A 225,974-nucleotide genomic window follows, 5' to 3' on the forward strand; every position below is an offset into this window, starting at 1 on the left:
GTTATTTTCCATGTAGACCATCACCGTGCCGGGTCATGCTTCCTGCTGCCCGGCCAACAGGAGGCCCCGCATGCTCAAGCGTTACCAGGGAAGCTGCCATTGCGGCAAAGTCCGTTTCGAAGCCGATATCGACCTCGCCAGCGGCACCGGCAAATGCAATTGCTCGATCTGCGCCAAAAGCCGCTATTGGGGCGTGCTGGTCAAACCGGCGGCCTTTCGGCTGCTGTCGGGCGAATCGGCCTTGAGCGACTACCAGTTCGGCAGCAATGCCATGCACCATCTGTTCTGCCGCCATTGCGGCATCCGGCCGTTCGGACGTGGTCATCTCGATGTGCTGGGCGGCGATTTCTATTCGGTCAATGTGGCCTGCCTTGACAATGTCAGCGACGAGGAACTGGCCAACGCCCCGGTGCGCTACGCCGACGGCCGCCACAACAATTGGCAACATGCCCCGGCGGAAACCCGCCATCTGTAGCTCGGGCGGCCTTCAGCTGGGCGTCCAGTCCTCCCTCGGCGCCTTGCCGGCCAGTTCGGAGTCAGTGTGTCCGGACCTCATGGCGCCGGCTCCCAGCGCTCCACCAGACTTGCTGCGACGCCATTTCAGTGGAAATGCGCCAGCGAAGGGCCTGGGCCGCAGACCGTAAGCCCTCCCCCACAGAGAACCGAAACCCTGGTGCGTCATGCCGTCTCACGGCTGACGCCCCTCGATATGTTCGGTGTCGGCGCCAGTGAGCAGGAGAATGCTGACGGGTCCGGTATTACTCCCCTGCCCGGGGTAGGCAGTTTCAGGGACACTGCCAGCCGATCTGTTTCCCTTTCGTCCGCCGCCCCCCTGAGGTCCAGCCGATGCACAGCACTTTCGTTTCCACCCCGCCTGATCGCTACCGGGTCCTGACCCAGGCCGAAGTATTCGAGCGCTATCCGGCCCTCTATGAACTGCGCGAGGAATGGGAATGGGATGAAGATGCGGCGGAAGACCCGGTGGTGGTGCTGTCGGGCAACCATCATCTGACCCAGGACTGGCGCGACTGGCTCAAGGACAATGCAATACGCACCTTGTTGATCGAGGGTGATGTCCGGCTCGATTTCCAGAGCAGGACGGCGATCTGGACCACGGGCGCCGTCCACGGCAGCGGCCTGTCGCTGACCGCTTATGACCTGCTGGCTTTAGGTCCCATCCATTCGGCCGCTTATGCCAGCCTGATGGCCGAGGACCACGAGATGAACCGCACGCCGCCGCGCGCGACGGTGTATACGCCTTATCTGTTTTCCTGGTTCCACCATCTCGACACGCTGACGCTGTCGCCCGATACCCTGGTCTGTCTGCTGACCGACTGGGATTACTGCCAAGCATTGGACCATGACAACCCGGTCCTTACTTGGCACGACGCCATGTTCGCGCTGCGTGACGAGGTGCAGCAACTGGTGGTCGAGCACTATCACGATGCGCCTTGCTGGGATATCAGCGCGATAGGCGACCATCTGCGCCAAGGCCAGCCGATTGTGCGCGAAGGCTTTGACCCGGCAGCGCTGGCGCTACAGCGCGAGGGCGACGAGGCGTTCAGTCAGGGCAAGGAACTGCTGGGCTGGCTCTACTACCGCGAAGCCGCCCGGCTCGCGCCAGCTTACGCCCCGCTGTCGGTCAAGCTGGGACAGTGCCTCTATCTGGCTGGTGCCTACCGTCAGGCATTGCCCTATCTACAGCAGGCAGCCAACGCGTTCCCGGCCCGCCAGTACACCCTCTACAACGAAGGCGCCTTTCTCGCCGGCGCCACGGCCCTGCGTCTTGACCTGCCACGGCTTGCAGCCGATCTGGTCGGTCCGGTGATCGAAGCGGCCGGCCAATACGCCCATGCCAATCTGCTGCGCGTTCGTGCCGAAGCCTATCTGCTGCTGAGCGACCCTGCCCGACCCGATTACGAAGCCGACTCGGCTGCCAGCTACCGCGAACAGGCCATCCGCGATATCGAAGCCGGGCTCGCCCATCAATCGGACCATGGCACCCTCAACTGGCTGATGGCCGCCCATCTGTGGCGCCAGGGTCGTCGGGACGAAGCCGATAGCTACCGCTGCCGCGCGATTGCCCGCGCTGGCGAGTTCGATCGGCCGCTCGATGAACGGCTCGATACCGCTTTTCTGAGCAAACCGCTGGTCGAAGTCGATTGGGAAAACCAGCGGCTCGAAGACCACGCTCCGCGGCGCGATCAGCACTGGTGGCGCAAGCTGGTGCTGCGCCACCCCAGCCGGATCAGGCGCGCGCCCATGGCAGAACGCACGCCGGCACTGCTCGAAGCACTGCTCAAGCGTCATCCCAGGAAAGCCGACCTATTCGCCCCGCATTTCCCGCCTGCGGCCTATAGCGCCGAATCGGCGCGGCAATTGGTCAGCCACGATGCCAGTTATCTGGCCTATCTGCCCGACGAGCTGATCAGCCGGGAAATCTGTCTGGCTGCGGCACCAGACACAGGCCCCCTGCCCATCAGACGCCTTCCCGCCGCCTTGCTCGACCGTGAAGTCTGTCTGCATCTGCTGCGCTGTCAGGTGGGCCTGAGCGAATTGCCCGCTTCGCTGCTTGATCGCGCACTCTGCGAAGCGGCCATCCGGCTCGACAGCGAAGCGCTGTTCGCCGTCCCGGCGGCCCTGCAAGACGACGAACTATGGCTGCTGGCCCTGGCCTGTGGCGGCACGGAATTCGTGCAGCACCATATCCCGTCCGACTACAAGACCGCACCGATGCTGCAACGGGCGCTCAGCCTCGACAAGGCGGCGCTCGATTCGATTCCGGGCCATCTGTTCGATGCCGAGCTGTACCGGCATGCCGAAGCGCTGTATGGCCAGGATCCCGACTGGCCGGAAATCGTCGCAGCCCATCAAGCTGCTGCCTGCCTTGGGCGCAATATCCGCTACGGCCTGCGCTGCTGGCTGGTGTTCTGGGACAAGGAAAGCATGCTCAATAAGCTGCGCAACGGCCCGCGTGAACAGCGGCTCAAGGCAGAAGAAATTCCGCCGGCGCACTTTGACGAGCAGCTTGCCCTGGCTTGCTTCAATGCCGAGCCGGCCCAGCTCCACGCGATTCCGCCGCAATTCCTCAATGACTCGATGGCCAGGAAATTCATCGGCCGCTATCCCGACCGGCTGCGCCATCTGCCGCTGGCGCTGCGCAGCGTCGCGGTCTGCCTCACCGCACTGCGTGCCGATCCCAGCCAGGCCGACGAGGTGCCGGCGGCGCACTACGCCGAGGTATTTAACGGCTTGCTGGCCAAGCCCAGCCGTGAACTGCCGCACGCCTGGCTGCTGCTCGAACGCGGCCGTGGCTATCTGATGCAGCAGCCAGCGGCGCTTGCCAAAGCCCAGGCCGATTTCCAGAGCCTGCCGAGCGCCACCAACCCCGCGATTGCCGCCACGGCCAGTTTCCTTCTTGGCTATTGTCACCATCTGCAAGGCCAGCACGCTGAGGCAGCCGCTGCCTTGCAGGCAGCCGGCTCCATGGCACCGGTGGACGATTACGCCCACTACCATCCCGCTCGCAACAAAGCACGCAGCGACTTCGACCATCGCGCTGTGAGGGACGGGTTCGACGACGCCTACCGTTTGAGCAGTCATCGGACCACCTATGCAAAGGCCTGGGAATACCTGTGCCGGATCGAACGGCTGCTGCGCGAGGCCGACCAGCACGACGCCTTGCAGTGGGCGGAATTATTCAATCTGCAATGCTGGCTCAGCATCGAGCTGGAACGCCGGGAAGAGCACCACGCCATCTGCCGGGCAGCCTGGCAACGGCTGTCGCCTTGTACGCTTTGGCCTTCATTGCGTGCCGACGACCCGATCCGCGAGGTGCTGCGCTTTACCGCTCTGCGTCTGGCAGAGATTTCGTTTGAACAGGCTAGCCCGCCCAGCCTCACTGAGCTCGAGGACAGCCTTGCGCGACTCGATCTGGCCATGGCGCTGTGCGAGTACGACAAGACGCTGCGCTATCCGCTCTACGACAGCTATCTGCGCACCCTGCTGGCGCTGGCGGCCAGCCATCCGCACCACCAGCAGCGCTGCCAACAGGTCTGTGCCGAAGTCTTGCAACAGCCCTGGCGGCGGTTCATCGAACACGATGAAGTGTGGGAAGTGCTGAAGCAGGCGGAGACGGCGGCAAAACGGACGACACGCTGACTTGGCAATGCATGGGCGCCCGATCCGACGCCCACCCCAAACCCCGCCTCCACTAAGGCGCCCCGAACCCATACACCGGGCTTGCGTCATGGCTGTCAGACGATTTTCAGCGCGAGGAACAGTAATCGTGCGTTACAGCCTCCGGTCCAGCGCCTGTCCATTTGAATCGGCGTCGCCGCTAGACCTGGTGAGGCGCGGCACACCTGCGCTTTGAGTGCCGGACCCGCTGACTCCGAATGGGCTGGAAATGCGCTAACGCCCCACCGCCTCTTCATGGCGCTGTTGACGATGCCTCTCCAGTTCGCTGTGCTGATCTTTCTGAATCCGAGTTTTCCAGCAATGTCCTGAAAGCTGGGTCCAGGCTTGAGAGGGCGATAGAGTTGCTTGGGGGTGGAGTGGAGGACGGCGGGGAGAGGCGGGAATGAGTGGGGTGGGTGTGGCAGATAGAGACTATTTATTTAAATAATCGGCTGCCTTCCTTGCAGATATTTTTCTTGTTTTTTTCTAAATGCTAAGCCAACCACTGCCGCAGCAGGCTGACCGTTGCCACCCCCAACAAGGTCAGCCCCAGCGAGCCGAACAGGTGCATGGCCGCCGCCGCACTTGCCCATCCCCAGCGGCCATCGAGCATCAACCCGACCACTTCGCTGGAAAACGTGGAAAAGGTGGTCAGCCCGCCAAGAAAACCCGTGATCGCAAACAGCCGCCAGGCCGGCGACAGTTCGGTCTGCCAGGCAAAAACGGCAACGGCTACCCCGATCAGGTAGCCGCCGAGCAGATTGGCGCACAGCGTACCAAGCGGCAGCCGGGCAAACAGCGGATTGAGCCAGACGCCCAACCCCCAGCGCAGCAAGGCGCCCAGGGCGGCGCCACTTGCCACGGCCAGAGGCTGCGCCAGGGCAGGCGACATCAACGCTGTTTCTTGACCACCTGCACGCCCAGTTGCTTGAGCTTGCGGTAGAGGTGAGTCCGCTCCAGCCCAACCTTCTCGGCCACCCGGCTCATATTGCCGCCCTCGAGCCCGATATGGTGCTCGAAGTAGGCCCGCTCGAACTCATCGCGGGCATTGCGCAGAGGCTGGTCGAAATTGAACTGCGGGCCGGAGACGGTGATCGTCTGCGGACGCGGCGGCGAAAACTGGGCCAGCACCCGGTTGACCGGACCGGCGTCGATTTCGGACTCGCTGGCGGTCAGCGCCAGACTCTTGACGATATTGTGCAGTTGCTCGTGATTGCCCGGCCAATCGTGCTGGCGCAATGCATTGAGCGCCGCCGAGGTGAAACGGCGGGCAGTCAGTTGGCTCGACTCGACCACGCCGGCAAGGATGTGCTCGGCCAGTTCAGGAATATCGTCGCGATGCTCGCGCAGCGGCGGCAGCGGAATCACCAGTTGCGACAGATAGGTGAACAGCGCCGGGTCGAACCGGTCGATCAGCTCGGGCAGACTGCGGCTGGTGGCGCACAGCAGACGGACATTGTGCTTGTCGAGTCGCGGCAGCAACTGCACCAACGCAGTCTGGGTGCGCCGCTCATAGTGGCCGATATCGCGCAGGAACAGCGTGCCGTTGGCCGCCCGCTGCACCAGTTCGGCACCCGAATCGACCAGGGCTTCCTGGCTGTCGGGCGCGATGAACGGGGCGGTGGGTGGAGTCAGATAACGGGCACAGGCCACAAAGCCGCTACCGGGCTCGCCGGTGAGCAGCAGCGGCAGACTCAGGCTTTGCGCCTGGTCGAGCTGTTTTTTAAGAATCAGGATCAGCGGGCTCTTGCCGAGCGCCGCCAGGGAATTGTCAGGCTTGGGCTGCATCTCGCCGTGCTTGAGCGCCCGCTTGACGGTGGCCAGCAGCTTTTGCAGACCGATCGGCTTTTCCAGGAAATCGAAGGCGCCGATGCGGGTGGCCTCGACCGCCGTATCGATGGTGGCATGGCCCGACATCATCACCACGGGCATGGTCAGTTGGCCGTTGCTCGCCCATTCCTTGAGCAGGGTCACGCCATCGGTGTCGGGCATCCAGATATCGAGCAGCACCAGTGCCGGACGGCCCTGATTACGAATCTGTCGGGCCTGGGTGGCATTCTCGGCGATGGCCACACGGTAGCCTTCGTCCTGGAGAATTTCCGAGAGCAACTCGCGGATGCCGATTTCGTCGTCGACGATCAGGATGTCGTTACTACCCACTGTGTTCTCTCCTCGTCCGGATACGGTTCACGACGTTGCGGCCGCAGGGGCCGGGGGGAAATCGATACGAACGGCGGCGCCGCCCGTATCCATATTGAAAGCGGCAATCTGCCCGTGGTGCTCGTCCACGATTTTCTTCACGATGGCGAGGCCCAGGCCAGTGCCTTTTTTCTTGGTTGTAGCATAAGGCTCAAAAATTCGTTGCAAAATTGCATCATCGAAACCTGGGCCATTATCTTCCACGGCAAGCCGAATCGACTTACTGTTGCGCTCAAGCCTCACTCGAATCCGGCCATCGGCACGTTCACCCACGGCTTCCTGGGCATTTTTAAGCAGATTGTGCACTACCTGACGCAGGAGTGTGGCGTCACCCAGAATGGTCAGATCAGCCCCATCATCCTCCAGCAACAACGGTGCTGTCTCGTACAACACCAGGACCTCGCGGATCAGCCCGCGCAGATCGAGCAGGGCCAGCTTGGTCGCCGGCTGACGGGCGTATTCGCGGAAGGCATCCACCATCTGTTTCAGGGCACCGACCTGGGCCACGATGGTCTGGGTCGAGCGGGTCAGCACCTCGGCATCCGCACTGCCGAGCTTGTCGGCCAGTTTGAATTCGAGCCGCTCGGCCGCGAGCTGGATCGGGGTGAGCGGGTTACGGATCTCATGTGCCAGCCGCTTGGCCACTTCGCCCCAGGCGGCATCGCGCTGGGCCCGCAGCAGATCGGTGACATCGTCGAAGACCACCACTGAGCCACCACCCTCGCCTTCGCCATCGATCGGCAGCCGCGTGCCGCGCACCAGCAGCATCCGGGCGCCGCCATCGTGCTTGATATCGAGTTCGCGCTGCCATTCCCCCTGCTGGGCCAGCGATTCGGCCAGGCCGGCCGCGAAACCGGCCAGATGCGGGTATTCATCCTTCCATTGATCGAGCGAGAGCAGCACCAGCCGCTCCAGATCGACATGGAGCACCCCTTCGGCGCTGACATTGCCCGAGCGCAGCTGATGATTGGCATCGAACGCCAGCACCCCGGCGGTCAGATTGCCCAGCACCGTCTCCAGATAAGCTTTGGCCGCCTCCTGTTCTCGCTGCTTCTGTTCGACCTGGGCGCGCGCCTCGGCCAATTGGCGGGTCATCCGGTTGAACGAGTGGGTCAGGATGCCCAATTCGTCACGGCTGACCACCGGCTGCATCTGCGAGAAATCGCCCTGAGCCACGGCCCGGGTGCCGGCAGCCAGCACGGTCAGCGGGGCAGCCAGCTTTTCCGACAAATACATCCCCAGCACCACGGCCGCGAGCAGCGCCATCAGCGAGGCCAGGGTCAGGGTCAGCGCATAGCTCTGCTTGAGGCCATTGCGCGACAGCGCCAGCAGCTTGTATTCATTGCGCACCTGTTCGACCAGCTCGGCGTCGCGCGCCAGATCGGCCGGCACCGGTTGCAGCAGTTGCAGCACCCGGACTTCACCGCCGATCCGGCCGGGATTCACGGGTACCAGCACCCGCAGGCTCAGGCCATAGTTAGGCGTGGTTTCGAGTGCCCGATAGGGGAATTGCTGAATCACCTTCTTGAGCACCGCCCGCTCGGGCACCAGGGGCACCGGGTTGGCGCGCTCGTCGCCGACATGGGCAATCACCCGGCCGCGTGCGTCGAACAGGCTCGCTTCGAGCACATGGACCTGCTCGCGCAACTGGCTCAAGCGGGTCTGGGCGCCGCTGTCGCTCTCGTCGGCCAGGGCGTCGGCAATGAAGTCGGCGTTCTGGCGCAGGTCCTTGAGCGAGAAGTCGAGCGCCCGCTTGCCCAGATCGAGGCCGCGTTCGAGCGCCTTGTCGACACTTACGTCGAACCAGGTCTCGATGCTTTTACCGAGGAACTGAACGGAGAGGGTGTAGAGCAAGGTGCCCGGCAGCACAGCCACCAGCGCGAACATCAGAGTCAGGCGCCAGGCGAGTCGCGAGCCGAACATCCGCGCCGCGACCTGGCGGCGCAGCCGGCCGACCCGGGTCAGCACCAGACCGCCCAGACCGGCCGCCATCAGGGCATTGAGGGCCACCAGCCACCAGTAATACTGACCGAACAAGGTGTTGTTGCCGCTGGCGGTGGCAAGCAGAAATACCAGAATGGCAGCCAGCGAACCGATCAGCAGCAGCGTATTGCGCATGGTCTCAGCGCGCCTCGCCGAAATTGACCCGCACCGGGTCCGATTGCAGGCGCCACTCGCTGTCGCCGAGCAGCGACAGTTGTAGCGGTTTGGGCAGCTTGGCCAGATCGAGCCGCATCGACAGCTCGCCGGCAATCGCGGCACTGCGGGTCAGACTGCCGCGCTCGAATACCTGCCAGTCGCGTACCACCCCGAGCGCACGCAGGGCCTCGCTCAAGGTATCGAAACTGAGATGGAGGGAACCGACTCCGACCCGGTACTGCCGGGTCAGTGCATGGTAGGAAAGCCGGTATTCGAGCCGAGACGTGGCGTCAAACCAGTCGGCGAGGCGCCGGTACGCCCAGTACCAGCGCGGATGGGTCAAGGTGAATTCGACCGCAAAGGTCAGCGGTACCCCGGCCAGCAGCGCATTTTCATGCACTGGGTCGAGGCTGACCGCGAAACGGGCGTCGATGCTGTAGCGCCCTTCCTGCTCGCGCCCTTCGGCATCGATCGCCCGAATCTCGCCCGCCCAGGCCGATACCGTCAGCGCGACCGCCAGCAGAAACGGCAGTCGGCGCAACAGCACCAGCAGAAAGGACGGGGCGGGACGGGACATAAGGCGAGATTTAGCCCTGCCGCGTGCTTTTTCGCAACAACAGTTTCAGGCGTGCAACACCTGCTAGCGTCGATCCGACTGGCGGCCCGTTCGTTCCAGCCAAGGCAAGACTTACCTAAAATTATAATTTTTCTTGATGTTTAAGACCTGTTCTTGCACTGCTTTTGCAGAAAAATTTATTTCTACGCCTCTACTTAGCTCTTCTTCTCCAACAGGGCATAGAAGAAACCGTCCCCGGCCGCATCGGGCAAACACTGCCCATCAGCCGGCAGGCTCGACAGCGGCAAACGGCGTGCCTCGGGTTGGCGTTGCAAAAAGGCATCAATCTGCTCGCTATTTTCCTGCGGAAACACCGAACAGGTCACATAGAGCAGCTGCCCGCCGGGCTTGAGACAGCCCCACAGGGCGTCGAGCATGGCGGCCTGCTGGGCGGCAAAGCGGCCGAAGTCGTCAGGCCGGCGCAGCCACTTGATATCGGGATGACGCCGCACCACCCCGCTGGCCGAACAGGGCACATCGGCCAGGATGCGGTCGAACGGTTGGCCATCCCACCAGTCAGCCGGCCTGGCCGCGTCGCCGACGGCGAGCTTGGCACTGCAACCCAGCCGGCTCAGATTCGAGGCCACCCGGTCGAGCCTGAGCCGGTCAAGGTCGAGCGCAGTCAGGTCGAGATCGGCGAGTTCCAGCAAATGCCCGGTTTTCCCACCAGGGGCGGCGCAGGCGTCGAGCACTCGCATGCCGTCGCTGACATTGAGCAGGGGGGCGGCCCATTGCGCGCCCAGATCCTGGACCGAACAATCGCCGTCCTGAAAGCCCGGCAGGCGGTCTACCCCCACCGGCTCGACCAGACGCACCCCGCTCTCGCCGACCAGTTGGGCTTCGATACCCGCTTCGGTGAGCCGCGCCAGATAGTCGGCCGGCGTGCCACGGCGGCGGTTGATGCGCAGACTCATCGGCGGATGCTGGTTATTGGCCTCCAGAATCGCTTCCCAGCGCTCGGGATAGTGGCGCTGCATGGCGCGGATCCACCACTGTGGATGATTCCAGCGCGCCACCGCATCGGTGGCGGCCTGGGCGGCCAACTGCTCGCGCTGGCGCAGATAGTTGCGCAGCACCGCATTGACCAGGCCCTTGGCCCGACCCGTGCCGATCTGCGCCGCCACCCGTACCGCATGGTCGACCACGGCATAAGGCGCCGCCCGACCCCAGCCAAGTTGATAGATGCCGGTAGCCAGCAGCGAGTACAGCAGCGGCTCATCGAGCTGCCGGCTCAACAGCCGGTCGAGCGCATGGCGGATCTCGCCCAGACGGCGCAGCGTGCCGTAGCTGATGTCCTGGATCGCCGCGCGCTGGCGCGGCTCCAGCGTAGGCTGGCGGCGCCACAGCGCGTTCAGGGTGTCGGTCAGGTTGCGGCCGTCGAGCACGGCGGCCACCACCTCGCTGGCGTTGCGTTGGGTCTGATACATGACGGGTCCGGATAGAAAAACAACAGCCCCGGCGGGGCAGAAAACGGACAGGAAAATCAGCCGAGCGCGAAACGCATGCCGGGCTCGATACGACAGCCGGCCAGGAAATCGCGCACCGGCAAACGGCGACCGCCGGGCCGCTGCAACTCGGTCAGGCGCAGCGCCCCCTCGCCACAGGCGACCAGTACGCCATCGGCTGCCACGCCGAGCACCGTCCCGGCCTCACCGTGCGCGGCAACCGGCTCGGCAGCCCATACCTTGAGCGTTTCCTCGCCCAACCGGGCGGTGCAGGCCGGGAACGGGTCGAAGGCGCGGACCCGGCGGGCCAGCTGTTCGGCCGACAACTGCCAGTCGATGGCCGCTTCATCCTTGCGGATTTTCTCAGCATAGGTGACGCCGTCCGCGGGTTGCGGCCGGGCGGCGGCCTGAAGGGCGGCAAGATCGCCAAGTGTGGTGACGATGGCTTCGGCGCCCAGCCGGGCCAGGCGGTCATGCAGGGTGCGGGCGGTATCGGAAGGGGTGATGGCAAGCGGATGCAGACTGAGCATGGCGCCGGTATCGAGGCCGGCGTCCATCTGCATGATGGTGATGCCGGTCTGGGCATCGCCGGCTTCGATCGCCCGCTGGATCGGCGCCGCGCCGCGCCAGCGCGGCAGCAGGCTGGCGTGGATGTTGAGGCAGCCATGGCGCGGCAGATCGAGTACCGCCTGCGGCAGGATGATGCCGTAGGCGGCCACCACCATCAGATCGGCCCCGACCGCGGCCACGGGCGCCTGCTGCTCCGCTGTGCGCAGCCGCTCGGGCTGGTAGACCGGCAAGCCGTGGCGTTCCGCCAACTGTTTGACCGGCGAGGCCGCGAGCTTCATACCGCGACCGGCGGGACGGTCGGGCTGGGTCAACACCAGGGCGATCTCATGACCTGCTGCAATCAGGGCAGCAAGGGCGTCGGCGGCGAAGTCGGGCGTTCCGGCAAAAATCAGCTTCATAGGCGGCGGGGGAAATGGGAAGGACGGGACAGCCAGGGCGCGCCACCGAGGCGCAGCCCCGCTTTACATGGTCTTGCGCTGGTTCTTTTTCAGCTTGTTGATGATGCGGTTGAGCTTGAGCTTGCTCAGCTTTTCGACGAAGACCCGGCCATCGAGATGGTCGATTTCATGCTGGATGCAGATCGCAAGCAGGCCGCTCGCCTCGAGCCGGAACGGCTTGCCGTGGCGGTCCAGCGCCTCGACCACCACCTGCTCGGCACGCTGCACTTCCTCATAGATGCCGGGCACCGACAGACAGCCCTCTTCCGAGCTGCATTGGCCGTCGGCCGTAATGATTTTCGGGTTGATAAAAACCTGGAGTTGGTCTTTGGTTTCACTGATGTCCACCACGATCAGCCGGCGGTGCACATCGACCTGAGTGGCCGCAAGACCGATCCCCGGGGCCGCGTACATGGTCTCGGCCATATCGTCGATCAGCTGCTGCAGGGTGTCGTCCACGGCCTCGACCGGCTTTGCGACCTTGTGCAGCCGCTCGTCGGGGTAATGCAGAATGTTCAGTATCGCCATGTTTGCTTGCTACTAGAAATAATTAGATGCAGAATCTCGACAATCGGTTTAACATGCCCATTGCATAATTCTGCAGTCTCCGCGCCGCCTGGCGCGAACCATAGGAACCGCATCATGCGCCTGTTGTCCGCTCATTCCGGTGCGCGCCGGCTCGTACCCAAAGCGATTATATCGCTACTTCTGTGCGCCGGCCTCGCCTATGCCGATGAAATTCGTCTCCAAGAGAATGCGCCCGATCGCTATGTCGTCGTCAAGGGCGACACCTTGTGGGATATCTCCGGCAAGTTTCTGAAAGATCCGTGGAGATGGCCGCAGATCTGGAAGATGAACAAAGAAGAAATCAAGAATCCGCACTGGATCTACCCCGGCGACGTGATCATTCTCGACCGTTCCGGCGGCGATCCGCGCCTGCGCCTGCTGCGCCACGACGCCAATGACCGGCGCCGCGCCCAGCAGAAGATCGACCCCAAGGTCCGCATCACCCAGCTGTTCGATTCGCAGGCTGCCCCGACCATCCCCTATGAAGTGCTCGAGCCGTTCCTGGCCCGGCCGCTGGTGATCGACAACGCCACCTTCAAGAGCGCACCGCGCATCGGCCTTGGCCCCGACGAGCGGGTGATCCTGGCCAATGGCGACCGTGCCTACGCCGTGGGAATCGAGGGCGCCAACCGTGGCGATGCCTACCAGATCTTCCAGGCGGGCAAGAATCTGGTCGACCCCGACACCAAAGAACAGCTCGGCTACGAAGTCAAATATGTGGGCGAGGCCGTGGTCGAGGCGACCGGCGATGTCAGCACGCTGCGCATCACCACCTCCACCCAGGAAATCCAGGTGGGCGACCGTCTGGTGGCCAAGCCGCTGCGCGAGCTGCAAAACTATATTCCGCATGTGCCGGAAAACGATGTGCGCGGCAAGGTGATCTCGACCTACAACGGCGTCAACGATGCCGGCACCTACACCACACTGGTGATCAACCGTGGTGCCGAGCATGGTCTGGAGCCGGGCAACGTGCTGTTCACCATGAGCGCTCCGCGCCAGCTCAAGCGTGAGGACGACAAGGAACCGGTGCGCTACACCCCGTCGGAGAAGATCGGCAATCTGATGGTTTACCGGGTATTCCCGCGTATCTCCTACGGCCTGCTGCTCGACTCGACCCAGCCGGTCCATCTGCAAGACGAAGTCCGCAAGCCGTTCTGACCGGTGCACGACGCCGACAGCGCTGATTGGCTGGGACTGAGCCTGATCAAAGGGCTCGGTCCCATCCGCACCGTCAAGCTGTTGCAGGCGTTCGGTTCGCCGCGCGCAGTGCTCGACGCCGGTGCCGCCGCGCTGCGGGCCCATCTGCCTGAGCAGGTGGTTGCCGCCGTGCGCGCCGGCCCCGACCCGGATCTGTTGGCACACAGCCTGGCCTGGCTCGATGATCCAGCCAACCGGCTGATCACGCTGGCCGACCCCGATTATCCCCGCCTGCTGCTCGATACCGCCGACCCGCCCCCCGTTCTGTATCTCAAGGGCCGGGCGGAACTGCTCAATTCGCCCATGCTGGCAGTGGTTGGCAGCCGTCATGCCAGCCAGCAGGGTGCCGATGATGCCGAAGCCTTCGCCAACAGCCTGTCGCAGGCCGGCTGGACCATCGTGTCGGGCCTGGCACTTGGCATCGATGCCGCCGCCCATCGCGGTGGCCTGGCCGGCCCCGGCTCGACCCTGGCCGTGGTCGGTACCGGCCTTGACAGCGTCTATCCGGCCGCCAATCACGCCCTGGCCCATCGTATCGCCACCGGCGGCGCCCTGCTGTCGGAATTCCCGCTCGGTACCCCTGCCCATCCCAGCCATTTCCCACGCCGTAACCGGCTGATCAGCGGGATGGCACGCGGTGTGCTGGTGGTGGAGGCAGCCTTGCAGAGCGGTTCGCTGATTACTGCCCGCCAGGCGGCCGAGCAGGGGCGTGAGGTATTTGCGCTGCCCGGCTCGATTCATTCCACCTTGTCCAAGGGCTGTCATGCCCTGATCAAGCAAGGCGCCAAGCTGGTGGAGAGCGCCGCCGATATCCTGGACGAATTGGGCAGCCCCGCCCCACTGCGGCCGGCGACGCCCGGCTCGGCCGAGGAAGAGGCCCTGCTCAGCGCACTGGGTTTTGAACCTGTCGATCTTGAAACCTTATGCGCCCGCACCAACTTGACGGTAGAACAGGCTTACGCGATGCTGTTGCCCCTGGAACTGGCCGGGCGGCTGGTCAAACTGCCCGGTGGACGCTACCAGCGAGTGGTCTGAACCGTTCGCTCCAGGCGTTCCCTACCGCCGTCGAGGTACTCATGTACGACATACTCGCTTATCTTTTCGAGCAATATTACAGTCCCGAGGATTGCCCCGACGCTTCCACCCTGGCCCGCCGTCTGGCTGCTGCCGGCTTTGAAGGCAGCGATATCGACGAGGCGCTCGACTGGCTCAACGAGCTGGCTCAGCTCGACAGCAACGAGCTTGAGCAACTGGGCAGCGACGCGGTCCGCATCCTCCATCCACGCGAAGCCGCACGGATGACCGAAGAAGCCCAGGCCTTCTTCCATTACCTGGCTGGCTCGGGTGCCCTGACGGTCGGGCAGCGTGAAATTCTGCTCGACTGGCTGATCCGTCATGGCCCGGCCCGGGTCGATGAAGAGGCGATGAAACGGGTGGCATTGATGCTGCTCTGGCGCCAGGGCGACGACCTGGCCAATCTGTTGATTGAAGAAATCCTGTATTCCGGCGAACCCGCCGTCATGCATTAAAAACCCGTCCAGCCCAGCCGCGGCCGGCATTCGCCGGCCGTTCTATTATGCGAAACGCTTGTTGTTCGCTTGCCGGCCTGCCTAAATTGTTCCTAACATTGCGCCCCCGATCGAAGGCGACCGCTGCGGAGTGACCATGGCCCAGAATTTATTGATCGTCGAATCGCCCTCGAAGGCGAAAACGCTGAAGAAGTACCTCGGCAAGGATTTCGACATCCTGGCCTCTTACGGCCATGTCCGCGGACTGGTCCGGAAAGACGGCTCGGTCGATGTCGATCACAACTTCGCCATGAAGTACCAGGTGATCCCGAAAAACGCCAAGCATGTCGAAGCCATCGTCAGCGCGGTCAAGGAAGCCGACAACGTCTACCTGGCCACTGACCCGGACCGCGAAGGCGAGGCGATCTCCTGGCACCTGTTGGAAATCCTGCGTGGCAAGCGGGTGCTCGACGACAAGTACGTCAAACGGGTAGTGTTCCACGAGATCACCGAATCGGCAGTCAAGGCCGCCGTGGCCAACCCACGCGATGTGGACGCCCATCTGGTCAATGCCCAGCAGGCACGCAGTGCGCTCGACTATCTGGTCGGCTTCAATCTGTCGCCGCTGCTGTGGCGCAAGATCCGTCAGGGCCTGTCGGCCGGTCGGGTGCAGAGCCCGGCGCTGCGGATGATCTGCGAGCGCGAAACCGAAATCCGCGCCTTTACCGCCCAGGAATACTGGACCATCCATCTCGACAGCCATAAGGGCCGGCAGAAATTCCGCGCCCGGCTGACCGAATGGCAGGGCAACAAGCTCGACCAGTTCGATATCCCCACCGAAGCGGTCCAGGCCTCCATTCTGGCCGGCCTGCAAGGCCATCCCGCTGCCGTCACCAATGTCGAGAAGAAACGCAAAAGCCGCAGCCCGGCCGCGCCGTTCACCACCTCGACCCTGCAACAGGAAGCCGTGCGCAAGCTCGGCATGACCACCGACCGCACCATGCGCACTGCCCAGCAGCTCTACGAGGGCATCGATATCGGTCAGGGTACGGTCGGTCTGATCACCTATATGCGTACCGACTCGGTGGCACTGGCCAACGAGGCTGTCGCCGAGATTCGCGACTATATCGGCCAGCATTTCGAGCCCGAGTATCTGCCGGCCAACCCGGTGGTGTACAAGAGCAAGGCCAAGAATGCCCAGGAGGCGCACGAGGCGATCCGTCCGACCTCGATCGCCCGCACTCCCGACTCGGTCAAGCCCTTCCTCAGCGCCGAGCAGTTCAAGCTGTACGAGATGATCTGGAAGCGCACGCTGGCCTGCCAGATCGCCCCGGCCAAGTTCGATACCACCGGGGTCGATATCCGGGTCGGCGCCGGCCTGTTCCGCGCCAGCGGCCAGGTGCTGGTGTTCCCGGGTTTCATCGCCGTCTACCAGGAAGGCGTGGACGACAGCGACAGCGAGGACGACGCCAAGCTGCCGCCGCTCGAAGTCGGCGATGAAGTGCCGGTCGACAAGCTGTCGGGCGAGCAGCACTTCACCCAGCCGCCGCCGCGCTATTCGGAAGCCAGTCTGGTCAAGGCGCTCGAAGAGTATGGCATCGGCCGTCCTTCGACCTACGCCTCGATCATCTCGACCCTCAAGGATCGCGAATATGTGGTGCTCGACAAGAAGCGCTTCGTGCCGACCGATACGGGCGAGGTGGTCAATAAATTCCTGACCGAACATTTCACCCAGTACGTCGACTACCACTTCACCGCCAAGCTCGAAGACAAGCTCGATGAAATCTCCAATGGCAGCCGCGACTGGATTCCGGTGCTGGAGGAATTCTGGAAGGGCTTTGCCCGCCAGATCGAGGAAAAGCAGGCGCTGAAGCGCAGCGAAGTGACCCAGGAAGCGCTCGACGAGACCTGTCCCAAGTGTGCCAAGCCGCTGTTGATCCGGCTCGGCCGCCGTGGCCGTTTCGTCGGCTGTTCGGGCTATCCTGAGTGCGACTACACCCGCAATCTCAACGAGACCGCCGAAGACAAGGCCGAAGAGGCACCGCCTACGGTGATCGAAGGCCGTAGCTGTCCGCAGGATGGCGGTCAGCTGGTGGTCAAGTCGGGCCCCTATGGCAAGTTCATCGGCTGCGCCAATTACCCGAAATGCCGCCATATCGAACCGCTCGAACCGCCCAAGGACACCGGGGTGGTCTGTCCCGAGTGCAAGAACGGCCACTTGATCGAACGCAAGTCGCGTTACGGCAAGCTGTTCTACAGTTGCAATACTTATCCCAAGTGTAAGTACGCGACTTGGAACCCACCGATTAATGAGCCGTGCCCGCAGTGCGGTTGGCCTATCCTGACACTCAAGACCACTAAGCGGCGCGGGGTCGAGAAGGTCTGTCCGCAGAAAGAATGTGGTTTCAGCGAAGTGGTGACGCCGCCGGAGAAACTGACTGCCGACCCGTCATGACAAATGGGTTGCAATTCCCGACAGCAGGGGAATAATGACGGTTTCTTCCGGTGCGTCCACCACCTGAGTGATACGGCTATGACGACGCGCCTCGCAATTGGGGAATTTCTATGACAGCGCGGCGCAATCACGACGTCCTGTTGCAACAACAACTGGCTTCGACGCGCGACTACCTGGAAGCGCTCGATGCCGCCAGCACGCTGCTGATCGACCCGGGCCACGATCCGCTGGCCCGGGTGCTCGAAGCGCTGGCGCGCGCTTGCAAGGCCACCGTGGCGGCGCTGTACCGTAACCGGCCCAATGAGCTGAAAGCCCGTCGGGTCGCCCTATGGCATCACCCCGATACGCCGATGCCGTCCGAGGTGGTCGCCGAGCTGTCGCAGATCGATTACGGCCACTACCGCCCCTTGCGTGACACCCTGGTGGCCGGCCTGATGCTGATCCGCCGCATCAGCGAACTGCTGCCCACCGCCCAGATCCTGCTCAGCCGCTTCAGTGCCCAGCATGTGCTGTGCGTGCCGCTGCTCGACGGCGGCGAGCTGATCGGCTTCATCGCGATGCTGATGCCCGAGTCGCCGCGTCAGCGCACCCCGCTCGACGCCCGGCTGCTGTCCACCCTGGCCAACTATCTGTCGCTGTCGCTGGCCAAGCAGGAAACCGTCAGCCGCCTGCGCGCCAACGAGACCCGCCTCAAGGCGCTGGTCGGTGCCACGGAAGACATGGTGTTCGAACTCGACGGCGACGGTCTGCTGGTCAATGTCTGGTCGCACCATAGCGCCCTGCCCAGCACCGACCTGACCGGCCTGCCGCTCGAAAAAGCCTTTCCGCAGGATATGGCCTGGTGCTTCCGCCAGGCGCTGGACCGGGTGGTCAAATCGGGCCGTTCCGAGCAGGTCGAATTTATCGTGCCCAAGCTCGACGGCTCGATCTATTTCATCGGCCGGCTCGAACCGGTCCCAAGCGAGGACGGCAGCCGCCGCCATGTGGTGGCGCTGGTGCGCGACGCGACCGAATTGATGCGCGAGGAAGCGCAGCGCCGCGCGATGGAAGAAACTCTTAACCTGCTCGAAGAAGCAGTGGTCGACCTCAGCCCCGACGGCCGTCTGCTCAACGCGACGCCGGCCTGGACCAAGCTGTGCGGGCTGGCCCGCAGCCAGCTCGGCAGCGAACTGGGCCGCTCGCTGTTCGATCGGGTCCACGAGGAAGAAAAGATCGAAGTCGCCGCGTCGCTGGCCCGGGTGGCGGCCGATGGTCAGCCGTCCAGCCTGCGTTTCCGGCTGCTGCGCGAAGACAGCGACCCGCTCTGGCTCGAAGCCCGGCTGATTGCCCATCGCGGCATCGACGGCCAGGTCGCCAGCCTGCGCGGCGTGCTGCACGATGTCACCGAGATGCATCTCAACGAGCGCCATATCCGCAAGCTCGCGCTCTACGACGGCCTGACCGGCCTGCCCAACCGGATGCTGCTCGACGACCTGCTCCATCAGGCCATCTCGCGCGCCCGTCGCAACAATACCAAGGTCGGCCTGGGCTTTATCGACCTCGACCATTTCAAGCAGATCAACGATGCCTTCGGCCACCATGCCGGCGACAAGACCCTGGTGATCATCGCCAAGCAGCTCAAGAGCGTACTGCGCGAAGAGGATGTGCTGGCCCGCTGGGGCGGCGATGAATTCGTGGTGCTGCTGCCCGATCTGCCCGATCAGAGCGCGCTGGTGTCGATTGCCGAACGGCTGCGCGAAATCGCCCGCCAGGGCGTGCTGCTCGATGGCATCGAAACCCGCCCGACCATTTCGATCGGTATCGCGGTGTTCCCCGACAATGCCGAGAACGGCGACGAGCTGATGTCGGCTGCCGACAGCACCATGTATCACGCCAAGTCGGCCGGCCGGAACAACGTCCAGTTCTACAGCGACATCATGCATCTGAAGACCCTGGGCCGCGAGCATATGGCGATCCAGACCCGTCTCAACAATGTGGTGCTCGATAACGAGCTGCAAGTCTTCTATCAGCCGCTGGTCCATGCCCGCACCGGCGAAGTCAGCTCGGTCGAGGCGCTGGTCCGCTGGCACGACGACAAGACCGGCTGGGTCAGTCCGCAGGTGTTCATCCCGATGGCCGAGCGGCTGGGCCTGATCCAGGAGCTGTCGGAACAGGTGATGGTGCAGGCGCTGACCAAGCTCAAGGGCTGGCGCCAGCGCGGGCTCAGCCAGCGTCTGGCGATCAATGTCTCGCGCAACCAGCTGTTCAGCCCCAAGCTGATCCACAATCTGCTGGGTCTGCTGCGTCAGTTCGAGCTGCGGCCCGACGATATCGTGATCGAGATCACCGAAAGCCTCGCGCTGACCGATTATTCGCGCCAGTCGCGCCATCTGAAGGAATTCCACAACGCCGGCTTCAAGATCGCCATCGACGATTTCGGTACTGGTTATTCCTCGCTGTCGCAACTGCACGATATGCCGATCGATATCCTCAAGGTGGATATCTCGTTCACCGCGCGGCTCAACACCGAAGCAGGCCGCCGCATCATGCATGCCATCGTGCAGATGGGACAGGCGCTCGGGCTCGAAGTGGTGGTCGAAGGGGTTGAGACGCTCGAAAGCGCCCGTTTCCTGCAAGGACTGGGCGTCGAGAAGATGCAGGGCTTCTACTTCAGCGATGCCGTGCCGGCCGGCGTGTGCGAGCTGATGATGCAGCTCGGCATGCAGGCAAAAATCTGATTAAGACCTGATTTATTCCAAATCAAACAAAACCCGCACCGAGTATTGAAGCAATCTGCGGGTTTTTGTTTATTTCCGCCCCCCGTCTCTCCCAGCCCTCCTGCGCCCTACAAAGCGCTATAGAGGCATCCCTCTGTCCCCGCTCACTCTCCCCCGCGCCGCTCTCAACCTACCGTCGCCATGGTCTTGGGAGGCGGCCAGAGACCATGACCTTGTAGAGAAGTCAGAACGATCCGTCGTCGGACTAGCTACCACGATGTGGCGGGTTTGGAGGTCATGCCCGGCGCATTGCCAAAAAACTCGGCGTCCACGGGTCCGGACACCGCGCGTCAGGCTCAGCCCGATCAAGCAGCATTACGGCTGGCGTCGATCTACAGGGAAATGCTCCGGCGGATAGGAAAAGTCGATCAGCGCTTTGGTTTGCCGGTTTTGGGGGCTCGGGGGGAAGGTGGAGGTGGCGGCGGAGGTCGATAAGTCGCAACAAGCCCTACAGTGTTTATTCCAAACAAAGAAAAACCCGCATCAACTCTTGCGAGCCTTTTGCGGGTTTTTTGTATCAAGTCCGACGGCAATAAGCCGGCGACTCGATCAGGGCTTGGCAGCCGGTTTGGCAGCGGGCTTGGCCGCAGCCGGCTTGGCACCGCCGGCGCGTTCCATGGCGATCAGTTCATTGATCACCGGGATCACGCGCTCGCCGACCATCGACATACTGGTCTGGTACTTGCCGTTGACGATAAAGGTGGGCACACCTTCCACTTGGTAGTCGCGCGACAGTTGCAGTGCGCGGGCAAACAGGGTCTGGGCACCGAAGGACTTGTAGGCTGCCTCGAACTTGGCACGGTCGACGCCTTGTTTGGCGATCCAGTCGAACAGCTTGTCTTCGTCACGCAGTTCGATCCGCTCGCGGTGGACGGCGTCGAACACCTTGGGGGTCAGCTTCTCGACCAGGTCCATGCTGCGCAGCGCGGCGAACAGCTTGACGTGGCCGGCCATATGGCTGGCGCCGTTCCACATCACGTGCTCGCGGCGGAACACCACATCCTTGGGCAGCGACTTGCTCCACTCGGCCACACGCGGCTCGATATTGTTGCAGTGCGGGCAGCCGTACCAGAAGAACTCGATGACCTCGATCTTGCCCGGGGCATCGACCGGACGCGGGGTCGATAGCAGAGTGTAATCCGTACCTGCCTTCAGCTCGGCGCGTGCGCCCAGCGCGATCAGGGCAAGGCCGAGCAGCGCCAGCGTGCGCCAGAACGTTGCGAACATCCGCATGGTGACTCCTATGATGGATGGATTAAGGCGCCGATTTTGACCAAGCCCCCGCAGCGGCGCAAGCCCTGCCGGACAGTGCTCAATTCTTGACTACGGCCACTTCGACACCGCTGCCTTTGAGCTGATCGCGTACCCGGTCGAGGTCCTCGATATTCTTGAACGGCCCGATACGAACCCGATGCAGCACGCCTTTGCCGTCGACCTCGCTGGTCTGGATATTGGCCTCGACCCCCATCATGGCCAGTTTGGCCTTGAGATTGTCGGCATCCTTCTCATTCTGGAAGGCGCCCAGTTGCAGATACGTGCCTTTGGGCGGCAATACCTGGGCCGGCGGTGGTGTCTCGGGCGGTTGGGCGGGTTGCGGCGGTTTTGGTTCCTTGGCGTCGCTCGATTCCATCAGCTTGGTATAGAACTCGAACTTCTCGCCCTCGGGCTTGGCTTCAGCCGGCGCAGCACCGGGCGCCGGGTTCTGCCGTGGCACGGCGCCCTGCGGCGTCAGGACTTCGGGTTGCTTGGCATTGTGGGTGACGGTAGGCGGCGGCGTATCGGGTACGGGCTTGGTCACCTGGGTCTTGTTGGCAAACGGATTGGGGGCCCGGTTCATATAGACGACGGCCGCCACGGCGATACCGACCCCGATGCACAGCCCGATCAGCAGGCCGACCCAGATCGAACTGCTGCCGTGATGTGCCGTCCTTGATTTGCCACTGTGCTTGTAATCTTTACTCATGCTTTCTAGCTCGGCGCCCATCGGGCCGACACCGGAGGGTGCAGGCCGGGCGCGGGTCGCGGCATTATAACCAGCGCAACGGCGGGCGGCCTAAATTTGCCGCGCCGCGGCAAAATGACCGGCCGTTGTCCTATAATCGCCCGTCAGTCAATTCAGTCTTGGAATCGGTCATGCAGGACGACAAGCAGAAAACCTGGTCCGGCCGTTTCGCCGAACCCGTGGCGGAACTGGTCAAGCGCTATACCGCCTCGATCTCCTTCGATCACCGTCTGGCAGAATTCGATATCCAAGGCTCGCTGGCGCATGCCCAGATGCTGGCCCGGGCCGGGCTGCTCAGCGAAAAGGAACTCGACGCCATCACCGCCGGCATGAGTCAGATCCGTGACGATATCCGCGCCGGCCGCTTCGAATGGTCGCTCGACCTCGAAGACGTCCATATGAATATCGAAAAGCGGCTGACCGACCTGATCGGCGAGGCCGGCAAACGCCTGCATACCGGCCGCAGCCGCAACGACCAGGTCGCCACCGATATCCGGCTGTGGCTGCGCGCCGCCATCGACGACATCGACGGCCTGCTGCGCGAGCTGCAGACCTCGCTGCTCGATCTGGCCGAGGCCAATGTCGATACCGTGATGCCGGGCTTCACCCATCTACAGGTCGCCCAACCGATCACCTTCGGCCACCATCTGCTTGCCTATGTCGAAATGCTGTGGCGCGATGTCGAGCGGATGCGCGACTGTCGCCGCCGGGTCAACCGGCTGCCCCTGGGAGCGGCGGCGCTTGCCGGCACCAGCTATCCGATCGACCGCGCCTTCGTCGCCGAACGGCTCGGCTTTGAAGCCGTGTGCGAAAACTCGCTCGACGCGGTCTCCGACCGCGATTTCGCCATCGAGTTCAGTGCGGCGGCGGCGCTGATCATGACTCATCTGTCGCGGCTGTCCGAAGAGCTGATCCTGTGGATGAATCCGCGCTTTGGCTTTATCGATATCGCCGACCGCTACTGCACCGGCTCCAGCATCATGCCGCAGAAGAAGAACCCCGATGTGCCCGAACTCGTGCGTGGCAAGACCGGCCGCGTCAATGGCCATCTGGTGGCGCTGCTGACGCTGATGAAGGCCCAGCCGCTGGCCTACAACAAAGACAACCAGGAAGACAAGGAGCCACTGTTCGACACCGTCGATACCGTGGTCAATACCCTGCGGGTAGTCGCCGACATGATGCGCGGCGTGGTGGTCAAGCCCGAGGCGATGCGCCGGGCGGTCAAGCAGGGTTATGCCACCGCCACCGATCTGGCCGATTACCTGGTCAAGCGCGGCCTGCCGTTCCGCGATGCCCACGAGGCGGTGGCCCTGGCGGTGCGCTATGCGGTCGATGCCCATAAAGACCTGTCCGAACTCTCGCTGGTCGAACTCAAGAGCTTCTCCTCGCTGATCGCCGAAGACGTGTTCAGCGTACTCACCCCCGAAGGCTCGCTCGCGGCACGGGACCATATCGGCGGCACTGCCCCGGTCCAGGTCCGCGCCGCCATCGGCCGCGCCCGGGCAAGGATCGCCTGATGCATTGGCACTGGACCCGGCTCGAACAGTTAAGCGCCCTGCAATGGCATGAAATCGGTCTGCTGCGCCAGTCCGTCTTTGTGGTCGAACAGCGCTGCCCCTACCCCGACCTCGACCGGCTCGACCCGGTCAGTGACCACCTGCTCGGCCACGACGAGCACGGTCGGCTGGTGGCATATCTACGGCTGGTGCCGCCGGGGCTGAAATTCGACCAGCCCTCGCTCGGTCGGGTAGTGGTGGCCCCGACGGCACGGCGCAGCCGGCTTGGCCAGGCACTGGTGGCCGAAGGGCTGGCCGGTCATGTCGCGCGCTATCCGGGCCGCCCCAATCTGATCGGTGCCCAGGCCTATCTGACCAGCTTCTACGAGTCACTCGGCTTTATCACTGTCAGCGACACCTATCTCGAAGACGAGATTCCTCATCTCGATATGCGCTGGGACCCACCGGCCGCCGTCGCGAATTCCTGAAAAAAGCCATTGCTTGATGCGGCGGGTTATTGCCGGAAGCTCTGACAGTCCTCCACGATCCGCCGCGCCAGAATGCAAGAAGCATTCCTGCTTCCAGACTGCCTCTCTATCCGTTCCGCCCCAACCGCTTCAATAAATCCACTAAGTAGCCGTGGCTTGAATGCGCGACTATTTCTTCTGATCCTCAGCAACAGGCCCAGACCGCCCCGCCAAGCGCTGCCAGTAGCGCCGACTATAATCGGAAGCAGGGCCGGCTTTTCCGGCGCGTACTGAGGACATCCATGCCGGCCGGCCTGTCCGCTCCGACGATTGCACCGCTGCCCCAGAGCGGCTGGTCGCGCTTTCTGCGCGAGCGGCGCATCGTCCTGGCCTTGATCGGCCTGACCGGTCTGGTCCTGCTGGGGCTGATCAGCTGGGAGCTGCGCCAGTCCTATCTGAGCGCACGCAGTGCCGCCCAGCAGGCGGCGGCCAATCTGTCCTTGCTGCTGCGTGAACAGCTCGACGGGGCATTTCGCGAGACCGATCTGGTATTGCGCGATCTGGCCGGCAGCGTGGCCCGGCTGGAGCAGCCGATCGACCAGCGGCTCAACCCGGACACTCGCGCCCATCTGGCCGGGCTGATCGACGACAAGCTGGCCACCTTGCCCCAGGTCGAGAATCTGGCCCTGATCAGCGGCGATGGCGAGATGGCGCTCAATAGCGATGGACTACGGCAGCAGTCGTTCCGCCAGCGTGATTTCTTTGACCTGCTCCAGGCCAACCCCGGCCTTGAAATGACTTTTTCCAAGCCGATGCGCCTGGCGGGCGGCAGCGACCTGGGTTTTGTGATTGCCCGCCGCGTGCCCGACAGTCAGGGTGGGCTGGCCGCCGTGGTCGCTGCCACGGTTAAACTGGAATATTTCGACCAGTTGGCGCGCCGGCTCGACACCATGCCTGGCAGTGTCTTTATGCTGATCGACAACGATCTGCGTCTGGTCGGCAGACTGCCCGAGAATGCCGCTGCGATTGGCCGACAGATTCCCGACAGTGCCCGTACCGCCGCCTGGGTCGATGGCCGCAGCCAGGGCTATCTGGTCGATCGCAGCGGCCGGGGGGGCGAGGCACGTGGCTACAGTTTCCATCGCCTGGAAAATTATCCGTTTATCGTGATCGTCGGCCTGCCCGAGAGCGCCTATCTGGGCAACTGGTGGCGCAAGGCCGGGGCGTTTGCGGCGGCTGGGCTATGCCTGCTGCTATTGATGCTGGCCACTGCCCACCGGGGCTGGCGCGAAGCCAATCTGGCGCTGGCGGTGGCCGAGGGCCAGCGTCAGGTGCTCGAACAGGAGCAGCAGTTGCGCTTATTGATCGATACCCTGTCGCTGCCCATGCTACTGGTGCGCGAGCGCGGCGAAGTGATCGAGATTGCCAATGCAGCTGCCGCAACATTATTTGGCGTCGAAGCCCCAAAGCTGGTTGGCACTACTCTGTCGGATTATTTTCCATGGAGCGAGCATCGCGCAGAAATCGCCCATCGGCTACACGAGCAGCGTTCGGTGACCGACTACGAGCTGCGGCTCAAGCGTCCCGAGGGCGGCAGCCTATGGACCACCCTGTCGGTCACCAGCGTGGTCTATGCCCAGGAAGCCGGCTATCTGATCAATCTCAACGACATCACCACGCGCAAGCTGGCCCAGGAAACGCTATGGCGCAAAGCAACGCTCGATCCGCTCACCGGCATTGCCAATCGCGGCTATTTTCTGGAACGGGCCCAGACCGAATGGCTGCGCGCCATGCGCTACCACCATATGCTCGGTCTGTTGATGTTCGATCTCGACCATTTCAAACAGATCAACGACCGCTATGGCCACGCCGCAGGCGACCGGGTATTGCAAGCGTTTGCCAGCACCATCAGCGCCACGCTGCGCCAATCCGATCTGTTTGGCCGGCTCGGCGGCGAGGAATTTGCAGCGGTCCTGCCGGAGCAGAATGAAGCCGGCCTGCTCGACAGTGCCGAGCGGGCCCGCGCTGCCATCGCCGCGCTCGATATTGTGCTGGCCGAGGGCCAGATCGTGCGGGTGACGGTCAGTATCGGTGCGGCAGTGCTCGATGGACGCCAACCCGATCTGGACAGCCTGATCAAACAGGCCGATCTGGCTTTGTATGCCGCCAAACGCAATGGTCGTAACCAGGTGGTCTGTTACCCCCCGCTGCTGCAAGAATCCACCGCCGATGCCAAACCCCACCTCCCCGGAACGCCCGACTAGTCCGGCCGCATTGTGGCTGGCCGGCTGCATCGTCCTCGGTGGGCTGTTCTTTCTCGCCGTCGAGCTCTGGTATTCCTATCATCAGGCGCTGCAACGGGCCGAGACCGACTCGGCCAATCTGTCCGAACTGCTGAGCCAGCGCATCAACGGCACCCTGATCGAAACCGATATGCTGCTACAGGAATTAAGCGGCCATATCACGGCCGTGCCTGAGCAGATCCATCCCAACGACCCGCTGCTGTTCCTGCTCGACGAGCTGCTGCGCAACCGCCAGGGCCGCCTGGGCCAGATCGAGACACTGGAGCTGGTCAATCGCCAGGGGCTGGTCGTCAGCAGCACGGCCGAACGTGGCCGGCGGGTCGAACATACCGATTATTTCCGCCGGCTCAAGCGCGGCGAGACCCGCTGGCTCAGCACCCCGAATATCGAAAGTGGCCAGAACCGGCTGCTGCTGGCCCGTCGGCTCGCCCCGGCCCCTATCCCGTTCCAGGGTCTGGTCAGTGCCACCATCCGGCCCGACAGCCTGCACAGCCTGTTCGGCCGGCTCGATATCGGCGGCCATAGCGCCATTGCCCTGACCGACCCCGATGCCCGGCTGGTCCTGCGTTTGCCGCCGGCCCAGCGCATCGAGCAGGGCGTGGTTATCCCGAACGCCACCGTGCTGCGTCAGGGCAGCTTTCCACGAATGGCCCGGCTTGAGTCGCCGATCGATGGGGTTGACCGGGTGTTCTATTTCCGCAAACTCGACAATTACGATCTGGTGGTGGTGGTGGGGCTGGCCAGTACCGACTATCTGGCCAGTTGGCGCATCAAGGCCGGTGTCTACGGCCTGGGCGCGCTTGGCCTATTGGCACTCGCTACCGTGCTGCTGCTGGTTTCCTTGCGTGATCGGCAGCGAGCGGCCGCACTGAGCCAGAGCGAGGCACGGTTGCGTGAGCGCGAGGCGCAGCTCCGGGTAGCGCTGACCGCCGCACCCCTGCCGATCGCCCTGATCCGGCTTGACGACAACCGCATCAGCTTTGCCAACCCGGCCTGGGAGCACCAGTTCGGCCTCAGTCCGGGTTCAGCCGAAGGCAGCCCGATCGGCCAGTGCTTTGTCCAGCCGCAGGACTACCACGAAGCACAACGGCAAGACAGCCCGCACGACGGCGTGGAGCTCACCATGCGCCGCCGCAATGGCGAGGAATTCATCGCGCTGGCCTCGTTTGCCCGGGTCAAGCTCAATGACGGCGACCGCCTGCTGATCGGTCTCAACGACATCAGCGCGCTCAAAACCCTGCAACAGGAATTGCGCCGTCAGGCCAATACCGACCCGCTCACGGGCCTGGCCAGCCGGCGCTATCTGCTGGAGATGGGGGAACAGGCCATCAAGCGGCAACGCCGCCACGGCGGCGCGCTGGCGGTGCTGATGATCGATCTCGACCGCTTCAAGACCGTCAACGACCGCTACGGCCATGGCGGTGGTGATGAGGTATTGCGCCGCTTTGCCCGTATCTGCCATGAGCAGTTGCGCGAAAGCGATCTGATCGGCCGGCTGGGCGGCGAGGAGTTTCTGGCGCTGCTGCCGCAGACCGGGCTCGAAGGTGCGCTCAGCATGGCCGAGCGGCTGCGGCTGGCGGTCGAACTTCAGCCGGTCAAACTCGGGCCCGATACCGAAATCGCCGTCACCATCAGCCTGGGCGTGGCCTTGCTACAGCATGGCGAGTCGCTGGAAAAGCTGCTGGCCCGGGCAGATCAGGCGCTCTATGCGGCCAAGGAAGAGGGGCGCAACCGAGTGGTGGTCTGGTCGTCACGGCTGGAGAAGAATGCGGAACCGCCCGCGCAGGACGGGGGCGATCTTTACTGAGGGAATGGCTAAGGTAAATAAAACAGGAAAAGCAGGTGCTAGAGAGAGAGCAGATAATTTGCAGAAATAAATATCTTCGTGACAATTAAAAACGGGAACGGCGTCCCTGTACCGTTCCCGTCCCTCGCGCAGTTCACTTCCGGTCAGGCGGCCGGCTGCTGGTACTTGATGGCGTCGCTGTGACGATCACCGTAGCGCTTTTCCTTATGTTTGATGACCTGACGGTCCAGTTTGTCGGCCAGCACATCGATCGCCGCATACATATCGGCTTCGATCGCTTCCACGTGGATGTCCTTGCCACGCAGATGGACGTTGACCTCGACTTTCTGCTGCAACTTGTCCACCGACATGGTCACGTGCATGTCGATTACGTGGTCAAAGTGCCGCGTCACACGCTCCAGCTTCGATTCCACGTAGTCGCGGATGGCCGGGGTGATGTCGAGATGATGTCCATTGATAGTCAGATTCATACTTCTCTCCTTTATGCCAAGGATGCCGCCCTGCAAGGATCGGGCGGCTAAAGGGACTTGCGCTGGTTCACGGGAGGGATCTGTAAGGCTTCTCGATATTTGGCGACAGTTCTGCGGGCGACGTTGATACCCTGCTTGCCTAGCGTTTCCGCCAGCACGCTGTCGCTCAGCGGTTTTTTGACGTCCTCGTTCTGGATAAGTTGCTTGATAAGGGCTTTGATGGCGGTGGCCGAACATTCACCACCGGAATCGGTATCGACATGGCTGCCGAAAAAGTATTTGAACTCGTAGATGCCGCGCGGCGTCAGCATGTACTTCTGCGTGGTAACGCGAGAGATGGTGGATTCGTGCAAGTCAAGCTCCTCCGCGATATCCCGTAACACAAGCGGTCGCATTGCGACTTCGCCGTGCTCGAAAAAGCGTTGCTGCCGTTCGACGATGGCCTGGGCCACCCGCAAGATGGTGTCGAAGCGCTGCTGCACGTTTTTGATCAACCATTTGGCTTCCTGCAACTGACCGGCCAAATTACCGCTGTCGCGATGCTGGCGCAGCAGACTGGCATACAACTGGTTGACCCGGAGCTTGGGCATGGCCGCCTCGTTGAGCTGGGCGATCCAGCCGTTGCGCTGCTTTCTGACGACCACATCGGGGACGACATAGCGGGTATCGGATTCACCGTAACCGCCACCTGGGCGGGGCGTCATGCGCCGGATCAGATCCTGGGCGGCCTTGAGCGCCTCGTCGTCGCACTTCAGCGTTTTTTTAAGCTTACTGTAGTCTTTATTGGCCAATAAATCGAGATGCTCGCGCACCACAGCCAGGGCCAAGGGCTGAGCTGGGTCGTCGGCCGCCCGAGCCTCGAGCTGCAAGGTCAGACAGTCTTTAAGATCGACCGCCCCCACCCCGCTTGGTTCAAGATGACGAACCAATTGCCAGGCCACCTGGAGCGCATCGAGGTCGATTTCAAGCGCCTCGGCCAGTTCTTCGGGAATCAGCGCCAGGATTTCTTCCAGCGGGGTCGAGAGATAGCCATCGTCGTCGAGCGCGTCGATGATCAGCGTCGCGACCGCCCGGTCGCAGGCCGACAGCGGTAATAAGCCCAATTGCTCCAGCAGATGTTCGCGCAGGGTCGGCGCGCGCGCGACATTGGCCTGCGGATCGAAATAATCGTCGTCGTCGTCATGGCGGCGGCTGCCGCCGGCTTCGGACCAGTAACCTTCCCCTTCCAGATCGACCGTATCGCGTTCATCGCGCTCGGGCGGTGTTTCGCGCTCGGGCGTCGGCGCCTCGGCCGGGGCATGGTTGGGCGTACCAGGCAGCGGCAGGTCGGCATCGGTACCGTCCTCGCTGCGTTCGAGCATCGGGTTTTCGAGCAGGAAGCGTTCGATCTCCTGGTTGAGATCGAGCGTGGAAAGTTGCAGCAGTTTGATCGACTGCTGCAATTGCGGCGTCAGCGTGAGCTGTTGCGAAATCTTGAGTTGGAGACTTTGTTTCATGCCGACGCAGACCGAGTGGACGGGAATCAGAGACGGAAATGTTCGCCCAAGTATACCCGTCTGACACTGTCGTTATAGACGATCTCGTCGGGTGTCCCGGCGGCCAGCACCGCACCCTCGTTGATGATATAGGCGCGGTCGCAGATCCTGAGCATTTCGCGCACGCTGTGGTCGGTGATCAGCACGCCGATACCGCGTTCCTTCAGAAAACCGATGATTTTCTGGATATCGAGCACGGCAATCGGATCGACGTTGGCAAACGGCTCGTCGAGCAGAATAAAGCGCGGATTGGCCGCCAGCGCCCGGGCGATTTCCACCCGGCGCCGCTCGCCACCCGACAGCGACAGGGCTGGGCTATCGCGCAGATGGGCTACATTGAGTTCGCGCAGCAATTCGTCGAGCCGGTGCTCGACCGCATCGGCGTTCTTCTCGTGCAGCTCCAGGATGGCCCGCACATTGTCGGCCACATTGAGGCGGCGGAAGATCGAGGCTTCCTGCGGCAGATAACCAAGACCCAGCCGGGCGCGCTGGTGAATCGGCAGACGGGTGATATCGGTGTCGTCGAGGGTGATGCGACCCTGGTCGAGCCCGACTAGGCCGACGATCATATAGAAGCTGGTGGTCTTGCCCGCGCCATTGGGGCCAAGCAGGCCGACGATCTCGCCGCTGTCGACATGCAGCGAGACATCGCGCACCACGGTACGGGTCTTGTAGCGCTTCTGCAATTGATGGGCAGCAAGTCGGGTCATGGCTTGACTGCCCCTTCGGCCGGACGCGGCTTGGGCGTGATCTCCATCCGCACCTTCTGGCGCGTCTGATTGACCTTGCTCATGCCGACGGCGCGGTAGATTTCGGTCTGGGTGTTATAGGTCAGCAGATCGCCGTTGATCTCGTCGCTGTCGGTCTTGATCCAGGCGTTGCCGGCGAACTTGGCTTCGCCGGTCTTGCTGAAATAGTCCACTCGGTCGGCCCGGCCATTGAGCATGCCGGCATCGCCATCGAGCTTCTGCTTGAAGCGCACCGGGCGGCCGCGCATCACGATGGTCTGGTTGCCCTCGGCGTCTTCCTGCACGGTGGCATGGTCGCCGCTCACTTCGAGGGTGCCCTGCACCACCTTGACTTCGCCGCTGAACGAGGCGAAGCCGTTTTTCTGGTCGCGCTCGAACTCCAGTGCCTCGACCACGATCTTCTTGTCGCGGTCGGCCTTTTCCGCCTGGGCGGCCAGCGGCCACAGCAGCGCCGCCGCCAGGGCCAGGCGCTGTAGCGTCTTAGCGCTTCTTCGGTGGGTCATACTCGATTCTTCCTTGGCGATGCACCTTGAGCACCGCGCGTTCGTGATCGTATTCGAAACCATTGCCACGCATACGGCTGGTTCCGGCGTCGGCATCGACGGGCGCCTCGGAACGGGCTGCCCCGGTGACGGCATCGAATTCCACCCGGCTGGCGCGGATCACCACCGCCGGCCGCCCTTCAAACGGCGCCCGCGTCACCGTGACGCCGCCCTCGAACCAGACCTTGTCGCCCGCTTCCGTTACCTGGGCCGTATCGCCCACCACGGTCAGCTCGGGCGTGCCCGGCAGGGTGCGCACCAGGCGCGGCTGGTCGAATTCGGCGTTCTGGCCGCCGGGAAAGCGCCGCATCTCGGCTGCGGCCAGCCGATAGAGCGGGCGACCGTCCTGGCCAAAGGCGGTTGATGTGACCTTGCGGGCCACCAGATCGGGCGACTGCCGCACGGGACCGGGCGCAAACTGCGGCAGCTCGGTGATGAAATCCAGCCAGTAGGCCAGCCCCGCCATCAACCCGAGCAACAGCAGCGGAAAGGCGCGCGCGGCGCGGTCGGGCAGCATCAGCGCAGATAGGGCGCGACCTGCGCCTCGAAGGTGCCTTGCGATTGCATCAGCAATTCGCACACCTCACGCACCGCGCCACGACCGGCGCCGGCGCCGGTGACGTAATGGGCGTGGTGGCGCACCAGATCGGGCGACTCGGGCACGGCCACCGCGAATGCCACCCGGCGCATCACCGGCAGATCGACCAGATCGTCGCCCATATAGCCACATTGCTCGGCGCTGAAACCGGTGGCAGCCAGCAACTCGCCGAAGGTGGCGAGCTTGTCGTGGGCGCCCTGATAGAGGTGATCGATCCCCAGATTGGCGGCGCGATGCTCGACCAGCCGCGAACGGCGACCGGTGATAATCGCCAGTTGCACGCCCGACTGGCGCAGCATCTTGAGTCCATGACCATCGAGCGAATTAAACGCCTTGAGTTCCTGGCCATCGTCGGTGTAGTAGAGGCTGCCGTCGGTCATCACGCCGTCGACGTCGAAAATCATCAGCCTGACGGCTTGTGCGCGTTCCTGCACGGGAAAATCCTTCTTTGAAACGTGTTACGGAAGCGGCCGGCTCAGACCACGCCGGCACGCAATAGATCGTGCATACGGATCACCCCGACCAGCCGACCCTCATCCATCACCAGCAGCGCATAGACCTTGCCGCGCTCCATCACCTGGACCGCCTCGGCAGCGAGCCGGTCGGCTTCGATGCATTTGGGCTCTCGGGTCATCACCCGTTCGATCGGGACGTTCTTGAGGTCGATATCACGGTCAATGGCGCGGCGCAGATCGCCGTCGGTAAATACCCCGACCAGATGCTCGTGTTCGTCGATCACGGCGGTGAGGCCAACGCCCTTGCGGGTGATTTCGAACAGGGCGTCCTTGATATGGGCGCCGGTGCGGACCACCGGCAGCCCTTCACCACCGTGCATCAGATCGCGCACATGGACCAGCAGCTTGCGGCCGAGGCTGCCGCCCGGATGCGACAGGGCGAAATCCTCGCGGCCGAAGCCGCGCGCGTCGAGCAGGGCCACCGCCAGGGCGTCACCGAGCGCCAGGCTCGCGGTGGTGCTGGCAGTCGGGGCCAGATTGAGGGGACAGGCTTCCTTGTCCACCCGGGAATCGAGATGGACCGTGGCGGCGCGCGCCAGGGTCGAGTTGGCGTTGCCGGTCATGGCAACGATGGAGATGCCCTTACGCTTCAAGGCCGGCAGCAGTGCCACCAGCTCGTCGCTTTCGCCCGAATTGGACAGGGCGAGCACCACATCATCCTTGGTGATCATGCCCAGGTCGCCATGGGCGGCCTCGCTGGGATGCATAAAGAAGGCCGGCGTGCCGGTACTGGCCAGCGTCGCGGCCAGCTTGCGGCCGACATGGCCGGATTTGCCGATGCCGCTCACCACCACCCGGCCATGGCAGGCCAGGATCAGTGCATGGGCACGGGCGAAGTCGCCGTTGAGCCGTGACGCGACGGCGCGGATGGCGTCGGCCTCGATCTGCAACACCTCGCGGGCCAGTTCAATCAGGCCGGAGGCGGTACTGGTGCGATTTGCTTTCATAGCGGGGGATTATAAGTTAACCGGGGCTGCCGCCGCGAGCGCCGCTACATGACAAACGCAAACTGAGCCGTATAATCGATTCGACCTTTTTGCCCGAACCGCCATGCATCACGACGCCCTCGAAACCATCCTGATCCTGTTGGCGGCAGCCGTGGCCGTCGTCATCCTGTGCCGCAAGGCGCAGTTGCCGGCAATGTTGGGCTATCTGCTGGTCGGCATCGGCATCGGACCGCATGCCCTGGGATTGATTCCCTCCTCAGGCGAAGCCGCCGAAATCGCCGAATACGGCGTGGTCTTTCTGATGTTCAGCCTGGGCCTCGAATTCAGCCTGCCGCAATTGATGGCGATGCGCAGCAAGGTGTTCGGCCTGGGCTCGGCCCAGGTGGTCATTACCTTGCTGCTGACGGTGCTCGGTGCCCTCGCCTGCGGGCTCGACTGGCGCGCCGGCGTCGCGCTCGGCGGCGCGCTGGCCATGTCCTCGACCGCCATCGTCACCAAGCTGCTGGCCGAACGGGTCGAGATCAACTCGCCGCACGGCCAATATGCAGTCGGGGTGCTGCTGTTCCAGGATCTGGCCGTGGTGCCGCTGCTGATCGTGATTCCCGAACTGGGCGGCACCGGCGGCGCGCTGGGCATGGCGCTGGGGCTGGTGGTGCTCAAGATCCTGTTCACGCTGGGCGTACTGTTCTATTTCGGCCCCAAGCTGCTGAGGCCGCTGCTGCATCTGGTGGCCAAACAGCGCTCGAGCGAGCTGTTCGTGCTCGCGGTGCTGCTGATCACCCTGGGCGTCGCCTACCTCACCGGCAAAGCCGGCCTGTCGCTGGCGCTCGGTGCCTTCCTCGCCGGCATGCTGATCGCCGAGACCGAATACCGCCACCATGTGGAAGAGGATATCCGGCCGTTCCGCGACCTGCTGCTCGGCCTGTTTTTCATCACCGTCGGCATGCGGCTCGATGTCCAGACCATCTGGCACCAGTTCTTTGCCGTGCTGCTGGTGTTCCTGTTCCTGACCGTCGGCAAGGCCGCCATCGTCGGCGGGCTGGTGCGCCTGGCCGGTCGCAGCCCGGGAACCGCGCTGCGCTCGGGCCTCGCGCTCGGCCAGGGCGGCGAATTCGGCTTTGTGCTGATGGCGCTGGCGGCCGGCGCCAGCGTGCTGCCCGTGGCAGCCGAGCAGGTGGCGCTGGCGGCGATTCTGCTGTCGATGCTGGCCGCGCCTTTCCTGATCCAGCAGTCCGAAGCGCTGGTGCGGCGCTTTATCGCGACCGACTGGATGTTGCAGGCGATGCGGCTGACCCAGTTGGCCCAGCGCACCATGGCCACCTCCGACCATGTGATCCTGTGCGGCTACGGCCGCAGCGGCCAGGCGCTGGCGCGGGTGCTGCAACAGGAGGATATCGCGTTCTACGCCGTCGACCTCGACCCGGAGCGGGTCCGCGAGGCCGCCACGGCCGGTGACAATGTCAGCTTTGGCGACGCCACCCGGGCCGAAGTGCTGCTGTCGGCCGGTCTGCCGCGTGCCCGTGCGCTGATCATCACCTATAACCACACACCGTCGGCGCTCAAGATCCTGGCCATCGTGCGCGAGCAGCGGCCCGAGCTGCCGGTGGTGGTGCGCACGCTCGACGACAACGATATCGACAGCCTGCGCCAGGCGGGCGCCGACGAGGTGGTGGCCGAGGTGATGGAAGGCAGTCTGATGGTGGCCTCGCATACCCTGATGCTGCTCGGTGTGCCGCTCAACCGCGTGCTGCGGCGTATCCGCGATGTGCGGGAACAGCGCTACAGCCTGTTCCGCGGCTTTTTCCGCGGGATCAGCGATGAGGTCCCTTCGCACGAAGACGAAATGCAACCGCGTCTGCACAGCCTGCCGCTCGACGACCATGCGGCGGCCATCGGCCGGCAGCTCGATCAATTGGGACTGGAAGCCATGGAAGTACAACTGCGCCAATTGCGCCGAGGCGGCCAGCGTCTGACCGAATTCGAGCCCGACTGGGTGCTACAGGCCGGTGATGTGCTGGTGCTGCTGGGCCGGCCGGACGATCTGGCCCGGGCCGAACGGCTGCTGCTAAGCGGGGAATAGCCCGATGGATAAGCCGGCAGCGCCCCGTCCCTGTCCCAAATGCGGTTATCTGCCTCAGCCGCATGACAGTCCGGAAGAATGCCCGCGCTGCGGCATCGTCTATACCAAATACGCCCAGCATCTGGCCGACCGCGCCGCCGGCCGCGTTCCCGTGCGACCGCGGCGCGAGCGGGAGGAAGATGCAGCCTCGGGCTGGTGGGCGCGCCTACAACCGTGGCTGCTGCCGCCACCGCCGCCCGGCTGGCCGCTGGGCGAATCGCTGGCCTATCTGCTGTGCTTTCTGTGGGGCTGGCAGTTTGTGCTGAGCGACTGGCGTGAACCCGAGAGCCAGGGCTGGTTCATGCATATGGTCAATACGCCATTTCATGAATTCGGCCATCTGCTGTTTGCCCCGCTGGGCGACTGGATGGGTTTTCTGGGCGGCAGCCTGTTCCAGGTACTGTGGCCGTTCGGCATCGGTCTGTATTTCCTGCTGCGTGAACGTAAACCGTTTGCCGCTTCGCTATGTCTATGGTGGACCGGCCAGAGCCTGATCGATGTGGCACCTTATATCGGCGACGCCCGCGAGCTGGCCCTGCCGCTGTTGGGCGAATGGCATGAAGGGGTCAGCGAGGTACGCCATTTGCGCCATGACTGGCATAACATCCTTGAGCCGCTTGGCCTGCTCCATTGGGACCACCGGCTCGCCACCCTGGCGCAGGGGCTGGGTTCGCTGCTGATCTTCACGGCCTATGCCTGGGGTGGCACCTGGCTGTACCGGGTCTACCGCCAGCGCGATCAGGCAGATTCGCCCGAATAGCCTGTATATGGAAATATTCAGGACAAAGCACTGCAACAGCCAGTGCTGCAATAAATAGAATTAGAAAAAATCCCTCATAATCACCGCCCAGACCGCCAGCCAGGTGACCCGACCGGCGCCGGCACGGCAACCATCTGCAGCATGGAGCATACGAGCATGACGGTCATCACAGACTCGATCGAACAAACCGTGGACCAGGTGTTGACCCGGCTAAGCGGCGATATCGTGCTGGCGATTCCGCTCGGTATCGGCAAGCCCAACCATTTCGTCAATGCCCTGTACCGGCGCATCAAGACCACCCCGACGCGGCGACTCAAGATCATCACCGCCCTGTCGCTGCTCAAGCCCGCCAGCAACAGCGAACTCGAACAGCGCTTCCTGACCCCGTTCGTCGAGCGGGTGTTCGGCGACTACCCCGATCTCGACTACGCGCTCGATATGCTGGCCGGCACCTTGCCGCCCAATATCGAAGTGCTCGAATTCTTCTTCAAGACCGGCGACTACCTCGGCAATCCCACCGCCCAGCAGCAACATATCTGCACCAACTACACCTTCGTGGCGCGCGATATGGCGCTCCATGGCGTCAATCTGGTGGCGCAGGCGCTGGCCATGCGCGAAGGGCCGGACGGGATGCGCCTGTCCCTGTCGGGCAACCCCGATCTGACCGGCGAAACGGTCGAGCGGCTGCGCGCCTTGCCTGACCATCCGCTGCTGGTGGTCGGGGTGGTCAATCGCGAGTTGCCGTTTATGCCCAACGGGGCCGAAATCGACGCGGACTTTTTCGATCTGCTGCTGACCGACCCCTCGGCCGGCCATGCGCTGTATGCCCCGCCCAATATGGAGGTGTCGCTGCGCGACTACGCCATCGGCCTGCATGCCTCGACCCTGGTCAAGGACGGTGGCACCTTGCAGATCGGCATCGGCTCGCTCGGCGACGCCATCGCCTATGGTCTGCTGCTGCGCGAACAGCACAACGACGAATACCGCCGCATGCTGGGCACGCTGGGCGCCAGCCAGGATGGCGAACTCGGCCGTTTCGCCAGCGGCCTCTACGGCTGCTCCGAGATGTTCGTCAATGGCCTGCTCAAACTGCTCGACGCCGGCATCATTCGCCGCGAGGTATTCGACGACCTGACACTGCAACGACTGCTCAACCAGGGCCGGATCAGCAGCACGGTTGACGCCACCACGCTGGCGGTACTCCATGAAGCAGGCCGGATCAGCTCGCCGCTCACGGCCGCCGATGTGACCTTTCTGCGCCGCCATGGCATCGTGCGACCCGAAGTGGTGTGGCGCGATGGCACGCTGATGGTGGGCGAGCGTCATTACAGCGCCGAACTCGATCTGATTGCGCCCGAGCTGCTCGGCCCGCGACTGACCGGCGGCATTGCGCTTCATGCGGGCTTCTTCCTCGGTCCACGCGACTTCTACCAACGTCTGCGCACACTGCCGGACGAGCAGCTCCACCGGATCGGCATGAGCCGGATCGATTTCATCAATCTGCTGTGCGGCCCCGATTCGCTCGCCAGCGCCCAACGGCGCGATGCCCGCTTTATGAACACCACCATGATGGTGACGCTGCTGGGCGCGGCCGTGTCCGATGGACTCGATTCGGGCCAGGTGGTGTCCGGCGTGGGCGGCCAGTTCAACTTCGTCAGCATGGGCCACGATCTGCCGGGCGCGCGCTCGGTGCTGCTACTGCGCGCCACACGCGAGCAGGACGGGATACTGCGCTCCAATATCGTGTGGAATTACGGCCATACCACCATTCCGCGCCATCTGCGCGATGTGGTCGTGACCGAGTACGGCGTAGCCGATCTGCGTGGCCAGACCGATGCCGAAGTGATCAAGCGGCTGCTGGCGGTGGCGGATTCACGCTTTCAGGACGAACTGCTGATCGCTGCCAAACTCAATGGCAAGCTCGACAAGGACTACCACCTGCCCGACTGGCAACGCCATAACCTGCCCGAGCGGCTGGTCGATGGCTTGGGGCCGTGGCGTGAAGCCGGTCTGCTGCCGTCCTTCCCGTTTGGCACCGACTTCAACGAAGACGAACTGGCCATGATCGCCGCGCTACAGAAGCTGCGCCATGCCAGCCACCATCCGGTCGAGCTGCTGACCATGATGTTCAGAGGACTGTTCGAGGGCAAAACCGCCCCGCCCGGCTATCTGGAGCGGCTGGGCCTACAGGAGGTCCACGGTATCCGCCAGTTATTGCTGCGCCGGCTGTTCGTCGGCAATCTCTAGCCCCGCATCCGATCGACCAAGAAAACCAACCAGGAGGAAACGATGATCATCCACCCCACCCGGCAGGCTTGCAGGTGACGACCATGCCCAGCCTTGCCCAACCCTGCGGTACCCATCTCGACCCGGTCCGCGATCAGGACGCCTGGCTGGTCAAGATGGCCACGGCGGGCGACCGCGATACCCGGCACTATCTGATCGCCCACTACGCCAACAGCACGGCACCGTCCGAGCGCGATCTGGCCAGGAATCTGCTGCGACAGTGGGGGATGGGACAGGACCGCTGAAACACAGCCGCCACCACAGGGCCGCCTCCAGGGCGGCCTTTTGTATGGGGAAACGACGCGTCCTGGCCTCGCCACCGGGTCGGACGATAGGAGCGTCATCTCGACTCGCCTTTTGCCATGGAACGAGGACGAGACGGTTCGGCGTCCGGTCAATTCGGAGTCAGTGTGTCCGGCCCTCAAAGCGCCGGTTCCTAACGCTCAACCAGACTTGCTGCGATGCCGATTTCAGTGGAAATGCACTAAGCGGCGAGCATATCGTGTCCACGCCCCTCCTCGATCCGGACGGCGAGAAGAAGTGGCTTGGCACGCCGTGTCGAGAGAGAACGGGAATCAGGCTACGGGCTGTAGCTGGTCCTGGCGGGAGCCGGACACAGACAGCCCTCTGAAAACCAACAAGGCCGCCCTGGCGGCCTTGTCGTTGGCGCCTCACCTCAGTCGCGGAAGACGGCCCTGTCCTTCATCACCGCCGCCATGGCCGCGGCTTCGAGGTCTTTGGAGATCAACATCCCGGCATTCCAGGCCGCCACATAGCGTAGACCCTCGGCAACCGTATGGTCGCGCGCGTAGTTGAGGTTTTCCTTGAGGCCGCGCACGGTCAGCGGCGACTTGGCGGCGATGGCGTCGGCGATGCCGGTGACGTCCATCATCATGGTGGTCTGGTCGACATAGCAGCGGTTGACCAGCCCCATCCGCTCGGCTTCCTCGCCGTGGACTTCGCGTGCCGTATAGGCCAGTTCACGGCTGCGGCCGTCGCCGATGATCTTGGGCAGCCGTTGCAGCACGCCGACATCGGCGACGATGCCCAGATCGACCTCCTTCAGCTGGAATACCGCCTCGGCGCTGCAATAGCGCATATCGCACGCGGCCACCAGATCAAGGCCACCACCGATGCAGCGACCCTGGATCGCCGCGATCACCGGCTTACGGCAGCGTTCGAGCGCCGTGAGGCTGTCTTGCAGTTCGATGATCAGCAGCCGCAATTTTTCATTCTGGCGGCCGGCGCACTCGTCCTGGATACGGTGCTGCACGCTGACCAGCATCGACAGATCGATGCCGGCGCAGAAATGGTCACCATTGCCAAGCAGCAGGCCGACCCGGGCCGATTCGGTGCGGTCGAGCCATTCAAACACCTGGCGCAGCTCCAGCCACATGTCCTCGTTCATGGCATTGGCCTTGTCGGGACGGTTGAGCGAGATCTGGGCGACGTGGTTTTCGAGGGTGACCTCCAGAGTCTTGTAATGCATGGTGTGCCTCTTGCGCAGCGGATAAGTGAACGAGGCGCGCCCGGCGGCACGACCCATATTATCGAATGTTAATATTTGATCGGCCCGGCCGACCTGAGAACGCGACGACTGGTTTATTTGCGCTGTTTGGGAATCCAGGCCCAGGTCATTTCACAGCGGATGGGTTCGGCGCCCGACTCGTCGGTCACGGTGACCGGCACCAGCACTTCGCCCTTGTCGAGACTGCGCACCTCGGCGATCTGTTCCGGCCGCAGCTGGGCCACCGCCTTGAGGTCGCCCTGGGCGCGGCGCAGGTAGTCCACCTTCATGGTCTTGATCAAGGGTAGCTTGTCATCGGGCAGATTCATCCCGACCGCAAAACCGGTGGCCGTTTCGGCCAGCAGCGCCATGGCGGCGGCGTGCACGCCCTTGATATGGTTCTGTACCGGCCCACGATTACGGATGCTGACCACTACCCGTTCGCTGCTCACTTCCTCGAAATCGATCTTGGCGGTGCCCGCGAACTTGACCTTGCTGCCGAATGCCTTGGAACGGGCCCAGCGCCGCATGAAAGCCGGCAACTGGTCGAATTTGGCGACGACCCGGGTCATGGTGTTATGGAAAGGCTGCTCCATCGGTGATCTCCCAATTGGCCGCAATTGCGGCGCCCGATCGAGATTGATCGGGCAGTTTTTGAGTAATTCGAATCAAAAGGCGCATCGCATATTGCACCTAATTTTCCGAAAATTTTATTTTACTAAGCAGAACTTAACGGGCGCCCAGATCGAGCCGGGCCTGTTTCTTGACTGCATCGAGCCAGTCGGGCTGGAAGCGGGCCAGTTGCAGCGCGCCTTGCAAGGTGGCGAGCAGCATGGCGGCCTTATCCTCGCAGGCGCCGGCAAAGCGGAAGTGGCCGCTTTGCACCCCATCGCGCAGTACCCGGACGCACCAGTCGTACAACTCATCAACAAACTGGCGCGCTTCGCTCTGCATCGCCTCGGGCAAGGTGGCCAGCTCGGCCGACAGCATGCCGGTCGGGCATAGCCGCTCGCTATTGCCGTACAGCTCGCTCAGCACGTCGAAATACCATTCGAGCTTGACCCAGGGGTCCTGGGCCGTGGCATCGAGCTGGGCGACGGAACGCTGAAAACGGCGTCGGTAACGCGCCACCAGGGCCACCCCCAGGTCAGCCTTGCTCGGATAGTGATAATGGATCGCCGCGTTTTTCATCCCCAGCGCGCCGGAGATGTGCTGGTAGCTGAAACCGTTGAAACCGCGCTCGAGCATCAAGGCTTCGGCGAGGTCGAGGATTTGCTTGGCGGTATCGGACATGGCGTTTCCTGGGACGGAAATGTAATCGAGCAAGTGCTTGCTATGCAATCGGCACAGCATCCGCCGCAATGCGGAAGACAGGTGCTCATGATAGCCCATGCCTCGTCCCGCCAAGCCCCGCGCATCAGCCCCCCTCACTGCCTCCGCGCCTTCGGCCCCGCTCACCGGCCAGGCCAGCGTCCTGCCTCGGCCGCCGGCTTGAATATATTGCAGCGCAGCGAAGCCGCAAGGCTAGAATCGCAGCCATGACGCCGTCTCCGCTTCGCATTCTGCTGCCGTTTTCGCTCGGCTATTTCTTTTCCTACTGTCTGCGCACCATCAACGGTGCCATCGCGCCGCGTCTTGCCGCGGAACTGGGCCTCGATGCGGCCACCCTGGGGCTGATGACCTCGGCCTATTTCCTGGCCTTTGCCTCGGCCCAGTTGCCGATCGGTCTGGCCATCGACCGTTTCGGCCCGCGCCGGGTCAATGTGACCCTGCTGGCGATCGCCGTCAGCGGCTGCCTGCTGTTTGCACTGGCGCGCGATGCCGGGCTGCTGATCGTGGCGCGCTCGCTGATCGGCTTTGGGGTGTCGGGCTGTCTGATGACGGCAATCAAGGCCAATGCACAGTGGTTCCCGCTGGCCCGGCTGCCGGCGCTCAGCGGTTGGGTATCGTTCGCCGGCCTGTTCGGTGCGGTGGTGTCGACCCTGCCGGTCGCCTGGATCGTCGAGCGCGGCGGCATCGAAACGGTCTTTCTGCTGGCAGCGGGCGTGGGCCTCACCGCCGCGCTGGTGCAGTGGACCCTGGTGCCCGACCATCCGACCCAGCAGGTCGGCAAGTCGCTGCGCCAGGATCTGGCCGGGATGGTCGAAGTCTTTACCGCGCGGCGCTTCTGGAGTCTTGCCGCCGTGGCCGCCGTGGCGCTCGGCTCGCATATGGCGATGCAGGGGCTGTGGGTGGGCCAGTGGCTGCGCCAGGTGCGCCATCTCGACGAAACCCAGGCCGGTGCCACGCTGATGATGATGATGCTGGGCGGCCTGACCGGCGCCCTGCTGTGGGGTCAGCTGGCGAGCCGACTGGCTCGGCGTGGCATTCCGACACTGTGGGTCTATGCCGGCGCCAGTGCGCTCCATCTGGTCACGCTCGGGCTGATGGCCGCTGATGCGGCAGTCTCGACCACGGCGCTGATCGTGGTATATGGCCTGAGCGGCATCGTCGGCAATCTGACCTATGCCGTGATCACCAGCCGTTTCCCGGTCGAACTGGCCGGGCGGGCCAATACCTCGGTCAATCTGCTGATCTTCGTGGTGGCCTTTATCACCCAGGCTGGCTATGGCTATGCGCTCGCAGCGCTGACGCAGCAGGGGCTGACGATCGCGCAGGCTTACGGCGTGGTGCTGGGAGGAACGGGCGTGGTGGTGGCTGTGCTGCTGTTGTGGGCACTGCTCGACCGCAGCGCGCGTCAGCCCTGAGTGTTGACGCACCATCCTTGTCAGGCGGAGATGCCGCCTGGCGGTGTCCGAGCCACGGAGCCCGGACCGCCCCAGAAGCGACAACGCCGCCTCGAAAGGCGGCGTCGGAAGGGGAAGGATCAGGAGTCTGCGGCGGTGGCCTTGCGGACGATGCGCGGGTAGCTGAGCCAGATGACCTGGCGGCCGTCGCGGCGAGCTTCGCGCTCGACCTGGGCCACCCGTTGCTCGTCGATTTCGGACACATAGCCCGTACTGGCACAACCCGCCAGCAAGGCGCCGGCCAGACAGGAAACGAGGACGCTGCGCATGGGGTCTTCCTTTCTCGCGGTACTGCCACCTCTCAGCGTAGCCAGCCCCGGTCACGACGGCGGTTGCTTGTAGCAATGGCCAGGTCGCCGGCGATTGTTTCAAGCTGTGTCTGGCTGACGCAAAGATGAATTTCCTGCAAAAGATATTGCATTTCGTCAGCGACGAAATGAAACACCGCTCCATCGTGCCAAGCTGCCGCCTGACGTCCACCCCCGCCAGGAGTCCGCCATGTCCCGTTCCCTTGTTCGTACCGTCATCGTCTCCACCGTCTGGCTCGGTGCCCAGGCCGCAGAACTCGCCGCGCCCGCTTCACTGAGCCTTCCCCGTCCTGCCCGTCTGCCGGAACTGGGGCCGGGCGATCATGAAATCTCGCTGGTCCACCAGAACGTCACCCATCGATTCCAGGTCCACGTCCCGCGCCGGGTCGGCCAGACCTCGCCCGCACCCTTGCTGTTGTCGTTCCACGGCGGAGGCGGCACCGCTGCCGCCGGGGAGGCCGTGACCCAGTTGATTCCGTTTTCCGACAGCAAGGGTTTCGTGCTGGTGGAGCCCGAAGGCTACGACATCGCCAACACCGGCGTGCGCACCTGGAATGCCGGCGCCTGCTGCGGCCCGGCCGTCACCCGGCAGATCGACCATGTCGGGGCGACCGCCGCCTTTCTCGATCTGATCCAGCGCAAACTGATGATCGACCCCAAACGGATCTACGCCACCGGCCACTCCAACGGCGGCATGCTGGCCTACCGTCTGGCCTGCGAACTGTCCGACCGAATCGCCGCCATCGCCCCCAACGCCGCCTTTTTGATGAACCAGGACCTGGCGCAGAACCCGCCGCGCACCCTGTTCGCCTGCCAGCCGAAACGGCCGGTGCCGGTCTTCCATATGCACGGCCTGTCGGATGCCTGTGCACCGTTCAACGGCGGGGTCGGCCACACCGACCCGTCGATCCGCCCGCCGGTCAGCTACGGCATCAATCTGTTCCGCCAGCTCAACCGCACCAGCCCCGCTTCGACCATCAGCTATCAGCGTGGCGCCACCACCTGCGAGACCTGGACAGGTCTGACCGGCGCCGATGTCACCCTCTGCACCAGCGCCGAAGCGGGCCATGTCTGGCCCGGCAGCGATCTGTACCGATGGGAGACCCGCCAGAACTGCGGCGGCAACAAGACCGAGGATCTCGATGCCAACTCGGCCCTGTGGTCCTTTATGCTGGCCCATCCACTGCCTTGACCCGGCGTCCGGCCCGGCCAATCCGCCTGATCCGAAGGGACTGTCGCCTGGTTCGCTTGGTGGCGATGGGCGTCGAGGTGGACAGAATGGAGAGCGAGAAATGGAAATGGCTCGGAAATCATCTCCGAGCCATTTATTTAATTTCTTCCATATATCCGCCACATTACTTGCAGATAATTTTCAGAAAATATTTATTTGCGACTTTTCTCCGCCTTGGCCTCATGGCGCGCCCATTCAAGTCGCCCCACGGTTCCCACATCGACCCAGCGACCGCCGAAATGCTCCCCGCTCAAGCGGCCTGCGGCCATGGCGGCCAGGAAATGCGGCAGCAGCGGTCCGGGCCGGTCGCCCGGGATGTCGGCAAAGAACTGCGGCGAATAGACCGCGATGCCGCTGAAAGTCAGCGGCACCAATCCTTCGCCATGCGGCGTCACCCGCCCCGAGGGCAGCAGGGCCAGATCGGCGCCGGTCGGGTAGGAAGGCTTGTCAACCAGCACCAGATGGCCGAGCCGGTCCGGATCGGTCGCCATCGCACCAGCGATGTCGTGGGCCTTGGCAAAGTCGTAGTCGGTCCAGATATCGCCATTGACCACCAGAAACGGCTGCCCGCCCAGCAAAGGCAGCGCACGGGCAATGCCGCCCGCCGTTTCAAGACCGGTGCCTTCGCGCGAATAGGTGATTTCCACCCCCCAGGTCCGCCCGTCACCGAGCCGGGCCTCGATTTTCTGGCCAAGCCAGGCGTGGTTGATCACCACCTCACGAAAACCGGCCGCGGCCAGTCGGCGCAGATGGCAGGCGATCAGCGGTTCACCGCCGACTTCCAGCAGGGGCTTGGGCGTATGGTCGGTCAGCGGCCGCATCCGTTCACCGCGACCAGCGGCGAGAAGCATGACTTTCATGGGGTTTCCGTGGCTTGGGTGGACAAGGAGGATCGACTCAACGCTTGGCGGGATCGAAGAAGGCTTCCACCAGACGCAAGGTAGCGGCAATCGCCGCGGCATCGACATCGAGATGCGTCACCCAGCGCTGCTGGGCCACCCCGCTGATCAACACCCCCTGTTGACGCAGATAAACGGCGAAATCGGCAGCGATGGCCGGATCGACCGACACGAACAGCATATTGGTCTGCACCGGAGCGACCGTGAGCGCCGCAAAGCGGCTCAGCCCTTCGGCGAGCAGCCGGGCATTGACGTGGTCCTCGCCGATACGCGGCAGATGATGACGCAGCGCATGACGGCCGGCTTCGGCCAGCAGACCGGCCTGACGCATCCCGCCACCCAGCATCTTGCGCCAGCGGCGGGCCTGGCTCAGGAAATCCTTGCGGCCGACCAGTACCGAACCGACCGGCGCACCCAGGCCCTTGGACAGGCACAGCGACACACTGTCGAAGCCGCGCGCCACTTCGGCCGGTGCGACGCCCAGCGCAGCGGCGGCATTCCACAGCCGTGCCCCGTCCAGATGGGTCGCCAGACCATGGCGACGGGCCAAGGCCAGCGCGTCGGCCACATAGGCTGGCGGCAGCACCTTGCCGCCGATGGTGTTTTCCAGCGCCAGCAGCCGGGTACGGGCGAAATGGGGGTCGTCAGGCTTGATCGCCGCTTCGAGCTGATCGAGCGGCAGGCTGCCGTCGGCAGCGTGTTCCAGCGGCTGCGGCTGGATGCTGCCCAGCACCGCCGCCCCGCCGCCTTCCCAGCGGTAGCAATGCGCCAGCTGGCCGACCAGGTATTCGTCGCCGCGCTGACAATGGGTCATCAGCGCCACCAGATTGGATTGGGTCCCCGACGGCAGAAACAGCCCGGCCTCGAAACCGGTCAGCTCGGCAGTTTCGGCTTCGAGTGCCTGGACGGTGTAGTCGTCGCCCCATACATCGTCGCCCACTTCGGCCGCCGCCATGGCCGCCAGCATCGCAGGCGTGGGACGGGTGACGGTATCGCTGCGGAAATCGTAGAGCACGCGCTGCGGCGTGGCGGAGGCGGTCGGATAGCTCATCGCGGATCGTTTCCCGTTCAGGTTCGCTACGGACGCGGCGGCCGCCGCGTCGACATGCGGGTCGGACCCTGGCGGTCCGGCCCGCTCAAAAGGTATAGCCAACCGCCGGGCTAAAGCCGGTCAGCCTGTTGATCAGTTTGTAGAGCGGGTGCAGCTCCACATAACGGGCGCAGGTTTCACGCAGATAGTCGAGCGCCACCGGCATATCGTCGAGATAGCGGGTCTTGCCGTCGCGATGGGCCAGTCGGGCAAAGGTGCCCAGGGTACGCAGATGGCGGTAGACCCCGGTCCATTCGAAATCACGGTAGAACTCGCCGAAATCGTCGCTGAGCGCGACCCCGGCCCGGCGGGCGGCTTCCCAGTAGCGGATTGCCAGATCGAGCCGGAATTCCTCGGGCCGCACCGTATAGACATCCTTGAGCAATGAGGCCAGATCGTAGATGGCGGGGCCGTAGCGGGCGTCCTGAAAATCGATCACGCCGGGCTGCTCGCCGGTCAGCAGATTGCGGCTGTGGTAGTCGAAATGCACCAGCACCGGTGGCTGGGCCGCCAGACGCGACAGCAGCACCGCCCGGCAACGCTGCCATGCGGCCAGATCGGCTTCAGCGAGCGTCTGGCCCAGATGGCGGCCGATAAACCATTCGGGAAAGCGGTCAAGGTCGACGCCCAGGGCGGTGGCGTCATAGCGCGGCAACTGCTCGGCACCCGCCGCGGTCTGTAGGGCGACCAGGCTGTCGAGGGCGGCGCGGTAGAGTCTGGCCGCTTCGGTCTCGTCGGCGGCAGCAAGGGCGGTCTGGTAGTCGGTGTCGCCCAGATCGGACAGCAGCAGAAAGCCAGCTTCGAGATTGCGGGCCAGGATCTGCGGCACGCGCACGGCCGGGGCCAGCAGTGCCGCCACCTGAATGAATGGGCGGCAATCGGTGTGCTCGGGCGGGGCATCCATCACGATGCGCGTGCTGCCGTCGTCGAGCCGCAGGCGGAAGTAACGGCGCTGGCTGGCATCGCCGATCGGGTCGGACAGGGTGTGGCGCGCCCCGCCCAGCGTTTCGCTGAGCCAGGCTTGCATCGTGGCGTAACGGTCCATCGCGTGCGTTGTCATTGGCGTTAAAGTGTGCGATTTTAGCGCGCTTCCAGTCTGCACGGCCCGACCAATGCCGCGATTCCGCCCGCTTCCCCTGTTCCTTGCCCTGAGCGCCGCCTTTGCCTCTGCCCACGCTGCCGAAGAAGGCCCGACCCATGTCGAAGCCGATGAAATGTTCGGTAAAAGCGATGATTACGTCGAAGCCAGCGGCCGTGCCGTGGTTACCCGCACAGGCGAAAAACTCGAAGCCGACTGGATCAAGCTGTTCAAGAAAACCGATGAACTGCGCGCCGGCGACAAGACCCGGCTGACCCGCGACAAGGACGTGCTCGAAGGCGGGGCGCTCCATCTGTTCCGCACCCGCCGCGAAGGCTCGCTCGAAAGCCCGGTCTATCAGCTGGGCTCGCGCCAGGGCCGTGGCGATGCGGTGCGTCTGTTGTTCCAGGGACCGGAGCGTTACGCGCTGCAACAGGCCCGCTTCACCACCTGCCAGCCGGGCCAGGACGATTGGTTCATCACCGCGCGTGAACTCCAGCTCGACTACAACCGCAATGTCGGGGTCGCCCGCCACAGCACCATCGAATTCAAGGGCGTGCCGTTTCTCTATCTGCCCTATCTCGATTTCTCGCTCGATGGGGCGCGCAAATCGGGCTTTCTGGCGCCGAGCTATAACAGCACCAACTCGCGCGGCTTTGAAATCGCCCTGCCCTATTACTGGAATATCGCGCCCAATATGGACGCCACCTTCTCGCCGCGTCTGATGAGCAAGCGCGGCGTGCTGCTCGACAACGAATTCCGCTATCTCAATACCACTTACGCCGGCCAGCTCGACTTTGGCCTCATCGGCCGCGACCGCAAGGCCAATGCCCCGCGGCTGGCGTTCGACCCGCAGGATCCCCAGCGCGACGAGCGGCTGCGGATCAACGACCGCCGCTTTGCCTACCGCTGGGTGCACAGCCAGCAGTTGATGCCACAGCTGTTCTTCAACGCCGATCTACAGAAAGCCTCGGACAATTACTATTTCAGCGACTTCGGCGACCGGCTGGCCGTTGCCTCGACCCGCCATCTGCCACGACTGGGCAGCCTGACCTATCTGGGGCCGTGGTACAACGTGCAGTTGCGCGGCGAGCAATATCAGACGCTGCAAGAACCCGATCCGAACCGGCGTATCGACGAGCCCTACGCCCGGTTGCCGCAACTGTCGTTCAACGCCACCCCGCCGATGCTGGGACCGGTCCAGGCCCAGCTCAACAGCGAACTGACCCGCTTTGACCATACCAGCAAGGTGCAGGGCGAGCGGCTGTTGGCCTATCCATCGCTGTCGCTGCCCCTGACGGCGCCCTACGGCTTCTTTATCCCGAAGGTCGGCATCCACCATACCCAGTATCGGATCGATGCCAACCAACAAGGCTGGGACCGGCGCACCACCCGCACCATGCCGATCACCAGCCTCGATACCGGCCTGTTCTTCGACCGCGATTTCAGCTGGAAGGACACGGCTCTCGTACAGTCGCTCGAACCGCGGCTCTACTACGTCCATATTCCCTACCGCGATCAGCGGCGGATTCCGCTGTTCGACTCGGCCCAGACCGACTTCAATACCGCCCAGATGTTCAGCGAGAACCAGTTCACCGGTTCTGACCGGATCAACGATGCCAACCAGCTCACCGTGGCGCTGACTTCGCGGATATTCGAAGCCGACAGCGGAATCGAGCGGCTGCGGGTGGCCGTGGGGCGACGCTACTATTTCGATCCGCGCCGGGTCTGGCTCAATAACGACCCCAATGCCTCGGAAAAGGATGTCGACTTCAAGGCGTCCGATATCATCGCCACCGTGGGTGGTCAGCCGCTGCACGACTGGTGGCTCGATGCCGGCTGGCAGTACGACCGGAACACCTCGCGCTCGCAGAAGGTCGGTTTCAACATCCGTTACCAGCCGGGCGACAACAAGCTGTTCAATGTGCGCTATCAACTGAACCGCCTGATTCCCGACACCAATGTGCGGGTCAACCGGCCCGATCGTAACTATCTGGAGCAGATCGATTTATCCGGTCAGTGGCCGCTGGGCGGCAACTGGTACGGGGTAGCCCGCTACAACCATTCGATTACCGCCGGACGGACATTGGAGACGCTGGGCGGCCTTGAATACAATGGCGGTTGTTGGGTGTTCCGGCTCGTCGGCCAGCGTTTCGTGACGTCGAGCAATACCTATCAGCGCAAGTGGTTCCTCCAGCTTGAGCTGAACGATATCGGACGCCTCGGTTCCAATCCGCTGCAAGTGCTCAAAGAGCGCATTCCCGGCTACACCAAGCTCAATTAAGGTCTTATGTTCGCGTCCAAACGTCTTGTCGCCGCCCTGCTGGCGGCCGCCTTCGCCGCCCCGCTGTCTGCCGAACCGGTTACGCTCGACCGCGTGGTGGCCGTCGTCAACAAATCGGTCATTACCGAGCGCGAACTGGCCGAGCGCATCGACAATGTCGTGCATAACCTCAAGCAGCAGAAAGTCGCCGCCCCGCCGCAGGATGTGCTGCGCACCCAGGTGCTCGAGCGGATGGTGACCGAACGGGTGCTGCTCGATTTCGCACTCGAAACCGGTCTGCGGATCGACGAGCAGCAGCTCGACCGCACGGTCGAGCGCATCGCCGAGCAGAACCGGCTGACCGTACCGCAGTTCCGCGCCGCGCTTGAGAAAGACGGCGGCAACTTCGCCCGTTTCCGCGACGAGATCCGCACCGAACTGGTGGTCAACCGACTGCGCGAGCGCGAGATCGATAGCCGGGTCTTCGTCAGCGACGCCGAAGTCGATATGTTCCTCAAGGAACAGAAAACCGAAGGCGGCGACACGGTCGAACTCGAATACAAGCTGTCGCATATCGCCATCCAATTGCCCGAAGGCGCCAGCCCCGAGCAGATCAGTGCCAAGCAGCGCCGCGCCGAGGCGGCCGCCAAGGCACTCGCGGCGGGCAAGCCGTTTGCCGAAGTGGCAGCCACCTTCTCCGAAGCGCCCGACAGCCTGTCGGGCGGCGCGCTGGGTTGGCGACCGGCCGGCCGGCTGCCTGGCCTGTTCCTCCAGGCACTCGACCAGTTGATGCCGGGTCAGAGCACCCCGATTCTGCGCAGTCCGGCCGGTTTCCATATTCTCAAGCTCGAAGACAAGAAGAGCCGCGACGCCCGCGAAATCATCGAGCAGGCGCGCACCCGCCATATTCTGGTCAAGGTCAATGAGCTGACTTCCGACAGCGACGCCCTGGCGCGCATCGAGCAGATCCGCGAGCGCCTGCAAAAAGGCGCCAAGTTCGAGGACCAGGCCAAGGCCTATTCCGAGGACGGCACCGCCCAGCGTGGCGGCGACCTCGGCTGGCTCGCCCCGGGCGATCCGATCGACCCCGACTTTATGAAGGTGGTCGAGTCGGTACCGCTCAAGCAATTGTCCGAACCGGTCCGCACCCAATTCGGCTGGCACCTGATCGAAGTCCAGGAACGCCGCACCCAGGACGTCACCGACGAGCGCCGCCGTGCCCGTACCATGAACGAGCTGCGCAACCGTAAAGCCGACGAACAGTACGAAGACTGGATCAAACAGATGCGTGACCGGGCCTACGTCGATCTGCGGCTGGTCGAGAAGTGAGCCGATTGCGGCCGATTGCCCTCAGCAGCGGCGAGCCGGCCGGTATCGGGCCGGAGCTATGCGCCCTGCTCGACCCGACCCGCTTCGGCGCCCCGCTGCTACTGCTGGGCGACCGCGATCTGCTGCAACAGCGCGCCGCCGCCTGCGGCGCCGCGCCGCGCTTGATCGACTACACCCCGGGTCTGGTCTGGCCCGCCGACCAGTTGGCCGTGCTGCACTGTCCGCTGGCGGCCCCCAGCCATCCCGGCCGGCTTGACCACGCCAACGCCGGCTATGTGCTGGGCCTGCTCGACCGTGCCATCGACGGCTGCCTGAGCGGTGAATTCTCGGCGCTGGTGACCGCTCCGCTCCATAAGGGCGTGATCGTCGAAGCAGGCCACCCTGACTTCACCGGTCACACCGAATATCTGGCCGCCCGCACCCATACCGAACAGGTAGTGATGATGCTGGTGGGCGGCGGCATGCGGGTCGCGCTCGCCACCACCCATCTGCCGCTGCGCGAGGTGGCCGATGCCATTACGCCGGCCTCGCTGAGCCGCACCTTACGCATCCTCGACGCCGACCTGCGCCAGAAATTCGGCCTGGCGCGGCCGCGTATCCTGGTGGCCGGTCTCAATCCACATGCCGGTGAAGGCGGTCATCTGGGACGCGAGGAAATCGACATCATCGAACCCACCCTCGCCGCCTTGCGTGCAGAAGGGCTGGAACTGATCGGCCCCTTACCGGCCGATACGCTGTTCAACCCGGCCCAGCTCGCCCGAGGCGACGCGGTACTCGCCATGTACCACGATCAGGGTCTGCCGGTGCTCAAGCACGCGAGCTTCGGTCAGGGCGTCAATCTGACGCTGGGTCTGCCCATGATCCGCACCTCGGTCGACCATGGCACGGCGCTCGATCTGGCGGGCAGCGGGAAAGCCGATCCGGGTAGCCTGCATAAGGCGGTCGAGCTGGCAATAGAATTGGCCCTGAGCCATCAGAAAAACGCATAGCTAAAATTTTATACATCAAATCAGTATCTAGCCATAAGCTAAAAAGCTATGCATTTATTGCATAGCTTTTTAAGTTTTGTCCTCCAATGCGACCTGACCGGCGGCGTCTTGCCCGTTGCCCGCTCCGAAGCCTCCAATAGCCTGTCAAGGTAGCCTTTTTATAAGGCGGTGCCCCTCGTAATGCGACGGGAGGCCAGCCGATCCGTCCCTTTTCATTTCACTCATCATGAAGAAAACTCTATTTATTTCCCTGACTGGCCTGTTGCTATCCGGTTGTGCAGGTACTTATATCGACAAAAATACCGTTCCCAATTGGACAGACGAGTCGGTTATCGTATTCGGCGCCCCAGCGAACTACCACTTCCTTATGAGCTCCGGCAGTCTGGAAGACGGCCAATTTATTCGAAACTGGGTAGTGGCGAAAAATACCGTCGCCGCCTTCAGCCAGAACGGATTCACCCTCAACAAGATCAAGGCGCCGGACACGTTGGCCCTGACTGTCGCCTCAGCCTGGAGTGGGCGAGGCCAGGAAATATTCACCCCTTGCGGGTCACAGAAAGCTCCAGCTTTCCATGTTCCAGCTGGCAAGGTTCTGTATTTCACCCATTTCGATTTCAGGATTTCAGGTAAGAGGCTGGTTACGGATTATTCCCAGCACTTCGAGCAGGCCAAAGCCTATGTCGAGTCGGCTTATCCGCACCTGAAAGGCCGGCTGGAGCAAGGCCAGTTTGAACTGGTCCCGATCAACCGGGCTTGTGAATACAACCAGTAGGCTCAGAAGTCGCCGTACTTCGCCTGCAACAACGCGGCAATCACCGGAGCAACCGTCTCGGTGCGGAAGATGCGCGGACCCAGCAGTAAGGGCATAAAGCCGGCCGTGCGGGCGTCGGCTTCTTCCTGCGCCGAGAAGCCGCCTTCCGGGCCGATCAGCACGATGGCGGAAGCGGCCTGTTGCGGCAGGGCGTCGAGTCGGCGGCCTTCGATCGGGGACAGCAGCAATTTCAGGTCGGCAGCAGGGGCTTTGGCCAGATAGTCGGCAAAACGCAGCGGGGCCACGATTTCCGGCAGTCGGGTGCGACCGCACTGCTCGGCGGCGGCGCGGGCCACGCCTTGCCAATGGACCAGTCGCTTCTCGAGCCGCTCGGCACCCAATTTGACGGCGCAGTAGGCTGACTGCACGACCTGGATGCGGCTGACCCCCAATTCGGTGGCTTTCTGCACCGTGTAGTCCATCCGCTCGGCCGCCGACAGCGCCTGGACCAGGGTCAGCGCAAGCGGTGACTCGCGGCTGGCCGGATCGGGCTCGCCCACTTCCACCGTCACATGGCGTTTGCCCATCTTGACCACCACTGCCGCGTATTCACCACCGTGGCCATTGAACAGGGTCAGTGGCTCGCCCGGTTGCAGCCGCAGCACCTGGACATGGCGGGCTGCCTCTTCAGGCAGATCGAAGCGAGTGGCGGAAACAAGCGGCAGATCGACGAAAAAGCGCGGCATGATGGCGAAGTAAGCAAGAAAGTGCGCAATAATAGCGCCGGACCACATTCTTAGCCCTATTCCTCATGGTCAGCCTCACCACACCGCTTTGCGACTTCGGTCGTCCCGCCGCCGATTTCCTGCTGCCCGGCACCGACGGCCGCCAATACAGCCTGGCCGACGTGCGCGGTCCGAGCGGGCTGCTGGTGATGTTTATCTGTAACCACTGCCCCTATGTCAAAGCGATCCGCGACCGGCTGGTAGCCACCTGCCGCGAACTGGAGACCTACGGCATCAAAAGCGTGGCCATCAGTTCCAACGATCCGTCCCACTATCCCGAGGACGATTTCGAGCATATGAAAGCCTATGCCAAGGCGTATGGCTTCAGCTTTCCCTATCTGTTCGACGAAAGCCAGCAGGTCGCCCGCGCCTACGGCGCCGTCTGCACCCCCGACTTCTTCGGCTTCAATGCCGACCTCAGGCTGCAATACCGTGGCCGGCTCGATGCCTCGGGCCGCCAGCCCGCGCCGGCCGATGCCCGCCGTGAGCTGTTCGAAGCGATGAAACAGATCGCCATGCTCGGCACCGGCCCGCAGGAACAGCTCCCCAGTATCGGTTGTTCGATCAAATGGCGTGATCGCTAAGGCCGGGGAAAAAATGGATTATGGAATAATTATTTATTCCATTTCGTCTGTTTCCGGCTCTACATCCAGCAAACGTTTTTCCTAATTTTTTCTTATTGTTTCATAAGCCGACAACAGTGTTTCCGCCTGAGCTGGCGTGGCCTGGAATCTGGACTATGGTGAAGGCGTATGTCACGGCCTTGCCCGGCCGTCTGTCCACCTTGGCGAGAAGATGAGATGGAGCGCTCCAAGCTGTTGGTCGTCGATGACGACGCTATCGTATTGCGAAAACTGTCTGCCCTACTGGCGCCTCATTACGAGGTGACCATGGCCTCGGATGCTGAAACGGCTCAGCAACGCATCGAAGAAAACTGTCCCGATCTGCTGCTGCTCGATATCGAGATGCCCGGCAGCAGCGGCTACGATCTATGTCGCCAGTTGAAGCGCGACAAACCCACCATTCCCGTGGTGTTCATTTCCTCCCATGACACGCTCGACCACCGGCTCGAGGCCTACGATGCCGGCGGCCAGGATTTCGTGCTCAAGACCATCGATGCCGCCGAGCTGATTGCCAAGGTCGGCGCCGTGCTCGAAGTCGACCGGCGCCGCAAGGAGCTGGCCCACGCCAAGCAAAGCGCCGAGACCACGGCGCTCAGCATCATGACCAGCCTGGGTGAGGTCGGAGTAGCGATGGAGGCGCTGCGGCGCTGCTGTCAGGCCAATACGGCCAAGGAACTGGCCGAGATCGCCATCCATACCTCAACCGAATGGGGGCTGGATGCCAATGTGCAGATTCGCGGCAGCGGCGTGCCGCTGTCGTGGGGCCGCAGCGGTCCGGCCTCGCCGCTCGAAGTGTCGATCATCGAGAAGTCGATGCTGGCCGGCAGGATGTTCCAGTTCCGCGACCGCCTGGCCATCAACTATCAGTGGGCTTCGCTGCTGGTGAAGAATATGCCGATCCAGGACGAAGACCGCGCCGGCCGGATGCGCGATCATCTGGCCATCGTGGTCGAAGGGGTCAACGCCCGCGCCGAGACGCTCGACGCCCAGGACCGCACGCGGCAGCGCGGGGCCGCCATTATCAAGGCGGCGCAGAAGGTCGAGCAGGCCATCAGCCAGTTCGAGGAAAGCTATCGCCGCCAACGCGGTGCCACCAATGAGCGGCTGTTCAGCCTGATCAACAAGATCGAGTCGGAATTCGTGTTTCTCGGCCTCACCGAAGGCCAGGAGCGGGTGATCACCGATACGGTGCGTCTGGCAGTCGAAGACACCATCGCCATGTTCGACCGGGGCCTCAATGTCGAAGCCTCGCTCCATAGCATTCTCGAAGAACTGCGCAGCGTCTCGCGCATGTAAAGCCCACCCGGTCACTCGACCGGGGGCGCACGATTGCCGTACAGCATGGAGCCCCGGTCAGGTGGCTCCGGCCCATCCGTCCTGAACCGCCCTTTCCCCAGGTACTTTTACCGGTCCCATCGGCCATTTGTACCAAGGTGTCGGCGCGCCAATATTCCGATAATTCCCCGGCTCAAACAGTGGGATTGGCCACGCCAGCCCGGCCTATCCATTCCCAAAGCAGTTTTCTGGGAGGAGTCATGCGTCTCAGCGTACTCGTCAGCACCTTGCTGGGGTTTTCGCGCTATTGCCCGCTGAGCCGCGTCGTTTCCCATGCCCGGCAGCCGCTGGTGCTGGTGACGGACGGCGCAGCCTGCCCGGGGTTTGACCCAAGCGTCCGTGCCAGTGCCTATCTGGCGCTCAATAACGGCGCGGGGTCTATGGAGCGTTGCACCAGATCGCCTACCAGCCGGCCAGCCGCTCATCGGCCTGGACGTCGGCTCTATCCGCCATGGCCACGCTGCTGCCGACGCTCGACGAGACCTGGCAGGTCGATGCCCAGGGTCTCTTCACCCTGATCTGGGTGGCATCGCCCATCGTCTCCGGCTCGGCGAGCAAGCCCTGCCTGTTCCGGCCGAGCATTACGGCCAATCCTGGTGGTATGACGGCCAGCACCTCTATCTGGCGCTGGCGCCGGGCAAACAGGCCGTCACGGTGATGGTCGAGTAGACAAGCCGTCCCGCCAGGACAGCACAGACAGCCGCCTTCCTGGCACTGGCCGCAGCGCTTTTGCCTGACAGCTTGCTGCCCATAGAAAATATTAAAAATAAAGGACCATTATTATCAAGACAAGCAAACATATAGATTAAAAATAGTTAGTAATAGGACAAAACAAATCGTATCGTTGCCACCTGGCGCCTGCTTGAGGTGCCACGGCCAGGCAGTCAGCAGCGGAACGCTGTCTGGCGCTGGCCTGGTGAGGCCTATTCGTGAAGGAGTATTCGATGTCCGACAAGGCGCTGGCGCGACTGCGCCCGCTGGCACTGGCTTGGGCGCTGAGCGGCACCGGGGTGCTGGCGGCCGATCCGGTCGATTTCGCTGCGCTGGAAGTCGATCAGACCCGCCAGATCGCCCGCTATACCCTGCAACTGCCCAGCGACAGGATTCATCTGCTGATCCGCCCCTCCGACCGGCCCGCCCCGCTTTCGCGGGCCGAGATGACCCGGTCTCAGGGTGCACTGGCGCGCGGCGAATGCGTCATCAGCGATCAGCGCTCCGGCAGCCTTGAGGTCTGGCTGGCGCCGACCCGGTGCGAGCTGTACCGGTCCCATCAAGCCTGGACCGTCTATGCCATGGTCGAAGACGAGGACGGCAAGACCGGCCCGATCCGTGCAGCCGCCTTCCCGCCCCAGCTCGACGATGGCCGGCCACTCAAGATCGAAGCGTTTGCCCTGCTGACCAGCCGCTATTCGCCGCTGCCCGAGGTCAGGCTCCAGCTCAACCGCCTGCCGGGCAAGGTCAATCTGCTGCTGCGCCGCGCCGACCGGCCGGCTCCACAGCAAGGCGAGGCGTTGCGCAGAAGGGAGTTTGCGGAGGACTGCGTCCTCCAGCGCGACTTGCCGCGCCATGGCGACGGGACCGTCCCCCTCGACCCGGCTGCCGCCAGCGATAAATCGCCCAGCCAGCCAGGCCCCTGCCCCGATTTCGACCCGCAGCAGGACTGGCGCCTCTATGCCGCAATCGACGATACGACAGGTCGGGCCGATCCGACCCTCCACAGCGCCGTCCTCGAACGCCCAAGGCAACCAGCGCGTCTGCTGCAAGCCCCGCAGCAGATCAGCTTCGGCGCGCTTGACCAGTACCAGGTCTCCCTGATGGTGGATCAGCCATTCCTGGCCTACCCGCTGGCCCCCAAGCCCGGCACGACCGCCCCGAGCTTCGAACAGATCGTCGGCTCGGCCCAGGTGCTGCGCCACGTCGGCGAACCACGGCTGCGCAGCGATGGCCGCACCGAGTATGCCGTCACCCTGAATATCACCCCGAGCGCGGGTAGCAAGCCCAGCCACCTGTATATCGCCGTGACGGACGTGACAGGCCGCAAGCTCGCCAACGCGCCCTCCGTGCTGACGCTGCCGCTCAAGGCCGCGCCGCTTGACCCGACCGACCGCCGCGCACCGCAACTGACCCGACTGGAAAACCTGGGTCAGACCGTTCAGGTCACGGCCGACGAACCGGTCGAGCTGTACGGCTTGCTGCTTAAACAAGGGCAGCGGGCACCACGCCGACCGGCGCAACTGAGCGGGCATTTCCCCTGCGCCACCTACCAATTGGCGCTCGATGCCGGTCGGCCGGCCACGCTGGCCGTCAACCGGCCGGAGCTGGCCGATTGCCGTCTGGAGGAGAAATCGGAATATGTGTTCTATCTGATGGCGCGCGATGGCATGGGCAATCTCAGCGAGCTGCGGCGGCTTCCCTATCAAGCGGACCGGCGCTCGGCCACCTGGCACGCCGCCTTCCGCGCCTTGAACCGGATACTGCCTTCACTGGGCGCCAGCGATTGGACAGTCAACGAGCAGGGCCAAGTAAAGCTGCGACTTGGCGACAAGGACTATCTACTGACCCTGGGCGAGCAAGCCGCCCCTATTCCGGCCCGCTTCGATTCGCTCGACTGGTGGCTCGATGACAACAAGCTGTTTCTGCGTCTGCCTGAGCGCGATCAGGCAGTCACGGTGAATGTTCAGTAGCCACGCCGGCCGAGTAGGCCGGGCAAGCCCGCTGGCTCAACGCGCAAGACTTCTCTCTGTGGCTGCCTGGAGCCGAGCAGGCAGTGAAGGTCAGCATCACGACGCCAGCCCAATAAAAAAGCCGCCCCGCCAGGGCGGCCCTGTATTGAAACCAGAAAAATACAATAAACAGGAAAACTGTCCGCAAGATACAGAACTGGAAATAGTCAAAAATGAATATTTCCAGCCAGAATCGTCAGCGATCCTATCGAGATATCCAAGACCACCCGCCCTACGATGCGGTAGGCGGCATCGCGACGGACGCGCCGGCTTGGTGGAGAGATCAGCGTTGCTGAAGACCGACGAGGATCGGTATCAGATCGCACTCCACTGCAACCGGTGGAAAGCCGGCGGCGCGAGGTCGGGGTCGTCGAAGCTGACGAATTCGTAGGCTTCGGAGTCGGCCAGCAGCGCCCGCAGCAGCCGGTTATTCATCGCATGACCCGATTTGAAGCCTTCGAACGAAGCGATCAGCGGATAGCCGAGGATATACAGATCGCCGATCGCATCGAGCACCTTGTGGCGCACGAACTCGTCTTCGTAGCGCAGGCCATCGTGGTTGAGCACCTTGTACTCGTCCAGCACGATGGCGTTTTCCATGCTGCCGCCCTGGCCGAGGTTATTGGTGCGCATATATTCGACCTCGTGCATAAAGCCGAAGGTGCGGGCGCGCGCCACTTCCTTGATATACGAGGTGTGAGCGAAATCGAGTTCGACCGACTGGGCTGACTTCTTGAATGCAGGGTGGTTGAATTCAATCGTCAGCCGGACCTTGTAGCCCTCGTGCGGCGTCAACCGCACCCATTTGTCGCCATCCTCGACCGTCACCGTCTTCCTGACCCGGACAAAGCGCTTCAGGGCCTTCTGCTCGACCACGCCCGCCTGCTGGACCAGATAGATGAACGGCGCGGCACTGCCATCCATGATGGGCATTTCGCTCGCCGTGACATCGACCACCACATTGTCGATGCCAAGTCCGGCAAAGGCCGACATCAGATGCTCGATCGTCGCCACCCGCACGCCGTCCTTGACCAGCGTGGAAGAGAGCCGGGTGTCGTTGACCAGATCCGGACCAACCTTAAGCGCAACGCCCTCGCCAAGATCGACGCGGCGGAACACGATGCCGCTGTCGACCGGGGCGGGCGACAGGGTCAGCTCGACCTTTTCTCCCGAGTGCAGTCCGACGCCGATGGCCCGGATCGTATTGGCCAGGGTGCGTTGCAGAATCATGAACGGCCTTGTCGAGAAAAAGAAAGCGGCTATTTTGCCATGCCACACACCGCCACCTGATTGAACCTGGCGATCGGCGCGATAGAGAGCGGGCGGGAGCCGACGCTCCCGCCTTCGCCCGCATGGCCTGTTCCTCAGTCGGCCTGCTTGCGCAGGAAGGCCGGGATATCCATATCGCCACTGCCCAGACCCGGCCGGGCGTTGTCGCTGGCCGGACCCGGCATACCGCCACGACGACCGCGCCACACTGCCGGCGAATCGTACTGGTCGTAGTCGGTCGCCCCGACGTCGTCGGTGCCGGTGCGCGTCACCACGCGCAGATTGGGTTGCACCTGCTTGCCTTCGCGACCGCCCAGGCCCGTGGCCACCAACGTCACGCGCAGCTTGTCGCCCATGGTTTCGTCGATCACCGTACCGAAGATGATCTTGGCGTCGTCGGAAGCGTAGGACTTCACCGTGTCCATCACTTCATGGACTTCCTTCATCTTGAGGCTGAAGTCGGCGGTGATATTGACCAGGATGCCACGCGCGCCGTTGAGGCTGACGTCTTCGAGCAGCGGGCTGGCCACGGCAGCTTCGGCCGCCAGCCGGGCGCGGTCGGAACCTTCGGCCAGGGCCGAGCCCATCATGGCCATGCCCATTTCGGTCATCACGGCCTTCACGTCGGCAAAGTCGACGTTCACCAGACCGGGGCAGTTGATGATTTCGGCGATGCCGGCCACGGCGCCGCGCAGCACGTCGTCGGCGGCCTTGAAGGCGTCCTTGAACGAGATGTCCTCGCCCAGCACCTGCATCAGTTTGTCATTGGGGATGATGATCAGCGAATCGACGTACTTGGACAGCTCGTCGATACCGGCCTGAGCGGCCTTTTGCCGCTTGCCCTCGAAGCTGAACGGCCGGGTGACGACCCCAACGGTCAGGATGCCGCGTTCCCGGGCGATCTGGGCCACGATGGGCGCAGCGCCGGTGCCCGTGCCACCGCCCATGCCGGCGGTGATAAACAGCATATCGGCGCCTTCGATCAGCTCCGAGATACGTTCCCGGTCTTCCTCGGCGGCGGCGCGGCCGATTTCCGGATTGGCACCGGCACCCAGACCCTTGGTCAGGTTGGAGCCGAGCTGCACCAGGTTCTCTGCCCGATTGCGCTTGAGCGCCTGGGCATCGGTATTGGCGCAGATGAATTCGACGCCATGGACATTGCACTCGATCATGTGGTCTACCGCGTTGCCACCGCAGCCTCCCACGCCGATCACCTTGATCTTGGCGACCGGCACAATGTCTTGCGCCACCTCTACGAACGAAATAGGCATGTTGCTCTCCTCGTGTGCCTAAAGACTGAAACGGACCCTCGAACGGCGCGGACCACCCTCCGCACCTTCTCAGAAATTGCCTTGCAACCAGGTTTTCATACGTTCGATCAGACTACCCAGACTGCCGCCCTGGAGACGGGCAAGCTGGTTGCGCTGCATCTGCTGCTTGCCTAAAAGCAACAGTCCGACCGCAGTCGAATAGCGCGGATTCTTGATGACTTCGGCCAGGCCACCCACATACTGCGGCACGCCCAGGCGGACCGGCATATGGAATACCTCCTCGCCAAGCTCCACCATGCCTTGCATCTGGGCCGAGCCGCCGGTGACGACGATGCCCGAGCTGAGTCGTTCCTCAAAGCCCGAGCGACGCAACTCGGCCTGTACCAGCGTATACAACTCTTCGACCCGTGGCTCGATGACTTCAGCAAGCGTCTGACGACTCATCTGGCGCGGACCGCGTTCGCCCACGCCCGGCACCTCGATCATCTGCGACGGATCGGCCAGTTGCCGCAATGCAACACCATGGGCGCGCTTGATATCCTCAGCCTCCTTGGTCGGGGTACGCAGCGCCATCGCAATATCGTTGGTGATCTGGTCGCCCGCGATCGGAATCACCGCCGTGTGGCGGATCGCCCCTTCGCAGAACACCGCAATATCGGTGGTACCGCCACCGATATCGATCAGACAGACCCCGAGTTCCTTCTCGTCCTCGGACAGCACCGAATAGGCCGAGGCCAGCGGTTGCAGGATCAGATCGCTCATCTCCAGCCCGCAGCGGCGCACGCACTTGGTGATGTTCTGCGCCGCGCTGATGGCGCCGGTGACGATATGGACCTTCACTTCGAGCCGCACCCCGCTCATCCCGAGCGGCTCCTTCACATCTTCCTGGCCATCGATGATGAATTCCTGAGTCAGGATATGCAGGGTCTGGTGCTCGGTCGGAATATTGACCGCCCGGGCGGTTTCGATCACCCGGTCCACATCGGCCTGGGTGACTTCCTTGTCCTTGATCGCCACCATGCCATGCGAGTTGAAGCTGCGGATATGGCTGCCGGCAATGCCGGTCAGGACTTCGCGGATCTTGCAGTCGGCCATCAGCTCGGCTTCTTCGAGGGCACGCTGGATCGCGCCCACGGTCGACTCGATATTGATGACCACGCCTTTTTTCAGCCCTTTGGAGGGGGCTTCGCCCAAGCCGACGATTTCAAGCCGGCCGTCGGGCAAAATCTCGGCCACCAGCGCGACAATCTTCGCCGTACCGATATCGAGGCCGACCAGCAGGTTCTTGCTTTCCTTCGGTTTGCTCACCGTGACTCTCCAAAACTTCCGTGTCTCGTTGGCGCTGTCCACAGCGCTCAGGCCGCGCCCTGATTATCGGGCGGCGGCGGTTTGGGCGGCACGAAACCCGGCAGCCGCACCGCAAACCCGTTCGGGTAGCGCAGATCGACGTATTCCACCGGGCGCTGAATCAGCGCCAGCGTGCGCGGATAGGCGTCAACAAACTTGCGCAGACGGGTTTCGGTCTCATCGCGGCCGATCTCGACCACCAGTTCGCGGTCCAGCTCGACCCGCCAGGCCCGCCGCGCCGACAGCCAGACGTGGCTCGGCTGTTTGCCGATGGGCTTCAACAGATCGCGGAAACGCACATAGCCGCGTGCCAGTTCCCCTTCACTGCCATCGGGCCCTTCGAGCACCGGCAGCGGGTCGTTGCTGGCGGCATCGAAGCGCTCGCCCAGCGTATTGACCAGTCCGACCGATCCCCAGCGCGCCAGCGCCACATGTTCTTCGACCGTCACATCGAGCCGGTCGGGCCAGCGCCTGCGCAGATTGACCTTGCGCACCCACGGCAGCTTCTCGAACGCCTGCCGGGTCTTGTTCAGATCGAGCGTGAAAAAGGTGCCTTTTAGCTCGTTCTTGACGATGTATTGCAACTGCTCGCGCGTCACGTGCTCCAGGCTGCCTTCGACCTTGATCTGGCGTACCGGGAATAGCGGCGAATGGATCACCACCAGCAACGCGGCATACAGAAACAGCAGCACGGCCAATCCGGTCAGCAGATTGGCCAGCCACATCAGGAGCTGCGGGCGGTCCCACACGACAGCATTTTCCTTTCGCTCAGCGGCCGGCGGCCGGCAGGCTGGTATCGAGCACGGCCAGCACCAGGTCCTCGTAGCTCATGCCGACCTGGCGCGCGGCGATCGGGAACAGGCTGTGGCTGGTCATGCCCGGTGCGGTATTGACTTCAAGCAGATGGATGGCACCTGCCTCGTCGGTCAGGAAATCCACCCGGGCCCAGCCACGACAGCCGAGCGCGCGGAAGGCCTGTTCGGCCAGCCGGGCCGCTTCAGCCTCACGCTCAGGCGACAGCCCACTCGGACAATGGTAGACCGTGTCGTCGCGGAAATACTTCGCTTCGTAATCGTAGAACTCCACCGCCGGCTCGATTTTCACCGAGGGCAGCACCTGCAGGCTGCCGTCGGGCCGCTCTAGCACCGAGGCGGTGTATTCGCCGCCCCCGATGAACCGCTCGACCAGAACTGTCTCGCTGTAACGACGCGCCGCCTCGTAAGCGGCGCGCAGACCACCGGCCTCCTTCACCTTGGTGACGCCGATGCTCGAGCCTTCGTTGGAAGGCTTCACAAACAGCGGCAGACCAAGCCGGGCCTCGACGGCGGCGAAATCGCTGTCGGCATCGAGCAGCTCGAAATCGGGGATGGGCAGCCCCCAGGCGCGCCACAGCATCTTGGTGCGCAATTTGTCGAGCGCCAGCGCCGAAGCCATCACGCCGCAGCCGGTGTAGGGAACGCCGAGGAATTCCAGCGCGCCCTGGATCGTGCCGTCTTCGCCGATCGGGCCATGCAGAATCAGAAACGCACGGTCAAAGCCCTGTTGCTTCAGTGCCTCGAGCGGCTGTTCGGCCGGGTCGAAGGGATGGGCGTCCACGCCGCGCGCCCGCAAGGCGTCCAATACGCCGGCGCCGCTCATCAGCGACACTTCGCGCTCGGCCGACTGGCCACCCAGAACCACCGCTACTTTGCCGTACTGTTTCATTCGTCTCTATCCGTATTATCCGTATGCCTATGTCTTAACCAGCCGCCTGGACCAGTCGGCCAGGAACGGCACCCATCGAGCCCGCACCCATGGTCAGCACCACATCACCGTCGCGCGCCTGCTCGAGCACCACCCGATGCAGCTCGGCCACATCCTCGACAAAGACCGGATCGCGCCCGGCCACCCGCACCGCCCGCGCCAGCGCACGGCCGTCGGCCGCCACGATGGGCGCTTCGCCCGCCGAATAGACCTCGGTCAGCAGCAAGGCATCGACGCTGGACAGCACCCGGACAAAGTCTTCGAACAGGTCGCGGGTACGGGTAAAGCGGTGCGGCTGGAAGGCCAGCACCAGCCGTCGGCCCGGGAAGGCCCCGCGCGCGGCCGCCAGGGTAGCCGCCATTTCGGCCGGATGGTGGCCATAATCATCGACCAGGGTAAAAGTACCGCCCTGCGGCAGGGCAATCTCGCCATAACGCTGGAAACGCCGCCCCACCCCGCCGAATTCGGCCAGCGCCTTGCAGATCGCAGTGGGCGAGGCACCGACTTCCAGCCCCACGGCGATGGCCGCCAGGCTGTTGAGCACGTTGTGATGGCCAGCGGCGTTGAGTTCGATCGCCATCCGCTGCTCGCTGCCATTGCACCACACCGCATCAAAGCGCATCCGGCCACCCGGCAATGCCTCGATGGCTTCGGCACGCAGCATGGCGTCCGCGCTGACTCCGTAGGTCGTCACGGGCTTGCCCACCATCGGCAGCACGGCCCGGACATTGGGGTCGTCCAGACACAGCACGGCCCGGCCGTAGAACGGCAGATGGCCCAGGAAGTCGAGGAAGGCCTGCTTCAGACGGAAGAAGTCATGGCCATAGGTATCCATATGGTCGGCGTCGATATTGGTGACGACCGCCAGTACCGGGTTGAGGTAGAGGAACGAGGCATCCGACTCGTCCGCCTCGACCACGATAAAGTCGCCCTGCCCCAGCCGGGCATTGCAGCCGGCGGCGTTGAGCAGGCCGCCGATCACATAGGTCGGATCAAGCCCGGCCTCGGCCAGGATCGAGGTGATCAGGCTGGTCGTCGTGGTCTTGCCATGGGTGCCCGCCACCGCGATGCCCTGACGAAAACGCAATAGCTCGGCCAGCATCATGGCGCGCGGAATCACCGGAGCCTGCCGGGCCCGCGCCGCCTGCACTTCGGGGTTGTCGCCGCTCACGGCCGTCGAGGTCACCACCACATCGGCCGCGGCCTGATGGGCGGCATCGTGGCCGATATGGACCTGGGCGCCGGCCCGGCGCAGCCGCGCCGTCACGGCGCTCTCGCCCAGGTCGGAACCCGAGACCTCAAAGCCGAGATTGAGCAGCACCTCGGCGATCCCGCTCATGCCGGCGCCGCCGATGCCTACGAAATGGATGCGTTTGACTTTGTGTCTCATGGCTACATCAACGATGCCCGGCGCGGTCTAGACCGACTGCCGGGGCTTGGCAAAAAGTTCTTCGATGGCCCGTACCACCGCTTCGGTGGCATTGGGCCGGGCCAGACCACGGGCGGCTTCAGCCATACTCAGCAGGCGCGCCCGGTCGAGTTCGGCCAGCAGCGCAGCCAGCCGCTCGGGCGTGGCCTCGGCCTGCGGCAGCAGTACGGCGGCACCGGCCTTGGCCAGATAACGGGCGTTGCCGGTCTGGTGGTCGTCCACGGCATGCGGCAGCGGCACCAGCACCGAGGCCACCCCGACGGCCGCCAGCTCGGAGATGGTCAGCGCGCCGGCACGGCAGATCACCAGATCGGCCTCGGCATAGGCGCTGGCCATATCGTCGATAAAGGCCACACAGTCGCCCTCGACGCCGGCTTCCTGATAGTGCCGGCGCAGCGCCTCGATCTGGCTGGCGCCGGCCTGATGACGCACCTGCGGTCGCGTATCGGCCGGCAGACGGGCCAGGGCACGCGGCACGGCTTCATTGAGCGCGGCAGCGCCCAGGCTGCCGCCGACCACCAGCAGCCGCAGCGGACCGCTGCGGCCGGCAAAGCGGGCCGCCGGCGCCGCCACCTGGCGGATTTCCTCGCGGATCGGATTGCCGACCAGCTCGGCCCGATGGGCAAACACACCCGGGAAAGCCGTCAACACCCGCCGCGCCAGCAGCGCCAGCAGCCGGTTGGTCAGGCCGGCTACCGAATTCTGTTCATGGATCAATAAAGGCCGGCCGGTCAGCCAGGCGGCCACGCCGCCCGGAAAACCGGTAAAACCGCCAAAGCCGATCACTGCCGCTGGCTGGTGCTGACGCAGAACCGCTAGTGCCAGACGCAGCGCCTTGAATTGCTCGAACGGTAACTTCAAAAAACGTGCAAAACCTTTGCCACGCACACCGGACACCGGAAGCAATTCTAAATGAATTCCGTACTTAGGTACGAGATTCGCCTCCATCTTGCCGCAAGCCCCCAGCCACACCGGATGCCAGCCGCGTGTCCGCAGCGCCTCGGCCACGGCCAGCGCCGGGAAGATATGGCCGCCCGTACCGCCTGCCATCACCAGAACCGTGCGCGCCGTCATACGGTGTAGCCCCGCATCAGTTGCCGGTTTTCCCAGTCGCAGCGCAGCAGGACGCCCAGCGCCACCAGATTCATCACGATGCCGGAACCACCGAACGACAATAGCGGCAAGGTCAGGCCCTTGGTCGGCAACAGACCCATGTTCACGCCCATATTGATCACCGACTGCACCCCGATCCACACCCCGACACCCTGGGCGACCAGGGCGGCATAGTAGCGTTCGAGCCGCGCGGCCTGCATACCGATCGAGAAGGCGCGCCAGGCAAGCCAGGCAAACAGACAGATCACCAGCGCCACGCCGACAAAGCCCAGTTCCTCGGCGATGATGGCCATCAGAAAGTCGGTATGGGCTTCGGGCAGATAGGACAGCTTCTCGACCGAGCCGCCCAGTCCCACCCCGTACCATTCACCGCGACCGAAGGCGATCAGCGAATGGCTGAGCTGGTAGCCCTTACCGTAGGGGTCGGCCCACGGGTCCATAAAGCCGATCAGTCGCTGGTAGCGATAAGGCGCCGCCACGATCATGGCCACAAAGCCCAGCACCAGGATCAGCACGAGTCCGGCAAACAGCCGCCAGTCGAAGCCGCCCAGGAACAGGATGGCCATGGCAATCGCCGTGATCACCACCAGTGCGCCGAAATCGGGTTCGGCCAGCAACAGCCCGCCGGTGATCAGCATCACCAGCGCCATCGGGAAGAAACCCTTCATCAGGCTGTGCATATAGGTGGCCTTGCGCACCGTGTAGTCGGCGGCGTACAGCACCACGCAGAACTTCATCGCTTCGGACGGCTGGAAGTTCACCACCATCAGCGACAGCCAGCGCTTGGAGCCGTTGACTTCACGGCCGATGCCGGGCATCAGCACCAGAACCAGCAGAAAAGCCCCGATCAGAAACAGATAAGGCGCGTATTGCTGCCAGGTGCGCAGCGGTATCTGGAAGGCGACCAGTGCAGCGAGCAGGCCGACCGCCAGGAAGATGCCGTGGCGCAGCAGGAAATAGGTGGAACGAAAGCCCGTGTCGCGATCGACCTCGGCCATGGCGATCGAGGCCGAGTAGACCATCACCAGACCAATCGACAGCAAGGCCAGCACCGCCCAGATCAGGGCCTGGTCGTAGCCCAGCATCGGCGGGCGCTGACGGAACGCCTGGGTAAAGAAATTCATGGGGATAGCGCCTTGACCGCCGCGATAAACACTTCGGCGCGGTGGCCATAGTTGCGGAACATATCGAAGCTCGCGCAGGCAGGCGACATCAATACGGCATCACCCGAGCGGGCGGCACGGCTGGCCAGCCTGACCGCCTCTTCCATCGAGGCGGCATCGATCAGTTCCACCCCGGCCGGCGCCAGGGCTTCGCGCAGACGCGGCGCATCGCGGCCGATCAATACCACTGCGCGGCATTTGCCACGGCAGGCGTCGGCCAAGGGGGTGAAATCCTGGCCCTTGCCGTCGCCGCCGGCGATCAGCACCACCGGGCGGTTCATTCCCTCGAGCGCGGCTTCGGTGGCGCCCACATTGGTGCCTTTGGAGTCGTCGTAGTAACTGACGCCTTCGCGCTCGGCCACCAGTTCGACCCGGTGCGGCAGTCCCTTGAACTGCTTGAGCGCCGCCACCAGCGGCAGCGTGGGCAGACCGATCGCCCGGGTCAGCGCCAGCGCCGCCAGCGCATTGGCGGCGTTGTGCAGGCCGGCGAGCGGCAGCTCCGAAGTCAGCAGCAGGGCAAAGTCGCCGCACACCAGCTCGGTATCGGGACCGGCGCGGCGCAGGCCGTATTCGCTGGGCGAGCGCGGGGCATCGAGGCCGAACCAGAACACCTGACGACCCGGCCGGGCCATGCCACGGCAGTAGCCGTCTTCGCGGTTGAGCACCATGGCGCCCAAGCCTTCGAAGATCCGGCTCTTGGCATTGGCGTAATGCAGCATCGAATCGTAACGGTCGAGATGGTCCTCGCTGACATTGAGGACCGTGGCGGCATCGGGCGCCAGGCTATAGGTGGTCTCGAGCTGGAAGCTCGATAGTTCGAGCACCCAGACATCGGGCAGCGGCCGCACTTCGGCTTCGACTTCGGACAGCACATCGAGGATCGGCAGGCCGATATTGCCGGCGGTCACCGTGACCATCCCGGCTGCCTCACACATCGCGCCGACCATGGCGGTCACGGTGGATTTGCCGTTGGAGCCGGTAATCGCGATCACCCGGCCGCCGACGCCGCTGCGGGCGAATACTTCGATATCGCCGATCGCCTCGATGCCGCGCGCCAGCGCTGCGGCAATCGCCGGCTGGCGCAGCGGCACGCCAGGGCTGACCACCAGCAGCTCGGCCTCGGCAAAGGTCGCCTCGCCAAAGGCGCCGAGCCGGGTCTCGACCTGGGGCAGGGCGGCACGCAGGGCATCGAGATTGGCCGGGCGCTCCTGGCTGTCGGCCACTGTCACCACGGCACCACGCCGCGCCAGCCAGCGCGCCGCCGCCAGACCGCTGGCGCCCAGACCTACCACCGTCACCCGTTTACCGGCCCATTGCATATCCGTTCCCTCGTCGTATTGGCGTTAGCGCAGCTTCAAGGTGGCGAGCCCGGCCAGCACCAGCAGCATGGTGATGATCCAGAACCGCACCACGACCTGGGTTTCCTTCCACCCTTTCAACTCGTAGTGATGATGCAAGGGCGCCATACGGAACACCCGCTTGCCGGTGAGCTTGAACGAGGCCACCTGGATCATCACCGACAGCGCCTCCATCACGAACACTCCGCCCATCACGAACAGTACGATTTCCTGCCGCACGATCACCGCCACCGTGCCGAGCGCCGCCCCCAGCGCCAGGGCGCCGACGTCACCCATGAACACTTCGGCCGGATAGGCGTTGAACCAGAGAAAGCCCAGCCCCGAGCCCGCCATGGCGGCGAGGAACACGGTCAGCTCGCCCGCGCCGGGAATATGGGGCTGTAGCAGATAGGCGGCGAATTTGGCGTTGCCGGCCACATAGGCAAAGATCGCCAGGGCGCTGGCCACCATCACGGTCGGCATGATGGCCAGACCGTCGAGACCGTCGGTCAGGTTGACCGCATTGGAGGTGCCGACGATCACGCAGTAGGTCAGCACCATAAAGCCGAACAGGCCGAAGGGATAGGCCACGTGCTTGAAGAACGGCACGATCAGCTCGAAGCTGGTCGGCGACGGCGCGCTGTGCCACAGATACCAGCCGGCCGCCAGCGCCAGCACCGACTGACCGGCGAGCTTGGCCCGCGCCGACAGCCCGGCCGGATTGCGCAGCGCCACCTTCTTGTAGTCGTCGATAAAGCCGATCACCCCGGTGCCCAGGGTCACCAGCAGCACCAGCCAGATGAAGCGGTTGTTCAGATCGGCCCACAGCAAGGTGGTGAGGCCGATCGACAGCAGGATCAGCGTACCGCCCATGGTGGGCGTGCCGGCCTTGACCAGATGGGTCTGCGGGCCGTCGTCGCGCACGGCCTGGCCGACCTTGAGCTCGGTCAGCTTGCGGATCACCCACGGTCCGAGCAGGAACGAGATAAACAGCGAGGTCATCGTGGCCAGCACGGCGCGCAGCGTGATGTAGCTGAAAACATTGAAGGCACGGATCGAATCGCCGAGCCAGTCGGCCAACCAAAGCAGCATGTCAGACTTTCGTGCCGGCACAGCCGGCGGGATCGATCAAACCGGCCACCACACGCTCCATCTGCATAAAGCGCGATCCCTTGACCAGGATGCTGGCGGCAGGCACGGGTTCGGCCGCCAGGGCGTCGAGCAGCGCCTCGCGGCTGGCGTGGATACTGGCACCTTCGCCAAAGGCGGCGGCGGCGTGGCTCATCTGCTTACCCAGGGTAAACAGCCGCTCGATGCCGCGTTCGCGCGCATAGGCACCGATCTCGGCATGGCGCGCTTCGACCTCGCCGCCGATTTCCCCCATATCGCCCAGCACCAGCCAACGCGGCCCGGTCAGTTCCGCCAGCACGTCGATCGCAGCACGCATCGAGTTGGGATTGGCGTTATAGGTGTCATCGATCAGCAAGGCCCCACTGGCGGCCCGCTTGGGCTGCAAACGGCCTTTGACGCCGGCGTAGTCGGACAGGCCCGCGGCAATTGCCTCGGTCGGCAGGCCAAGCGCCAGACCGACGGCGGCTGCCGCCAGGGCATTGGCCACATTGTGGCGACCCGGCACCCGCAGCTCGACCGCGGCTTCGCCCTCGGGCGTGGTCAGGGTGAAGCGGGTGGTCAGCGCGTCGCCGTCGATGGCGCGTGCGCCCACGGCAGCACGCTGGTCGAGCGCAAAGTCGATCACCTGGCGGCCCAGCGCCAGGGTGCGCCAGTAGTCAGCGAATTCATCGTCGGCATTGATCACCGCCACGCCCTCGGCCGCCAGCCCGGAGAAGATCTCCCCTTTGGCCTTGGCGACACCGGCAACCGAACCCAGGTATTCGAGATGACCGGCACCGGCATTGTTGACCAGTGCGACCTGCGGCCGGGCCAGGCCCGTCAGATAGGCGATCTCGCCGAAATGGTTCATGCCCATTTCGAGCACGGCATAGCGATGGCGCGGCTCAAGCCGCAGCAGCATCAGCGGCACGCCGATATGGTTGTTGAGATTGCCTTCGGTGGCCAGCACCGACTCGGCGCCGGCATGGCGGCGCAGGATGGCACCGACCATTTCCTTGACGCTGGTCTTGCCGTTGGTGCCGGTAATCGCCACCACCACCGGCTGGCAACGGGCGCGCCAGTCGGCAGCCAGCCGTCCCAGCGCGGCGAGCGGATCACCCACTTCGATCCGGCTCGTACCGGGCGGCCATTGCCGACCCGGCTCGACCACCGCCGCGACCGCACCGGCGGCCAGCGCAGCGGTGACGAAGTCATGGCCGTCGTAACGTTCGCCACTCAAGGCGACAAACAGGTCGCCCGGACGGATCGTGCGGCTGTCGGTCACGACCCGGCAGAAAGCCAGGCTGCCGTCGCCGATCAAGGGCGCGCCTAATACCGTGGCAGCATCGGCCAGGGTGCTCATCGGATTCATGCGTTCACCTCACGTCCGGCCAGCGCCGCAGCAGCGACGGTCAGATCGGAAAAAGGATGCTTGATGCCGTTAATGTCCTGGTAGTCCTCATGGCCTTTACCGGCGATCAGCACCACATCGCTCGGACCGGCCTCGGCCACTGCCAGCCCGATCGCCGCCGCACGGTCGCTCTCGACCAGATGGCTGGCCCGGCCGGGGCCAGCCAGGCCCGGCAGGATATCGTCGATGATGGCCTGCGGCGCTTCGGTGCGCGGGTTGTCGCTGGTGACGATGGCCAGATCGGCCAGCTCACGGGCAATCTGGCCCATCTGCGGCCGCTTGCCGCGATCGCGGTCGCCACCGCAGCCAAAGACGCATAACAGCCGGCCACCCGGCGGCAGGATCTCGCGCAGCGTGCTCAGCGCCTTATCGAGGGCATCCGGCGTATGGGCATAGTCGACCAGTACCAGCGGCTGGCCATTGCCACCCAACCGGTCCATCCGGCCGCTGGCGGACTGGATCCGCCCCAGCACAGCCAAGGCTGCGTCGAAGTCCACGCCTTCGCGCAACAGGACGCCCAGGCAGGCCAGCAGGTTATAGGCATTGAAGCGGCCGATCAGCGGGCTCTTGAGCTCGCCGCGTCCCCACGGCGACACTACATCGATGCGCAGGCCATCAAGGCTCTGGCGCAAGCGCTCGCCGCGCAGCTCCCCGGTCTCCAGACCGTAACCGAGCCGCAGTCCGGCAGGCAGACGGGCATACAGCGCGGCGCCGAACGGATCATCGATATTGATCACCGCATGTCGCAGTTCAGGACGCAGGAACAGGCTGGCCTTGGCTTCGCCATAGCTGGCCATGTCGCCATGGAAGTCGAGATGGTCGCGGGTCAGATTGGTAAAGATGGCGCTACGAAATGGCACGCCTTCGACCCGGCCGAGCGAGAGGGCGTGCGAGGACGCCTCCATACAGACCCGCTGGGCGCCCTGCTGGCGGAAATCGGCCAGCAGCCTTTGCAAGGAGACCGCATCGGGCGTGGTATGGCTGGCAGTTTGCAGTGCGTCGAGAAAGCCGTAGCCCACCGTGCCGATCAAGGCAGTCCGCTGCCCGAGCAGCCCGAAGGCCTGGGTCAGCCAATGAGCACACGAGGTTTTGCCGTTGGTGCCGGTGACACCGACCATCGCCAGTTGGCGCGCAGGCTCACCCAACAGATGAGCCGCGACCAGGCCCGCGCGCTGGCGCAGCCCGGCCACGGCAAGATTGGGCAGTTGCCAGTCTTCCGGCCAGGAGAAACCTTCGGCCTCCCACAACACCGCCGAGCAGCCGGCAGCGATCGCCTGGGCGATATGGGCACGACCGTCGCTGCGCTCGCCGCCGAAGGCCAGGAATACCTGGCCGGAACTGGCACGGCGGCTGTCGGCACAAGGCAGCAGGCCCGCCGCGACCGCGTCGATGGCAGCGCGTTCAGCGAGGCTTAAAGGCGTGGCTGGCGGAATCAAAACGGCTCCTCCTTGACTTCTGGCTCGTCCGGGTTGGGCAGCAGGATGTTGTTAAGCGGTGCATCGGGCGGCACGCCGAGCGTGCGCAGGGTTTCCTTGACCACCCGGCTGAAGGCCGGCGCAGCAACCACCCCGCCGTAGTAACCGCCCACGGTCGGCTCGTCGATCATCACCGCCACAATCAGGCGCGGGTCGGAGATCGGCGCGATACCGACAAACGAGGCCACATAGTGTTCAGAGGAATAGCCGCCGCTCGAGAGCTTCTTGGCCGTACCGGTCTTGCCGCCGACCCGATAGCCGGGCACCTGGGCCCGGATCGCCGTGCCGCCAGGTTGCGTCACCATTTCCAGCATCTTGCGCACGGCCATGGCGTTCTCGGCCGAAATCACTCGCCGGCCGGGCAAAGGCGCCACCAGACGTTGGAAGGTAATCGGCCGGATCTGGCCATCGGTGGCAAAGATCTGATAGGCCTTGGCAATCTGGATCAGGCTGACCGACAGGCCATAGCCATAAGACATGGTGGCCTGCTCGATCGGGCGCCAGCTCTTCCATGGCCGCAGGCGGCCGCTGGCTTCGCCGGGGAAGCCCGTATGAGGTGGCTCGCCGATGCCGACCTGGTCGTAGAATTCCCACAGATAGTCGCGATCGAGCGTCAGTGCGATCTTGGCTGTGCCGATATTGCTCGATTTCTGCACCACGCCCTCGACCGTCAAGGCGCCGTAGGCATGGGTGTCGTGGATGGTATTGGGGCCGATGGTATAGGCGCCGCCTCCGGTGGAAACCACCGTATCGGGGGAATACTTGCCGCTTTCCAGGGCTGCCGCGATGCTGATCGGCTTCATGGTGGAGCCGGGTTCGTACAGATCGGTCACGGCCCGATTGCGTCGCACCGCAGGCTCGAAGCGACCACGGTTGTTGGGGTTGTAGGTAGGCAGATTGGCCAGTGCCAGCACTTCGCCGGTCTTGGCGTCGAGCACCACGATGCCGCCCGCCTTGGCGCGGTGGGTCTCGATGGTGTTCTTGAGTTCGCGGAAAGCGATGTATTGGATTTTGCGGTCGATCGACAGCGTCAGGGTCTGACCGTCGCGCGGCTGCTCGATGCTGGCCACATCCTCGACCACATAGCCACGGCGATCGCGGATCACGTGGCGACTGCCGAGCCGGCCGGCCAGCATCGATTCCTTGGTCAGCTCGAAGCCTTCCTGGCCCTTGTTGTCGATATCGGTGTAACCGATCACATGGGCCATCATTTCGCCGTCGGGATAGAAACGACGGTACTCGGCCTGCTTGAATACGCCAGGCACGCCGAGCCGCATCACCCGCTCGGCGTCGCCCGGCGGCAGATGGCGCTTGAGATAGACGAAATCGCGTTTTTTATCGGCCAGGCGGCGGCGCAGATCGTTTTCCGGCACCCCGAGCGCCTGGGCCAGATCGCTGAGCTGCTTGGGCTTGAGCTCGGCCATGGCGCTCGGGCTGGCCCAGATCGACTGCGCCGGGCTGGAAATGGCCAGGGGCTCGCCATTGCGGTCGGTAATGGCGCCACGGTTGGCTTCAAGCGTCAGGCGGCGGCCGTAGCGGGCCTCGCCCTGTTCGCGCAGGAATTCTTCCTGATAGCCCTGCAAATAGGCGGCGCGGCCGACCAACACCGAAAACAGCAGCAGCAGACTGCCCAGCGTGAGCCAGGCACGCCAGGGCTGCAATTGCAAAGTCGGGTTGGAACTGGTCTTGTACACCCTGGCACCTTAGTGACTACGCTCGCGTGCCTGGGTCGGCACGACCTGGATCCGGCCCTGTTCCGGCACCCGCATATTGAGGCGGCTGCCGGCTTCCTTTTCGATGCGAGAATGCATGGCCCAGGTGCTCTGCTCCAATTGCAGTTGTCCCCATTCGACCTCGATCCGGCGTGCTTCCTGTTGTGCCGCCTGTAGTTCGATATAGGCGCGGCGCGCCTTGTGCTGAGATGTCACCACACCGATGGCGCAGGCCAGCAGGACTGCGAGCAGCAACAGATTCAGACGAGTCACAGCGGCGCACCGGTACGTTCGGCAATCCGGAGAATGGCACTGCGGGCACGCGGATTGGCCGCCACCTCGGCGCTGCTGGCCCGGACCGGCTTGCCGACCAGCCGCAGCGGCGCTTCGCCGATCTCGGCCGCCCGGATCGGCAGCCGGGACGGCAGCTTGTCGGCCTGGGCAGCATCGGCCATATAGCGTTTGACGATACGGTCTTCCAGAGAATGGAAGGCGATCACGGCGAGCCGGCCACCGGTTCGCAGTCGGGATAGCGCCTGAGGCAGCGTCAGCGCGAGTTCCTCAAGCTCCCGATTGATGAAAATCCGTATAGCCTGGAAAGTACGCGTCGCCGGATCCTGGCCCGGCTCGCGGGTGCGGACGACGCGCGCCACGATCTGGGCAAGTTGTCGGGTTGTGGCGATAGGCCCTTGCTCGCGAGCCGTAACAATCGCGCCTGCAATCTGTTGAGCAAACCGCTCTTCGCCATAATCTCTGATCACCTCCGCAATATCGGCGCGCTCGGCGCTCGCCAACCACTGCGCCGCAGTCATGCCACGGCTTTGATCCATGCGCATATCGAGCGGCGCATCGAAACGGAAACTGAAACCGCGTGCCGCCTCATCGAGTTGCGGCGAAGACACGCCAAGGTCCATCAGCACGCCATCGAGCTGGTCGATGCCGAGTCGGTCGAGTTCAGTGCCAAGGTCACTGAAACCGGCGTGAACGATCGTAAAGCGAGGATCGGCGATCGTGGCGGCATCGGCCACCGCGCTCAGGTCGCGGTCAAAGGCGATCAGCCGGCCGGCGGCGCCGAGCCGCGACAGGATCAGCCGGCTGTGCCCGCCCCGACCATAGGTGCAATCGACGTAGACGCCGTCGGGCCGGATGCCCAGGGCCTCGACCGCTTCGTCGAGCAACACCGTGCGGTGCGAAAAAACCGATACGCTCACAACACAAATCCATCGAGCTGGGCCGCAATTTCTTGCGGCGACATGGCCAGGGCGGCTGCGGTCTGGGCTTGCCAGCGCAGCTCGTCCCACAATTCGAACTTGCTGCCCAGGCCAACCAATGCCACCGACCGCCCCAGGGCGGCGAAGCTGCGCAAGGCAGGCGCGATCAGAATGCGCCCGGCCGCATCGAGCTCGACCTCTTCGGCATGACCGAGGATCAGCCGCTGTAGGGCACGGGCCTGCGGATTGAAAGCCGGCAGGTTATTCAGTTTGTCGCGGACGGGCAGCCAGGAGGGGTGCGGATAGATAAGCAGGCATCGGCTCGGGTCCACCGTCACGATCAGGCGACCCTCACCCTGTTCGAGCAGCGCGTCACGATGCTTGGCCGGTATGGCCAGTCGTCCCTTGCTGTCGAGGTTCAGGTTGGTGACGCCGCTGAACATGTAAAACCGCCGATCCACTTACGCAGGAGGCAAAGCACAGGGCGTGCGTCCAAGGGCCGCACCGGCCGGCCCTCCATTCGACCACCAGGCGACAACGCCCCGATGGACGGATATTGCTGCACCGCCGACCGGAGCGTCGCTCGGCGGGAATAGGCAAAAAACACTTTTTACCACTTTTTCCCACCGCGCCCCACTATAGTGATGTCCGCCTGATGGGTCAAGCGAGCGGAGTCAGGAATATGTTTTTGCTACAATTACTTATCCTTCCCTGTCGGCAACTCCAGCCGAATCGATTATTCTTTACGAAATAAGCAGTTAAATAAACAACCGAAAGCAGCACCTGAACTTTCCCACAGGAAGATTCGCAATTGCTAATAACCATTTCTCGCTGGCGACGAATTAGCGCGTCGCTATTGATGCTGAGTGTTCTGGGCGGCTGTGCGCAACTTTGGCAGAGCGGCAAAACCGTTTCCGACAATAACGGTATTCTGCTGGACGGCGATGCCCAATATCTGGGACAGCGCCGTTATAAGCTGATGGTGCGTGGCTCCTCGATTGCCTTCGACGGCCAGGCCGAACAATTCTTCCGTCAGCGCGCCGATACGCTGGCCAAAACCCGTGGCTGCCGCAGCTGGAAACTGCATGAATACCGCGCCGGTACCGAGAACACCCTGTTCGGCGCCCGCCGCTATGCCGAAGGTGTGATCGAGTGTCTGGGGTAGCTTCCACCCTGCTGCGCCTGCTGATGCTGGGCGGCGCCGGCCTTTTGCTGTGGCTGCTGCTGCGGCCTGAGCTGCGCCGGCGTGCCCACCGGCAGATCGGCCGGCTGGCGGCCTTGCTGCTGTTGCTGTCGGTGGTGGCACTTACCGTCCATTACTGGCCGGCAGCGTAAGCGATCGCAGGGCGGCGCGACCAAGTCGTATCGTCTCAAGGAGCGCCGCCATGTCCCGCTATCGCCCCCCCTCTATTGCCCCGAGCGAAATCACGCCCGAATCGGTTTATTTGAACCGGCGACAATGGTTAAACGGCGCATTGGCCGTATCGGCCGGATTACTATTGCCCGGCACTCCCGCATTCGCCGCCGCCTTGCCGACTTTTTATAAAAGCCGATACAGCAGCGACGAAAAAAAGAACAGCTTCGAAGAAATCACCAGTTATAACAATTTCTACGAGTTCGGCACCGATAAGGACGATCCGGCCCGCCATGCCCATCGTCTGAAAACCGATCCGTGGAGCATCGAAGTCAGCGGCGCCGTCGTCCGACCGCGCCGCTTCGATCTGGACCAGCTCTATAAGCTCGCCCCGCTCGAAGAGCGTATCTACCGCCTGCGCTGTGTCGAAGGCTGGTCGATGGTGATTCCCTGGGTCGGCCTGCCGCTTGCGGCCCTGCTGAAACAGGTCGAACCGACCACCAAGGCCCGCTATGTCGAATTCACCACCCTGCATGACCCACAACAGATGCCCGGCCAGCGCAGCCCGGTACTCGACTGGCCCTATGTCGAAGGGCTGCGGCTCGATGAGGCGCTTCACCCGCTGACCATTCTGGCCGTCGGCCTCTATGGCCGGCCGCTTCCCAAGCAGAACGGTGCGCCGGTGCGGCTGGTGGTGCCGTGGAAATACGGCTTCAAAAGCATCAAGTCGATCGTGCGCATCCGCCTGGTCGAAACCCAGCCCCTCACCACCTGGGTCAGATCGGCGCCGCAGGAGTACGGCTTCTACTCCAACGTCAACCCCGAGGTCGATCATCCGCGCTGGAGCCAGGCCAAGGAGCGGCGCATCGGTGAATTCCTCAAGCGTCCGACCCTGCCGTTCAATGGCTATGCCAGCGAAGTGGCCGGCCTCTACCGGGGAATGGATCTGCGCAAGTTCTTCTAAGCGCTTGCAGCATCGTGCCGGCCGCGGCAGCATAAGGCCCGGAGCACTGGCCTCTTCCGCAAGATTTTGTCTTAAAGATTTTATTTTTCAATCTTAGACAGAACTAGTCTTGCAAACATTTTTCCTGATTTTTTAATTATTAATGAGAGCCACTGTCCAGGCAGTGGTTCCGGACGGGTTTGCGATGATAGGTAAGCTCAGCGGCACACTGCTGGAGAAACATCCGCCGCAGGTATTGATCGATGTGGGCGGTGTCGGCTACGAGGTCGATGTACCGATGTCAACCTTCTATGTCTTGCCGCATCCGGGCGAAGCGGTGGCGCTGCATACCCATTTCGTGGTGCGCGATGATGCCCAGTTGCTGTACGGCTTTGCCCAGCGCAGCGAGCGCGAGATGTTCCGGGCCCTGATCCGGATTTCCGGCATCGGCCCCAAGATCGCGCTGGCGGTATTGTCGGGGATGAGCGGCGACGAGCTGGCCCTGGCCATCGAGCAAGGCGATGCGGCGCGGCTGGCCAAGGTGCCCGGTATCGGCAAGAAAACCGCCGAGCGGCTGATCCTTGAATTGCGCGGCAAGCTGAGCGCCAGTGGCGACAGCCGTCCGCTGCCCAGCGCCACGCCCAATGCCCGCGACGATGTGGTCAATGCCCTGCTGGCGCTGGGCTATTCGGAACGTGAAGCCAGTGCCGCCGTCAAGGCGCTGCCCGAGGACAGCAGCGTCAACGACGGTATCCGTCTGGCGCTGCGTTCGCTGGCACGAGGCTGAGCCAGCGGCACACAGTCGGCTATAACGGGTCTATGACCCGCCTTGCCCTGCTGCTTCTGCTCTCCCTGCCGGCCACCGCCGCCAATACGCTGCGCTGTGTCGGCAGCGAATTTCCTTATATCTTGAGTCTGCGCGACGGCAAGCCGGTCGGGGTCGCCGTCGATCTGCTGGCCGAGCTGGAAAGCCGGGCCGACTTTCGCTGCCGTATCGAGCTGCTGCCCTGGAAACGAGCCCAGGCGCTGGTGGCGGAAGGTCAGGCCGATCTGTTGATCGGTCCGTATTGGAACCTCGAACGCGACCGCCAGATGCGTTTTGTCGGCTTGCCGTTCTATGTCGACCAGATGGTGCTGTACCGGCGCCACGACCGCAGCGGACTCGAATGGCAGGGCGACTATCAAAGGCTCGCCGGCCGCACCATAGGCGTGACGCGCGGCTGGTCGTTCGGCAACCATTTCGACCAGATTCGCCAGCGCCTGCAACTCGACGAGGCCGATACGCTGGAGCAGACGCTGCGCAAGCTGGTCAGCGGCCGGGTCGATCTGGCGGCCAGCAACCGGCGCAATGCCGAGGTCCTGATCGAGCAGTTCGGCTGGAATGGCCGGCTGGTCTTGCTCGAGCCGCCGCTGCAGCAGGTCGGCGGCTATTTCGCCTTCAGCAGCAACTGGGCCGGCACCCCCCTGTTCACCCGTTTCGAGGCAGCCCAGCGCGAGTTGGTGCAAAACGGCCGGGTACAGGCCATCAGCCGTCGCTATCCGGTAGACTTCCCTGGGCCGCGTTTCGATTGGGAGACCTATCTCCGGCTCGAACGCAGCGAGCTGACCGGACCGGGGAAAGCCCCAAGCGCCGAGGCCAGCCAACCTCGTTAAGCTAGCTGGGTGTCAAATCCTGCCGTGATCAATTCGCTTCCCCGCCTGTCGCGCCGCGCCAACTGGCTATGGGCCATGCCCAATCTGGCCATGCTGTGCTTTCTGGCCGCCGGCGCCGCCTTATTGCTGTTCCTCAACAAAAACGAACGCGAATCGCGCCGCGAGGCGCTGATCAAGGACGTGATGTGGCAGGAGCAGACCCTCAAGGTCCAGATCCAGGGCCATCAGAACTACCTGATCGAACTGGCGCGCGACTACGCCCGGCGCGAACTGACCGAACGCAGCTTCTATACCTCGGCCGCTTCGCTGGTGGCCAACAACTCCGAACTCGTGGCCGTCGCCCTGACCAATGAATACGGCGAAGCGGTATGGAGCTACCCCGCCAATGCCGTCGATCCGCTGCGCACCCTGCCTGCCGTGCTCGAACCCTTGCAGCGCTCGGCCCGGATCGGCCTGTCTTCGAGCACGCCGGTCTTCGACTACCCCGGCGCCGGCCCGGCCGTGGCGCTGGCCCAGCCGTCGATGGCCGGCAATCACACCGTCGGCGCCTTTGTCGCCGTGGTCTCGCTCAAGCGACTGTTGCGCAACCATGTGCCGTGGTGGATCGCCCAGCGCTATCAGATCAATGTGATCGATCTGCAAGGCGAAGTCGTGGCGGCCCGGCTCGAACAGGAACCCATCGTCAACGAACTGACCCAGGAGCTGGCGCTCGACCCGCCTGGCTACGGCCTGCGGCTGCGTGCCACGGCCTATCAGACCAGCGGCCCCTTATGGCTCAAGGTGCTGTACGGCGTGCTGGCGGGTCTGAGTCTGCTGATGCTGTGGTCGCTCTGGGTGCTCAAGCGTCATATGCGCGAGCGGCTGGCGGCGGAAAAGGCGCTGACGCGAGAGATGAGCTACCGCCGCGCGATGGAGGACTCGCTGGTCTCGGGCATGCGTGCCATGGATATGGAAGGCCGCATCACCTACGTCAACCGGGCTTTCTGCCGCATGGTGGGCTTCGAGGCCCATGAGCTGATCGGTCGCAAGCCGCCGATGCCCTACTGGCCGCCCGAATCGACCAGCCAATGCGAAATGGTCTATGCCGCGATCCGCCGTGGCGAATGCCCGCCCAACGGCTTCTCGGTACGTTTCATGCGCAAGAGCGGCGAGCGCTTCGATGTGCGGCTGTATGCCTCGCCCCTGATCGACGGCCATGGCCAGCAGACCGGCTGGATGGCCTCGCTCAACGACGTCACCGAACTCAAACGCGAGCCCGAGGCACTCAAAGCCTCGCATGAACGCTTCGTGGCCGTGCTCAACGGCGTCGATGCGGCCGTGGCCGTGACGGACCGTGACAGCGGCGAGCTGTTGATGAGCAATCGGGCCTTCCGCGAGTCGTTCCAATTGCCCGAGGGCGACGGCCCGCTGTGTGCGCTGCCGCTGCGTCAGGCCGGCAAGGAAGGCGAAGTGTTCGACCCGGTGGCGACGCGCTGGTATCAGGTCAGACGACGCGAATCGGTCTGGGTCGACCAGTCGCTGGTCTGGCTCGATATCGCCACCGACATCACCGAAAAGAAACTGGCCGGCGAGCGCGAGCGGCAACAGGCGGAAAAGCTGCAACAGACCGCCCGATTGGTGGCGATGGGCGAAATGGCATCGAGCCTTGCCCACGAACTCAATCAACCGCTGGCAGCGATTTCAAGCTATGGCACGGCCTGTCGCAATCTGTCGAAGATGGGTCAACTGCCGCCCGAAGACCTCGATACGGCGCTTGACCGGATTACCGAACAGGCGCGCCGGGCCGGCGAGATCATCCGTGGCATCCGCGAATTCGTGCATCGGCGCGAGCCCAAGCGTACCGCCTGCCAGATTGACGAGCTGATCGATACGGTCTTGCCGCTGCTGGGCGCGCCCTTGCGCAAGCAGAATGTCCGGCTGGTCGAGCGGCGCGGCAGCGAACTGCCGGTGCTGTACGCCGACCGGGTGATGCTGGAGCAGGTACTGTTCAATCTGATCAAGAACGCCATCGAAGCGATGGCCGATACGCCGCCCGAGGCGCGCGAGCTGACCATCGAGACCAGCCGGCGCGGCCATCAGCTGGTGATCACGGTGGCCGACCGCGGTCGGGGTATCGAGCCTGAGCAGATGACCCGGCTGTTCCAGCCCTTCTACAGCACCAAGCCCGAAGGGATGGGCATGGGCTTGAATATCTGTCGTTCGATTGTCGAATATCACCATGGCAGGCTCGGCGTCGAAGCCAATCCCGGCGGCGGCAGCCGCTTTACCGTCAGCCTGCCGCTGGCTCTGGAGATCGCTCATGCAAACTGAACCCCGCATCGCCCTTGTCGACGACGACGCCGCCATCCGTGACGCGCTCAAATGGCTGTTCGCCTCGCGCGGCCATAGCGTCGCCACCTTCGATAGCGCCGAAGCCCTGCTGGCTGAGGCCGATCCGAGCCGCTTCGGTTGCCTGTTGCTCGATCTGCGCATGCCCGGGATGGGCGGAATGGAGTTGCTGCAAGCGCTCAACCAGCGCGACTACTGCCCGCCCGTGCTGTTCCTGACCGGCCATGGCGATGTGCCGCAGGCAGTCCTGGCGATGAAGCTCGGCGCGGTCGACTTTATCGAAAAGCCGTTTGACGACAATGAGCTGGTCAATCTGGTCGAGCGCTATCTGGCACTCGATGCCGAACGCCGGGTCGCCCACGGCAACCGGCGCGAGATCGAAAAGCGGCTCGAAGACCTGACCCCGCGTGAAAAGGAAGTGATGGAGCTGTTCCTGGCCGGCAAACTCAACAAGCAGATTGCCGATGCCCTGACCATCAGTATGAAGACGGTGGAAGTCCACCGGGCCCGGGTGCTCGACAAGATGGGCGTGAAGTCGGCAGTCGAGCTGGCCAATCTGCTCAAGGAATTGGGCTGATCCGGATAATTCAATTATTTCTCTATCTATAAGGCTGCTGACATAGCAGCCTTTTTTCTTGATTTTTTCCAAATTGCTCGCTGCCCTGATGGCGCCAGAGCATCGGCCTTGTTCGCCTCTCGCTTCGCCGCAGCGCAACACAGTGTTTTCGATTTTTCCGCTTGCTGGCCGGCTCATCCCTAACAATTGACGCCAGCGGCCGTTTTCGGGCTCAGCAGCAGTGTGGAGAACCATTGCTGCGCCGCAGCAATATTTTGGGGTGGGCAGAGTTATCCACAGGCAGTGCTTTTCTGGTACATACAAGTTGTCTAATCAGGAAAACCTTGTGAAATCGTGGCTTTACGTCGCTTGTCTTCCAAGGAGCCCTTTTCTACCGTTCGTCGGAAAATGCAAATGGCATTGCCACTTCACTCTTGCGTCGCAACAAGAAAAGGCTTAAAACATCGTTACATTAACGTTTTCTGATTTAAGTGGAGGCCGGATCATGAACAGCCGTTTCTGGAATCGCGTAGCGCACGTCTGCACTGGTATCGCAGCGACCATTGCCCTGGCATATGCCGAACCCGGCGTACTCGAGGACAAGATCGTGATCGGCCAGTCGGCAGCGCTGAGCGGTCCCGCCAAGTTCCTGGGCAGCGAGATGCGTGAAGGCGCCATGGCCTACTTCTCGATGCTCAATGCCAACGGCGGCGTCCATGGCCGCAAGATCGAACTGATCACGCTCGATGACAGCTACGAACCCGATCGCGCTGCGGCCAATACCCGCAAGCTGATCGACCAGAACAAGGTCTTCGCCCTGTTCGGCTACGTCGGCACCCCGACCAGCCTCGCTGCCATGCCGGTGTTCACCGAAGCCAAAGTGCCGTTCTTCGCCCCGTTCACCGGTGCCGAAGCACTGCGCCAGCCATTCAACCGCCATGTGTTCAATATCCGCGCCAGCTACTCGGAAGAAACCGAAAAACTGGTCCGCCACGCTCTGGGCCTCAACCTCAGCAAGATCGCCGTGTTCTACCAGAACGACGCCTACGGCAAGGCAGGTCTGGAAGGGGTGCAGCAGGCACTCGAACGGCGTGGCCTGGCGATGACCGCCGTCGCCACCGTGGAACGCAATTCGACCAATGTCGCCGATGCCGTCAAGAAACTCGCGGCCGCCAAGCCCGACACGGTCATCATGATCAGCGCCTACAAGTCGTGCGCCACCTTTATCAAGGAAATGCAGGCCCAAGGCTCGACCGCCCACTTCTATAACGTGTCCTTCGTCGGCAGCCGCCCGCTGGCCGATGAACTCGGCGACGAAGGTGCCGGTGTGGTGATCAGCCAGGTGATGCCCTTCCCGTTCGAAGCCGTGAAGCCGATCGTTCGCGAATACCGCGCCGCCATGCAGCGCTTTGAGCCGAAAGCCCCGATCTCCTTCACCAGCCTCGAAGGTTTCGTTGCCGCCAAGGTGTTCGTCGAAGGTCTGCGCCGCGCTGGCCCGCAGCCGACCCGCGAAAGCCTGATGCAGGCCTTCGAAAAGATGGAGGAATACGACGCAGGTGGCTTCAAGGTCGGTTTCTCGGCCGGCAACCACAGCCGCTCCAAGTTCGTCGATCTGACCGTCCTGCAACGTGGTGGCCGCTTCCGCAACTAAACCGATTGCGCGACCGAAGCGAATGCGCAAGCAAACCGGCGCCGAGACGAGAACCACCCACCAACCGGACCGTCTCGACGCTGATCAAACTGGGCTTTCCCGCCGACATGGCAGCCCTTGGGTCGAGGAGGAGGAAACTCCCGCCCCCACCGACTGAGTTGCAACCCAGTCGATTTAGAGAAAACGCCGCTCCCCGAGCGGCGCTTTTTTTGGGGCTGGCTGCCTTGCTTCAGCCTCTCCCGCGCCCCCTCCTCACCCGCCGTCTGACAGAAGACTGAAGCGTCGGGTCGCGGTGCCCGTTGGACACGAATCGGGGAGTGCCGGCCTGATTCGCCGGGGAGATGGCTGCGCTGGGACGGTGTATTGGTGGCAGAGTGGCAGTGGGCGCCATAGGCAGATATGCATGAATCGCATAGATAAATGCCCATGTGCCATACCATGTCTCGAACCCAATGAAAATAGCCATGCGAAATTCGCATGGCTATTTTTCAGGAGTCCGCGTCGGCTCAGCTCAGCTTGCCATGACACTGCTTGAACTTGAGGCCCGAGCCGCACGGGCACGGGTCGTTGCGGCTGGTGCGGGCCATCACTTCGGGCGGCAGGCTGCCCGCTGGGGTAGCGGGGCCGCCGGCCTGTTCGGATTTACCGGCCAGCGCTTCCTCGTAGTCGGCGTGGTGGAACTGCATATCGGGCGTATCGTGCTGGTCGAGCGCCTCGACATCGGCCTCGGAGCTGATCCGCACGGTCATCACCAACATCACCACATCGCGGCGGATACGCATCAGCAGTTCTTCGAACAGCTCGAACGCCTCGCGCTTGTATTCCTGCTTGGGGTTTTTCTGGCCGTAGGAGCGCAGATGGATACCCTGGCGCAGATGGTCGAGCAGCGACAGATGTTCGCGCCAGTGCTGGTCGAGCACCTGCAACATCAAGGCACGCTCGAAATGACGCATCACATCGGCACCGATGCTTTCGTTGCGGGCGGCGTAAGCGGCAGCCACTTCCTGGAGCACGCGCTGCTTGATCGCATCGAGTTCCAGATGGTTTTCGGACTTGAGCCAGTCCGACACCGGGATGGACAGCTGCATCTCGCCCAGCGCCTTTTCCAGGCCGACCACGTCCCACTGCTCTTCCATACTGTGCGGCGGCAGGTGCTGGTCGACCAGATCGCTGACCAGACCGTCGCGCAGGCTGGCGATGGTTTCGGAAATATCGTTGACTTCGAGCAGCTCGTTACGCTGGGCGTAGATCGCCTTGCGCTGCTCGTTGGAGACATCATCGTATTCGAGCAGTTGCTTACGGATATCGAAGTTACGGCCTTCGACCTTGCGCTGGGCATTCTCGATGGCCCGGCTCAGCAGACCCGACTCGATCGCCTCGCCTTCGGGCAGCTTGAGCCGCTGCATCAGGGCGCCGATCCGTTCGGCGGCGAAGATGCGCAGCAGCGGGTCTTCCATGCTGAGGTAGAAACGGCTCGAACCCGGGTCGCCCTGGCGGCCGGCACGGCCACGGAGCTGGTTGTCGATCCGGCGCGACTCGTGCCGTTCGGTACCGATGATATGCAGACCGCCCGCTTCCACCACCTGCTTGTGCAGACCTTCCCACTGGTGGCGCAGATCGGCGGTGGCGATGGTGCGTTTGAACTCGTCGACCGATGGGTCGTTTTCCATCGACTTGATCTGGTGCTCGACATTGCCGCCCAGCACGATGTCGGTACCACGACCGGCCATATTGGTGGCGATGGTGATCATGCCGGGCCGACCAGCCTGGGCCACGATATCGGCTTCGCGACCGTGCTGCTTGGCGTTGAGCACGTTATGCGGCAAGCCCTCCTTCTGCAGCATCGACGACAACAGCTCGGAGTTCTCGATCGAGGTGGTACCGACCAGCACGGGCTGGCTGCGGCTGTAGCAGTCCTTGATGTCCGCCAGAATGGCGTTGAATTTCTCGTCAGCGGTCCGGAACACCTGATCGTTCATATCGCGCCGGACCATGGCCCGGTTGGTCGGGATAATCACGGTTTCCAGGCCGTAGATCTGCTGGAATTCGTAGGCTTCCGTATCGGCCGTACCGGTCATGCCCGACAGCTTCTGATACATACGGAAGTAATTCTGGAAGGTGATCGAGGCAAGGGTCTGGTTTTCCTTGTTGATCTCCACCCCTTCCTTGGCCTCGATGGCCTGATGCAGACCTTCGGACCAGCGACGGCCCGGCATCAGACGGCCGGTGAACTCGTCGACGATCACGATCTCGCCGTTCTGCACCACATAGTGCTGATCCTTGTGATACAGCGCATGGGCACGCAGCGCGGCGTACAGATTGTGCATCAGCGGAATGTTGGAAGCCGCGTAGAGGCTGTCGCCCTCGGCCAGCAGGCCGGCCTGGCTCAGCAGCTCTTCGGCGTGCTCGTGGCCCTGTTCCGACAGCAGGACCTGGTGGGCCTTCTCATCGACCCAGTAATCGCCCGGGCCGTCTTCTTTTTCCTGCCGGATCATCAGCGGCGCGACCACATTCATGCGCAGATAGGTCTCGGTGCTGCCGTCGGCCTGGCCCGAGATGATCAGCGGGGTCCGCGCTTCGTCGATCAGGATCGAGTCCACCTCATCGACCACGGCAAAGTGCAGGCCGCGCTGGACCCGCTCCTCGACCGTATAGACCATGTTGTCGCGCAGATAGTCGAAACCGAATTCGTTGTTGGTGCCGTAGGTGATGTCGGCGGCATAGGCGGCCTGCTTCTGCTCATGCGGCATCTGGCTCAGGTTGATGCCGACGGTCAGGCCGAGGAAGTTGTACAGCGGCGCCATGGTGTTGGCGTCGCGCTGGGCCAGGTAATCGTTGACCGTCACCACATGGACGCCGCGGCCGCTCAGCGCATTGAGGTAGGCGGGCAGCGTGGCCACCAGGGTCTTGCCTTCCCCGGTGCGCATTTCGGCGATCTTGCCGTCGTTGAGCACCATGCCACCGATCAGTTGAACGTCGAAGTGGCGCATGTTCATCACCCGCTTCGAGGCTTCGCGGCAGACGGCGAAGGCTTCGGGCAGCAGGTCGGCCAGTGCTTCGCCCTTGGCCAGTCGTTCGCGGAAAGCTGGGGTCTTGGCCTGAAGCTCGGCGTCGCTCAACCCTTGAATCTGGGCTTCCAGGGCATTGATCTGACGCACCGTGGCCCCGTACTGCTTGAGCAGCCGGTCGTTGCGGCTACCGAAAATCTTTTTCAACAAATCGGCGATCATCGTTTGTCCATGCGGGCCCAGGGGCGCCGTCCAAAAACCGTTTGCCGCGCTGCGGCGTAAAAACACGGCGGACCGGAAACCGATCCGCCGTGCGGAAACTTCACTTGAATCAGCGCCGGAAAGATGCCGGCGGAATAAAAATTTTTCAAGTCCCCATCATTACCGACTATCGGCTACTACACGGGAGGCACCGGAAAAGCCCACGAAGTAGGCGGGATTCTGCGGCACGCCTTTGTAGCGGATCTCGAAATGCAGATGGGGACCAGTAGAGCGACCTGTGCTACCCAATAAGGCCAGCTTTTCGCCGGCCTTGAGCACCTGACCGGCCGTCACCAGCAACTTGGAGGCATGTGCATAACGACTGCTGATGCCGTTGCCGTGGTCGATCTCGACCATATTACCATACTCAGAATGGTATTCCGCCGTCACCACACGGCCACCGGCCGCTGCACGGATCGGGGTGCCGACGTCGCCGATAAAGTCGATGCCTTCGTGGAAAGTCTGCCGCCCATTGAACGGGTCGATACGCCAGCCGAACTGGGAAGAACGCAGGCCACTGGCCATCGGCAGGCTGGTCGGGGCCTGCCAGGTATTGAGTTTCTGTTGGGTCAGCACCGCTTCGAACAGACCGTATTGGTCAAGCGCGGCTTCGATATGGCGGTCGGTCGCCGTCACCAGCGCGACCAGCTCCCCATAGCTGATCGGGTGTTCGCCCCGCAGCGGTCGGGCGCCACCTTGCGGGGCACTGACGGTACTTTGGAAGGGTTTGGCATCGATGCCGGTCTTGCCGGCCACCTGCCGGGTCAGGCCATCGAGCCGCACCAGTTGCGCCTGCATCTGACCGAGCTTGACCGCCAGTGCGTCGATCTGGCGCTGCTGCGCCACCGGCGTGCCCGGCAGGCTGGGCAGATTGGGCATATGCCAGCCCAGGCGCCGGGTCATTTCGTAGGTCCCCCAGCTTGCCGCGCTCAACAGGCCCAGCACCGCCAGCAGCGCCAGCAGCCCAAGCGCGGCCAGATGGCGTGGGCCCAGCGTGACCGCTTTGGACATTCGATCCGACAGCAGAATAACATTCACGTTTTCGCTCCTTGTCTGCTCACCATGAGCGCTAGCCGCCCCGAACCGTTACGTCACATCAACCGTCTGCTCGCGACGCCCGAGCTTCAGCGCATTGCCCGTCTTGCGGCGGCACAACAGCGTCTGGCCCTGCTATGGAAGCAAATCGTCCCGGTTGAACTGAGCCAAGCGGCCCAGGCGGTCGGCGTGGTAGATGGCTGCCTGCTGGTCACGACACGCAGCCCGGCAATCGCGGCCAAACTCAGGCAGATGGAGACCCGTTTATTGGCCCGACTGATCGAAAATGGCCTGGAAGTTAACGCAATCCGCGTCAAGGTGCAAGTCGAGACCCTGCCCCACCAACAGACGAAACCGAAGCGAAATCCGGTACTTAGCGATGCTGCCCGCGATACGCTGGCCGACGCCGCCCGCTCGCTTCCCCCTTCGCCGCTGGCCGATGCCCTGGCCAGAATGGCTAATCGCCGCCGTTGAGTCGTCTTCACGCTCCCACCATGACCGCTACCCTTGCCATCCAAGGGCTGCTGCGGATCAGCGCCCGGACTTCGCTGTCGCGGACTCAACTCGGCAGGCCGTCCCAGCTACCGCTGGCTGCCACAGGGCCGGGAATGCAGCCAGCCTCTAAAAAAATAAAATAAGCTGCAAAATCACTGCAAATACAGTGGCAGGCCATTAAGAGAAATAAACGTTATACCCATCCATTCCACTCTTTGACCCACTCGCCATAAAACCTCCATCGCAGCAAGCACTTGCCACCAACAAGAGAGATAGGCAGGTGAAATAAGAATGGAAGGTTTCCTGCCAACCCCCAAGCTTTATCCAAGCCGTTTGTCGCGCGGATCGGTGTTATGACTCACTCACCACACTGGCTGCGCACACTTAGTCTCCTTCGCAGGCAAGCCAAAAACACTCCGGAGCCGGCCGATGACGACAGATCGGACCTGGCATCATCGACGCGCTGGCCGGATGGACCCGGCCTTGGACAGGCAGTGCCCAGGCAAAGCGCGGCCAGGGATTCAGCAATGGGTCGAACCTTAGGGGGAAGTTTCAGGATGAGTGGGCGGGACGGGCTGGCCCATCGTGCCGCAGGCCCGGCTCGATCACCGCCAGTGCCCGCGCCAGGGCGCCACGGTTGCGTTGCACCAGTTCCCGTCCGGCCTGGGCCATGGCGGCGCGGCCAGTGGGGTCGGCTAGCAGTTGGTCGACCAGCGCCAATAATCCGTCCGCGTCGTCTGCCTGCCGGGCGGCCCCGGCGGCCAGGGCGTCGCGCACCACTTCCGCGAAATTGAAGGTCGATGGACCGATCAGCACCGGTACCCCCACCGCACACGGCTCGATCAGGTTATGGCAGCCGAAATCGAGCAGACTGCCGCCCATCACGGTCAGGTCGGCCATCGCCAGATAGGCGGCCAGCTCGCCCAGGCTGTCGCCCAGCAATACATCCTGCTCAAGCGGATCGGCGCCATTCCACTCACTACGCCGCCGCCAGCTCAGGCCGCGCGCCGTCAGCAGTGCCGCCACCACATCAAAGCGCTGCGGATGGCGCGGCACCAGCACCAGCAGCCCACCGATCGGCCGCCGAGCCAAGGCGTCGAGCAGCAGCGCCTCCTCGCCTTCGCGGCTGCTGGCGATCAGCCAGACCGGTCGCGTTCCTGCCGCCGCCCGCCAGGTCTGGCCTCGGGCCACCAGCGCCGGGTCGGCCGCGAAATCGTACTTAAGGTTGCCGATGACGCTGAAGACCGGACCGCTGGTGCCCGGGTCAAGCAGGCTGCGCAGCCGCTCGGCATCGTCGGCGCTCTGCGCCGCCACGGCGCCCAATCTGGCCAGTGCCGGGGCGATCAGACCGCGCACCCGGCGATAACCGGCCAGCGAGCGCTCGGACAGCCGGGCATTGACCAGATGAAGTGGCATGCCACGCTCGGCGCAGGCATGGATCAGATTGGGCCACAGCTCGGTTTCCAGCAGCACGCCGAGTTCGGGCCGAAAGCGGTCGAGAAAGCGAGCCACGGCATCGGGCCGGTCGTAGGGCAGATAGGCGAGTTCGACCCGCTCGCCGAATAGTTGCCGGGCAGTGGCGCGGCCCGTCGGGGTCATCTGGGTCAACAGCAGACGGTGGCCGGGATGACGCTGCAACAGCGCTTCCACCAGCGGTGCGGCGGCGCGGGTTTCACCGACCGAGACCGCATGGAGCCACAAGGTAGGGCGCGACTGGGCGGGCGCTTCATAGCGACCGAAGCGCTCACCCCAATCGCGCCGGTACTCGGGCTGCCGCCGGCCGCGCCGCCACAGATAGCCCAGCACCAGCGGCGTCGCCAGCCACCAGATCAGCGTATAGAGGCAGCGCGCGGCCCGGTTCAAGCGCGTGACTCCAATCCGGCCAGCGTGGCCGCTTCGACCTCGGCCAGACGCGGCGGCGTGCCGATGCCGCCCAGGCTCACGGCATAAGCGCTCGAACGCACCCCGGCGAGTTGCGGCGGCGAATCGCAGAAGATGGCCACGGTGGGCGTCGCCACCGCACCGGCCAGATGCATCAGGCCGGTATCGACGCCAACCGCGACTTCGGCCCCGGCCAGCAGCACCGCCGCTTCGGTCAGATTGAAACGCGGCGCGACCACCGCATCGGGCACGACCTGAGCGATCCGCTCGGCCCGCTCGCGCTCGGGCGGCGAACCCCAGGGCAGCACACAGCGCAGGCCACGGCTGGCAAGCACGCGGCCAAGGCTGATCCAGTCGGCTTCGGGCCACAACTTGGCATCGCGGCTGGTGGCGGTCAGGAACACGGCATAAGGCGAGGCAGGGCGCCACGGCAATTCGAGCGGCGGCGGCTGAAGACCAAAATCGAGCGGACCTTCGGGCTCATAGCCCAGCGCCCGGCCGGCGATCAGTCGGTTGCGCACGATCACATGAAGCTCGCGCGAAATATCGAAGCGGCGGTGATAGAACAGGCTGGCAAATGGATCGCGGGCGCTGTGCCGATCGAAGCCGGCCACGGTGGCGCCGCTGAGCCGACCGACCAGGGCGCTTTTGATCAGTCCTTGCGAGTCGATCGCCAGGTCGTAGCGTTCGGCCTGCAAGGTGTCGCGGAAACGCCGCATCTCGGCCCGATAGCCGGCGTCGAACGGCCGTCGCCGCCAGCGTCGCAGGGCAATGGGCACGATCCGTTTGATGGCCGGATGGAGTTGCGGCAGTTCGATGAAATTCTCCTCGACCACCCAGTGAATCTCGGCCTCGGGGAAATGGGCCGCGATATCGGTGGCGGCCGGCATATTGTGGACAATGTCGCCCATCGAACTGAGGCGCAGAAGCAGGATTTTTGGCATGGGCCGGATTATAGCCGGCGCCGGTTCGCTACAATGGCGCCGCCCTGCACTTCCGAGTTACCGCCATGCCCGCGCTCAGCCTGGTCCTGATCACCAAGAACGCCGCCCTTCAGCTCGACGCCTGCCTCGAATCGGCCCGCGGACTGGTCGATGAGATCGTGGTAGTCGACTCGGGCAGCAACGACGAGACACTGGCCATCGCCCAACGTCACGGCGCCCGCCTCATCACCCAAACCTTTCTGGGCTTCGGGCCGCAGAAACGCCTGGCGGTCGAGGAAGCGCGCCACGACTGGGTGCTGTGCCTTGACGCCGACGAGCGGCTGACGCCCGAGCTGTCCCATTCGATCCGCGCCGCGCTCGCCCACCCGACCCATCCGGCCTATCGCTGCGCCCGCCGCAACCGCTTCTTCGGCCGCTATCTGCGCCATGGCGAGGCTTATCCCGACTGGTGCGTGCGGCTGTTCGACCGCCGCCGCGCCCAATGGAGCGAGGACACGGTCCATGAGAAGGTAGTGGTCGAGGGCACGACCGGCACGCTGACCGGCGACCTGCTGCACGACTCGGCCGAGAATCTGAGCGAATACCTGAGCAAGCAGAACCGCTACACCGATATGCAGGCGCAACAGCTGTTCAGCGCCGGCCGCCGCGTCGGTCATCTGAAGCTGTGGCTGTCGCCGCTGGTGCGTTTCGTGCGCTATTTCTTCTTTCGTGGCGGCCTGCTCGATGGGGCGGCCGGCTTTTCCCATATCGCCATCGGCAGCTTCTTTGCCTTCGTCAAATACGCCAAATTGATGGAGCGCTGGCGTCAGAGCGACCGTTCCGCCTGAGTTGCCCGGCCCGTGCGGCCGGTTTTTCCGGAGTCAGACCAGCATGAATATCCTTGTCACCGGCGCCGCCGGCTTTATCGGCATGCACACCGCCCGCGCCCTGCTCGACGCCGGCCATCGGGTGGTCGGGATCGACAACCTCAACGATTACTATCCGGTGGCGCTCAAGGAAGCGCGGCTTGCCACCTTGCGCGAGCGGCCCGACTTCGTCTGGCGCCAGCTCGATATCGCCGACCGCGACAGCATTGCCGCCCTGTTCGCCGCCGAGCCGTTCGATGCCGTGGTCCATCTGGCTGCACAGGCCGGCGTGCGCCATTCGCTGCGCGACCCGCATGCCTATGTCAGCGCCAATCTGCTCGGCTTTACCAATATTCTCGAAGGCTGCCGCCATGCCAGGACGCCGCATCTGGTGTTCGCCAGCACTTCCAGCGTCTACGGCCAGAATGCCAAGGTACCGTTCCATGAAGCCGACCCGACCGACCACCCGGTCAGCTTCTATGCCGCAACCAAAAAGGCCAACGAGGCGATGGCCCACAGCTATGCCCATCTCTATGGTCTGCCGGTGACGGGGCTGCGCTTCTTTACCGTCTATGGCCCGTGGGGCCGGCCCGATATGGCGCCGTGGCTGTTTACCGAGGCGATCCTGGCCGGGCGGCCGATCAAGGTGTTCAACCACGGCCAGTTGCAGCGCGACTTCACCTATATCGACGATATCGTCGATGGCATCGTCCGCCTGCTGCCGCTGGCGCCGACCGCAGGGGGGGACGGCAGCCGGCCCGATGAGAGCTGGGCGCCCTACCGGTTGTGCAATATCGGCAACCACGATCCGATCCCGCTGCTACGCTTTATCGAGACGCTCGAAGCGGCCATCGGACGCGAAGCGATCAAGGAATTCCTGCCGATGCAGCCGGGCGACGTGCCGGCCACCTTTGCCGATACCGACAAGCTGGCCGGACTGACCGGTTTCTCGCCGCGTACCCCGCTGCGGGAAGGTCTGGACCGTTTCGTGGCCTGGTATCGCCGCTATCACGTTGACATCCTCCCCGGCCTGAAGTCCGGAGATTCCTACGGCGCTCAGGCGCGGCATTGAGCCGCCACTGAGTCGCTTCGGTGGGTTCCTGCTGCTGGCGGCATTGCCTCACCGCTCACTTCACAGGCTAACCGGGCGTGTCCCGCCCTTAGAACATTGATCGCGCCGACCAAGTCGGCGTTTTCCTCGACACCGCATTCCACGCAGGCGAACCGCGCTTGTGTCTGGCGATTCTCCGCTGACACATGCCCGCAGCACGGGCAGGTTCGGCTTGTGTTCTGCGGAGGTACGGCAATCAGATACCCGCCGTTCCATGCCAGCTTGTAGTCCAACTGGCGGCGGAACTCGAACCAGCCCTGGTCGAGGATGGACTTGTTCAGGCCGGACTTGGCCTGAACGTTCTTGCCCGGCTTCTTGGTTGTACCTGCCGCCGACTTGGACATGTTCCGTACCTGCAAGTCCTCGATACACACCATCGCGTGGTTTTGGCTAATGGTTGTCGTGGCCTTGTGCAGGTAGTCGCGGCGGGCATTGCCGATGCGGGAATGAAGCTTCTGGACGCGGGCTTTCGCCTTCTTCCAGTTACGGCTGAACTTGACCTTGCGGCTCATCGCCCGTTGAGCTTTGCGCAAGGCCATTTCGTGCCGTTTGAAACTGTTGAGCGGTGCCAAAAAGCTGCCATCGCTCATCGTGGCGAAGCGGGCAAGGCCCATGTCGATACCGACCGCACCACCTTGCGGAATGGGCTGTGCAACTTCCCGCTCGGTCTGGATGCTCACATACCACTTGCCGCAGGACTGGCTGACGGTGACGTTCTTCACCGCGCCGAGTACGTCCCGGCTATTGCGGTAGCGCAGCCAGCCGAGCTTGGGCAGGAAGATGCGGTTGTTCGCCTGGTCGAGCTTGATTTGCTTCGGGTCGGGATAGCGGAAGCTGTCCGACTGGCTCTTCTTCTTGAAGCGCGGGAAGTCGGCCCGCTTGGCGAAGAAATTGCTGTAAGCCCGCTCCAAATCCTTGAGCGTCTGTTGCAGCGGGTGCACGGGTGCATTGGCCAGCCATGCCGTTTCCGTGCTGTTGCGCCATTCGGTGAGCAGCTTGCACAACCCCGCATAGCCCAACTTCTTCTCGCCTTGTTCGTAGCGCTCCTTCTGTAACGCCAGTGCCTTGTTGAACACAAACCGGCATGATCCGGCGAAGCGGCGCATGTCGCGTTGCTGCTCGCCGGTCGGCATCAGTTCGTATTTGAAGGCTTGAAGTCGTTCCATACCTCAATAATACTTTTGGTCTATGAGCAATGATAACGATATTCGACAAGGGCGGCACTGTGTTTTCAAGATGCACGTCCATTTGGTCTTTGTGGCGAAATATCGCCGCAAAGTATTCGATGGCGATGCCATCAATCGGCTGCGCACGATCTTCGCCAAGGTCTGCGCCGACTTCGAGGCGCAACTGATCGAGATGGATGGCGAGGACGATCACGTTCATCTTCTGGTGGAGTACCCGCCCAAGGTGGCCGTATCCAACCTCGTGAACAGCCTCAAGGGTGTGTCCAGCCGCTTGCTACGCAAGGAACGGCCGGACATCCAGAAACGCTACTGGAACGGCGTGCTGTGGTCGCCGTCCTATTTCGCCTCATCCTGCGGCGGCGCACCGATTTCCATCGTCCGCCAGTACATCGAACAGCAGCAGACCCCACACTGAAAACAAACCCCCAAGGACGGCTACGCCGTCCACGCTATCCTTCCCCAGCCTGAAGACCGAGGCTTGCCGCGCACCGGGTCAGGCGTGAACTGCTTTTATATAAGCGACTGGTAATCGACCTAGTTGGATTCCGGGCAGATCGCCAGCAATCTGCCCACTATCCGTTTCCCAGGAGGACACGCGATGCCGACCAGTGCAGCGAATCCGGACGTCGAAGCGCCCCCCCTGCCGTCGCACGCGGAGCAAGCGCCGCTGGCGTCTTTCCTCGAACGCTGCGAACTGGCGCTGCTGGGCGCCCAGAACGGGCTGGCCCATCTGGCGCTTCTGCTGCTCGAACTCGATCCCCCACCGGCCCCGACCTTTCTGCCCCAGCTGCGCCAGGCGCTGCGCCGGGGCGATATGCTCACCGTGCTTGCGCCCAACCGTTATGTGGTCCTGTTCGAAGGGCTGGCCTCGGAACCCGAGGCCGATGCCAGGCGACTGGCGACCAAGCTGATCGAGACATTCACGGGTGTCGAGGTGCGCATTGGCCTCGTGGTGCACCGCAGCGGCCACAGCGCCAGCGCCGCCGCATTGCTCGACCGGGCCCAGGCGTCACTCGATGCCGCCCGGCCGACGCGCTGACGACGTTTTTTCCGACGCAAAGCCAGCGTACAATGGCGCGCTCTTTCAGATGGATCAGCCCATGGCCCTGATCGCCTCCATCCTGTCCCCGGACAACGTATTCCTCGACCTCGACCTGACCAGCAAGAAGCGCCTGTTCGAGCAGGCCGGCATCCTGTTCGAGAACAGCCACGGAATCGCCCGCAGCGTAATCTTCGACGCGCTGTTTGCGCGCGAGAAGCTGTGCTCGACCGGCTTGGGTCAAGGCGTGGCGATTCCGCACGGTCGCATCAAAAGCCTCAAGGACGCGGTCGGCGCCTTTGTCCGGCTCAAGACCCCGCTGCCGTTCGAGGCGCCCGACGGCAAACCGGTCAATCTGGTCTTTATCCTGTTGCTGCCCGAACAGGCCGATCTGCATCTCTATATCTATGCCGAGCTGGCGCACTTGTTCAGCGACAAGAAGCTCCGCGACGCACTCGCTGAGGCCAAGACCCCGGCCGAAGCCTATCAACTGATCGCCGGATAGCCTCCATGCCGCAAATCACGGTTCGCCAGCTGTTTATCGACAACGCCGAAAAGCTCCGGCTGACTTGGCTGGCCGGCCAGAGCGGCGCTAATAATCTGCTTGGCAACGAGGCCAATCAGCAAAAGCCGACCCATTCGCTGGTCGGCCACCTCAATTTCGTCCACCCGAACCGGGTCCAGGTGCTGGGCCTGGCAGAGATCGCCTATCTGCTCGAGCAGGAAAGCGAATCGCTGAAGAAATCGATCGGCCGGCTGTTCTCGACCGAGATGGCGGCGATGATCATCGCCAACGGCCAGGCCGTCCCCGATGTCCTGCGCGAGGCCTGCGAGCGGGCCCATGTGCCGCTGTTGACCTCGCCCGAGCAGTCGCCCTATCTAATGGACGTGCTGCGTTTCTATTTGGCCAAGGCCCTAGCTGTATCGACCAACCTTCATGGCGTATTTCTTGATGTTCTTGAAGTCGGCGTATTGCTGACCGGCGAGAGCGCCATGGGCAAGAGCGAGCTGGCGCTTGAACTGATTTCGCGCGGCCATGGTCTGGTGGCCGACGATGTGGTCGAGCTGTACCGGATCGCCCCCGATACGCTCGAAGGCCGCTGTCCGCCGCTATTGCGTGATTTCCTGGAAGTGCGCGGCCTGGGCGTGCTCAATATCCGCACCATCTTCGGCGAGACGGCGGTACGGCCGCGCAAGAACCTGAAGCTGATCATCCATCTGGCCAAGGCCAGCGAGGCGATGACGCCGCTTGACCGCTTGCAGATGCAGGCCGCGACGCAGGAAGTGCTCGGGGTCGAGATCCGCAAAGTCGTGCTGCCCGTGGCGGCCGGTCGCAACCTGGCCGTGCTGGTCGAGGCGGCGGTGCGCAACTACATCCTGCAACTGCGCGGTATCGATTCCACCCGAGAATTCATCGAGCGGCACCAGCGCTTCATGGAGTCGGGCGAATGACCCTACAGTTGGTGCTGGTCAGCGGTCTGTCAGGCTCGGGCAAGAGCGTGGCGCTCAAGCTGCTCGAAGACCTCGGCTATTTCTGTATCGATAATCTGCCGGCCACCCTGCTCGCCGACACCGTCAAGCTGCTCGAAGCCCAGGGCCAGCCAAGACTGGCCATCAGCGTCGATATCCGCAGCGCGCAGAGCCTGCCGGCCCTGCCCGCCTGTCTGGCCGACCTCAAGGCGCGTGGGCTCGATGTCCGGCTGCTGTTTCTCGAAGCCAAGCACGAAGCCCTGCTCAAGCGCTTTTCCGAGACCCGCCGCCGCCACCCGCTGTCGACCCTGCATGGCGACCTGACCGTGGCCGAGTGCATTACGCTGGAGCGCGAAATCCTCGCCGAGGTGGCCGATCTGGCTCATCGGGTCGATACCAGCGATCTGTCGGCCAATGCGCTGCGCGCCTGGGTGCGCCAGTTTCTGGCACTCGATCAGTCGCGGCTGACCGTGATTTTCCAGTCGTTCGGCTTCAAGCATGGTCTGCCGCTCGATGCCGACTTCGTGTTCGATGCGCGCTGTCTGCCCAATCCCTACTACGACCCGGTCCTGCGCCCCTTCAGCGGCCGCGACCGTCCGGTGATCGACTTTCTGGCGGCCGAGCCGGCAGTGGGGCGGATGTATCACGATATCGAAACCTTTCTCGAGCACTGGCTGCCTTCGTTCGACCGCGACAACCGCAGCTATGTGACGGTGGCCATCGGCTGCACCGGCGGCCAGCATCGCTCGGTCTATCTGGCCGAACGGCTGGCCGGGCGCTTCCGTGGCGAACGTCAGGTGCTGTTGCGCCATCGCGAACAGGATGGCGAGCACCGCTGACTGGCTGGCCCTGCTGCGGCCGGGCGACTGGCTGCTATTGGCCGGTGGCCTGGTTCTGGTAGGCGTCAGCTTCCCCTACTGCTGGCAACGTCCGGCCTCATTGCGCCTGATCGCCAGCGCCGACGGCCGCACCGTGGCCGAACTGCCGCTCGACCGGGCCCAGCGGCTTGAATTACCCGGACCGCTTGGCACCACGGTGGTCGAGGTCGGCCAAGGCCGCGCCCGTATCCTGGCTGACCCGAGTCCGCGCCAATACTGCGTGCGGGCAGGCTGGCTCAGTCAGGCTGGCGACAGTGCGCTGTGTCTGCCCAATCGCACCGCAATCGCCGTGGTCGGCCGCGAGCCGCTGTACGACAGCCTGAGCTATTGAGCGCCCGTTCCGCCATACCGGCCGCCTCGCCACCATGCCCGCATCCACCTGCCCCCAACCCCGCTTCCCGACACGGCGCCTGGACAATGAACTAGGCTTATTGCGCCCCATCCGATGGTGTCTATCGACAGGCCACACCACTGTCCCGGCGTTTCGTCACCTGTTCGCTGCCGCGACCGGGTCGATGGTGGTGCAATCGGGTTCTGTTAGAGGAGCGATGGAGCTGGCAGCGGGGCCGACAGGCAGAGCGGCATATATCAAATTATCTGCAAAATACTTGCAACATTTCTAGCCACAAAAATAGAAAAATAGTATTTTTATGCAAATCCCATTGCTGAATCCACCCAGCCTGCCCCCTTGCCGCGCCACAAGCCGGAGCGCTGAGCAATGAGCCGTATCGAGCTGGTGGCCAACGCCGAAGACCATCGCATCGCGCGACTTGCCGCTGCGGCGATCGGGCTTGCCTGTCTCGATGCGGCGATTCCGTCGCCGCTGCCCGGTGTCAAACCGGGTTTTGCCAATATCGTGACGCTGATTGCACTTGACCGTTACGGCTGGCGCACGGCGGCCTGGGTGGCGGGGCTGCGGGTGGTAGCGTCCTCGCTGTTGTTCGGTCAGTTGCTGACCCCGGGCTTTTTTCTGGGCGCGGCGGGTGCGCTGGCAAGTCTGCTGGTATTGGCACCGTGGTCGCGTCTGCCGCGCCAATGGTTCGGCCCGGTCAGTGCCTCCTTGCTCGCGGCATTGGCCCATATCGGCGCGCAGTGGTTGGTGGCGCGCTATTGGCTGGTGCCAAGCCCCGGACTGATCTATCTATTGCCGCCGCTGGCCAGTGCCGCCTTGCTGTCCGGACTGGTCAACGGCCTGATTGCTGCGGCCTGGCTGGCCCGTCATCCCTGTTCGGAGACTGCTGCATGAATCCTCCCCGCACCGTCACCCTGGCGCTCACCGGCGCCTCGGGCATGCCCTACGGCCTGCGTCTGCTCGAATGTCTGCTTGAGGCCGGTGTGCAGGTCTATCTGCTCTACTCGCAGGCGGCCCAGGTGGTGATCCGGCAGGAGATCGGCGAAACCTGGCCCTCGCGGGCGCGCGAAGTCGAAGCGCAGTTGCAGGCGCGCTTCCAGGTCGATGCGAGCCGATTGCGGGTATTCGGGCGCGAGGAATGGTTTGCGCCAGTGGCCTCAGGCTCCAACCCGGCCGATGCGATGGTGATCTGTCCCTGCACCATGGGCACCTTGGCCTCGGTGGCCTGCGGTCTGTCGGACAATCTGATCGAGCGTGCCGCCGACGTGGCCATCAAGGAAGGCCGCAAGCTGGTGATCGTGCCGCGCGAGACGCCTTTCTCGGCGCTGCATCTGGAGAACATGCTCAAGCTCGCTCGGCTCGGGGTCTGTATCCTGCCGGCCAATCCGGGCTTTTATCACCATCCGCAGGACATCGGCGCCCTGGTCGACTTTATCGTCGCCCGGATACTCGACCAGCTGGGCGTCCCGCACCGGCTGATGCAGCGCTGGGGCGAGGCAACGCCGGAAAAGGATTAGCGTGGTCATGAATCTGCAAAGAGATTACAAGACTCATAGCCATGTATATAGATAAATGAATAATAAGTACAAGAGACGTCCTAAGCAGCACGTCCCCGCCACCGAAGAGAAACCCGCACCATGTCGCGTCTGATTCCTGCCCTGCTGCTTGGCCTTGCCATGCCGGCCTTGGCAGCGCCGCTCGATCGAATCGAGCATATCGTGGTCATCTATGGCGAGAACCGGGGCTTTGACCATCTGTACGGCCTGTTTCCCGGCGCCGACGGCGTGCGCGGTCTCAAGCCTCGCCAATACCGCCAGACCGATCACGACGGCAGCGTGTTCAAGCTGCTGCCCGCCATCTGGCAGGAAGACAGCAAGCAGCCCGGCCAGATCGACCCGGCCTTTGCCGAACTGCCGCGCCCGGCCAACCGGCCATTCCGGCTCGATGCGCCGCCCTATCGGCTTGGCCTCGATCAAGTGACGCGCGATCTGGTGCACCGTTTCTACCAGAACCAGGAACAGATCAACGGCGGCCGAATGGACCGCTTTGCCGCCGTCTCCAACGCCGGCGCCTTTGCCATGGGCCATTACAACGGCCGCTCGATGGCGCTATGGAAGCTGGCGCGCCAGTACACCCTCGCTGATCGCTTCTTCATGGCGGCGTTTGGCGGCTCCTTTCTCAACCATATGTGGCTCGCTTGTGCCTGTACGCCGAGCTTTCCCGAGGCGCCCGAGCGGATGCGGGCAGTGCTCGATGAAGACGGCGTGCGGCTCAAGCGCCATCCCGACTCGCCGGCAAGCGCCGTCGACGGTCCGCCACGTTATGTGCGCGATGGCTCGATCACGCCCGACGGCTATGCGGTCAATACGATCCAGCCTCCCTATCAGCCAAGCAATGTCCCGCCGGCCAAGGAAGGCGACGCGCGCCTGACCGACCCGGCCAGACCCACCTTGCCGCCGCAGACCCAGCGCACCATCGGCGATGCCCTGTCGGAAAAAGGCGTGAGCTGGGCCTGGTATGGCGCGGCCTGGAACGCCGCGGTGGCCGAAGGGATGCAGCCGGCCGAAGTGCCGCGCAAGGTAATCTATGGCGACGGCCCCGATTCGCCGGGCTTCCAGGCTCATCACCAGCCTTATAACTATTTCGCCAACTACGCGCCGGGCACGGCGGCACGTGCTGCCCATCTCAAAGATGGCGAGGATTTCGTCCAGGCCATCGACAGCGGCACGCTGCCGCAGGTGGCGTTCTACAAGCCGCATGGGATGCTGAACCAGCATCCGGGCGGCGATCTGGCGGCGGGGGACCGGCATATCGCCGAACTGGTCGAGAAGATCCGCCGTGGTCCGCAATGGCGGAAAACGCTGGTGATCGTCACCTATGACGAGAACGGCGGCTTCTGGGATCACGTCGCCCCGCCCAAGGGCGACCGCTGGGGACCGGGACCACGGGTGCCGACCCTGCTGATTTCGCCCTGGGTGCGACGCGCTTACGCCGATCACACCCCTTACGACACCACATCGATTCTGAAACTGTTGACCCGCAAATTCGGTCTGACGCCGCTTGACGGTGTACGGCCGGGCGCGGGTGATCTGACTGCGGCGCTGACCGAACATGGCCGGCGTCGTCATGTGCATCAACCCCGGCGATAGCCAACTTTTATCTGACGAGAGGACCGCATCATGGCAATGGATGTAATCGACTACCGCCTGTTCGGCGACGATATGCAATTCGTCGAAATCGAGCTTGACCCGGGCGAAGCAGCGGTCGGCGAGGCCGGCACGATGTTCTATATGGAAGACGGCATCGCCATGGACACCATCTTCGGCGATGGTTCGAGCCAGCAGCAGGGCCTGATGGGCAAGCTGTTCGGCGCCGGCAAGCGGCTGCTGACCGGTGAATCGCTGTTTACCACCGTGTTCTACAACCGGGCCGAAGGCAAGCGCCGGGTGGCGTTTGGCGCGGCCTATCCGGGCAAGATCATCCCGGTCGATCTGTCCAAGCTGGGCGGCACGCTGCTGTGCCAGAAGGATTCCTTCCTGTGCTCGGCCAAGGGCGTCTCGCTCGGTATCGCCCTGCAACGCAAGCTCGGCGCCGGCTTCTTCGGCGGCGAAGGCTTTATCCTGCAAAAGCTCGAAGGTGACGGCATGGCGTTTATCCACGCCGGCGGCGCCATTATCGAAAAGAACCTGATGCCGGGCGAAACCCTGCGTGTCGATACCGGTTGCGTGGTGGCCTTCACGGCGGGTGTCGACTTCGATATCCAGTACGTCGGCAATATCAAGAGCGCACTGTTCGGTGGCGAAGGGCTGTTCTTTGCCTCGCTGCGCGGTCCGGGCAAGGTCTGGCTGCAATCGCTGCCGCTGGCACGACTGGCCAACCGCATCGTCGGCGCCTCCACCATCGGCGGCAGCTCGGGCGGCGAGCAAGGCTCGGTGCTCGGTGGACTGGGTAATCTGTTCGAGCGCGATTGAACCGGTTCGCGTCCGACCCCGGCGTCCGACCCTCAGATGGTCCAGAACGCCCCCTCAGACGCAAAACGGTAAACGGCCGGGGCAACCCGGCCGTTTTTGCTTGGAAACGGCAATGAATCAGCACATTGTCGAGAGACTGGGCGTCAGCGGGTCCGGACACAAAGCGTCAGGCGCAGACCGCACACGGAGCGTTGCGAGTTGACTTCGATTCAAACGGAAAGGCGCTAGGCGCGCTGCCACACCCGGCGGCCATTCCAGGCCAAGGCCGAGGCAGCGATGCCAAGCGGCAGCAGGGCAAACCACAGGATTGCCTCCCATCCCAAGCGGTTCTGCACCACGCCTGCTAGGGCAATCGCCACCGCCACGGCGCCGAAGGTGGCGAATTCGTTGCAGGCTTGCACGGTGTCCTTTTCGCTTGGCCGGTAGCTGCGCATCAGCAAGGCGGTGCCGCCGACATACATCAGATTCCAACCGATCCCGACCAGCGCCAGGGCGAGCTGGAAATACCTCAGCGTCTGCCCCAGCGCAGCCACTGCGAGCGCGGCCAGTCCGAGCCCAACCCCGACCGTCACCACCCGACGCGCCCCCAGCCGCTCGACCAGACGGCCGCTCAACAGCGATGGTCCATACATTCCCAACAGATGCCACTGGATCACCCCCGCCGCTGCCGCGTTGCTATAACCGCAACTGACCACGGCAAACGGCGAGGCGGTCATCACAAAGCTCATGACGGCGTATCCGCCGACACAGGCCACCATGCCGAGCCGGATTTCCTCGCCGGCCAGGATCTGCCGCAGCGGGCGCGGCGGCGGCTGTACGCTTGCCTCATGGCTGACCGGCCGCAGCCTGAGCGCGGCAATCAGCGGCAGCGAGGCGAAGGCCAGCAATCCTGCCAGCGCGAACGAGCCGCCAAAAAGCGCCAGGCCCCACCAGTTCTGCGACTGGGCAGCGAGCCAGGGGCCGCACAAGGCGGCCAGGATGCCACCGGAGAGCACATAGGCGATCGCGCTGGCACGAAAATCCGGTGTGGCGTTGTCGGCGGCGATATAACGGTAATATTGGGCACACGCCTGATAGAGCCCCATGCAGGCGTTGCCGAGACAGAACAGGACGAAGTGGTGCTGGGTCAGTGCCCAGACCGACAGCCACGCCCCCAGCGCCGCCATCGTCGACCCCAGGCTTAGCGTGGTACGTACCCCCAGACGCTGGATCAGACGCGGCACCACCAGCGTGGCGGCCGCCGTCACCACGGTAATCGCCAGAAATGGCAGCGTGGCCAGCGATTTGTCGGGGGCTAACCAGGCGCCGGCCAGGCCGCTGAAGGCCAGTCCGACCGCCGACGCCGCCAAAAAGCAGAACTGACATAAGCCAAGCAGCCATGCATTGCGTTTTTGCAGTTCCATTTTTTGTACTAGTACGAAAAAGAAATCACATGGTACAAACAATCCTCGCTGCCATCAAGGAGCACACCGCCGATGGCATCTACCACGCCATCCGTGGCCTGATTGAAGCCGGCGATCTGGCACCGGGCGCTGCGCTGCCGCCAATCCGGCAATTGGCCGGTGGCATCGGCGTCAATCCGAACACCCTGGCCACCGCCTACCGCAAGCTGGCGGCGGCCGGTCTGACCGAAGCGCTGGGCCGCGCCGGCACCCGCGTTGCCGGCCGACCGCTGGCCTTCGGCGGCGGACTGCTGGCGCTGGCGCACGATGCGCGCGACCTGGCCAGCGGCAGCCCGGACCCGGCTTTCCTGCCTGACCCCAGCTTGTTCCACCGCCATCTGCGCCCCACCCCGCGCAGCTATGGCCAGCCGATGTACGACGCGGCCCTGGTGGCCTGGGGTGCCGACTGGTTTGCCGGTGACGGCCACCCGCCGGGCAGCGTGCTGATCGTCGGCGGCGCGATGGATGGCATGGAGCGCGCCCTGGCCGTCCATCTGCGGCTTGGCGATACGGTGGCGGTCGAGGAGCCGTGCTTTCCCGGCACGCTCAATCTGCTGCGCCAGATGGGCCTGCACGCCGTCGGGGTGGAAATGGACCGCGACGGCATGCGGCCCGAGTCGCTCGAACGGGCGCTGGCCCAGGGCTGCAAGGCGCTGATCTGGACACCGCGCGCGCACAATCCCACCGGTATCGATACCGGCAGCGCCCGGGCGGCCGAGCTGGCGGCAGTGCTGGCCGACTGGCCCGAGCCGCTGTTGATCGAGGATGACCATTACGCCCTGCTGAGCCAGGCGCCGTCGCTCAGTCTGATCAGCCCCGAGCGACCACGTTGGCTGGTGCTGCGCTCGCTGTCCAAGGGCTTTGGCCCCGATCTGCGGCTGGCGCTGGGGCTGGCCGATCCGATCACCGCCCAACGGCTGCAACTGCGCCAGAGCGTCGGCGCGCGCTGGGTCAGTCATCTGCTGCAAACCCTGGCGCTTGGCCTGTTGCAGGACGATTCGATCCGTCAGGTGCTGACCGGCGCCGCCGCACACTATGAAAAGCAAAGACGGCAACTGATTGCCGCCCTGGCGCAGCAGGAACTGGTCGGCCACGGCGCCACCGGGCTGAATGTCTGGCTGCCCATCGACAATGACGAAGCCCTGGCCCAAGCGCTGGCGAGCCGCGGCTGGCTGGTGCGCAGCGGCAGCAACTTCCGCGTCGGCCGCCCGCTGACGGCGCTGCGCATCACCAGCGCCGTGATGCAGGACGATGAAATCGAGCGCTTCGTCAGCGATCTGGCCGAATGCCTGCGCGGCGGCAGAACCTCGCTTGCCTGATCCCCTTCACGACGATAAGGCGAAAGCACCGTAGGCGCTTCATGCGGACAGCTTGTACCGTCCGCTTCCCTCCACTAGCCGATCCCCCCAGACCATGTACAAGCAAGCTGATTTCAAAAAGTGGCTGATCGCCGCCAGTCTGTGCCCGAAGAATGCGGTTCAAGGCGTGCCCGAAGACAAGATCGTGGCACTGGAAGTCAACACCGGCCTGACCCTGCCGACAGCCTACAAGGACTTTCTGCGCGACTGCGGCAGCTATGCCGGCGACTTTGCCCCCAATCTCGACTTTCTGTATTTCTCGCTGCCCTTTATCCAGGAAGACCTGGCGGACCAGCTTGCAAGCGGTGCCATTGCGCCACTACCCGCTACAGCCTTCTGTTTTATGGCGAGTGAAGGGCAGGTATTTAACTATTTCCTGTGCGAAGGCGAGGATGACCCGCCGGTGTACCAGGTCGTGGCCGGCCGGAAGGAAATCGGCACCCCCTACCCGACGCTGTCGGCCTTTATGCGCGACCTGATGGCGCTGGAGCAAAGACGGCTTTATCCCGAACCCGATACCCGTTGGCTTGAAGAGGAATAAGGTCGGCAGTCGCCAAGCCGGCAGGGCGCCGACTTCAAGACCTGTCCGGTTGAATCCGCGCCCGGCACAGCGCCGCCAAGGCTGAGAGGCCGGTTCTGCCTCATCGAGCACTTCGGCGTCCGACTCAACAGAGCGGTAGGGTGCTGTTGGTCGCGCAGCGGCGTAATGCACCGGGCTTTCGTTAGCGGCTGTCGCTCGATCGTCAGCGAGGACGGAAACAATGGGGCGCTGCGGCCTTTGGCCTCGAACATTTCCAGCAAACTCGGAGTCAGTGTGTCTTGGCCTCAAGGCTCCGATTGATGCGGGGAGGCCACCTCAGCCGCGCCGCCGATTTCCATGGAAATGCTCTAACGCACCCTACGAGACCTTAGCTAATTGACTTAAAAATTTTATTAGTCAATTATCTTCGCTAATTGTCTTGCACATTTATTTCCTATATTTTTAATATTCCTCTCCCATCCACAAAAAAGCACGGCCTCAGCCGTGCTTTATGTGTTCCAAGACCGCCAACCTCCGGCAGACAAGCCAGTCAGCAGCTTGCCGCCTACCTTGGCCTTGCCAGCCACGCTGGCTGATCGACCTGACGCTTGCTGTCCGCATGATCGGACGCCGAGCCTGGTTGAATGCGCTGGCCTGCGCTTTGAGGTCCGGACATGCTGACTCCGAATGGTCTGGAGATGGACTAGCGGGACAATTCAGCGTTGAGCAATTCCACATCGCGCTCCGCCAGATCGCCCACTGCCTGCTTGAGGCGCAGACGGTTGAGCAGATAGTCGTAGCGGGCCCGGGCCAGATCGCGTCGGGTCGAGTAGTACTGCTGCTGGGCATTGAGCAGATCGAGCGTGGTACGGACGCCGACATCCTTGCCGAGCCTGGTCGAGTCGAGCGAGCTTTGGGTCGAGACCAGCGCCTGCTCCAGCGCCCGAATCTGCGCCGCGCCGCTCTGCACGCCGAGGAAGGCTTGCCGGGTCTTCAGCACCACTTCGCGCCGGGTCGCTTCCAGGTCCGATTGGGCCTGATCGCGCCGGGCAATCGTTTCGCGCAGCTTGGAGCTGGTCGCACCGCCCGTGTAGACCGGGATGGTCAGATTGATGCCGACCGAGCCGCTGCCCTTGCTGTTGTAGTTATGGCCGCCGATACGGCTCATGCCGTCGCCGAAACCCGCTTCGAGCCCCACGATGGGCTGGCGCGCAGCGCGGTACAGGTCGATATCGGCCGTCGCCAGCGCCAGGGCGCCGCGCTTGGCATCGATCTGCTGGCTCTTGGCCTCGGCTTCGCTGACCCAGGCGCTGACATCGTTGGGCTGCGGCGGGGTGGCCTGGAGGCGCGACGACAGCGGCGTCAGGCCGTCGGCGCTAAGGCCGGTCAGCAGCTGGAAAGCACTCTGCTTCACCAGCAGATCGTTGAGCGCCGCGATTTCGGCGGCGGTGATGGCGTCGTAGCGTGCCTGGGCCTCGTGGGTATCGGTAATGGTGGCGACGCCGACCTCGAAACTCTTCTTGGCCTGGGCCAGCTGTTGCGATACGGCATCCTTTTGCGCGCGGACGAATTCGACGCTGTCCTGGGCGTACAGCACATCGAAATACGCCTGGGCCACCCGTACCGCCAGATCCTGCTCGGCGGCCTGGAACTGCACCTCGGCCAGACGGGCCGACTCGTTGAGCTTGGCGCTGCCGACCGAGGCGCGCACATCGTAGATAGGTTGCGACAGACCGATTTTATAGTTCGCACCGGTGGCCGACTTGAGCTGGCCGGTACGCGGGTCGGCCTGCTGGTTTTCGCTCTGTGCCACCCCGGCCGACACCGAAACTTTCGGCAGCCATTCGGCCCGTGCCTGATCCCGGCCTTCCACACCGGCACGCAATGCCGCCTGGGCGGCGGCATAGGTGGCGTCGTACTTCTTCGCCTCGCGATAAGCGGTCTGTAGATCGGCCGCCGTTGCGGCGGCACCGGCCAGCAGCGCCATGGCAATGGCGCCCAGGGTAAAGCCTCGTTTCATAAAGATCCTCTCATTTATTCGCGTTCTGGCGACCGGCGGGGCCGTCTACCGTAAACATACTGACGGGTATTTTAATGTAAAGTCGCAGCCGGTCCAAGCACCGTCCCGACCGCCAAATCTGGGTCGGGACGGTGGAGACTCACGCATCAAGCGGCTTTCTCACCCGATACCAGGCGGCATAGAGCGCCGGCAGGAACAGCAGGGTCAGCACGGTCGCCACCAGCAGCCCGCCCATGATCGACCAGGCCATCGGTCCCCAGAAGGTCGAGCGGGTCAACGGAATCATGGCCAGGATGGCCGCCGCCGCCGTCAACATGATCGGGCGGAAGCGGCGGACCGCCGATTCGATGATGGCGTGCCACAGATGTTCCCCCTGGCCCACATCCTGATCGATCTGATCGACCAGAATCACCGAGTTGCGCATGATCATCCCGGCCAGCGCAATCACCCCAAGCTGGGCCACAAAGCCGAACGGCACCTGGAAGGCCGCCAGGATCGCCGACACCCCGATCATCCCGAGCGGTGCCGTCAGCAGCACCAGAATGGCCTTGGAGATGTTCTGCAACTGGAACATCAGCAGCGTCATCACCGTCAGCAGCATCAAGGGCATCACCACCATGATCGATTTCTGGCTCTTGACGCTCGACTCGGCCGTGCCACCGATCTCGATCCGATAGCCCAGCGGCAGCGTCTTGGCATAAGCCTCCAGCTGCGGCCACAGCCTGGCCGTCACATCGGGTGCCTGCGCCCCTTCGACGTCGGCCCGTACCGAAATGGTCGGCACCCGGTTGCGGCGCCAGATGATGCTTTCCTCGCTCTCGAGCCGCAGATGCGCCACCTGGCTCAGCGGCACGAAACGGCCGCCGCCCAGGTGAATCTTGGCGTCCTTGAGATTGTTGAGATCGGTGCGCTCATTGCGTTCGAGCCGGCCGATCACATCGATATTCTTATCGCTCTCGCGGAACTGGGTCAGCGTCACGCCGGTGAGCGAGTTCTGCATCGCCACCGCCACCTGCTGCGAAGTGATGCCAAGCGCACGGGCCTTGTCCTGGTCGATTTCGAGCCGCATCACCTTGACCCGCTCGCTCCAGTCGGTATTGACGTGGCGGATATGGCTGTCGCCGCGCATGATCTCGGCCACCCGGTCGGCCATCGGCCGCAGCTTGGCTTCGTCCGGACCCGAGACGCGGAACTGCACCGGATAACCGACCGGCGGGCCGTTCTCCAGCCGCGTCACCCGACCACGCACCAGCGGGAACTCGCGCTCGAACAGCTCGGTGATCTTGCGCAGCACTTCCTCGCGCACATGCTCATCGCGGGTCATCACGGTGAGCTGGCCGAAGTTGAGGTTGGGCAGCTGCTGGTCGAGCGGCAGATAGAAGCGCGGGCTGCCCGAGCCGACATAGCTCGTCACCGAGACGATATTGGGATCGCCCTTCAGACGGGCCTCGAAGGTCTTCACTTCGCGCTCGGTCATCTCGTAGGTGGCCGCCTGCGGCAACCACAGATCAACCATCAGTTCGGGCCGGTTCGAGGCCGGGAAGAACTGCTTGGGCACCAGCTTGAACAGGGCCACCGCCGCCACGAAGGCCAGCACGGTCGCCACGATCACCGTCTTGCGATAGGTGATGCACCAGGTCACGATGCGGCGGAACGCCACATAGAAACGCCCCTGGTAGACATCGTGCTCCTCGCCGTGATGCTTCATCTCGGGCAGCAGCTTGTAGCCCAGATACGGGGTGAACACCACCGCCACCACCCAGCTCAGCATCAGCGAGATACCCACCACCTGGAAGATCGACACGGTGTATTCACCGGCGCCCGACTTGGCCAGACCCACCGGCATAAAGCCCGCCGCAGTGATCAAGGTACCGGTCAGCATCGGAAAGGCGGTCGAGGTATAGGCAAACGTGGCCGCCCGTACCCGGTCCCAGCCCTGTTCGAGCTTGAGGGCCATCATCTCGACGGCGATGATCGCGTCGTCCACCAGCAGACCCAACGCGATGATCAGGGCACCCAGCGAAATTCGTTGCAGATCGATGCCGAAGGCGTACATGGCCAGGAAGGTCATCGCCAGCACCAGCGGAATCGACAGCGCCACCACCACCCCGGTGCGCCAGCCCAGCGACAGAAAGGACACCACCAGCACGATGGCCACCGCTTCGAGCAGGCTCTTCATGAATTCCTTGATCGAGTGCTTGACCACATGGGGCTGGTCCGACACCGCATGGATTTCGATCCCGATCGGCAGTTCGCCCCGGATACGGCGCACCGTCTCGTTGAGCGACTCGCCCAGCCGGATCACGTCGCCGCCTTTTTTCATGCTGATGGCAACGCCGATAGCCTCCTGGCCGTTGAAGCGCATCTTGAAGGTCGGCGGATCGGTATAGCCGCGCCAGACCCGGGCCACGTCGCCCAGACGGACCACCCGGTTGCCGGTGCGGATACCGATATTCTGGATGCTCTCGACCGTATCGAATTCGCCGCTGACCCGCAGGGCGATCCGCTCGGGGCCGGTCTGGACCACACCGGCTGCTTCCATGGCATTGGTCGCCCGCAGGGTCTGGAAAATCAGTTGCGGATCGAGCCCCAGCGCCGCCAGCTTGGCGTTCGAGGTCTCGATAAAGATCTTCTCTTCCTGCTCGCCGACCAGATCGACCTTGTGCACCTCGGGGATGCGCAGGAATTCGGTGCGGGCCATGTCGACAAAGCCCTTCAGCTCGGCATAGCTGAAGCCGTCGGCGGTAAAGGCGTACAGATTGCCGAAGGTGTCGCCGAATTCGTCGTTGAAGAACGGCCCGACCACCCCTTGCGGCAGGGTATGGCGGATATCGCCGACCTTCTTGCGTACCTGATACCAGGTCTCGGGCACCGTGGCGCCGCGCACGTCTTCACGCAGCGAGATGATGATCTGGGCTTCGCCCGCCTTGGCATAGCTGCGGGTGTAGTCGATCTCGGGGACTTCCTGGAGCTTTTTCTCCAGCTTGTCGAGCACCTGGAGTTCGACTTCCTTGGCCGAGGCGCCGGGCCAGAAGGCTCGTACCACCATGGCCTTGAAGGTGAATTCGGGGTCTTCCTTCTGGCCGAGCTTCTGGTAGGCAAACAGCCCGGCCAGCATAAAGACCACCATGAAATACAGCACCAGTTGCTGATGCTTGAGCGCCCATTCGGACAGATTGACGTTGCGCATCGCTCAGCTCCCGGCGGGCTTGGCAGCCGGGGCCGGGGCCTGGGCCAGCCGGACCTGCTGGTTGGGATGCAGCAGATGAACGCCGGCCGTCACCACCGTTTCGCCGCCGCTCAAGCCTTCGGCCACCAGCACCACATCGTTCTGGGCACCGGCGAGCGTGACCTTGCGGGTAGCGACCCGTTGGGTCTTGGGATCGACCAGCCAGACCAGGGTCTGACCGTCGCGGTCGTAGATGGCGGTGAGCGGCAGGCGGATCGTGCGGCTATCCGAGCGGCCCGGCACCTGGACGGTAGCGGTCATGCCCAGACGCAGCACCTCGTCGGGATTGTCGATGCTGACCCGGGCGGTATAGGTGCGGGTCTGCGGATCGGTATCGGGCGCCATTTCGCGCAGACGGGCGTCGTAGCGCTTGCCCGGCACCGCCCACAGCGTCACGGCGAGCTTGTCGGCGCGGCGCAGTTCTTCGACACGCGATTCGGGCACGCTGACCACCACTTCGCGGCCGCCATCCTCGGCGACCCGCACCAGCACCTGACCGGCGCCGACCACCTGGCCGACTTCGGCCTCGACCGCCGTCACCACCCCGGCCCGTTCGGCCTTGAGTACCGTATAGCTGCCCTGGTTGCCGGCAAGCTTGAACTGCGCTTCGGCAGCGTCAAGCGCGGCGCGGCGGCGGTCGACTTCAGCCTGGCTGACGAAACCCTGGCTCTTGAGCTGGACGGCACGCTCATAGTCCTGCCGGGTCTGCTGGTATTGGCTGCGACTGGCGCTCAGTTGCAGGCTGGTGTCCTGGGCATCGAGCCGCAGCAGCGCCTGACCCGGCCGGACCCGGTCGCCCACTTCGACCATCCGCTCGGCCACCTTGCCGCCGAGCCGGAAACCGAGCCGCGCCTCGCGCCGTGCCCGCACTTCACCCGACAGCGTGGCGCCCGGGCTGCCGTCGCCCTGCTTGACCACCATGGTGCGGACCGGCCGCACTTCCTCGTAGGGCTGCTCCTTGGCGCTGCACGCCGCCAGGGCTGTCACCACGGCCACTGCGGGCAATACTGCCTTCCATCGCATCGTTATTCTCCAGATGTTGAGCTATATGAAACGAATCGTTAGATCAGGGCGACGGCGTGGCGGCCAGTCCCTGCACCAGGGTCCGGATCACCTCGTCGAGATAGGGTTCGGGCTCGAACTCTTCGCCGCATTGCGGCATCGAGTGTTTCCACAGCATGGCCATCACCACCGGGGCGCAGATCACCCGCACGGCCACCTCAAGCCGCATCGGCCGGAATTCGCCGCGGGCAATGCCGTATTCGATGGCGCGGCCGATCAGCTTTTCACCGCGCTCGATCACCTGTTCGCGGTGGTAGCGCGCCAGTTCGGGGAAATTGGAGGCTTCGGCGATCACCAGTTTCGGGATGCCGGAAAGACGGGTGGCGCCAATCAGGCGCCACCAGGTACGGATCACCATCTCCAGCAGCTCGGCAGCCGAAGTCTGGCCGGTGAAGCCGCTCAGCAACTGCTCGCCCTCGTCGAGTTGCGGCACGAGCGATTCGCGGATCACCGCCTTGAAAATCTCTTCTTTATTGGCGTAGTAGCGATAGAGGGTACCGGCAGTGACACCGGCGCGGCGGGCGATGTCCTCCATCTTGGTGGCGGCGAACCCCTTGGCAACGAACAGATCGAGCGCGGCGTCGAGAATCTCGCCGGGCCGTGCTTCCTTGCGACGAGTCCAGCGCACGAGGGGACAGGAGGAGTCGTGGTCACCCATAAGAAAAATAAATGAATGTTTATTTAATTGCAGAAGTCTACGCGAGCACTGGGGAGTTGTGCAATCGGGTCGGCCCACGCGATGACGAACGGCATAAGCCCCGGTGGCTCGGCTACAATCGCGCGGTTTCACCACCTCGCGGAGCAACGCCAATGCCCATCGTCACCCCGATTTCCGCCCAGATCGCCGCTGAAAAGGCCGGCGTGCTGGCCGAAGCCCTGCCCTATATCCAGCGCTTTTACGGCAAGACCATCGTGATCAAGTACGGCGGCAACGCCATGACCGAGCCCGAGCTCAAGGAGAGCTTTGCGCGCGATGTGGTGATGCTGAAGCTGGTGGGGATCAATCCGGTCGTGGTGCACGGCGGTGGCCCGCAGATCAACGATATGCTGAACCGGATCGGCAAACAGGGCGAATTCGTCCAGGGCATGCGCGTGACCGACGCCGAGACCATGGATGTGGTCGAGATGGTGCTGGGCGGTCTGGTCAACAAGGAAATCGTATCGATGATCAACCAGCACGGCGGCCGCGCCGTCGGGCTGACCGGCAAGGACGGCCATTTCATCCGCGCCCGCAAGATGTTCCTGCGTGGCCCGGACGGCCAGCCGGTCGATATCGGCCAGGTCGGCGAGGTGGCCGATATCGATCCGGAACTGGTGTCGCTGCTCGACACCCGCGACTTTATTCCGGTGATCGCCCCGATCGGGGTCGGTCCCGATGGCGCTGCCTTCAATATCAATGCCGATCTGGTGGCCGGCCGGCTGGCCGAGACGCTCAAGGCCGAAAAGCTGGTGCTGATGACCAATACCCCGGGCGTGCTCGACCGCGAAGGCAAGCTGCTGACCGGCCTGACCCCGCAGACCGTCGACCGTCTGGTCGCCGACGGCACCATTTCGGGCGGCATGATCCCGAAAATCTCCTCAGCGCTCGAAGCGGCCGTCAATGGCGTGGGCGCGGTCCATATCATCGACGGCCGGGTCAAGCACGCCCTGCTGCTCGAAGTGCTGACCGCCCAGGGCGTCGGCACCATGATCAAGCGCGACGAGTAAAGCGGCTTTCCACCGGGACCGCTTGGCGGTTCCGGTTGGAAAGACTGGTAAAGCAAGTCATTAATCAAAAAATCTGCAAAACACCTGCAAGATATATTGTTAATAAATAGAAATTTGAAATAAATAAAGCCGAATTCATTTTGGCACCCCTTCCCTTGACCACAGCGTCCCACCCCATCACAGGACGCTGCCAGGCCACCGGCCGTCACGGCCCATCGCTTCCGCCTCAACCCATCGTTCTGCCGAGACGGCGCACCCGCCTTGATCGCAAAGGCGCTGACGGTTCCTGCAAAGCGGATTGGCTGGGACGCCGTTCTTAAAGATGCATCGGCCTCTCCCGCCCCTCCCACATCCGTCCAATAAATATCCTTTGCAACAACACGTTGCGTCATATGCCACAGCAGCCTGGCTCACCGTTACGAGCCGTCATGAGAACGTGATAACGTCTTGCTCGGTCACAACGTTACGTTAGCGAACGTACACTGTCGTCAGCAGGGAATTCCGCAGGAAAGCAATTGCGGCTTGGACAACTTCCCCCGCCATCGTGCCGGGGTACTCAAGGAATGGACCGATGCGCCTGATCCCCCCGCTGCTGCTGGCAGCCGTACTGGCCATGCCGGCAGTCTCTGCCGAAGGCAATCAATGGTGGCGGGTGCTGACCCAGGAAGTGGAACGGCTCTACCGCGAAGGCGATCATGAAGCGGCCGCAGCGGTAGCCAGCAAGGCGCTGGAGGAAGTCGAGGCGGAACAGGGCGCCAACCATCCCGATGTGGCCACCTGCCTCAATAATCTGGCCCTGGTCCGCAGCGCCCAGGGCGAATTCGAAGCGGCCGAGCCGCTGTACCGGCGCTCGGTACAGATTCTGGAAAAGTCGCTCGGACCGCGTCATCCCGACCTCGCCACCGGTCTGCATAACCTCGGCTCGCTGCAAAAAGCGCTGCGCCGCTTTGACGAAGCCGACGCCCTCTATCGCCGTGCCCTGCAAATCCGCGAACGTGCCCTGGGCGGCAACGACCCGCTCACCCAGGCCACTCGGGCGGCCCTGCTCGAATTGCGCAATCGGCCCGGCAGTCATGCGGCGGGGCGCTGAGATCGGGAGTCGGCGGGGGCCAGAAAGCGAGGCTGGAGGCGGCATTGAGGCTGATGGCACAGCAAGGCTCGCTTGGGCTCCCGACTGAACATTGAGGCAGACGCCACACCGATTCGCTCCCTCCACCGCCCTAGACATGACGGCAGCGGGCTCGCTGCTATAGTGTGAATCTGGCTAGTCCAGCTTATGCACGGAGGATTGCGATAATGAAAACCGCACGACAGCTTCTGCTCGAAAAAACCCGACCCGGCATTTTCTCGGTGCGTCCCGACGCCACCGTTTATCAGGCACTACAGATCATGGCCGAGAAGGATATCGGTGCGGTACTGGTGATGGATGAAGACAGGCTGGTCGGCATCTTTTCCGAACGCGACTATGCCCGCAAGGTGGTGCTACAGGGCAAGACCTCGGCCGGCACACCGATCGCCGATATCATGACCAAGCGGGTGGTGTTCGCCAAACCCAATCAAAGCGTGGACGAATGCATGGCCGTGATGTCGGAGAAGCGTTTCCGCCACTTGCCGGTACTCGACGACGACAATAAGGTGATCGGTGTGCTGTCGATCACCGATCTGGTGCGGGAAACCATTGCCGAGCAGCAATTCCTGATCGAACAGCTAGAGAACTACATCATGCATTGAGGCAGTCGCCTCGTCCCCGGGCCGGTCGTGGCCGGCCCTGCTCCACCTGAGAAATACCGCCTTGCCGCTTACCTGGATTTTCGACCTCGACAACACCCTGCACGACGCCGGCCGTTACGTTTTTCCGCAAGTGGAATTGCAGATGGACCACTATCTGGCCCGTCATCTGGCGCTCAGCCAGACCGAGGCCAATGCCCTGCGTGCCCGCTACTACGATCTGTATGGCGCCACCCTGGCCGGTGTGGTGCGCCATCACCGCCAGATCGACCCCGACCATTTCCTGGCGGAAACCCATCTACTCCCCGAACTGCCTGCCCGCCTGATCCCGATGCGGATACTGCGCCCTTCGCTGAAGCGTCTGCGCGGCAACAAGCTGCTGTTCACCAATGGTCCGCAGGACTATGCCGAAACGGTGCTGCGTCTGCTGGGCATTGCCCAGCATTTCGATGCGGTGGTGTCGATCGAGCAGGTCGGCCATCTGGCCAAACCCGATATCCGCGCCTACCGCAGGATGCTGGCCCGCCATCGGCTCAACCCGCGCCGCTGTGCCATGGTCGAAGACACCCACGCCAATCTCGCACCGGCACGGCGGCTGGGGATGCGCACCGTCTGGCTGTCGCCCAAATTGCGCCGGGGACCGCATGTCCATGCCCGCTTACGCAATCTGCATCAACTGCCCAAACTGGCCCGTCAGCGCGGCTGGCATCGCTGAGCGGCAGCTCATCTATAACCAGAAACGCTAAGAAAATCAGATTTTATTACTTTTTATCAAGAATCTGAGCCGTTAAAGTCCGTGCCTGTCCGCGCCCACCCGGCGCGGCCCAGCGCAAGAAACGGACCAGACCTTGATTCGAATCGAACACCTCAACAAGACCTATCCGGTCGCCGGGCGTCCGCTGCTCGCTCTGGACGATATCAATCTCGATATCGGCCAGGGCGAGATCTACGGTCTGATCGGCCGCTCGGGCGCTGGCAAGAGCTCGCTGCTGCGTACGCTCAATCTGCTCGAACGTCCCGATTCGGGTCGAATCCTGGTCGATGGCGAGGACATCACCCGACTCGACGCGGCCGGCCTGCGCCGCTATCGCCGTCAGGTCGGCATGGTGTTCCAGCATTTCAATCTGCTGGGCTCGCAGACCGTCGCCGCCAATATCCGCCTGCCGCTTGAACTCGCTGGCGAACTCGACCGCGCCGCCATCGACCGTCGGATCGACGAACTGCTCGACTGGGTCGGCCTGACCGAGCGGCGCGACCACTACCCCGCCCAGCTGTCGGGCGGCCAGAAACAGCGCGTCGGCATCGCCCGGGCGCTGGCCAACCGACCGCGCCTGCTGCTGTGCGACGAAGCCACCTCGGCGCTCGACCCACAGACCACCCGTTCCATCCTGACCCTGCTGCTGGAAATCAACCGTCGACTCGGCCTGACCGTAGTGCTGGTCAGCCATGAAATCCAGGTGGTGCAGACACTGTGCGACCGCATCGCCGTGCTTGAAGCGGGCCGGGTGGTCGAACAGGGCCGTACTGCCGATCTGCTGCTCAAACCGGCTCACGCCGCCACCCGTTCGCTGGTGGCCGAAAGCGGACTGATCGCCGAGCCGCCGCCCGATCTGGCGCTGCCTTCGGCCGGTCTGTTGCGGCTCACCTTTACCGGCGCCCATACCTATCAGCCGCTGCTGGCTTCGGTCGCGCGCACGCTCGATATTGCGTTCAACATCGTCCAGGGCCAGGTCGGCCGGATCAAGGACACCCCCTACGGCCAACTGATCGTGGCGGTCGAAGGCCATGGCACGGCGCTCGGCGCGGCGCGGCGCGCCTTCCAGTCCCAGGGCATCCATTGCGAGGAGCTCGCCTGATGTCGGCCGAACTGATCAATGTATTGGCCGGCCTCGACTGGCGTGAAATCGGCATCGCCACCGTGGACACCCTCACCATGGTCGGCGTCTCGCTGGGCTTTACCGTCCTCCTTGGCCTGCCGCTTGGCGTGGCGCTGTTCCTGTTTGCGCCCGACCAGCTCTACCCGCAGCGCTGGCTGCACCGGCTGCTGGCACTGGCGGTCAATGTGGTGCGCTCGCTGCCGTTTGTGATTCTGCTGATCGTCACGATTCCGCTGACCCTGTTGCTGGTCGGCACCTCGCTCGGTGTCGCCGGGGCGATTCCGCCACTGGTGATCGGTGCCGCGCCGTTCTTTGCCCGGCTGGTCGAAGCGGCACTGCGCGAAGTCGATCCGGGCACCATCGAAGCGGCCCAGGCGATGGGCGCGACCAGCCGCCAGCTGATCTGGCGCGTGCTGCTGCCCGAAGCGCTGCCGGGTCTGGTCGGCGCCACCACGGTGACTGCGGTCGCGCTGGTGTCCTACTCGGCCATGTCCGGCGTGATCGGCGGCGGCGGGCTGGGCGATCTGGCGATCCGCTTTGGCTACCAGCGCTTCGAGACCGAAGTGATGGTGGTCACGGTGACAGTGCTGCTTTTGCTGGTGCAACTGCTGCAAAGCAGCGGCGACTGGCTGGTGCGGCGACTGAGCCGGAGGCACTGAATGCGCCACCCCCTCGATTTCCGATGTTGATCGTTCCCAACAAGACCCAAGCCTACCCAAGCACCCGCCCGCCGCCGGCCCAAGCCGGCGGCAGGGCCAGCCGGAGAATACCGATGAAAGCCCTGTTGAAAACCGCCCTGCTCGCCGCCCTTGGCCTGGCCGCCAGCGTCGCCCACGCCGAAAAGCTCAGCGTTGCCGCCAGCGCCGTGCCACACGCCGAGATTCTCGAATTCATCAAGCCGCAACTGGCCCGCCAGGGAGTCGAGCTCGACGTCAAGGTGTTTACCGACTACGTCCAGCCCAATGTCCAGGTGGCCGAGAAGCGGCTCGATGCCAACTTCTTCCAGCACAAGCCCTATCTGGCCGAGTTCAACAAGAACAAGGGCGCCACGCTGGTCGCCATCGCCCCGGTCCATGTCGAACCGTTCGGCGCCTATTCGCGCAAGATCAAGACCACGGCCGAACTCAAGGAAGGCGCCGTCGTCGCCATCCCCAACGACCCGTCCAACGCCGGCCGCGCCCTGCAACTGCTCGAGCGTCAGGGTCTGATCAAGCTCAAGCAGCCGGACAATATCCTGGCCAGCACGCGCGATATCGTTGCCAATCCCAAGCGCTTGCAGATCAAGGAAATCGAAGCCGCCACGCTGCCGCGCCTGCTCGATCAGGTCGATCTGGCGCTGATCAACACCAACTACGCCCTGCAGGCCAAGCTGGTGCCGACCCGCGACGCCCTGTTCATCGAAGACGCCCGCTCGCCCTATGCCAACTATCTGGTCGGTCGCAGCGACAATCAGAACACCCCGGCACTGAAAAAGCTGACCCAGGCGCTCCAGTCGGCCGAAGTGAAACAGTTCATCGCCCAACGCTATCAAGGCGCGGTGGTGGCGGCCTTCTGAAACCGTCCGCCCCGACCGATAGCCCGTGACCCGTCAGCCGATGTGTTCTGCCCCGTCGCGGCCGCCTTGTCCGGCGGCAGCGACGGCACTGCTGGGGGAGTGGGCCGACTGATCTCCGGTCGCTCCGCCGACGGGTCCACCGCTTCGACGTTTGTACCTCCGATGCCACTGCCAGTCCTCCGGGACAGCAGTTTGCCGCCACGCTCCCCGCGTGGCGTTTTTTTTGGCGCCGCCGGTCGTCCTGCTCGGCGCGGGCGGGCGGATCAGGCACAATGCGCGCTGTCTTTGCCTGACCTGCCATCATGTTGATCCGTAAGCTATTCAAGTTCGAAAACGCCCATATCGTGCGCAATTGCAGCAGCGACCGCTGCCGCCGCTCCATCCATGGCCACAGCTACAAGGTCGAAGTCCTGCTCGAAGCCCATGCCCTCGACCATGGCCATATGGTCTACGACTTCGGCTTGATGAAAGGCACCATCCGCGATGTGATCGATGGCTTCGATCACGCCATCTGCTTCTGGGATCGCGACGATCCCGACTATATCGACTGGGCCAAGCGCTTCTCGGCCCGCTGGATCAGCCTGCCCGTCTCGCCCTCGGCCGAACAGTTCGCCCGGCTGTTCTTCGTGCTGATCGACGCCATCCTGAAAAACACCGCGATGGCCAACGGCGAGCAGGATGTGCAGCTCCACTCGGTGATCGCCCACGAAACCGAAACCGGCTATGCGCAGGCCTTCCGCCACGATGCCTATAACCCACGGATGGGCGAGATCGCCCTCGACAGTGTGGTGTTCTCCGATCAGGTCCGCGCCGAATGGCACGACCCGGCCATGCTGGAAAAACTGCTGCGTGGCGAGCGCTTCCTCAATCCCGCCGTCGAGCGTCAGATTTGAACGGTACAAATGACGCAGCGCAACCCGGCCCGGTTGCGCTATCGTGCCGCGCTGACCGCCCTGCCAGGATCACCCTTATGCTGCGCCCCGCTGTCCTGTCCTGCCTCGTCCTGCTCACGCTCACCCCGCCCGCCGAGGCGGCGCCGCGCCAACTGCCGCAGGCACGGCAGGCAACGGTGCAGGATTTCGCCGGCCGCGAAGTCAGCATGGCGCAATGGCAAGGCCGGGTACTGGTGGTGAATTTCTGGGCAAGCTGGTGCGGCTACTGCATCGCGGAATTGCCCGATCTGGTCGCTACCCAGAAGAAATGGAGCGGCCGGGGCGTGCAGGTGGTCAGTTTGGCCCTCGGCGACGACGCCGACAGCATCGTCCGACTCAGCAAACGCTACCGGATCAACTATCCGGTGCTCGATGGCGACAGTGCCAACCGCAACTGGCGCCGCAGCATGGGCGTCGCCGTCTCATCGTCCCAGGTGCCGCTGACCTGGGTCATCGATACCGATAACCGTGTGCTGTTGCGCCAACTGGGCCAGGTCAGCGCGCAGCAACTCGATCATGCCTTGTCCAGCAGCTCGGCCGCCAGGCAGGCAGCAGCCCTTCCGCAGAAAAAGCAATAAACCTGCAAAACATCTGCAAGAAGGTTTGCCAAGATAAAAGAATTTGGAACATTTTGTGCCCACAGCAGATCGGACTTGGCGTCCGTGGCGGACCCAGCGCCAGCGATGGGACGCGCAGGCGACTGAGCGGCGTCCAGCTCAGCGCTGAATCACCGTGGTTCGCTCCGCCTGCCGTTCGCCGGCAAAACTGAGTCCCAGATAGGCCATCGCCAGCCAGGGCCAGACTTCGGACACGGTCTGGCTCAGACCGTTGAAATCGCGCAGATGGCCATAGCGCCATTTGAACAGATCGGCCATCCCATAGAACGAACCTTGCAGCGGCCACAGCGCCTCGACGACTTGCGCGGCAAGCAGGCACAGCATGGCCAGCAGCGCCTGCCAGCGTCGTTGCAGACGCATCAGCAAGGTCAGCGCAGCCACTGCCGCCAGCCCGCCAGCCAGCACATTGAGATTGAACCAGGCCAGGAATTCGGTGGGCTTGAGCATCACCCCGGCCGTGGTCACCTTGATCGACAGCGCAGCCAGTACCAGTCCGACCACCAGACCAGGCGAATGCCGCCGTTGCGCCAGCAGCGTGACGGCAAACAGGGCCACCGCGCTGACGCTCAGCATGACGCCGGATGCTTCGAGCAGGCGCAGAAAGAGCCGGGCGTCGTGGATCGGCGAGACAAAGGGCTGCGGCAGACCGGTCGGTTCGACCACGATACCGAACAGCGGGACGGCGGGATTCATCTGGGTCAGCAGCCATAGCGCCACCAGCACCAGACCGTAATCGACCAGCCCGCCGGGGCGGAACCAGCGTTGGCGCAGCACATGCCAGCGCCGCACGATCAGCAGCTTGCTGAACAAGCCGGCCGCCAGGGCACCCAGCAGCGCCCCCAGGCCGTTGTAGAGAATATCGAGATTGGAAGCCACCCGATCGGGCAGGAATTGCTGCACGAACTCAATGCCGCCCGACAGCAGCGCGCCGCAGGTCAGGGACAGCAGCGGGGCGTACCAGCGGCATTTCCAGGTCAGCGCCCAGGCGTAGCCAAGCGGCAGATAGGCCAGCAGGTTCACGGCATTGTCGAGCGGGGTGTAGTAGTAGGGCAGCGGATAGCCATAGAAGGCGAACACCGGCTCGCCGGTATAGCGCCAGCCGCTGAACGGATACCAGCTCACCACCAGGATGACCAGGTGCCACGCCAGCAGGAAATGCCGGCCGAGCCAGGAAGGCACGGCGTAATGGGCGAGGTAGGAAACGGGCAGTTGCATGGCGGTGGTGGAACCGTTGCGGAAGACCCCGGTCAGTTGTCGATCCGCGACGCAGTGTAAACCATCGCTGTCGCTTTACCTACGGGCGTGCTGTTTGCTGTGCTGCTCGGCATCCTGCGTTCCGATGACTGCCTGTCTTCCCAATAAGGAAAATTTTTCGATGACCTTACATGACTTTCGCCCAGCTCCGCTGGTCCTGGCCCTGACCTCAGCCCTGCTGCTGGCCGCCTGCAATACCGACGGCGCCCGCAAACCCGATGAGCCAGACCAGATCGGACCGGCAGGAAGTCTCGATACGGGCTTTGGCACTGGCGGGATGGTCTACACCCAGGCCGCCGGCAGCGCCGACCAGATTCTGGCCAGCCGGCAGCTCAACAACGGTCGTCTTCTCAGTGTGGTAAGCAGCAATCAGCAGCTCGCCCTGGTGCAGCAACTGGAAAACGGCCGCGCCGATACCGATTTCTCCCCGCTTGGCCGCCGCGTTCTCAATCTGCCCCGGCTGGCCGAAGCCCGTCAGGCGCTCTGGCTCGACGATGGCCGTATCGTGCTGGTCGGGCGCAGCATCAGCGGCAAGGCGCTGGTGTCGCGGCTGCTCAGCGACGGCCAGCCCGATGCCACCTTCCATCGCACCGGCACCCTGGAACTCGATATCGACGCCACCTTGACCAGCGTGGTGGCCGACAGCAGCGGCCTGCTGCTGGGCGGTCTGGGCCAGGGCACGGGCAGCCGTCGCCTGGCGCTGGCGATGCGGCTCAACCGCGACGACAGCCTCAACCGACGTTTTGGCAGCGCCACGCTGGACCTGGGGGCCGACGCCGAACGGGTGGTGGTGGCGCCGGCGGGCAGCGATTCGGTGCTGCTGGCAGCCGGCAGCAGCGGCGATCAGCCACGGGTGCGGGTGGTCCGGCTCGATGCCGATGGCCGCCTCGACACCTCGTTCGGTCGCAACGGCACACTCGACGTCCCGACGGAAAGTATCAGCCAAGGCGCCGCGCTGGGCAGCCTGAGCCGGCTGGACAGCGGCTATCTGCTGCTGAGCGGCGGCCCCGGTCGCGGCCGGGCCGGGGCGGCCTGGGTGCTGCGGGCCGACTTCAACGGCCAGCTCGACCCTACCTTCGGCGACAACGGCATCCGTCGCTTCCGCTTTGAAAACGCCAGCCCCTTCGATCAGGAAACCGGCAGCCATCGCGTCGATGCCGTATTCCAGCTCAGCGACGGCCGCCTGATGGTGGCCGGCCGCCGTGGCGAGAACAACCGCATCGTGGGCGATCAGGTCCGTCTGGCCCGGCTCTACGGCGATGGCGCCCCCGACAATGCCTTCCCGCTGCGGGCCGACCGGCTCGGCTGGGAACGCGAACCGATCGGCGACGCGGCACCGATCTCGCTGCTGGGTCTGAGCAACGGCCAACTCCTCGTCAACGGCAGCGACCGCTTCGGCTTTGCCAACGCCCGCCTCAACACCGACGGCAATCTCGATAGCAACTGGGGCAGCAACGGCAGTGCCCGCCTGACCCTGCTGTCTGCCAGCCAGGGCGGCTGGAATGCCGTCACCTTCGATCAGCACGGCCGCGTCGCCAGCGGTGGCGCCGTTCAGTACGGCAACCGCAGCCAGGCCGTGGTCGCCCAGTTCGACAGCACCGGCAAGCCGCTGCTGGCACCGCAGCCACTGCGGGTCGGCCAGAGCGCGAGCGACAGCTCAAGCACGCTGTCGGTGCTGTTCCATTACGACGATCAACTGTGGAGCGCCGGCAGCCAATTGGCCGGCGACGGCTCGATCAGCCCGGGCGGCTGGCACAACCGGCTGCAAAGCCAGGGCCGCACCCTGGCCGTGCAGAATTTCGCCGGACAGGCTTATGGTGGCATCCCGCTCGATGAAACCGGCCAGCGCGTGATGCTGGCAGGTCAGTATCGCGATGGCAGCCTGTCGGGCTTCCGGCTGTGGCGGGTCAATATCGATGGCTCGCTCGATACCGACTTCGGCAGCGGCGGCTACAGCGCCGCGCTGCCAGGCGGCCACAGCGACGATGTCGCCCAGACGGTCAGCCGTCTGCCTGATGGCCGGCTGGTGGCAGCGGGCTGGAGCGGAGACAAGCTGGTCGTGGCACGCTATCTGGCCAATGGCCAGCTCGACCCGGCCTTCGGCCAGCAAGGCGTCGCCGCCTTCAACCAGCCGGGCCTGCGCGGCAAGGCACGGGCGCTGGCGCAGCAAAGCGACGGCAAGCTGGTGGTGGCCGGCGAATGGAGCGACGCCACCCAGACCCGGCTTGCCCTGCTGCGACTCGACGACAAGGGCCAGCCCGATCCGGCCTTCGGTGAAGGCGGCTGGGTCAAATCGAGCCTGGGCGAGCGCGGCGAAGCCCTGACCGGCGTGGCCGTCCAGCCCAACGGCCGGATTCTGGTCAGCGGCTACGCCCTCACCCACAGCAACGGCCGCGATATGCTGGTCGCCCGCTTCACCAGCGAGGGCAAGGCCGATGAAGGCTTCTCCTCGGCCGGCCGCCGCATCCTGACGCTCAGCAAGGGCGACGACGAAGCACGCGCCCTGCTGCTCAGCCGCGACGGCCGCTTCTACCTGGCCGGCAGCACCGCCGATAGCCGTGGTCCGCTGGTGCTGGTCAGAATGTGGTATTGAGGCGCCTCTTGCGGACGCCAAGCCATTTAGAAAATAAACGGCAAAACGTCTGCAAGAACATTTCTGTGAAATAGAAGAAAATTAATAATTAAAGCACAGCGACTGTTTGACGCATCCCAGCCTCTCCTCAGACGGCTCCACCACGCCTGCCGTGCCAAAACCGTCTGAGGCCCCCACACCTTCCTCCCCACACACAATTAGCGCAATTCCACTGAAATCGGCGTCGCAGCAGGTCTGGTTGAGCGCCGGGAGCCGGCACCTTGAGGGCCGGACACACTGATTCCGAATCGACTGGAAATGCTCTGGCGCATTTCCGCTTGGCGCGGCGCCCCGGCTACGCCTAGTTGAGTCCCAGGCACCTGCGCTTGGCGGTCGACACAGGCTGACTCCACATTGCCTGGAAATGCTCCAGTGGATTGCTGGCTGGCTGCGGACGGTTTGGCAATGGGCCGTTATGGGTCGGCGGTGCGGGATCGGGTAGCGGGCCGACGCTGGTGTCGCCCTGCTCGCTGTCATGGCTGCTGGCGGTCTTGCCTGTTCTGGCACAGACCCTGCTCTAAGGCGCCGCACAGGAGGAAACGACCATGATCATCGACCGACTCTCGTTGACCGCGCATCGTGAGCAGGCTCAGCCGCTGATGCAGGCCCTCGTCCAACAGCCCACCCCGGCGCGTTCCCGTGCCGAACAGACTGCCGATTCCAGCCCTGATCCTGTCCGACTCAGTCCGGCGGTCGCCGAATCCGATCAATCCTGGCGCCATATTGCGCCCGACTATCCCACCGGCTTCCCGACCGAGGTCAGGGAAGCGCTGGGGCAGATTGCGGCCGATCCGCGGGTGTCCTATCAGGATTACGCCCTGCTCCAATTCAAGGTACTGGAGCTGCCGCAGGCCGAAGCGGGGCTGCTGACAGCGGGTTCTCTGGAGGCTTGGCGGGCACAGGGCAGTCCACGCGACGACTCGGTCTTTGCCAATGGCTTCGATCTGCCGGCCCATCTGCGCCGACTGCTTCAGGAAGCACGGACAGCGGGCGATCCGGGCAATCAGAGCGCCTTGCTGCAACGGCTGATCTAACGGCTCCGGCCCAGAAAAAACCGCATCCATCGGGATGCGGTTTTTATTTGGTCAGCCTTTTTCAACAATATTCAGAAAATCCTTATATTTAAATATCCAAGCCCATCCGATTTATTCCTCGAATAAGGCGGCGATAATCGAACGGCCAACGGCAATAATTGCCGGTGAGATTATTTGCCGATAATACGGCAATTAAATATTGGAGAAATATCCAGGAAAGTTTTTTGAAAGCCCTCAGCACCATGGGCGCCGGCCGCTTGCTTCGATTACCATTGCCGCATGACTACCGCCATGAACTGGACCAGCCTGTTGTCGGCCGACCGGCTGCGTGCCCAACGCCGTCCCGCCGAAACCGGTGCCTTGATCGCCCGTTCCGACTTCCACAAGGACCACGACCGCATCGTCTTCTCGTCGCCGTTCCGGCGCCTGGGGCGCAAGACCCAGGTGCATCCGATGACCGAGAACGACCATGTCCACACCCGGCTGACCCATTCGATCGAAGTCGGCTGCGTCGGCCGCAGCCTGGGGATCATGGTGGGTCATGCGATTGCCGGCCATCTGCCGCCGCATATCAGCCCGCTCGATCTGGGCGCCATCGTCCAGGCGGCCTGTCTGGCCCACGACATCGGCAACCCGCCGTTTGGCCATGCCGGCGAATATGCGATCCGCGACTGGTTCCGCCGCGAACGCCATATCAACCTGCTCGACGGCCTCAGCCCCGCCGAGCGCTGCGATGTGCAGACCTTCGAAGGCAATGCCCAGGGGTTCCGCGTCGTCACCCAACTGGAAAACCACCGCTTCGACGGCGGTATGCGGCTGACCTATGCCACGCTCGGGGCCACGCTCAAATATCCGTGGACCTCGGAGCACGCCGGCCATAAGCAGAAATTCTCCTGCTATCAGGCCGAAACCCATCTGCTTGAGGAAATTGCCGCTGAACTGGGCCTGGTGCGCAAGGCGGCGGCGATCTGGAGCCGTCATCCGCTGTCGTATCTGATGGAGGCGGCCGACGATATCTGCTACGCCATTCTCGACCTTGAAGACGGGGTGGAAATCGGCATGTTGCCGTTTGCCGAAATCTGCCCGCTGCTGGTGCGGATGGCCGGCATGGACGACAAGCTGCTCGAACTCGAAGTGGCCGCCGCGCCGTCGGTGCGGCGCAAGATGTCGCTGTTGCGCTCCAAGGCCATCGACCGCTGCGTGCGCGAAGTCACCAGCGCCTTTATGCGCAACCACGAGCGGCTGCTCAATGGCGAATACGAAGGCGACCTGTTGGCCGCCTGTCCCCTGTTCGTGCAGGAAGGCATCAACGCCTCGAAGAAACTGGCGCGCGAACGGATCTTCAACAACCGGCGCAAGGTCGAGATCGAAGTCGGTTCATTCACCTGCCTCGATATTCTGCTCGAAGCCTTCTGCTGCGCCGCCCACCAGCTTTATCGCGAGCCGGACAAGCTGAGTTTCCGCAATAAACGGATTCTCGATCTGATGGAATACAACTCGCCGCAATCAGGCTGGTCGCTCTACCAGAGCTATATGCGGGTGCTCGATTTCATCGGCGGCATGACCGACAACTACGCGACCTATCTGGCCCAGCAAGTGGGCGGCATGGGCCGCTAGGCGGCCCGTCCGCTACAGTCCGCGGCCGCGTGTCACCGCGCCGTAGATCGCCAATACCCCGATCGATCCGATGATCGCGGCCACGATGCCGGCGCTCTCGCCGGCGTCGTACCAGCCCATCGTGCGACCGACAAACGACGCCAGCAGCGCCCCGATAATCCCCAATACCGTCGTCAGGATAATCCCCATCGGATTCGGCCCAGGCATCAGCGCCCGGGCGATCAGACCGACGACGAAACCGATAATGATGCTCCAGATCATCTTGCTCTCCTTACCAGCACGCTTGGTGCGCCTGGCCCTGTGGTGGATGTCCGGGCCACACCGCGCAGCCCTCGCGCTTGTGGTAGCAAGCGCCGACCCTGCGGCGGTCGGCCAGCCATGAATCCAGCACTGGCGCGGCTTTGACGGGATGCAACGGACTGGCCGAAGCGACGATTCGGCCAAAAGGAGAGAAAGCGCTACAAAACGGAAAATATGGGATGCGATGGCGGATCGGTCCACCGCAGCACGCAGACGGCGCAGACAGACACAGGGGGACAGTCAGGCCGCCGGCCCTCAGGTCCCCCTGTTCGGGTCTTGCTCGATCGATCCCAGGACACAGCGTGTCCGCCACCACGGTGCCCAAGACGCCAAGCGGCGTCATGGGCCGTGTGGGGTGGTGACCAGGCCGATCAGAACTTTTCGTCGGGCCGCAGATAGCGCCACTGGCCGACCGGCAGATCGCCCAGCGGAATGCGGCCGATGCGGATGCGCTTGAGCCCCACCACCTTGAGGCCGACCAGTTCGCACATCCGGCGAATCTGCCGCTTGCGGCCTTCGCGCAGGACAAAGCGCAACTGGTCGCGGTTCTGCCAACTGACCTTGGCCGGGCGCAGCTCATGGCCGTCGAGCGACAGGCCATGGTGCAACAGGCGCATGCCTTCGTCGCTCAACTGGCCTTCGACCCGGACCAGATATTCCTTCTCGATCTTGGAATCGTCGCCGATCAGGCTTTTGGCGATCCGGCCATCCTGGGTCAGGATCAGCATGCCGATCGAGTCGATATCGAGTCGGCCGGCCGGGGCCAGACCTTGCAGATGACGGGCGGTGAATTCGATGCCGGAGCGGTCGCCCACATAGCGGTTTTCCGGTCGGATCAACAGCGAAGCCGGCTTGTAACCCTGCTCGGCCTGGCCCGAGACATAACCGATCGGCTTATTGATCAGGATGGTGACGCGCTGCGACTGGGCGCTATAGGCGCGGCGGTCGAGTTCGATCCGCTGGCTTGGCAGCACCCGCACGCCCAATTGATCGGCCACCACCCCATCGACCCGCACCCAGCCGTTGGCGATATATTCGTCGGCCTCGCGACGGGAACAGAGACCCAGCTGGGCCATGCGCTTGGACAGACGGAGAGGTTCTTCGGACGATTCAGACATGGGGCTTACCTTGAGGAAGGGAGACGCCGACGGGCGGCGCCATCAAACCGTCATTTTAGCGTCGGCCCGGCGCCCGCGCCCATCGCTGCCGCGTTAGAATCCGCTTTTGCGCCCGGTCTTTCCTTCTATTTCCTGTTATGAGCGACCACGATCTCGACTACCAACGCCGTTTCGGCGGCATCGCCCGCCTCTACGGCGACGCTGCACTGAGCCGGTTCGAAAACGCCCATCTGTGCGTGATCGGCATCGGCGGCGTCGGCTCCTGGGCCGTCGAGGCGCTGGCCCGCAGCGCCGTCGGCCATCTGACCCTGATCGATCTCGACCACGTCGCCGTCTCCAATATCAACCGCCAACTGCACGCCCTGACCCCGACCCTGGGACAGGCCAAGGTCAGCGCCATGGCCGAGCGGGTACGCGCCATCAATCCGCGCGTCCAGATCAGTGAAATCGACGACTTTCTGACCGAAGACAATCTGCCCACGCTGATCGACGGCCGTCACACCATGGTGATCGACTGTATCGACCAGATGCGGGTCAAGGTGGCCCTGATCGCCCACTGCCGTCGGCAGCACATCCCGCTGCTGGTCTCGGGCGGTGCCGGCGGCCGGGTCGACGCCGGTCGGGTGCAGATCGCCGATCTGGCCCAGACCGAGGGCGATCCGCTGCTCGCCAAGATCCGCGCCGAACTGCGCCGACGCCATGGCTTTCCGCGCGATGGCGGCAAATTCGGCATCGAAGCCGCCTTCTCCAGCGAAACACTGCGCCGCCCCGGCAACGCCTGCACAACGGATAGCGGCCCCACCGGCCTCAACTGCGCAGGCTTTGGCTCCTCGGTCTGCGTCACCGCCGCCTTCGGCTTTGCCCTGGCTGGCCGCGCGCTCAATCGCATCGCTGGCTGATTCGGTTCCTTTTCTAATCTGAGGCGCTACACGCCTTGCACAGGTTTTTCCTGTTTATTTCCAATAGGAGGCCGCCATGGCCAATTACCGCTTTCATCTGACTTCGGAATATATCGAGCTGGACAATCTGCTCAAACACCTGGGCCTTGCCCCATCGGGTGGCGCAGCCAAGGCCATGGTGGCCGACGGTCTGGTCAAGGTCGACGGCGAGCTGGAGACCCGCAAGACCCGCAAACTGCGCGCAGGTCAGGTGGTGAGCCTGGGCGACGATACCGTCACGGTGCTGCCGCCGACCTGAGGCCGGTCGGGCCCGATCGCCCCCAGTGTTCTGGGCCGCCTGGACGCTTTGGCGATGGCGGACCGGCCATCAAGGCTGCGGCCCTACCTCCGGGTTCGCTTCCGCCTCGTCGGGACGCGAACTGCGCAGGCGGAATTTGGCGATCAGCTTTTCGGGCATTCCGCTCTGGCGTACTTCGTCGATCACGCTGTCGAGCCGGGCCTTCAGTGCCGCCGCGCCCGGATACTGGCGCGACACCAGCAGATGCAAAGGCTGCTCACGCGCACTGACCGGGGTATCGAAGGTGGCAAAGCGCGAACGTTGGGCCGGGAAATGGTTGCCGATCAGATACCAACCGACCAGCTCATCCTGCACCACCGCCTCGGCCCGTCCCAGCATCAACAGCCGGAAGGCGCTCTGTTCGTCGCTGGTATAGCTGATCTGGGCGCCATGGCGGCGCAACAGGTCTTCGTACCAATAGCCGCGCGGGGTGGCGATCTGCCGGCCGGCGAAATCGCTGAAGCGCTCGAAGCGCTGCGGTACGTGTTGATGGGAACGGTAATAGAACAGGACCGAACGGGAAATCAGCACCGGCGAGCTGAAATCGAAGCGGCGGGCGCGTTCCTCGTTGTGGGCATAGGGAAAGGCCGCAAACACCAGCCCCTGCTCGACCATCGCTTCGGCGCGCGGCCAACTGGTATAGCGGTAGACCGGCTTGAGCCCGGCCCGGCGGAACGCCTCTTCGACCAGCAGGGTAAAGATGGCCCGCTCGGGTGACTTCTGCATCACATAGGGCGGCCACTCGCCGGTGGCCAGCGGCACCTCCTGCGCTGCAGCCACAGCCAGACCGCCGTATAGCGCAGCAATTCCCCAGATTATCCTGATCCCCATCGTGGCCCTCTCCTATCGGTTTCAGGATAGCCAAGGCCCGTCCACCCCCAAAGCCAGTAACGCATCGCGTTCGAGATAACGCCACTGTCCCGGCGCCAGATCGGCCAGACCACCCTCGCCGAGCACCAGCCCGCCCAGGGCCACCCGATGGAGCGCTTCGACCCGATTGCCGGCAGCGGCCACCATCCGTTTGACCTGATGGTATTTGCCCTGGTCGATGGTCAGCGCCAGCAGCCGCTCGTCGAGCGCCTCGGCGCCCAGCGCAGCCAGGGGCGCCGGTTCATCATGGAGTTGCACCCCCTCGCGCAGGGCGGCGAGCTGACTTGCATCGAGCGGATGGCGGACTGCCGCGTGGTAGCACTTGGAGACATGGCGGCGTGGCGAAGCGAGGCCATGGATAAAGCTGCCGTCGTCGGAGAGCAGCAGCAGGCCGGTCGTATCCTGGTCAAGCCGCCCGACACACTGCACGCCACGTTCGCGCAAGGGCAGCGGCAACAGACCGAAGACGCTGGCGTGGTGCTGCGGGGTACGCGAGCATTCGACCCCGGCCGGTTTATGCAGCGCCAGATAGACCCGCTCGCGGTACTGCCAGGGCTCGCCATCGACTTCAAAGCACCAGCCGGTCTCGTCGAGGTCGAGTTCCGGGTCGAGCCAGGGTTCACCGGCCACCGTCAGTCGGCCGGCCTGGATCAGCAGGCGACAGCCCTTGCGGCTGCCAAAGCCCTGCGACTGCAACAGACGTTCAAGCTTCACCGGCGCTCTCGTAGTGGACACACACCCGATCGCTGCACAGCGTACCGACAAAGGCCGAGGCGGCGCGGTAGTCGGGATGGTTCTGATAACGCTGCAAGGCAGCAAAGTCGTCGAATTCGGCCAGCAGGGCCAGATCGTAGTTCGAATGCGGCGAGGCGACATTGCGCCCCACTTCGATCCGGCGCAGTTCCGGCACCACACTGCGCAAGCCTTCAAGCGCCGCCTTGACCGCCACGGCATCGAGTTCGCGCTGTACCGCGTCCTTGGCCTGGAGTTTCCACATCACGATATGCCGCAGCACCGGATTTCCTTTCCCGTTGGGGCCTGCCGCCTGGGCAGGGTCAAAAATAATAGATTTTCAGGAATCTATACTTTTACGTTTATCGCCGCTACAGGTATAGCAGTGTTTTGTCTTGATTATTTATTATTTGATTTTCCACTATTCATCTTCCGCCCCTTCTCCATCAGGAATGCCGTAGGCGGTGAGGACATAGTCATAGCGCCCGGCCAGCAGCGGCTCGGCCACATAGGGCTGGAGCAGCGGCAGTTTGTCGGGGGTAATGAAATACGACAGCACCATGTCCGGATCGGGTCGGCGCTGTTCGGCCGTGAACAGCTGGGCCAGATAGCGGGTCGAGATGGTGGGGGCCACGGTCAGCTGGCCGACGAAGGCGCCATCCATACCGGTTTCCCAGACTTCGATTGCACGCACGATCTTCATAAGACATCTCCCGGATAGGCTGCCGATTCTACGCCCGCCACAGCCGGACGCCAGTACAGGGCCTCGCTTATAATGGCCAGCTTTTCGCCGTCGGGTGCTCCTTATCGGAGTGAAACAGGGAAGCCGGTGCGGTCGCTCACGACCCAGGCCGGCGCTGCCCCCGCAACGGTAAGTCGCGTTGCGCTCCCGCCGGAGACGCCCACGCGACCAGCCCGGAGACCGGCCCGGCGGCGGAAAACGGCAAGCCGGCATTCCCAGCGGCTCGCCGCCCCTGATCCCGCTCGCGGAGGGCGAGCACACCGGAGAGTTTTCCCCATGTCCAGCCTGATTTCCCTGGCCGTCGCCGCACTCGGCGCTACGGCTGCTGCCGAACCCGCATCGCCCGAAGTGGTGGTGGTCACCGCCACCCGGCTGCCCACCAGGGCGGCCGATCAACCGGTCAATCTGACCGTGATCGACCGCCGCCAGATCGAACGCTCCGCCGCCTCGGGCGTGCTCGAACTGCTGCGCGGCGTGGCCGGGTTGCGGGTCGGCAATATCGACAGCCTCGGCAACGGCAGTATCGATCTGCGCGGCTTTGGCGTGACGGGCGCGGCCAATACCCAGATTCTGCTCGATGGCATCCGCCTCAACGACAACGACCTGTCCTCGCCACGGCTCGGCGCCCTGTCGCTCGATCAGATCGAGCGGATCGAAATCGTGCGCGGTGGCAGCGTGGCCCATGGTGGCGGCAGTTCGGGCGGGGTGATCAATCTGATCAGCCGGCGCCACAGTTCCGGCGCCGGGCTCAAATTCGGCAGCCACGACAGTGTCGATGGCCACGGCCACTGGCGCGGCGGCAATGAAGACTGGCGCTTCGGCCTCGACGGCCGCTATGCCGAAACCGATGGCGAGCGGGCCAATAGCGCCGCCCGCAGCCGGCGCGTGGCGGCCGATCTGGGCTGGCAGGGCGCCGCCGTGCGCCTGAGCGCCGCCGCTTCGGCTGAACGCGAAGATCAACGCTTTCCGGGCGTGCGCCGGGTCGATCGCGCCAGCGGGCTTGATCAGTTCCAGCACGACCCCGACGGCAGCGACAGCCCGAACGACCACGGCCGGGCCGAATCGTGGCGCCAGGCACTGCGTGGCGAGGGCGAACTCGGCCAAGGCCGCTGGGCGGTCGATCTGAGTCGGCGTCACAAGCGCATCGACGGCTTTTTCGATTACGGCGGCGGCTATAGCTCGGCCGACCGGCGCGATACCGACGAAACCCGCCTGTCGCCGCGTCTGGCCCTGCCGCATCGCTGGTTTGGCGTGGCGAGCGACCTGACCGTCGGGGCCGATGTCGGCCGCGCCGACAGCGAGCGCTGGGACGGCCCGCTTATCCCATCGACCTGGAAGGGCGACAGCCGGCTTGATAGCCGCGCCGTCTGGTTCGACCATGGCAGCCATCTCAGCGAAGCGACACGACTGACCATCGGCGCCCGCTGGGAGCGGGCCGAGCAGCGTGTCTCGCTGCTCGACTGGAGCGGTGTCCTGCAACAGAGCGAACGGACCGACACGCTGCATGGCTTCCAACTGGGGCTGCGTCAGCGGCTCGACCCGCACTGGTCGCTCTATGGCCGCATCGGCCGCAGCTACCGATTGCCCAATAGCGATGAACTGGCCGACAACGCCGAGCTGAAGCCGCAGACATCGCGCGATATCGAAGCCGGGCTCGAAGGCCGCAGCGGCGCCATCGCTCTGCGGCTCGCGGTCTTTGCCATGCGGCTCGACGATGAAATCGCCTTCCAGCCCTATGTGAACGGCTTTGGCCGCAATATCAATCTGGCACCGACCCGGCGCCGTGGCGTCGAATTCGAGACGCGCTGGCACCACGAGCAGTTCGAGCTGGGCGCCAATCTGGCCTATACCGTGGCCGAATTCCGCTCTGGCGTGTACGGCGGCATCGATGTGGCCGACCGCGATGTGCCGCTGGTGCCGCGCTGGCAAGGCAATCTGCACGCCGGCTGGCAGTTCCGCAGCGACAGCCGGCTCGATCTGCAATGGCACGGCAATGGCCGCAGCCGGCTCGACAACGACCAGGCCAATCGCGGGCCGTGGCTCGCCGGCTATGGCATCGTCGATCTCAAGCTGAGCCACCGCATCGACCGCCTGACGCTCAGCCTCAGCGCCCAGAACCTCGGTGACAAGCGCTACGCCAGCTATGGCGTCAAGGGTGGCGGCGAGCGCTACAACCTCTATCCGGCCGCCGGCCGGCGCTGGTGGGTGGGCGCTGACTACCGCTTCTGAACCTGCGCCGGGAAACTCGACGTCCCGGGTCCGGCCACAGCGCCGCCGATTCAGACCGAGCAACCCGCGTTGCTCATGACGCCGATTGAAACGGCAAGGCGCCAAAAAACCGGACCCGAGCTGAACAGGCAGCGCCGCCCGCGCTGCCTGTTTGCTGCTGGCCACTCGGCCAGACAAAACAGCCCGTCATTACCGCTGCACTTTGTCCGGGAATTTATCGCACATCTCTCTCCGGCCTATTCCGCTTCCGCCTGATTCCTCGATTGACCATTATTAAGCCGGTTCTTGTCGAGTAGCGTTGCACAGCCAATGAATGCCAGGCAATTATTCCCTGGCAACATTGCCGATATTTTTCTCCACACCTTATCCACTGTTTGACTGACAGCAAATCCCCTTGCCTGGAAAAGTGGCTATCGGCGGACTCAGCAATATTCCCAACATTTCTGCCGACCCCGCTTTTGGACAATGCAGAATTGGCTCCTTTCTGCTCCAGCCACTCTGCAAACCAGATCCAGCCTACAAAGCAATCTCCACAAATGCTTCTTGAACAGATACGACATTTTCAGCCAACGAAAAACTTTCCCACAAATATATTTTGAATAGAACCGACAACCATTTCATCAACCCCTAATGGGGTTTAGCACAAACCACGACATTTCATTGCCAATCAGCCTTTAGGCCATGGCCTTCCAAAAAATCCTCATTAGAATAGCCGCATCATTCACCGCAACGGCGGCAAGAATGATTGAAGCGGTTGAATCCGGATATTTCTCAATATCAACCGCCATATACAATCATCATTTTCCATTTAAAAAACGGAGATTACCAAATGAAAAAACTCACACGGAAACTGCTGCTGACTGCTGGTCTCGCCATGCTGGGTGTGGCGGCACAAGCGGGTTCGTTCTGTACCAAGTCAGCCGACTCACTCGAACTGCGCTGCGGTTTTGCCACTCCGGAACTGGCGGGCGCCTGGGCCTTTGGCGTTGATAGCAAAGGGACGATGCGGGGGCTGGAGTATTTCGGCATCGTCCAGGTCTGGAATGCGCCCTACTACTATCCGATTGCAGCACTGCCCCAAAGCGGGCCGCGCACCAACACCAATCTGTTCTGGTCCTTTCTGCGTCACGGCACTCCGAACGAGGTACGGGCAATGCATGTGATCATGTGGGATCCCAATGTCGAGGTTCAGCACGACTTGGAGGAGTAAGTCCGCCAGTCTGGTGTCCAGATCCAGGGACACCCTGTTGAAGGTATGACAGGCCAGGCAGGACGGCGCGGTCATCGACCGCGCCGTTTTCTCGACTGCATGCCAAAGGCGGTCCGGCAAGGGGTGCCGGACCGTTAGGGGAGAGAATGGAGAGGCCAGGGCACGCACTTCAGGGCAGCGACACACCAAGCAAGCTGCCTCTGCGGAGCGTCCCGGACCATCGCAGGCTTCACCCGGACATCAGCCGAGTACTGCGGCAGCCGGAGGGAGACTGGGCGAGATTTGAATGAATTATTACTTTTAATCCATTCTCCGCGATACACATAGCAGTTACTTTGCTCATTTATTGATTTTCTTAAGCAACCCCTCCCAACCGGCCAATCAGGCCGACACCGACTGCTTATCCTGCTGACGCGACTCCGCCAGACGGCTGCGCAGCCGCTTTGCCGCCGCCACCATATTGGCCAGCGCCGCTTCGGTCTCGCTCCAGCCGCGCGTCTTGAGGCCGCAGTCGGGGTTGACCCACAGCCGCTCGGCCGGGATCACCGTCAGGGCCTTTTCGAGCAGCCGCTGCATTTCGGCGCCATCGGGCACGCGTGGCGAGTGAATGTCGTAGACGCCCGGTCCGATCTCGTTGGGGTAGGCAAACTCGGCAAATGCATCGAGCAGCGTCATATCGGAGCGGGCCGTCTCGATGGTGATCACATCGGCGTCGAGTGCCGCAATGGCCGGCAGGATGTCTTCGAATTCCGAGTAGCACATATGGGTATGGATCTGGGTGGCCGGATCGGCACAGCCCGACGCCAGCCGGAACGCCGCGACCGCCCATTCAAGATACGCCGGCCAATCGGCACGCCTGAGCGGCAGGCCCTCGCGGAAAGCCGGCTCGTCGATCTGGATCGCGGCGATGCCGGCCCGGTCGAGATCGGCCACCTCGTCGCGCAGTGCCAGCGCAATCTGCCGGGCCACCACGGCACGTGGCAGGTCGTCGCGCACAAACGACCACTGCACCAGGGTGATCGGGCCGGTCAGCATGCCCTTCATCGGCTTGTCAGTCAGCGACTGGGCATAGCGGCTCCAGGCCACCGTCATCGGCTGCGGCCGCGCCACATCGCCCCAGATCAGCGGCGGCTTGACGCAGCGCGAACCGTAGCTCTGCACCCAGCCATGACGGGTGGCGGCAAAACCGTCGAGCTGGCTGGAAAAGTATTCGACCATATCGTTGCGCTCGGCCTCGCCGTGGACCAGCATATCGAGGCCCAGCGCTTCCTGCCGCTCCACCGCCAGAGCAATCTCGGCGCGCATTGCCGCCAGATAATCGGCTTCGGCCAGATCGCCACGCTGCCAGGCGCCGCGTGCGGCACGGATGGCCGTGGTCTGCGGGAAGGAACCGATGGTGGTGGTGGGCAGCAAGGGCAGGTCCAGCCTGGCACGCTGCGCGGCATAGCGCACCGGATAGGGCGCCGAGCGGCCCGCATCGGGCGCCGCGGCCAGCCGCGCCGCCACATCGGCGCGCTGCCGACCGGGCAGATGGGCAAAACGCGCCCGCGCCTGCCGTTGCTGCTCCAGCGCCTGGAACGACACCGAGCGGCCCAGTTCGAGCGCCCGCGCCAGGATGGCGAGCTCGCTCAGTTTCTGGCGGGCAAAGGCCAGCCCGTCGCGCAGGCCCGCTTCGAGCCCGTCTTCCTGTTCCAGATCGACCGGGACATGCAATAGCGAACACGACGGCGCCAGCCACAGCCGCTGCCCCAGCCGACGTTTGACTGGTTCGAGCACATCGAGCACGGTGTCGAGGTTGGTCTTCCAGATATTGCGGCCATCGACCACCCCAAGCGACAGCACCCGATCGAGCGGCCAGTTGCCCAACAGCGGCTCGACCTGCTCGGGTGCGCGCACCGCATCGAGATGGATTGCCGCCACCGGCAGCTCGCGCAGCAGCGCCGCCCGCTCGGCCACGCCGGAGAAGTAGGTGGCCAGCAGTATCCGTGGACCGGCCACCGCCAGCTCGCGATAGACCGGGGCAAAGGCGGCCAGCCATTCGGGCTCCAGATCGAGGCCAAGGATGGGCTCATCGAGCTGCACCCAGGCCACGCCCAGCGCGGTCAGCCGCTGCAACACCCGACGATAGGCCGGCAGCAGCCGCGCCACCAGCGCCAGCGGCTCGATGCCCTGGACCCGGGCCAGCCGCAGCAGGGTCAGCGGACCGACCAGTTGCGGCTTGACCTGGAAACCGGCCAGCAGGGCTTCGTTGATCTCGTCGAACAGCCAGTCGGGACCGCCGTCGAAGCGGCTGTCGGCGTCGAATTCCGGCTTCAGATAGTGATAATTGGTGTCGAACCACTTGGTCATCTCAAGCGCCGGCTGGCCGGCATTGCCGCGCGCCAGTTCGAAATACTGGCGCCGGTCGAGCCGGTCCGGCGCAAAGCCGAAGCGGGCCGGCAAGCCGCCGAGCAATACGGCGGTATCGAGCACATGGTCGTAATAGGAGAAGTCGCCCGCCGCGACCAGGGACAGGCCGGCCTCACGCTGCCAGCTCCAATGACGCAGCCGCAGATCGCGGCCGACGGCGGCCAGGCCCGCTTCATCGAGTTCGTTGCGCCAGAAGGCTTCCTGGGCAAATTTCAGTTCGCGCCGGGCGCCGATACGGGGAAAACCCAACAGATGCGTCGTCAACATGGTCACTCCTCAAGGTTGATCTGTGAGTGGCATCATGTTGGTCGGAACCGTATTATTCAAACTCATTAAATTACACAAATACATGAGGAATTCTCATGCACCCACTGCTCGAACTGCGCCATCTGCGTACCGTGGAAGCCCTGGTGGACAGCGGCGGGGTCAGCCGGGCCGCCGAGCGGCTGTTTCTGACCCAGTCGGCGCTGTCGCACCAGTTGAAGCAGCTCGAAGACCATTTCGGGCTGGCGCTGTTTGAACGCAAATCCCAGCCGCTCAAGCTGACCCCGGCCGGCCAGCGGCTGCTGACCCTGGCCCAGGAAGTTCTGCCGCGCGTCCAGGACGCCTGTCGCGATCTGGCCAAACTGCGCGATGGCGCAGCCGGCAGCCTGCGGGTGGCGGTCGAATGCCATACCTGTTTCGATTGGCTGATGCCGGCGATGGACGAATACCGGCCGCGCTGGCCCGAGGTGGAACTCGATATCGTGTCGGGCTTCCATGCCGACCCGGTCGGGCTGCTCCATCGTGACGATGCCGATCTGGCCGTGGTGTCGGAGCGCGATGAGGATGAAGCGGTGCACTACTTTCCGCTGTTCCGCTATGAAATCGTCGCCTTGCTGGCCAATGGCCATCCGCTGGCCGACAAGCCCTGTCTCGACGCCAGCGACTTCGCCAGCGAGACCCTGATCAGCTATCCCGTGCCCGACGATATGCTCGACCTGATCCGCCAGGTGCTGCGTCCGGCCGGCATCCAGCCCAAACAGCGGCGCAGCAGCGAACTGACGGTCGCCATCCTGCAACTGGTGGCGAGCCGACGTGGCATCGCCGCCCTGCCCGCCTGGGCCGTGGCCACCTATCTCGAACGCGGCTATCTGGCCGCCCGGCCGATCACCGCGCGCCGGCTCTACGGCGAACTCTATGCCGCCGTCCGGCCCAATCGGGCGACGCTGGCCTATATCGAGGATTTCGTGGCTACGGTCAGAGCGACCTGTGCGGCAAGCCTGCCGGGGATTGTGCTGCTGTAGCCGATGGCTGCGTCAGGCGGCGCCGGACATCGAGGACGCGCGCCATCGACCAAAAGGAAAGTTTCTTGCAAATCACCTGCAAGACTGGATGCGACCTATATTCAAATAAGAAAAATTTATTCCAATCCTTCTTCATCACGTAGACTCAGCACCGCCCAACCACGCGCCGTGGCATGGGCCAGCAGGCGCGGGTCGGGATCGACGGCGACCGGCCGGTCTACCTTTTCGAGCAGCGGAATATCGTTGACCGAATCGCTGTAGAACCAGCGCTGATCGAAGTCTTCCCAGCGCCGACCGAGGCGGGCGAGCCAGGCATCGACATGGACGATCTTGCCTTCGCGCAGACAGGGCTCACCGATCAGACGGCCGGTGAAGTCACCCGCCGCATCGGCCTCGGGTTCGGTGGCCAGCAGGTGTTCGACACCAAACAGCGCGGCAATCGGTTCGGTCAGGAAACGGTGGGTCGCGGTGACGATCGCGACCAGATCGCCCGCCGCCAGCCGCTCGGCCACCAGCGCCCGGCTGCGCCGGGTCAGCATCGGCTCGACCCGCTCGCTCAGGTATTCGCGCCGCAGCGCTTCGAGTTCGTGGCGGCGGAACGGGGTCAGCAGACTCAACTGAAAAGCGTAATAGGCCGGCACATCGAGCGTGCCCTCGCGGTACTGGCGCTGCCAGTCGGCACAGCGCTCGGCATGGATGGCCGCGTCAAGGTGACCGCGCGCCAGCAGGAATTCCCCCCAGGCCATCTCGCTATCGCCGGACAGCAAGGTATGGTCGAGGTCGAACAAGGTCAGGCGGGTCATGGCTACTCCAGTTCGTCGCGCTTGAGCGCCTCGCGCACAAAGGGCAGGGTCAGCGGCCGTTGCGCCGCCAGCGCGGCATGGTCGAGCCGGTCGATCAGGCGGGTCAGCGAGCCCAGGTCGCGGCTGGTATGCGTGACCAGATAGCGGCATACCTCCTCGCCGATCTCGCAACCCCGGACCCGGGCGCGATGGCGTAGCAAGGCAGCCTTGTCCTCATCGGCCGGTGCCTCGACATGGAACACCAGGCCCCAGCCCAGTCGGGTCTGCAAATCGTCGCGCAGCGGCAGCCGCGCCGGCGGCAGCTCGCCGGCGGCGACCAGGGCGCAGCCGCGTTCGCGCTGGGCGTTGTAGAGGCCGAACATCACCACCTGGCCGTCCTGATCGAGCCGTTCGATATGGTCGACCGCCAACAGATCGTAGCCATGGGCCATTTCGCCCAGCGGTTCGAGCGCGGCATCCCAGTAGCAGGCGTGCAGGCCGGCTTCGCTGGCGCGGGCGACCGTGGCGCGCAGCAGATGGGTTTTGCCCACCCCGGCCTCGCCCCATAGATAGGCGGCTTTTTCGGGCAGACGGTCGTCGGCCAGGTCTTTGAGACAGGTGAAGACTTCGAGATTGGGGCCGATCAGAAAATCGTCGAAACCGAACGGCTCGGGCAATTGCAGGTCGAGCGCCAGTTGCCTCATCGACGATACCAGCGGCTGGCGAAATACAGCGGTTGCAGATGCCGGAACCCCACCACCAGCGCCGCCGCCATCGGCAGCGCCAACAGCACCCCGACAAAGCCGAACAGCTTGCCGAAGGCCATCAGGGCGAAGATCACGGTCACGGGATGCAGGCCAATGCGCTCGCCGACCAGACGCGGCGTGACATAGAAGCTCTCGATCAGCTGACCCAGCGTAAAGACCGCCCAGATCGGCAGCAGCCCGCCCAGCGACTGGAACTGCAATAGTCCGGCCAGGGTGCCGAGCAAGAGGCCGACCGTGGCGCCCAGATAGGGCACGAAGATCAACAGGCCCGCCACGATACCGATCGGCAGGGCCGACTTGAGGCCGGTCATCCACAGACCGAGGCTGTAGAACACCGCCATGATCAGCATCACCGCCACCTGACCGCGCAGGAACTGGCCAAGCACCGCATCGAGGTCGCGCATCACTTCATGGAGCTTGACCTTCCAGCGCGGCGGCGCCAGCCGCTCGACCCGGTGCAGCATGGCCGGCCAGTCGCGCAGGTAATAGAACAGCACCACCGGAATCAGCACCAGCGAGGTACTGAACTCGACCAGGGCCATCCCGCCCGAAGTGAGCGAGGGCAGCATGGCGGTAAGCACCCGGCCGGCCTCGCCGCCGTGTTCGGCCAGCCATTCCTTCAGATGATCGAGATCGAACGCCACATCGATGCCGAGCCGGCTTTCCAGCCAGGGCGCGGCGGTTTCGCGCAGCCATAGCAGCAGCTTGGGCAGATAGCCGTACAGGGCGCTCAATTGCTGGGCGAACATCGGCACGATCACCAGGGTCAGCGCCAGCACAACCAGCATCGTCCCGCTCAGGACAATCAGTGAGGAGAGATTGCGCGACAGGCCAAGACGCGCCATGCGTGTCACCAGCGGCTCAAGGATATAGGCCAGGATGATCGAGGCAATGAACGGGGCCAGCACGCCGGCCAGATAGTGCACCAGCAGCAGAACCAGCACCAGGGCGACCAAGGGCCAGTAGCGCTGCCAGACGCTGCGCTGTCGTGGGCCGCAGCCTCGGCTGCTGGGAAGCGGAGATGAGCGGCGGCTCGGTGTAGGCGTTTGGGGAGGCGTGCTCATTTCGGGTAGAATGCGCGCAAATTCCGGATGTTAGCGTCGGCGCCGCCCGCAGGGCCCGACGCGCGCGACGACCGGACGCCATTTAACCACACAACCGGCCCGCCCAGCGTCGCCGCTTGTTAGTTTTCCAGTCCCCATCCGCACGAGCCAGCCATGACCGAAAGCCACCGCCCGTCCCTTTCCTATCGTGACGCCGGGGTCGATATCGACGCCGGCGACCAGTTGGTCGAGAACATCAAGCCGTTCGCCAAACGCACCATGCGGCCCGAGGTGCTGAGCGGCATCGGCGGCTTCGGCGGTCTGGTCGAAATCTCCAAGAAATATCAGGAACCGGTCCTGGTCTCGGGCACCGACGGCGTGGGCACCAAGCTCAAACTGGCCATCGAACTGAACCGCCACGACACCGTCGGCATCGATCTGGTGGCGATGAGCGTCAACGATATTCTGGTGCAGGGTGCCGAGCCGCTGTTCTTCCTCGACTACTACGCCTGCGGCAAGCTCGATGTCACCACCGCCACCGAAGTGGTCAAAGGCATCGCCCAGGGTTGCGAACAGGCCGGCTGCGCCCTGATCGGCGGCGAAACCGCCGAAATGCCCGGCATGTACCCGGTCGGCGAATACGATCTGGCCGGTTTCGCGGTCGGCGTGGTGGAAAAGCGCAAGATCATCACCGGCGAAACCATCGTCCCGGGCGATGTGCTGCTGGGCCTGGCCTCCAATGGCGCCCATTCCAACGGCTATTCGCTGATCCGCAAGATTCTTCATCTGACCGAAGCCGACTTCACCGCCCCGTTCGACGGCGAGCGCCCGCTGGCCGATGTGGTGATGGCCCCGACCCGTATCTACGTCAAACCGCTGCTGAAACTCATGGACGCCCTGCCGGTCAAGGGTATGGCACATATCACCGGCGGCGGCCTGACCGAGAACGTGCCGCGCGTGCTGCCCGAAGGCGTGACCGCCCAGATCGACGCCTCGTCCTGGCCCCTGCCCAAGCTGTTCCAATGGCTGCAACGCGAAGGCAATGTGGCCGAACAGGAGATGTACCGCACCTTCAACTGCGGTATCGGCATGGTGGTGGTGGTCGCCGCCGAGCACGCCGACGAGGCCGTGCGCATCCTGTCGGGTGAAGGCGAAACCGTTTATCGCATCGGCGAGATCCGCAGCCGCCAGGGCGACGAGCACCCGACCCAGGTCGCTTAAGCAGCGTTTTCATCCCCCTGGGCGACGGCCTGGCCGTCGCCCGCGTTTTTTGCACGGCTGCCATGAAAAACATCGTCATCCTGATTTCCGGTCGCGGTTCCAATATGCAGGCCATCGTCGAAGCCGAGCTGGGCGACGCCCGGGTCGCGGCCGTGATCGCCAACCGCCCCGATGCAGCGGGTCTGGCCTGGGCGGCTGAGCGCGGCATCGCCACCGTCGCGCTCGACCACAAGGCCTATGCCGACCGTCTGGCCTTCGATCGCGCGCTGATGGCCGCCATCGACGACTTCGCACCCGATCTGGTGGTGCTGGCCGGCTTTATGCGCATCCTGACCGCCGAATTCACCGCGCATTACCGTGACCGGCTGCTCAATATCCACCCCTCGCTGCTGCCGTCCTTCCCGGGCCTCGACACCCACCGCCGCGCCATCGAGGCGGGTTGCAAGCTGGCTGGCTGTACGGTCCATTTCGTCACGGCCGAACTCGACCATGGCCCGATCGTGGCCCAGGCCGCCGTGCCCGTGCTCGACCAGGACGACCCCGCGAGCCTCGCGGCCCGGGTGCTCAAGGAAGAACACCGCATCTACCCCGCCGCCGTGCGCGATGTGCTGGCCGGGCGGCTGCGCATCGATGGCCTGCGGGTCGTCGCCAGCGCCTGATGCCACGTTGGCTGACGCCCACCCTGGCTGGCGCGCTCGCGCTATCGGTGCTGCTCCATCTGGGGCTGGCGCTGGGCGACAGCGCCTGGGCCCTGCGGGAAGCCGACAGCCTCGACGAGCCGGTCGTCACGCCGACCGAACGTAAACTCAAGCAACAAAGCCTCAACGCCGCCGATGCCGATGCGCTGGCCTCGGTCACACCGGTCGATACCCTGGTGATCCGCTTTGGCCGCCCGGCGTCGCCTGCCCCGCTTGCCGTGCCGACACGGCCGGCAAAGCAGCCGCCCCGCCCGCCAACGTCAAGCGCCGTCAGGCACGTCGAGCGTTCGAGCAAAGCGCTGCCGCAGCCGTTGGCGCTGCTCGACCCGCCTGTGCCGGAGCCTATGGTGGTGGCAGAACCAGCGCCGGCTGTTGTGGACGCAGCGGTGTCCGCCGATCCGACGTCCGGCGCCACCGCAGCCCCACCTGCCGCCGAACCGGCTGCGCCCTCCGCGCCCGCCAGACCGACGCTCAATATCGACCCGGGTTTTCCGCGCCGGATCGATGTGGCCTATATCGCCAAGGGACTGGTCGAGGCCGAACATCACTGGCGGGCCGAGGGCAACCGTTATCGGATCGAGACCCGGGCTGAATTCGTCGGCCGCTCGTTTGAGTTGCGCAGTGAAGGCGAGATCGGTGCCCATGGCCTGATTCCGCACCGTTTTACCGAATGGCGCAGCCCGCAGACCGCCACGCCGCGTTATCAGATCGATTTCGACTGGGCCGGCCGCCAGGTGCGCTATGGTGAACCAGGCCAGCAAAAGCAGGCGGAACTTGCCGCCGGGGCGCAGGACATATTCTCGGCGGCCTATCAGTTCGCCCTACAGGGCAGTGCCCTGCCGACATTTACCCTGCAAATCGTCACCGGCCGTAACAGCTACCAGGTGCCGTTCGAACTCAAAGGCGAAGCCGAGCTGCTGTTGTCGGGCCGCCGGATCAGCACCCTGGTGCTGGCCGGACAGCACGACAAGCGCCGTTTCCAGTTCTATCTCGCCCCCGACTGGCACAATCTGCCGGTCCGGATTGCCTTTGACGACGGCACCCGCAGCGTGGACCTGACTGCCGTCGCCATTTCACTCGACGGCCGGCCGGTGCTGGAGCGTATCGAACGCGCGCCAAGAGACCGTTGAGGAAGCAGCTATGATCCGTACCACCCTGACCGCCCTATTGCTCAGTACCACCGCGCTGGCGGCGCCGCTGCCGCAGCAGGCCCGTATCGTCTATGACGTGTTGAGCGGCAGCACCAAGCTTGGCGTCGCCGAACAGAACTGGACGCTGCAAGACAAGCGCTACCGGCTCGAAACCGAACTGACTCCATGGCTCGGCCCGCGCCTGCGTTATCTGAGCGAAGGCGAACTGGGCCGGCAGGGTCTGCGTCCCGAGAGCTATCAGGAATTCCGCGGCAATGGCGACAAGCCGCGCCGCAGCGTGCGCTTTGACTGGCAGGCCAATACCGCCCGTTTCGACCAGAGCGAAGACAAGCTGGGCAGCGGCACCCAGGATGCCAATGCCTTTGTGTTCCAACTGACCTTTCTGGGCGACCGCAAGGAAGCGTCCTTTCCGGTCGCCACCGCCAAACGGCTGCGCGACGAACGCCTGCAACAGGTCGACAGCAGCAGCTTTACCCTGGGCGCCAGAAAACTCGATGTACGGATCTGGCGTTCAGCCGACCCGAGCCGTCGCACCGAAGTCTGGCTGGCGCCGCAACTTCATAATCTTCCCGTCAAACTGATCCGCAGCGACGACGACAATGAATTCCAGTTCGTCGCGCGTACCGTAGAAGTCCAGCCATGAGCCTACCGACCGCCCCGTTTTACGAAACCATCGAAGCCCTGCGTCAGGTGCTGCCGCTCGATATTCCGGCCGATGTGGCCATGTCGCGCTTTTTCCGCGACCGTCCCAAGCTGGGCAGCCACGACCGCGGCTTTATCGCCGAGTCGGTGTTTGGCGTGCTGCGCCACAAGCGCCAGCTCGACCGCATCTGCGCCCCCGAAGCCACGCCCAAGCGGCTGCTGCTGGCCTTTCTGGCCCGGCGCGGCGGTCTCAATCTGCGCGAATTCGAAGCCGTCACCAATGAGCAGGAGCGGCAATGGCTCGGCCAGGTGAAAGGCTTCAAGGCCGAACAGTTCAGCCTCGGCGAAACGGCCGAGCTGCCCGATTGGGTGGTGGCCGAACTCGCAGCGGCCGGTCAGTCGAGCGAAGCCATCCTGACCCTGGGCCAGGCACTGGCCCGGCCCGCCCCGCTCGATCTGCGGGTCAATACCCTCAAGGCCCGCCGCGACGAGGTACTCGAGCGGCTGCGCCAGGACGGCCTGACCGTCGAACCCACTCCCTATTCGCCCCATGGCCTGCGCGTGCAGGGCAAGCCGGCGCTCAACCGTCATCCGCTGTTCAACGAGGGCGCGTTTGAAGTACAGGACGAAGGCAGTCAGTTGCTCGGCCTGCTGCTGGCCCCGCGCCGGGGCGAGATGGTGGCCGACTTCTGCGCCGGCGCCGGCGGCAAGACCCTGCTGCTTGGCATGCTGATGAATTCGAGCGGCCGGCTCTACGCCTTCGATGTCTCGGAAAAACGGCTGGCCAATCTGAAGCCGCGGCTGGCACGCTCGGGGCTGTCCAATGTCCAGCCGCAACGGATCGAGCACGAGAACGACAGCCGGATCAAACGTCTGGCCGGCAAGCTCGACCGCGTGCTGGTCGATGCCCCGTGCTCGGGCCTGGGCACGCTGCGGCGCAATCCTGACCTCAAATTCCGCCAGAGCGTCCAATCGGTCGACGAACTCAACCAGAAGCAGCGCTCGATTCTGGCCGCTGCTGCCCGTCTGGTGAAAATCGGCGGCCGCCTGGTCTACGCTACGTGCAGCATCCTGCCGCGCGAGAACGAGGCCATCGTGGCCGAATTTCTGGCCAGCCATCCGCAATTCGAGCTGGTGCCGGTGTCATCGGTGCTGGCTGAACAGAAGATTGCGCTCGAGCAGGACGACTATCTGCAATTGACGCCGCAGCAGCATGGTTGCGACGGTTTCTTTGCTGCCGTGCTGACCCGCAGGAGCTGAGCAGCATAGCCTTGAATTAGAAATTATCAGGACAAGCAATCGCCAGAGCTTTCGCTCTAGTGATGAAAAAAGGAAAGATAAAGGAAATCTGTTACGGGAGCGTTCGGTCGCTTCACCCGATAGCGGGGCTTATGCTAGGCAATTTTTGTGAACTCTTTTGGCAAGGTCGTTACTCACCGCCTAAGCGCCGGCATGATCGGGCGCGCCGTGCTGGGGCCGGCGTGTCCTGCGCCGGCCACAGAGTGTTCCAACTAAGAATGCCCCACCCTGCTGTTTCGGTGATACACGATGCCTGTCAATCTGAACTCCAATGGCCTGAGCCTCGACGCCTTCCGTCAGGCGGCCACCCAGGGCGAGTCGGTCTCGGTCAGCATGACCCCCGACGGCCCGCGGGTTCTGGCCCAAGGCCAGACGCCCTCGGGCCGTCAGGTCGCCTGGATCGAGCCTGACTCGGTTGCGACCGATACCACCCAAATCTTTCTGCAAGCACTGCAAAACGGCTACGGCAGCCGGATCGGCCAAGCCGTTGCGCGCGAGCTTGGTCTGTCGAGCGCGCCATCGAAGCCGCTGTCGGCTCGCCAGGTCGAACAGGCGATCGAGATGGCTACCGCGAGCCAAAGCGCTTTTTCCGGCCTGAACTTCATGTCGCGCACCATGCTGTCGGCTTCGTCGCTGAGCGGGGAATTCCGTCAGCTGTGCCAGCAACTGAAGATCGACCCAAGCAAGCTCGACAGCAAAGTGCTGGCCCAGATCGACGCCGACTTCCAGCAACGCTTCGATGCCGCCAGCCAGGGCGACCTCGAACATATCGATCTGGTCACGGCCCGGCCGTTGATGCTGGCAGCGATCCAGGCCCAGCTGGGCTGAGCGGCAAGCGCGCTTTGTCATGTCGAATCAGCCCGAACATGCTCCCTCCCCAACCGGAGCCACGATGAGTACCGACGACGCCGTCGAACCCACGCCGCTGCCGCGCGCCGAGCAGGAAAAGCTATTCCGCCATCTGGTCGACGAGCATCAGAAGCGGCTTTACCGTTTCGTGCTGAAGAATATCGGCCATGCCGACGATGCCGCCGATATCGCCCAGCAGGCCTTTGTCGAAGCAGCCAAGGCGATCGCCACCTTCCGCGGCGAATCGGAGCTGTCGACCTGGCTCTATGGGATCGCCATGAATCTGGTGCGCAACTATCTGTCGCGCGCGCCGCACCGGGTGCATCAATTCGAGAGCGACGACACCCTGGCCGAACTGGCCAGCGAAACCACGGTCGACCCGCGCGAGCAGGTGTCGGGCAACCAGATGATGGCCCATCTGCAACGCGAGCTGGCCGCCCTGCCCGACGATATGCGCGAAGTGCTGCTGCTCGTTGCGGTCGAGGAACTCAGTTACGAAGACGCCGCCATCATGTTGTCGATCCCGGTCGGCACCGTGCGCAGCCGGCTATTCCGCGCCCGTGCCGCACTGCGTGACCGCTTCCGCCGTGCTGGCGTCGAGCTGGATTTCTAGCCAGCGTTTATCGATAAAAAATAGCCATGCACTGACTGCATAGCTATTTTTTATTGTTTCCAGCCTCTACCTGTCGTTCAGCAACAAATCGATTCCTGATTTGCATAGCTGCTGCGCAAACAGCTTCCGCTCCACTGTCCTCTCGAAGGTGGCCACCACCGACAGGCCAAGCCTTCCCACGGCAATCATGCCATCGGCATTCCACGGCACTTTATGGCACACTGCCCGCCGTCGCCGGCCATGCGCCGGTTTTTCTTATCCCTTGAGAAACCTTTTCCGATGAAAAAGATGCTGAAGATGGCCATTGTGCTGGCCGCCGCCCTGCCCGCCCTGGCAGCCGAACCGAGTACCGCCTCGCTGGAGAAGCTGCTCGTCGTCACCAATAGCGAACAACTGGTGCGCAATATGCAGCCGCAGATGACCGAGATGCTGCGCCGGAATATGTTGCAGATGATGTCGGACAAGGAGCAGGCCAATGCCAAGCTGGTCAAGCAACTGACCGAGACCCTGGTCCAGATCATGAACGAGGAAGTGAGCTGGGAAAAACTCAAGCCGTTCTATCTTGAGGTGTATTCGCAGAGCTTCAGCCAGGAAGAGATCGACGGTCTGATCGACTTCTACCAGAGCCCGACCGGCAAGGCCTTCGTCGCCAAGATGCCAGTGGTGATGGAGAAGACCATGTCGCTGCTGGAAAAACGCATGCAGCCGATGGCCGAGCGGGTCGCCAAGGCCACCGAGTCCGCACTACAGGCAGCACGCAAGGAACAAGGCAAGAAGCAGTAAATCCGGCACTGTGCCGCCAATCGAAACAGCCATGCATAAAATGCATGGCTGTTTTTCATTAATAGAAGATGGATAGCGGCATAGAGCCATTTATCCATGCCCCAGAAGCATAGCCAAACTTATTTCGGCTTCGCGGTGAAATGGGTACCCTTCTTCTCGCTGGCCTCGACCTTGCCCATCGGCCCGACCTGGAGGTAGTCGCTCTTCCAGTGGTTGTAAAAATCCTTGCCGTGGCTGGGATATTTATCCGAAAAGTTGGCCGTGCCGTTGTTCTCGAACTGGATAAAGCTGTGGCCATCGAAGGTGGTGCCGATCAGCAGATGGCCCATCCATTCCTTGCGGCCCGAACCCTGCACCGCGTGGCCGATATCGGAGCCCCATTGCGGGGTCTGATAGGTCGAGGAGGTGAAGGAGAACTTGCCATCGTTGTTCGAGCGCTTGTAGTGGCTCGACTGGCCGACCCGGTCGTAGAACTCGCCGTTGTAGCTCTGCTTGCCCATATTGGACAGATAGCTGCCCCAGCCATTGTTGATCTGACCGCCCTGTTGCAGCAGGGTCTTGCACAGCTCGCCGTTGTCCTCGAACACCATATGGCCGCCATGGAGCAAGGCAGTGCGGAACATCTCCTTGGAGAAATTCTGCTTGTCGAGCGCTTCATCGCAGCGCGAGAAGTCACAGGTATCGTAATGGGCATCGATGGTGGTCAGCATCTGCCGGATATGCTTAGGCACCTTGTCGTCGCTGACCACCGCATCGAAGGTGGCGTCGCAGCGTTTGCAGTCCGAGGCCAGGTCCTTGAGCAGTGCGCTGTTGGCCTTGTTCTGCTCGGGGAATTTCAACTCCAGTGCCTGGACATCATCGACCGAGCTTGAGGATGAACTCGACTGCAAGGACGGCGGCTGGGCATTGTTGCTGGCCGAGACGCTGTTGATCGATACCGCCTGCTGGTTGCTGGAAACGTTGCTGCTGCTCTGATTCAGGGTCTCGTTGACATTGACATGGTAGTGCTGGTTGACCGAGACCGAGTTGAGGCTGGGATCTGAAGCCATGACGATATTCCTTAAGCAAAGAACTGCCCGGAGACCTGACTGGGTTCTGCGCTGACCAGCGGGGCGGCAGGCAACAACTGCCCCGCTTCATAGCGCTCCATCCACTGTCGCCGTACCCGACCCAGCGCACTCAGCGCTTCGGCCAGGGTGTCCTCTTCGAGCCCGGCCAGCGGCAGCGCCCGACACAGCACGAAGCGATTGGCGACCGGGTTGAGGCTGAAATAGGCGCCGGCGGTTTCGAGGCCGAAGGCGTGGTTGATCAATAGTTCGCGGTAGAGTCGAACGGCTTCTTCGTCCGATTGCGGCGCGTCGAACAGTTCGGCCGACAGCGTGAGTTCATTGCGCTCTTCCAGACAGGCCAGCACGATATTGGAGCCATCGGCATAAGCGATCTCGACCAGACGCTCACCGGCGCCCAGCGCGCTGGCGTCAAGGCCGAGCCGGCGGCTCAGAGCCGCGATATGCTGATGAAACTGGGTCAGAGCGATGGTCATGGCGGGTCCTTGTTCGAAAGTTGAGTGGCTGACGGAAGGGTGAGTAACGCCAGTGCGCATCCGGTTCAGTCGGGCAGCACAAAAATCTGCGGCGCCAGGCCATCAGCCCGATCCGAGCACTGCGCTGTTCTCCCCCTCCCGCCACACCAGCGCCTCCAAGACCAAAGAAGCCATGCAAAAAACGCATGGCTTTTTAGCTATATGCCGGACTTATTCTTGAGATGAAAACAAAAAGCCATTCCCTTTTGGAATGGCTCACTCTAGGCTGACCTAGATGTCGTTATTACTTGGCGTCGCCACCAGATGGGTCAGCTTATCGGGCTTCTCGCTGGCCTCGATCACCCCCATCGGTCCGACCTGCTGCTTGGCGTTATAGCGGTGGCTGCCGTAGTCGCTGCCGTGGTAGACGTATTTGTCCATCTTGCTGGCCGTGCCGTTGTTTTCGAACTGGACGAAGGTATTTCCCTTGGCCCAGTTCGAATCGATCGACTTATCGAGAGAGTGGTTGATGGTATTGCCGATCAGCAGATGGCCCACCCAGGGCTTGGCACCGCTGTTCTTGGCGGCATGACCGAGGTCGGCACCGTATTGGTTGGTCTGCTTATAGCTGTAGTCGGTGGTGAAGAGGCTCTTGGTGTTGTACTCGAAGTAATGGCTGGACTCACCCTTGCGGTTATAGAAATGGCCGTCCTGCGCCTTGACCCCATCTTCGTGCTGGCCGCCTTGCTTGAGCAGTTCCTGCAACAGGGCGCCGCCATCCTGGAACTCGATGTGCGCCCCCTTCATCAAGGCGGCCCGATAGGCTTCCTTGGTGAATTCTCCTTTGTCGAGGTCGGTCTTCTTGCGCGAGAAATCGAACTGATCGTAGGCGTTATCGAGCACGGTCATCACATTGCGCACATGCGCCGGCACCTTCTTGTCGGTCATCACCGCCACGAAATCGTCGCTGAGCTTCTGGGCGTCCTTCAGGGAAGCCATGAAGTCGCTGTTGACCTTGGCGCTCTTGGCCGAAGACATCGATTGCGCCTTGGGCAGCTCGGACTCGTCGATCTGCTTGCCCTGAAGTTGCGAAGGCGGCTTGGCGCTGTTGTTGGGCTGGACCGAACTCATCGACTGCGCCTGGGAATCGTCGTTCTGCGAGGAAATCTGTTCAGAGGCGTCGTTATCGAGCTGTTTGAGCGAAGGCTGGAATTGGGAATGCTGCGGACCAAGCGAATTATCGTAAGCCATGGCCGTCTCCTCAGGCGAAATTGAAACCGATGGCCTGCACAATCGGCGCCTCGCCAGCCTCGGCGGCCTCATCGACCAGCCGACCGGCCTCGTAATCGCCGCGCCAGCGCAGACGGGCCTGTACCACGGCAGTCAGCGCCGCAGCCAGCCGCTCATCATCGAGCGAGGTCAGGTCAAGACAACGGAAAGCGATCAGTTTGTCGGCCTCACGATTGAGGCCGAAGCAGACCCCGTCGGTTTCCAGGCCAAAGGCATGGGCCGCCAGCAAGGTCCGACATAGCGCATCGGAGCGTTCGCCCGGCGGCGGCATAAAGAACAGCTCGGTTGACAGGCTGATCTCATTGCGCGCTTCGAGACAGGCCAGCACCACATTGGACCCGTCGGCATAGCCGATTTCGACCGACGGCTCACCTTGTTCGAGTGTCGAGGTATCGAGGCCGAGACGACGTCCCAGCGCCGTCACTTTTTCCTGAAACAGTCTTACCGCATCGCTCATGCTAAGGCTCCTTATGCACCGTTCTGGCCGGACCGGGGCTGAGTAAGCGAACGGAGCGGCCGGTTCAGGAATAATCGAGAAAATACCGTTTCAATGATCGGGCGACGGTCCGCGCTCAACGGGCGCCGGGGTTTCCGGCACGGGCGGCAGCATCCTGGCCGGCAGGCCCGGCTGCGAACTCACCCGTTTCGGGGTGATCAGGAACAGCCGCTCGCGCTTTTGCCGGTCGCTGCTCTTGTTGCTGAACAGCGCACCCAACAGCGGAATCTGCCCAAGCACCGGGATATGGTTGTCTTCCTTGATATCCACTTCATTGTGATAGCCGCCGATCAGCAGACTTTCGTTCTCACCGATCACCGCCTGGGTGCTGACCACGCTGCGCCGCACGGTCGGCAGGTCGCCCACCAGTTTTTTATCTTGGATGGCGCCGTCTTCGATATCCACCACCAGTTGGATCTGATGGCGGCCCTGGTGCTCGACCAACCGGGGCGTGACCCGCAGCGTGGTGCCGGTGGTGATCGGCACCACATTGGCGGTGCGCTCGCCGCTGACCCGGATATAGAAGGTCTCCGACAGATCGAGCAAGGCACCCAGATTATCGACCGTCAGCACCGAGGGCCGCGACAGCACCCGGGCATCGCCTCGGCCTTCGAGGAATTTGATCCGGCTGACCAGATAATTGCCGGCATCGGCCAGGATCGTGCTCGGATTGACGCTGCTGCCGCGATTGAACACCAGGGTATTGCCATCGGGCTCGCCAACCCGGCCAAACCCGGCGGCAGTACGGCCGTCGCGACCGGCCCAGGCGATGCCCAGTTCACTCAGCTTGCTGCTGTTGACGTCGAGAATCATCGCCTCGATCTCGATCAGCTCGGTCGGCACATCGAGCGCTTCGATCAGTTGGGCGTAGACCGGAATCCGCGCCGGATTGTCGCGCACGATCACGGCATTGATCCGTGGGTCGGCCTGGATCGCCGCCACCCGCTGCTGACCGGGCCGGTCGGCGCGCGGCTGCTCGGTCTTGGCGGCGCCGCCGACATCGGCAATCGGTGTGGCATTGCGCAAGGGCGCCGCCATATCGAGCAATTGCGACTGGCTGCCGGCGTTCTCGTCCCGCCCGGCGATCAGGTTCTGCAAGATGGTGGCGACCCCGGGCGTGGTCAGTTGACGGTCGCGGAACAGCATGACTCGGTCCTCGACCGAGGCATGCTTGAGCCGGAACACCGCCACCCGCTCATCGGCCGGCAAGGTCGGCAGATCGGTCACCGCCTTGGCGATCAGCTCGACATAGGCACGCGGCCCCGACACCAGCGCCACGCCGCGCTCGGGCAGTTCGCCCCAGCCGAAGCGCGGGTCGAGCAAGCCCAGCGCCGTCAGCGCCTGCTTCAGCGATGCCAGCGAGCCGCCCTGGGCGGCGATCGGCCGCGTCAGCACTTCACTGGCCCGATCGATATACAGCGTGCCGCCGTAATAGAACCAGGTCAGACCATAGGCGTTGCCGAGCCGGTTGAGAAAGCCTGCCGGCGTATCGGCCGCGATCCGGCCATTGACCCGGCCCGTCACGCCATCGGCGATGCTGGCAGTCAGGCCGAACTGGGCTGCGAATTCGCGCACCACCTGCTGCACCGTCTGATTCTCGGCATAGAAGGCATAGGGCGCCTCGGGCCACGGCGGCGTCGCGGCCTGAAGCGGACTTGCCAGCGCCGCCAGCAAGGCGGCAAACCACCACAGCCGTTTCATTGGCCCATCCCCTGCATTGCCGCCTTCCACACCACCAGCGAATTGACGAATTCGCCCAGCTCATTCTCCAGCGCATACAGATCGGCATCGGCCGCCAGCGTCTGCTGCAACAACAGCGAGTCGCCCTCGGCGTTGAGCGCCACGCCGTCGCGTTGGCCCTGAACCCGGGCACCTGCCACCTTCATCGCCCGCTCGAGCGCCTCGCGGCGGCGCAACGGGTCGGCCGGGATACGGCAGACCCGTGCTTCGAGCAGCAGGCTCCCGCCCGACGCCGCCAGACAATGGACACGGTGGACGCCGTCGATGGTCAGGGTCAGACGGCCGTCGCGGCGCAGATCGGCGTCAAGCGCGTATTTGCTCGCCAGAGCGGCCAGCGCGGGATGCAGGGCGGGTTGGGACATCGGCAGTTCCTCGATTTAGCGGAGTCGATCCTGCGCCAATTGGCGCACCAGCCGCAGCACTTCGGCGACCGGTTCGATCAGGTCGGTGGGAATCACATGGTCTACCGGGGTAGACCGGTACAGGGCGCGGGCCAGCGGCACGTTTTGCAGCACCGGGATGCCTTCTTCACGGGCCACTTCGACGATCCGCTGCGCCAGTGCATCCTGGCCCTTGGCCAGCACCATGGGCAGCGGCGTCTCGGCTTCCTGGTAATAGAGCGCCACGGCGAAATGGGTCGGATTGGTGACCACCACGCTGGCCTTGCGCGCCCGCTCGGCCCCGCCGCCCATGGCGATCTCCTGGGCCAGATGGCGCCGCTTGCCCTTGATATGCGGGTCGCCTTCCATTTCCTTGTATTCCTGCTTGATCTCTTCCTTGCTCATCATCAGGTCTTTGGTATGGCGATAGCGCTGCCAGGCCAGATCGGCCAGCGCGATCGCGCCAAAGCACAGCACCACATTGATCACCATGGTGCGCATCAGGCTGGCCACCGCCAGACCGATCGCCATCACCCCGCCCGACGGCAGCTTGGTCAGCGGGTCGAGCGCGTCGCGCACCACGAAGTAGACCAGCGCCGACAGGAACACCACCTTGATGCAGGACTTGAGGAACTCGACCAGATTCTTGGCCGAGAACATATTCTTCAGGTTGTCGACCACATTGAGCTTCTTGGCCGAGGGCTTGAGCGATTCGAATGCGAACAGGATGCCGACCTGGAGCGTCTCGCCGAAGATGCCGATGCCCAGCACGATCAGCAGAAACGGCAGCAGCAGCAGGGCGCCGTCGCGCATCATCTGCTCCAGCGCCAGGGCCAGGGCATTGCGGAACGGCATTCCGTGCAGTTGTGCCGGCAACAGGATCATCTCGGCCATCGACTGCATCAGGCTCGGCCCCGCCATCAGCAGATAGCCGAACAGTGCGAGCACCAGCAGCACCTGGGTAAAGTCCTTGCTGTGCGCCACCTGGCCTTTCTGGCGAGCGTCACGCAGCTTTTTCGAGGTGGGCTGTTCGGTCTTTTCGCCGCTCATGGCGCAATCTTCCAGCCCAAGGTGTCGCGCACCGTATCGAACAGACCATGGAAGCGGTTGATCTCGAGCGCCGCGTTATCGAACAGATTGACGGCGTACACCGCCAGCATCAGCATCGCCAGCGCACTCTTGATCGGCATGGCCAGAAAGAACACCTGAAGCTGCGGGGCAAAGCGGCTGACCAGCGCAAGCCCCATCTCGGCCAGAAACATCGCGACCAGCACCGGTCCGGCCAGCACCATGGCCAGACCCACCAGTCGGTCGAGCAGCCCCAGCAGAGCCGGCGCCTGGCTGGGCCGCAGCGTCGGCCATTCGCCCAGCACCGGCCACAGCTCATAGCTCTGGTACAGCACCGACAACATCAGCACAAAACCGCCGCTGAGCAGGAAAAACACCATGAAGGCCTGGTTGAACAACATGCCAAGCGGCGAGCTGTCGTGACCGGTCAAGGGGTTGATCGAGGAGGCGATACTGGCGCCGCGCTGGTTATCGACGATAAAACCGACCGCTTCGAGCGACCAGAACGGCAGGGCGATCAGAAAGCCGAGCATAAAGCCGATGGTCGCTTCCTTGAGGATCAGCGCCAGCAGATCGAGCCCGGCAAAGCGGTGCTGCGACAATTCGCCCTGCATGGCCGGCACCAGCACCAGACACAGCGAGGCCGCCACCGCGCCGCGCAACATGCCGGGCAGCAATTGGCGGTTGAACAGCGGCACCAGCAGGAATACCGCCAGCATGCGCGGCATGGTCAGTCCCAGCGCAGTCAGAAAGCTCTTGGCAAAGGCCAGGTCAAGCGCAGTGCCCATCAGAGCAGCGGAAAGGTATCGAACAGCGACACCGTGTAGTTGTAGATCTCGCCGCCTATCCAGCGCGCCGTCAGCATCAGGGTGATCCCCACCGCGATCAGCTTGACCGCGAACGACAGGGTCTGCTCCTGGATCTGGGTCAGCGCCTGCAACAGGCTGAACAGCGTCCCCACCACCGACGCCACCACAATCGGCGGCAGCGACAGCCACAGCACCAGCATCAGCGCCTTGCTGACCAGGGCGACCAGATCGACGGCTTCCATCGAGATTCCTTTCAGACCAGGGCGTGGTCAGACATAGGTCAGCACCAGCCCCTGGATCAGGCGGGTCCAGCCATCGACCATCACAAACAGAAATAACTTGAGCGGCAGCGAGATCGTCACCGGCGACACCATCATCATCCCCATGGCCAGCAGGATGTTGGACACCACCAGATCGATCACCAGAAACGGCAGATAGAGCAGAAAGCCGACCTCGAAGGCGGTGGTCAGCTCGGCAATCACAAAGGCCGGCACCAGCACCAGGAAGTCGTCGTTGCGCACCTTGGCGGCCATCTCGGGCGGCCACAGCCGCTTGGCGGTGCGGACAAAGAAGGCTCGCTGCTCGGGTTTGGAATGCTTGTAGAGAAAGGCCCGCAGCGGCTCGCTGCCCTTTTGCGCACCAGAAAGAAATGCGTCCAGACTACTCAAGGACTGTGGCTGCTCTCGAATAGATTCGTACATTTTCTGCCCAACTGGCGCCATCACGTACAAGGTGAGGATCAGCGACATGCCGTAGAGCGCCATATTGGGGGGAATCTGCTGCACGCCGAGTGCATTACGCAGCAGCGACATCACCACCGAAATCTTCAGAAAGCAGGTGCACACCACCACCAGGATCGGCACCAGCGCCAGCAGCGCCAGGGCCAGGGCCAGGGTGATCGGATCGAAGCTCATCGCTCACCCGTCAGTTGCGGCGCCACGCGCAGCACCGCCACGCCGATGCGGCCGTCGATCTCGACCAGCTCGCCCTCGCCCACCTGACGGCCATTGGCCCGGATCACCACCGCATGACGCGGGTCACGGCCCAGGTCGAAGGTATGGCCCGGCGCCAGGGTGCGCAGTTCGGCCAGCGTCAGGCTGCGCTCGCCCAGGTCGAAGGTCAGCCGGACCGGGATCTGGTCGAACGATTCGGCTTCCAGGGTTTGTGGGCTTTGCACGTCGGACATAATGGCACTCAAGGTTTGGGTAACGGTCAGCCGGTCGGCGTCGAGCCGGGCCTTGAAGCCCAGCCGACCGCCCAGACGCAGCGTCAGCTCGGGTGCAGCGGCATCGAGCCCGATGGCGCACTCGTCGAGAAAGATCAGATCGTGGGGAGCAAGCCCCGCCAGTTCTTCAAGCAGAAAGTCGGCAAAGCCGAGTTCGAGCCGTAGCGGCAAGGGCAGCTCATCGAGCCGCAATTCGGCCGGCGGCGCCTGACGCACCGCCTGGGCCAGAAAGGCCAGCGCCAACGTATCGAGCCACAGCACCAGCCGCAGCCGCTCGCCGCTGGCCGTGCTTTCCAGCTCCAGGACATAGCCGTGGCCGCTGTGCCCAGCCGTGGCCGCTCCGCTGCGCAACAGCTTGAGTCCGCGCCGACCGAGCTGGCTGCCCAGCGCTTCGCCGAGCCGTGCCGCCAGATGTTCATAGGCCGCCAGGGCCAGCGGCTCGGGCAAGGTTTCCAGCGTGGTTTCAGGCCAGACATGGCGCAGCCAGCGGCTTGCCCAGTCAGTGGGCGCAAGCAGCGTCAGCCGGCCGCCGCCCCAGTCCGCCTCGAACGCAAAACCGAGCCCGGCCGCGTCGTCGGCTTCAAACGGCCGCAGCCGGCCGCGCCAGGGCGCGCCGCCAAAGCCGAATTGCAAGGCGCCGCCATGGCGGGCAATCAGATTGCGATAGCCCAGCTCTTCGCGGCTGAGTTTGGGTAGACGCAGCCGGACATTCATCGCGGCGCTCCTGTGTCGGACTGGCTGTCGGCCGGCAGGTGGGCAGTGGGCAGGATGGCGTCGCCCGATACCGTGGCGATCACTGCTGACGCCGCTTCGCTTTCGCGCAGCCGCAGGCGGACTTCACGACGCAGCCGCTGGCCCAGTTGCTCGGCCAAGGGACCGAGGCTCTGCACCAGCCAGGCCTGGGCCGCCGGGTCGTCGCTCAGGAAATCGACTTGCAGCGCGCCTTCGGCCTCGTAGACGCGGAATTCGGTACGCGGCAGCACCTCATGGCGCAAGGTGACCCGCACTTCGCGCCGGCCGTGGTCGCCGTGGTTGGTCGTCAGCGCACTCGCCAGTGTCTCGACCAATTCAGCCACCCGGCCCGCCGCATCGGGTGCGGCCGTTACCGGAGCCGGGTCGGGCACGGCAGAGAACAGGCTGAACGGATGGGGCGGCGCAACCGGCTCGGGCTGCACGGTGGGGGACTTGTCGTCGTCCTTGCCGCGCCGGTCGTTCTCGTGGCTCTCCTCGCCCGTCTCATCACGGTCAAGTGCCTGGCGGAACCGTTCGCTGTCTTCGCTCGGGGTCGGATTGATCGCCGACACGCTGCCGTCGTCGCCAAACAGATTGCCACTGTCGATAGTGAGGCCCAGTCCGAAATCGTTACTCATGCGGAGCTTCCCATTGCTCGTCCTCGTCGTTGCGCACGGCGCGAACCTCTTCCATTTCCAGATCCTCCAGCCTTTGCAGCTCGGCCAGCCGTTCCTGGTCGAAGTTCTGCACCAGCTCGACGAATTTCTCCTTCATCCGCACCGCATCGCGATGGCCGTTGCGGGCCCGATCAAGCTGCTCGGCCGCATTGACCCGGGCCTTTTCGGCATGATCGAGCGCTTCCTGCCGCGAGCGCTCGCCGCCGCGCAGTTCGACCACGCTGAACTGGACGTCCTCGATATCGCGCAGCCGCACCGGTTTTTCGCATAGCGCCTGGTACAACTCACGTTCGCGCCGCAGGGCCCAGTCACGGTAGTCGCGCAGCGTGGTCTCGGCCTGCTCGCGTGCCGCCACCGCACTGGCCAGCTCGCCGCCGGCGCGCAGCACCTCCTGCTCGGCCCGGCTTTCGCGGTGGCGCTTGATCCGCAGCATTTCGCCGAACATGCTCATGCAGCCAGACTCCGCAATGCGGCCAGGGTATCGGCAAAGCCCGAACGCTCGTCGGTGCGCTGGCGCAGAAAGGCGCGGATACGTTCCTGCTTGTCGATGGCTTCGTCGGTAGTCCGGTCGGCGCCGCGCTTGTATTCGCCGATCTTCACCAGCAGTTCGACTTCCTGGTACTTGGCCATCAGTTCGCGCACCCGGCCGGCAGCCGCCTTATGGTCGGGGTCCACGATGTTGTTCATCACCCGCGAGGCCGACGCCAGCACATCGATGGCCGGATAGTGGTTGGCCGCGCCGAGCTTGCGGCTCAGCACGATATGGCCGTCGAGGATCGAACGGGTCTCGTCGGCCACCGGCTCGGTCATATCGTCGCCTTCGACCAGCACGGTATAGAGCGCGGTGATCGAACCCTTGTCGTTCATGCCGACCCGTTCCATCAGCCGGGGCAAGGTGGCGAACACCGAGGGCGGATAGCCGCGCCGGGTCGGCGGCTCGCCGGCGGCCAGGCCGATTTCGCGCTGGGCGCGGGCAAAGCGCGTCACCGAATCCATCAGGAACAACACCTTCTTGCCCTGATCGCGGAAATATTCGGCGATCGCCGTGGCCACATAGGCGGCCTTGGCACGCTCCATCGAGCTTTTGTCGGAGGTGGCACAGACGATCACCGAGCGGCGGCGGCCTTCTTCACCCAGCTCGTGTTCGAGGAATTCGCGGACTTCGCGGCCGCGCTCGCCGATCAGGGCGATCACCGTCACATCGACCGCCGCGCCTTTGACCAGCATGCCCATCAGGGTGGACTTACCGCCGCCGGCGGCGGCGAAGATGCCCATCCGCTGGCCTTCGCCGCAGGTCAACAGGCCATCGAGCGCCCGTACCCCAAGCGGCAGCGGATCGGCGATCATGCGCCGGGTCAGCGGATCGGGCGCTTCCTGGAATACCGGGTAGTAACGGTCCACCTCGAGCGGGCCGCGCTCGCGACCGTCGATCGGCCGGCCCAGCCCATCGAGCACCCGGCCCAGCAGACCGAAGCCGACCGGCACCATATGGGCACGGCCGGTCGGGATCACCTCGGTGGCCGAGGAAATCCCATACATATCGCCGATCGGGGTCAGCAGCGCGGCGTCGCGCGAAAAGCCGACCACTTCGGCCTTCATCTCGAACGATTCACCGGGATTGCGCAGCAGGCAGACTTCGCCCACCTTGACCGTGGGCACCACCGCCTTGATGATCGTGCCGATCACCTGCGTCACCCGGCCCTTGATCTGCAAGGTCGGCGTGTCCTGCAAGGCCAGCGCCATCATTTCGGTGATGTAGTCGAACTGCCTCATGTGCGGCTGCCAAGAATGCGGGCGAAGGCTTTTTCGATGGCGTCGATCTGGCCCGAGACGCTCGCTTCGACCAGGCCGATCTCGCTTTCCAGAATGCAGGCATCGGCCGCCAGACGCGGGTCGGCCACGATATCGAGGTAGCCAAGACCCGGGTATTCGGCCAGCAGCTCATTGAGCGCCGCCTTGACCGTCTCGACCTGATCGGGGGCAATACGCAGCGTCACCTGCTTCTGGTTGCGCACCACCGACAGGGCATTGCGCACCACCACCCGGACCCGCTCGCGGTCGTCGAAATCGGCCACGATCTTGCGGATCGCCTCCATCACCAGCTCGATCATCCGGTTTTCGACCTTGGCGAAATAATCGACGGTGCGGCCGACCGTTTCGATCATCCGCTCGGCGGTTTCGAGCTTGGCTTCTTCCAGGCCGTCCTCATAACCACGGCGGCACTCGGCGTCGTAGCCCGCCTGCGCACCAGCCACGATCGTGGCCGCCTCGTCGCGGGCCGCGGCCAGCAGGCCCTGGCTGTCGCGCCAGGCCTGATAGTCGGCCGCCTTGACGATCTTGCGGCCCGGATCGAGCCGGCCTAGGCCGTGCTTTTGGCGAACAATGAATACCATCGCGGATCGAACTCCCGACACAGACGCAGACAGAGCCGCTGCACGGACGGCAGCGCCGGCCCGCCCTCGGCTTCCGCCGCTTCCACCTGCGGACGCGGCAGCTTGAGCCGCACCCGCTCCCATAATCGTTCATCGGCCAGCGCTTCGCGCCAGCCGGCAATCCCCATCACCGCCACCCGCTCGGCCCAGTCGCGCTCGGGCCGGTCGCTTGCCGGCGGCTCGGCGTCATGGAGCAGCAGTGCCTGGTCGATCCCGAAGCGGTACAACTCATCGCCCAGCGCCAGCCGCTGCACTTCGACCTCGGCCCGGGCCAGGGTATGGCGCAGCGGCCGCCCCAGCAGGGTGATGCCAAGCCTGGCCGTCAGCGCCGTCAACGCCGGCGCCGGCAACCAGCCCAACAGACGGCCCGGCCTTGGCGGGTCGGTCGTGACCGGCCGCAGGCCCAGCTGGCGCTCAATCTGCGCCGACAGGGCCGTCCAGACTGCGGCAGTCGGCGTGGCGGTATCGAGCCAGCGGGCAATCTCGGGCGGCAGACAGTGCTCGCGCCAGCTCGGATGCAATTCAGCCGCGGCCAGATGGGCCAGGCGATGCCAAGCGAGATAGGCTTCGCGCGGCAAGGTCAGCAGATCAGTGCTCTGCGCCATCAGCCGCCGCCACGGCGTTTACGCCACCAGTCGCGGCCATGGCGATACCAGCCATAGGCGGCCATCGCCGCCAGCAACAGCACGATGACAAGGGTCTGGCCCCATAGCAGTGCCCGCAGCGCGCCGCTGCTGCCCGCTTCGATACGGGCACCGAACAGTTCCTCGGCGGCCGGCAGCTCGAGTGCCGTCGGCGTCTGCGCCGGCACCAGCACCACCGACACCTTGTCCGAACCCAGACCGGCGATGCTGTTGGTGACGAGACGCTTGATCTGCGGCACCACCGGTTCGAGGCTGTAGCTTTCCTGATGCTTGATAAAGACCGCCGCCGAAGACGGGGTCAGGCTGTCGCTCTCGACGCTGCGCTCAGGCAGCACCACATGGACCCGGGCGGTGATCACCCCGTCGATCTCGGCGATGGTGCCCGACAGCTCCTGCGACAATGCCCACAGATAGCGGGCCCGCTCCTCCAGCGGCGAGGAGATCAACCCTTCCTTCTTGAACACCTCGCCCATCCTGGCGAAGCGCTCGCGCGGCAGGCCCCTGGCGCGCAGGATATCGATGGCGCGCGCCACGCTGTCCTGCTCGACCCGCAGCGACACCATGCCTTCCTTGCCTGCCACTTTTTCTGCCTGGACGCCGGCGTCGGCCAGCGCCGCCAGCACTTCGTTGGCTTCGGCCTCGGGCAGCGCCGCCATCAATTCGACCGTGCCGCCGCAGGCTGCCAATAACAATACCGCCGTCGCCACGGCAAACAGGCCGCGCCAGCGCATAAACAATTTCCGCATCGGATCGACTGGGGGAGAGTTATTGGATCTTGATCAGCTGCTCGATATTCTGCGTCGAGCGCGAAACCGCCTTGCCGACCATTTCATACTGGACCGACAGCTGCAACATCTGCGATTGCAGGCGCAGCATATCGGTCACGCTGACCAGCTTGGCCGGGTCGGACAGAGTGGCATCGACCTTCTGCCAGCGCTGCTGGAAATCGCGGCTGACTCCGCGCAGACCATCGAGAATGGCGTCGCCGACCGTGGCGGGCGCCGTGGTGGCAGTGGCACCGGCCGGTGTCACGGCCTGGCTGGTCGGGACGGAAGAGGTATTGAGCAGTTGTTGAAAATACTGCTGCTCGGTGAGCGGCACGTCGGCAGCCGGCAAGGCGGCCGGCGCGACGGATGGCGTCGTCAATGACGCGAGGGCTGTAACAGGAATATCCACGCTTTGCTTTCCTTGCTGGAAGACCGCGATCAGGGCGAACCCAGCAGGGCACGCGCCAGGCGGGCGGCATCATGATCGGCGGCCTCGGCCAGCACCGCCAGCAGTATCTTGTCGCTTTCGCTACCGCGTCGGGCCAGTCGCAAGGCCAGACCTAAGAATACTCGAATCTCGATATTGCCGGGGCAGCGGCTCAGACCGTCGCGCTCCAGCACCCGTACCGCCTCATCAGGCTGGCCGGCGTTGAGCCGGGTGATGGCCAGCCCGATATATGGAAAAGCCGCCTCGGGCCGCAACAAGGCCAGGCCACTGAAGATCGTCTCGGCCTCGGCCATCAGTCCGCGGCCAGCGGCGGCAAAGCCGATCTCGGTCAGCAGCCGTATCGTGTCGGACGATAGCGGCTCCCCGACCGCGGCGGCGCCGGGCCATGGCCCCATCAGCGTTCCCCGATCAGCTCGAGCAGGCCACGCGCCCGTTGTTCGAGCGCCGTCTGACCGGACAGCTCGCACAGGCGGATCAGCGCTTCGAGCGTGGTTCGCGCTTCAGCGAACTGCGCCTGCGCGACCAGACATTCGGCGATATGCAGGCTGGGCTCAGGTGCTTCGGGCCTGACCATCGCCGCCAGCGCATAAGCCTGGATCGCGCCCTCGTAGTTGCGCAGCATCTGCTGACAGGCACCCAGGCCCAGCAGATAGCGCGTCTCGAGCGGACGGTAGCTGGTCAGCATGGCGAAATAGCGCAGGGCATCGTCGTGACGACCATGGCGGTACAGGTTGTAGGCGATGCCATAGACCAGTTCGAGATCCTCGTCGCTGAAGCGCTGGGCGCCGGGCAGCTGGGCGGCCTGCGTGGCCAGTTCCTCCAGCGCGGTGGCCGCAGCCGGTTTGGCATTGCTCATGGTCTGTCTCCTGGGCACGGAATAGAGGGAAGCATGGCGCCTGTACAGCAGCGCCGCCGGACGGACCGGCCGTCCGGCTCGATCAGACTGCCTGATCAGATATTACGGGCGATGCCACGATTGGCTTCGACGTTGGATTGCTCCATCGCAGCGAGCTTGTCGCGGATGTCGCGGATGATATCCATCATCATGTCCATGGTCTCCTTGGCCTTCTCGCGCGCCGCTTCATGGATGCGCGAGGCGGCTTCCTGGTCGGAGCGCTTGGCGTCGTGTTCGCTGGCTTCCTTGTCCATCGAGCCACGGGCAATCGTACCGGTGCCGTTGGCCAGGCTGCCCACCCCTTCGGCACCCAGACGGACGGTGTCGCCGCGCTTGAGCATTTCCTGACCGGACTGGGTATCGAAGCCGATCCGATGTTCACCCTTGGAGCTGACATCGTAGGTGCCGCTGGCCTTGTAGGCCTTGTAGCCCGAATAGGCGGCGCCACCCATCTGGATCGCACCGGCACCGATCTGGCAGATACCCTGGGCCAGCGCAGCGTTGAAACGGCTGGCAGCGGCTTCGCGCATCTCGTCGGCGGCGGCTTGCAGCGCGCTGACCTGGGATTGCAGGGTCATTTCACGGTCAAGCCGGGCAGTCTGGCGCATTTCCTGGGCGAACTTCATGAACAGCGCCATGAACTGGAAGATATCGGCGTAGAGCTGGACCGAAGCCTGCTCGAGCGCGCCGTTGACCTCGTTGGAATCGGCCTTGCCGTTATGGGGCGGCTCGAGGTCCGGGGCACCCGAGCGCATCTGGGCCAGGATACGTTGGCCTTCGAGTTGCAGATGGGCGACCAGATCGTGGGAGATTTCCTCCTGCTGGCCGCTTTCGAGCGGGGCGTCGGCTTGCAGCGAAGGATCGAGTGCCAGAACGTTCTGTTGGCTGGAAATACGGATATCGGGCATGGTGTACTCCTTGGCAAAGGCCGGGGCCGGCTGGGCCCCGCCTTGGCTTAAACGATGTTGCGGACCTGTTGCACGCGGGTGGAACTGGCAGCGGCGATCATCTGACTGACCATCTGGGCCGCCATATCGAGCTGCTCGAGCAGCTCCTTGATCCGCTCACGCTCGTCTTCCATCTGCTGCTTGAGTTTGACGATCATCTTGTCGAACTCGGCCTTTTGCGACTTGGCCAGATCGGCTTGTTTCTGCGAGTCGGCCTGGCTGATGGTCAAGCCGCCTTGGGCCACGCCCAGCGCGCCATTGACGCCCTGGCCGACCGCACCGGCGATCTTGCCGACGTTCTGGGCGGTCTTGGCCACGCCGCTGACGGCCGAAGAGCCGCCCGTCGCCACCACCATGGCCACCGCCACCGTCAGCTGGACCGCCAGGGTGACCGCCATGGCGATGTACTGGGCGGTCTGCTCATCCACCCCGCACAGCTGGCAGATGGCGCCGACGGCGTTGCCGTACAGATCGGGTGCCAGCATGGCCGTGGCACCTGCCGACACCACCGTCGCCGCGACGGCAGCCAGAATCGGCGCGTACTTCTTCGCGTCCTCCTCCGACATGCCCATCGCGGTCAGCAGCTTGGCGCAGCCTTCCGTAACCCATTTGCTCAGCGAAATTTCAGGCCCGCCGCATTCCTGACTGATCTGATTGGCCAGATCCATGCCGGTGGCAACCAGGCCCATCACGGCCAGCGCCAGCAGAGGGGCGGCTGCGCCGCCCGTGGCGACGGTCGCGACCGCCGCAGCCACCGTCGCGACCACTGCGGCGACGAAGGCGAAAACCTTGGTAAACCAGCCCAGGACCTTGTTGGCCTTGGCTTTTTCAGCCGCTTCGGCGGCCTTGCGCGCAGCTTCTTCGATCTTCTCGATCGCGCGCTTGTGCATATCTTCTTTTTGCTGCTTGGAAATCTCGAGACCCTGTTTGGCGGTCTGCAACTGCGCATCTTCGCTCTTGTTCTGCAAGGACATCAGCAGCAAGGCGAGTTGGTCGGAGCTGAAATCACCGCGCGGCGCTTCGAGCTCAGGTGCACCTTGCGGTGCCCGTCCGCCCTGATTGCCGCCGACGTTGCCGCCGACACTTTGCAGGTACTGGGCCGCGATCTCCGTGATCTGGGCGACCGCTGCGGCATTGACCTGGACACTCTGGGCGAGCGCCGTCGGGTCGTTGGCCACAGGCAGGTTGCCGTTACCGACATTGATCGATTGAATCGTCATCTTTCTCTCCTAGATAGCCCCGTTGGCTTCCACTTGGCTCAGCTGCGACCGGCCAGCAATTCCCGCATGGCGGTGGCGCGCTGGTTCAGGGCCAGGTATTGCGGCTTGTCCTGGGTCTGTTCCAGCACCACATCGATTGCTTCGCGCGCTTCCTCGATCAAGCCGATCGACGCCAGACATTCGGCGGTATGGAAGGTCGGTTCCGGATCGGTCAGATCGAACAGCGAAGCCATGGTGTAGTGCTTGAGCGCTTCTTCGGGGCGCTTCAGCATTTGCAGACAGGAGGCAAACGCCTTGTAGTAGCGTCGCTCGAGCTGGTCGTGCTGCAGCAGGAAGCCGAAGATCTTCAGCGCATCGCCATATTTGGCCTGGTTGTACAGGTTGTAGCCCAACGTATAGAGCGCATCGCACTCGTCGTCGGTATAGCCGTGGATATCCTTGAGCGTGCCGCCATGTGCAAACACGTCCACCAGTTCGGTGGCAAAGCTCTCGAAATCGAATTCTGCTTGGGCGGCCATGGTTTGCTCCGGGGTAGGGCGGGGATCAGCGCATATTGCCGAGGATGCTGCTGCGCGAATCGGCCATTTTCTTGATGAAGTTGGTCATCAGGTCGAAGGCTTCATTGCGCTTGTTGGTCAGGCTCTGCATCCGCAGCATGTCCATCTGCTGGCTCGAGTTGAGGCTGTCGATTTTACCCTTGAGCTGTTCGATCCACACATCGAAGGTCTTTTGCTGGGCATCGATGGTGCCGTTGCCGTCGACGTCCTTGCAGTTGCTGTCGGTCACGGTACAGCCGGCGTCGATCAGGGCCTGGCGGGTATTGCTCGACTTGGTGCGATCGTCGTTGCCCCAGGAATAGCTGAGGCCATGCCAGGCTTCCGGATCGGTGCCCGACGGGCGGGCCGCCTTCAGGTTGCCGATCAGCTCGTTGAGCTTGGCGATGTCCTGATTGCGCTTCTGGATGGTTTCGAGCTGGTCCTTGATCTGGGTCTCGAGCAGATTGGCCCGCTCGCTCTGTACCATCATCAGTGCGGTCTCGAGGTCGTACTGCGACAGATCGACCTGATTGACACCGCTGCTGGCATTGACGGAGGTGGTCATAATCGTTTTCCTCTCTGGATGTATTAGAAGATAGGCCGGGCTTAGCGCATATTGCCGAGGATGCTGCTGCGCGAATCGGCCATTTTCTTGATGAAGTTGGTCATCAGGTCGAAGGCTTCATTGCGCTTGTTGGTCAGGCTCTGCATCCGCAGCATGTCCATCTGCTGGCTCGAATTGAGGCTGTCGATCTTGCCCTTGAGCTGCTCGACCCATACATCGAAGGTCTTCTGCTTGGCGTCGTAGATACCGTTATTGCCGCTGTTGTTGACTTCGTCGCCACCGGTGGGCATGGTCAGGCCGGCAGCGCGCACATCGTTGTAGATGCCTTCGGCGGCGCTGGCGTTACCGGGCGACAGCTGACCCCAGGCTTCCGGGTCGGTGCCCGACGGCCGGGCGGCCTTGAGTTTGCCGATCAGTTCGTTGAGCTTGGCAATGTCCTGATTGCGCTTCTGGATGGTTTCGAGCTGGTCCTTGATCTGGGTTTCCAGCAGATTGGCCCGCTCGCTCTGCACCATCATCATGGCGGTTTCGAGGTCGTACTGCGACAGATCGATCTGGCTGATGCTGCTGCTGCCATTAATTGGCGTAGTCATTGTTGTTTCCTTTATAAAATTTTCAAACTCTTTAACCCGTCTTGCACAATAAAGGCAGGATTCTTTCCTGCCTTACACCATGCTCTTGGGGCGCTTGATGCGGCCGCTCGATTCGGCGTGGGCGGCGTGCAGTTTGGCCTGGCTGGCTTCGTCCTCGACGGCGTCGAGATCGGCCTTGACCAGCGCCTCGGCTTTGGCTTTGTCCTCAGCCGACAGATTGCCGTCGACATAGCTGCGCAGCTTGGCCGGATCGATACCATGTTGGCGGTACATCGACTCGGCCTCCTCCAGCTCACGCTGTACATCGGCGACCAATTTGTTCGCGGCGGCGATAATCTCAACCGCCTTGTCTTCGGGATTCATACTCATTTCACTGCTCTCCTAGGAAAGTGACGACTCAGCGCTGCAGCACGCTTCCCCGGGTAAGTAACGGGTCGGTCAAACCGGTTCACGGTTTTTTGCAGCCAATCATGGCAAAATTTACAAGTCACTGATCTGCTGGTGGAAAATCATGGCGACTCGCCAGCCGCCGGCACACCGATGGAATCAATCGGCGTCTGCTGTTACTCAAGCGCTCAACAGGATCAAGGAAACTGCAAGATGATCAGGATCGACAGCAACGGACTGGGCTCGCTCGGCTCGCAGTCCAACCAGTCGGCGCAGACAGCCACCCAGAACGGGAGCTGGCGCGGTGAGGCGCTGACGCTCAAGAACGACGCCAACTCGATCTTGACCGACGCGGCCGAGGAAATCACATTCGCCCACGCCGAGCGCGCCGATGCCAAACGGCTACAGGAGCGCAAACTCGAAGCGCGCCGGGGCCCCGAACTGCTGACGCTTGAACAGATCGCCGCCTATCTGCACGATATGCACGGCCAGATTCCGGAAAAGCTGGTGGAACTGGCCAAGCAGATGCTGGCGCGCGGCGCCAAGCCCGACCAGTTGGCGCAGGCGCTGCCCGACCCGGCCGAGCGTTTTCTGGCGCTGCAATACGCCGCGCGCCAAGGTGAGAAAGACGGGGCTTCGGCCGAGCAACTCGACGCCATCCATGAAGCGCTGGCCGAACTGGAGGCCGAACATGGTGACCGCATCCACGCCGGCCTCAATGCCGCTGCGGCCGGCCGTGAACTCGGCAACCCGGCAGCGGGCGCCCGCCTGCGGGGCGCCTATCAGGACATGGTACTGGGCCAGGCCAGCCTGGCCGCCACCGTCAAGGCGCTGCTCGAGCGCTTTGGCAGCGCCGAATTCGCCCGTGCCGTGCCGCTGTTGATGAAGGCGCTCGGCGACGATCTGGCCGCCGCCCGGCCCTCGCGCGAACCGCAGCGCTTACAGGCCATTCTCGATGACCTGTATCAGATCGAAGTGGCCGTGACCGTGCTCGAACATTGCCAGAGCCTCGCCGCCACGCTGGCGCAGCGCCACGGCTGCAAGCAGGTCGACGCCCAGGTGTTGATGCAGGAGCTGATCCAGCTGAGCAGCGAGCGCTGGATCAGTGCCAGCCGCTTCACCGCGCTGACCGACCGCTTCGGCGTCCATGAGCCGACTGCCCAGGTCGCCTTGCTGTTTGGCCTCAAACTGGCCGCCAAGGACCTGCCCATCAAGATTTTCGCCGATCAGGACAGCCGGCAGGCACTGCTCAATGCCGTGCAGGAAGCCCTGGATCAGGCCATCGAACGCGAGGAAGAAGCATGAACTGGCTTGACGCCACCCTGAACGATTTCGGCCGCCAGCTCGGCCTTGCAGACCTGCGTTTCGACCAGCAGGGCGTCGTGCAGCTCGGCTTCAGCGACCAGGGCAGCCTCGGCATCGAGCGGCGCGACGACGAGGTGCTGATTTACCTGGTCAGACCGCTCGACTACCATGACGCCACGCTGGCCGAGCGGGCGCTCAAGCTGGTGGAACGCCGCCAGGGCTGGCGCTTTCCGGTGCAGACCGGCAGCCTGCCCGAACAGCGCCTGCTGTTCCTGACCCGCCTGCCCCATGCGGCCTTTACCCTCCCGGCGCTTGAAGAAGCGCTGCAACTGCTCGATCGGCTGCATCGTCAGCTGGCCGCCCGCTGAGTGCTCGCGCTATGGACGACTTACGCTACCAGGGTTTCAATTTCGATCGCGGCATCGAGCGCATCGTCCCTGCCGACGACCTGCCGCCCGGTGGGTTACCCAGCGGCAGCGAACTGCCGCCCGCCGAGTTGCCTACCCAGGCCCGGCTCGACCAGTTGCTGGCCATGCCCCGGCTCGACGATCTGCTCGATGCCGTGCTGCGCCCCGAATTCAACCAACGTGAAATCCTGGCCCCGGCCCGTTTCCGTCAGGTGCTAGAGGGCACCGTCAGCACGCTGCGCCAGCTGGCCGACAGCGAACCCCATCTGGCCCGGCCGCTTAGCCGGGCAGCGCGCCAATTACAGGAAGAGGCCGCCTTGCGTGACCTGCTCCAGATGTACCGCAGCGCGCTCTACCAGGGATAAGCCCGACCATGCTCGAAGCCGAACAACGTGAGCTGCTCGAAGTGCTGGCCTATTTTTATCTGCAACAGGCCCGGCCCGAGCGGGCTGCCACGCTGTATGGCGCACTCGCGGCACTCTATCCGTCCGATAAGCGCTTGCAGCTGGCGCTGGCCTGCGCCCAGACCCGGGCCGGCCAGTCGGAAGCGGCGCTCGACAGCCTCGATCGTCTGCTCGAAGACGGTCAGATCGACGCCGGCATCCATCTGTTGCGCGCCCAGGCCCTGACCCGGCTTGGCCGCGACAGCGAGGCGGCGCGGGCCATGGATAGCTTCATCGCCTTGCGCTGATGGTAAAAGACAAATATCCGGCAAAACATGTGCAAGAAACCCTGCCGGTTACAAATAGAAAATAAAATTTCTTTATAGGTAGTGTTAGCCGGCCTGCGCCGGTGGCACCGATAACCGCCGCGCTCAGCGGCCACCCGGCCAGGAGGCCCGATTCACCGTGCAACGCCTGCTGCAACGTTTTGTCATGGCCGCGGCCAGCCGCAATGATCTGGTGCTGGCAGCGCTGATCGTCTGCATCATCTTCATGATGATCCTGCCGCTGCCCACGCCGCTGGTCGACTTCCTGATCGCGGTGAATATGTGCATCTCGGCCATTTTGCTGATGGTGGCGATGTATCTGCCCTCGCCGCTGGCCTTTTCCTCGTTCCCGACGGTACTGCTGATCACCACGCTGTTCCGGCTCGGCATCTCGATCGCCACCACCCGGCTGATCCTGTTGCAGGGCGACGCCGGCCATATCATCCACACCTTCGGCAACTTCGTGGTCGGCGGCAATCTGGTGGTGGGTCTGGTGGTGTTTCTGATCCTGACCATCGTGCAGTTCGTGGTGATCACCAAGGGTGCCGAGCGGGTGGCCGAGGTCGGGGCGCGCTTCTCGCTCGATGCGATGCCGGGCAAGCAGATGTCGATCGACGGCGATATGCGGGCCGGGGTGATCGACATGGACGAGGCGCGCCGCCGACGCGGTCTGGTGGAAAAGGAAAGCCAGCTCTACGGCGCCATGGACGGCGCAATGAAATTCGTCAAGGGCGATGCCATCGCCGGGCTGATCATCGTGGCGGTCAACCTGCTGGGCGGCATCCTGATCGGGACCTTGCAGCGTGATCTGAGCGCCGGCGACGCGGTCAAGATCTACTCGATCCTGACCATCGGCGACGGCCTGATCGCCCAGATCCCGGCGCTGTTCATCTCGATTACCGCCGGCATCATCGTCACCCGGGTCAGCACCGACGACGGCGGCCCGTCCAACGTCGGCCGCGATATCGGTGGCCAGATTCTGGCACAGCCGCGCGCTTTCCTGATCGGCACGGTGGTGATGCTGGGCTTTGGCCTGATCCCGGGGATGCCGACAGCGATCTTTATGGTGCTGGCGCTGGTGGTCGGTGCCGTCGGCTATACCCTGACGCGCGGCGAGCGCAAGGTAGTGGACGAGAAAACCGGCGCCGTCACCACGGTGCCCGCCATGGCCGCTGCCGGCCAGCCGCCGGCGAGCCGCAGCAAGAGCGACAGCGGCGAGGAATTCGCCCCCACCGTGCCCTTGCTGATCGATGTGGCCGCCGGTCTGAGTCAGAGTTTCGAGGCCGACCGGCTCAACGATGAATTGATCAAGATCCGCCGGGCGCTGTATTTCGATCTGGGCGTGCCGTTTCCAGGGATCCAGCTGCGCTTCAACGACCGGCTGGCCGCTGAGAGCTATGCGATCCATCTGTCCGAAGTCCCGGTTTCGCAGGGCCGTCTGCGCCCCGGTTATCTATTGGTGCGCGAGCAGCCCGACAATCTGAAGGCGCTCGGGGTGGCCTTCGAGACCGACCGTCAGTTCCTGCCGGGCCTGCCGACGCTGTGGGTCAGCGACCAGCTGCGCGAGCCGCTGGGCCGCGCCGGCATCGCCCATATGGAGCCGACCCAGGTGCTGACCTATCACCTGGCGTTCGTACTGAAGAAATACGCGGCCGACTTTATCGGGATCCAGGAAACCAAGTTCCTGCTGACCGCCATGGAGGGCCGCTTTCCCGATCTGGTCAAGGAAGCGCAGCGGGTGCTGCCGATCCAGAAGATCGCCGAGATTCTGCAACGTCTGGTGTCGGAAGAGATTTCGGTACGCAATCTGCGCACCGTGCTCGAGGCGCTGATCGAGTGGGGGCAGAAGGAGAAAGACTCGGTGCTGCTGACCGAGTATGTGCGCACCGCCTTGAAGCGCCAGATCAGCTACAAGTATTCGAGCGGGCAGAATCTGCTGCCCGCCTATCTGCTGGCGCCCAATGTCGAGGATACGGTGCGCGGCGCGATCCGCCAGACCTCGGCGGGCAGCTATCTGGCGCTCGACCCGGCGGTATCGAAGCGGCTGGTCGAGAACATCAAGCGCGGGGTGGGCGATCTGGCTGCCAGCGCCCACAAGCCGGTGCTGCTCAGTTCGATGGATATCCGCCGCTATCTGCGCAAGATGATCGAGCAGGATCTATACGATCTGCCGGTGCTGTCCTATCAGGAGCTGACCCAGGAGATCAATATCCAGCCGCTGGCGCGCATCGAGTTGTAGCCCATGGCGCCGGCTTATCCGCCCTCAGCTCAGGGCCGTCACCGCCTCATCGACCGAGGCCACCACATTGAACAGCGACAGAAAGCCGCTCATGGCAAATACGTCGCGCACATTGTCGCGCAGCCCGGCCAGCAGCAGTCGGCCCTGGCTGGCACGCAGTTTCTTGCCGGCCAGCAGCACCACCCGCAGGCCCGCCGAGCTGATGTAGTCGAGATCGGCCAGATCGAACACCACATTGCGGGCGCCGGCCTCCAGCTGGGTGTTGACCAGGCTTTCCAGCTCGGGCGAGCTGGCGCTGTCGAGCCGGCCCGTGGGCCGGAATACCGCGACCTGGTCGCGGTTTTCGAAATGAATGCTCATAAAAGATCCGTAGGTTGCGCCGGTAAACTCCGCGCTCTCGATTGTAACCGTCCGTCGCCGGCAATGATGCCCGTTGCGCTGTAAAAGGATTCCGTTTCAGTGACCACCGCCCGCCTCGAACTCCGCGTCCTTCATGGCCCGCAGGCCGGCGCCCGGCTGCCGCTGTCCGACGGCCGCTATCTGCTCGGCAGTGGCGAACGCGCCGATATCGTGCTGCACGGTCCGGCCGTTGCGGCGGAGCATTGTGCACTCGACCTTGACGGCGATATTGCCACCCTGGAGCCGATAGGCGGCAGCCTGCTTGGCCTCGATGGCCGCCTCTACGAACGCGGCGACCGGCTCGCCCTCGGCGTGGTGGTGGAAATCGGCGGCGTCTGGCTCTGCCTCGACCGCCCCGACGCCTCGTGGCCGGCCCGGGTAGAACCGGTGCAGTCACCCCAGCCCAAGGACGTGGCCGCAGAACCGGGCGCGACCACCGCGCCGCCCGCTGCAGCCGCACCGCCTCCCGCGCCCGGCAAGGAATCCCCGCCGCTGGGCCGACGGCTCGGTCAGGCTGCCCTCAGCGGTCTTGCCCTGGCCGCCATCGTGACGGTCGCCCTGGTCTGGCTGGCCGGCGCCGGCAAATCGACGCCACCTGTCACCAGCGCCAAACCGGCCGATCAAGGCCGTGCCCGGCTCGAGGCGGCCATCGCTGCGGCCGGGGTCGGTCCGCATCTGCGCTGGCGTCGCTTGCAAGATAGTTGGATTATCGAGGGCCATGTCAGCGACGACGCCAGCCGCGCCCGACTGGCCCGCGCCGTGGCGGCGCTGCCGCAGCGGGTGGCGCTGCGGGTCTACGCCGACGACGCCCTGCTGGCCGACGGCCGCGCGGCGCTTGCCGGCACCGCCCTGCCGCTGCGGCTCGAGGGCCTGGGCGGCGGAGCCTTCCGGCTCAGCGGCGCGGCACCTGATCAGGCAAGCGTGGACGATACGGTGGAGCGGCTCAGGGAAGATGTGGCCGGACTGAAGCGGATCGATAATGCCGTGCTGCTGCCCGACGCGCTGGCAAGCCGTCTGCTGCGCGAGATCGAGCAGGCGGGACTGGGCAGCCGGATCAAGTCCATCCGCCGCCCCGACGGCACGCTGGAGCTGAGCGGCACGCTTGCCGCAGCCGATCTGGCACGTTGGGAGAAACTGTTCGGCGACTTCAGCCGCGACTACGGCGCCGTGCTGCCGGTGCGGGCGAGCTTTGCCCGCTTGCAGCCGCCCTTGCCATTCCGGATACGTGGGGTGGTGGGCGGGGAACAGCCCTATGTGCTGACCGCCGATGGTGCCAAAATCACCGTGGGCGGCCAGATCGGCGCCTACAAGCTGGTAGCGGTCACCGACCGCGAACTGATTTTCGACGGCCCCGAGCGGGTCAGCCTTGCGAGGTAGCCATGGATTCCCTGCTTGCCGGCTTTACCACCTCGACACTCGAAGCCGACCTGGCCGCCGACCACGACGGCCGGCTGCGCCAGGCGCTGGCCGAGCAACTGGCCCAGGCCGCCGACCCCTTGCGCCATATCCTGAGTCAGGGCGTGGACAAGGCCGATTTCCAGCGCTGGGCCGCAGCACTCGATGCCATCGAGGCCGCCCGGCGCGCCCTGCCCTTGCTGGGCCCGACCGAACAACCCTGATCTGGAGCCTTCCCATGGCCTTGACCTTCGACTTTATCAATTCGACCCTGCAAACCTACACCCAAAGCCGCGAAGCCGATCTGAAAGCCCAGATCTCGGCGCTTGGCGAAAACCCGTCCACGGCCGATCTGCTCGCCATGCAGCAAAAGCTGCAATCGTGGACCATGATGACCCAGTTGCAGAGCACGGTGGTCAAGGAACTGGCCGACGCCCTGAAAGGCATCATCCAGAAAGCCGCCTGATTGCAGCAGGCGCCTGGCGTCGCGATCGACCAGCGAAACGGACCCGGCCACAAGCTGCCAGGATATGTCACCGACGCCCCGTTGGCGTATTGCCGACAAACCCGGAATCCGACTGGACTCGCTCGGGCAAGCCCATGGATCGTCCGTTGCTGAGGTCGGTTCGGCGTCGACCGGCCGTGGACAAGCGTCCGCCCTCGCATGACCGCCGACAGCCAGGGTGGAGCCAGCGGGTTAGCTTGCCTGTTGTGTCGGGTCCATCTGGAGGCATGGTCGAGGATCGATAGTTAGACGAAGTCCGCTTTTCGGCTTGGCAACGAAGCGACAGCCTCCTTGCCGCCCATCTTATACAGACGTCACAAAACACGGTTTTTTATTCAAAACCGTTATCAATTCTTGCAGACGTTTTTCAGGATTTTTTCCAAAAGCCTTGTTTGAGCCGGGAACCCGGCTCAGGCCTTCATATCGAAGAAGCGTAGTGGCGCCAGCGCCGGACCCGGATCGCCCCGTTGCGGGTCGGCCAGAAAGCGTTGCCAGGCGTCCACGCTATCGAGCAGCTTCTCGACCGCCGTATTGAGCTGGGCGGTATCAAGGCCGGCCAGAGACAGCGCCAGCATCAGGGTCACCTGGCGGCCATCGGGGTCGAGACTCAGGGTGGCGCCATGGGCGCCGCGCCATAGATAGTTGGCGCGCAATAGCGCAATCAGGGTATCGCTGCTCACTGCCGGCGGCAGCGGGCCGACGGCGCAGTGCAGCACCAGCCGTCCGCCTGCGCTGTCACAGGCGATCGCCAGCCGGTGGCTGCGATCGAACAGCAGCGAACAATGACGCTGGGCATCGAGCCGCAGCCCGGGCATTCCCAGCAGCGTGCCGAATTCACTGATCAGGCGGTCGGGATCGGCCAGCATCAGGCAGCTCCCTCGATACGCTTATGGACCCGCACCACATTGCTGTCGCCGAGACGGCGATAATCGACCGCGTCGGCGAGTTGACGCACGAAATGCACTCCCAGGCCACCGATGCGCCGGCTGTCGAGATCGGCGTCCAGATCGGGGGAATCGAGTTCGAGCAGATCGAACGGGGCAGCGTGGTCGGTGACTTCGAGCGTCACCGCGCCGTCGGCGTATTCGACCGCCACCTCGATCAGACCATCGTCGCGACCGGCATAGCCGTGCTCGATCACATTGCTGATCAACTCATCGAGGATCAGATTGATTTCAAACACGGTTTTGCTAGGCAGGGCCAGGCCGGCGGCCCAGGTTTCGACCGCTTCGGCCAGCACGGCAATCGCCGCAGGATGGCTCGATAGAGATTGGCTGAAGGTCGCGGCCATTGCGCAGTCCGGGGACATATCCTTACATTTTTAGCAAGTGGAAAGCAGCGGCGGCCAGCCTATCTTTTCTGGCACGGGGGTCTGGATACGACAGCGATCGGCAAGCGAGCGCTATCGAATTTTTCAATCGAGCAATCGACAGGCTACAATGCCGAAAAAATATATTTCTGATAGTCATGCAAAGTCGCCCGGACGCCGTCATAGTAGGCGACTGTCCCCTCTTAAAACAATAAAATCAGACCGCCAAACATCATGACATCCCCTTCTCGCCTTCGCCAAGCCTTTGGCGTAGCGAAACTCCGCCATGGTCTGTTATGGGAGATCGGTCTGCCCTGGCTGATCGTGATCACCCTGGTATGTGGTTTGGCGGTCATGCTGGTGGTGTCGGTCCAGGAAGCCATCGTCGCCGACTCCAAGCGCGAACGCTTTCGCGTCACCTTGCTTGAGCTGCGCGAAAAAATCGAAACCGACCTGGCCCTGGGGTTTGAGCTGGGCGACGACCGCGGCGCCCAGGAGCGGCTGGAGCAGATGCTGGCCCAGGATGGCCTGCTCCAGGCAGTCGAAATCTTCGATCAGCGCGGCATGTCGCTGTTCAACACCGACCGCGGCTCCATCCTCGAACGTGTCCCCGGCCGCTGGCTGGCCCAGATCGAACCGGGCCAAGAATGGAGCGTCAGCGACTCGGGCGAAACCGTGATCGGCGAGCCGATCCGCAATGCCTTTGGCGAAACCATCGGCTATCTGGCCGCCACCTACCTTACCCATCACCCCGCCGACGAAGAACTCAACCGCGATGCCAGACTGCGCGGTTTTGCCCTGGCCGGGCTATGCATCGCAGCGGCGATCCTGGGCTTTTATCTGCGTATCCGCCGCCCGGTCCAGGAAATGCTGGCCGAGGTGACCCAACTGGAAAATCCGGACGAACACACCGGCACCGCCCTGTCCAGCGCCGCCTGCGAACTCAAGTCGGTGCTGCAAAGGCTCGATCAGGCGCAGACCCGGCTCCATCAATGGGAGCGCGCCGGCCTATGACGCGCCGCCTCGAATGCTGGTTTGTGCTGTTCACCACCTTGCTGCTCGGCACGGTGCTGACGCTGCTGGGCAGCATCGCCTTCAGCCGTATCGAGACGGTACGCGCGGCCGAAGTCAATACCAAGGCCCGGCTGGTCGCCAACGGCATCGCCGCCACCATTTCCCATGCCGTCACGGTCGGTGTGCCGCTCGATCGGCTGATCGGGCTCGAAGAGCTGGTCGCAGCCCGACTTCAGGCCAATCCCGAACTGGTGGCGATCGAAGTCAGCGATACCCAGGGCCGTATCATTCTGCGCCCGCGCCAGCCGCTACCCGAGCAGATCGCCAATGCCAGTGCCCGGGTCAACGGTCTGGAAATCGCCCAGGTGCGGGTCGGCCTGCGTCCGCCCAATCCGCTCAGAATCGCCCTGCCGCTTCTGACCGCCTGCGCCGCCCTGCTGCTGCTTGGAGTCGTGGCGGCCAACGAAGCCTTCCGTTTCCTGTTCCGCCGCGGTCCGCTGTCGCGTGCCGATGCCGTCCGGCTGATGGTGGCGGCCGTCAACGCCAAGTCACTTGACCAGGTCTATCGCGGCAGTGGTCAAGGGGTGGCCGACCCGCGGCTCGACTGGCTGGCTTCGCGTATCCGCGCCGCCAATGAGCGCTTTGTCCGGGTCGAGCGGCTGATTGCCTCGCTACGCGACACCGAACCCGATGCCGACCGCCGGGCCGAGCTGACCCAGTTACAGAAGGAAACCCGCGGCGACGCCCGCTTCGCCGCCGCCAAGCCGATTGCCCATCGACTCGACAGTCTGGCCTCGGATAGCCGCTGGCTGGTGTTTCTGGCCGCCACCGCCGTGGGCGGCCTGCGGGGCGGCGGTCCGGTGGGCGGTGCCGCCTTTGCCGAACTGCTGGCACTATTGACCGGCTCGCTGGCTGGCGCTGCGGTACTGACCGGCCCTTTGCGCCAGGCCACGGCGTCCCATCTGGCCGGCTGGGGAGCACTGCTGCTGACGGCTGCCCTGGTGCTCAACAGCTTTGTGCCGCACAGTGCCTGGGTCGAGTTGACGCTCCGTCTGTTTGCCGGCGCCGGTCTGGCCGTGCTGGCCGTGGGTGCCGCACGCGCCGCTGCGCATGGCCGCGATGCCAATCTGCCGGCCTGCATGGCCGGCATGGTGGCTGGTCTGGAAGTCGTCGGTCCGCTCTTGGGTCTGGTGCTCGAGCCGCTGCTGCATGAACGCAGCGGTCTGGTGCTGGGCGCAATTGCCCTGGTCGCCATGTTCACCGCCCTCTCGGTACGTGCCCAGCATCCGGCTTGGCGGATGCCACCGCCCCAATATCCGCCGCGCACTCCGCTGCGCTTATGGGCGGCCATCCTGTCGGGCAGCGTCTGGGGCGGTGCCACCGCAGTCTGTCTGCTGCTGCAGCGCCAACCCAATTATCTGCAGGACTGGCTGGTGCTGATGTGGCTATTCCTCGGCCCCGCCGCCGGCTGCGCCCTGACGCTCGGTTTTGGTTGGCGCCGCTGGCACTGGCTGGCCTTGCCGCTGCTATTGGCGGCCGGCGTCGGCCTGGCGCTGGGCTTCAGTTGGAGTCTGCCGCTCGCGGCCCTCGCCGCCGGCCTCTCGCTTGCCGCCGGATGGAGCCAACGCAGCCAGCACTGGGTCGAAGCGCGCTACGCCGGCATCGATACCATTGTCGCCATCGCCGTGCTCGGCACCGCCTTTGCGCTGGCCCGCTTCGGGACCCCGGTCTTTCTCGGCGCCTTGGCCTGGACAGCCCTGGCACTGGCACTGGCCCTGACCACCACCTACTCCACCGAGGGTGAGCCCTGATGCTGCGCACCCGCCTGCCTCTGCTGGTATCGGCCGCCATGTCGTTGCTGTGGATCGGCCTGGCGCTGATGCTATGGCAGCACGACCAACGCTTCGAGACGCGCTACGCCAAGTCGCTGATGCTGGCGCAGGACATCGCCTGGAAGAAGATCCAGTCGCGCAAGCTACAGATCCTGCAAGAGCATGCACTCGCCCTGCTGGCCGACCGCGAGCTGGCCGATGCGCTGACCCGGCAGGACCAGCGCAGCGCCAACGATCGCTTCGAGCACTACGCCAGCGAACATCCCGAGCTGCGGATCGACGCCTATACCCCGAACCATTCGCTGCTGTTCACCTCGAGCGCCGAGCTGGAACAGCGCGCCCTGCTCGACGCCGGCGGCCTCAACAAGCTGCTGCTGGGCCAGCCGCTATCGGGCGTGGGGCAGATCGATGCGATGCGCTACCAGATCCTGATCGCCCAGCCACTGCATAGCACCAGCTCCACCGTGGGGGTGCTGGCGCTCAGTTTCCCGATCGACGCGGCGCTCGACGAACTCAAGCAGCATCTGGGTGCCGATGCCTATCTGCTCAATCTGCGCGGCCGCATGACCCATGGCACGGACCACTGGCTCTGGCGCAATGTCAGCGCCCATCCGAGCCTACGTACCGCCGGCGTGCAACGGGTGGTGCGCGAAGGCCAGGTCTATCTGGCGGTCAGCCTGCCGGTGCGCAACCCCGACGGCCGGGTGATCGGGGCGCTGGTCACCTTGCGCGACTACAGCCAGGCGGCGGCCGATGACCGCTTCTTCACCCTGGCCTGGGCCGGTGGCGGCGCGCTGATGGCGGTGCTGATCACCCTGGGCCTGTTCCTTTACGTGCGCCGCTCGCTCCAGCCGCTGACCCGGGTGGCCGCAGTGATCAATGCCCTGGCCCACGGCGATACCGAGGCCCGGCTGGCCGAAAGCGATGAGGAATTGCCCGACGAAGCCGGCGAGATCGCCCGCGGGGTTGCAGTACTGCGCGAAGAGCTGCTCAAACTGGAGATGCTGCGCGACGAACGGGTACGGCAGCGGCAACGGCAGGAAAAGCTGATCCGCGAGCAATTGTTCGCCCTGGCGGTCAACCTCGACAGCCAGGTACGCGCCGATATCCTGAGCGACCTCGACGCCGCCCTCGATAGCGCCCGGGCCGGCCAGGAAGGCAATCAGCTGTCGGCGCTGGCCGATATCCTGGGCCGCCTGTCGGCGCTCGTGACCAACCAGCAGCGCCAACTGCTGCAACTGGTCGATGAGCTGCGGCTGGCAATGGAAACCAAGGCCCGGCTGGCCAGCCTGCAGCAGGAACTCGAAATCGCCCGCCAGATGCAGCAGTCGATCCTGCCGCGTGCGCTGCCGCCACGCGCCGAGATTTCGATTGCCGCCACCATGATTCCGGCCAAGGAAGTCGGCGGCGACTTCTATGATTACTTCTTACTCGACGAACATCATCTGGGCGTCGTGGTCGCCGATGTGTCGGGCAAGGGCGTGCCGGCGGCACTGTTCATGGCGATTTCGCGCAGTCTGCTCAAGGCCTACGCCCGCTTCTTCCGCTCGCCGGCGGCCTGCCTTGGCAAGCTGAACCAGCTTCTGGCCTCGGAAAACGAGCAGATGATGTTCGTGACGGTGTTCTACGGGGTGCTTGACCTGGTGTCGGGGGAATTCGTCTTCCTCAACGCCGGCCATAATCCGCCGCTGCTGCAACGGGCCGACGGCACGCTCGAATGGCTGCCCAAGACTGAAGGGATGGCGCTGGCGGTGGTCGAGGATTTCGCCTTTGGCGACGCCTGTATCCGGCTCACCCCGGGCGATACGCTGGTGATGTTCACCGATGGCGTCACCGAAGCGGTGGACGAGCACGACAGACTGTTTGGCGAAGCACGGCTGATGCAGGCCATGGCGCAGATCGGTCCGACCGAGGCGGTCGATACGATTCCGGAACGGCTGGTCGAGGCAGTGCGCGACTTTGCTGCCGGCACCCCGCAGTCGGACGATATCACCTGCGTGGTGATGCGCTACGGCGAGCAGGTGGCAAAGCCGAGTTCGGCCGAGCCGCAGGAGGCGTAACGGTCGGCCACGCCGATCCAGCCGGCGCTCAGCAGCGCGCGTTGGGCATCGAGATCGTCGCTGCCCAGCCAATGCTCGACCGGCCCGGCCCCATCGCTGCGGCCGCGCAGATCGAGATGGAGCACCTGGCGCCGCAGCAGATGACTGCCGCAGCGCAGCTCGCCGGCCCAGCGGATACGCATGGCCTGTTTCAGCATATTGTGGCGGCTCGGATGATTGTGCAGCGACACCATGGCAAGGCAGTGACGGCGACCATAGGCCAGTGCCAGGGCAAAGCGGGCCTTGAGCAGGGTGCCTTGCAGGCCGTGGCCCCGGTAGGCCGGCCGTACCATGCAACTGGCGATATGGGCGACCGTACCCAGCCGTTCCGGCGCAAAACCGAGATGGCTGCCCAGATTGTCGGGGTGATCCATGGCCGGAAAGCCGACTGCGGCATACGCCACCAGTATTTGGCCTTCGAACAGCCCCACCGTGACGCCGCCGGCGCCGCAGTGTTGCAGCAGAAAGCCGGTTTCATCGTCCTCGACCACATAGGCGTCCGGATGGGTAAGACAGGCCAGTGCTTCGCGCCGCAATGCCACGATGGCCTCGAGATCGTCGGGGCTGAGCAGGCGGACCGCGAAACCGCCCAGACTGGCCGGCAGCGCCAGCTCTGGCCGGATCGGGGAAGGAAGTATAGACATGCCGGACTCCAAGAACAGTCGAGCCGCATTCCAGCGGCGGCCCACTTCGCAGTGTAAACGAGAATGCCCGCGCCCCAAGCCGCCACCCTTCGTCTGCTGTTTCTGCCGCTGCTGGCGTTTCTCGGCGTCTTTCTCGGCCTGACCCTGCTGCTGATCGGCTGGCGCGTCGAACAGGTCGCGCTCGAATTGGCCCATACCCGCTCGGGCCAGCAGGCGGTGGCGCTGCGCGAACAGATCGAAGCAGGTTTCCGACTGGGCCTGCAACCGGCCGATATGACCCGGCTCGCTTATGCCCTGCATCAATTGCGTCGTGACGATCCGGGACTGGCGGCGGCACTGCTGACCGATCCGCAAGGCCGGCCTTTCGTCAGCCTCGACGGCGACACCGCCCAGGCGCTGCTACAGCAACACACGGGCTGGCGTCCTCAGTTGCTGCGTCAGCGAGGTGTATTGCAGCGCCAACACGACGGCTACGGCATCACCGCCCTGCGGGCGCTCGATGCCAGCGGTCAGACGGCAGTGCTGATCTGGCTGGTACGCGATGATGCCGATGTACGGCAGCGCTGCCGTGATTTTCTGCTCGGTCTGCTGCCCTGGGGCGCGGCGCTCCTGGTCCTTCTCACCGCTGCCGGCACCGCTGTGGCAGCGCGGCTGCTGCGACGCAGCCATCGTCCTCCGCTGGAGGCCATATGAGCCTCGCTCCGCGCCGCCGTGCCCGTCTGGTGCTGCTGTTTGCCGCGATCGCCCTGATCGCCGGTCTGGCCGGTCTGCTCAGTCTGGCCCGCGACGGCGCCCGCACCCTGGTGGCCGAGCAGATCGATCACAATGCCAGCGCCACGGCCCGCGCGCTGGCCGGCCAGATCGAGCAGGCCCAGCGCTATGGCATCCCACTCGATAAGCTGCCCGGCATCGAACCGGTGTTTGCCGCCCTGCTCGCCGAGCGGGCCGAACTGGCTTATCTGGTGCTGCGCAGCAGTGACGGTCGCCCGATGGTCCATAGCAGCCGGATCGAAGACATCCTGCCCGAGCAGGCCCAACCCCTCCCTGGTCATGCCGAAGCGACCGTGCGTCTGGCGGGCGGCGCGCAGATCAGCGCCGGTTATCGACTTGACTATATCGATCGCGAATTGGGCGCCATTGCGCTCGATCTGGCGCTGGCGCTGGTAATCGCCTTTGTGTTGGTGCGCGAGCTGACCCACGGTCTATGGGTGCGCAGTGCATTGCCCGGGTTGTTTGCGCTGGCGCTGGGACACGTCCGCCATATAGCCAGCGGCACTAGCCTGACGCAGATCCGGCTGATCATCTTCGCCATTGCGCTCAGCGAGGAATTGCTGCGGCCGTTCTTCGCGGTGTTTGCCGCTGATCTGGCGCCGGTGGCGGGTTTGTCGCCAGCGATGCAGGCCGGCTTGCCGGTAACGGCCTTTATGCTGACGCTGGCGCTGGCCCAGCCACTCGGGCCCTGGCTGGCGCAGCGGGCCGACCTGCGCCGCGCCCTGTGCCTGGCTGCCGTGGCAGGTGCCGCGCTGCTGGCCGTCACGGGCTGGCTGGCGCGCGACACCTTGACCCTGACCCTGTTGCGTGGCGCTGGCGGCGCCTGTTATGGCCTGACCCTGATCCTGGCCCAGACCGCCATCGTGCGTCTGACCGACAGCGGCAACCGTGCCCGTGGTCTGGCCGAGATCGCCGCGGCCATCGTTGCAGCCGGCATCGTCGGGCCGGCGTTCGGCGGGGTGCTGGCCGACCGCTTCGGCTACGGCTGGGCCTTTGTCGGCTGCGGCGCCGCCTATCTGCTCAGTGCCGTGCTGGCGCTGCGTCTGCCCCAGCTTGCGGCGGCCGCCAGCAGCAGCCGCAGCCAATATGGACTCGCCGGTTTTCTGGCCGTACTGCGCGAGCCGCGCGCCCGAGCCGTGATCCTCGGGGCCGCCATCCCGGCCCGGCTGTCTGCCGCCGCGCTGCTGTTGCTGCTCGCGCCACTCTATCTCCAGGCCCAGGGCTACCCCAACAGCATGGCCGGCCGGGTGCTGATGCTGTATTTCATTACCTTTATGCTGAGCGCCCCGCTGGTGGCGCGCTGGTCCGACCGCTATGGCCGGCGCCGGCCGTTTGTGATCGCCGGCGGTCTGTTGTCGGTCGCGGCCTGCGCCCCGATGCCCTGGCTCGACGGTCTGGGCGGCATTGCGCTCGCCTGTGCCCTGCTCGGCGTGGGCCAGGCGGTGCTGAGTGCGCCGCAGATGGCCCTGGTCGCCGATATCTTCGAGCGCCACCCCGACACCGATGCCGAACAGGCGCTGGCCGCCTTCCGGCTGACCGAACGACTTGGTAGCATCGCCGCCGCCATCGTGGCCGCGCGCGCCATCGACGCCTGGGGACCGGCCGGCGCCGTCGGCGCGCTCGGCGCCTTGCTGGGTGTGGCTACCGTCTATCTATGGCTTGGCTTACTGCCGTATTGCGAAAAAGGAACACCATGACCCGCTTGTTTGTCGCCTTCGCCCTGCTGCTCAGCCTGAGCGCCGGTGCCGCACCCTACCGGATCGCCATGGTGCTGCCGCGCGACGAGCAGCCGACCGAACAGGCCTTCCGCGACTATCTGCGCAAGAACGGGGTCGATACCGAGGTCAGCGTGCTGCGCTACTCGGGCAAGCGCGAGGATGCCCCGGCGCTGATCCAGCAACTGCGCCAGCTGCGGCCCGACCTGATCTATACCTGGGGCACCCCGACCACCCTGGCCGTGGCCGGTACCTACGACGATGCCGAGCCCGATCGCCATATCCGCGATATTCCCATCGTCTTTACCGAAGTCACCGATCCGCTCGGCACCCGACTGGTACCGAGCCTGGAGCAGCCGCGCCGCAATCTGACCGGCGTCAGCCATGTGGCACCGCTGACCGTGCAGCTCAATACCATTCGCGCCTATCGGCCATTCAAGCGGCTGGGTTATCTGACCAACCCGGCCGAACCCAACTCGCTGCTGGTGCGCGATGCGCTGCAACGACTGGCGCCTTCGCTGCAATTCGAGCTGGTCGAGGAAACCGTGCCATTGCGCGACGGCAGCCCCGACCCCAGCGCCCTGCCGCTGCTGGTGCGGCGGATCGCCGAGCAACGAGTCGATTTCCTCTATATCGGCCCGAGCACCTTTCTGGCCTTTACCCACCGCGACGCCGTCACCCAGGCGGCGCTCGATATTCGCTTGCCGACCTTCTGCGCCACCGAGAGCATCGTGCGTCAGGCCAAATGCCTGTTCGGCCTGTTCAGCAACGGCGCCAACGTCGGCCGCTTTGCCGCCTACAAGGCACGCGAGATCCTGCTTGAGCGCAAACCGGCCGGCAGCGTGCCGGCCCAGACCCTGCAACGCTTCTCGCTGATCATCAATATGCCGGTGGCACAACAGCTCGATCTCTATCCACCGCTCGGGCTGCTCAACGTCGCCGAGGTCGTCAATGCGGCACAGAGCAAGCCTTGAGGCTACCGCGGGTGTCCGCTTGGCGTGATTTGCCCCGGACACTGCGGTAAAGGCACATTTATTAAATTTTTCTGAAAAGCGACTGCAAGGTGCAGAGCGTGCTGGATATTGAATTTAAAAAATTCAGAAGACAGCCTGAACAGGCTCGGACAAGAGGTTCCCATCCGGGGAGAAGACAGCGCGAGAGCGCTGAGAGACCGGGCGGCAACGGCACAACCGTTACCGCCTCTGCCATCGGGATGCTTACTTGACCACGCGCAACCGCGGCCGGCCACCGGTGGGCGGCGGTTCGTCCTCGGGTGGAGGAGCGACTGGCTCGGCGGCCGGGGTCGGCAGCGTTTCCGGCTCATCGGTCGCCACGGCGCGCAGCGGCGACACCTTGGCTTCTTCGACCATCCCGTCACCCGGTTCCGGCTCCCAGGCCATCCCTTCACCGCTTTCGCGGGCAAACAGCGACACCACGGCGCCGACCGGCACGATGATATCGCGCGACACCCCGTTGAAACGGGCCGAGAAACGCACGTAGTCGTCGCCCAGATGGAGGTTGCGGGTAGCGTTGTAGCTGATGTTGAGCACGATCTCGCCGTTTTTCACGAACTCCATCGGCACCTGCATCTTGCCTTTGACCGCGACGACGAGATAGGGCGTAAAGCCCTGGTCGGAGCACCATTCATGGATGGCGCGCATCAGATAGGGTTTGATCGGAACCGTGCTCATAGTGGGAAAGACCGGGAAAGGGGAAAAACAGCACGGGCGCCCTGGAGCGCCCGGACGCGCTTACTTGCGCATGGCTTTTTCGTTCGGGGTCAGCGAATCGATAAAGGCCTGGCGGCTGAAGATGCGCTCGGCGTACTTGAGAATCGGTGCCATCGGCTTCGACACTTCGACGCCGTAGTATTCAAGACGCCACAGCAGCGGCGCGATGGCCACATCGAGCATCGAGAACTCTTCGCCCAGCATGAATTTCTGCTTGGCGAAGATGGCGGCGATCTGGCCCAGGTTGTCGCGGATTACCGTACGCGCCTTTTCCTGTTCCTTCTTGGTCGAGCTGCTGTCTTCGAGGGTGCGCACATGGACGAACAGCTCGCGCTCGAAGTTGAACAGCATCAGCCGGGCCCGGCCACGCATGATCGGATCGGCCGGCATCAGTTGCGGATGCGGGAAACGCTCGTCGATATACTCGTTGATGATATTGGACTCATACAGCACGAGGTCACGTTCGACCAGCACCGGGACCTCGTTGTACGGGTTCATCACCGACAGGTCTTCGGGCTTGTTGTGGACGTCGACATCGACGATCTGGAAGTCCATTCCCTTCTCGAACAGCACGATACGGCAGCGGTGGCTGAAAGGACAGGACGTTCCGGAATACAAGGTCATCATATCGGCGGTCTCCGGGAGCGGGACGGTCCGCTCCGAGTTAGAGGGTCTGCTGGGTAACGTAGCATTTTATCACCCCGCCCCGGCCGAAATCCATATTTTCGTGGTAAGTGACTGATACAAAAGAAAAAAGCGGGAAAACCCGCTTTCTTCGTTGGCAGCCACGCTATCAGTGGATATCGCGCCAGTACTCGCGCTTGAGGAAGTAGGCCATCGGCGCCAGCAGGAACAACAGGAACAGCAGCACGCCATAACCGATCCGCTCGCGGGTGGTCTGGGCCGGCTCGCCCATCCATACCAGGTAGTTGACCAGGTCAGCCACCTTGCGGTCGTAATCGAGCGTGACGGCCTTGCCGTCGTTGAGTCGGGTCAGTTCACCGGCCTTGGTCAGCACCAGTTGATGAGTGCTGACCACGTCCTTGCCGTCCTTGTGCTCGACGTGTTCCCAGCTGCGCACCACATCGGGTGCTGGCTGCTGTACGCGGCCCGGCACCACCTTGAGTTCGAGGTCGCCCTGGAGCTGCCACAGCACATGGGGCATGCCGACCTTGTCGAACACCGCGTTGTTCCAGCCGGTGGGCCGGCTGCTGTCGCGGTAGAAGCTGCGCAGATAGGTATAGAGCCAGTCGGGCCGGTTGGAACGGGCGATCAGCGACAGATCAGGCGGCGTGGCACCGAACCACACCTTGCCGTCGGCCGCGGTCATCGCCACCCGCATGGTCTCGCCCGGCTTATCGGCGGCGAACATCAGGTTGTCGCGGATCTGCTGCTCGGACAGGCCGAGATCCATCATCCGGTTGTAGCGCACGGCCACGGCGCCGTGGCAGGACAGGCAGTAGTTGGAGAACAGCTGCGCGCCACGCTGGATCGACTCGACATCGCGAACATCGATCGGCGCCTTGTCGAGCGCCACTTCGGCACCAGCGGCCAGTGCCTGGCCCGACCACAGGGTCGCGCCGGCGGCGATAAGACTGAGAAGGAATTTTTTCATTGTCATCTCGCTCGCTCAAACCACCTTGGCAAAGATAAACGAACCGACCAGCGCAGCCCCGACCATCATCAGGAACTGCATCTGACGGGCCGTGCTCGACTCGGTGACCCGCTCGGGCACCGGCTTGCCGATATCGTTGGCACTATAGAACGGCAGACTGATAAAGAAGCCGAAGTACACCACGCTGAAGATCTGCGACAGCACCGTGCGCACATCGGTCGGCGGCAGCGCACCGAGAATGCCCAGGCCGATAAAGCAGATGATGAACAGGGTCAGCATGATCTTGAACTTCGGACCACGGTAGCGTACCGACTTGACCGGGCTGCGATCGAGCCAGGGCAGGAAAGCGATGATCACCACCGCAGCGCCCATCGCCAGCACGCCCCACACCTGGGTGCCCCAGAACGAAGGCACGGCGCGCAGGATGGCGTAGAACGGCGTGAAGTACCAGACCGGCGCAATATGCGGCGGGGTCTTCAGCGGATCGGCCGGAATGTAGTTGTTGAATTCCAGGAAGTAGCCGCCGACTTCGGGCGCGAAGAACACCACCCCACTGAACAGCGCCAGGAAGATGGCAACGCCGAAGATATCCTTGATCGTGTAGTAGGGGTGGAAGGCGATACCGTCGAGCGGGATGCCGGTCTTCGGGTCCTTGAGCTTCTTGATATCGACGCCGTCAGGGTTGTTCGAGCCGACTTCGTGCAGCGCCACCAGGTGGGCCACCACCAGCGCCAGCAGCACCAGCGGGACGGCGATCACATGGAGGGCGAAGAAGCGGTTCAGGGTGGCGTCAGAAACGTTGAAGTCGCCACGGATGAACACGGCCAGATCAGGACCGATCACCGGCACGGCAGCGAACAGGTTCACGATCACCTGAGCACCCCAGAACGACATCTGGCCCCACGGCAGCAGATAGCCCAGGAAGGCTTCGGCCATCAGGCACAGGAAGATCAGCATGCCGAAGATCCACACCAGTTCGCGCGGTTTCTGGTAGGAGCCGTACACCAGACCACGGAACATATGCAGATAGACCACCACGAAGAACATCGAGGCGCCGGTCGAGTGCATGTAACGGATGATCCAGCCACCCGCCACATCGCGCATGATGTATTCGACCGAGGCAAAGGCCACCGACACATTGGTGCCGGGGATCAGATTGCCGTCAGGTTTGTAGTTCATCGTGAGGAAGATGCCCGTCACGATCTGCAACACCAGCACCAGAAGCGCCAGCGAGCCGAAGTAGTACCAGAAGTTGAAATTCTTCGGCGCATAGTACTCGGACATATGCGCCTTATAGGAACTGGTCAGCGGAAAGCGGTCGTCGATCCAGCTGAGCACCTGCTGTGCCTGCTTGCTCATATTCATGGGCCGTTCCCTTTTACTGGTCTTCGCCGACCAGCAGCAGTTGGTCGTTGAGATATTTATGCGGCGGGATCACCAGGTTCGTCGGCGCAGGCACGCCCGAGTAGACTCGGCCAGCCAGATCGAATTTGGAACCGTGGCAGGGACAGTAGAAACCACCGACCCAATCGGCGCCAAGATCAGCCGGCGCGAGTTCGGGGCGGAAGGTGGGGGAACAACCGAGGTGGGTGCAGACACCCAGTGCGACCCAGATTTCCGGTTTACGGGCACGGGTAGCGTTTTTGCAGTATTCGGGCTGCTCGCTACCTTCGGATTTCGGATCGGTGAGCTTGCCCTCGATTTTGGACAGATTGCTCAGCATTTCGGGAGTGCGGTTTACTACCCAAACCGGCTTGCCGCGCCATTCGGCATTGATTTTCTGGCCCGGCTCGAGTTTGCTGATATCGACCTCGACCGGCGCACCGGCAGCTTTGGCGCGTTCAGACGGGAAAAAGCTTGCGACGAACGGCATCGCAACCCCCGCCACCGCAACGCCTCCGACGGCGCCGGTCGCAAGCGTCAGAAACCGCCGCTTGCTGTTGTCCACTTGATTCGTCATAACCCAATCCCTGACTTTGTAGGAAGCTAACCCTGGAAAATCACGCGATTCTATCCGAATCGCCGAGATAACTTAAGCACTCTTCCCGCCAGGGTTATCTGTTTGTCGAACCTGTGCCACAACCTGCTCAGACTGGATTATCGAGTTCGAAATAGCGCCATTCGAGCCCGAACTCTGTCGCCAGATGGGCAGTCAGTGCCTGGACACCATAGCGTTCGCTGGCATGATGGCCGGCGGCGATAAAGCCGACGCCGGATTCCAGCGCCGTATGATAGTTGTGTTCAGATGCCTCGCCGGTCAGATAAACATCGCAACCGGCCTCGATGGCCGCCGAGAAATAGCCCTGGGCACCGCCGCTGCACCAGCCCACCCGCTTGAGCGGTTTGGCTGGATCGCCGATCAGCAGCGGGCGCCGACCCAGTGCCAGCTCGACCCGAGCAGCGAAATTGCCCAGCGTCAGCACTTCGCGCGGGCGGCCAAACCAGCCCAGCTCCTGCTCGCCGAAACGGCCCTCGGCTTCCAGGCCCAGTTTTTGCCCGAGACAGGCATTGTTACCCAGCTCCGGATGGGCATCGAGCGGCAGATGATAGGCCAGCAGACTGACATCGGCACGCAGCAGCGCCGCCAGACGACGCTTCTTGCTGCCAATGATCCGGCTGTCCTCGCTCTTCCAGAAATAGCCGTGGTGCACCACAATGGCGTCTGCCTGCCAAGCCAGCGCCGCTTCGATCAGCGCCAGGCTCGCCGTCACCCCGCAGGCCAGCCGCCCTACCATGGGCCGCCCCTCGACCTGCACGCCGTTTGGGCTGTAATCGCGGAAGCGATCGGGTTGCAGAAGTTGTCCGCTATACTTTTCCAGCTGTTCGAGAGAAATCGCCATACTTGCCACAGACGGTCGTCCGATGAAGAAACTCTGGCTGATTTTCGCACAAACCACCACCATCGGCCTGGCCGTCTGGTTCCTGCTCACCTTGTTGCGGCCCGGCATGCTGCCCAAGCCTGCCGAAGTGGTGACACTGCGCGAGACCATTCCCGAGGCAGTCGCCGCCACGGGCGGCAGCGGCAGTTACCGCGACGCGGTGCGTCATGCCATGCCGGCGGTGGTCAATATCTATACCAGCAAGGCGGTACGCACCCGCCGCCATCCCCTGCTCGACGACCCCCTGTTCCGCCGCTTTTTCGGCGACCGCTTCGACGGTCCCGACAATCAGCGCACTTCGAGCCTCGGTTCTGGCGTGATCGTCAGCGAGCGCGGCTATATCGTCACCAATAACCATGTGGTCGAGTCGGCCGATGAAATCCAGGTCGCCCTGGCCGATGGTCGGACCGCCGAAGCCAAGGTCGTCGGCACTGACCCCGAATCCGACCTGGCCGTCATCAAGATCGAACTGGGCAATCTGCCGGCCATTACCTTTGGACAAGTCGAAAAGCTGAATGTTGGCGATGTCGTGCTCGCCATCGGCAATCCTTTTGGCGTCGGTCAGACCGTCACCATGGGCATCGTGTCGGCGCTTGGCCGCACCGGCTTTGGCATCAATACCTTCGAGAGCTTCATCCAGACCGATGCCGCCATCAATCCTGGCAATTCGGGCGGTGCATTGGTCGATGCCCAGGGCAATCTGGTCGGTATCAACAGCGCCATCTATTCGCGCACCGGCGGCTCGATGGGCATTGGCTTCGCCATTCCGGCCAGCATCGTCAAACAGGTGATGGAACAGATCATCCGCGAAGGCTCGGTCACGCGCGGCTGGGTCGGTATCGAAGCACAGGATCTGACCCCTGAACTGGCCGCCAGCTTCAAGCTCGACCACCCCGAAGGGGCCTTGATCGGCGGCGTGGTGCGCGGCGGCCCGGCCGACAAGGCCGGGATCAAGCCCGGCGACGTCCTGATTTCGATCGACGGCAAACCGATTCCCGATTCGGCCGCCATGCTCAATGTCATCGCCGGCCTCACGCCAGGCCAGCTTACCGAGACCCGGGTGCTGCGCAACGGCAAGCAGCAGAGCTTCAAGGTCAAGATCGGCAAGCGTCCACGCTTTGAGACCCGGATACTCGAAGAAGAGGAATAGCAGTGGGCGTCCACCGAGGCCAGCTGGTCAGGCGCTGTGAAAGCGTGGGTCAACGGCGCATCGGTATATGGCCGTTTGCCTCGGATTGACTGGTCACACGGGTGGCTCGACCTGGCGCTTGCTGTCCGGACGGGCCGGCGCTGCGTTTCTCAGCAACAGAGCATTGCCGGACGATTCGGCGTCAGCGTGTCCGGATCGAAAGAGGCAAAGCCATTAGAACGACGCCGATTGGGGCAGAAAAGGCGCTAACGCAGCCCGCACTTGCACTGGCTTTTTTGGCCAGCCCTGGCGCAAAGCAGCAATAGAAAAATTCAGGAAAACTCTTTGCAAGACACAGCGCGGCATTTATTAACAAATAAATACTTCACCGTCCAAAGCGTGCCCGCAGTGCCGCGACGACCGCCCGGTCGGCCCGCGCGCTGATCACGCCAAGCGGCGTATGGCCGTCGCGTATACCGAGCCACAGTCCCCACAGCAGCAAGCCCAGCGTCAGCACGATATTGGGCCAGGCATTGAGCGGCCATTGGCCGGACCAGGACAGCCGCAGCGCAGAACTCACCGGTTCGAGATAGAAAATTGGCCAGATCTCAGCAGGATCGGCGCCACGCGAACCGAGCAGGTCGCCCAGAAAGTGGAGGTGGATGGTCAACAGGGCAAGCCAGAAGACCCGGCGCGGCGACACGGCGTAACGGCACAGGATGCCGGCAATCGCCAGCGCGCCGAACAGGCCATGCAGCAGGTAGCGATGGTACATGGCGTAGAACTGGGTTTCCTGGCCGGCGGCCTGAAAGAGGATATCGAGCAGGGCACCCGCGCCATCGAGATCGGGCAGCACGCCGGCCCAGGTCACCAGGGCCAGATCGCGGCCGCGCAGGCCGACAGCGTTGCCTGCGCTCCATCCGATCAGTAGATGGGTGATCGGGCTCATGCGCGTTCGGTGTCGGCGGGCTTGGGCACCATCAACCAGGCCGCCAGCACCACACCCACTTCGTACAGCAGCCATAAGGGCACAGCCAGCATCACCTGGGACAGCACATCGGGCGGTGTGACGATGGCCGCGATCACAAAGGCGCCGACGATCACATAGGAGCGGATTTCCCTGAGCTTCTCGACCGAGACCAGGCCCATTCTGACCAGCACCATCACCACCACCGGGGTCTCGAAGGTGACGCCGAAGGCCAGGAACATGCCCAGCACGAAGCTCAGGTATTTATCGATATCGGTCATCATTGCCACCCCCTCGGGCGTGGCCTTGGCCATAAAGCCGAAGACCACTGGAAATACCAGGAAGTAGGCAAATATCATTCCGACCACAAACAGCAGCACGCTTGAAATCAACAGCGGCATCACCAGCCGCTTTTCATGCTGATAGAGGCCGGGCGCCACAAAGGCCCAGCCCTGGTAGAGGCAGTAGGGAAGTGCGATCAGGAAGGCCACCATGCCCGTCACTTTGAGCGGGACGAAAAACGACGAGGTGACGTCGGTAGCGATCATATGGCTGCCGGCCGGCAGCGCGGCCAGCAGCGGGCTGGCAAGCAGGTGGTAAAGCTCACCGCGCCAGTTGAAGAGGATCAGGAACACCACCAGGATGGCGAGCGCAGCACGCACCAGCCGGTTGCGCAATTCGATCAGGTGTTCGATCAGCGGTTGCAGGTCTTGTTGCATGGCTCAGCGGCGATCGCGCGGGGGTGGCGCGGCAGGCGGTGGCGTCTCGAATGCCGCCAGCGCCTGGTCGATGGTCTGCTTACTGGCTTCCTCGGCCTGGCTCAGGCTGTCGGCGACAGGTTCGATCCCGGCGCGTGCCTCGCTGATCAGGGTGCGGCCGGCGTCCTGCAACTCGGCTTCGAGCCGGCGCAGATTATCGAGCTCGATCTCGCGCTGGATATCGGCCTTGACCCCGGCGGCGTAGCGCTGGACACGCGAGATCATCGCTCCGAGGGTACGGGCGACCTTGGGCAGTTTTTCCGGTCCGATAAAGATCAGCGCCACTGCGCCGACCACCAGCATCTCGCCGAAACTGATTTCAAACACGGGCCGGTTCCCGTGTTATTCAGCGCTTGTCGCGGCTGGCTTCGTTGTCGAAGACGCGACCGCCGCCGTTGACTTCCTTCTCGGCGATCTTGGGCGGCTGTTCGCCTTCCTTCATGCCGTCTTTGAAACCGCGCACGGCCGAACCGAGATCCTTGCCGATATTGCCGAGCTTCTTGGTACCGAAGACCAGCACGATGATCAGCAAAACCACCAGCCAGTGCCAAATGCTAAACGAACCCATGGAAACTCCTTGAAAGAACCGCGCAGACCGGCCTTAGTGGGTCTGCGGCACCAGGCCGTCATTGCGGCTATGGCCGCCGATAACGTGCAAGTGGAGATGGAAGACTGACTGACCGCCCTTGGGACCGGTATTGATCACGGTACGGAAGCCTTCGCCCAGACCCTGCTGGCGGGCCAGCTCGGGCGCCAGGGTCAGCAGGCGGCCCAGCAGCGGCTGGTCGGCCGATTCGACTTTGAGCAGCGATTCGATATGCCGCTTGGGCACCACCAGGAAATGCACATCGGCAACCGGATGGATATCGTGGAAAGCAATCACTTCGTCGTCTTCGTACACCTTGTTCGACGGAATCTCACCACGGCCGATCTTGCAGAAAAGGCAGTTGTCGCTCATTGTCCCGCTCCTCGCGAATTCTTTTCGTCTATGCCGGAAATGCCCTCGCGCCGCGCCAGTTCGGCCAGCACATCATCCGGTCCGAGTCCCTGGCTGGCCAGCAGCACCAGGGTATGAAACCACAGGTCGGCGACTTCGCGCACCAGATGGAGCCGGTCGCCATCCTTGGCGGCCATCACGGTCTCGACGGCTTCCTCCCCCACCTTCTTCAGAATGTCGTCCAGGCCACGATCAAGCAGTTTGGCGACATAGGACGAAGCCGGATCGGCGCCTTTGCGGGCTTCGATGGTCTCGGCCAGCCGGCGGAGGATATCGGTGGAGATCATGCGGGACTCCGGACGGAATAAAAGATTATAGGCGTCTGAGAAGACGTTTTGGTGACAAGTCGCGCGACTCAGTCGCGGTAGATCTGGGACGGGTCGCGCAGCACCGGGTCAACCTCGACCCATCGACCCGCGTCCAGCCGTCGGTAGAGGCAGCTTTGGCGTCCGGTATGGCAGGCGATACCGCCCATTTGCTCGATCTGTAGCAGCACCACATCGCCGTCGCAATCGAGGCGGATTTCCTGCACCGTCTGCAAATGACCCGAGCTTTCGCCTTTCTTCCACAGCCGGCCCCGCGAACGCGACCAGTAATGGGCCACACCCTGGGCCGCTGTCAGCGCCAGCGCCTCACGGTCCATCCAGGCCACCATCAGCACCCGGCCGCTATGGGCGTCCTGGGCAATGGCGCAGACCAGGCCGCGCTCATCCCAGCGCACGGCATCGAGCCAATCCATCGGCTTCTCCTCGGGGGTCGGTTCAGCTGGGCAGGGGTCGGTTCAGTCGTCCAGGCGGACTTCGATACCCTGCGCCCGCATCAGACGTTTGGCATCGGCCACCGTATGGTCGCCGAAATGGAAGATGCTGGCCGCCAGCACGGCGTCGGCGTGGCCTTCGACAATACCGTCAATCAGGTGTTGCAGATTGCCGACACCACCAGAGGCGATCACCGGAATATCGACCGCATCGGCCACCGCCCGGGTCAGGCTCAGGTCAAAGCCCGAGCGGGTGCCGTCGCGGTCCATACTGGTCAGCAGCAGTTCGCCTGCGCCGCGCCGTTGCATGGTCAGGGCCCATTCGATGGCATCGAGCCCCGTCGCGGTACGGCCGCCATGGGTAAACACTTCCCAGCCGCTGCCGTCTTCGCGCCGGCGGGCGTCGATCGCCACCACCAGGGCCTGCGAGCCGAAACGGCCGGCAATCTCTTCGACCAGTTCGGGCTGATTGACCGCAGTGGTATTGATGCTGACCTTGTCGGCCCCGGCATTGAGCAGCCGGCGCACGTCTTCGAGCCGACGCACGCCGCCGCCCACGGTCAACGGGATAAATACCTGATCGGCCACCGCTTCGATAATCGGCAGGATCAGATCGCGCTGGTCGGAACTGGCAGTGATATCGAGAAAAGTCAGTTCATCGGCACCCTGCTCGTCGTAGCGCCGGGCGATCTCGACTGGATCGCCCGCATCGCGCAGGCCGACGAAATTGACGCCCTTGACCACGCGACCGGCGGCCACGTCGAGGCAAGGGATGATGCGTTTGGCCAGCATATGCCTCACCTAAAAAAACAGGAAAACTCGGTGCTAGACGCGCTGCGCCTCTTCAGACAATTCATCTGAAAGCTGCTGAGCAGCTGCAAAGTCGAGCGTGCCTTCATAGATCGAGCGGCCGGCGATAACGCCGGCGATGCCCTCATCCTGCACGGCACACAGGGCGCGGATATCGTTCAGGTCGTTCAAACCACCCGAGGCGATCACCGGCACCGTCAGCGCCTGGGCGAGCTTTACCGTGGCGTCGATATTGACGCCCGACAGCATGCCGTCGCGGCCGATATCGGTGTAGATCACCGCTTCGACGCCGTAGTCTTCGAAGCGCCGGGCGAGGTCGAGCACATCATGGCCGGTGATCTTGGACCAGCCGTCGATGGCCACCCGACCGTCGCGGGCGTCGAGACCGACGATCACGTGTCCGGGGAAGGCATCGCAGGCTTCGTGCAGAAAGCCCGGCGTCTTGACGGCGGCGGTGCCGATGATGACGTAGCGCAGGCCGGCGTCGAGATATTTCTCGATGGTGTCGAGATCGCGGATGCCGCCGCCAAGCTGTACCGGAACCTCATCGCCGACCGTGGCCATAATGGCCTTGATCGCCTCCAGGTTCTTCGGCTTGCCGGCAAAGGCGCCGTTGAGATCGACCAGATGCAGGCGACGGGCGCCTTGTTCGAGCCAACGGGCGGCGACGGCCGCCGGGTCGGCACCGAACACGTCGGCGGAGTCCATTTCGCCTTGCTTGAGGCGCACGCATTGACCGTCCTTGAGGTCGATGGCGGGAATGATCAGCATGATGGCTTGAGCGAGATTGGGAGGTTTAGACCTTGCCGTTCCAGGCAACGAAGTTGGCCAGCAATTTGAGACCCGCAGCGTGGCTTTTCTCGGGGTGGAATTGCGTGGCAAAAATATTAGCGCGGGCGACCGCCACCGTGAAGGGGAACGGATAGTCCGACTCAGCCGCCGTCAAGGCGGGGTCGCTGGGGCGCAGATAGTAGCTGTGAACGAAATAGAAGCGGCTGCCGTCGGCGATGCCATGCCAGAGCGGATGGCTGCCCTGCTGGCGTACCCGATTCCAGCCCATATGCGGGACCTTGAGTCGTTGGCCTTGTCCGTCGAGCATCCGCTCGGCCGGGAAGCGCACCACATCGCCGCCGAACAAGCCCAGACCCGGCGTATTGCCGCCTTCGGCACTCAGTTCAAATAACATTTGGGCACCGACACAGATGCCCAGAAACGGCCGGTCGGTGGTCGCAGCGATCACTGCTTCGCGCAGGCCACGACCATCAAGTTCGGCCATGCAGTCACGCATGGCGCCCTGGCCCGGGAATACCACCCGGTCGGCCACGGCCACTTCGGCCGGATCGGAAGTCAGCACCACGTCGGCCGTGTCGGCGACGTGTTGCAGCGCCTTGACCACCGAACGCAGATTGCCCATGCCGTAATCGACGACGGCGATTTTCATGCGAGTTCCCAGAAGCTGTGGGTTGAGCGATTCACGCCGTGAGCGTTCCCTTAGTCGATGGCGTCGCGCCGGCCATCCGTTCGTCCACTTCGACCGCCATCCGTAAGGCGCGGCCGAATGCCTTGAAAATGGTTTCCGCCTGATGATGGGCGTTGACGCCGCGCAGATTGTCGATATGCAGCGTCACCATGGCATGGTTGACGAAGCCGTGGAAAAACTCGCTGAACAGATCGACATCGAACTGGCCGATTGCAGCCCGGCTGTATTCGACGTTGTAGACCAGGCCGGGCCGGCCCGACAAATCGATTACCACCCGGCTCAGTGCCTCGTCGAGCGGAACATAGGCGTGGCCGTAGCGGCGGATGCCCTTTTTGTCGCCGATGGCACGGGCAAAGGCCTGGCCCAGGGTGATGCCGATGTCTTCGACCGTATGGTGGGCATCGATATGCAGGTCGCCCACGGCGGCGATATCGAGATCGATCAGGCCGTGACGGGCGACCTGGTCAAGCATATGTTCGAGAAACGGGACGCCGGTCTGGAAGCGGGAATGGCCGCTGCCGTCGAGATTGAGGGTGACGGCGATCTGGGTTTCCAGGGTATTGCGGCTGACGGCGGCTTGGCGCATGGCAGAGATCGGAAAAGATTGCTGGCGCTATTGTGCCATGTTGCGCGGCGCCCGCCAGTGCCGGCTATCCCGGATAAGCCCTGCCCTGGCGCAGAAAACTGGACAAGTCGATAGATAGAAAATTTTTTGCAAAATAATCTCCATATATACGGCAATATTTAAAAAGAAAATAAAAAATCAAGCAAATCCACTTTTTATACAACCGGTCGCTTTCAACTCCTCTTCCCTAACAAAATCCCCCACAGAGCAAGTGCCAGCCTCTAACCAGTCACTTGCCAACCAGTGACGTAAACACTTTCCGTCCGTCAACACCGGCCACCAGCCAGCCATTGAGCTAGTCTGATCTCCATGGCACGCAAAGCCAGAGGCAGAGAACAGGTTCTCCGACTGAGCCGGAGCGTGTCCGGGTCCGGCGTGAACACCAAGGCGCTACGGCATGTCCGTCGAAAGCGGAGTCGCCAGCGAGCCTAGCTGAGTTAAGTGTCTGTGCCTTGGGGTCCGGACACGCTGACGCCGGATGATCGGAAAACGCGCCAGCAGTGCCGATCTATCCGGCCCGAAGTTCCGACTCCGGGCCATTGATTGCCAGGGCTGGAGGCTAGGTATCGGCCTCAGGCCGCCGACTTTGCCAGGCTTGCAGCCAGTGCGGCCAGCATGGCGTTGTTTTCCTCGGGCGTGCCGACGGTGAGCCGCAGACAACCGCTCAGGGCCGGGTGACCGCCGTGCAGCCGTTTTACCAGAATGCCCATGGCTTTGAGATCGGTGAAGACACGGTCGGCGTCGGCAAGCCGCACCAGCACGAAATTGGCCTGCGACGGATAGGCCTTCACGCCGTCCATCGCCTGCAAGGCCGCAAACAGCGCTTCGCGTTCGGCGCGCAATTCGGCCGTCTGGGCATCGAATAGTCCAATATGGCGCAAGGCGAAGCAGGCCGCCGCGTTGCTGAGGACGTTGATGTTGTAGGGCAGGCGCAGCTTGTCGAATTCGCCCAGCCATTCACGGCGGCCGACGAGATAGCCCAGGCGAAGACCGGCCAGGCCCAGCTTGGACAGGGTGCGCATCACCACCGCGTTGGGATAGTGGGCGACGCGCGGCAGGAAGCTGTCCTCGGCAAAGGCCGAATAAGCCTCGTCGATCACGACCAGGCCGGGCGTCGCGCGGATCAAGGCATCGACGTCGGCAGCCGGGAACAGGTTGCCGGTGGGGTTGTTGGGGTAGGAGACGAACACCAGGGCCGGCCGGTGTTCCGCGATGGCTGCGAGCGCTGCGGCGCGGTCGAGCGCGAAATCGGGGCCGAGCGGCACGCCGACGTATTCGACGCCGAGCATGGTCGCGATCATCCGGTACATCACGAAGCTCGGCTCGAAGGCGAGAATCTTGGCACCCGGCTTGGCCAGCGCCAGCGCGATTAGCTGGATCAGCTCATCCGAGCCATTGCCCAGCAGCAGCTCCAATTCCTCGGGCACGGCCATGGCCGTGCGCAGCGCCGCTTTCACCGCCTCGCCGCTCGGGTCGGGATAGCGGTTGATATCGACCTGGGCGAGCTGCGCCGCCAGTTCGGCGCGCAAGGACTCGGGCAGGACGAAGGGGTTTTCCATCGCATCGAGCTTGATCATGCCAGCGGCCGGCGGCACGTGGTAAGCCGTCAAAGCAAGGATTTCGGGGCGAATCAGGGCAGCAGGCGTAGTCATGGTCGGACGCGTGAGGGTAGGAAATAAGGCGAAGTATGGGGTAATGGCGTGGCGTTGGCGCCCGGCTCCGCTGCCGACAACTTGGCATAACGGCGCCGAACGCTCGTCAACACCGGCTTTTCGGTGCGCCGACGAGCTTATCCCGCTCGCACCGGCGACCAGCACCAAGCCTGCCAGATCGTCGTCATGGCCATTGTCGCTGGCAAAGGCCATCCCCCATCGGGCTGAGCGACCTATCAGACATCGACACCATCTGGGCGGTGACGCTTCTCTGCATAGGCCTTGAGTGACCGCATGGTGTGCGGCAGCCCCTCCCGGACCTGCTTGGCGATCCCGGGCGCGAAAAGGAAGGCAAGCGGACCCGTGAACCAGACCCGGTGAGCGACTTCCGACCCATCGGCTGTCGGGGAAACCATATGCTCGAAGTGCATCCGGAACAGAGGAATATAGCCCTCTACGGTGAATGACCGGCCCTCGGTACGCTCCGTCACGACCATCGGAACGCCCATGCCTTTGCGGGGAGTGATTCGACCCTTCGTTCCAACCGCGAATGGCCCATTGAGCAAGGCTTGCTTTGTGTCCGGGTCCCACAGATGCCATTGGTCGACCTCGCTCCAGATCTGATCGATGACCGAGGGCGGGACGGCGATGTGGATGCGTTCTTCGATATGCATAGAAGTATGAATTCCTAGCGTTGGAAGAAACCTGCTGCCGGCGTTGCACAGCAACGGCGGGAACCCAAAGCACAGCTTTGGGCAGATTCGAAGATCCTGTCTAGCACAGAATTTTCCGAATTCTTTCCAAACCCGTCATCGCCCAGCGCCGTGGGCAGCCATCGTCCACGGCGCCCCGTTTCGGCTCAGCGGCCGTCCGAGAGCGGGCCGAACAGATCGTCGAGCGAGGTCGGGTCGAGCACGGCGAGCTTGCTGGCGTCCTCGGCCAGGATGGCATCGGCGAGCGCACGCTTGTGGGCTTGCAGCGCCAGGATCTTCTCCTCGACCGTGCCTTGCGTCACCAGCTTGTAGACGAACACCGGCTTGTCCTGGCCGATCCGGTAGGCGCGGTCGGTTGCCTGGTTTTCGACGGCCGGGTTCCACCACGGGTCGTAGTGGATCACCGTGTCGGCAGCCGTCAGATTGAGACCAACGCCGCCCGCCTTGAGGCTGATCAGGAACAGCGGCACCTGGCCTTCCTGAAAGGCATCGATCACAGCGGCACGGTCGCGCGTCTGACCGGTCAGGCTCACATAGGGAATATTGGCCTCGACCAGGGCTTCCTCGATCAGCGCCAGCATCGAGGTGAACTGCGAGAACAGCAGGATGCGCCGACCTTCGGCCAGCAGTTCGGGCAGCAGATCCATCAGCAGTTCGAGCTTGGCCGAGTTCTTGGCCGCTGCCGCAGCGGGCAGCTTGACCAGACGCGGGTCACAACAGGCCTGGCGCAGCTTCAGGAGCGCATCGAGCACCACGATCTGGCTGCGGCTCCAGCCCTTCTCGGCGATGGTGGCGCGCAGTTCCTCATGGAGCGCCAGACGCAGCGTTTCGTACAGATCGCGCTGATCGCCTTCGAGTTCGACCGTGCGCAGGATTTCGGTCTTGGCCGGCAGCTCCTTGGCCACCTGCTCCTTGCTACGGCGCAGCAGGAAGGGCGAGACCCGGCGAGCCAGCGCAGCGCGACAGGCGCCGTCGCCGTGCTTTTCGATCGGCGTGCGCCAGTAGCGGCGGAAACTGTCGGCGTCGCCAAGCAAGCCCGGCAGCAGGAAGTGGAACAGCGACCACAGCTCGCCCAGATGGTTTTCCAACGGCGTACCGGTCAGGCACAGGCGGTGGTTGGCATGGAGCGCACCGCACACCTGACTGCCGCGGGCACGCGGATTCTTGATGTTCTGCGCCTCGTCGAGGATCAGCAGATGGAAGCGGAACTTGAGCAATGCCTCGCCATCGCGCGCCAGCAGCGGATAGGTGGTCAGGATCAGGTCGGCGTCGTCGAATTCGGCATAGCGGTTATGACGGTCAGGGCCGTGCAGCACCACGATGCGCAGCTCGGGCGCGAACTGCTGGGCTTCGCGGCGCCAGTTGAACACCAGCGAAGTCGGCGCCACCACCAGGGCCGGGCGGGTCAGTCGGCCGGCGCGTTTTTCGGTCAGGATATGGGCAAGCGCCTGGATGGTCTTACCGAGACCCATATCGTCGGCCAGAATGCCGGCCAGACCGTGCTCGCGCAGGGTTTGCAGCCAGGCCAGACCTTGTTTCTGGTAATCGCGCAGCTCGGCACCGAAGCCGGCCGGCGCCTCCATCCCACCTTGCTCGGCCAGCTTGGCCAGTGCCCGGCCGAAGGCGCGCAGCGTCTCGCCGCCACGCATGGCGATGCCGCCTTCGCGTTCGAGCTGATGCAGACGGCCGGCATCGAGCCGCGACAGGGACAGATGGCCGTTCGGATCGACCGAACCGCGGTCGAACAACTCGACCAGCGCCATCAGCATCGGCCGCAGGCGGCCAAGCGGTAGCACCAGAATCCCTTCGGGCAGCCGCAGCCGCAGCGGATGGTCATCGGGCAGACCCTGGATCTGCGCCGGGCCGCTGAAGCGCTGTAGCGCCTCGACCAATAAGGGCAGCAGCTCCACCCGGCGGCCGTTGACCTCGACGCCGAGCGACAGCGAAAACCAGTCGTGGCCGCTGTCGTCGATATCGAGCCAGGCTTCGCCAGCGTGCAGAAGGCGATAGGGGAAGTCTTCGGCGTAATCGATGATCCAGCCCAGTTCCGCCAGACGCGGCAGCAGCTCGCTGGCCAGATCGAGCCAGATCGCATCGAGCTGCGGTGCCACCGGGTCCTCGGGGTCGAGTTCGGCGATCGCGCTGGGGAGCCAGATATGGTCGGCCGGCTGGCCGGCCGGATCGGGCCGTTCAAACACGAAGCCACGCCAACCTTCCAGCCCATGCTGCGACAACAGATGGGCCAGCGCCGCCTCGGCGGCCGGCTGGCGCGGCATTTCGAGCAGCAGATCGCCGCGCGCCCGGTGCAGCACCGTATCACCGATCAGATCGCCGGTAGCCGGTAAGGGCACGCGCACGCCATCGTAGTCGCAATAGGCTTCGATCCAGCTTGGCGTCTCGCCGAGCGGACGCAGGGTACGCCAATCGTTGGCGTGCAGATTGCCCTGGCTACAGCGCAGTACTCCGCGCGGTGCCGTCTCGCGCCGCTCGACCGGCAGCACGGCGGGCGCAGGCAGCGGTAACGGCAATCCCTGCCACTCCTCGGCGATATGCGCGGCCACCTTGGGCGCCAGGGTAGGCATGGTCATCGCCTGCATCGCCAACAGCGGCGACAGACCGGTATCGAGTTCGCCGACCGAACCGTCGGCATCGAGATAGAACGGCGGCGCCACGGCGATCCACTGCTGCGGCGCGGGCTCGGCACTCAGACTGAGCCGCTGGCCGCCATCCTCGGCCATCTGCCAGGCGACCGAGGCCGCGCGGGCCGGACCGGCAGTCAGCGGCGGCGAGGAAGGTTGCAGCCAATGGCAGCGGCCGGTGCCGAGCATCCGGCGCAGCAGCATGGCACCCCATTCGCCGGCCAGCCGGTAGCCCGGCTCATCGGCAGGCAACTTGGCCAGATCGGTCAGCAGTTGCAGATCGACCGGTCGCAGATAGTTGGGCGGCTCGGCGCTGCTCCAGCCCGGGAAAGGCAAGGCTTCATCGTAGCTGCCGTCGGCAAGCAGCCGGCAACTGGTCGGCACCACCCGATGGCCGCCTTCGCCTGGCGCCAGCACATAGAGTAAGCGGTTACGCACCCCGGGCGGATATCCATCGACCCCGACAGCCACGGCACGGAACGATTGCCACCAGCGGCTGACCCGCTCGGGCACAGCCGGCGCGGGGGCCTCGTCCGCGGTTTCGCCGCCGTTGAGCATCTCCTGCTCGCCCAGCCAGTTCCACAGCAGCGCCACCGCATGTTCGCAGTCACCGGCGGCCGGACAGTTGCACTGGGTCTTCAGGTCTTCGAGCGGCGTCGAGGCATTGAAGCTGAGTCGGGTGGTAAAGGTCTTGCGCGTACCGCACTGCACCGTGCCGACCAGCATGGTACGGCCGCGCGCCACCGCCGGAATCCCGCTCTGGACGCGGCCGTCCAGGGCATAGCTGACACCCGAGGCGACGATCTTCTCGCCGAAACGATCGACCAGCGCGGCGTAGAAAGGCAGAGTCGACAGCGCCGGCGGCACGTTGGAAAACGATTGGGTCATGGCAACAGGCCCGGCCAGGCGGGCTTCAAGCGGGGTGGAAAAGGTAGGCGATGCTGCCGGCGGGCAGGCCGGCGTACCGCATTCAGTCGTCCCGGTAGCGCAGCTCGGCGGCGCGGGCATGCGCCGTCAGCCCTTCACCGTGCGCCAGCGTGCTGGCTACCCGGCCAAGCCGGGCAGCGGCGGCTTCCGCGACATAGATCAGGCTGCTGCGTTTCTGGAAATCGTAGACCCCGAGCGGACTGGCAAAACGGGCCGTGCGCGAGGTCGGCAGCACATGGTTGGGCCCGGCGCAGTAGTCGCCCAGCGACTCGGAGGTAAAGCGGCCCAGGAAGATCGCGCCGGCGTGGCGGATCTTGGCCTGCCAGGTCCAGGGTGACTCGACCGACAGCTCGAGATGTTCGGGAGCAATCCGATTGGCCAGGACACAGGCTTGGTCGAGGTCGGCCACCTCGATCAGCGCGCCACGGTTGCCCAGCGACGCCTCGATGATGGCGCGGCGCGGCATCTGCGGCAGCAGCCGGGCGATGCTGGCGGCGACCTGGTCGATAAAGCGCGGGTCGGGGCACAGCAGGATGCTTTGGGCGATTTCGTCGTGTTCGGCCTGGCTGAACAGATCCATGGCGATCCAGTCGGGATCGGTGTGGCCGTCGCAGATCACCAGGATTTCCGACGGACCCGCCACCATATCGATGCCGACCAGACCGAAGACGGCCCGCTTGGCCGCTGCCACATAGGCGTTGCCAGGGCCGGTGATCTTGTCTACCTGCGGCACGCTGGCCGTGCCGTAGGCCAGTGCCGCGACCGCCTGGGCACCACCCACGGTGAAAACCCGATCGACGCCGGCGAGCCAGGCCGCAGCGAGCACCAGATCATTACGTTCACCACGCGGCGTCGGCACCACCATGATGATCTCGCCGACCCCGGCCACCTTGGCGGGGATGGCATTCATCAGCACGCTGGACGGATAAGCCGCCTTGCCACCGGGCACATAGATGCCGACGCGATCGAGCGGCGTCACCGCCTGACCGAGCACCGTGCCATCGGGCTCGGTGTACTGCCAGGACGTGGTCAGTTGTCTTTCGTGATAGCTGCGGATGCGCTGGGCAGCGGCCTCAAGCGCCTGCCGCTGTTCGGGCGCCAGACGCTCGAATGCCTGTTGCAGCACGGCACGGTCGAGTTCGAGTTCAGCGGCCGAGGCGACCGTGACTCCGTCAAAGCGGGCGGTGTAGTCGAGCAGGGCCGCGTCGCCACGGGTTTTGACGTCGGTCAGGATGGCCGCGACGGTACGGTCGATCTCGGGATTCTGGGCGGTTTCGAAATCCAGCAGGGCGGCAAGACGCTGGTCGAAGTCGGGCTGTTGGGTGGACAGGCGTTGCAGCATGGCGTCAGTCGAGGCGAAGAAAAACGCAAAGGGCGGACGAGGCACTCATGCGGCCGGTCCACGGGCGCCGGCAAAGGCGTCGAGAATAGCTTGCAGACCGGCGCACTTGAGCTTGAGCGCGGCCTGGTTGACCACCAGTCGGGAGCTGACATCGAGTACATGCTCGACCGCCACCAGATCGTTGGCAGCCAGGGTACCGCCGCTGCTGACCAGATCGACGATGGCATCGGCCAGACCGACTAGCGGTGCCAGCTCCATCGACCCATACAGCTTGATCAGATCGACGTGGACGCCCTTTCTGGCGAAATGCTCGCGCGCCGATTCGACATATTTGGTCGCGACGCGCAGCCGGGCGCCCTGCTTGACCGCATCGTGGTAATCAAAGCCACGCGGCACCGCCACCATCAGGCGGCAACGGGCGATTTCCAGATCGAGCGGCTGATACAGCCCCGCCCCACCATGCTCGAGCAGCACGTCGTAGCCGGCGACACCGAGGTCGGCGGCGCCGTGTTGAACATAGGTGGGAACATCGCTGGCGCGGACGATGACCAGGCGGACATCAGCGCGATTGGTGGAGAGGATCAGCTTACGCGACCGCTCGGGGTCTTCGCTGGGGACGATGCCGGCGGCGGCCAGCAACGGCACGGTTTCCTCGAAGATACGGCCTTTGGAGAGGGCGATGGTGATCATGCGGAGCCAGTCTGCGATCGACGGCCTGAGCCCGTTTTACGGACGAATGGCCAAACGTTTAGCTTACCCCGATTCGGGATGCTTGGCGATAAATCGTTCCAGCTTTTGCAAAGCCATGGCCCGAATCCGTTGCCGCATCCATGGCGTCCAGCCAAGCAGCACGCCGGGGAGACCGAGCGCCATGCGGCTCCAGGCCCACAGATCGAAATCGTCGTGGTGACGCACGATCAGACCGTCGCGGTATTCGAGCTGCGCCACGATCCGGTTATGCACCGGCCGACCGCTGCCCGAGAAGGGATAACGGGCCTCCCAGTGGACCAGCGCACGGCCGTCAGCGGCCGAGACGAGTCGATGTCGCACCTCCAGCTGACTCGCCCCTTCGACCAGCATGCGCCACATCGCCCCGGCCCGCTTTCCTTCGAGTCGGCCGAAAGCCGGGTCGTCGAACACCACCTCAGGGTGATAGCAGGCCAGCATGGCCTGCCAGTCGCGCGCAGCAAAGGCACTGTAGAAACGCTGGGCCAGCTCGGCTTCGACGGTTGCCATAACGCCTCCTCGGCAGGACGGGCCAGGCCCGCAGCAGTTTGAATGGCACTCGAGCGCCCAAGCCGGGCAGCAACGGTCCGGACGCCCTGCACAGCGCGCTTTCCGGTTCGTCCGTTCCCGCCCTGATGGCGCGGATCAGGCTATCCGTTCGATCCGGGCGCCGACGCGGCCGAGCTTGGTTTCGATATGTTCATAGCCACGGTCGAGGTGATAGATACGGTCGACCACCGTTTCGCCTTCGGCCGCCAGACCGGCAATCACCAGACTGGCCGAAGCACGCAGATCGGTCGCCATTACCGTGGCACCCGACAGCTTCTCCACCCCCGTCACCACGGCGGTATGGCCGTCCACGGCAATCCGGGCGCCCATCCGCGCCAGTTCGGGCGCGTGCATGAAGCGGTTCTCGAAAATGGTTTCGCTCATGATGCCGGTGCCCGCGGCAATCGCATTGAGCGCCATGAACTGGGCTTGCATATCGGTCGGGAAGGCCGGATACGGCAGGGTACGCACATTGACGGCCCGGGGCCGCTCGCGCATTTCCAGCAGGATCCAGTCGTCGCCGGCTTCGAGATGGGCCCCGGCTTCGCGCAGCTTGTCGAGCACCGCGTCCAGCAGACCCGCCCGGGTCTGGCGCAGCAGCACCTTGCCGCGCGCAGCGGCCGCGGCACACAGGAAGGTACCGGTCTCGATCCGGTCGGGCAGCACCGTATGTTCGGCGCCATGGAGCCGTTCCACCCCTTCGATCACGATGCTGTCGCTGCCGTGGCCGCGAATCTTGGCGCCCATCCGGATCAGGCATTCGGCCAGATCGACCACTTCCGGCTCGCGGGCGGCGTTTTCGATGGTGGTGATGCCGTCGGCCAGCGTGGCCGCCATCATCAGGTTCTCGGTGCCGGTCACGGTCACCATGTCGGTGACGATGCGCGCGCCTTTGAGACGACGGGCGCTGGCTTTGATATAGCCGTTTTCGATCCGCACTTCGGCGCCCATCGCTTCAAGGCCCTTGATATGCTGGTCGACCGGCCGCGCCCCGATGGCGCAGCCGCCCGGCAGCGACACCGCCGCCTCGCCGAAACGCGCCAGCATCGGCCCGAGCACCAGGATCGAGGCCCGCATGGTCTTGACCAGATCGTAGGGAGCGATCAGCCGCTCGACCTGGTTGGCGGTGATCTCGAACTCGTGCACATTGTCGGTCATCACCCGCACACCCATGCCTTGCAGCAGCTTCTGGGTGGTCAGCACGTCCTTGAGCTGTGGCACATTGGTCAGGCGCAGCGTGTCGGACGTCAATAAGCCCGCACACAGAATCGGCAGCGCGGCGTTTTTGGCGCCCGAGATGGTGATCTCGCCTTCAAGCGGCATGCCGCCGTTGATCTTCAGTTTATCCATGCTCAATCTCACCACATCGAACACCGCCTCAATTCCGGCGGTGTTTTTTAATTTTCAAGTAAAAGTTAATACAAATCTTGCAGACGTTTTGCAGGAAATTTTCTAACTGCAAAAGGATGGCCTAAGAGAGCCACCACAGCAATACCAACAGCAACCAGGGCAGATTGATCCAGGCCAACAGCCAGCGCAGGCTGCGGTCGGGCCGCTGTCTGGGCGACGGGCGCCCCCCTCCAGGGTGCTCGTCCGGGGCTTCGGCAGAGCCGGATGGATCCGGTTTCAGGTCCGGTTCTTCCACTCGAAGGGACTGTAGGTCTTCATCGACAGCGCGTGGATTTCCTCGCGCATCCGCTCGCCCAGCGCCTGATAGACCAATTGATGCTGGCGCACACGGGCCAGACCGTCAAAGGCCGCGCTGACGATCACGGCCTCGAAATGATGACCGTCGCCGCTGACTTCCAGCAGGTCGCAGGCAAGACCGGCGGCAATGTACTGTTTGACTTGTTCGGGAGTGACCATGACGTTTTCGGGATTTGTCTCGGAAGAAAGCCGCGCTCAGTGACGCAGTCGATAGCCGGTGCGCAGCAGATGGAGCGTGAACAGTGTCAACGCCGCAAAGGTGCCGCCGACCACCGCCAGGCTCAGCCACGGCGACACATCACCGACACCGAAGAAACCATAGCGGAAGCCGTCGATCATGTAGAACACCGGATTCAGATGCGAAACGCCAAGCCAGAACGACGGCAGCGAATGGATAGAGTAGAACACCCCGGACAGGAAGGTCAGCGGCACGATGATAAAGTTCTGGAACGCCGCGAGCTGGTCGAATTTCTCGGCCCAGATACCGGCGATCAGGCCCAATACCGCCAACACCCCGCAGCCCAGCAGACCGAAGGCCAGCACCCACAGCGGATGCGCCAGCGGCGGCACGGTATAGAAACTGGTCACGATCAGCACGCCAAGCCCGACCACCGCCCCGCGCGCCACCGCCGCCAGCACATAGGCCAGGAAGAATTCCAGATGGCTCAGCGGTGGCAGCAGGATAAACACGATATTGCCGGTGATCTTCGACTGGATCAGGCTGGACGAGGTATTGGCAAAGGCGTTCTGCAACATCGACATCATCGCCAGGCCCGGAATCAGAAAGGCCGTATAGCGCACGCCAGGGTACGGCTCCAGGTGCGATTCGAGCACATGGGAGAAGATCAGCAGATAGAGCAGCGCCGTCAGCACGGGCGCAGCCACGGTCTGGAAGCTGACCTTCCAGAAACGCAGCAGCTCTTTGTAGAACAGGGTGGCGAAACCTTGCATGGCGGATTACACCGGGTGGACGACGCGGTACGCCGACGGGAAGGCGGCGCCGCTCACGCCGTTTCCGCTCGCGTCAGTTGGACGAAGATCTGTTCCAGATCCGGCCTTTGCAGATCGAGCTCCTGCACTGTACTGCCGGCCTCGCGCAGGGTGGCGAGAATGGTTTCCAGTTCGGCACAATCATCGAGCCGCAACAGAAAATTGCCGTCGCGCTCGGCCACCAGCAACGATTGCAGGGCAGCCGGCAGACGGGACGGCTCGAGTCGCAGGCTCAGGGTGCGGCCGCTGTGGCGCTGCATCAGGTCCTGTTTGCGATCGAGCGCCACCAGTTCCCCCTGTTTCAACACCGCAATGCGGTTACACAGGGTTTCGGCTTCCTCGAGATAGTGGGTGGTCAGCACGATGGTATGACCACGGCTGTTGAGGCCCTGGATAAAGGCCCACAGCGTCTGACGCAGCTCCACATCGACCCCGGCGGTCGGCTCGTCGAGCACGATGACCGGCGGCTTGTGCACCAGCGCCTGCGCCACCATCACCCGTCGCTTCATCCCGCCTGACAGGGTACGCATATTGGCTTCGGCCTTGTCGGCCAGCCCCAGACGCTCGAGAATTTCGTCGATCCAGTCGTCGTTGCGGCGCAGGCCGAAATACCCCGACTGGAAACGCAGGGTCTCGCGCACATTGAAAAAGGGATCGAAGGTCAGTTCCTGCGGCACGATGCCGATCAGGCGGCGGGCGGCGCGATAGTCGCTGACGACGTCGTGCCCCAGCACCGAGGCGGAACCGGAGTCCGGGCGGGTCAGGCCGCCCAGGATGGAAATCAGGGTGGTCTTGCCGGCGCCGTTGGGGCCAAGCAGGGCGAAGAACTCACCCTGCTCCACGGCGAAATCGACGCCTTTGAGCGCTTCGAGCGCACCGAAGCGCTTTTTGACGGCTTGGAAGCGAATAGCGACGGTCATGTAGACGGGCGGCCGGGCAGGAAAGCCGCGATTCTAGCGCAAAACGTCGTTTGTCACGGCGACTTGATATCGAGCGAGGTGATATCGATTTCCTCGTCGTCACCAAAACGCAGCGGCTTGGGCGGATTGCCGTCGTGGATCAGATTGTGACGCCGTTGCAGATAGCCGTTGCGCACGAAGGCATATTCGTCGAGCGAAGCGCTGTCGAGCACGGCATCGGCCGCCAGCAGGCGGGCGCGGAAATCGAGGCCGCGGAGCAGATATTGCGCCACCTGCTCGTTGCTGCCGCCCATATAACTGAGCGGGTTGGCCCGCGACATCACCAGCAGATCGCTGCTGTCGCGCAGGGTCTTGGGACCGAGCAGCGGCACCACCAGATAGGGTCCGCTGCCCACGCCCCAGACGCCCAGCGTCTGACCCAGGTCTTCGTTATGCTTGGGCAGCCCGGCCGGCGTGGCGATATCGATCAGACCAGCCAGCCCGAGGGTGGAATTGAACACAAAGCGGCTCAGATCGGTACTGGCTGCCTGGAATTTACCCTGCAGCAGATTGTTGAGCCCGATATACACATCTTCGACATTGCCGAAGAAGTTGGTGACGGCGGCCCGCACCGGACGCGGTGCCACCGCCACATAGCCCTGGGCCACCGGCTTGAGCACGGCGTCGTCCACCGAGCTGTTGAAGCGGTAGACCTGGCGGTTGATCCGTTCGAGCGGATCGTAATTATTGGCCGGCGTGGCGCAGCCGGTCAGGGCCAGCACGGCGGCGAGGACGAGGAATCGGCGCATGGATGGTCTCCCGGCCCGGGTATGCCTGGATGGCCGACCGCGGTGGCGATCAGCCCAAGCCCAGCACGTCCTCGACGCCGTAGAGCGCGGCGAGGCTGCGAAGGCTCGCCGGCGGATTACGAAAAATCAGCAGACGCCCGGCGGCACGGGCATCGCGTTTCCAGTGCAACAGCAGGCTGACCGCCGTCGAATCGACCTCGCCGATGGCAGCGAGGTCGAGGGTCAGTTCGGGGCCCTGCAAGCGTGGTGCCATTTCCTCGCTACGCTGTACTGCCGTAGCCAGGGTCAGGTCTCCCGACAGCGCGACCGTTTCCATCGGCTTACTTGCCGGCAGCCTTGGCCGGCTGGCTGGCGTTGCGTTCGGCCAGCGCCTTGATCAGACCGTCGATGCCATCCTTCTGGATAGTCTGGTTGAAGCTGGTGCGATAGTTGGTCACCAGGCTCACCCCTTCAACGGCCACATCGTAGACCTTCCAGGCATTGTTGACCTTGAGCAGACGGTAGTCGATCGGGAAAGGCTGGCCATTGGCGATCCCGACTTCGGTACGGACGGTGATGTCGGTATCGTTGTCGCTCATCTTGACCGGCTTGACCTCGATATTCTGCACCTTATTGGCGGTCAGCGCGGTCGAGTAGGTACGGACCAGCAGGCTGCGGAATTCGCGGGTCAAGGCATCTTGCTGCTGCGGCGTGGCATCGCGCCAGTGACGGCCGACGGCCAGCATAGTGATACGGGTAAAGTCGAAGCTCGGCAGCACCTTGGCTTCGACCAGATCGCGGAAGCGCTTGTCGCTGGGCGACAGGTTCTCTTTCTTGATCAGATCGAGCACTTCCTGGCTGGTATTGCGCACCAGGGTTTCCGGCGCAGGGGTGTCGGCGGCGGCAACCGTCAGGCCAACGACGGCGACAAACAGGGCAAAGAGTTTACGCATGGGTTTCCTCGGATGTTATGGCTGTTGCGGGGACGGCTTATCCGTCTCGCCTTCGGCCGCCTTGTTGAACATGAACTTGCTGATCAGTTGTTCAAGCACCAGGGCCGACGAAGTCAACGTAATCTGATCGCCACCCTTGAGCATGGTTTCCTCGGCACCGGGCGACAGGCCGATATATTGTTCGCCCAGAATGCCCGAGGTCAGAATCTCAGCCGAACTGTCACGGCTGAAGCGGTAGCGTTCGTCGATCTGTAGTACCACCTGGGCACGGTAGCGCTTGCTGTCGAGCTGGATATCGGCCACCCGCCCCACCACGACCCCGGCACTCTTGACCGGGGCACGCACCTTGAGGCCGCCGATATTGTCGAAGCTGGCGCTCAGCATATAGCTGGCCGTGCTGCCATTGCCCGAGACATTGCTGACCCGCAGCGCAAGAAATGCCACGGCCAGCAGCCCCAGCAGGAAAAACAGACCGACCCAGAAATCGTAGACCCGGCGATTCATACTTTCTTAAACCCCGTTATTAAATACCGCGGAACATGAACGCGGTCAGAACGAAATCGAGACCGAGGATGGCCAGCGAGGAACTCACCACTGTACGGGTCGTGGCACGCGACACGCCCTCAGCAGTCGGCGGGGCGTCGAAGCCTTCGAACACCGCAATCAGCGAGACCGCCAGACCAAACACCACGCTCTTGATCAAACCATTGGCGACGTCCTGACGGAAATCGACCGAGGCCTGCATCTGGCCCCAGAACGAGCCGGCATCGACCCCGATCAACATCACGCCGACCAGATAACCACCCAGAATGCCCATGGCCGAGAACATTGCCGCCAGCAGCGGCATCGACAGCGCACCGGCCCAGAAACGCGGACCGACCACCCGAGCAATCGGATCGACCGCCATCATTTCCATTGCAGCCAGTTGCTCGGTCGCCTTCATCAGGCCGATTTCGGCCGTGATGGCCGAACCGGCCCGGCTCGCAAACAGCAGACCAGCCACCACCGGTCCAAGTTCACGGACCAGCGATAGCGAGACCAGCACCCCGAGCGCTTCGGAAGCGCCAAAGCGCTGCAGCGTGTCGTAGCCCTGCAAGCCCAGCACCATGCCGACGAACAGGCCCGACACTAGGATGATGATCAGCGACAGCACACCGGTGGAATAGATCTCACGCGAGATCAGGCCAAAGCGGCGCCAGGCGGTGCCGGAGCTGCACAGCACGGCACCGAAGAAGCGGACGGCGAAACCGAACTTGATCAGCCCGTCGACGATGGGCGCGCCCAGGCCACGGATCTGCGCTGTCAACCATTCAAACATCGCTGCCCCCGAGAAGGTCGTGTGCGTAGTCGCGCGCGGGATAGTGGAAAGGCACCGGGCCATCGGGCTTGCCGCCGATAAACTGGCGCACGAAAGGATGTTCCGAGGCCCGCATCTGCTCGGGCGTACCGTGGGCGATGATGGCGCCTTCGGAAACGAAATAGACGTAGTCGACGATGGCCAGCGATTCGAGCACATCGTGCGTCACCACGATGGAGGTGGCACCGAGTGCGTCGTTGAGCTGGCGGATCAACTGGCCGATGACCCCGAGCGAGATCGGGTCGAGGCCGGCGAACGGCTCGTCGTACATCATCAGCATCGGATCGAGCGCCACCGCCCGCGCCAGCGCCACCCGACGGGCCATGCCGCCCGACAGCTCCGACGGCATCAGGCGCGCCGCGCCGCGCAGGCCGACGGCGTGGAGTTTCATTAAGACCAGATCGCGAATCATCGATTCGGGCAGATCGGTATGCTCGCGCATCTGGAAGGCGACATTGTCGAAGACCGACATGTCGGTGAATAGGGCACCGAACTGGAACAACATGCCCATCTTGCGGCGCAGGGCATAGAGCTGTTCGGCATCGAGTGTGTGGACGGCTTGTCCGGCGACCCGGACCTCGCCCTTGGAAGGCTTGACCTGGCCACCGATCAGACGCAGCAAGGTGGTCTTGCCGCAACCGGAACCACCCATGATGGCAACCACCTTGCCCTTGGGAATGGTCAGGCTGATCCCTTTGAGAATGGTACGGCTGTCGTAGGCAAAGGTTACGTCGTCGACTTCGACGAGAGCGTCGGGGGGCACAGGAGAGGGTGGTTTCTGGTATGGGGCCATGATTCTAAGACAAGGCGGTGTCTTACAACAATTTTTAAGCAATTGTCATGTTGCAATGCGGCAACATTGCGGCCAACCTCAGACAGAAACCGCCTTATATAGTTTCCGGCTCCTGCTTCCCTCCTTGCCGCCATGGATGCCTCATCCCCTGCCCTGCTGCTGATCGACCCGGACCCGCTGCTGTTTGCCGCTGCCCAGGCCACCCTGGGTGAACGCTATGTACTGGCCCGCAGCGACCGCGCCAGTGCGGCTCACGCCGCCAGCGGTGCCAGCGCCGCCGTGCTATCGGTCGCTGCCGACGACACAACGGCGCTCGGACTCTTGAAACATCTGCGTCAACGCCATCCCCGGCTCTCCTTACTCGCGCATCTGCCCTACCCCGACCGCCGCCTGGCCGCCCGTGTGCGGCGCGCCGGTGCCGACCGGGTCATCGAAGGTGAACTCGACCTGCCGCGATTGCGTCAGGCGCTGGCAGAGGAACCAGCAGCCACGCTTGGACTGATCGGCAACAGCCCGCTACTCCAGACACTGCGGCAACGCATCCTGCGCTTTGCCGCCACGCCATTTCCGCTACTGATCCTTGGCGAACCCGGCAGCGGCAAGGAACGGGTCGCGCAGGCAGTCCACCAATCCTCCCCACGCGCCGCTCTGCCTTTTCTTGCCCTGAACTGTGCCGCCCTGCCCGCCACCCTGGCCGAGGCCACGCTGTTTGGCCACGCCCGCGGCGCCTTTACCGGTGCCGACGGCGCCCAGGCCGGTTTCTTCGAATCGGTCGGCAATGGCACGCTGTTTCTCGATGAAATCGGAGAATTGCCGCTGGAACTCCAGGCCAAGCTCCTCCGGGTGCTCGAAGGCGGCGATTACGTCCGCCTGGGCGAAACCCGCCCGCGCCGCTTCGATGGCCGATTGATCGCCGCCACCAACCGCGATCTTTATGCCATGAGCGAACGCGGCAGTTTCCGGCCCGATCTGCTCGATCGTCTGGCCGTACTGACTTTGCATACCCCACCTCTGCGCCAACTGGGCCCGGATCGACTCGCCCTGCTCGATCATCTGCTCGAAGCCAGCCAACGCGAACACGGCCTCACTCCATTCCGGCTTGACCCCGAGGCCCGTGCCGTCTGGCTCGCTTATGCCTTCCCCGGCAATGTGCGCGAACTGCGCAATATCACGCGGCGACTCCTGGCCAGCCATGCCGGAGAAACCATTAACGCCAGACAGTTACGGGCAGAACTCGTTATCGACACGGCCATTGCGACGAGTCCGGGCGGAGGCGGAGGCGGAGGCGGAGGCCAGCAGCCTAATCCGGCCGATCTGCTGTCCGGTGCGCAGCCGTTCGACCTGGACCATTGGCTCGCCACCCAAGAACGGGCGCTGATCGAGCAGGCGCTGCGGCTTGCCCATGGCCGGGTCGGCGAAGCGGCACGGCGGCTCGGGCTCAAGCGCGCCACCCTCTATAGCCGGATGGAAAGACTGTTCGGCCCTGCCGCGTAAATCCTGCCACGTAAATCATTTACGCAGTCTTGCACCCCGGCATGCCCACTGCCTCGGCATAGACTGGCCCGGTCGAATCTAGGACCTCCTGCCATGCCGCATCGTCTGATTCTCCTGGGCCTGCTTGTCTTGCTCGGCGCCTGCGCCAGCCGGCCACCCGATCCACCACCTTCTTCGCCCCCCAGCACCACACCGCCCCAGCCGGTACGCCATCCCATCGTGCTGCCCCGTCCGCAGAGCCAGACGCTCCTGCTGAGCGTCGCCGTCGATAACGTGCCGGTACGGGAGTTATTGCAAGCCCTGGCGCGTGACGCCCGGATCGATCTCGACCTCCATCCCCAGGTTCAAGGCTCCGTCACCCTGCAAGCCCGCCAACGCAGCCTGCCGCATCTGCTCGAACGGATACGCGTCCAATTGCCGCTGCGCTACCGTCTACACGAGGGTGTGCTGAGCGTGCGCCCTGATACACCTTATCTACACAGTTACCCCATCGACTACCCCAGCTTTGCCCGGACCTTTGAAGCAGGACTGGGCAGCGCATTGGGCGCACAGACCAGTCAGGAAGACAGCAATCGCTCGACCCTGACCCTCATCTCCCGTGGCGGCAACGACTTCTGGGCTGGGCTTGCCGCCAATGTCCAGGCGCTGATCGATCTCGACTTGAGCGACCAGGAACGGCAATCCCGCCTACAACGCGACCGCCAGTTTCAGCTTGAGCTGGTCAAGGCAGCTTCGCCTCTTCCCACCAGCGGCAACAGCAGCACCACCCCGGCCCCCAACAACGGGGAAAGCATCAATACGGCGCTGCGCAGCGTCAGCAACAACAATCTGAGCAATGTGGCCATCCACCGTGAAACCGGCACGCTGACGGTGGCGGCCACCGAGCGCCAGCACCGCACCGTGGCTCGCTTTCTTGCCCAGGTAATCGCTGCCAGCCGGCGTCAGGTGATGATCGAAGCGACCGTAGTGGAAATCCGGCTCGGCGACGGCTTCCAGTCCGGTATCGACTGGCAGCGGGTGGGCGAATTGTTCGGCACCACCCTGACGCTGGGCCAGCAGGCGGGTCTGCATGCGCCGGCCGCTTTCTCGATCAATCTGAAACGGGGCAGCCTCGATGCCAGCCTGCGGCTGCTCTCACGTTTCGGCGATGCGCGGGTGCTCTCCAATCCACGGCTGCTGGCCCTCAACAATCAGCCAGCCCTGCTCAAGGTGGTCGAAGAACTCCAATACCTCGAACAAGGCGCGCTCCAGACCGTGCCGGTCGGTCTGCAACTGGCCCTGACACCACAGATCGGCGCCCAAGGCGATATCACCCTATTGATCCGCCCCACGCTTACCCGACTCAAGGATTTCGCCATCGACCCGGCCAGCGGCAAGCCGCTCGCCCCGCAACGCTTCGTCCGCGAACTGGAAACGGTCCTGCGCCTGACGGATGGCCAGACCGCCGTGATTGGTGGTCTGATGGAAAAACAGCAAAGCCGTCAGAGCGATGGCCTGCCCAATCTGCTGGACCTGCCCTGGCTCGGTCGCCTGTTCGGCCGCCACGACGAGTCCCGGGCCAAGACCGAACTGGTGCTGCTGCTGCGACCGCGGCTGATCGATGCCTCTCCCGTGGTCTCCCTCTCTCATCGCAGCAATCCCGATCTCACAGACACTTCCAGTCAGGAGGAGGCACTTCCATGAGCCAGTTGCTAGATCATCTGCTGCACCAAGCGCCGGGCATTCCCTCGCTTGAGCCGCTCGGTCCCACCGCACCATCCACCGAGAACCTGACCACGCCGCCTGCCGGTCTGCGTCCACCCCGACTGCCCCAAGCCGGGATCTGGCTGTTTGGCCTCGCCGCCGCGGTTGCCAGTGTCAGCCCGGCAGCGGTACTGCTCTGGCAGGACCAACGCCCCGCGCCGCTTGCCGCCGTCGCCCGCCCTGCGGCTTCCCCATCGGTCGCCTTACCCACCGCGTCCGCGCCCACACCAACCGAAGCCACCCTCCCACTCACGCCACTTGCCCCGACCGGCCCGATCGAACCGGCGCCGCCGGCCCGGCAAGCCCATCCCTTGCCTGAGCCACCTGCCGATCTGCATGAGGCTTACGCAGCTCTCCAGCGAGGCGATGAAGGACGGGCTGCTGTGATCTACCGACGTAGGCTGGCCCAAGTCCCCACTGAACGCGACGCCAGGCTCGGTCTGGCCGCTCTGGCCGTTCGCCAGGGCCAGTTCGACAAGGCACAGGCCGATTACCGTGCCTTGCTGGCCGACTTTCCCGATGACCCGGTGGCCCTGGCTGCTCTGGCCACTCTGGATGAAGCAATCGAGCCGGAACGGCTAGGCCGGATCAAGCAAGGCGAGGCGGCTGCCGCCGTGGCCCTCTCGCTGGGCAACCGTGCGGCCGACGCCGGGGACTGGTCGATGGCGCGGCGCCATTACGCCCAGGCACTTGAGCTTGCGCCCGATCATCCCGATGCCGCCTTCAACCTCGCCATCAGCCTCGACCATCTCCCCGACCCTGCCGCTGCCGCCCGTTTCTATCGTCAGGCACTCGATACGGCACGCCACCGGCCATTCAGCTTTACGCTGCCTGTCGTCCGTCAGCGGCTCGCCCAATTGGCAGAGGCGGGAGTGCAGGACGAGCCGGCACAGGACTTATCGCTGTCTATTGCAAAGGAAGTCCGATGAGTCTCCGGGTCGCTGAGTGGCTGGTGGCGCAAGGTCGGCTCGAACCAGCCCAACTGCTGCTTGCCCAGCGTGAACAGCAGCACAGCGGCAACCGTTTGGGCCAGGAACTACTGCGTCTGGGCCTGATCGACGAAACCGGCTGGCGTGATGCCCAGGCCGCCTGCCTGGGTCTACCCGTGCTGACGCTTGACCGGCTCGAACCCGATCCTGCCGCCCTGTCCCTGCTGTCGGCCGATCTGGCCCGTGCCAGCGCAAGTCTGCCTATTGTGCTTAGCCATGAGCGGCTGCTGATCGCGACGGCACATGCAGGCGACCTCGATATGCAGGACCGGCTGCGCCGCGCATTGGGCCATCAGCGTGTCGTGGACACGGCACTGGCCACTGCCACCGAGATCGGCTGTGCCATCGACCGTCACTACGGCGCCGGCGAGCCGCTTGCTGCCGTACTGGCGCGCCTGGAGCAAGGCGGCGGCGCTGCCGTCATCGCCTCAGTCGAAGCACTGCTGAGCGATGCCGCCCGCCGTGGCGCTTCCGATCTGCATTTCGAGCCGGAAGCCCAGACACTGCTATTACGCCGCCGGCAGGATGGCGTCCTGCAAACCGCAGCCATCCTGCCGCGATCACACTGGCCAGCGTTATTGGTCAGGCTCAAGGTACTCGCCGGCCTTGATATCGCCGAAACCCGCACCGCCCAGGACGGCCGGGTATCGCTGCGGCTGGCTGGCCGTGAGGTCGATTGCCGTGTCGCCACCCTGCCCTCGGTCCATGGCGAGACCCTGACCGTCCGCCTGCTCGACCGCCGTCGTGGTCTCTCCACCTTGGATGACCTCGGCCTTCCCATATCCGTCGGTACCCGGCTGGCTTCGCTGCTCAAGCGGCCGGACGGGCTGCTGCTGATCACCGGGCCGACCGGTTCGGGCAAGACCACTACGCTCTATTCATTACTCGACCGACTCGACCGCGACACCATCAAGATCATGACGCTCGAAGACCCGGTCGAATATGCCTTGCCCCGAGTGCGCCAGATCGCCGTCAGTCCGCAGCTCGACTTCGCCGACGGTGTACGGGCACTGCTGCGGCATGACCCTGACGTAATCCTGATCGGTGAAATCCGCGATGCCGCGACGGCAGAAATGGCTTTGCAGGCAGCAGCCACAGGCCATCTGGTGCTATCGAGCCTCCACTGCGCCTCGGCCGCTGGCGCCATCGGCCGCCTGGCCGATCTCGGCATCGCGCCACGCCGCCTGGCCGGTTGTCTGGCCGGTCTGGTCAGTCAGCGGCTGCTGCGTCGGGTCTGTACTCATTGTGACGGACCCGAATCGAGCGGCTCCGGCTCCGGCTCCGGCTCCGGCTCCGGCTCCGGCTCCGGCTCCGGCTCCGGCTCCGGCTCCGGCTCCGGCTCCGGCTCCGGCAGAACAGTCTGCCCTCGCTGCGAAGGCAGTGGGTATCACGGACGGCTGGCAGTGATGGAGATATTGGAAGGGGAAGGACAACTGGAACCCTTGCTGCTGGCAGGACTTGATGCGGGCGCCATTGCCTCTGCTTTGCGGCAACAGGATTTGCCGACCTTGCTTGATGAAGCCCGACAACGAGTTAGGGAGAAAGTGACGACGCAGGATGAGCTACAGCGGGTCTTTGGGAGCGTGGCTGCCTTACAGAGCAAATAGAAAGTTTTAAGTAAAATACACGCAAGTATTTTAGCTATAAATATCTATTTATATTAATTTCAAGCCAAAATCCTTTGTCGGGAAGTCCTGGCAGTTCTCCAAAGCGGTAAAATTCACGACCTATTCTCCTCCGCTTTCCAGCTCCACCAGCCCTCCTCAAAACCCGCCCCATCCTTTCCCTCTCCCTGACCCAGCATGCCGATGGAAAGCCGTTAAGAAACAGGATGAAAGCGGCTCTTCGCGCTGTTTACCAGCATTGACCCGGCCAAGGCGCCAGGGTTTCCCCTAGGCATCTCATTGTCATAGTCAACTTATCCACAGCTGAACTTTTTCTGCATTGAGCCAGTTTTCTTCCGCCGTTCGTCAGTAAACCACAGCGATGAACGGTAGTACCATCTCTGAGCAAAAACTCTAAGTTGCTGATTTTTATGAATTAAAAAATATCATAACCAGCTAATGTTTCATGTCATGGAACCTACAAGAGCAAACGTACAAAAATGTCATTGACATCGAATCTCGCGATCATGAAAATGGCCTCCAGTTGCTTATGCCAAGCACATAAGCCCAGCCAACAGATTGTCCAAATCGTCCATCGATTCAAGGAGATAAGGAATGACCCGATTCAAGCTCCAACTGGCTGTCGCCGCCGCCTTTGCCGCCCTGTCCGCTCCCCTGGCTCTGGCCGATGAGCTGGCTAGCGCAAAGGTTCAAGGCAGCAACGAGACCATGACCTATCGTGTGGTCGATGGTTACGCGCTGCTCGGCGATATCGTGCTGGGTCGGCACGAAGACATCCAGCGTGAAGGCATCCGTCCGCTCGGCGTGAAGTCGTGGACCGATGAAATGACCGAAGGCGGCAACCGCTTCTCGGACAACCATTACCGCAGCGCCCGCATCTGGCCAAACAACGTCCTGTACTACACCTTCGACGCCAGCCTGACCCAACAAGGTCGCAATGCCGCGCTGGCTGCGATGCAGCATATCTCCAGCAAGACCGCCGTCCGCTTCCAGCAGCGCACCAACGAACCCAACTTCGTCCGCATCTTCCGTGGCGGTGGTTGCTACTCGATGGCCGGCATGATCGGCGGTCAACAAGATCTGTCGCTGGGCAGCGGCTGTGAATACACCGGTATCGCCGTTCACGAGTTCATGCACGCTCTGGGTTGGATGCACGAACATATGCGTCCGGACCGTGACAACTTTGTGCAGATCCGCTGGGAAAACATCAGCGCCGGCAGCGAGAGCCAGTACACCAAGCTCGCCAGCAGCCAGGTCGATCTGGTCGGTTCCTACGACTACAGCTCGATCATGCACTACGACACCTACGGCTTTACCAAGAACGGCCAGCCGACCATCGTCCCGCTGCAATCGGGCGTCAAGATCGGTCAACGTGATGGCCTGAGCCAAGGCGATGTCAATTCGGTCAACCGCTTCTACCCGGGTACTACCACCGGTGGCACCACGCTGAGCCTGGCCGTGTCGACCAAGCAGCTGTCGCTGTCGCAGAACGCCAGCGGTAACGTCACCATCGACGTGACCTCCAGCGATCCCGCCAACGTCAGCCTCAATGCCAGCACCAGCAACAGCTCGGTGGTTGCGCTGAGCGGTCTGTCCTGGGTCCGTACCAGCAACAACCAGTTCTCGATGAAGGTTGTGCCGGTCAGCAACGGCTCGGGCAGCACCACCATCACCGTGACGGCCACTGAAAAGTCGGGCAAGACCGCTACCACCTCCTTCGTGGTGAACGTGGCTGCCGCACCGACCTCGGGCGCCCTGGAACAGAAGGCCAACAAGCTGCTCGACTGCATCGAGAAGATCCTGCCGAGCTACCTGCCGCACACCACGACCACCAAGCAGCCCGTAGGCACCAATATGTTCGCCTACACCCGCTACTACACCACCAAGTGGGCAACCGCCGTGGTCGAACCGGCTCCGGGCAAGGTCTGGATCCTGATGCCGCATGACCAGCAGAACTGGGTGCACCTGGGCGATATGGAGACCCTGAACAAGACCTACTGCAACGCCTGGTAAGCGGTTTCGCACCTCCAGCGCAAGGAAGGAAGTCGATTGAGGAACGGTGGAAACACCGTTCCTTTTTTTATTGTCCTGCCGGGGTAGTTGCCTGCGAGGCGACGCCCAATCGTCTGATACAAACCGATAAAGCATTATCAGAGAAGATAAAAATTAAGGCCCACCCAATGACGACCCTTAAAGCAGAAACCAAAATTCCCTTTCATATCATGTGGATAGGTCTAACACTCTCCGTTGGCACGCTCCTCGCTATCTACTCTCCCGACACCAGCCGCCGTTGGCGGCTGAACCGATAAGCAGGACCATGCCGCGAAGGAAAAAACATGCAAAACGATTACCAACTGGTTAGCGAAGCAAACGCAAAACCTATCAAAATGTGGACCAACGGCGTGCCGGTAGAACCGGAAGCCCGCGAACAATTGTTAAAGACGGCGCAGATGCCGTTTATCTACAAGCATCTGGCGGTCATGCCTGATGTGCATCTGGGTAAGGGTTCGACCATCGGTAGTGTGATCCCGACTGAGGGCGCGATTATCCCGGCCGCTGTCGGGGTCGATATCGGTTGCGGAATGATGGCCGCCCGCACCACCTTGACTGCCGCCGACCTGCCCGACTCGCTGGCCGCGCTGCGTAGCGCCATCGAGGCAGCCGTGCCGCACGGCAAGACCATGGGCCGCGACAAGGGCGCCTGGGATACCCCGCCCGAGAGCGTTGACGTCATGTGGAAGGAGCTGCACGGCGGCTTCAAGCGGATTACCGAGAAGTACCCGCAACTGGAACGCACCAATAACCATAAGCACCTGGGAACTCTGGGAACCGGTAACCACTTCATCGAGGTATGTCTCGATGAAGAAGACCGTGTGTGGTTCATGTTGCATTCGGGTTCGCGTGGGGTCGGTAACGCGATCGGTAATCTGTTCATCGAACTGGCCCAGGCCGATATGCGTCAGCACATCGCCAATCTGCCGCACCGCGATCTGGCGTATTTCGAGGAAGGTAGCCGCCATTTCGACGACTATGTGGAAGCGGTAGGTTGGGCACAGGACTTCGCCCGCCGTAACCGCGCGGTGATGATGGAAAACGTGATCGCCGCCGCCCGTAAAGTGATCACCAAACCGTTCGCCGCCGATGTCGAGGCAGTGAACTGTCACCATAACTATGTGCAGAGGGAAACCCACTTCGGCCGCGAAGTGCTGATCACCCGTAAAGGTGCAGTGTCGGCACAGAAAGGGCAGTTGGGAATCATCCCCGGGTCGATGGGCGCCAAGAGCTTTATCGTGCGCGGTCTGGGTAACGAGGAAGCGTTCTGTTCGTGTAGCCACGGCGCCGGCCGGACCATGAGCCGTACCCAGGCCAAGAAACGCTTTACCGTGGCCGACCAGATCAAGGCGACCGCCCATGTCGAATGCCGTAAGGACGAAGACGTGATCGACGAGATTCCGATGGCCTACAAGGACATCGACGCCGTGATGGTGGCGCAGCAAAGCCTGGTGGAAATCGTGCATACCTTGCGTCAGGTGGTATGCGTGAAGGGCTGAACCAAAGCCGCGACCGACCGGTCGCGGCGGCTGTGGGACAGGGGGAGTACAAGCTCCCCGCGCCGGACGATCAGGGAATATGGCCACCGCTGCAAACGGCCATGCAGTCGCGATACTCGGCCAGGCACTGAACCTTGGTGCCACCTTGTTGCAGACACTGGGTACGCACCACGCTGCACTGCCGGGCACAGCCGTTTGGCGGCGCGGCGGTCGCGCTGACCGCAAAGGCCACGCCGGCCCCCAGGCCCACGAATAATGCGGCAAGTTTTTTACTCAACATTTAACTACCTCCTTAACCAGTTTGTTTAATTCCCGTTTTCGGGCCTCTCATTTATAAATCCGGCCAGTCTGCCCGGCAAGAGATGAGTTCGAATATTTTTTCGAACAGCCGAAAACAAAGGACGAGCGTATACCTCGATTGAAGTATCGAATCCGGATTAAACAAATAAACAAAAAGGACGGCCGTTATTTATCAGCACAAATAAACGGCACTGCCCGGCTGAGCTGCCGCTCAGCCAGAAAGTCGCTGTAGCGCCTCAGCAAAAGCCGAGGGTTCGAAGCCTTGGAATTTGCGATCGCCGATCAACACCAGCGGATAGCCCTGCCCGCCCAGCTGCTGGAACTGGCGTGCGGCGACCGGTGATTTTTCGACATCGAGATCGAGGTAGCGGATGCCCCGACTTTGCAGAAAAGCGCGGGTTTCCTTGCAGTAGCGGCACCAGTCGGTGCCGTAGAGCACCACCCGGACTGCCGGATCAGGGTAATAGGCGCTGAAATCGCCCTGCTGATAGCTCGGGGTCAGCCAGCGCGGCACCATTGCTGCGCAATAACCGATACCGAGTCCGGCCGCCAGAAAAGCGGCGTAGCCAAGCGTTTTGAATAATGTTTTTGGCATATATATTCTCCTCCGCCCTGACGGGCTTCGGGAATAAAGCCATAGCGGACTGCAAAAATCAAGCACCGTTCGCCACCGTTTATCTCTTATTCGGACATCACCTTGTTATATATGCCTTCACAGGAATAAATAAATGAAATCGGCCCCATCTCTTTCTTCCACCAGACAGGTCCATTTCGACCATCCGGTGGATGACGCAGTGCGTCAGCGCATACTCGAACAATTGAGCGAATTGGAACAACGTCATCGGGTGCGGGTGTTATTTGCCTGCGAATCGGGCAGCCGCGCCTGGGGCTTTGCCTCACCCGATAGCGATTACGACGTGCGCTTTATCTATGTCCATGAACCGTCCTGGTACCTGAGCGTCGATCCGCAGCGCGACGTGATCGAATGCCCGATCGACGATGAACTCGACGTCAGCGGCTGGGAACTGCGCAAGGCGCTGTCCCTGCTGCGCCGCGCCAATCCGGTCCTGCTCGAATGGCTGTCCTCGCCCATCGTCTACCGACAGGACCCCGACTTCATCGCCCGCCTCGGCCACGTCGTCGACCGCTGTTTCTCTCCGCTGCGCGGCCGTCATCACTATCTGGCGATGGCCAAGAAGAATTTCCGGGGCTATCTGCAAGGCGAGACGGTCCGGCTGAAGAAATATCTCTATGTGCTGCGGCCACTGTTGGCGGCGCGCTGGATCGACAGCGGCC

General features: G+C 63.6%; 222 protein-coding genes and 1 riboswitch (1 of these 223 running past the window's edge). Of the genes, 95 read left to right on the plus strand and 127 right to left on the minus strand.

Features of this window, described 5'->3' with window-relative positions; translation table 11 throughout:
- Positions 1-70: 70 nt before the first annotated feature.
- Together ACFOW7_RS11140 and ACFOW7_RS11145 are read left to right on the plus strand one after the other, a co-directional pair.
- The gene (locus tag ACFOW7_RS11140) at positions 71-475 is read left to right on the plus strand and encodes a GFA family protein (protein WP_378164146.1); all 405 of its coding nucleotides are present in this window, start codon (positions 71-73) and stop codon (positions 473-475) included.
- 371 nt (positions 476-846) lie between these two features.
- Positions 847-4,161 (plus strand): hypothetical protein, encoded by a 3,315-nt coding sequence (locus ACFOW7_RS11145; protein ID WP_378164148.1) that lies wholly within the window; start codon positions 847-849, stop codon positions 4,159-4,161.
- Positions 4,162-4,672: 511 nt separating this feature from the next.
- Here the strand turns inward: ACFOW7_RS11145 and crcB are convergent.
- The 7 genes from crcB to def all read right to left on the minus strand — a co-directional run bounded on the left by crcB (position 4,673) and on the right by def (position 12,113).
- Entirely contained in the window at positions 4,673-5,071 is a 399-nt protein-coding gene (gene crcB / locus ACFOW7_RS11150; protein ID WP_378164150.1) for a fluoride efflux transporter CrcB, read from the minus strand.
- Positions 5,071-6,339: a sigma-54-dependent transcriptional regulator gene (locus ACFOW7_RS11155; RefSeq protein WP_378164152.1), complete on the minus strand. Its 1,269-nt coding sequence runs from the start codon at positions 6,337-6,339 to the stop codon at positions 5,071-5,073. The genes crcB and ACFOW7_RS11155 overlap by 1 nt, the downstream gene beginning before the upstream one ends.
- A 27-nt stretch (positions 6,340-6,366) precedes the next feature.
- Complete coding sequence (locus tag ACFOW7_RS11160) at positions 6,367-8,496, minus strand: sensor histidine kinase (RefSeq protein WP_378164154.1); 2,130 nt, start codon at positions 8,494-8,496, stop codon at positions 6,367-6,369.
- A gap of 4 nt (positions 8,497-8,500) precedes the next feature.
- A complete protein-coding gene (locus ACFOW7_RS11165; RefSeq protein ID WP_378164156.1) occupies positions 8,501-9,094 on the minus strand; it encodes a DUF4390 domain-containing protein in 594 nt (197 codons plus the stop codon).
- 194 nt (positions 9,095-9,288) lie between these two features.
- Entirely contained in the window at positions 9,289-10,560 is a 1,272-nt protein-coding gene (rsmB, locus tag ACFOW7_RS11170; protein ID WP_378164158.1) for a 16S rRNA (cytosine(967)-C(5))-methyltransferase RsmB, read from the minus strand.
- Between the two features lie 56 nt (positions 10,561-10,616).
- Positions 10,617-11,546, minus strand: a complete 930-nt coding sequence (gene fmt, locus ACFOW7_RS11175; protein ID WP_378164160.1) for a methionyl-tRNA formyltransferase — start codon at positions 11,544-11,546, stop codon at positions 10,617-10,619.
- 63 nt (positions 11,547-11,609) lie between these two features.
- On the minus strand, positions 11,610-12,113 hold the full coding sequence (def, locus tag ACFOW7_RS11180) for a peptide deformylase (RefSeq protein WP_378164162.1): 504 nt from the start codon (positions 12,111-12,113) through the stop codon (positions 11,610-11,612).
- A 324-nt stretch (positions 12,114-12,437) separates the two neighbouring features.
- Here def and ACFOW7_RS11185 point away from each other — a divergent pair, with 324 nt between their 5' ends.
- From ACFOW7_RS11185 to ACFOW7_RS11205, 5 genes are all read left to right on the plus strand, one after another.
- On the plus strand, positions 12,438-13,310 hold the full coding sequence (locus tag ACFOW7_RS11185; RefSeq protein ID WP_449252224.1) for a LysM peptidoglycan-binding domain-containing protein: 873 nt from the start codon (positions 12,438-12,440) through the stop codon (positions 13,308-13,310).
- Positions 13,311-13,313: 3 nt separating this feature from the next.
- Positions 13,314-14,384 (plus strand): DNA-processing protein DprA, encoded by a 1,071-nt coding sequence (gene dprA / locus ACFOW7_RS11190; protein ID WP_378164166.1) that lies wholly within the window; start codon positions 13,314-13,316, stop codon positions 14,382-14,384.
- Positions 14,385-14,425: 41 nt separating this feature from the next.
- The gene (locus tag ACFOW7_RS11195; protein ID WP_378164168.1) at positions 14,426-14,878 is read left to right on the plus strand and encodes a DUF494 family protein; all 453 of its coding nucleotides are present in this window, start codon (positions 14,426-14,428) and stop codon (positions 14,876-14,878) included.
- 136 nt (positions 14,879-15,014) lie between these two features.
- Entirely contained in the window at positions 15,015-17,312 is a 2,298-nt protein-coding gene (gene topA, locus ACFOW7_RS11200; protein ID WP_378164170.1) for a type I DNA topoisomerase, read from the plus strand.
- A 110-nt stretch (positions 17,313-17,422) separates the two neighbouring features.
- A complete protein-coding gene (locus ACFOW7_RS11205) occupies positions 17,423-20,029 on the plus strand; it encodes a bifunctional diguanylate cyclase/phosphodiesterase (protein ID WP_378164171.1) in 2,607 nt (868 codons plus the stop codon).
- 588 nt (positions 20,030-20,617) lie between these two features.
- Here ACFOW7_RS11205 and ACFOW7_RS11210 read toward each other — a convergent pair.
- Together ACFOW7_RS11210 and ACFOW7_RS11215 are read right to left on the minus strand one after the other, a co-directional pair.
- Positions 20,618-21,295 carry a thiol:disulfide interchange protein DsbA/DsbL gene (locus tag ACFOW7_RS11210; protein ID WP_378164174.1) on the minus strand — a complete coding sequence of 226 codons (678 nt, stop codon included), beginning with the start codon at positions 21,293-21,295 and terminating at the stop codon, positions 20,618-20,620.
- An 85-nt stretch (positions 21,296-21,380) separates the two neighbouring features.
- Entirely contained in the window at positions 21,381-22,031 is a 651-nt protein-coding gene (locus ACFOW7_RS11215) for an SPOR domain-containing protein (RefSeq protein ID WP_378164177.1), read from the minus strand.
- Between the two features lie 170 nt (positions 22,032-22,201).
- On the opposite strand from ACFOW7_RS11215, the gene argH reads away from it, so the two are divergent.
- From argH to ACFOW7_RS11235, 4 genes are all read left to right on the plus strand, one after another.
- Positions 22,202-23,587: an argininosuccinate lyase gene (gene argH, locus ACFOW7_RS11220; protein ID WP_378164179.1), complete on the plus strand. Its 1,386-nt coding sequence runs from the start codon at positions 22,202-22,204 to the stop codon at positions 23,585-23,587.
- Positions 23,587-24,054, plus strand: a complete 468-nt coding sequence (locus ACFOW7_RS11225) for a GNAT family N-acetyltransferase (protein WP_378164181.1) — start codon at positions 23,587-23,589, stop codon at positions 24,052-24,054. Before argH ends, ACFOW7_RS11225 begins: the two co-directional genes overlap by 1 nt.
- Positions 24,055-24,335: 281 nt before the next feature.
- On the plus strand, positions 24,336-26,297 hold the full coding sequence (locus tag ACFOW7_RS11230; protein WP_378164183.1) for a diguanylate cyclase: 1,962 nt from the start codon (positions 24,336-24,338) through the stop codon (positions 26,295-26,297).
- Positions 26,263-28,143, plus strand: coding sequence for a diguanylate cyclase (locus ACFOW7_RS11235; protein WP_378164185.1), 1,881 nt, complete (start codon positions 26,263-26,265; stop codon positions 28,141-28,143). The genes ACFOW7_RS11230 and ACFOW7_RS11235 overlap by 35 nt, the downstream gene beginning before the upstream one ends.
- A gap of 143 nt (positions 28,144-28,286) precedes the next feature.
- Here the strand turns inward: ACFOW7_RS11235 and hpf are convergent, their stop codons facing one another.
- From hpf to ACFOW7_RS11270, 7 genes are read right to left on the minus strand one after another with little or no spacing between them, the layout of a single operon-like run.
- Positions 28,287-28,613: a ribosome hibernation-promoting factor, HPF/YfiA family gene (gene hpf, locus ACFOW7_RS11240; RefSeq protein WP_378164188.1), complete on the minus strand. Its 327-nt coding sequence runs from the start codon at positions 28,611-28,613 to the stop codon at positions 28,287-28,289.
- Positions 28,614-28,660: 47 nt separating this feature from the next.
- Positions 28,661-30,109, minus strand: coding sequence for an RNA polymerase factor sigma-54 (locus ACFOW7_RS11245; RefSeq protein ID WP_378164190.1), 1,449 nt, complete (start codon positions 30,107-30,109; stop codon positions 28,661-28,663).
- Between the two features lie 26 nt (positions 30,110-30,135).
- Entirely contained in the window at positions 30,136-30,858 is a 723-nt protein-coding gene (lptB, locus tag ACFOW7_RS11250; RefSeq protein WP_378164192.1) for an LPS export ABC transporter ATP-binding protein, read from the minus strand.
- Positions 30,855-31,400, minus strand: coding sequence for a lipopolysaccharide transport periplasmic protein LptA (gene lptA, locus ACFOW7_RS11255; RefSeq protein WP_378164194.1), 546 nt, complete (start codon positions 31,398-31,400; stop codon positions 30,855-30,857). The genes lptB and lptA overlap by 4 nt, the downstream gene beginning before the upstream one ends.
- Complete coding sequence (gene lptC / locus ACFOW7_RS11260; protein ID WP_378164196.1) at positions 31,378-31,956, minus strand: LPS export ABC transporter periplasmic protein LptC; 579 nt, start codon at positions 31,954-31,956, stop codon at positions 31,378-31,380. Before lptC ends, lptA begins: the two co-directional genes overlap by 23 nt.
- Positions 31,956-32,471: a 3-deoxy-manno-octulosonate-8-phosphatase KdsC gene (gene kdsC / locus ACFOW7_RS11265; RefSeq protein ID WP_378164199.1), complete on the minus strand. Its 516-nt coding sequence runs from the start codon at positions 32,469-32,471 to the stop codon at positions 31,956-31,958. Before kdsC ends, lptC begins: the two co-directional genes overlap by 1 nt.
- A 41-nt stretch (positions 32,472-32,512) precedes the next feature.
- On the minus strand, positions 32,513-33,499 hold the full coding sequence (locus ACFOW7_RS11270; protein ID WP_378164201.1) for a KpsF/GutQ family sugar-phosphate isomerase: 987 nt from the start codon (positions 33,497-33,499) through the stop codon (positions 32,513-32,515).
- Positions 33,500-33,602: 103 nt separating this feature from the next.
- Between ACFOW7_RS11270 and ACFOW7_RS11275 the strand changes: the two genes are divergently transcribed.
- The 4 genes from ACFOW7_RS11275 to ACFOW7_RS11290 all read left to right on the plus strand — a co-directional run bounded on the left by ACFOW7_RS11275 (position 33,603) and on the right by ACFOW7_RS11290 (position 38,909).
- Complete coding sequence (locus tag ACFOW7_RS11275) at positions 33,603-35,579, plus strand: monovalent cation:proton antiporter-2 (CPA2) family protein (RefSeq protein ID WP_378164203.1); 1,977 nt, start codon at positions 33,603-33,605, stop codon at positions 35,577-35,579.
- 4 nt (positions 35,580-35,583) lie between these two features.
- A complete protein-coding gene (locus ACFOW7_RS11280) occupies positions 35,584-36,378 on the plus strand; it encodes a hypothetical protein (protein ID WP_378164205.1) in 795 nt (264 codons plus the stop codon).
- 156 nt (positions 36,379-36,534) lie between these two features.
- The gene (locus tag ACFOW7_RS11285) at positions 36,535-38,625 is read left to right on the plus strand and encodes an acetyl-CoA hydrolase/transferase C-terminal domain-containing protein (RefSeq protein ID WP_378164207.1); all 2,091 of its coding nucleotides are present in this window, start codon (positions 36,535-36,537) and stop codon (positions 38,623-38,625) included.
- 83 nt (positions 38,626-38,708) lie between these two features.
- A complete protein-coding gene (locus ACFOW7_RS11290) occupies positions 38,709-38,909 on the plus strand; it encodes a hypothetical protein (RefSeq protein WP_378164209.1) in 201 nt (66 codons plus the stop codon).
- A 431-nt stretch (positions 38,910-39,340) separates the two neighbouring features.
- Here ACFOW7_RS11290 and ACFOW7_RS11295 read toward each other — a convergent pair whose 3' ends face one another.
- The 3 genes from ACFOW7_RS11295 to ACFOW7_RS11305 form a co-directional block, all read right to left on the minus strand.
- On the minus strand, positions 39,341-40,153 hold the full coding sequence (locus tag ACFOW7_RS11295) for a crotonase/enoyl-CoA hydratase family protein (RefSeq protein ID WP_378164211.1): 813 nt from the start codon (positions 40,151-40,153) through the stop codon (positions 39,341-39,343).
- A gap of 113 nt (positions 40,154-40,266) precedes the next feature.
- Entirely contained in the window at positions 40,267-40,767 is a 501-nt protein-coding gene (locus tag ACFOW7_RS11300) for a DUF4442 domain-containing protein (RefSeq protein WP_378164213.1), read from the minus strand.
- A gap of 133 nt (positions 40,768-40,900) precedes the next feature.
- On the minus strand, positions 40,901-41,464 hold the full coding sequence (locus tag ACFOW7_RS11305) for a TetR/AcrR family transcriptional regulator (protein ID WP_378164215.1): 564 nt from the start codon (positions 41,462-41,464) through the stop codon (positions 40,901-40,903).
- A 245-nt stretch (positions 41,465-41,709) separates the two neighbouring features.
- Here ACFOW7_RS11305 and ACFOW7_RS11310 point away from each other — a divergent pair, with 245 nt between their 5' ends.
- Positions 41,710-42,918 carry an MFS transporter gene (locus tag ACFOW7_RS11310; RefSeq protein WP_378164217.1) on the plus strand — a complete coding sequence of 403 codons (1,209 nt, stop codon included), beginning with the start codon at positions 41,710-41,712 and terminating at the stop codon, positions 42,916-42,918.
- Between the two features lie 119 nt (positions 42,919-43,037).
- Here ACFOW7_RS11310 and ACFOW7_RS11315 read toward each other — a convergent pair whose 3' ends face one another.
- Positions 43,038-43,226, minus strand: coding sequence for a hypothetical protein (locus tag ACFOW7_RS11315; RefSeq protein ID WP_378164219.1), 189 nt, complete (start codon positions 43,224-43,226; stop codon positions 43,038-43,040).
- Between the two features lie 32 nt (positions 43,227-43,258).
- The gene (locus tag ACFOW7_RS11320; RefSeq protein ID WP_378164221.1) at positions 43,259-43,402 is read right to left on the minus strand and encodes a hypothetical protein; all 144 of its coding nucleotides are present in this window, start codon (positions 43,400-43,402) and stop codon (positions 43,259-43,261) included.
- Between the two features lie 53 nt (positions 43,403-43,455).
- Between ACFOW7_RS11320 and ACFOW7_RS11325 the strand changes: the two genes are divergently transcribed.
- Entirely contained in the window at positions 43,456-44,457 is a 1,002-nt protein-coding gene (locus tag ACFOW7_RS11325; RefSeq protein WP_378164223.1) for an alpha/beta hydrolase family esterase, read from the plus strand.
- 191 nt (positions 44,458-44,648) lie between these two features.
- On the opposite strand, the gene murU is transcribed toward ACFOW7_RS11325, so the two are convergent.
- The 3 genes from murU to ACFOW7_RS11340 form a co-directional block, all read right to left on the minus strand.
- Complete coding sequence (gene murU, locus ACFOW7_RS11330) at positions 44,649-45,356, minus strand: N-acetylmuramate alpha-1-phosphate uridylyltransferase MurU (protein WP_378164225.1); 708 nt, start codon at positions 45,354-45,356, stop codon at positions 44,649-44,651.
- Positions 45,357-45,393: 37 nt separating this feature from the next.
- Positions 45,394-46,446, minus strand: a complete 1,053-nt coding sequence (gene ltaE / locus ACFOW7_RS11335; protein WP_378164227.1) for a low-specificity L-threonine aldolase — start codon at positions 46,444-46,446, stop codon at positions 45,394-45,396.
- A gap of 85 nt (positions 46,447-46,531) precedes the next feature.
- Positions 46,532-47,530, minus strand: a complete 999-nt coding sequence (locus ACFOW7_RS11340; RefSeq protein WP_378164229.1) for an aminoglycoside phosphotransferase family protein — start codon at positions 47,528-47,530, stop codon at positions 46,532-46,534.
- A 67-nt stretch (positions 47,531-47,597) separates the two neighbouring features.
- Between ACFOW7_RS11340 and ACFOW7_RS11345 the strand changes: the two genes are divergently transcribed.
- From ACFOW7_RS11345 to ACFOW7_RS11360, 4 genes are all read left to right on the plus strand, one after another.
- Complete coding sequence (locus ACFOW7_RS11345) at positions 47,598-49,847, plus strand: LPS-assembly protein LptD (RefSeq protein ID WP_378164231.1); 2,250 nt, start codon at positions 47,598-47,600, stop codon at positions 49,845-49,847.
- Between the two features lie 6 nt (positions 49,848-49,853).
- Positions 49,854-51,155 (plus strand): peptidylprolyl isomerase, encoded by a 1,302-nt coding sequence (locus ACFOW7_RS11350; protein WP_378164233.1) that lies wholly within the window; start codon positions 49,854-49,856, stop codon positions 51,153-51,155.
- Positions 51,152-52,144 carry a 4-hydroxythreonine-4-phosphate dehydrogenase PdxA gene (gene pdxA / locus ACFOW7_RS11355; protein WP_378164235.1) on the plus strand — a complete coding sequence of 331 codons (993 nt, stop codon included), beginning with the start codon at positions 51,152-51,154 and terminating at the stop codon, positions 52,142-52,144. Before ACFOW7_RS11350 ends, pdxA begins: the two co-directional genes overlap by 4 nt.
- 226 nt (positions 52,145-52,370) lie before the next feature.
- A complete protein-coding gene (locus ACFOW7_RS11360; RefSeq protein ID WP_378164237.1) occupies positions 52,371-52,916 on the plus strand; it encodes a hypothetical protein in 546 nt (181 codons plus the stop codon).
- Between the two features lie 2 nt (positions 52,917-52,918).
- On the opposite strand, the gene ACFOW7_RS11365 is transcribed toward ACFOW7_RS11360, so the two are convergent.
- Positions 52,919-53,689 carry a 16S rRNA (uracil(1498)-N(3))-methyltransferase gene (locus ACFOW7_RS11365; RefSeq protein ID WP_378164239.1) on the minus strand — a complete coding sequence of 257 codons (771 nt, stop codon included), beginning with the start codon at positions 53,687-53,689 and terminating at the stop codon, positions 52,919-52,921.
- A gap of 17 nt (positions 53,690-53,706) precedes the next feature.
- Between ACFOW7_RS11365 and ACFOW7_RS11370 the strand changes: the two genes are divergently transcribed.
- The 4 genes from ACFOW7_RS11370 to ACFOW7_RS11385 all read left to right on the plus strand — a co-directional run bounded on the left by ACFOW7_RS11370 (position 53,707) and on the right by ACFOW7_RS11385 (position 58,322).
- A complete protein-coding gene (locus tag ACFOW7_RS11370; protein ID WP_378164241.1) occupies positions 53,707-54,264 on the plus strand; it encodes a thioredoxin family protein in 558 nt (185 codons plus the stop codon).
- A gap of 216 nt (positions 54,265-54,480) precedes the next feature.
- The gene (locus ACFOW7_RS11375) at positions 54,481-55,599 is read left to right on the plus strand and encodes a response regulator (RefSeq protein ID WP_378164243.1); all 1,119 of its coding nucleotides are present in this window, start codon (positions 54,481-54,483) and stop codon (positions 55,597-55,599) included.
- A gap of 490 nt (positions 55,600-56,089) precedes the next feature.
- Positions 56,090-56,296: a hypothetical protein gene (locus ACFOW7_RS11380; RefSeq protein ID WP_378164245.1), complete on the plus strand. Its 207-nt coding sequence runs from the start codon at positions 56,090-56,092 to the stop codon at positions 56,294-56,296.
- A gap of 286 nt (positions 56,297-56,582) precedes the next feature.
- Positions 56,583-58,322, plus strand: a complete 1,740-nt coding sequence (locus ACFOW7_RS11385) for a hypothetical protein (protein ID WP_378164247.1) — start codon at positions 56,583-56,585, stop codon at positions 58,320-58,322.
- Positions 58,323-58,676: 354 nt separating this feature from the next.
- On the opposite strand, the gene lpxC is transcribed toward ACFOW7_RS11385, so the two are convergent.
- The 16 genes from lpxC to mraZ form a co-directional block, all read right to left on the minus strand.
- Entirely contained in the window at positions 58,677-59,588 is a 912-nt protein-coding gene (gene lpxC, locus ACFOW7_RS11390; protein ID WP_378168018.1) for a UDP-3-O-acyl-N-acetylglucosamine deacetylase, read from the minus strand.
- A 137-nt stretch (positions 59,589-59,725) separates the two neighbouring features.
- Positions 59,726-60,895 carry a cell division protein FtsZ gene (gene ftsZ / locus ACFOW7_RS11395; RefSeq protein ID WP_378168020.1) on the minus strand — a complete coding sequence of 390 codons (1,170 nt, stop codon included), beginning with the start codon at positions 60,893-60,895 and terminating at the stop codon, positions 59,726-59,728.
- A gap of 75 nt (positions 60,896-60,970) precedes the next feature.
- Positions 60,971-62,209 (minus strand): cell division protein FtsA, encoded by a 1,239-nt coding sequence (gene ftsA, locus ACFOW7_RS11400; protein WP_378164249.1) that lies wholly within the window; start codon positions 62,207-62,209, stop codon positions 60,971-60,973.
- A 47-nt stretch (positions 62,210-62,256) separates the two neighbouring features.
- On the minus strand, positions 62,257-62,997 hold the full coding sequence (locus tag ACFOW7_RS11405) for a cell division protein FtsQ/DivIB (RefSeq protein WP_378164251.1): 741 nt from the start codon (positions 62,995-62,997) through the stop codon (positions 62,257-62,259).
- A 19-nt stretch (positions 62,998-63,016) separates the two neighbouring features.
- Positions 63,017-63,952, minus strand: a complete 936-nt coding sequence (locus ACFOW7_RS11410) for a D-alanine--D-alanine ligase (RefSeq protein ID WP_378164253.1) — start codon at positions 63,950-63,952, stop codon at positions 63,017-63,019.
- A gap of 34 nt (positions 63,953-63,986) precedes the next feature.
- A complete protein-coding gene (gene murC, locus ACFOW7_RS11415; protein WP_378164255.1) occupies positions 63,987-65,381 on the minus strand; it encodes a UDP-N-acetylmuramate--L-alanine ligase in 1,395 nt (464 codons plus the stop codon).
- 27 nt (positions 65,382-65,408) lie between these two features.
- Positions 65,409-66,494 (minus strand): undecaprenyldiphospho-muramoylpentapeptide beta-N-acetylglucosaminyltransferase, encoded by a 1,086-nt coding sequence (gene murG, locus ACFOW7_RS11420; RefSeq protein WP_378164257.1) that lies wholly within the window; start codon positions 66,492-66,494, stop codon positions 65,409-65,411.
- The gene (gene ftsW / locus ACFOW7_RS11425; RefSeq protein WP_378164259.1) at positions 66,491-67,657 is read right to left on the minus strand and encodes a putative lipid II flippase FtsW; all 1,167 of its coding nucleotides are present in this window, start codon (positions 67,655-67,657) and stop codon (positions 66,491-66,493) included. Before ftsW ends, murG begins: the two co-directional genes overlap by 4 nt.
- On the minus strand, positions 67,654-69,015 hold the full coding sequence (gene murD, locus ACFOW7_RS11430) for a UDP-N-acetylmuramoyl-L-alanine--D-glutamate ligase (protein ID WP_378164261.1): 1,362 nt from the start codon (positions 69,013-69,015) through the stop codon (positions 67,654-67,656). Before murD ends, ftsW begins: the two co-directional genes overlap by 4 nt.
- Before the next feature lie 24 nt (positions 69,016-69,039).
- On the minus strand, positions 69,040-70,125 hold the full coding sequence (gene mraY, locus ACFOW7_RS11435; RefSeq protein WP_378164263.1) for a phospho-N-acetylmuramoyl-pentapeptide-transferase: 1,086 nt from the start codon (positions 70,123-70,125) through the stop codon (positions 69,040-69,042).
- A gap of 1 nt (position 70,126) precedes the next feature.
- Positions 70,127-71,515 (minus strand): UDP-N-acetylmuramoyl-tripeptide--D-alanyl-D-alanine ligase, encoded by a 1,389-nt coding sequence (locus tag ACFOW7_RS11440; protein WP_378164265.1) that lies wholly within the window; start codon positions 71,513-71,515, stop codon positions 70,127-70,129.
- Positions 71,512-72,990 carry a UDP-N-acetylmuramoyl-L-alanyl-D-glutamate--2,6-diaminopimelate ligase gene (locus ACFOW7_RS11445; protein ID WP_378164267.1) on the minus strand — a complete coding sequence of 493 codons (1,479 nt, stop codon included), beginning with the start codon at positions 72,988-72,990 and terminating at the stop codon, positions 71,512-71,514. The genes ACFOW7_RS11440 and ACFOW7_RS11445 overlap by 4 nt, the downstream gene beginning before the upstream one ends.
- On the minus strand, positions 72,987-74,723 hold the full coding sequence (locus ACFOW7_RS11450; RefSeq protein ID WP_378164269.1) for a peptidoglycan D,D-transpeptidase FtsI family protein: 1,737 nt from the start codon (positions 74,721-74,723) through the stop codon (positions 72,987-72,989). Before ACFOW7_RS11450 ends, ACFOW7_RS11445 begins: the two co-directional genes overlap by 4 nt.
- Before the next feature lie 9 nt (positions 74,724-74,732).
- Positions 74,733-75,014, minus strand: a complete 282-nt coding sequence (gene ftsL / locus ACFOW7_RS11455; protein ID WP_378164273.1) for a cell division protein FtsL — start codon at positions 75,012-75,014, stop codon at positions 74,733-74,735.
- A complete protein-coding gene (gene rsmH, locus ACFOW7_RS11460; RefSeq protein WP_378164275.1) occupies positions 75,011-75,952 on the minus strand; it encodes a 16S rRNA (cytosine(1402)-N(4))-methyltransferase RsmH in 942 nt (313 codons plus the stop codon). Before rsmH ends, ftsL begins: the two co-directional genes overlap by 4 nt.
- A complete protein-coding gene (gene mraZ / locus ACFOW7_RS11465) occupies positions 75,949-76,395 on the minus strand; it encodes a division/cell wall cluster transcriptional repressor MraZ (RefSeq protein ID WP_378164277.1) in 447 nt (148 codons plus the stop codon). Before mraZ ends, rsmH begins: the two co-directional genes overlap by 4 nt.
- 416 nt (positions 76,396-76,811) lie before the next feature.
- Here mraZ and ACFOW7_RS11470 point away from each other — a divergent pair, with 416 nt between their 5' ends.
- From ACFOW7_RS11470 to ACFOW7_RS11505, 8 genes are all read left to right on the plus strand, one after another.
- Positions 76,812-77,117 (plus strand): hypothetical protein, encoded by a 306-nt coding sequence (locus ACFOW7_RS11470; RefSeq protein WP_378164280.1) that lies wholly within the window; start codon positions 76,812-76,814, stop codon positions 77,115-77,117.
- A complete protein-coding gene (locus tag ACFOW7_RS11475; RefSeq protein WP_378164282.1) occupies positions 77,105-77,287 on the plus strand; it encodes a protein MIGRI in 183 nt (60 codons plus the stop codon). The genes ACFOW7_RS11470 and ACFOW7_RS11475 overlap by 13 nt, the downstream gene beginning before the upstream one ends.
- Positions 77,288-77,337: 50 nt before the next feature.
- Complete coding sequence (msrP, locus tag ACFOW7_RS11480; protein ID WP_378164284.1) at positions 77,338-78,270, plus strand: protein-methionine-sulfoxide reductase catalytic subunit MsrP; 933 nt, start codon at positions 77,338-77,340, stop codon at positions 78,268-78,270.
- Between the two features lie 184 nt (positions 78,271-78,454).
- Positions 78,455-79,036, plus strand: coding sequence for a Holliday junction branch migration protein RuvA (gene ruvA / locus ACFOW7_RS11485; protein ID WP_378164286.1), 582 nt, complete (start codon positions 78,455-78,457; stop codon positions 79,034-79,036).
- 32 nt (positions 79,037-79,068) lie between these two features.
- Positions 79,069-79,902, plus strand: a complete 834-nt coding sequence (locus ACFOW7_RS11490) for a substrate-binding periplasmic protein (protein ID WP_378164288.1) — start codon at positions 79,069-79,071, stop codon at positions 79,900-79,902.
- 9 nt (positions 79,903-79,911) lie between these two features.
- Positions 79,912-82,212 carry a PAS domain-containing sensor histidine kinase gene (locus tag ACFOW7_RS11495; RefSeq protein ID WP_378164290.1) on the plus strand — a complete coding sequence of 767 codons (2,301 nt, stop codon included), beginning with the start codon at positions 79,912-79,914 and terminating at the stop codon, positions 82,210-82,212.
- Positions 82,202-82,807 (plus strand): response regulator transcription factor, encoded by a 606-nt coding sequence (locus ACFOW7_RS11500; protein WP_378164292.1) that lies wholly within the window; start codon positions 82,202-82,204, stop codon positions 82,805-82,807. The genes ACFOW7_RS11495 and ACFOW7_RS11500 overlap by 11 nt, the downstream gene beginning before the upstream one ends.
- Before the next feature lie 484 nt (positions 82,808-83,291).
- Complete coding sequence (locus ACFOW7_RS11505; protein WP_378164294.1) at positions 83,292-84,437, plus strand: ABC transporter substrate-binding protein; 1,146 nt, start codon at positions 83,292-83,294, stop codon at positions 84,435-84,437.
- 506 nt (positions 84,438-84,943) lie between these two features.
- Here the strand turns inward: ACFOW7_RS11505 and secA are convergent.
- Both secA and ACFOW7_RS11515 read right to left on the minus strand, forming a co-directional pair.
- The gene (secA, locus tag ACFOW7_RS11510) at positions 84,944-87,667 is read right to left on the minus strand and encodes a preprotein translocase subunit SecA (RefSeq protein ID WP_378164296.1); all 2,724 of its coding nucleotides are present in this window, start codon (positions 87,665-87,667) and stop codon (positions 84,944-84,946) included.
- Positions 87,668-87,826: 159 nt separating this feature from the next.
- On the minus strand, positions 87,827-88,744 hold the full coding sequence (locus ACFOW7_RS11515) for a M23 family metallopeptidase (RefSeq protein WP_378164298.1): 918 nt from the start codon (positions 88,742-88,744) through the stop codon (positions 87,827-87,829).
- A gap of 24 nt (positions 88,745-88,768) precedes the next feature.
- Between ACFOW7_RS11515 and ACFOW7_RS11520 the strand changes: the two genes are divergently transcribed.
- The gene (locus ACFOW7_RS11520; RefSeq protein ID WP_378164300.1) at positions 88,769-89,215 is read left to right on the plus strand and encodes a DciA family protein; all 447 of its coding nucleotides are present in this window, start codon (positions 88,769-88,771) and stop codon (positions 89,213-89,215) included.
- Positions 89,216-89,788: 573 nt separating this feature from the next.
- Here the strand turns inward: ACFOW7_RS11520 and waaA are convergent.
- Together waaA and waaC are read right to left on the minus strand one after the other, a co-directional pair.
- Positions 89,789-91,099, minus strand: a complete 1,311-nt coding sequence (gene waaA, locus ACFOW7_RS11525) for a lipid IV(A) 3-deoxy-D-manno-octulosonic acid transferase (RefSeq protein ID WP_378164302.1) — start codon at positions 91,097-91,099, stop codon at positions 89,789-89,791.
- Positions 91,096-92,061, minus strand: a complete 966-nt coding sequence (gene waaC / locus ACFOW7_RS11530) for a lipopolysaccharide heptosyltransferase I (RefSeq protein WP_378164304.1) — start codon at positions 92,059-92,061, stop codon at positions 91,096-91,098. Before waaC ends, waaA begins: the two co-directional genes overlap by 4 nt.
- Before the next feature lie 65 nt (positions 92,062-92,126).
- Between waaC and ACFOW7_RS11535 the strand changes: the two genes are divergently transcribed.
- Both ACFOW7_RS11535 and ACFOW7_RS11540 read left to right on the plus strand, forming a co-directional pair.
- Positions 92,127-92,888, plus strand: a complete 762-nt coding sequence (locus ACFOW7_RS11535) for a glycosyltransferase family 2 protein (protein ID WP_378164306.1) — start codon at positions 92,127-92,129, stop codon at positions 92,886-92,888.
- A gap of 43 nt (positions 92,889-92,931) precedes the next feature.
- The gene (locus tag ACFOW7_RS11540) at positions 92,932-93,978 is read left to right on the plus strand and encodes an NAD-dependent epimerase (RefSeq protein ID WP_378164308.1); all 1,047 of its coding nucleotides are present in this window, start codon (positions 92,932-92,934) and stop codon (positions 93,976-93,978) included.
- Here ACFOW7_RS11540 and ACFOW7_RS11545 read toward each other — a convergent pair.
- Positions 93,963-95,183: an RNA-guided endonuclease InsQ/TnpB family protein gene (locus tag ACFOW7_RS11545; protein ID WP_378164311.1), complete on the minus strand. Its 1,221-nt coding sequence runs from the start codon at positions 95,181-95,183 to the stop codon at positions 93,963-93,965. The genes ACFOW7_RS11540 and ACFOW7_RS11545 overlap by 16 nt on opposite strands.
- A gap of 22 nt (positions 95,184-95,205) precedes the next feature.
- Here ACFOW7_RS11545 and tnpA point away from each other — a divergent pair, with 22 nt between their 5' ends.
- The 10 genes from tnpA (at position 95,206) to ACFOW7_RS11595 (ending at position 102,914) form a co-directional block, all read left to right on the plus strand.
- Positions 95,206-95,619: an IS200/IS605 family transposase gene (gene tnpA / locus ACFOW7_RS11550; protein WP_378164313.1), complete on the plus strand. Its 414-nt coding sequence runs from the start codon at positions 95,206-95,208 to the stop codon at positions 95,617-95,619.
- A 183-nt stretch (positions 95,620-95,802) separates the two neighbouring features.
- The gene (locus ACFOW7_RS11555; RefSeq protein ID WP_378164315.1) at positions 95,803-96,243 is read left to right on the plus strand and encodes a hypothetical protein; all 441 of its coding nucleotides are present in this window, start codon (positions 95,803-95,805) and stop codon (positions 96,241-96,243) included.
- A 61-nt stretch (positions 96,244-96,304) separates the two neighbouring features.
- Positions 96,305-96,748, plus strand: a complete 444-nt coding sequence (locus ACFOW7_RS11560; protein WP_378164317.1) for a PTS sugar transporter subunit IIA — start codon at positions 96,305-96,307, stop codon at positions 96,746-96,748.
- A gap of 5 nt (positions 96,749-96,753) precedes the next feature.
- Positions 96,754-97,695 (plus strand): HPr(Ser) kinase/phosphatase, encoded by a 942-nt coding sequence (gene hprK / locus ACFOW7_RS11565; RefSeq protein WP_378164319.1) that lies wholly within the window; start codon positions 96,754-96,756, stop codon positions 97,693-97,695.
- Positions 97,692-98,552 (plus strand): RNase adapter RapZ, encoded by an 861-nt coding sequence (gene rapZ, locus ACFOW7_RS11570; RefSeq protein WP_378164321.1) that lies wholly within the window; start codon positions 97,692-97,694, stop codon positions 98,550-98,552. The genes hprK and rapZ overlap by 4 nt, the downstream gene beginning before the upstream one ends.
- A complete protein-coding gene (locus ACFOW7_RS11575) occupies positions 98,536-98,922 on the plus strand; it encodes a NusG domain II-containing protein (protein WP_378164322.1) in 387 nt (128 codons plus the stop codon). Before rapZ ends, ACFOW7_RS11575 begins: the two co-directional genes overlap by 17 nt.
- Before the next feature lie 387 nt (positions 98,923-99,309).
- The gene (locus ACFOW7_RS11580) at positions 99,310-99,837 is read left to right on the plus strand and encodes a Gx transporter family protein (RefSeq protein WP_378164324.1); all 528 of its coding nucleotides are present in this window, start codon (positions 99,310-99,312) and stop codon (positions 99,835-99,837) included.
- Entirely contained in the window at positions 99,834-100,460 is a 627-nt protein-coding gene (locus ACFOW7_RS11585) for a flavin prenyltransferase UbiX (protein WP_378164326.1), read from the plus strand. Before ACFOW7_RS11580 ends, ACFOW7_RS11585 begins: the two co-directional genes overlap by 4 nt.
- Before the next feature lie 120 nt (positions 100,461-100,580).
- Complete coding sequence (gene acpA, locus ACFOW7_RS11590) at positions 100,581-102,092, plus strand: acid phosphatase (RefSeq protein WP_378164328.1); 1,512 nt, start codon at positions 100,581-100,583, stop codon at positions 102,090-102,092.
- 30 nt (positions 102,093-102,122) lie between these two features.
- Positions 102,123-102,914, plus strand: coding sequence for a TIGR00266 family protein (locus ACFOW7_RS11595; protein WP_378164330.1), 792 nt, complete (start codon positions 102,123-102,125; stop codon positions 102,912-102,914).
- A 224-nt stretch (positions 102,915-103,138) separates the two neighbouring features.
- Here ACFOW7_RS11595 and ACFOW7_RS11600 read toward each other — a convergent pair whose 3' ends face one another.
- Positions 103,139-104,317 (minus strand): MFS transporter, encoded by a 1,179-nt coding sequence (locus ACFOW7_RS11600; protein ID WP_378164332.1) that lies wholly within the window; start codon positions 104,315-104,317, stop codon positions 103,139-103,141.
- A 29-nt stretch (positions 104,318-104,346) separates the two neighbouring features.
- Here ACFOW7_RS11600 and ACFOW7_RS11605 point away from each other — a divergent pair, with 29 nt between their 5' ends.
- Both ACFOW7_RS11605 and ACFOW7_RS11610 read left to right on the plus strand, forming a co-directional pair.
- Positions 104,347-105,675: an aminotransferase class I/II-fold pyridoxal phosphate-dependent enzyme gene (locus ACFOW7_RS11605; RefSeq protein ID WP_378164334.1), complete on the plus strand. Its 1,329-nt coding sequence runs from the start codon at positions 104,347-104,349 to the stop codon at positions 105,673-105,675.
- Positions 105,676-105,769: 94 nt separating this feature from the next.
- Positions 105,770-106,255 (plus strand): SMI1/KNR4 family protein, encoded by a 486-nt coding sequence (locus ACFOW7_RS11610; protein WP_378164336.1) that lies wholly within the window; start codon positions 105,770-105,772, stop codon positions 106,253-106,255.
- A gap of 682 nt (positions 106,256-106,937) precedes the next feature.
- Here the strand turns inward: ACFOW7_RS11610 and ACFOW7_RS11615 are convergent.
- The 4 genes from ACFOW7_RS11615 to ACFOW7_RS11630 form a co-directional block, all read right to left on the minus strand.
- Complete coding sequence (locus ACFOW7_RS11615) at positions 106,938-108,254, minus strand: TolC family outer membrane protein (RefSeq protein ID WP_378164338.1); 1,317 nt, start codon at positions 108,252-108,254, stop codon at positions 106,938-106,940.
- Between the two features lie 139 nt (positions 108,255-108,393).
- Positions 108,394-111,444 (minus strand): efflux RND transporter permease subunit, encoded by a 3,051-nt coding sequence (locus ACFOW7_RS11620; protein ID WP_378164340.1) that lies wholly within the window; start codon positions 111,442-111,444, stop codon positions 108,394-108,396.
- Positions 111,445-111,447: 3 nt separating this feature from the next.
- Positions 111,448-112,506, minus strand: coding sequence for an efflux RND transporter periplasmic adaptor subunit (locus ACFOW7_RS11625; RefSeq protein WP_378164342.1), 1,059 nt, complete (start codon positions 112,504-112,506; stop codon positions 111,448-111,450).
- Between the two features lie 43 nt (positions 112,507-112,549).
- Complete coding sequence (locus tag ACFOW7_RS11630; RefSeq protein WP_378164344.1) at positions 112,550-113,173, minus strand: TetR/AcrR family transcriptional regulator; 624 nt, start codon at positions 113,171-113,173, stop codon at positions 112,550-112,552.
- 182 nt (positions 113,174-113,355) lie between these two features.
- Here ACFOW7_RS11630 and argB point away from each other — a divergent pair, with 182 nt between their 5' ends.
- From argB to ACFOW7_RS11675, 9 genes are all read left to right on the plus strand, one after another.
- Positions 113,356-114,252: an acetylglutamate kinase gene (argB, locus tag ACFOW7_RS11635; protein WP_378164346.1), complete on the plus strand. Its 897-nt coding sequence runs from the start codon at positions 113,356-113,358 to the stop codon at positions 114,250-114,252.
- A gap of 571 nt (positions 114,253-114,823) precedes the next feature.
- Positions 114,824-115,342: a tetratricopeptide repeat protein gene (locus tag ACFOW7_RS11640; protein WP_378164348.1), complete on the plus strand. Its 519-nt coding sequence runs from the start codon at positions 114,824-114,826 to the stop codon at positions 115,340-115,342.
- 206 nt (positions 115,343-115,548) lie between these two features.
- Positions 115,549-115,983 (plus strand): CBS domain-containing protein, encoded by a 435-nt coding sequence (locus tag ACFOW7_RS11645; protein WP_378164350.1) that lies wholly within the window; start codon positions 115,549-115,551, stop codon positions 115,981-115,983.
- Between the two features lie 61 nt (positions 115,984-116,044).
- Positions 116,045-116,695: a pyrimidine 5'-nucleotidase gene (locus ACFOW7_RS11650; RefSeq protein ID WP_378164353.1), complete on the plus strand. Its 651-nt coding sequence runs from the start codon at positions 116,045-116,047 to the stop codon at positions 116,693-116,695.
- A gap of 133 nt (positions 116,696-116,828) precedes the next feature.
- A complete protein-coding gene (locus ACFOW7_RS11655; protein WP_378164355.1) occupies positions 116,829-117,836 on the plus strand; it encodes a methionine ABC transporter ATP-binding protein in 1,008 nt (335 codons plus the stop codon).
- Positions 117,836-118,516 carry a methionine ABC transporter permease gene (locus ACFOW7_RS11660; protein ID WP_378164357.1) on the plus strand — a complete coding sequence of 227 codons (681 nt, stop codon included), beginning with the start codon at positions 117,836-117,838 and terminating at the stop codon, positions 118,514-118,516. The genes ACFOW7_RS11655 and ACFOW7_RS11660 overlap by 1 nt, the downstream gene beginning before the upstream one ends.
- A gap of 113 nt (positions 118,517-118,629) precedes the next feature.
- Positions 118,630-119,412, plus strand: coding sequence for a MetQ/NlpA family ABC transporter substrate-binding protein (locus ACFOW7_RS11665; RefSeq protein ID WP_378164360.1), 783 nt, complete (start codon positions 118,630-118,632; stop codon positions 119,410-119,412).
- Positions 119,413-119,714: 302 nt separating this feature from the next.
- Positions 119,715-120,305, plus strand: a complete 591-nt coding sequence (locus ACFOW7_RS11670) for a 6-pyruvoyl trahydropterin synthase family protein (protein WP_378164362.1) — start codon at positions 119,715-119,717, stop codon at positions 120,303-120,305.
- A 77-nt stretch (positions 120,306-120,382) separates the two neighbouring features.
- Positions 120,383-120,922, plus strand: a complete 540-nt coding sequence (locus tag ACFOW7_RS11675; RefSeq protein ID WP_378164364.1) for a TlpA family protein disulfide reductase — start codon at positions 120,383-120,385, stop codon at positions 120,920-120,922.
- Positions 120,923-121,060: 138 nt separating this feature from the next.
- On the opposite strand, the gene ACFOW7_RS11680 is transcribed toward ACFOW7_RS11675, so the two are convergent.
- A complete protein-coding gene (locus tag ACFOW7_RS11680) occupies positions 121,061-122,176 on the minus strand; it encodes a VanZ family protein (RefSeq protein WP_378164366.1) in 1,116 nt (371 codons plus the stop codon).
- Between the two features lie 160 nt (positions 122,177-122,336).
- Between ACFOW7_RS11680 and ACFOW7_RS11685 the strand changes: the two genes are divergently transcribed.
- The 3 genes from ACFOW7_RS11685 (at position 122,337) to ACFOW7_RS11695 (ending at position 127,498) form a co-directional block, all read left to right on the plus strand.
- Positions 122,337-124,808, plus strand: coding sequence for a hypothetical protein (locus ACFOW7_RS11685; RefSeq protein WP_378164369.1), 2,472 nt, complete (start codon positions 122,337-122,339; stop codon positions 124,806-124,808).
- Between the two features lie 584 nt (positions 124,809-125,392).
- Positions 125,393-125,881: a hypothetical protein gene (locus ACFOW7_RS11690; RefSeq protein ID WP_378164372.1), complete on the plus strand. Its 489-nt coding sequence runs from the start codon at positions 125,393-125,395 to the stop codon at positions 125,879-125,881.
- A 279-nt stretch (positions 125,882-126,160) separates the two neighbouring features.
- Positions 126,161-127,498, plus strand: a complete 1,338-nt coding sequence (locus ACFOW7_RS11695; RefSeq protein ID WP_378164374.1) for a deoxyguanosinetriphosphate triphosphohydrolase — start codon at positions 126,161-126,163, stop codon at positions 127,496-127,498.
- Positions 127,499-127,510: 12 nt separating this feature from the next.
- On the opposite strand, the gene ACFOW7_RS11700 is transcribed toward ACFOW7_RS11695, so the two are convergent.
- Entirely contained in the window at positions 127,511-127,759 is a 249-nt protein-coding gene (locus ACFOW7_RS11700) for a GlsB/YeaQ/YmgE family stress response membrane protein (RefSeq protein ID WP_378164376.1), read from the minus strand.
- A gap of 410 nt (positions 127,760-128,169) precedes the next feature.
- Positions 128,170-128,916 carry a pseudouridine synthase gene (locus ACFOW7_RS11705; protein WP_378164379.1) on the minus strand — a complete coding sequence of 249 codons (747 nt, stop codon included), beginning with the start codon at positions 128,914-128,916 and terminating at the stop codon, positions 128,170-128,172.
- 137 nt (positions 128,917-129,053) lie between these two features.
- Between ACFOW7_RS11705 and ACFOW7_RS11710 the strand changes: the two genes are divergently transcribed.
- The gene (locus ACFOW7_RS11710) at positions 129,054-129,815 is read left to right on the plus strand and encodes a tRNA threonylcarbamoyladenosine dehydratase (protein ID WP_378164382.1); all 762 of its coding nucleotides are present in this window, start codon (positions 129,054-129,056) and stop codon (positions 129,813-129,815) included.
- 76 nt (positions 129,816-129,891) lie between these two features.
- Positions 129,892-130,113: an RNA-binding S4 domain-containing protein gene (locus ACFOW7_RS11715; protein WP_378164384.1), complete on the plus strand. Its 222-nt coding sequence runs from the start codon at positions 129,892-129,894 to the stop codon at positions 130,111-130,113.
- Positions 130,114-130,182: 69 nt separating this feature from the next.
- Here the strand turns inward: ACFOW7_RS11715 and ACFOW7_RS11720 are convergent, their stop codons facing one another.
- The 4 genes from ACFOW7_RS11720 to ACFOW7_RS11735 all read right to left on the minus strand — a co-directional run bounded on the left by ACFOW7_RS11720 (position 130,183) and on the right by ACFOW7_RS11735 (position 132,457).
- Positions 130,183-130,983, minus strand: coding sequence for a substrate-binding periplasmic protein (locus tag ACFOW7_RS11720; protein WP_378164387.1), 801 nt, complete (start codon positions 130,981-130,983; stop codon positions 130,183-130,185).
- A gap of 21 nt (positions 130,984-131,004) precedes the next feature.
- The gene (locus ACFOW7_RS11725; protein WP_378164388.1) at positions 131,005-131,736 is read right to left on the minus strand and encodes a pseudouridine synthase; all 732 of its coding nucleotides are present in this window, start codon (positions 131,734-131,736) and stop codon (positions 131,005-131,007) included.
- Complete coding sequence (locus ACFOW7_RS11730) at positions 131,726-132,037, minus strand: Dabb family protein (protein ID WP_378164390.1); 312 nt, start codon at positions 132,035-132,037, stop codon at positions 131,726-131,728. The genes ACFOW7_RS11725 and ACFOW7_RS11730 overlap by 11 nt, the downstream gene beginning before the upstream one ends.
- A 138-nt stretch (positions 132,038-132,175) precedes the next feature.
- The gene (locus ACFOW7_RS11735) at positions 132,176-132,457 is read right to left on the minus strand and encodes a hypothetical protein (protein WP_378164392.1); all 282 of its coding nucleotides are present in this window, start codon (positions 132,455-132,457) and stop codon (positions 132,176-132,178) included.
- A 75-nt stretch (positions 132,458-132,532) separates the two neighbouring features.
- Positions 132,533-132,699: riboswitch (cobalamin riboswitch) on the plus strand.
- Positions 132,700-132,772: 73 nt separating this feature from the next.
- Here ACFOW7_RS11735 and ACFOW7_RS11740 point away from each other — a divergent pair.
- Positions 132,773-134,725, plus strand: coding sequence for a TonB-dependent receptor (locus ACFOW7_RS11740; RefSeq protein ID WP_378164394.1), 1,953 nt, complete (start codon positions 132,773-132,775; stop codon positions 134,723-134,725).
- 829 nt (positions 134,726-135,554) lie between these two features.
- Positions 135,555-135,935: a hypothetical protein gene (locus ACFOW7_RS11745; RefSeq protein ID WP_378164396.1), complete on the plus strand. Its 381-nt coding sequence runs from the start codon at positions 135,555-135,557 to the stop codon at positions 135,933-135,935.
- Between the two features lie 381 nt (positions 135,936-136,316).
- Here ACFOW7_RS11745 and metE read toward each other — a convergent pair whose 3' ends face one another.
- On the minus strand, positions 136,317-138,611 hold the full coding sequence (gene metE / locus ACFOW7_RS11750; protein ID WP_378164398.1) for a 5-methyltetrahydropteroyltriglutamate--homocysteine S-methyltransferase: 2,295 nt from the start codon (positions 138,609-138,611) through the stop codon (positions 136,317-136,319).
- 95 nt (positions 138,612-138,706) lie between these two features.
- Here metE and ACFOW7_RS11755 point away from each other — a divergent pair, with 95 nt between their 5' ends.
- Positions 138,707-139,630: a LysR family transcriptional regulator gene (locus ACFOW7_RS11755; protein ID WP_378164400.1), complete on the plus strand. Its 924-nt coding sequence runs from the start codon at positions 138,707-138,709 to the stop codon at positions 139,628-139,630.
- Between the two features lie 116 nt (positions 139,631-139,746).
- Here the strand turns inward: ACFOW7_RS11755 and ACFOW7_RS11760 are convergent, their stop codons facing one another.
- The 3 genes from ACFOW7_RS11760 to ACFOW7_RS11770 are packed head-to-tail and all read right to left on the minus strand — an operon-like array spanning position 139,747 to position 142,243.
- A complete protein-coding gene (locus ACFOW7_RS11760) occupies positions 139,747-140,433 on the minus strand; it encodes an HAD family hydrolase (RefSeq protein ID WP_378164403.1) in 687 nt (228 codons plus the stop codon).
- 2 nt (positions 140,434-140,435) lie between these two features.
- Positions 140,436-141,116 carry a DnaA regulatory inactivator Hda gene (hda, locus tag ACFOW7_RS11765; RefSeq protein WP_378164405.1) on the minus strand — a complete coding sequence of 227 codons (681 nt, stop codon included), beginning with the start codon at positions 141,114-141,116 and terminating at the stop codon, positions 140,436-140,438.
- Positions 141,113-142,243 carry an AI-2E family transporter gene (locus ACFOW7_RS11770; protein WP_378164407.1) on the minus strand — a complete coding sequence of 377 codons (1,131 nt, stop codon included), beginning with the start codon at positions 142,241-142,243 and terminating at the stop codon, positions 141,113-141,115. The genes hda and ACFOW7_RS11770 overlap by 4 nt, the downstream gene beginning before the upstream one ends.
- A 153-nt stretch (positions 142,244-142,396) precedes the next feature.
- On the opposite strand from ACFOW7_RS11770, the gene purM reads away from it, so the two are divergent.
- From purM to ACFOW7_RS11810, 8 genes are all read left to right on the plus strand, one after another.
- Positions 142,397-143,443, plus strand: a complete 1,047-nt coding sequence (gene purM, locus ACFOW7_RS11775) for a phosphoribosylformylglycinamidine cyclo-ligase (protein WP_378164409.1) — start codon at positions 142,397-142,399, stop codon at positions 143,441-143,443.
- Between the two features lie 62 nt (positions 143,444-143,505).
- Positions 143,506-144,102: a phosphoribosylglycinamide formyltransferase gene (gene purN, locus ACFOW7_RS11780; protein ID WP_378164411.1), complete on the plus strand. Its 597-nt coding sequence runs from the start codon at positions 143,506-143,508 to the stop codon at positions 144,100-144,102.
- Positions 144,102-145,271 (plus strand): DUF3108 domain-containing protein, encoded by a 1,170-nt coding sequence (locus ACFOW7_RS11785; protein ID WP_378164413.1) that lies wholly within the window; start codon positions 144,102-144,104, stop codon positions 145,269-145,271. Before purN ends, ACFOW7_RS11785 begins: the two co-directional genes overlap by 1 nt.
- 10 nt (positions 145,272-145,281) lie before the next feature.
- Positions 145,282-145,935, plus strand: a complete 654-nt coding sequence (locus tag ACFOW7_RS11790) for a DUF3108 domain-containing protein (RefSeq protein ID WP_378164415.1) — start codon at positions 145,282-145,284, stop codon at positions 145,933-145,935.
- On the plus strand, positions 145,932-147,194 hold the full coding sequence (locus tag ACFOW7_RS11795; protein ID WP_378164417.1) for an RsmB/NOP family class I SAM-dependent RNA methyltransferase: 1,263 nt from the start codon (positions 145,932-145,934) through the stop codon (positions 147,192-147,194). The genes ACFOW7_RS11790 and ACFOW7_RS11795 overlap by 4 nt, the downstream gene beginning before the upstream one ends.
- Positions 147,195-147,482: 288 nt before the next feature.
- The gene (locus ACFOW7_RS11800) at positions 147,483-148,061 is read left to right on the plus strand and encodes a hypothetical protein (protein ID WP_378164419.1); all 579 of its coding nucleotides are present in this window, start codon (positions 147,483-147,485) and stop codon (positions 148,059-148,061) included.
- A 64-nt stretch (positions 148,062-148,125) separates the two neighbouring features.
- On the plus strand, positions 148,126-148,695 hold the full coding sequence (locus ACFOW7_RS11805) for an RNA polymerase sigma factor (protein WP_378164421.1): 570 nt from the start codon (positions 148,126-148,128) through the stop codon (positions 148,693-148,695).
- Between the two features lie 279 nt (positions 148,696-148,974).
- Positions 148,975-149,478 (plus strand): DUF2059 domain-containing protein, encoded by a 504-nt coding sequence (locus tag ACFOW7_RS11810; RefSeq protein WP_378164423.1) that lies wholly within the window; start codon positions 148,975-148,977, stop codon positions 149,476-149,478.
- 119 nt (positions 149,479-149,597) lie between these two features.
- On the opposite strand, the gene ACFOW7_RS11815 is transcribed toward ACFOW7_RS11810, so the two are convergent.
- The 26 genes from ACFOW7_RS11815 to ACFOW7_RS11940 all read right to left on the minus strand — a co-directional run bounded on the left by ACFOW7_RS11815 (position 149,598) and on the right by ACFOW7_RS11940 (position 168,833).
- Complete coding sequence (locus ACFOW7_RS11815) at positions 149,598-150,527, minus strand: hypothetical protein (protein ID WP_378164425.1); 930 nt, start codon at positions 150,525-150,527, stop codon at positions 149,598-149,600.
- 11 nt (positions 150,528-150,538) lie between these two features.
- A complete protein-coding gene (locus tag ACFOW7_RS11820; RefSeq protein ID WP_378164427.1) occupies positions 150,539-151,021 on the minus strand; it encodes a type III secretion system chaperone in 483 nt (160 codons plus the stop codon).
- Positions 151,022-151,291: 270 nt separating this feature from the next.
- Positions 151,292-152,251 (minus strand): hypothetical protein, encoded by a 960-nt coding sequence (locus ACFOW7_RS11825; RefSeq protein WP_378164429.1) that lies wholly within the window; start codon positions 152,249-152,251, stop codon positions 151,292-151,294.
- A 10-nt stretch (positions 152,252-152,261) separates the two neighbouring features.
- Entirely contained in the window at positions 152,262-152,747 is a 486-nt protein-coding gene (locus ACFOW7_RS11830; RefSeq protein ID WP_378164431.1) for a type III secretion system chaperone, read from the minus strand.
- Between the two features lie 90 nt (positions 152,748-152,837).
- Positions 152,838-154,487: a type III secretion system outer membrane ring subunit SctC gene (gene sctC / locus ACFOW7_RS11835; RefSeq protein WP_378164433.1), complete on the minus strand. Its 1,650-nt coding sequence runs from the start codon at positions 154,485-154,487 to the stop codon at positions 152,838-152,840.
- Positions 154,484-154,888: a CesT family type III secretion system chaperone gene (locus ACFOW7_RS11840; protein ID WP_378164435.1), complete on the minus strand. Its 405-nt coding sequence runs from the start codon at positions 154,886-154,888 to the stop codon at positions 154,484-154,486. The genes sctC and ACFOW7_RS11840 overlap by 4 nt, the downstream gene beginning before the upstream one ends.
- A 15-nt stretch (positions 154,889-154,903) precedes the next feature.
- A complete protein-coding gene (sctU, locus tag ACFOW7_RS11845) occupies positions 154,904-155,956 on the minus strand; it encodes a type III secretion system export apparatus subunit SctU (RefSeq protein ID WP_378164438.1) in 1,053 nt (350 codons plus the stop codon).
- The gene (gene sctT / locus ACFOW7_RS11850) at positions 155,953-156,762 is read right to left on the minus strand and encodes a type III secretion system export apparatus subunit SctT (protein ID WP_378164440.1); all 810 of its coding nucleotides are present in this window, start codon (positions 156,760-156,762) and stop codon (positions 155,953-155,955) included. Before sctT ends, sctU begins: the two co-directional genes overlap by 4 nt.
- Complete coding sequence (sctS, locus tag ACFOW7_RS11855; protein WP_378164442.1) at positions 156,762-157,025, minus strand: type III secretion system export apparatus subunit SctS; 264 nt, start codon at positions 157,023-157,025, stop codon at positions 156,762-156,764. Before sctS ends, sctT begins: the two co-directional genes overlap by 1 nt.
- 27 nt (positions 157,026-157,052) lie before the next feature.
- Entirely contained in the window at positions 157,053-157,697 is a 645-nt protein-coding gene (gene sctR / locus ACFOW7_RS11860; protein WP_378164444.1) for a type III secretion system export apparatus subunit SctR, read from the minus strand.
- Positions 157,694-158,722, minus strand: a complete 1,029-nt coding sequence (gene sctQ / locus ACFOW7_RS11865) for a type III secretion system cytoplasmic ring protein SctQ (RefSeq protein ID WP_378164446.1) — start codon at positions 158,720-158,722, stop codon at positions 157,694-157,696. Before sctQ ends, sctR begins: the two co-directional genes overlap by 4 nt.
- Positions 158,719-159,378, minus strand: a complete 660-nt coding sequence (locus ACFOW7_RS11870) for a type III secretion HpaP family protein (protein WP_378164448.1) — start codon at positions 159,376-159,378, stop codon at positions 158,719-158,721. Before ACFOW7_RS11870 ends, sctQ begins: the two co-directional genes overlap by 4 nt.
- Positions 159,371-159,868, minus strand: coding sequence for a type III secretion system stalk subunit SctO (gene sctO, locus ACFOW7_RS11875; protein ID WP_378164451.1), 498 nt, complete (start codon positions 159,866-159,868; stop codon positions 159,371-159,373). The genes ACFOW7_RS11870 and sctO overlap by 8 nt, the downstream gene beginning before the upstream one ends.
- The gene (gene sctN, locus ACFOW7_RS11880; RefSeq protein ID WP_378164453.1) at positions 159,865-161,190 is read right to left on the minus strand and encodes a type III secretion system ATPase SctN; all 1,326 of its coding nucleotides are present in this window, start codon (positions 161,188-161,190) and stop codon (positions 159,865-159,867) included. The genes sctO and sctN overlap by 4 nt, the downstream gene beginning before the upstream one ends.
- A complete protein-coding gene (locus ACFOW7_RS11885) occupies positions 161,187-161,810 on the minus strand; it encodes an HrpE/YscL family type III secretion apparatus protein (RefSeq protein WP_378164455.1) in 624 nt (207 codons plus the stop codon). Before ACFOW7_RS11885 ends, sctN begins: the two co-directional genes overlap by 4 nt.
- Positions 161,777-162,454 (minus strand): SctK family type III secretion system sorting platform protein, encoded by a 678-nt coding sequence (locus ACFOW7_RS11890; RefSeq protein WP_378164457.1) that lies wholly within the window; start codon positions 162,452-162,454, stop codon positions 161,777-161,779. The genes ACFOW7_RS11885 and ACFOW7_RS11890 overlap by 34 nt, the downstream gene beginning before the upstream one ends.
- On the minus strand, positions 162,454-163,224 hold the full coding sequence (gene sctJ, locus ACFOW7_RS11895; protein ID WP_378164459.1) for a type III secretion system inner membrane ring lipoprotein SctJ: 771 nt from the start codon (positions 163,222-163,224) through the stop codon (positions 162,454-162,456). Before sctJ ends, ACFOW7_RS11890 begins: the two co-directional genes overlap by 1 nt.
- Positions 163,225-163,258: 34 nt before the next feature.
- Positions 163,259-163,669 carry a type III secretion system inner rod subunit SctI gene (gene sctI, locus ACFOW7_RS11900; RefSeq protein WP_378164461.1) on the minus strand — a complete coding sequence of 137 codons (411 nt, stop codon included), beginning with the start codon at positions 163,667-163,669 and terminating at the stop codon, positions 163,259-163,261.
- Positions 163,670-163,698: 29 nt separating this feature from the next.
- Complete coding sequence (locus tag ACFOW7_RS11905; protein WP_378164463.1) at positions 163,699-164,103, minus strand: tetratricopeptide repeat protein; 405 nt, start codon at positions 164,101-164,103, stop codon at positions 163,699-163,701.
- The gene (locus ACFOW7_RS11910) at positions 164,103-164,564 is read right to left on the minus strand and encodes a SycD/LcrH family type III secretion system chaperone (RefSeq protein ID WP_378164465.1); all 462 of its coding nucleotides are present in this window, start codon (positions 164,562-164,564) and stop codon (positions 164,103-164,105) included. Before ACFOW7_RS11910 ends, ACFOW7_RS11905 begins: the two co-directional genes overlap by 1 nt.
- Before the next feature lie 95 nt (positions 164,565-164,659).
- The gene (sctB, locus tag ACFOW7_RS11915) at positions 164,660-165,511 is read right to left on the minus strand and encodes a type III secretion system translocon subunit SctB (protein ID WP_378164467.1); all 852 of its coding nucleotides are present in this window, start codon (positions 165,509-165,511) and stop codon (positions 164,660-164,662) included.
- Between the two features lie 47 nt (positions 165,512-165,558).
- Positions 165,559-166,770 carry a type III secretion system translocon subunit SctE gene (gene sctE / locus ACFOW7_RS11920; protein ID WP_378164469.1) on the minus strand — a complete coding sequence of 404 codons (1,212 nt, stop codon included), beginning with the start codon at positions 166,768-166,770 and terminating at the stop codon, positions 165,559-165,561.
- Positions 166,771-166,808: 38 nt separating this feature from the next.
- Positions 166,809-167,288 (minus strand): SycD/LcrH family type III secretion system chaperone, encoded by a 480-nt coding sequence (locus ACFOW7_RS11925; protein WP_378164471.1) that lies wholly within the window; start codon positions 167,286-167,288, stop codon positions 166,809-166,811.
- A gap of 25 nt (positions 167,289-167,313) precedes the next feature.
- Positions 167,314-167,871 carry a hypothetical protein gene (locus tag ACFOW7_RS11930; protein ID WP_378164473.1) on the minus strand — a complete coding sequence of 186 codons (558 nt, stop codon included), beginning with the start codon at positions 167,869-167,871 and terminating at the stop codon, positions 167,314-167,316.
- 41 nt (positions 167,872-167,912) lie between these two features.
- Positions 167,913-168,464, minus strand: coding sequence for a hypothetical protein (locus ACFOW7_RS11935; protein WP_378164475.1), 552 nt, complete (start codon positions 168,462-168,464; stop codon positions 167,913-167,915).
- A 72-nt stretch (positions 168,465-168,536) separates the two neighbouring features.
- The gene (locus tag ACFOW7_RS11940) at positions 168,537-168,833 is read right to left on the minus strand and encodes a hypothetical protein (RefSeq protein ID WP_378164477.1); all 297 of its coding nucleotides are present in this window, start codon (positions 168,831-168,833) and stop codon (positions 168,537-168,539) included.
- Between the two features lie 231 nt (positions 168,834-169,064).
- Here ACFOW7_RS11940 and sctW point away from each other — a divergent pair, with 231 nt between their 5' ends.
- The 5 genes from sctW to sctV all read left to right on the plus strand — a co-directional run bounded on the left by sctW (position 169,065) and on the right by sctV (position 173,511).
- The gene (sctW, locus tag ACFOW7_RS11945; protein ID WP_378164479.1) at positions 169,065-170,156 is read left to right on the plus strand and encodes a type III secretion system gatekeeper subunit SctW; all 1,092 of its coding nucleotides are present in this window, start codon (positions 169,065-169,067) and stop codon (positions 170,154-170,156) included.
- Positions 170,153-170,524: a type III secretion chaperone SycN gene (sycN, locus tag ACFOW7_RS11950; RefSeq protein WP_378164482.1), complete on the plus strand. Its 372-nt coding sequence runs from the start codon at positions 170,153-170,155 to the stop codon at positions 170,522-170,524. The genes sctW and sycN overlap by 4 nt, the downstream gene beginning before the upstream one ends.
- Before the next feature lie 11 nt (positions 170,525-170,535).
- On the plus strand, positions 170,536-170,928 hold the full coding sequence (gene sctX / locus ACFOW7_RS11955; RefSeq protein ID WP_378164484.1) for a type III secretion apparatus assembly protein SctX: 393 nt from the start codon (positions 170,536-170,538) through the stop codon (positions 170,926-170,928).
- Between the two features lie 8 nt (positions 170,929-170,936).
- Positions 170,937-171,254, plus strand: a complete 318-nt coding sequence (gene sctY, locus ACFOW7_RS11960) for a type III secretion apparatus assembly chaperone SctY (RefSeq protein ID WP_378164486.1) — start codon at positions 170,937-170,939, stop codon at positions 171,252-171,254.
- Positions 171,255-171,411: 157 nt separating this feature from the next.
- Entirely contained in the window at positions 171,412-173,511 is a 2,100-nt protein-coding gene (gene sctV, locus ACFOW7_RS11965; RefSeq protein ID WP_378164488.1) for a type III secretion system export apparatus subunit SctV, read from the plus strand.
- 24 nt (positions 173,512-173,535) lie between these two features.
- Here sctV and ACFOW7_RS11970 read toward each other — a convergent pair whose 3' ends face one another.
- Positions 173,536-173,871 (minus strand): STAS domain-containing protein, encoded by a 336-nt coding sequence (locus tag ACFOW7_RS11970; RefSeq protein ID WP_378164492.1) that lies wholly within the window; start codon positions 173,869-173,871, stop codon positions 173,536-173,538.
- A gap of 99 nt (positions 173,872-173,970) precedes the next feature.
- Here ACFOW7_RS11970 and sctD point away from each other — a divergent pair, with 99 nt between their 5' ends.
- Genes sctD through ACFOW7_RS11985 form a run of 3 tightly spaced genes read left to right on the plus strand, consistent with a single transcriptional unit; the run spans position 173,971 to position 175,771 of the window.
- Entirely contained in the window at positions 173,971-175,287 is a 1,317-nt protein-coding gene (sctD, locus tag ACFOW7_RS11975) for a type III secretion system inner membrane ring subunit SctD (RefSeq protein ID WP_378164495.1), read from the plus strand.
- A gap of 2 nt (positions 175,288-175,289) precedes the next feature.
- Positions 175,290-175,529 (plus strand): EscE/YscE/SsaE family type III secretion system needle protein co-chaperone, encoded by a 240-nt coding sequence (locus ACFOW7_RS11980; RefSeq protein ID WP_378164497.1) that lies wholly within the window; start codon positions 175,290-175,292, stop codon positions 175,527-175,529.
- A 14-nt stretch (positions 175,530-175,543) separates the two neighbouring features.
- Positions 175,544-175,771 (plus strand): EscF/YscF/HrpA family type III secretion system needle major subunit, encoded by a 228-nt coding sequence (locus ACFOW7_RS11985; protein ID WP_378164499.1) that lies wholly within the window; start codon positions 175,544-175,546, stop codon positions 175,769-175,771.
- 449 nt (positions 175,772-176,220) lie between these two features.
- Here the strand turns inward: ACFOW7_RS11985 and ACFOW7_RS11990 are convergent, their stop codons facing one another.
- Together ACFOW7_RS11990 and ACFOW7_RS11995 are read right to left on the minus strand one after the other, a co-directional pair.
- Positions 176,221-176,676, minus strand: coding sequence for a type III secretion system chaperone (locus tag ACFOW7_RS11990; protein WP_378164501.1), 456 nt, complete (start codon positions 176,674-176,676; stop codon positions 176,221-176,223).
- Positions 176,676-177,101, minus strand: a complete 426-nt coding sequence (locus ACFOW7_RS11995; RefSeq protein ID WP_378164503.1) for an ATP-binding protein — start codon at positions 177,099-177,101, stop codon at positions 176,676-176,678. The genes ACFOW7_RS11990 and ACFOW7_RS11995 overlap by 1 nt, the downstream gene beginning before the upstream one ends.
- A gap of 252 nt (positions 177,102-177,353) precedes the next feature.
- Here ACFOW7_RS11995 and ACFOW7_RS12000 point away from each other — a divergent pair, with 252 nt between their 5' ends.
- Genes ACFOW7_RS12000 through ACFOW7_RS12010 form a run of 3 tightly spaced genes read left to right on the plus strand, consistent with a single transcriptional unit; the run spans position 177,354 to position 182,025 of the window.
- Positions 177,354-178,133 (plus strand): hypothetical protein, encoded by a 780-nt coding sequence (locus ACFOW7_RS12000; protein WP_378164505.1) that lies wholly within the window; start codon positions 177,354-177,356, stop codon positions 178,131-178,133.
- Positions 178,130-179,944 carry a hypothetical protein gene (locus ACFOW7_RS12005; RefSeq protein ID WP_378164507.1) on the plus strand — a complete coding sequence of 605 codons (1,815 nt, stop codon included), beginning with the start codon at positions 178,130-178,132 and terminating at the stop codon, positions 179,942-179,944. Before ACFOW7_RS12000 ends, ACFOW7_RS12005 begins: the two co-directional genes overlap by 4 nt.
- Positions 179,944-182,025, plus strand: a complete 2,082-nt coding sequence (locus ACFOW7_RS12010; RefSeq protein ID WP_378164509.1) for a PP2C family protein-serine/threonine phosphatase — start codon at positions 179,944-179,946, stop codon at positions 182,023-182,025. Before ACFOW7_RS12005 ends, ACFOW7_RS12010 begins: the two co-directional genes overlap by 1 nt.
- Here the strand turns inward: ACFOW7_RS12010 and ACFOW7_RS12015 are convergent.
- Positions 181,974-182,708, minus strand: a complete 735-nt coding sequence (locus tag ACFOW7_RS12015) for a GNAT family N-acetyltransferase (protein WP_378164511.1) — start codon at positions 182,706-182,708, stop codon at positions 181,974-181,976. The two genes, ACFOW7_RS12010 and ACFOW7_RS12015, sit on opposite strands and share 52 nt — an antisense overlap.
- Before the next feature lie 63 nt (positions 182,709-182,771).
- On the opposite strand from ACFOW7_RS12015, the gene ACFOW7_RS12020 reads away from it, so the two are divergent.
- From ACFOW7_RS12020 to ACFOW7_RS12030, 3 genes are read left to right on the plus strand one after another with little or no spacing between them, the layout of a single operon-like run.
- Entirely contained in the window at positions 182,772-183,401 is a 630-nt protein-coding gene (locus tag ACFOW7_RS12020; RefSeq protein ID WP_378164513.1) for a hypothetical protein, read from the plus strand.
- On the plus strand, positions 183,398-185,176 hold the full coding sequence (locus ACFOW7_RS12025) for an MFS transporter (RefSeq protein WP_378164515.1): 1,779 nt from the start codon (positions 183,398-183,400) through the stop codon (positions 185,174-185,176). Before ACFOW7_RS12020 ends, ACFOW7_RS12025 begins: the two co-directional genes overlap by 4 nt.
- Positions 185,173-186,168, plus strand: coding sequence for an ABC transporter substrate-binding protein (locus tag ACFOW7_RS12030; RefSeq protein WP_378164516.1), 996 nt, complete (start codon positions 185,173-185,175; stop codon positions 186,166-186,168). The genes ACFOW7_RS12025 and ACFOW7_RS12030 overlap by 4 nt, the downstream gene beginning before the upstream one ends.
- A 243-nt stretch (positions 186,169-186,411) precedes the next feature.
- Here ACFOW7_RS12030 and ACFOW7_RS12035 read toward each other — a convergent pair whose 3' ends face one another.
- The 6 genes from ACFOW7_RS12035 to ACFOW7_RS12060 form a co-directional block, all read right to left on the minus strand.
- Positions 186,412-186,885: a ClpXP protease specificity-enhancing factor gene (locus tag ACFOW7_RS12035; RefSeq protein ID WP_378164518.1), complete on the minus strand. Its 474-nt coding sequence runs from the start codon at positions 186,883-186,885 to the stop codon at positions 186,412-186,414.
- Positions 186,886-186,945: 60 nt separating this feature from the next.
- A complete protein-coding gene (locus ACFOW7_RS12040) occupies positions 186,946-187,551 on the minus strand; it encodes a glutathione S-transferase N-terminal domain-containing protein (protein ID WP_378164520.1) in 606 nt (201 codons plus the stop codon).
- Positions 187,552-187,717: 166 nt separating this feature from the next.
- Positions 187,718-188,539 carry a cytochrome c1 gene (locus ACFOW7_RS12045; protein WP_378164523.1) on the minus strand — a complete coding sequence of 274 codons (822 nt, stop codon included), beginning with the start codon at positions 188,537-188,539 and terminating at the stop codon, positions 187,718-187,720.
- Between the two features lie 15 nt (positions 188,540-188,554).
- The gene (locus ACFOW7_RS12050) at positions 188,555-189,898 is read right to left on the minus strand and encodes a cytochrome b (RefSeq protein WP_378168023.1); all 1,344 of its coding nucleotides are present in this window, start codon (positions 189,896-189,898) and stop codon (positions 188,555-188,557) included.
- A 19-nt stretch (positions 189,899-189,917) separates the two neighbouring features.
- Positions 189,918-190,499 carry a ubiquinol-cytochrome c reductase iron-sulfur subunit gene (petA, locus tag ACFOW7_RS12055; RefSeq protein ID WP_378164525.1) on the minus strand — a complete coding sequence of 194 codons (582 nt, stop codon included), beginning with the start codon at positions 190,497-190,499 and terminating at the stop codon, positions 189,918-189,920.
- A 127-nt stretch (positions 190,500-190,626) separates the two neighbouring features.
- Positions 190,627-191,379, minus strand: coding sequence for a Nif3-like dinuclear metal center hexameric protein (locus tag ACFOW7_RS12060; RefSeq protein WP_378164527.1), 753 nt, complete (start codon positions 191,377-191,379; stop codon positions 190,627-190,629).
- A 22-nt stretch (positions 191,380-191,401) separates the two neighbouring features.
- Here ACFOW7_RS12060 and ACFOW7_RS12065 point away from each other — a divergent pair, with 22 nt between their 5' ends.
- Entirely contained in the window at positions 191,402-192,568 is a 1,167-nt protein-coding gene (locus ACFOW7_RS12065) for a Do family serine endopeptidase (RefSeq protein WP_378164529.1), read from the plus strand.
- A 364-nt stretch (positions 192,569-192,932) separates the two neighbouring features.
- Here ACFOW7_RS12065 and ACFOW7_RS12070 read toward each other — a convergent pair whose 3' ends face one another.
- From ACFOW7_RS12070 to ACFOW7_RS12200, 27 genes are all read right to left on the minus strand, one after another.
- Positions 192,933-193,496, minus strand: coding sequence for a metal-dependent hydrolase (locus ACFOW7_RS12070; protein WP_378164531.1), 564 nt, complete (start codon positions 193,494-193,496; stop codon positions 192,933-192,935).
- Positions 193,493-194,233 carry a twin-arginine translocase subunit TatC gene (tatC, locus tag ACFOW7_RS12075; RefSeq protein ID WP_378164533.1) on the minus strand — a complete coding sequence of 247 codons (741 nt, stop codon included), beginning with the start codon at positions 194,231-194,233 and terminating at the stop codon, positions 193,493-193,495. Before tatC ends, ACFOW7_RS12070 begins: the two co-directional genes overlap by 4 nt.
- Before the next feature lie 3 nt (positions 194,234-194,236).
- The gene (gene tatB, locus ACFOW7_RS12080) at positions 194,237-194,599 is read right to left on the minus strand and encodes a Sec-independent protein translocase protein TatB (protein WP_378164535.1); all 363 of its coding nucleotides are present in this window, start codon (positions 194,597-194,599) and stop codon (positions 194,237-194,239) included.
- A gap of 19 nt (positions 194,600-194,618) precedes the next feature.
- Positions 194,619-194,840: a Sec-independent protein translocase subunit TatA gene (tatA, locus tag ACFOW7_RS12085; protein ID WP_378164537.1), complete on the minus strand. Its 222-nt coding sequence runs from the start codon at positions 194,838-194,840 to the stop codon at positions 194,619-194,621.
- Positions 194,841-194,873: 33 nt separating this feature from the next.
- Complete coding sequence (locus ACFOW7_RS12090) at positions 194,874-195,230, minus strand: histidine triad nucleotide-binding protein (protein WP_378164539.1); 357 nt, start codon at positions 195,228-195,230, stop codon at positions 194,874-194,876.
- Positions 195,227-195,553, minus strand: a complete 327-nt coding sequence (locus ACFOW7_RS12095; RefSeq protein ID WP_449252243.1) for a phosphoribosyl-ATP diphosphatase — start codon at positions 195,551-195,553, stop codon at positions 195,227-195,229. Before ACFOW7_RS12095 ends, ACFOW7_RS12090 begins: the two co-directional genes overlap by 4 nt.
- Positions 195,554-195,624: 71 nt before the next feature.
- On the minus strand, positions 195,625-196,008 hold the full coding sequence (gene hisI, locus ACFOW7_RS12100; RefSeq protein ID WP_378164543.1) for a phosphoribosyl-AMP cyclohydrolase: 384 nt from the start codon (positions 196,006-196,008) through the stop codon (positions 195,625-195,627).
- A gap of 42 nt (positions 196,009-196,050) precedes the next feature.
- Positions 196,051-196,818 (minus strand): imidazole glycerol phosphate synthase subunit HisF, encoded by a 768-nt coding sequence (gene hisF, locus ACFOW7_RS12105; RefSeq protein ID WP_378164545.1) that lies wholly within the window; start codon positions 196,816-196,818, stop codon positions 196,051-196,053.
- Between the two features lie 33 nt (positions 196,819-196,851).
- Complete coding sequence (gene hisA / locus ACFOW7_RS12110) at positions 196,852-197,607, minus strand: 1-(5-phosphoribosyl)-5-[(5-phosphoribosylamino)methylideneamino]imidazole-4-carboxamide isomerase (RefSeq protein ID WP_378164547.1); 756 nt, start codon at positions 197,605-197,607, stop codon at positions 196,852-196,854.
- A 25-nt stretch (positions 197,608-197,632) separates the two neighbouring features.
- Positions 197,633-198,277, minus strand: coding sequence for an imidazole glycerol phosphate synthase subunit HisH (hisH, locus tag ACFOW7_RS12115; RefSeq protein ID WP_378164549.1), 645 nt, complete (start codon positions 198,275-198,277; stop codon positions 197,633-197,635).
- Positions 198,278-198,308: 31 nt separating this feature from the next.
- Complete coding sequence (gene hisB / locus ACFOW7_RS12120) at positions 198,309-198,902, minus strand: imidazoleglycerol-phosphate dehydratase HisB (RefSeq protein ID WP_378164551.1); 594 nt, start codon at positions 198,900-198,902, stop codon at positions 198,309-198,311.
- Positions 198,903-199,513: 611 nt separating this feature from the next.
- Positions 199,514-200,593: a histidinol-phosphate transaminase gene (gene hisC / locus ACFOW7_RS12125; protein ID WP_378164553.1), complete on the minus strand. Its 1,080-nt coding sequence runs from the start codon at positions 200,591-200,593 to the stop codon at positions 199,514-199,516.
- Between the two features lie 236 nt (positions 200,594-200,829).
- Entirely contained in the window at positions 200,830-201,267 is a 438-nt protein-coding gene (locus ACFOW7_RS12130) for an SRPBCC family protein (RefSeq protein ID WP_378164555.1), read from the minus strand.
- A 185-nt stretch (positions 201,268-201,452) separates the two neighbouring features.
- Entirely contained in the window at positions 201,453-204,833 is a 3,381-nt protein-coding gene (locus tag ACFOW7_RS12135; RefSeq protein ID WP_378164557.1) for a DEAD/DEAH box helicase, read from the minus strand.
- Between the two features lie 82 nt (positions 204,834-204,915).
- Complete coding sequence (hisD, locus tag ACFOW7_RS12140; RefSeq protein WP_378168027.1) at positions 204,916-206,211, minus strand: histidinol dehydrogenase; 1,296 nt, start codon at positions 206,209-206,211, stop codon at positions 204,916-204,918.
- A gap of 48 nt (positions 206,212-206,259) precedes the next feature.
- Entirely contained in the window at positions 206,260-206,904 is a 645-nt protein-coding gene (gene hisG / locus ACFOW7_RS12145; protein WP_378164560.1) for an ATP phosphoribosyltransferase, read from the minus strand.
- Positions 206,905-206,967: 63 nt separating this feature from the next.
- On the minus strand, positions 206,968-207,450 hold the full coding sequence (locus ACFOW7_RS12150) for a nuclear transport factor 2 family protein (RefSeq protein ID WP_378164562.1): 483 nt from the start codon (positions 207,448-207,450) through the stop codon (positions 206,968-206,970).
- A gap of 135 nt (positions 207,451-207,585) precedes the next feature.
- Complete coding sequence (murA, locus tag ACFOW7_RS12155) at positions 207,586-208,839, minus strand: UDP-N-acetylglucosamine 1-carboxyvinyltransferase (RefSeq protein WP_378164564.1); 1,254 nt, start codon at positions 208,837-208,839, stop codon at positions 207,586-207,588.
- A gap of 276 nt (positions 208,840-209,115) precedes the next feature.
- Positions 209,116-209,355, minus strand: a complete 240-nt coding sequence (locus ACFOW7_RS12160; protein ID WP_378164566.1) for a BolA family protein — start codon at positions 209,353-209,355, stop codon at positions 209,116-209,118.
- Between the two features lie 36 nt (positions 209,356-209,391).
- Complete coding sequence (locus ACFOW7_RS12165; RefSeq protein ID WP_378164568.1) at positions 209,392-210,147, minus strand: ABC transporter permease; 756 nt, start codon at positions 210,145-210,147, stop codon at positions 209,392-209,394.
- Positions 210,148-210,200: 53 nt separating this feature from the next.
- Positions 210,201-211,106, minus strand: coding sequence for an ABC transporter ATP-binding protein (locus ACFOW7_RS12170; RefSeq protein ID WP_378164570.1), 906 nt, complete (start codon positions 211,104-211,106; stop codon positions 210,201-210,203).
- A gap of 53 nt (positions 211,107-211,159) precedes the next feature.
- On the minus strand, positions 211,160-211,894 hold the full coding sequence (locus ACFOW7_RS12175; protein WP_378164572.1) for an MlaA family lipoprotein: 735 nt from the start codon (positions 211,892-211,894) through the stop codon (positions 211,160-211,162).
- A gap of 49 nt (positions 211,895-211,943) precedes the next feature.
- Complete coding sequence (locus ACFOW7_RS12180; RefSeq protein ID WP_378164574.1) at positions 211,944-212,210, minus strand: STAS domain-containing protein; 267 nt, start codon at positions 212,208-212,210, stop codon at positions 211,944-211,946.
- 4 nt (positions 212,211-212,214) lie between these two features.
- Positions 212,215-212,826: an MlaC/ttg2D family ABC transporter substrate-binding protein gene (locus ACFOW7_RS12185; protein ID WP_378164576.1), complete on the minus strand. Its 612-nt coding sequence runs from the start codon at positions 212,824-212,826 to the stop codon at positions 212,215-212,217.
- Positions 212,827-212,841: 15 nt separating this feature from the next.
- Positions 212,842-213,330: an outer membrane lipid asymmetry maintenance protein MlaD gene (mlaD, locus tag ACFOW7_RS12190; protein WP_378164578.1), complete on the minus strand. Its 489-nt coding sequence runs from the start codon at positions 213,328-213,330 to the stop codon at positions 212,842-212,844.
- Between the two features lie 19 nt (positions 213,331-213,349).
- Positions 213,350-214,144: a lipid asymmetry maintenance ABC transporter permease subunit MlaE gene (gene mlaE, locus ACFOW7_RS12195; RefSeq protein WP_378164580.1), complete on the minus strand. Its 795-nt coding sequence runs from the start codon at positions 214,142-214,144 to the stop codon at positions 213,350-213,352.
- Positions 214,137-214,946, minus strand: coding sequence for an ABC transporter ATP-binding protein (locus tag ACFOW7_RS12200; RefSeq protein ID WP_378164582.1), 810 nt, complete (start codon positions 214,944-214,946; stop codon positions 214,137-214,139). The genes mlaE and ACFOW7_RS12200 overlap by 8 nt, the downstream gene beginning before the upstream one ends.
- Positions 214,947-215,108: 162 nt before the next feature.
- Between ACFOW7_RS12200 and ACFOW7_RS12205 the strand changes: the two genes are divergently transcribed.
- The 6 genes from ACFOW7_RS12205 to ACFOW7_RS12230 all read left to right on the plus strand — a co-directional run bounded on the left by ACFOW7_RS12205 (position 215,109) and on the right by ACFOW7_RS12230 (position 224,378).
- Positions 215,109-216,470: a sigma 54-interacting transcriptional regulator gene (locus ACFOW7_RS12205; protein ID WP_378164584.1), complete on the plus strand. Its 1,362-nt coding sequence runs from the start codon at positions 215,109-215,111 to the stop codon at positions 216,468-216,470.
- A 93-nt stretch (positions 216,471-216,563) separates the two neighbouring features.
- Positions 216,564-218,153, plus strand: a complete 1,590-nt coding sequence (locus tag ACFOW7_RS12210; protein WP_378164586.1) for a type II secretion system protein GspD — start codon at positions 216,564-216,566, stop codon at positions 218,151-218,153.
- Entirely contained in the window at positions 218,150-219,142 is a 993-nt protein-coding gene (locus ACFOW7_RS12215) for a tetratricopeptide repeat protein (RefSeq protein ID WP_378164588.1), read from the plus strand. The genes ACFOW7_RS12210 and ACFOW7_RS12215 overlap by 4 nt, the downstream gene beginning before the upstream one ends.
- Entirely contained in the window at positions 219,139-220,809 is a 1,671-nt protein-coding gene (locus ACFOW7_RS12220; protein WP_378164590.1) for a GspE/PulE family protein, read from the plus strand. The genes ACFOW7_RS12215 and ACFOW7_RS12220 overlap by 4 nt, the downstream gene beginning before the upstream one ends.
- Positions 220,810-221,421: 612 nt before the next feature.
- Positions 221,422-222,840 (plus strand): M12 family metallopeptidase, encoded by a 1,419-nt coding sequence (locus ACFOW7_RS12225; protein ID WP_378164592.1) that lies wholly within the window; start codon positions 221,422-221,424, stop codon positions 222,838-222,840.
- 389 nt (positions 222,841-223,229) lie between these two features.
- Positions 223,230-224,378, plus strand: coding sequence for an RtcB family protein (locus tag ACFOW7_RS12230; RefSeq protein WP_449252228.1), 1,149 nt, complete (start codon positions 223,230-223,232; stop codon positions 224,376-224,378).
- Positions 224,379-224,448: 70 nt separating this feature from the next.
- On the opposite strand, the gene ACFOW7_RS12235 is transcribed toward ACFOW7_RS12230, so the two are convergent.
- Both ACFOW7_RS12235 and ACFOW7_RS12240 read right to left on the minus strand, forming a co-directional pair.
- Entirely contained in the window at positions 224,449-224,658 is a 210-nt protein-coding gene (locus tag ACFOW7_RS12235) for a hypothetical protein (RefSeq protein WP_378164597.1), read from the minus strand.
- 231 nt (positions 224,659-224,889) lie between these two features.
- The gene (locus tag ACFOW7_RS12240; protein ID WP_378164599.1) at positions 224,890-225,273 is read right to left on the minus strand and encodes a glutaredoxin family protein; all 384 of its coding nucleotides are present in this window, start codon (positions 225,271-225,273) and stop codon (positions 224,890-224,892) included.
- A gap of 133 nt (positions 225,274-225,406) precedes the next feature.
- On the opposite strand from ACFOW7_RS12240, the gene ACFOW7_RS12245 reads away from it, so the two are divergent.
- Positions 225,407-225,974: the 5' portion of a nucleotidyltransferase domain-containing protein gene (locus ACFOW7_RS12245; RefSeq protein ID WP_378164602.1), read on the plus strand. It continues 269 nt past the right edge of the window; the window shows 568 of its 837 coding nt (coding positions 1-568); the start codon lies at positions 225,407-225,409; the stop codon falls past the right edge of the window.

It is taken from the genome of Chitinimonas lacunae (assembly GCF_042650885.1).
Classification (GTDB): Bacteria; Pseudomonadota; Gammaproteobacteria; order Burkholderiales; family Chitinimonadaceae; genus Chitinimonas_A; species Chitinimonas_A lacunae.

Coding starts and splice junctions, on each gene's coding strand:
- purN (WP_378164411.1), top strand. CDS start 143,506: ATGAAAAACATCGTCATCCTGATTTCCGGTCGCGGTTCCAATATGCAG.
- ACFOW7_RS11760 (WP_378164403.1), bottom strand. CDS start 140,433: ATGACCCGCCTGACCTTGTTCGACCTCGACCATACCTTGCTGTCCGGC.
- fmt (WP_378164160.1), bottom strand. CDS start 11,546: ATGAAGCTGATTTTTGCCGGAACGCCCGACTTCGCCGCCGACGCCCTT.
- ACFOW7_RS11585 (WP_378164326.1), top strand. CDS start 99,834: ATGAATCCTCCCCGCACCGTCACCCTGGCGCTCACCGGCGCCTCGGGC.
- ACFOW7_RS12050 (WP_378168023.1), bottom strand. CDS start 189,898: ATGAGCAAGCAGGCACAGCAGGTGCTCAGCTGGATCGACGACCGCTTT.
- hisB (WP_378164551.1), bottom strand. CDS start 198,902: ATGCGCCAAGCCGCCGTCAGCCGCAATACCCTGGAAACCCAGATCGCC.
- argH (WP_378164179.1), top strand. CDS start 22,202: ATGCAGGACGACAAGCAGAAAACCTGGTCCGGCCGTTTCGCCGAACCC.
- sctQ (WP_378164446.1), bottom strand. CDS start 158,722: ATGAATGTCCGGCTGCGTCTACCCAAACTCAGCCGCGAAGAGCTGGGC.
- sctW (WP_378164479.1), top strand. CDS start 169,065: ATGATCAGGATCGACAGCAACGGACTGGGCTCGCTCGGCTCGCAGTCC.
- ACFOW7_RS11235 (WP_378164185.1), top strand. CDS start 26,263: ATGCCAAACCCCACCTCCCCGGAACGCCCGACTAGTCCGGCCGCATTG.
- ACFOW7_RS11685 (WP_378164369.1), top strand. CDS start 122,337: ATGACCTTACATGACTTTCGCCCAGCTCCGCTGGTCCTGGCCCTGACC.
- hisA (WP_378164547.1), bottom strand. CDS start 197,607: ATGCTGATCATTCCCGCCATCGACCTCAAGGACGGTCAATGCGTGCGC.
- ACFOW7_RS11660 (WP_378164357.1), top strand. CDS start 117,836: ATGTCGGCCGAACTGATCAATGTATTGGCCGGCCTCGACTGGCGTGAA.
- ACFOW7_RS11770 (WP_378164407.1), bottom strand. CDS start 142,243: ATGAGCACGCCTCCCCAAACGCCTACACCGAGCCGCCGCTCATCTCCG.
- ACFOW7_RS12130 (WP_378164555.1), bottom strand. CDS start 201,267: ATGCATATCGAAGAACGCATCCACATCGCCGTCCCGCCCTCGGTCATC.
- ACFOW7_RS12240 (WP_378164599.1), bottom strand. CDS start 225,273: ATGCCAAAAACATTATTCAAAACGCTTGGCTACGCCGCTTTTCTGGCG.
- ACFOW7_RS11345 (WP_378164231.1), top strand. CDS start 47,598: ATGCCGCGATTCCGCCCGCTTCCCCTGTTCCTTGCCCTGAGCGCCGCC.
- sycN (WP_378164482.1), top strand. CDS start 170,153: ATGAACTGGCTTGACGCCACCCTGAACGATTTCGGCCGCCAGCTCGGC.
- ACFOW7_RS11930 (WP_378164473.1), bottom strand. CDS start 167,871: ATGACCACCTCCGTCAATGCCAGCAGCGGTGTCAATCAGGTCGATCTG.
- ACFOW7_RS12090 (WP_378164539.1), bottom strand. CDS start 195,230: ATGAGCGACAACTGCCTTTTCTGCAAGATCGGCCGTGGTGAGATTCCG.
- lptC (WP_378164196.1), bottom strand. CDS start 31,956: ATGCTGCCCGACCGCGCCGCGCGCGCCTTTCCGCTGCTGTTGCTCGGG.
- ACFOW7_RS12220 (WP_378164590.1), top strand. CDS start 219,139: ATGAGTCTCCGGGTCGCTGAGTGGCTGGTGGCGCAAGGTCGGCTCGAA.
- sctT (WP_378164440.1), bottom strand. CDS start 156,762: ATGGGCACTGCGCTTGACCTGGCCTTTGCCAAGAGCTTTCTGACTGCG.
- ACFOW7_RS11225 (WP_378164181.1), top strand. CDS start 23,587: ATGCATTGGCACTGGACCCGGCTCGAACAGTTAAGCGCCCTGCAATGG.
- ACFOW7_RS11305 (WP_378164215.1), bottom strand. CDS start 41,464: ATGTCCGATACCGCCAAGCAAATCCTCGACCTCGCCGAAGCCTTGATG.
- ACFOW7_RS12025 (WP_378164515.1), top strand. CDS start 183,398: ATGAGCCTCGCTCCGCGCCGCCGTGCCCGTCTGGTGCTGCTGTTTGCC.
- topA (WP_378164170.1), top strand. CDS start 15,015: ATGGCCCAGAATTTATTGATCGTCGAATCGCCCTCGAAGGCGAAAACG.
- ACFOW7_RS11195 (WP_378164168.1), top strand. CDS start 14,426: ATGTACGACATACTCGCTTATCTTTTCGAGCAATATTACAGTCCCGAG.
- tnpA (WP_378164313.1), top strand. CDS start 95,206: ATGAGCAATGATAACGATATTCGACAAGGGCGGCACTGTGTTTTCAAG.
- argB (WP_378164346.1), top strand. CDS start 113,356: ATGCCCATCGTCACCCCGATTTCCGCCCAGATCGCCGCTGAAAAGGCC.
- purM (WP_378164409.1), top strand. CDS start 142,397: ATGACCGAAAGCCACCGCCCGTCCCTTTCCTATCGTGACGCCGGGGTC.
- murD (WP_378164261.1), bottom strand. CDS start 69,015: ATGCAATGGGCCGGTAAACGGGTGACGGTGGTAGGTCTGGGCGCCAGC.
- ACFOW7_RS11470 (WP_378164280.1), top strand. CDS start 76,812: ATGCTGAGTGTTCTGGGCGGCTGTGCGCAACTTTGGCAGAGCGGCAAA.
- ACFOW7_RS12165 (WP_378164568.1), bottom strand. CDS start 210,147: ATGCAAGGTTTCGCCACCCTGTTCTACAAAGAGCTGCTGCGTTTCTGG.
- ACFOW7_RS12150 (WP_378164562.1), bottom strand. CDS start 207,450: ATGGCAACCGTCGAAGCCGAGCTGGCCCAGCGTTTCTACAGTGCCTTT.
- ACFOW7_RS11810 (WP_378164423.1), top strand. CDS start 148,975: ATGAAAAAGATGCTGAAGATGGCCATTGTGCTGGCCGCCGCCCTGCCC.
- ACFOW7_RS11520 (WP_378164300.1), top strand. CDS start 88,769: ATGAGCGCTAGCCGCCCCGAACCGTTACGTCACATCAACCGTCTGCTC.
- hisF (WP_378164545.1), bottom strand. CDS start 196,818: ATGCTGGCCAAACGCATCATCCCTTGCCTCGACGTGGCCGCCGGTCGC.
- ACFOW7_RS11545 (WP_378164311.1), bottom strand. CDS start 95,183: ATGGAACGACTTCAAGCCTTCAAATACGAACTGATGCCGACCGGCGAG.
- ACFOW7_RS11720 (WP_378164387.1), bottom strand. CDS start 130,983: ATGGGGATCAGGATAATCTGGGGAATTGCTGCGCTATACGGCGGTCTG.
- sctN (WP_378164453.1), bottom strand. CDS start 161,190: ATGAGGCAGTTCGACTACATCACCGAAATGATGGCGCTGGCCTTGCAG.
- ACFOW7_RS11620 (WP_378164340.1), bottom strand. CDS start 111,444: ATGCGCAACGTCAATCTGTCCGAATGGGCGCTCAAGCATCAGCAACTG.
- ACFOW7_RS12225 (WP_378164592.1), top strand. CDS start 221,422: ATGACCCGATTCAAGCTCCAACTGGCTGTCGCCGCCGCCTTTGCCGCC.
- ACFOW7_RS12235 (WP_378164597.1), bottom strand. CDS start 224,658: ATGTTGAGTAAAAAACTTGCCGCATTATTCGTGGGCCTGGGGGCCGGC.
- tatC (WP_378164533.1), bottom strand. CDS start 194,233: ATGCAACAAGACCTGCAACCGCTGATCGAACACCTGATCGAATTGCGC.
- mraY (WP_378164263.1), bottom strand. CDS start 70,125: ATGCTGCTTTGGTTGGCCGACTGGCTCGGCGATTCGATCCGTGCCTTC.
- ACFOW7_RS11215 (WP_378164177.1), bottom strand. CDS start 22,031: ATGAGTAAAGATTACAAGCACAGTGGCAAATCAAGGACGGCACATCAC.
- ACFOW7_RS11340 (WP_378164229.1), bottom strand. CDS start 47,530: ATGGACCGTTACGCCACGATGCAAGCCTGGCTCAGCGAAACGCTGGGC.
- sctU (WP_378164438.1), bottom strand. CDS start 155,956: ATGAGCGGCGAAAAGACCGAACAGCCCACCTCGAAAAAGCTGCGTGAC.
- ACFOW7_RS11300 (WP_378164213.1), bottom strand. CDS start 40,767: ATGGAGCAGCCTTTCCATAACACCATGACCCGGGTCGTCGCCAAATTC.
- ACFOW7_RS12045 (WP_378164523.1), bottom strand. CDS start 188,539: ATGAAAAAATTCCTTCTCAGTCTTATCGCCGCCGGCGCGACCCTGTGG.
- ACFOW7_RS11290 (WP_378164209.1), top strand. CDS start 38,709: ATGCCCAGCCTTGCCCAACCCTGCGGTACCCATCTCGACCCGGTCCGC.
- lptB (WP_378164192.1), bottom strand. CDS start 30,858: ATGACCCGACTTGCTGCCCATCAATTGCAGAAGCGCTACAAGACCCGT.
- ACFOW7_RS12135 (WP_378164557.1), bottom strand. CDS start 204,833: ATGACCCAATCGTTTTCCAACGTGCCGCCGGCGCTGTCGACTCTGCCT.
- ACFOW7_RS11755 (WP_378164400.1), top strand. CDS start 138,707: ATGCACCCACTGCTCGAACTGCGCCATCTGCGTACCGTGGAAGCCCTG.
- ACFOW7_RS11795 (WP_378164417.1), top strand. CDS start 145,932: ATGAGCCTACCGACCGCCCCGTTTTACGAAACCATCGAAGCCCTGCGT.
- ACFOW7_RS11295 (WP_378164211.1), bottom strand. CDS start 40,153: ATGCATTACAAGACTCTGGAGGTCACCCTCGAAAACCACGTCGCCCAG.
- hpf (WP_378164188.1), bottom strand. CDS start 28,613: ATGAATCTGACTATCAATGGACATCATCTCGACATCACCCCGGCCATC.
- sctJ (WP_378164459.1), bottom strand. CDS start 163,224: ATGCGCTGGCGCGGCCTGTTTGCCGTGGCGACGGCGGTATTGTTATTG.
- ACFOW7_RS11310 (WP_378164217.1), top strand. CDS start 41,710: ATGACGCCGTCTCCGCTTCGCATTCTGCTGCCGTTTTCGCTCGGCTAT.
- ACFOW7_RS11885 (WP_378164455.1), bottom strand. CDS start 161,810: ATGGTATTCATTGTTCGCCAAAAGCACGGCCTAGGCCGGCTCGATCCG.
- ACFOW7_RS11160 (WP_378164154.1), bottom strand. CDS start 8,496: ATGCGCAATACGCTGCTGCTGATCGGTTCGCTGGCTGCCATTCTGGTA.
- ACFOW7_RS11505 (WP_378164294.1), top strand. CDS start 83,292: ATGAACAGCCGTTTCTGGAATCGCGTAGCGCACGTCTGCACTGGTATC.
- metE (WP_378164398.1), bottom strand. CDS start 138,611: ATGTTGACGACGCATCTGTTGGGTTTTCCCCGTATCGGCGCCCGGCGC.
- ACFOW7_RS12210 (WP_378164586.1), top strand. CDS start 216,564: ATGCCGCATCGTCTGATTCTCCTGGGCCTGCTTGTCTTGCTCGGCGCC.
- ACFOW7_RS11500 (WP_378164292.1), top strand. CDS start 82,202: ATGCAAACTGAACCCCGCATCGCCCTTGTCGACGACGACGCCGCCATC.
- ACFOW7_RS11275 (WP_378164203.1), top strand. CDS start 33,603: ATGCATCACGACGCCCTCGAAACCATCCTGATCCTGTTGGCGGCAGCC.
- ACFOW7_RS11490 (WP_378164288.1), top strand. CDS start 79,069: ATGACCCGCCTTGCCCTGCTGCTTCTGCTCTCCCTGCCGGCCACCGCC.
- ACFOW7_RS12060 (WP_378164527.1), bottom strand. CDS start 191,379: ATGGCGATTTCTCTCGAACAGCTGGAAAAGTATAGCGGACAACTTCTG.
- murU (WP_378164225.1), bottom strand. CDS start 45,356: ATGAAAGTCATGCTTCTCGCCGCTGGTCGCGGTGAACGGATGCGGCCG.
- petA (WP_378164525.1), bottom strand. CDS start 190,499: ATGACGAATCAAGTGGACAACAGCAAGCGGCGGTTTCTGACGCTTGCG.
- sctO (WP_378164451.1), bottom strand. CDS start 159,868: ATGAGCATGTTCGGCGAAATGCTGCGGATCAAGCGCCACCGCGAAAGC.
- ACFOW7_RS11280 (WP_378164205.1), top strand. CDS start 35,584: ATGGATAAGCCGGCAGCGCCCCGTCCCTGTCCCAAATGCGGTTATCTG.
- ACFOW7_RS11705 (WP_378164379.1), bottom strand. CDS start 128,916: ATGTCTGAATCGTCCGAAGAACCTCTCCGTCTGTCCAAGCGCATGGCC.
- ACFOW7_RS11910 (WP_378164465.1), bottom strand. CDS start 164,564: ATGAGCAATGCCAAACCGGCTGCGGCCACCGCGCTGGAGGAACTGGCC.
- ACFOW7_RS11935 (WP_378164475.1), bottom strand. CDS start 168,464: ATGACTACGCCAATTAATGGCAGCAGCAGCATCAGCCAGATCGATCTG.
- ACFOW7_RS11625 (WP_378164342.1), bottom strand. CDS start 112,506: ATGCGATGGAAGGCAGTATTGCCCGCAGTGGCCGTGGTGACAGCCCTG.
- ACFOW7_RS11815 (WP_378164425.1), bottom strand. CDS start 150,527: ATGGCTTCAGATCCCAGCCTCAACTCGGTCTCGGTCAACCAGCACTAC.
- ACFOW7_RS11245 (WP_378164190.1), bottom strand. CDS start 30,109: ATGAAACAAAGTCTCCAACTCAAGATTTCGCAACAGCTCACGCTGACG.
- ltaE (WP_378164227.1), bottom strand. CDS start 46,446: ATGAGCTATCCGACCGCCTCCGCCACGCCGCAGCGCGTGCTCTACGAT.
- ACFOW7_RS11270 (WP_378164201.1), bottom strand. CDS start 33,499: ATGAAAGCAAATCGCACCAGTACCGCCTCCGGCCTGATTGAACTGGCC.
- ACFOW7_RS11360 (WP_378164237.1), top strand. CDS start 52,371: ATGAAGAAAACTCTATTTATTTCCCTGACTGGCCTGTTGCTATCCGGT.
- ACFOW7_RS12005 (WP_378164507.1), top strand. CDS start 178,130: ATGACGCGCCGCCTCGAATGCTGGTTTGTGCTGTTCACCACCTTGCTG.
- ACFOW7_RS11440 (WP_378164265.1), bottom strand. CDS start 71,515: ATGAATCCGATGAGCACCCTGGCCGATGCTGCCACGGTATTAGGCGCG.
- ACFOW7_RS11410 (WP_378164253.1), bottom strand. CDS start 63,952: ATGAAACAGTACGGCAAAGTAGCGGTGGTTCTGGGTGGCCAGTCGGCC.
- ACFOW7_RS11600 (WP_378164332.1), bottom strand. CDS start 104,317: ATGGAACTGCAAAAACGCAATGCATGGCTGCTTGGCTTATGTCAGTTC.
- ACFOW7_RS11540 (WP_378164308.1), top strand. CDS start 92,932: ATGAATATCCTTGTCACCGGCGCCGCCGGCTTTATCGGCATGCACACC.
- ACFOW7_RS11210 (WP_378164174.1), bottom strand. CDS start 21,295: ATGTTCGCAACGTTCTGGCGCACGCTGGCGCTGCTCGGCCTTGCCCTG.
- def (WP_378164162.1), bottom strand. CDS start 12,113: ATGGCGATACTGAACATTCTGCATTACCCCGACGAGCGGCTGCACAAG.
- ACFOW7_RS11820 (WP_378164427.1), bottom strand. CDS start 151,021: ATGACCATCGCTCTGACCCAGTTTCATCAGCATATCGCGGCTCTGAGC.
- hisI (WP_378164543.1), bottom strand. CDS start 196,008: ATGGATTGGCTCGATGCCGTGCGCTGGGATGAGCGCGGCCTGGTCTGC.
- ACFOW7_RS11185 (WP_449252224.1), top strand. CDS start 12,438: ATGAACAAAGAAGAAATCAAGAATCCGCACTGGATCTACCCCGGCGAC.
- ACFOW7_RS11695 (WP_378164374.1), top strand. CDS start 126,161: ATGACTACCGCCATGAACTGGACCAGCCTGTTGTCGGCCGACCGGCTG.
- ACFOW7_RS11325 (WP_378164223.1), top strand. CDS start 43,456: ATGTCCCGTTCCCTTGTTCGTACCGTCATCGTCTCCACCGTCTGGCTC.
- ACFOW7_RS12070 (WP_378164531.1), bottom strand. CDS start 193,496: ATGAGCCCGATCACCCATCTACTGATCGGATGGAGCGCAGGCAACGCT.
- ftsW (WP_378164259.1), bottom strand. CDS start 67,657: ATGAATTTCTTTACCCAGGCGTTCCGTCAGCGCCCGCCGATGCTGGGC.
- hisG (WP_378164560.1), bottom strand. CDS start 206,904: ATGATCACCATCGCCCTCTCCAAAGGCCGTATCTTCGAGGAAACCGTG.
- ACFOW7_RS11890 (WP_378164457.1), bottom strand. CDS start 162,454: ATGGCGCAGAGCACTGATCTGCTGACCTTGCCGCGCGAAGCCTATCTC.
- sctY (WP_378164486.1), top strand. CDS start 170,937: ATGCTCGAAGCCGAACAACGTGAGCTGCTCGAAGTGCTGGCCTATTTT.
- ACFOW7_RS12010 (WP_378164509.1), top strand. CDS start 179,944: ATGCTGCGCACCCGCCTGCCTCTGCTGGTATCGGCCGCCATGTCGTTG.
- murA (WP_378164564.1), bottom strand. CDS start 208,839: ATGGATAAACTGAAGATCAACGGCGGCATGCCGCTTGAAGGCGAGATC.
- ACFOW7_RS11385 (WP_378164247.1), top strand. CDS start 56,583: ATGTCCGACAAGGCGCTGGCGCGACTGCGCCCGCTGGCACTGGCTTGG.
- ACFOW7_RS11745 (WP_378164396.1), top strand. CDS start 135,555: ATGAAAAAACTCACACGGAAACTGCTGCTGACTGCTGGTCTCGCCATG.
- ACFOW7_RS11610 (WP_378164336.1), top strand. CDS start 105,770: ATGTACAAGCAAGCTGATTTCAAAAAGTGGCTGATCGCCGCCAGTCTG.
- ACFOW7_RS11665 (WP_378164360.1), top strand. CDS start 118,630: ATGAAAGCCCTGTTGAAAACCGCCCTGCTCGCCGCCCTTGGCCTGGCC.
- ACFOW7_RS12205 (WP_378164584.1), top strand. CDS start 215,109: ATGGATGCCTCATCCCCTGCCCTGCTGCTGATCGACCCGGACCCGCTG.
- mlaD (WP_378164578.1), bottom strand. CDS start 213,330: ATGAATCGCCGGGTCTACGATTTCTGGGTCGGTCTGTTTTTCCTGCTG.
- ACFOW7_RS11870 (WP_378164448.1), bottom strand. CDS start 159,378: ATGAGTAACGATTTCGGACTGGGCCTCACTATCGACAGTGGCAATCTG.
- ACFOW7_RS11995 (WP_378164503.1), bottom strand. CDS start 177,101: ATGGCCGCGACCTTCAGCCAATCTCTATCGAGCCATCCTGCGGCGATT.
- waaC (WP_378164304.1), bottom strand. CDS start 92,061: ATGCCAAAAATCCTGCTTCTGCGCCTCAGTTCGATGGGCGACATTGTC.
- ACFOW7_RS11580 (WP_378164324.1), top strand. CDS start 99,310: ATGAGCCGTATCGAGCTGGTGGCCAACGCCGAAGACCATCGCATCGCG.
- lptA (WP_378164194.1), bottom strand. CDS start 31,400: ATGACCCACCGAAGAAGCGCTAAGACGCTACAGCGCCTGGCCCTGGCG.
- ACFOW7_RS11790 (WP_378164415.1), top strand. CDS start 145,282: ATGATCCGTACCACCCTGACCGCCCTATTGCTCAGTACCACCGCGCTG.
- ACFOW7_RS11805 (WP_378164421.1), top strand. CDS start 148,126: ATGAGTACCGACGACGCCGTCGAACCCACGCCGCTGCCGCGCGCCGAG.
- ACFOW7_RS12040 (WP_378164520.1), bottom strand. CDS start 187,551: ATGATGACCTTGTATTCCGGAACGTCCTGTCCTTTCAGCCACCGCTGC.
- ACFOW7_RS12030 (WP_378164516.1), top strand. CDS start 185,173: ATGACCCGCTTGTTTGTCGCCTTCGCCCTGCTGCTCAGCCTGAGCGCC.
- ACFOW7_RS11640 (WP_378164348.1), top strand. CDS start 114,824: ATGCGCCTGATCCCCCCGCTGCTGCTGGCAGCCGTACTGGCCATGCCG.
- ACFOW7_RS11925 (WP_378164471.1), bottom strand. CDS start 167,288: ATGGCCGCCCAAGCAGAATTCGATTTCGAGAGCTTTGCCACCGAACTG.
- ACFOW7_RS11785 (WP_378164413.1), top strand. CDS start 144,102: ATGCCACGTTGGCTGACGCCCACCCTGGCTGGCGCGCTCGCGCTATCG.
- ACFOW7_RS12015 (WP_378164511.1), bottom strand. CDS start 182,708: ATGTCTATACTTCCTTCCCCGATCCGGCCAGAGCTGGCGCTGCCGGCC.
- ACFOW7_RS11985 (WP_378164499.1), top strand. CDS start 175,544: ATGGCCTTGACCTTCGACTTTATCAATTCGACCCTGCAAACCTACACC.
- ACFOW7_RS12065 (WP_378164529.1), top strand. CDS start 191,402: ATGAAGAAACTCTGGCTGATTTTCGCACAAACCACCACCATCGGCCTG.
- ACFOW7_RS11230 (WP_378164183.1), top strand. CDS start 24,336: ATGCCGGCCGGCCTGTCCGCTCCGACGATTGCACCGCTGCCCCAGAGC.
- secA (WP_378164296.1), bottom strand. CDS start 87,667: ATGATCGCCGATTTGTTGAAAAAGATTTTCGGTAGCCGCAACGACCGG.
- murC (WP_378164255.1), bottom strand. CDS start 65,381: ATGAGACACAAAGTCAAACGCATCCATTTCGTAGGCATCGGCGGCGCC.
- ACFOW7_RS11905 (WP_378164463.1), bottom strand. CDS start 164,103: ATGGGGCCATGGCCCGGCGCCGCCGCGGTCGGGGAGCCGCTATCGTCC.
- ACFOW7_RS11800 (WP_378164419.1), top strand. CDS start 147,483: ATGCCTGTCAATCTGAACTCCAATGGCCTGAGCCTCGACGCCTTCCGT.
- msrP (WP_378164284.1), top strand. CDS start 77,338: ATGTCCCGCTATCGCCCCCCCTCTATTGCCCCGAGCGAAATCACGCCC.
- ACFOW7_RS12035 (WP_378164518.1), bottom strand. CDS start 186,885: ATGAGCACGGTTCCGATCAAACCCTATCTGATGCGCGCCATCCATGAA.
- ACFOW7_RS11605 (WP_378164334.1), top strand. CDS start 104,347: ATGGTACAAACAATCCTCGCTGCCATCAAGGAGCACACCGCCGATGGC.
- ruvA (WP_378164286.1), top strand. CDS start 78,455: ATGATAGGTAAGCTCAGCGGCACACTGCTGGAGAAACATCCGCCGCAG.
- hda (WP_378164405.1), bottom strand. CDS start 141,116: ATGAGGCAACTGGCGCTCGACCTGCAATTGCCCGAGCCGTTCGGTTTC.
- ACFOW7_RS12185 (WP_378164576.1), bottom strand. CDS start 212,826: ATGCGTAAACTCTTTGCCCTGTTTGTCGCCGTCGTTGGCCTGACGGTT.
- ACFOW7_RS11970 (WP_378164492.1), bottom strand. CDS start 173,871: ATGAGCATTCATTTCGAAAACCGCGACCAGGTCGCGGTATTCCGGCCC.
- ACFOW7_RS11575 (WP_378164322.1), top strand. CDS start 98,536: ATGGCGAGCACCGCTGACTGGCTGGCCCTGCTGCGGCCGGGCGACTGG.
- ACFOW7_RS11645 (WP_378164350.1), top strand. CDS start 115,549: ATGAAAACCGCACGACAGCTTCTGCTCGAAAAAACCCGACCCGGCATT.
- ACFOW7_RS11980 (WP_378164497.1), top strand. CDS start 175,290: ATGGATTCCCTGCTTGCCGGCTTTACCACCTCGACACTCGAAGCCGAC.
- acpA (WP_378164328.1), top strand. CDS start 100,581: ATGTCGCGTCTGATTCCTGCCCTGCTGCTTGGCCTTGCCATGCCGGCC.
- sctB (WP_378164467.1), bottom strand. CDS start 165,511: ATGCCCGATATCCGTATTTCCAGCCAACAGAACGTTCTGGCACTCGAT.
- rsmB (WP_378164158.1), bottom strand. CDS start 10,560: ATGTATCAGACCCAACGCAACGCCAGCGAGGTGGTGGCCGCCGTGCTC.
- ACFOW7_RS11380 (WP_378164245.1), top strand. CDS start 56,090: ATGGCCACGCTGCTGCCGACGCTCGACGAGACCTGGCAGGTCGATGCC.
- ACFOW7_RS11615 (WP_378164338.1), bottom strand. CDS start 108,254: ATGAAACGAGGCTTTACCCTGGGCGCCATTGCCATGGCGCTGCTGGCC.
- ACFOW7_RS11680 (WP_378164366.1), bottom strand. CDS start 122,176: ATGCAACTGCCCGTTTCCTACCTCGCCCATTACGCCGTGCCTTCCTGG.
- ACFOW7_RS12160 (WP_378164566.1), bottom strand. CDS start 209,355: ATGGTCACTCCCGAACAAGTCAAACAGTACATTGCCGCCGGTCTTGCC.
- ACFOW7_RS11560 (WP_378164317.1), top strand. CDS start 96,305: ATGGCCCTGATCGCCTCCATCCTGTCCCCGGACAACGTATTCCTCGAC.
- ACFOW7_RS11315 (WP_378164219.1), bottom strand. CDS start 43,226: ATGCGCAGCGTCCTCGTTTCCTGTCTGGCCGGCGCCTTGCTGGCGGGT.
- ACFOW7_RS11825 (WP_378164429.1), bottom strand. CDS start 152,251: ATGGCTTACGATAATTCGCTTGGTCCGCAGCATTCCCAATTCCAGCCT.
- ACFOW7_RS11365 (WP_378164239.1), bottom strand. CDS start 53,689: ATGTGGTCCGGCGCTATTATTGCGCACTTTCTTGCTTACTTCGCCATC.
- ACFOW7_RS11670 (WP_378164362.1), top strand. CDS start 119,715: ATGTTGATCCGTAAGCTATTCAAGTTCGAAAACGCCCATATCGTGCGC.
- ACFOW7_RS12175 (WP_378164572.1), bottom strand. CDS start 211,894: ATGCGCCGATTCCTCGTCCTCGCCGCCGTGCTGGCCCTGACCGGCTGC.
- ACFOW7_RS11710 (WP_378164382.1), top strand. CDS start 129,054: ATGAGCGACCACGATCTCGACTACCAACGCCGTTTCGGCGGCATCGCC.
- ACFOW7_RS11830 (WP_378164431.1), bottom strand. CDS start 152,747: ATGAGCGATGCGGTAAGACTGTTTCAGGAAAAAGTGACGGCGCTGGGA.
- ACFOW7_RS11165 (WP_378164156.1), bottom strand. CDS start 9,094: ATGTCCCGTCCCGCCCCGTCCTTTCTGCTGGTGCTGTTGCGCCGACTG.
- sctS (WP_378164442.1), bottom strand. CDS start 157,025: ATGGAAGCCGTCGATCTGGTCGCCCTGGTCAGCAAGGCGCTGATGCTG.
- ACFOW7_RS11735 (WP_378164392.1), bottom strand. CDS start 132,457: ATGAAGATCGTGCGTGCAATCGAAGTCTGGGAAACCGGTATGGATGGC.
- hprK (WP_378164319.1), top strand. CDS start 96,754: ATGCCGCAAATCACGGTTCGCCAGCTGTTTATCGACAACGCCGAAAAG.
- murG (WP_378164257.1), bottom strand. CDS start 66,494: ATGACGGCGCGCACGGTTCTGGTGATGGCAGGCGGTACGGGCGGCCAT.
- hisH (WP_378164549.1), bottom strand. CDS start 198,277: ATGAAAATCGCCGTCGTCGATTACGGCATGGGCAATCTGCGTTCGGTG.
- ACFOW7_RS11350 (WP_378164233.1), top strand. CDS start 49,854: ATGTTCGCGTCCAAACGTCTTGTCGCCGCCCTGCTGGCGGCCGCCTTC.
- sctC (WP_378164433.1), bottom strand. CDS start 154,487: ATGAAACGGCTGTGGTGGTTTGCCGCCTTGCTGGCGGCGCTGGCAAGT.
- ACFOW7_RS12020 (WP_378164513.1), top strand. CDS start 182,772: ATGCCCGCGCCCCAAGCCGCCACCCTTCGTCTGCTGTTTCTGCCGCTG.
- sctE (WP_378164469.1), bottom strand. CDS start 166,770: ATGACGATTCAATCGATCAATGTCGGTAACGGCAACCTGCCTGTGGCC.
- ACFOW7_RS11145 (WP_378164148.1), top strand. CDS start 847: ATGCACAGCACTTTCGTTTCCACCCCGCCTGATCGCTACCGGGTCCTG.
- ACFOW7_RS11555 (WP_378164315.1), top strand. CDS start 95,803: ATGCCGACCAGTGCAGCGAATCCGGACGTCGAAGCGCCCCCCCTGCCG.
- ACFOW7_RS12215 (WP_378164588.1), top strand. CDS start 218,150: ATGAGCCAGTTGCTAGATCATCTGCTGCACCAAGCGCCGGGCATTCCC.
- ACFOW7_RS11285 (WP_378164207.1), top strand. CDS start 36,535: ATGACGGTCATCACAGACTCGATCGAACAAACCGTGGACCAGGTGTTG.
- sctX (WP_378164484.1), top strand. CDS start 170,536: ATGGACGACTTACGCTACCAGGGTTTCAATTTCGATCGCGGCATCGAG.
- ACFOW7_RS11690 (WP_378164372.1), top strand. CDS start 125,393: ATGATCATCGACCGACTCTCGTTGACCGCGCATCGTGAGCAGGCTCAG.
- mraZ (WP_378164277.1), bottom strand. CDS start 76,395: ATGTTCAGCGGCGTCACCAACCTGAACCTCGACAGCAAGGGACGACTG.
- hisC (WP_378164553.1), bottom strand. CDS start 200,593: ATGACTACGCCTGCTGCCCTGATTCGCCCCGAAATCCTTGCTTTGACG.
- ACFOW7_RS11840 (WP_378164435.1), bottom strand. CDS start 154,888: ATGTCCCAACCCGCCCTGCATCCCGCGCTGGCCGCTCTGGCGAGCAAA.
- tatA (WP_378164537.1), bottom strand. CDS start 194,840: ATGGGTTCGTTTAGCATTTGGCACTGGCTGGTGGTTTTGCTGATCATC.
- ACFOW7_RS11370 (WP_378164241.1), top strand. CDS start 53,707: ATGGTCAGCCTCACCACACCGCTTTGCGACTTCGGTCGTCCCGCCGCC.
- rapZ (WP_378164321.1), top strand. CDS start 97,692: ATGACCCTACAGTTGGTGCTGGTCAGCGGTCTGTCAGGCTCGGGCAAG.
- ACFOW7_RS11675 (WP_378164364.1), top strand. CDS start 120,383: ATGCTGCGCCCCGCTGTCCTGTCCTGCCTCGTCCTGCTCACGCTCACC.
- ACFOW7_RS11140 (WP_378164146.1), top strand. CDS start 71: ATGCTCAAGCGTTACCAGGGAAGCTGCCATTGCGGCAAAGTCCGTTTC.
- ACFOW7_RS11740 (WP_378164394.1), top strand. CDS start 132,773: ATGTCCAGCCTGATTTCCCTGGCCGTCGCCGCACTCGGCGCTACGGCT.
- sctR (WP_378164444.1), bottom strand. CDS start 157,697: ATGAGCTTCGATCCGATCACCCTGGCCCTGGCCCTGGCGCTGCTGGCG.
- crcB (WP_378164150.1), bottom strand. CDS start 5,071: ATGTCGCCTGCCCTGGCGCAGCCTCTGGCCGTGGCAAGTGGCGCCGCC.
- ACFOW7_RS11375 (WP_378164243.1), top strand. CDS start 54,481: ATGGAGCGCTCCAAGCTGTTGGTCGTCGATGACGACGCTATCGTATTG.
- mlaE (WP_378164580.1), bottom strand. CDS start 214,144: ATGTTTGAATGGTTGACAGCGCAGATCCGTGGCCTGGGCGCGCCCATC.
- ACFOW7_RS11715 (WP_378164384.1), top strand. CDS start 129,892: ATGGCCAATTACCGCTTTCATCTGACTTCGGAATATATCGAGCTGGAC.
- ACFOW7_RS12180 (WP_378164574.1), bottom strand. CDS start 212,210: ATGGAAACGGTCGCGCTGTCGGGAGACCTGACCCTGGCTACGGCAGTA.
- ACFOW7_RS11940 (WP_378164477.1), bottom strand. CDS start 168,833: ATGAGTATGAATCCCGAAGACAAGGCGGTTGAGATTATCGCCGCCGCG.
- ACFOW7_RS11535 (WP_378164306.1), top strand. CDS start 92,127: ATGCCCGCGCTCAGCCTGGTCCTGATCACCAAGAACGCCGCCCTTCAG.
- ACFOW7_RS11990 (WP_378164501.1), bottom strand. CDS start 176,676: ATGCTGGCCGATCCCGACCGCCTGATCAGTGAATTCGGCACGCTGCTG.
- ACFOW7_RS12000 (WP_378164505.1), top strand. CDS start 177,354: ATGACATCCCCTTCTCGCCTTCGCCAAGCCTTTGGCGTAGCGAAACTC.
- ACFOW7_RS11700 (WP_378164376.1), bottom strand. CDS start 127,759: ATGATCTGGAGCATCATTATCGGTTTCGTCGTCGGTCTGATCGCCCGG.
- ACFOW7_RS11595 (WP_378164330.1), top strand. CDS start 102,123: ATGGCAATGGATGTAATCGACTACCGCCTGTTCGGCGACGATATGCAA.
- ACFOW7_RS11205 (WP_378164171.1), top strand. CDS start 17,423: ATGACAGCGCGGCGCAATCACGACGTCCTGTTGCAACAACAACTGGCT.
- ACFOW7_RS12170 (WP_378164570.1), bottom strand. CDS start 211,106: ATGACCGTCGCTATTCGCTTCCAAGCCGTCAAAAAGCGCTTCGGTGCG.